Genomic DNA, 226495 nt, shown 5'->3' with positions numbered 1-226495 from the left:
CGCGGCGCCCATCCCGAGATCGCCGTGCCCGAACTTCCCGCGGACGCCGCCCTTTATGCGCGGGCGCTGAACGCGGGCGGCTATTTCGAGGCGGTGGCCTTCTCGGACGACGACCGCAAACGCTCGGGCTTCTACAAGGAGAACGCCAAACGGCTTCAGCTCCAGGGCAGTGCGGGGTCGCTGGACGCCTATCACGCCTCGCTGGAGATGGTGGCCACGTTCCAGCCGTTCGATGCGGTCGGCCGATCGCGCATCTCGCAACTGATCAACAAGTCCAACCAGTTCAACCTGACCACCCGCCGCTATACCGAGGCGCAGGTGGCGGAGGCCGAGGCCGATCCGGCCCGCTTCACCCTTCAGGTGCGGCTGGCCGACGTGTTCGGCGACAACGGCATGATCTCGGTGGTGATCGCGGAGCGCGGCGCCGAGGATTGGGAGATCGACACCTGGCTGATGAGTTGCCGGGTGCTGGGCCGCCGCGTCGATGAGGCCGTGCTGGCCGAGTTGGCGCGGGAAGCGAAGGCGGCGGGGGCGAAGGGCCTCATCGGTCGCTTCATTCCCAGCGAGAAGAACATGATGGTCGCGAAGCACTACGAAAAACTGGGCTTCGAAAAGATCGACGAGACGGACGGGGGTGAGACGGTCTGGCGCCTGACGCTCGCGGACGTGGCCGAGACGGCCCTGCCCATGCAGATCGTGCGCCCAGCCGCCGCGCAGGCCTAGCGGGCGTACGGGGGAGAGAGATGCAGTTCACCTCTGAGGCCTTCCTGGGTTTCGTGCTGATCGCCGCCCTGCTGGCGCAGCCGTTGCGCGGGGCGTGGCGGACCAATTTCCTGATCGTCCTGAACGCCGTTTTCGCGGCCAGCTTCATCGCCTCCCCGCTGGCGGCGGTCCCGCTCATCGCCTTCGTGCTGGCCGGCTATGGCGCGCTGATGCTGGTCGAGCGGCGCAAGGTCGGCCATGCGGTGTCGCTGAGCGTACTGGTGCTGGTGGCGGTCTTCATCTGGCTGAAACGGTATCCGTTCGTCGCCGCCGTGCCGCCCGTGCCGTTCGAATACGCCGTGGTGGGGCTGTCCTACATCCTGTTCCGCCTGCTTCATCTGGTGCTCGAGGTCGGGGACGGGGCGCAGGGGCGACCGTCTTTCCCGCGCTATCTGGCCTATCTGTTCTTCTTCCCGGCCTTCCTGTCCGGACCGATCAATCGCTACGAGAGGTTCGAGCGGGATCTGGACCAGCCTGCGGGCATGGACGCCGACGACGCTTGGCGAACCCTGCGCCGTTTCCTGACCGGATTCGCCAAGGTGGCGGTCGTCGGTGAACTGATCCTGATGGTGCAGGGGATGTTCGCCGGGCGGCTGGATGCGGCGGTGGCGGCGGGCGGCCCATGGGTCATGATCGCCGGCCTCTACGCCTTCGCGGCGGGGCTGTACCTGCTGTTCCTCTACGCGAACTTCTCCGGCTACACCGACATGGCCATCGCGGTCGGTCGGCTGTTCGGGATCGTCCTGCCCGAGAATTTCAACCGCCCCTTCATGGCGACCAATTTCCAGGACTTCTGGTCGCGCTGGCACATCACCCTGTCGGAGTGGTTCCGGGTCTATTTCTTCAACCCGCTGCTGAAGCTGATGATGGGCCGGATCACCTCGGTGAAGGCCATGCCCTATCTTGGCGTGCTGGCCCTGTTCATCACCTTTGTGGTGCTGGGCTTCTGGCACGGATCGTCGTGGGAATACCTGCTGACCGGCGTGCTGCTGGGGACCGGCATCTCGCTGAACAAGCTGTATCAGGTCGAGATGACCCGGCGGCTGGGCAAGAAGCCGTATCAGGCGCTGACGAAGCGCCCCGCCTATCTGTGGGCGTCGCGGGGACTGACCCTGGCCTGGGTGTCGCTCAGCCTGACGCCGTTCTGGATCGCCGTGCCCGGCATCGGCGCCTTGCTGGGCGCGGGCGGAGCGCTGGCCTTCGGACTGACGCTGGTGGTCATGTCGGTCGCCTTCGCCATGCCGATCCTCGTGCTGACCCGGCTGTGGCCGAGGATCGACGGCGTCTGGGCGCGGGCCGGTCGGGCGACCGTGGTGCGCGTGCTGGTGCTGGCGGGATTGATGCTGCTTCTGGTCTTCGCCGTGCCCCTGCTGAACTCCTCCTCCGACTTCGTTTATCAGGCGTTCTGACGTGACCCACTTCTGGAAATGGCTCGTCGTCTCGGTTGTCTGCGCACTCGTCGGATACGGCGCGTTGATCCTTGCGTCAGGGCTCTCCCTGCCGTGGCGCCCCGTTCACTTCGATACGCAGCTGGCGAACACGACCCAGCGGGGCTGGGTAAACGAGGCCCGCTATTTCGTGCTCAACAAGCGCGCGTTCGAGGAACCGGGCGACCGGGTGGTCGTGCTGGGCGCCTCGACCGCGCGCGATCCCTTCCGCCCCGAGCTGATGCAGCCCCGCCTGCCCGGCTGGCAGGTGGCCAATGCGGCCCTGAGCGGCGCCGCCGTCAGCGAGCTCGGCGATGCGGTCGACCTCTACTATCAGGAGCGCCGACCGGGATCGGGCCGGACGGTCTTCGTCTTCGCCCTGACCTATCTTCAGTTCGTGCCGAAAAGCTTCCCGCAGGGCGTCGACAATCCGCTGGCGACGGAAGCGATGCGGGGCGGTCTCTATGCGCGCGAGAACGGCGCATTGCGGACGCACGAGCCGGAAATGGCGGATGAGGTGCTGAACGCGGTGATGCGACCCCAGGCCGTAGCCGCCAGCCTGCCCCGCCGGAGCTTCACCGCCATCTTCGCCAACCCGCGGCTGCCGCTCATCAAGTCCGTGGTCGATCGCTTCCGCGGCGGCGACCCCCTGGCCCGATGGGTCAAACATATCGGCGAGCAGCGCGACCTCGACGCCGTCACCGTGCCGCTCGGCGTTCAGCAGGCCTTGCTGGCCCAGCGTCTGGCCGAGGCGGGCGGCGATCGCACCCTGCCGGCGGACGAGTTCCGCCGGATGGCCGCGCTCATCGCCATGATCCGGGCGCACGGCGATGCGGTGGTGATCGTCGATCTGCCCCTGCCGGGCTGGCACCGCGCCGGGGTGCCGGTGGCGGACGGCTCCTACCAGTCAGGCGTTCAGGCCCTGCTGACGCCGTACGCAGGCGACCCGTCGGTCGATTTCATCTCGCTGCGGGCCTTCGACGCGGACGAGAATTTCTTCGATTCCGGCCACACCGAACCCCGGCTGTGGCCTGTGCTCAGCGCGCGGCTGGCGCAGGATCTGGCGGCGTCGCCGGCCCTGCGATCGACGCGCTGACGACGGGGCCGGCGCGCCCCGCCGGCGCGGAAGCCCGGGCACCGACGAGGCGGGGCTTGGCCAGGAAGAAGGCCACCAGAAGCCAGACGTGCAGCATCAGTCCGTTGGAGAGGCCGATGGGCGTGTTGTTCAGGCTCATCACGATGCCCAGACTGACGAACGGCGCCAGCAGCATGTAGCGCGGATCCACGCCGCCCTTGATCTTGCGGTACACCAGACCGGTCAGATAGCCCCACAGCGCGACGGGGATCAGGCCGATGAACTTCAGGTCGACGTACAGCGAGCCGAAGGCCGAGGGCACGAACCCGTAGACGTTCATCCTCAGCAGGGTCGAGAAGCCGTCCGCGACGAAGGCGCCGTTAAGGCGGCGCATCAGGGCCGAGACCAGATCGACCCCGTAGGTCCCCAGCAGCATGGGACCGTCATAGTCGGTGAAAATCTGGTTCGACATGACGATGCCCTGGATCCAGTACCAGGAGAAGACGAAGACCATGTAGGTGCCTTCGCCGCCCAGCGTGGAATAGAACAGGTTCGCGAAATGGCCGTTGAAGCTGACGCCCCAGTTCAGGCCCACGTCGCCCAGCGCGGCCTCGACGCCGCCGGCGCCCTCGGCGCGCGCGATGAAGACCAGCACGAAATACATCATGGCCCCACAGGCGGCGAGGCCCATGGCCAGCTTCGAGCCCGTTCCAAACCGGAAGACCAGGTTGCGTTTGGGCTGCGTGCGAAGCGTGCTGTAGGTCCCCGGGGCCGCTGCGGGCAGGGACCGGTGGTGAGCGGCGCCGAGACGCCGGCGCCGCTTGCGCTTCGGCATCGGGAAGACCTGCTGGCGCAGGAAATAGGCCAGGACGGCGTAGACGACCGCGAAGAACATCGGACCGCGACCGCCCATCGACAGGGCGGCGAGGATGGACGGCGCCATGCCGAAGACGGCGATCCGCCACAGCTCGGGCCGGCGCTTGAAGCCGATCTCACGCGTCAGATAGATGTAACCGGCCGGGTAGAAGAGGAAGCCGATCTGGAACCAGATCGAACTGTCCGACTGGGCGCCCTGCAGCAGGTCGCTGGCCCGGCCCGAGCGGGCGGCGTAGGAGGCCGCCAGATCGAAGACATTGCTGTCCGAGGTATCGATCAGGAAGGCGCCGACCGCGATCAGGCAGGCGATCATCAGCACCTGGTCCGCGCGGCGGAAGTTGACGACGACGTTGGGCTTCCAGGGACGCTGCTCCATCGGCCGCGAGGCGGCCAGGGAGGCCACGCAGAAGGTCGCCAGGAAGATCGCCGTGATGAGGAAGCCGTAAGGCGTCATCACCCGGGATTCGAGCCGGAACGGCAGAATGAAGAAGATCGCGTAGGCGCTGAGCCACGAGAACAGCATCAGCACGGCGGGATGGAACTTCATGCGTCTGCCTTTTGCCGCGTAGCGATGCGCGCCGTCATCCGATCACGCAGGTGATGACCCGGCGTTCGCCGTGCTCGACCATGCCGCCGCGATGGATTCCCTTGGTGTCGAACAGGACGATGGAGCCCTTGCCCGCCGTGACCTTCCACAGACCCTGACCGATTTCGCGGCCGAGGGGAGAATCGGGCGTCAGGTCGTTGCCGAAGGCGCCCTTCTGGCGAAGCTTTTTCGGCAGGGCGGCGAAACGGGCACGGGCTTCCGGGGTGGTGCCGGCCAGACCGTTCGAGTCATTGGCTTCGCAGATCAGGTCGTCCAGACGACTGATGGTCATCCGGTTCGAGCCGACGACGTAGCTGAACGGACCGGCGCGGTCGTCCACATCGCTCATGTAGAAGATGGCCTTCAGGTCGCCGCCCGAAGCATCGCGGTGGCAGTAGGCCGTCGGCGGAAGGGTGGTCAGTTCCGCGTCCGGGAAGATGTCGCGCCAGAAGGTGTCGGTGACGTCGTTGATCTGCGGATTCACGTCCACCAGGGTGGCGGGGCGACCGAGATAGGCGGAGGCGACATCCAGGACGCCGGCCTCGCGCAGGGTGGTCTCGACGATGTCGTAGAGGTCGCTCTGGGCTTTCCGGCTGGCCTGGCCGCGCGATTCCTCGAACCCGCGCTGACCGTTCGACTTCCCCCGGCGCGCGGCCAGCCGCGCGAACTCGTCCGAAGCGACGGTTTCCAGCGCCTCGAACCGGTCGGTCGGCATGGTCACGACGTGGATGCCGTGGTCGGCCAGACGGCCTGCGCCGCCCTTGGCGGCGGCGCTCTGGCGCCGGGCGCGATCGTCGCCCCGCGCCATGTTGCGCAGGGCCGCGCCGGCGAACTTCAGCCGTCCGCCCAGCGACCTGTCGGTGCGCACGTCGAACGGGATGAACTCGTATTTGATCAGGCGCTTGAACAGCAGCTTGGCCATGCTGACGGCGAAGATGGCGTTGGCTTCCAGCCGGGTCTTCAGCGAGGGGCGGGCGATCAGCTCGCCATAGGCGGCATGGCGCTCATAATCGATCAGGGCCGGGGTCCAGCCGATGGCGGACACGGGTTCGACGCCCGCCCGGGGCTCGACGTCGAGATAGCCTGAAGCGGACATGGGCGGATCCTCAATGCCATTTCGTATCCGCCAAATCACGGCGTCCGAACGGCTCCGATCTGCGGAACGAAATCGATGGTCACCTAGCCAAAGCGGGCCCGGAAGGTCAAGCAATCCGGACCCGGTGACCGCGTGTCAGGTGCGCGAAGCGATGACGATGCAGGAGATGCTGACGTTGTGCTTCTTCGCCCGCTCAAGGGTGTAGCCCGTCACCGGCAGGTAGTGGGCGACCTCGATTTTGAATCCTTGCGCCTCGACGAAGGCGGCGAATTCCTCGGTCGTGCTCCACAGGTAGATGTGGTCCGGCGCCGGGCTGTTGATGGGGGCGTTGATGAAGATGCGGCCGCCGGGCTTCAGCGCCGCCCGCAGGCTCTGCAGGGCCAGGTCGGGGCGCTCGAGATGCTCCAGCACTTCCGAGATCACGGCGCCGTCGAACTCCTCATGGCGGCTGGGCGCCTTGAGCACATCCTGCTCAATGATCGAAATCTCGCGGGTGACGCCCAGATGACCGAGCGCCGCCTTGGTTTCCTGGATGCTGGCCTGGCTGACATCCCACGCCTCGAGGCGGGCGATGTTGGCGCGCTGCGAGGCGAAATACAGGAAGAAGCCGTGGCCGGGGCCGACTTCCAGATAGCTGGAGCCCTCGGGCAGGGACGGCAGGAACTCCTCCCGGAAAGCGTCGAACGCCTTCGCGTGCGGGTCCCAGATGATCTGCGAAATCAGGATGCCGCGGACGTATTTCGACATGTAGTCGATGTCGCTGTAGACCTCGTCATAGGCCTCCTTGAACGTCGACAGGCGATAGCGGCCCTCGCGCTGGAAGAAGATTTCCTCCTCCAGGAAGCGCTCGCACATCCAGCGATAGTCCTCGACGTAGCGCGACAGCTGATCGCCGACATTGGTCAGGGCCAGGGTCGCGAACTCTTCTGTCCGTTGCAGGAAGGCGTCCTCGTCATCGCGGAAACGCTGCTCGCAATAGCGGCGGTGCTCCGGCCAGACGCGCAGCACTTCGACCACGACGGCATGGAGGCTGGGATAGGGTGCGATCTTTTCGAGGATATCTTGCACCTGGGCTCCTGTCGGTACGGCGGGGGAGTTTCGTGATTTCAAATGCCTCTCTTTCGCGTCGAGGCCAAGCCGGAAAGCATCGCGAGCGTTTCAGTTCAGTGGCGAGCCATCATGACTGCCGCCGCCCCGTGGCATCCGGCGCCCGTGCCAGTCCTCGCCCTCGGGGCCCAGCAGGCGCAGTTGCTGGCCCAGCCGACGGCCCAGCTCGGCGGTCGCCGGGTCCGGGTTGGCCGGGTCGAAATCCTTGAACGAGAAGAAGTCGGCGTCGAAGCTGCCTTGCAGCAGGTTGGCGATGATGCGCGCCTGACGGTCGTGCAGGGAGGTCGGCGGCGCGCGTTCGGCCAGGGCTTGCGGCAAGGTCTTCAGGTCTTCGGCGGTGCGGAGCACCACGAAATCGTCCGCGGTGACGTAATAGGCTTCGCCCGTGATCGAGATGTTGCCCAGCAGCCCGGCCTGCAGGCCAAGGGTCCCGGTCGCGGTCACATTGACGCCGCAGCGCGCCAGCAAGGCGTTGCCGCTGACTTCATAGGGAACGATGACCACGTTCGGAAAGGCTTTCAGCCGTTCCAGAAGCTGGGTCTGGCGAAAGCCGAACTGCAGCGGGTGGTCCTTGACGATGATCTGATAGCCGGCGGCGGTCAGGCCGCGCGCGATCTCGACCAGCGCATCCTCGTGCCGGACCAGATCGAGGTCGTCGATCCAGTAGTCGATGGCGGCTTCGGGGAAGAGCTGGAGCCCGTAGAGGACGCGCTTCGCCTTCGGGAAGGCCTCGACCTTGGCTTCCCAGTCAGGCTCGACCATGCCGGTCACGCGCACGTCCGACCATTTCGCCTTGTGGCCGAGCCAGGGCTGGGCGTCGAGATAGTGGGTGTTCAGCCGGTCTCGCCGGGCCCAGGCGTACAGCTGGAAGAAGACGGCGCGCATACGGAAATAGGCCAGCGTCTTCAGGAAGCGCGCGGAGGTGTAGGCCGCCTGTCCCTGCACATAGGCGGGGGTGAACAGCGGGTCGGCGATCTCGCGGATGCGGGCCTCGACCGCCGCCGGGTCCGCTTCGGCCTGGGCCGTGATCAGCCTGCCCCGGTGCATCAGCATGCACATGCCGGGCAGGGCGCTGGCCGTCACTTCGAAATAGGGCAGGCCGCGCTTGCGGGCGAGGCGGGCCAGCACATCCTGATTGTAGTTGTCGATCGGGAAGCTGATCACATAGTCGGGCCGGACGGCGTCCAACTGGGCCGCCATGGCGTCGGCCATGGCCAGCGCCATCGCTGACGCCTTGCGGATCGGCAGCCAGCGCAGCACCCGGCAGCGGGCGATGACGTCCACCACCTCGGCGGCGCCGAGCAGCGACGAGGCGGTGTCGCGCGCGGCGTACCGGCTGCGATAGGCGGCGTAGTAGGCATCGGTGATCGAGGCGTCGCCCTGATCGCGACGGTCGGTCAGCACCGTCACCTTGTCGAAGCCCAGATGGGCGCCGACACAGGTCCACCAGTCGTGGGTTCGATGGATGGCGTAGATCAGGGCGGTGGTCATGGCTGCAGTCTTCGGACGGCCCGGCTGACCAGCACAAGGTAGAGGGCCGAGGTGGCGATGGTGGCGAAAGCGGCGCCATATACCCCGAACCGCCACGTCAGGAACACCAGCAGGACGGCCCCCACCGCAAAGGCTGCGCCTTGCGCGGCGAGGATGTGCCGTTCGTCATGGCGCGCGTTCAGGATCAGGGCGTGGAAGTCCGCCGCCGCCCGCAGGACGAAGCCCAGCAGCAGCAGGGCCATCAGGGCCAGGCTGAGGTGGAACCGCTCCGACCAGACCCCGGCTGTCAGCCGGTCTGCGCCCCAGGCCAGGAGCAGCAGCAGCGGCACGCCGATCAGGGTCTTCAGATATTCGCGCAGCACCCGGGCGCGCAGGTGCGGGACCCCCTGCGTCTTGGCCTCGGCGAAGATGGCCGGGGTGATCCGGTTGAACGAGGCGATGTTGAAGGCCTGGTAAGCGAACGACACCAGCAGGGTGTGTCGGAAATATTGGCCTGTCTGCTCGAAGCTCATCAGGCCGCCGACCGCCAGCCGGTCGAACTGCAGGATCAGGATGGCGATCAGGCCGATCAGGAAATGGGTCAGCGACGCCCTGTGCTGGCCCAGGATATCGACCCCGAAATGGAAGGGCTCGGTCTTCCTGGCCGCCGCGTTCAACCGGGCGAACATCACCGCCAGCCCGAGGGTGCAAAGCACCGCCCCGACCGCCCACAGCTGCATGACGAACAGCAGGTCGAAGCCGTCGCGGGCGAACAGGGCGCGGTACAGCACCACCCCCGCCAGCAGGCTGTTCTTGGCCGCCACCACCACCAGCATGGGATAGTAGCGGTGGTTGATCAGGGCGTACTGATAGGCCTGGTTTGACAGCTGCTCGGCGACCACCACGATCACCGCCAGCAGAAGGATCAGCACGCTCGCGTGGGTCCACAGCAGCACCGCCAGTACGAAGAGCGGGACCATGATCGCCCAGTTGAAGGCGAAGAATTTCAGGGCCTGCACGACATAGCGGTCGAAAACGCCGTGATCCTCGCCGGCCGACCGACGCTGGATGTCGATGTGGCGCTCGAAGTTGAAGGCGAAGGCGAACAGGCCGACCAGGGTCGCGATCAGGCCAAACCGGCCCGCCTGCGCGATCTGCAGGCCGTAGGTGGCGGTCAGGACGAAGGCCGCGCGCGCGCCCACGTCGACCAGCTTCACCCCGACCAGAAACAGGTCGCGCCTGCGCTGGGGGGTCACCAGGCGGTCCAGCCGCCGTCAACGGCCAGCACCTGACCGGTCACATAGGATGACGCCTCGCTGGCGAGGAACAGCAGGGGCGGGCACATCTCCTCGCCTTTCGCCATCCGGCCCATCGGCACCCGGGCGGCGTAGTTGTCTCCGAACACGGAGTTCTGGCCGCTGGAGACGCCGCCGGGAACGAGGCAGTTCACCCGGATGCCCTTGTCGGCCCAGTGGGTCGCAAGCCATCTGGTCAGGCCCACGACGGCGGCTTTCGATGCGGAATAGACCGCCGGCGTATTGATCGGCCCGCCCAGATAGTCCGAACCCTCGTAGATGCGGCTGTCGGGTCCGACGAGGCCGTAGATGGAGGCCGTCTGGATCACCCGCCCGCCGCGACCGGCCTTCAGCATCTCCTTGCCAACAGCCTGGGCCATCAGGAACATGCCGTCGATGTTGACGCTCATCACCTCGCGCCAGACGTCCAGGCTGTAGGTCTCGAACGGTTCGAAGAAGGCGCGCACGTCCGCGGTCTTGGTGGCCGCGTTGTTGACCAGCACGTCGATCCGCCCGAACCGGGCCATCACCGCGTCCACCGCCGCCTGCACCGAGTCCGGATCCGACACGTCACAGCCGAAGCCCGCGCAGGCGCCGCCGATCGCGGCGGCGGCGTCGACGGCGGCCTCCTCGAACAGGTCGACGACGGCCACCTGCGCACCCGCTTCGGCCAGGGCCCGGCAGAAGAGCTGGCCAAGGATCCCCGCCCCGCCGGTGACGAGGGCGACCTGGCCGTCCAGCCGCGTGGACGCGAAGGCGGGAGCGTCGGTCATCAGTTGTGGGTCCGGAACACCGGCTTGATCGCCGGACCGTTCAGCCGCGTCTCGACGCCGGAGTCCAGCGCCTGTCTGTAGACCGCCAGCGCGCCGTCGAAGGCGTCCAGCGTCATCGCCAGTTCGGTCTCGCCATGCGCCTGCGAAATGGCCAGCCAGGGCATCATCACGCCGCGCTTCAGCATCTCCTGCGAGAACAGGGTGCGCATCGGCAGGGACGGCGCGCCCGAGGCGTCGCGGGTCACATAGTTCAGCGCGATCGCCGGGCCTTCCATGAATATATGATCCTGCACGCCGTGACGGCCCGCGACCTCGGCCAGCCCCGCCTTCAGCTTCGCGCCATAGGCCCACAGGTGGCCGGGCACGTCCTCGGCCGCGTTGATCCGGGTCGCCTCGACGAAGGCGCCCAGCGCCGGCATCTCCGCGCCGTGGGTCGAGGACAGCAGGAAGGTGCGCTCCATCCCGGGCTTGTCGATCGAGCCGACCTCCATGAACTCGCGCTTGCCGACCACGGCGGCCAGCGAGAAGCCATTGGCCATCGCCTTGCCGTAGGTGGCCAGATCCGGCTCCACGCCGAAGAAGGCCGAAGCGCCCTTCAGGTGCCAGCGGAAGCCGGTGATCATCTCGTCCAGAATGAACAGCGCGCCGTTGGCGTGGGCCAGCGCCTTGACCTGCTGCAGGAAATTGCCCGTCGTATTGGGGCAGGCGCGGCAGGGCGTCGACGGCCAGTCGGCCTGATTGGGGCAGGCGCCGCACGGCGTGATGTGCGTCGACGGCTCCAGCATCACCGCCGCGATCTGGTCCGGATACTGGTCGAACAGGGCCTTCAGCGAACCGATGTCGTTGTAGTCGAAGACCAGTGTGGTCGCCGCCTGATCCTCAAGCGTGCCGCGCTTGATCGCGGTCACGCCGATGAACCAGTCGTCGAACGAGAAGAAGGGATGCTGGCGCGGCACGCAGACGTAGCGGCGGCCGGTGTAGGACCGGGCGATCTTCACCGCCGCGGTGGTGACGTTGGAGCCGTTCTTGCCGAACTTCACCATCTCCGCGCAGGGGATGAGGTCGCAGATCAGCTCCGCGGCCTCCAGTTCGATCTCGGTGGCGCGGGTCAGGTTCACGCCGTTCTCGATCTGGCGAATCGCCGCGGCGTTCACCCGCTCGTCGGCATAGCCGATGGTCACCGCCCGCAGCGCCATGCCGTAGTCGAGATAGCGGTTGCCGTGGGTGTCCCATACATAGGCGCCCTTGCCCTTGCTCAGCACCGGCGGGGCGATGGAAGGGAACTGGTCGTCGCCGCGCGAATAGGTGTGGGCGCCGCCGGGGATCGCCTTGTGCAGGCGCGCGCGCAGGGCGGCGAAATCGGCTTCGGTATTGCTCTTCGGCTCGGTCGTCATCGAGTTGGGATCCTCAAACCCGCCACAGCGGATAGGGCTTGTCCTGGCGCTTCAAGGTCGCGGTCTTGGGGCCGCCTATGTACAGCGTATGGTCGGGCAGGTCGCGGTCAAGCACCAGCGATTCCGTCGCGATCTGGCAATGATCCCCGATAGTGCAGGCGCCCAGAACGGCGCTGCCCGGCCGCAGGGTCACATGCTGGCCGAAGGTCGGATAGACATCGTTGTTCGACCCCACGCCGCAGCGTTGGTAGGCGACGAAGAAGTCGCTGTAGGTCCCGCGCCCCAGCACCGTCGCCAGCGGGTGAACCAGCAGGAAGACCGACGGCAGCTCGACCTCGTAAAAGGCGTCGACGCCGTGCAGCGACTTGTTCAGCAGGAACAGCTTGGAGCAGGTCGTCGCCGGGCCGCCCTGACGGAACAGTTCATTGCCCAGCAGGTACAGCCACATGGCGTACTGGTCGCCGTGCAGGTGGCTGAACACCGCCGTCTCGCCGTCGAAGAAGTATTTGTTGCCCACGTGGCTGAAGCAGTGCTCCAGCCGGGTCAGGGCGACGGTGACGGCGGACATCAGATCGTCGGCCTCGACGACGTCAGGATCAGGGAACAGGGCGTTCAACTGATTGGCGGCATAGGCGGCCAGGCCGCGCGCATCCAGGCTGGAACGGACCCGCAGGCTCATGCTGTCTTCTCCGATGCGGGCCTCGCGGCGCGGTCGCGCGCCAGTCGCCACAGCCCGACCCAGGGCGTGAACTGCTGCTTTATCCAGGCTTCGGGCAGGCGTTCGCCGACCAGACCGTACTCCAGTTCGCGCTCTCCACGCGGGGCCCAGGTGCCGAACAGGTGGTCCCAGACCGACAGCACGCCGCCATAGTTCTTGTCGAGATGCGGCTCCAGCGAGGAGTGGTGCACTTCATGAAAGGACGGCGAGACAAACACCCGGTCCAGCGGGCCGAAGGACCAGCCGCTGTCGGAATGGATGAGGAGCTGGTGAAACTGCAGTATCCCCGCGATGGCGAGGGGCAGGGTCGCGTCCACCTTCAACATCGCCGCCGGGATCGCCAGCACCGCGAGGGCGAACAGCCTGTCGAAGACGGTCGCGCGATAGGTCGTCAGGACGTTCAGATGGATCTGCGAATGATGCGTCTTGTGGAACTGCCAGACGATCCGGTTCTCGTGCTGCAGCCGGTGCCACCCGTAGACGCACAGGTCGGTGAACAGGAACAGGATCAGCAGCTGCGCCCAGGTCGGCAGGTCTGCCAGAATCCTGATTTCCAGCCACGGCGCCCAGGTCTGCAGCCCGCGCGTCACCAGCAAGGTGACCGGCAGAAGGATGGCGAACTGGACGACATGCAGAAACTCGAGTGCAGCGTAGACCATGTCCACCCGCACGCTCTTGGAGAAATAGCGGTTCGGCAGGTTGCGGCGGCGGATCATGTCGAGGGTCAGGCCGAAGATCACGGCCAGGGCGAACTGGGCGTAAAACCACCCTTCAGCACTGATATTGCGCACGAGGCTGTCGATCACGACCATCGCGCTGCCCGCCGGATCGGCGAGGACATGCGAGGGCCGCAGATCGGTCAGCCCGCTCATTTCGCATCGCCCGCGGGCCGTCGGCCCACCAGCTTCCACAGGCCATGAACTGGCGCGATCTGGCCGTACAGGAACGTCTGGGGAATCTGCTCGTGGTGCAGGCCGTAACTCAGCGGCTTTTCACCGCGTGGTGCGTAGGTGCCGAAGAGGTGATCCCAAATGGCGAAAGCGCCCGCGAAATTGCGGTTTATGTGTTGAGGCGCACGGGAATGATGGGTGCCGTGAAAACTGGGCGAGACGATCACCCAACCCAATGGGCCATAGGTCCAGTTCTGTCCCGAATGCTCCAGACAGGACCGCAGCACCATGAACAGATAGAGCGCCAGAGGGACGGTCGCCGACCCGGTGAGAACGCCCAAGGGAAACAGCATGACCATGTCGAGCAACCGATCCAGCAGCGGGAAGCGAAAGCGCGTGAAGACGTTCAACTCCGTTTGCGAATGATGCACCTTGTGGAACTGCCACAACACCGGCCAGGCGTGCTTCCAGCGGTGTATCCAGTAGTTGATGAAATCGCCGATCACGAGGGTGACGGCCAGTTTGAGCCACAGGGGCGCGTCCGTGATTACGTCCAGCCGCAACCCCGGCAGGCTGTTGGCCATGGCGCCGTTCAGGCCAGCGGCTACCGGAGCGAGGATCAGCAGGGCCTCAAGATGACTCAGCTCCAACGCGGCGTACAAAATGTCGGTCCGGACATTGCGCGAGGTGTAGCGCGCCCAGAGGTTTCGTCGCTGGGCCAGTTCGGCCAAGATCACGGCCAGAAGAGCGATCGCCAGCACGATGTAGAACGGGAGCTCGGCGCCGATATTGCGCAAGGCGGCGTCGACCGCCTTTGTCGCCAGCGCCTGTGCCCCCGTGAGCCCCATCAGGATCGGCTGCCCTTCTGGTTGCGGACGTAGACGCCGTTGGTGGCCAGATAGGTGCGCACCTTGATCGGGCTGTGATCGGTGAAGATGAACATCGACGAGATGGTGATGGCCGAGGCGCCCGCGTCCAGCGCCGATTTGCAGTCGTCCAGACTGCCCGCGCCCGATGAGGCGATCAGGGGGATCGACAGTTTGTTCGACAGGTCCGAGATCAGCTCCAGATCATAGCCGTTCATCATCCCGTCGCGGTCGATGGACGACATCAGGATTTCGCCGGCGTGCAGGTCCTGCATGCGTTGGGCGAACTCGACGGGGTCGTGGCTGGTCTCCGTCGTGCCGCCGCGGCCATAGACCCGCTTCCGGCCGAATTCGTCCGCCTTGTAGTCGATGGAGACCACGATGCACTGGTCGCCGAACCGGCTGGCGGCCTGGGTGATGAAGTCCGGGTTCTCGATGGCGGCGGAGTTGATGCTGACCTTGTCGGCGCCGCTCTTCAGCAGGGCCTCGATCTGTTCGAAAGTGGTCACGCCGCCGCCGACGGTCAGGGGCACGAAGACCTCCTCGGCCACCCGCTCGATGATGTTGCCGGTGACCACCCGGCCCTCATTGGTGGCGTCCACGTCGACGAAGATCAGCTCGTCCACGCCGTAGCTGTCATAGACCTTGGCGGTCGAGACCGGGTTGCCGGCTTCGCGCTGATCGTCGTGGAACCGGCGCATCTTCACCAGCCGCCCGCCGCGGATCAGGAATTTGGGGATGATCCGTTTTTTCAGCATCAGAATTCGTGCGCCAGCCAGTTCTGCAGAAGCTGCAGTCCGTTGTCCTGGCTCTTCTCCGGATGGAACTGGGCCGCGACCAGATTGCCCCGCCGCACCGCCGCGGTGAAGGGGCCGCCGTGGTCGCAGGTCCCGGCCACATCCGACGGATCGGCGCAGACCATGTGGAAGGAGTGGACGAAATAATAGTCGCTCTCGCCTGACGGCAGGCCCTTGAACAGCCATTCGTCCGCGGCGAAGGAGACCGCGTTCCAGCCGACATGCGGCACCTTGGCCGGGCGCTGCACCTCCAGCGGGCGGATCTCGGCGTCCAGCCAGCCGAGGCCGTCATGCTCGCCGTGCTCGAAGCTCTTTCTCGCGAACAGCTGCATGCCCAGGCAGACGCCGAGAACCGGCTTCTTCACCTCCAGCGCCAGCCGGTTCAGCACCGGGCGCAGGGCCTTGGCGTCGATGGCGGCCATGGCGTCGCCGAAGGCGCCGACGCCGGGCAGGACCAGTCGGTCCGCCGCTTCCAGCTCATCGAAGTCGGCGGTCACCACCGCGTCCTCGCCGATGTATTCGAAGGCGTTCATCAGCGAGCGGACGTTGCCCATGCCGTAGTCGATGATGGCGATGGTCATCGGCGCGCGCTCCCTATTCCGTCGTGGTCTTCGTCGGCCCGACCTTGAGCGCGCTCAGGTCGGTGCGGTCCCATTTCTCGAAGTCCGGCATGACGTCGCCGGTCTCCAGGTTCTTGCGGTCGAACTTCCACGGGTGGACCTGATGCGGGGCGAGGATGTCGTAGAACTCGTCCTCGCTGATCTGCAGGTGCTGCAGGAACCAGTCCATCGAGGCCGGGCGCTTGCCGTCGTATTTGGCCTCGATCTCCAGCGCCTCTTCGCGGGTCTTGCGACCGTTGCGGATGTCGATCGACAGCAGGTGGTTGGCCCGACCGTAGCCGCGCTTCACGTATTTCGACCAGTCGCGCATGCCCTGGAAGGTGCACTCGATCTTCTCGTAGTCGTATTCGGGCGGCACGCCCTCGACGGCCTGCCCCTTCCAGTCCAGTTCCTTCTTGATCAGCTCGACGTTGGCCTTGGTGTCCCACTCGATGTAGTTGCCCAGGCAGATCGACTGGACCTTGAGTTTGATCAGGTCCTTGCGCTTCGGATAGTCGAACATCCACAGGTCCCGGCGCTCCACGCGCCCCTGAAGGAATTCGTACATATCGTCCGCCGTGATCCCCTGGTTCATCAGGCGGTTGAAGCGCTTCTCGTCGACCTCCTCCATCTCCTCGAAGGTGTACCAGCTGTGGTACTCGGCCGTGCTCTCGCCCCAGAACAGCAGCGGGACCTCGAAGCGGACGGCCATGTGCATGACGCCGGAATAGATCCCGGTGTGGCAGTGCCAGCAGAAGTCGCCGCGGCGCTTGAAGCTCTCCAGCATCAGTTCGCGCACGACGTGGAAATTGGGCGTGAACTCGATCACGTCGCAGCCCAGCTGCTTGAAGACCGAGGTGTTGTTGTCCTCGACCAGCGGCCGGTAGCCCCAGTGGTTGTAGCGGACCACCAGCGGCTTAAGCTTCAGCACCTTGATGATGTAGTAGAGCTGGAAGACCGAGTCCTTGCCGCCCGAATAGGGGACGATGCAGTCGTACAGGCCCTTGCCCTTGTGGGCGGCCACGATCTCGTCCAGCTGGCGCTGGCGGTCGTCCCAGTCGATCTTGTCCTGCTTGAACTCGACCTGCCGACAGACCGAGCACACGCCCTCGTCATCATAGGTGATGGTGTCGACGGTCTCGGGGGTCAGGCAACGGGTACATTTGCGCATGGTCATTCCGTGCCGGAGGGGGAGGTCCGGCTTTCTTCTTCAAGGATCGTATCAAGGTTCGAGGCGATCGCCTCGATGCAGATGAAGTCCACCAGGTCGTCGACCTCGTGCGCCTTGTGGCGCGCGCTCTCATAGCCGAGCGTCCGGGTGTGACAGAAGCCCCGTTCCCGGCGCAGGGCCTCGACGGTCGAGGCGTAGAGCGTGCCGTCCAGCGAGAACAGGGGCTCGATATCCTGCCGGCGCGGCATCTCACCGAAGGTGGCGGAGGCGTAGGGGGTGATGGCGCCCTGGTCGTCCTTGCGCACGGCGAAGGCGGGATGGGTGGCCTCCAGCTTCGACACGCCGACGATGGCGTCCGCGTCGGCGGCGACCAGTTGTTCCAGCGCCGCGTCCACGTCCGCGCCCTCGGTCAGGGGCGAAGTCGGCTCCAGCAGGACGACGTAGTCGTAGAGGTCCCCGGCCCGGGCCAGCGTGTCCACCGCATGCAGGATGAAGTCGATGGACGGCGCGGTGTCGCCGGCCAGCTCGGCCGGACGCAGGAAGGGAGCGTCGGCGCCGTGCGCGACGGCGATGTCGGCGAAACCCTGATCGTCGGTCGAGATGATGACCCGGTCGACGTGGGCCGAGGCGCGCGCGGCCGCGATCGGCCAGGCCAGCAGGGGCTTGCCCGCCAGCGGCCGGATGTTCTTGCCCGGCAGGCCCTTCGAGCCCGCACGCGCCGGAACGATCGCGAGAACGCGCTTGCCGTCGATCATTTGCCGCCGGTCCCGGCGATGTCCGGCGCCTTCACGAAGGCGGCGCGGGCGCGCTGGACGGATCGATCCACCACCTTGTGGGCGAAGAAGAGGGCCTTGGGATAGTTCAAACCATGAGCCTGCTGGCTGGCGCGGATTTCGTCATTCTGGCGGATGATGCTGGCGGTCGAGCCGCCCGTCGCGCCGCCCGAGCGCATCCGAACCCAGATGCTGGGGATGTAGAGCGACTTCACCCGCGCCACATAGAAGGTGCGCAGCATGAAGTCGTAGTCGGCCGCCAGTCGATAGGCCGTGTCGAAACCGCCGACCTTGTCGTAGACGCTGCGGCGCAGGAACAGGGTCGGATGGGCCGGGATGAAGCCGCGACGCAGGTTCTCGACCGTCGCCGGCCGCGACTTCCAGTGCCGCTCGATCTTCCCCGTATCGACCGGATCGACATAGACCAGATCGCCGTGCACGGCTTCCAGTTCCGGGTCCGCCTCGAACGCCGCCATCACTTCGGCCAGCGCCTCGGGCGTGCAGTAATAATCGTCGGAGTTGATGAACCCGATGACCTCGCCCGTCGCCCGCGACAGCCCCTTGTTATAGGCGTCGTAGATGCCCTTGTCGGGCTCCGAGATCGCCGAGGTGACCCGCTGTCCTTCGCGCGCGACGATCTCCATCGTCTCGTCCTTCGAGCCCCCGTCCACGATCAGGTATTCGAACTCGGTATAGGTCTGGGCGTTCACCGAGCGCAGGGTGTCGGCGATGGTGCGCGCGCTGTTGTAGCTGGCGGTGATCAGGGAAAGCTTGGTCATCACTCTGCTCCGGGCGCCGGCAGCGGCGGCGCCGCGCGGTCCTTGTCCGAAAGGATCACGGTCTCCACACCCAGCAGGGCGGGCAGACGGTCGGCGATCGAGAACGCCTCTTCCGAAGCCTCATCGTACCCGCCGTCGCAGACATACTCAAAGAGGGTGTCTTCCAGCGCGTAAAAGCCGTGGGCGTATTCCGCGTCGATCCGCACCCAGCCGTCGGCGGGGGTCAGGGTCGTGGTCTTCAGGTCGCGCGTCGGATCGTCCATCGACACGACCACGTCGACGATGGCGCCCTCGACCACGCGGATGACCTTGGTCTGGGGCGAGGGGGCCAGTTGAACGTGCAGGCCTCGGAACACGCCCTTCCTCGAGAAGGAGCGTTTCAGCACCATGGCCTCGCTCTCGTACAACACCTCCAGCCAGCCGCGATTGTCCTCGCGACGGCGGGCCGTCTGATCCAGGCGAACGAAGGGATCCAAGGGGCTCAGCTCCAGTCCGCGTTCTTGAGCAGAACCGTCTTGCGGGCCGCCAGCAGGTCGGCCTCCATCATCTCGTCGACCATCTCCTCGAAGGTGATCTCCGGCACCCAGCCCAGCTTGGACTTGGCCTTGGACGGATCGCCCAGCAGGGTCTCGACTTCGGTCGGGCGGAAATAGCGCGGGTCGACGCGGACGATCGTCTGGCCTTCCTTGATGGCCGGGCAGCGGGTCACGGCATGGGCCGGATCAACGGCCTCGACGATGCCGACCTCCTCCACGCCCTTGCCTTCCCAGCGCAGGGTCACGCCGATGCGGGCCGCCGAGACCTCGACGAACTGGCGCACGCTGTATTGTTTGCCGGTGGCGATGACGTAGTCGTCGGGCTCATCCTGCTGCAGCATCATCCACTGCATGCGGACATAGTCCTTGGCGTGGCCCCAGTCGCGCAGGGCGTCCATATTGCCGAGGTAGAGACAGTCGCTCAGGCCTTGGGCGATTTCGCCCAGACCGCGGGTGATCTTGCGGGTGACGAAGGTCTCGCCGCGTCGCTCGCTCTCGTGATTGAACAGGATGCCGTTGCAGGCGAAGATTCCGTAGGCCTCGCGGTAGTTTACGCACATCCAGTAGGCGAACATCTTCGACACCGCATAGGGGCTGCGGGGATAGAAGGGCGTGGTTTCCGACTGGATCGGCTCCTGCACCAGTCCATATAGCTCGGACGTGGACGCCTGATAGAACTTGGTTTTCTTCTCCAGCTTCAGCAGGCGGATCGCCTCCAGCAAACGCAGGGTGCCCAGGGCGTCCACGTCGGCGGTGTATTCCGGGGTCTCGAAACTGACCGCCACATGGCTCTGGGCGCCGAGGTTGTAGATCTCGTCCGGCTGAACCTCCTGGATGATCCGCACCAGGTTGGAGGTGTCCGTCAGGTCGCCGAAATGCATCTGGAAGCGCACATCCGCGTCGTGCAGGTCCTGATAGATGTGGTCGACCCGGTCGGTATTGAACATCGACGACCGGCGTTTGATGCCGTGGACGTCATAGCCCTTCTCGAGCAGCAGCTCCGCCAGATAGGAGCCATCCTGGCCCGTGATGCCGGTAATCAGCGCGGTCTTCTTCGTCATCAGGCCTTCCAGACAGGTATCGACCGGAGGCGCGCGGACGCGAAACGCGTCGCCCGGGCTCCCCCGTGTCGGGCGTTGCGGTCAGGGTAACGCACCGTCTCCGGCGGCGATCCCTCGACCTGCGGCCTGTCCTAGGCGGGATTTGTGACAATGGCCAGCGAAGCCGCAGGCCGGGAATTGCCGGTTTCTGATCAGGCCCCGGCCCGGTTCCGCACCAGATCCTCCACCACCGAAGGATCGGCCAGCGTCGATGTGTCGCCCAGCGCGCCGACCTCGTTCTCGGCGATTTTCCTCAGGATGCGCCGCATGATCTTGCCGGAGCGGGTCTTGGGCAGGCCCGGCGCCCACTGGATCACGTCGGGCGCGGCGATGGGACCGATTTCCTTGCGGACATGGGCGATCAGCGCCCGGCGCAGGTCCTCGTGCGGCTCGACCCCCCGGTTCAGGGTGACGTAGGCGTAGATGCCCTGGCCCTTGATATCGTGCGGGAAGCCGACCACCGCCGCCTCCGCCACGTCGTCATGCAGGACCAGTGCGCTCTCGACCTCGGCGGTGCCCATCCGGTGGCCGGAAACGTTGATCACGTCGTCCACCCGGCCGGTGATCCAGTAGTCGCCGTCGGCGTCGCGACGGCAGCCGTCGCCGGTGAAATACTTGCCCGGATAGCCGCTGAAATAGGTGTCGAAGAAGCGCTGGTGATCGCCCCAGACCGTACGCATCTGGCCCGGCCAGCTGTCGGTGATGACCAGATTGCCCGAGGTCGCGCCCTCCAGCACGGCGCCTTCGGCATCGACCAGTTGCAGTTCGATCCCGGGCAGGGGTTTGGTCGCCGAGCCGGGCTTCAGGTCGGTCGCGCCGGGCAGGGGCGAGACCAGGATCCCGCCGGTTTCGGTCTGCCACCAGGTATCGACGATCGGGCAGCGGCCGTCACCGACGACCTCATGATACCAGCGCCAGGCCTCGGGATTGATCGGCTCGCCGACCGACCCCAGCAGCCGCAGCGAGGAGCGGCTGGTCGCCTTCACCGGGCCGTCGCCCTCGCGCATCAGCGCCCGCAGCGCGGTGGGCGCGGTGTAGAAGATTTCGACCTGGTGCTTGTCCACGACCTGCCAGAAGCGGCTGCTGTCGGGATAGTTGGGCACGCCCTCGAACATCAGGGTCGTCGCGCCATTGGCCAGCGGGCCATAGACGCAATAGCTGTGGCCCGTGACCCAGCCCACGTCCGCCGTGCACCAGAAGACCTCGCCGGGGCGGTAGTCGAACACCAGTTCGTGCGTCCACGCCGCCCAGAACAGATAGCCGCCGGTGGTGTGCAGCACGCCCTTGGGCTTTCCGGTCGAACCCGAGGTGTAGAGGATGAACAGCGGATCCTCGGCGTTCATCGGCTCGCAGGGGCAGTCGTCGGCGACCCTGGTTTTGGCCTCTTCGTAGCGGACGTCGCGGCCGGCCACGATCGGCACGTCCGCGCCGGTGTGGCGAATGACCAGCACCTTGCTGACCTCCACCTTTTGAAGGGCAGCGTCGACATTGGCCTTCAGCGGGATGCGCTTGCCGCCGCGCACGCCCTCGTCGGTGGTGATCACGACCTTGGAGCCGCAATCCTCGATCCGGCCCGCCAGACTGTCGGGCGAGAAGCCGCCGAAGACGACCGAGTGAATGGCCCCGATGCGGGCGCAGGCCAGCATGGCCACGGCGGCGGCGGGAATCATCGGCAGATACAGGGTGACGCGGTCGCCCTTGATGACGCCGATGTCCTTCAGGACATTGGCCATCCGGCAGACCTCGGCGTGCAGTTCACGGTAGGTCAGACGGCCAGACTGCGTCGGCTCGTCGCCCTCCCAAATGATCGCGGTCTCGTCGCCCCGCTCGGCCAGATGCCGGTCCAGGCAGTTCCAGGCGACATTCAGGATGCCGTCGGCGAACCAGCGGATCCGGAAGTCGGCCTTGCTGAACGAGACATCCTTCACCAGCGACGGCGGGTTCATCCAGTCGATGCGCCGGGCCTGTTCCGCCCAGAAGGCGTCTGGCGTCTCGCGGGCGGCGACCCGGGCGGTGTCAAAGCCGTGCGCCGTCATGCGGGCGCGCTGCGCCCATTCGGAGGGGACGGGGTACAGATCAGGGCCTTCGGTCACGGCTATCCTCACTCCATCTTCTGTTCAGGCCACAGGCCCCGTTCCCGGGTCGAGCCGCGAACGGGCCCACCGAACATCAAGCCGCAAGCCCGGTCCATCCCGCACTGACAAAACGGGACACCCCGACCCTCACGAACGTGCGTGAAAGAGCGCTCAGTGCATGCCCGGTAAGGCGATGCCCATGACGGCGAGGAAGGCGTGGCCCATCAGCCAGAGCAGGCCGAGAAAGTTGATCACAAAAACCTGACCGCGCAGGGCCACGTTGTCGCCGGTGCACTGCACGAGGGTGTGGACGATCCGGCCGATCAGGAAGACCCAGGCCGCCGCGATGTCCCAGACCGTCAGGTTCGCTGTCAGCATGAGCAGGAAGGCGGCGATCCAGACGAAGGGCGGGGCTTCGAACTGGTTGGCCAGATTGCGCTGCAGGCGGGCGGACAGGGGCGGATCACCGTCGGCGCGCGCGAAGTCATTCTTCGCCGCCTGCCCGCGTTTCACCACCACGAGACGGGCCACGGTCAGGGCCGCATAGAGGCCCACGACCCAGCCGAAATGCAGGAACAGGGGCAGCAGGAACCCGGCCGTGGACCCGGTCAGGAAGGCCCCGAGATCACTCATGGATGTCCACGTCCTTGCGATCCTTGATCAGCAGGCCGCCGACCACCACCGTCAGCAGGGCCACGGCGATCGGATACCAGAGGCCGTAGTAGATATTGCCCGTGGCGGCGACCATGGCGAAGGCCGTCGTGGGCAGGAAGCCGCCGAACCATCCGTTGCCGTTATGATAGGGCAGGGACATGGAGGTGTAGCGCACCCGCGTAGGGAACATCTCGACCAGCGCCGCCGCGATCGGCCCGTAGACCATGGTCACATAGAAGACGAGCAGGAACAGGATGCCCACCACCAGCGGCTTGTTCACCAGCGCGCTGTCGGCCTTGGCCGGATAGCCGGCGGCGGTCAGGGCGGCGCCCAGACCCTTGTCCCAATCCGCCTTGCCCGAGGGATCGGCCAGGCCCGGCACAACGGCGTCGCCGATGCGCACCTCGGCGACGGTCCCCGCCGGGGCGACGGTGGTCTGATAGGTGACCCCCGCCTTCGCCAGATAGCTCTTGGCCATGTCGCAGGAGCTGTCGAAGACGGTCTTGCCGACGGGATCGAACTGGAAGACGCAGTCGGCCGGGTCGGCGACCACGGTGACCGGCGCGCTTGCCGTCGCCGCCGGCAGTTGCGGATTGGCCGCGCCGGTCAGGGCGTGGAACAGCGGGAAATAGGTCAGGGCCGCCAGCAGGCAGCCGGTCAGGATGATCGGCTTGCGCCCCACCTTGTCCGATAGCCAGCCCCAGAAGACGAAGAAGGGCGTCGCCAGCGCCAGCGAGATCGCGATCAGCACATTGGCCAGCGCCGGTTCGACCTTCAGCGTCTTCTCCAGGAAGAAGAGGGCGTAGAACTGGCCGGTGTACCAGACCACCGCCTGACCGGCGGCGAGGCCGAACAGGGCCAGCAGCACCAGCTTCAGGTTCGGCCATTTGCCGAAACTGTCCTTCAGCGGCGTGGCCGACCCCTTGCCCTCGGCCTTCATCCGCTTGAACGCCGGGCTCTCGGCCAGCTTCAGCCGGATCCACAACGACACGCCCAGCAGCAGGATCGAGACGAGGAAGGGGATGCGCCAGCCCCACTCCTTGAACGCCTCCTCGCCGATCACCGAGCGCACGCCCAGGATGACCAGCAGGCTCAGCATCAGGCCCGCCGTCGCGGTGATCTGGATGAAGCTGGTGTAGAAGCCGCGCTTTCCGGGCGGGGCGTGTTCCGCGACATAGGTGGCCGCGCCGCCGTACTCGCCACCCAGCGCCAGCCCCTGCACCAACCGCATCAGAACCAGAATGACCGGCGCCGCCACCCCGATCATCGCGTAGCTGGGCAGCAGTCCGACCACGAAGGTCGACAGCCCCATCAGCAGCATGGTCACCAGGAAGGTGTTCTTGCGCCCCCACAGGTCGCCCATTCGCCCGAAGACGATCGCTCCGAACGGCCGCACGGCGAACCCGGCGGCGAAGGCCATCAGGGCGAAGATGAAGCCGGTGGTCTCGTTCACGCCGGAGAAGAACTGGGCTGTGATGATCGCCGCCAACGAGCCGTACAGATAGAAGTCGTACCACTCGATCACCGTCCCGACCGACGAGGCCAGGATCACCAGCTTGTCGCTGCGGTCGACGGTGCGCTCTTCGGCGACGGTGTCGGTCATGCGGTCCCTCCCCGGACTCTGTTGGACGGGAGCGTGGACCGGATTTCGGCGTTGCGCTAGCTATCTGACGGCGGCGGCGCCCCGGCCCTCGACCAGACCCTTCACCTCGGCCAGCGAGGTCATCGCATTGTCGCCGGGGGTGGTCATGGCGAGGGCGCCGTGAGCCACGCCGTAATCGACCGCCGCCTGTGCGCCGAGCCCCGACAGGAAGGCGAACGCCAGTCCCGAGACGAAGCCGTCGCCGCCGCCGACACGGTCCAGGACGGCGACCTCCGTCACCGGCTTGGCGTGGCGCTCGCCGTCGATCCACAGCACCCCGCCCCAACGGTTGACCGAGGCCGAGACCGGGTCGCGCAGGGTGGCGGCGAAGACCTGCACATTCGGCAGTTCTGGCGAGAGACGCGTCACCAGCGCGTCGAACGGCCGGCTGTCGGCCGGATCGGTGCGGACGTGCCCTGTCTCGATGCCGAGGCAGGAGGCATAGGCGTACTCATCGCCCACCAGCACATCGACCAGCCCCGCGATCTCGCGGTTCACGCGGCGCGCGGCGTTCGGGTCGGGATGGCTGGACCACAGGCTGGCGCGGTAATTGAGGTCATGGCTAACCACCACGCCGTGTCGTTTCGCGGCGCGGATCGCGGCCAGGGTCGTCTCGGCGGTGGCTTCGGACAGGGCGGCGAAGATGCCGCCGGTGTGCAGCCAGCGCACGCCCTCGGTCCCGAACAGCCGGTCCCAGTCCACCTCGTCCGGCCGGATCTGCGAGGCCGAGGAATTGGCCCGGTCCGAGCAGCCCAGCGCCCCGCGTGGGCCGAAGCCGCGCTCGGTGAAATTCAGGCCAACCCGGGTGTTGCGGCCCACGCCGTCCGCGTCGCGCCACAGGATGTGGGACGTATCCACGCCGCCCTGCAGGATCAGGTCCTCGATCAGGGCCCCTGTCTCGGTGCGGGGCAGGGCGGTGACGACCGAGGTCCGCAGGCCGAAGGTCTTCCTCAGACCGCGCGCCACATTGTACTCGCCGCCGCCCTCCCACACCTGGAACGACCGGGCGGTGCGGATGCGGCCCTCGCCCGGATCGAGGCGCAGCATGACCTCGCCCAGGGCGACGCAGTCCCAACGGCAGTCTTCGGCGGGTTTCAGACCCTTGAGGTCGGTCATCTATTTCAACAGCGAAGGGAGCCACAGCGAAAGCGCCGGCACGAAGGTGACCAGCATCAGCACCGCGGTGCAAGCCAGATAGAAGGGCCAGATCGAGCGCAGGCTGTGCGTCATCGGCACCTTGGCGATGGCGCTGCCGACGAACAGGACGGATCCCACGGGGGGGGTGATCAGGCCGATGCCGCAGTTGAGTAGCAGGATGACGCCGAACTGGACCGGGTCCACGCCATAGGCCTTGGCCACCGGCAGGAAGATCGGGGTGCAGATGATGATCAGCGGCGCCATGTCCATGAAGGTGCCGAGCACCAGCAGGATGATGTTGATCAGCAGCAGGATCAGGATCGGGTTGTCGGTCAGGGTCTGGAGCAGGCCGACCATCATCGAGGGGACCTGCAGATAGGCCATCAGCCATCCGAACGCGCCGGCGCAACCGATGATGAACAGCACTGCGCCCGAGGTTCGGGCCGCGCCCGTGCAGGCGGCCTTGAAGGCCGACCAGGTCATGTGCCGGTAAACGATGCCGGTGATGACGGTGGCGTAGACCACGGCGATCGAGGCGCTCTCCACGGCCGTGAAGATGCCGGCCCGGATGCCGCCGAAGATGAGGCCCACCAGCAGCAGGCCGGGGATGGCGGCGACCAGGCGCGTCAGGACCATGCGGAAGCCGGGGAAGGGCTCGGCCGTGTAACCGCGGCGACGCGCCATCACATAGGAGACGATCATCAGCGAGATCGCCAGCAGGCCCGCCGGCAGGATGCCTGCCGCGAACAGGTCGGAGATCGACACCCCGCCCCCGGCCGAGGCCGAGTAGAGGATCATGTTGTGCGAGGGCGGGACCAGCAGGGCGACCAACGCCGCCGAGATGGTGACGTTGACGGCGTAGTCGCTGTCATAGCCGCGCTTCTGCATCTGCGGGATCATGGTGCCGCCGATGGCCGAGACGTCGGCGATGGCGCTGCCCGAGACGCCGCCGAACAGGGTCGAGCCGACCACCGTCACCTGACCCAAACCGCCGCGGATGTGCCCGACCATCGAACCGGCCAGCGCGATCATGCGGTCGGACAGGCCGCCCTTCATCATCAGTTCGCCGGTGAAGATGAACAGGGGGATGGCCAGCAGGGCCACGGACGTGATGTCCGACCCCATCTGCTGGAACACCACGATCGGCGGCAGGGCCAGGTACAGCACGGTCGCGAGCGTCGCGGCCAGCAGGGAAAAGGCGACCGGCACGCCGATCATCAGCAGGACGGCCAGCAGGCCGAAGAGGACGATATACTCCATGGTTCAGTCCCCGGCCTCGGTGGTTTCGGGCGCGCGATAGTCGCCGGTCAGAAGCCGCTCGATGGAGAACAGCAGGATCAGGGCGCCGCCGACGCAAAGACCGGCGAACTTGAGGCCCGAGGGCAGGGGCGCGCCGGCCATGGTCACCGGCCACTCGTCGATCATCAACGTGCCGCCCAGAATCATCAGGGCGCCGCCCGCCGCCGCCGCGATCAGCCTCGAGATCGACTTCAGGGCCCACTGAGGCCGTGCCGGCAGGGCGTGGAGGAAGGTCTGGAAGGCGAAATGGGTCTCGCGCCGTACCGCGACCGAGGCGCCGAACATGACGGCGAAGCTCATCAGCAGCAGGGCCAGCGGCTCGGTCCAGCCAGGGCTGTCATTCAATACGTAGCGGGCGAAGACCTGCCAGGCCTGGATCAGGGCCATGGCGACCAGCGCCATGCCCGCCAGCCCCATGACGGCGACGGACAGTCCGTCGAGCGCGCGGGTCAAACCGCCTCGGGATTCAGTCATTCGGTCCCCTCCCTGAGCACCGATGGTTTTGCGCGGTCGTTCAGGCGACCGCTGCGATACGTGCGTGGAGCGCGCGCAGGCGCGGCTCGGAAAGATACTTGTCCAGCACAGGCCGGACGGTGGCCGCGAAGGCTGCGCGGTCGACCTGTGCGATCTGTGTGCCAGCGGCCAGAACGGTCGCGCGGGCCTCGGCCTGACGCCTGTCCCACGCGATGCGCATCACCTGGACTGACCGGCGCGCAACGTCGCGAACCAGGTCGCGATCGGCGGGCGTCAACTGTTCAAAGCTGGCTTTCGACATCAGCAGGGCGTCGGGCGAGAACGAGTGCTGGGTGTCGCTCCAGTACCGGGCCACCTCGAACTGGCGGCTGGACTGATAGCTTGGCCAGTTGTTCTCGGCGCCGTCGATGAGATGGGTCTGCAGCGACGAGAAGACGGCCCCGAACGTCAGCGGCGTCGGATTGGCGCCCATCGCCCGGATGGAATCCAGGAAGATGTCCGACTGGGGCGCGCGCATCTTGAGCCCGCGCATCTGGCCCGGCTCGGTCACCGGATGGCGGACGTTGTAGAAGCTGCGCGGCGCGGCGTCGTAATAGGCCAGACCGATCAGGTCGCGGCCCTCGAATACATTCAGAAGCTCGGTGCCGATCTGCCCGTCGACCACCGCGCGGACGTGGGCCTCGTCACGATAGACATAGGGCAGGGCCAGAAGACGGGTCTCGGGGAAGGCGTTGTTCAGGGCGGCCACGGCGACGCGGCAGATGTCGATGGCCTTGAACCGGGTCAGGCCGATCGAGTCGTCCTCGGTGCCCAGCTGTCCGGCGGGAAACTGGCGGATGCCGATGCGACCGTTCGTCAGCCGGCCCAACTCCTCGCCCATCCATTTGACGGCCAGCACCGTCGGATAGTCGGCGGGGTGAACGTCGACAGCGTTCAGCACGGTCTGGCCGCCGGTCGAGCGCGGCGCGCAGGCGGCGAGACCCAGGCCGGAAATCCCGGCGAGGCCCAGAATGCGGCGGGTCAGGCTCATGCGGCGGCTCCACTGGCGGGGATGGCCACGCAGGCGATCCGGCCGTCCGGGCCGAAGTCGGCGACGGCCGATGACCCGGCGAAGATCTGATGCACCCCCGTCGCGGCGCCGGTCGAGATCAACTGCCCGGCCTCAAGGCGACGACCGCGGCGATGCAGGAGGTTCAGCAGGAAGGCCAGCGAGTCGAGCGGGCCGTTCGGGATGGAGGCCGCGCCTCCCGTCCCGACGATCTCGCCGTCGATGGCGGTGGTGCAGGTCAGGCCGGACAGGCGGTTGCGCCAGTCGCTGATCTCCGCGCCCAGGATCAGGCCCGCGTTGTTGCCGAAGTCGGAGGCGGTGACGGCGGGGCCGTGACCATTGATCTCCGCGAACGGACTGCCTGCGATCTCCACGCCGACAAAGACCCGGCCGACCAGATCGGCGGCGGTTTCGGCGGTCCAGCCGTCGCGGTCCACCGCGGTGTCGGCCAGTTCCAGCACATATTCGGCCTCGACGGCGGCGAAGCCGCCCTCGATCACGCCGAAGGAGGTCGGCTGGCCCTCAACGGCCGTCCGGACGGTCTTCGCGAAGATCGGTCCGGCCAGCCGTCCGGCGCCGAAGCGTTCGTCCCAAGGCGCGTTCACCCGTCCTAATTTCCAGCCCGCGATGCGGTCCGGCCAGAGGGCGATGGCCTCGTCCTGAACGGCATAGGCCACGTCCAGCGAATCCGGCTGCACGCCCGGATAGGCCGCGACGGCGGTCGCGGTTCGGCGGGCGTGCGTAAAGGCGCGCGCAATCGGCGAACCGCTTGAATTATCGTGTGCGTGGCTCACGCCGTCTCCCCTTTATGGCGGGACATTGCGCAGGAAGGAAACCGGTGTCAATTTGAATCCGGCGACGCCCTTCCGGCGGCGCTTTCAGCTCAAGACCGCGGTCACAGTCGGTCAGGCTACAGGATGGAAACATGACCTTCGCCCGTCTGGCCGCCCTCGCGGCCGCGCTGTTGCTGCCGATCGCGACCCCTGTCCCGTCGCGGGCCCAGACCCCCGTGGCCGCGGCGGCCGAAGCCGCGCTTCCGGCCTTCCCCGGCGCGCTGGGCTGGGCCGCGCAGACCACCGGCGGGCGTGGCGGACGCATCATTCGCGTGACGACTCTCGACAGCGAGGGGCCCGGCTCCCTGCGGGAAGCCATCGAGGCCGACGGTCCGCGCATCGTGGTGTTCGAGGTCGGCGGCGTCATCGACCTGAACCGCAAGACGCTGAAGATCACCAACCCCTTCATCACCATTGCGGGCCAGACCGCGCCTTCGCCGGGCGTCACCCTGATCCGGGGCGGCATCGACATCGGCGGCCACGATGTGATCGTCCAGCACATCCGCGTCCGTCCCGGCTCGGCCGAACAGGGCTGGATGAGCGGGTGGGACGAGGACAGCATTTCCACCCAGGCGGCCTGGAACGTCATCGTCGATCACTGCAGTCTGGAATGGGGCACGGACGAGAACCTGTCCGCCTCCGGACCCCGCTTCACCGGTTCGACGCCCGAGGAGTGGCGGGCGGGCACCAGCCACAACATCACCTTCTCGAACAATCTGATCGCCGAGAGCCTGGCCTATTCGACCCATGCCAAGGGCGAGCATTCCAAGGGGTCGCTGATCCACGACAACGTCACCGGCCTGCTGATCGTCGGCAATCTGTACGCCCACAATCAGGAGCGGAACCCGCTGTTCAAGGGCGGGGTGCACGGCGTCATCGTCAACAACCTGATCTACAATCCGGGCCCGCGCGCCCTGCACTACAATCTGGCGCCCGAGGAGTGGCTGGATCACCCGTATGAGGTCGGCAAGATGACCGCGATCGGCAACGTCCTGCGCGCCGGTCCGTCGACTCCGACCGACCATCTGGCCTTCCTGATGATCGGCGGGGCGGGCGATCTGGAATACTACGGCCGTGACAACATCGCCGTGGATCAGGTCGGCGAGCCCATCCGCATGTTCGGCCGCTACACCACCGCCCCGGCCCGCATCATTGAGACCCGCCGTCCGCCGGTCTGGTGGGAGGGGCTGACCCCCATGCCCGCCGAACAGGTGCAGGTCTCGGTCCTGTCGCAGGCGGGCACCCGGCCGTGGGATCGCGATATGCGCGACGTGCTTCTGGTCGCCGAAGTGGCCGAGGGACGGGGCGAGATCATCGACCATGAGCGCGAGGTCGGCGGCTATCCGCCCGTGCGCGAGGCGACCCGCAAGCCCTTCAACCCCGACGACTGGGATCTGCGCTTCATGACGCCGCTGCGGGATGACGTGCTGGACCGCCCGGCCTCACGAAACCATACCTGACGCTGACAGGGCGACCGGCTCAGTCTAAGGACGGTGTTCGACCAGAGAGACTCAATCGCGTGAATGATACCCGGCGACCGGGCGGGAAGCCCGCCACCATCAATGACATCGCCCGCCTGGCGGAGGTGTCGAAGAAGACGGTGTCGCGCGTTATCAACAACTCCCCCTTCGTGAAGGAGGAGACGCGCAAACGGGTCGAGGCGGTCATCGCCGAGCATGGCTTCACCCCTGATCCGCAGGCGCGCGGACTGGCCTTCCGGCGGTCCTTCCTGGTCGGGATGATCTACGACAACCCCAGCCCCAACTACGTCGTGAACATGCAGCAGGGCGTGCTGGACGGGGTGCGGGGATCGGGCCTCGAGCTGGTGGTCCACCCCTGCAACCGCGCCTCCGACACCTTCCTCGACGACGTGCGCGGCTTCGTCGTGCGCCAGAAACTGTTCGGCGTGGTCATGCCGCCGTCAGTGTCGGAAGACGACCGGGTGATCGAAATCCTGAAGGAGGTCGACTGCCCCTATGTTCGCATCGCCTCCGTGTCGCTGGACGAGCCGGCCTGTATGGTGGTCACCCATGACCATCGCGGCGCCGCCCAGGCGGCGCGCCACCTGGCCGAACTGGGGCACACCCGGGTTGCCTTCATCTCCGGCCCCGACACCTTCCGTTCCTCGTTCGAGCGGGGCAGGGGGTTCCGCGAAGGGCTGGCCGAGCATGGCCTGACGCTGGACGACGCCTACACGCGCAAGGGCGCCTACACCTTCGAATCCGGGGTCGAAGCGGCCGGGTGCCTGCTGTCGATGGACCAGCCGCCCACCGCCATCTTCGCCGGCAATGACGAAATGGCCATCGGCGTCATGAAGGCCGCCCGCGACAAGGGTCTGGACGTGCCGCGCGACCTGTCGATCGTCGGCTTCGATGACCTGCCGATGGCCTCTCGCGTCTGGCCCAACCTGACCACGGTCCGCCTGCCGATCCGGGACATGGGCCGCATGGCCGCCGAGAAGCTGACCGCCGGCCTGCGCGGTCTGGACCCGGCCACGCTGGTGCAGCCGGTGGTCGATCCGTCGTTGATCGTGCGGGAATCGACGGCGGCGCCGACAGTGTGAGACGGCGCGCGCTCGGCGCTCCGGCCGTCTCGAGCGCGGGCCTTAAACGAGACCCTTGATGTAGGCGCGGATGCCTTCGTCCGTGGCGTTGGCGAAGAAGTAGTCCTGGAAACGCTCGCCGGCGACGGCGGCCTTCAGCAGGTCCTGATCCACATTCTTCAGGACGGTCAGCATGTCGTGGCAGGTGACGGCCTTCAGGTCCTTCAGGATGCCCCGGTTCTTGCGCATGATCTCGGCGCGTTCCTTGGGGTAGCCCAGGCCGCGTTCGCCCTCGAACAGCTTGCGATAGACGTCCTGCAGGTTCAGCTCGGCCGCCCAGCCGAAGCCCTTGGCGTAGGGCATGGCGATCGCATTGCCGTCGTTGATCTGGCCGAACAGGAAGGCGTCGGTGGGATCGATGATCAGACCGCAGAAGACGCCCGGCATGGCGTTGGCGGCCAGCATCGAACCGGTGCCCGTGCCGCAGCCGGTGACGACGAAATCGGCGGCGCCCGAGTTCAGCAGGATGCCGGTCAGCAGACCGTTCATGACGTAGGTCAGCGAGGCCTTATCCTCGGGCGTATACATGCCGTAGTGGAACACTTCATGGCCCAGGGGCTCCGCCACGGCCGTCAGGGCCGTGTGGACGATGTCGCTCTTGGCGGCCTGGCTGTTCTCGATGATCAGGGCGATTTTCATGGCGTTCCTTGGGGTAGGGCAATGGGCGGAGCAGCATTTGGCTCCAGCCTCGCAGCCGTTTGCATCGGGTTATGACACCGGTTACCTATATTGCCAATCCGCACAATCAGGTCGGGAGGGAAAGCATGTCGGCCAGGACGCATCCGTGCGACATCCTCCCTCTGACCGGTGATGTGCTCATCCCTTGCGAGGCCTGCTGACATGAACCCGTTTGACCTTTCCGGCCGCACGGCCCTCGTCACCGGCGCTAATACCGGTCTGGGGCAGGCCATCGCCGTGGGACTGGCGCAGGCGGGGGCGGACATCATCGCCGTGGGCCGCTCGGCCCCGACCGAGACGGCGCAACGGGTGCAGGCCGCGGGCCGCGCGCTGCACGCCATTCCGGCGGACCTGTCCTCCACCGCCCCGATCGCCGATGTGGTCGCGCAAGCCGTGGCGGCCGTCGGCAAGATCGACATTCTGGTCAACAACGCCGGCATCATCCGCCGCAACGACAGCCTCGACTTCACGGAAGAGGACTGGGACGCGGTCATCGACACCAATCTGAAGACGGCCTTCTTCCTCAGCCAGGCCGTGGCGCGGACCTGGGTCGGCGCGAACCGGGGCGGCAAGATCATCAACATCTGCTCGATGCTCAGCTTCCAGGGCGGCATCCGCGTGCCGTCCTACACGGCGTCAAAGAGCGGCCTCGCGGGTCTGACCCGGCTGCTGGCCTGCGAGTGGGCGTCCAAGGGCATCAACGTCAATGGCATCGCCCCGGGCTATTTCGCCACCAACAACACCGAGGCCCTGCGCGCCGACGAGAGCCGCAACCGCGACATCCTTGCGCGCATTCCCGCGGGACGCTGGGGCGATCCGTCGGACCTCGGCGGCGCCGCGGTCTTCCTGGCCTCGGACGCCTCGGCCTATGTCCACGGTACGGTGCTGGCGGTCGATGGCGGCTGGCTGGCGCGCTAGGTCGCCAGTGCGTTCAGCCAGTCTTCCAGATTGGTGAAGCCGTCCCCGTTCCGGTCCGCGCGACCGTCGGCGGGGTCAGCCGGATCCAGCGCGTGCGCGCGTTCCCAGTCATCCGGCATTCCATCTCCATCGCCGTCGGTCCAGGGCCGGCCCGCATCCAGCGCGGGCCAGCCGCCGACCTGGGCCTGGCTGTCGATGATGCGGCCGGAGCGACTGCGGAGGCCTTCAATGATCCGCACATCCACCGCGTCCCGGACCCGGCTTGCCCCGGCGTGGTCAAGCACCGCCGCCGTCGCGGCCTCGGGCGTTTCGGTCGCCGCGTCGGCCCAGTCGGGCCGGGTCGCCAGCCGATAGCCGGGCCGCGCGCTGTCCTTCACCAGCGACCAGGAGTCGGCCGGAACCTGCCCGTCCATGCTGTTGGACTCGAACCATGCCCTCGCCAGCGGGTTCGATTCCTCGAACGCCCATCGTCCGGCGGAGTCAGGCCCGGGGATGTAGGCATTGCCGATGAAGGCATAGGCCGACAGGCTTTCGGTGTCGGCGTTGTATCCCGCATGCGACCCGCCCCAGTCGTAGAAGACGTTGGACCGGAACTCGAAGCGTGGCCCCTCCGGATCGACCGACGGCGGGTTGTAGTTGCCCGGTCTCGGCATCCGCGCCCGGTGTGCGGCCCAAAGATTGTGGTGGAAGGTGAATCGGGCGCCATGCCCGCCCCGCACCAGCGAGCCATAGCCATGGTCGCCCTTGGCATGGCCCGACCGGTTCAGGGATTCGGCGATGACCGACCACTGCACGGTCAGATCGTAGATGCCCCGCTCCGGCGGATCGTAGCGGCTGCCCGCCGACAGGGTCTCATCCACGGACCAGGAGGCCGAGACGTGATCGAGGATGATGCGCCGGCCCCGCTCGACGGTGACGGCATCGGATTCGATCCGACTTTCGTCGCCCAGTCTGGATCGGATGTACCGGACCACGACATCGTCGGCGGCGACCACCAGCGCCTGGTCGCGAAGGGTGATCCCGCCGCCCGGCGCCGTCTGGCCCGCGACGGTGATCTGGCCGCGCCGGATGCGAAGCGGCGTCGCCAGCCGGATCGTGCCGCCGATGTCGAAGACGACCGTGCGCGGTCCATCCGCCTCGACCGCCGCCCGCAGGCTGCCCGGACCGGCATCGTTCAGATTGGTCACGCGTAAGACCGCGCCGCCCCGGCCTCCGGTCGCCAGCCGCCCGGCGCCTTCCGCGCCGGGGAAGGCAAGACGCCCCTCCGGCGGGGTCCGCGCCTGCACCGCCTGTGCCCCGAGAGACACGGCGATGGCCGCTAAGGCGACGCTTGTGACCATCTTGTGTCGAAGGCCGCTTGCGAAAACGTCGATCATCGGGTTAGGCTCGTGATTGCTACCGGTGTCAGAGCGCATTGCGCCTCAATATGACACCGGTGTCAAACGGGACGGCCTACGATGCCGGAACGCAAAAACAGATAGACCGGGGTCACCTCGGCGTCCTGTATGCCCATGGGAGGGAGCATATGTTGCAAGCCATTCAGCCGGGGATGACCCGTGCCCTTCGTCGTCGTCTGTTTGTCGGAGCGTCCGGTCTGGCCGTCGCTCTTTCACTGGGTGTCGGCGCCGCCGCCGCGCAAACCGCACCTCAAGAGGCCACCGAGATTGATGAAGTCGTGGTCACCGGGTTCCGCGCCAGCCTGAACGCGGGACTGGACGCCAAGCGTCGCGAAACCAGCATGGTCGATGTCATCGTTGCCGAGGACATCGCGGACTTTCCGGATCTGAACCTGGCGGAATCCATCCAGCGCGTTCCCGGCGTCGCCATCGACCGGGATGCGGGCGAAGGGCGTTCGATCACCGTGCGCGGCCTGGGCGCCGACTTCACCCGCACCCGGATCAACGGCATGGAGGCGCAGGCCACCGCCGGCGGTACGGATTCGTCGGGCGGCGCCAACCGCGGCCGGGGCTTCGACTTCAACGTCTTCGCGTCAGAGCTCTTCAACTCGATCACTGTGCGCAAGACCGCCGCGGCCGAGACCGAGGAAGGCTCGCTGGGGGCCACTGTGGACCTGCAGGCCTCGCGGCCGTTCGACTACAAGGATGGCTTCAACGCCGCCCTGTCGGCCCAGGCCGGCTACAACGACCTGTCGGAAACCTACAATCCGCGCCTGGCCCTGCTGCTCAGCAACACCTTCGGCGACAACGACCAGTTCGGCGCCCTGATCTCGATCGCCTACAGCGAACGCAGCCTTCTGGAAGAGGGCTTCAGCTCGGTCCGCTGGGCTCCGGCGCTCAGCACCAACAGCTCGGGGGGCTTCTGTTCGCCGGTCGGCGTGACCCCGGTCAATCCGTCAGGCACCGCCAACGGCACCAGCGCCGCCAACTGCGCCACCGGCGTCGTGCGTCCGACCAATACCGCCGCCAACGTCAACGCCTACAACACCGCCAACCAGGCCGGCGTCTTTATTCCGCGCCTGCCGCGCTATGGTCGTCTGACCCACGAGCAGGACCGTCTGGGCGTGACCGGCGCCTTCCAGTGGCGCCCGGCCGAATCCACCCTGCTTTCGCTGGACGTGCTGTACTCGTCGCTCAACGCCACGCGTCAGGAGGACTTCCTGGAGGCGCTGTCGTTCAGCCGTAACGCGGCCGCGGGCGGCCAAACCCAGGTCATCGTCCGCGACGCCGCGGTCGAGAACAACAGCCTTGTCTACGGCGTCTTTGACAACGTCGATGTCCGCTCGGAGAGCCGTTACGACGAGCTGTCCACCGACTTCCTGCAGATCAGCGTGACGGGGGAACACGACTTCACCGATCGCCTGCACGGCCGCTTCTACTACGGCCGCGCGGAGTCGAATTTCGAGAACCCGGTCCAGACCACGGTCACCCTCGATCGCTCGAACATCCAGGGCTATTCGTGGGACTTCCGCGGCAATCCGAATGCGCCGGTGATCAACTACGGCTTCGATGTCGCCAACCCGGCCAACTGGGAATGGCGCCCCTCGACGGCGTCGGTGCCCCGTTCGGAAATCCGCATTCGTCCCAACGGCGTGGACACCCTCTTCGAGTCCTTCCAGAGCGACCTGTCCTATGAAGCCACCGACTGGCTGACCATCAAGGCGGGGCTGAACTGGAAGAAATACACCTCGGACTCGTACGAGTTCCGGCGCGCTGACGAGACCGTGGTGCCCGTGCTGCCGGCCGGTGTCACCGTCGCCGACATCTCCAATGTCCTGACCGGTTTCGGCTCCAACCTGATCCCGAACGGCACGGCGTCCAGCTGGGTTCGTCCGGACCTCGACGCCATTGCGTCGCTGTTCAACATCTATTGCGGCTGCAACACCGGCGTGGCGGGTGGGGACTTCACCCTGACCAGCATCACGAACGGCAATGCGCGCGGGGGCAACCGGTCGATCACCGAGGATGATCTGGCGGTCTATCTGCAGGCCGACTGGGACACCGACCTGTTCGGTCGTCCGTTCCGCGGCAATGTGGGCGTACGCAAGGTCAGCACCACTCTGAACGCCACGGGTTACAGCTCGACCGGCGGGGGGACGCTGGTGACCGGCGAGAACACCTACGACAACACCCTGCCGTCGCTGAACATCAGCTATGAGCCCGTCGACGACCTGATCCTGCGCTTCGGCGCGGCCTCGGTCATGGCGCGTCCGCAGATCGGCAACACCCTGGCCGGGACCAACTATCTGGTGCCGACCACCTCCCTGGCCGCGACGGGCCCCAACTACACGGCCTCGATCGGCAATGTGAAGCTGGAGCCGTTCCAGGCCAAGACCTACGACTTCAGCGTCGAATGGTATTTCGCGCCGGAAAGCCTGCTGTCCTTCTCGTATTTCTACAAGGACATCGACACCTACATCCAGATCGTCCGTCAGGATCTGGCCTATTCGGACCTGACCGCCCTTAACCCCTCGGCGTTCGCGCCGGGCTTCTGCACGGGCACCTGCTCGGCCTCGACCATCTTCCAACTGACCGCCGCGGTGAACACCGAGGGCGGCCCGCTGAAGGGCTTCGAGATCAGCTACCAGCAGCCCTTCACCTTCCTGCCGGGTCCGCTCCAGAACCTTGGCGTGCAGATGAATTACACCCACGTCGAATCCGAGATCGACTACTGCAACAACGCCCTGTGCACGAGCTTCGTGACGCAGGACCTGATCAGCCTGTCGCCGGAATCCTGGAACGCGACCCTCTATTATGAGGACGACCGGTTCTCGGCGCGCGTCTCGGGCGCCTTCCGGGAAGGCTATATCCAGAACGTCCCGGGCCGGAACGGCAACTTTGTCGAAGGCAAGATGGACACGTTCAATCTGGACGCCTCCGCCTCGTACAATCTGACGGACGAACTGGAGCTGACGCTGGAGGCCCTCAACCTGACGGACGAGGAGAACCAGCAGTACGTCGGCGACGGCGCGGACCGCCAGAACACCTCGGTCTACCACCACACCGGCCGCCAGATTTATGTCGGCGCCCGCTATCGCTTCTGATCACTCCTGAACCGAAGCGCACTCAGCCGCCGATCCCTCCCGGGTCGGCGGCTTTTCTTTTCAGGCGAGCAGGTCCGTCAGGTCGGCCCACACGCTCTCGGTCGTCGGGATCCGACCGGCGCCGCGCCCCCGTGCGGTGAAGACCCGTCCGTCGGCGGTCGTGACGCGCAGCGCATTCCACTCATCCGGCAGATCAGCGAACAGGACGTCGCCGTCGACGGCGGTCAAGGCCACCGAGGCGCTGTTCGTCCGCAGGTCCAGTCGCGAAAGCTGGCGGACGCGCCCGGACAGGACAGCCGCGTCGGCGGACAGGGTTTCGCGCGCGACGCGCTCGGGCGACATCCCGCGGCCCAGCGCCTCATGCGCCAGGATGGCCAGCTTGGCCGCGGCGTCGAAGCCCGACAGGTCGGCGCTCGGGTCTTCCTCGGCGAAGCCCGCCTCGCGCGCGGCGATAAGGGCGTCGTCGAAGAGCGCACCCCGGGCGAGCCGATTGAGGATGAAGTTGCAGGTGCCGTTCAGGACCGCCTCGATCCGCACCACCGCCCCATGGGCCCGGGCCCGGCGCACGGTCTCGATCAGGGGCGAGCCGCCGCCGACGCTGGCGGAGTAGAGCAGGCGCGCATCGTGCGCCTCGGCCAGCGCGGTCAGGGCGGCCAGGTCGCTTCCGACCGCCTGTTTGTTGGCGCTGACCACGTCGACGCCGCGCGAAAGGGCGGCGCGGATCAGGGCCAGTCCGGTGGACGCATCGGAGATGGCTTCGACCAGCACGTCCGGCTCGCGCGCCAGCAGGGCGGCGGGGTCGGACAGCAGCAGGCCCTCGGGCACGGCCGGATCACGGGGCTTGGACGGATCGCGCACCAGCACGCCGACCACGGCGAACCGGTCATCCGTCAGCAGCCGGGCCAGGACCCCGCCGCCGACCACGCCGCATCCCGCCAGCGCCACGCGCAGCGGATGCTCGGGCGCCATGCGGGGGTGATGGATCGCGACCTCAGGTCCGGCGACGATGGAGACGGGCGCCTCCAGCAGGGCCTGTCCCGGGTCGGGGCGGGCGGCGGACACCCCGATGGCGTCCAGCGCTCCGGCCAGCCGCGCGACCGCGTCCGAACCGCCCGACGCCACGGCCACGACCCGTCGCCCGCGCCGGATTTCGCGATAGACCGCGCTGGCCGCGTCGGCCACGTCGGCGGCGTCGAGCTGCAGCAGGGCGACGGGCTCATCCGGGGCATGAGGGCTCACATCCGCGCCGGGGACCGGGCGGGGCAGGGGCGACAGGGCGGCGGTCATGTCAGGCGGCCTCGGCTTCCAGCGACGTGGCGGCGACGACGGCGTCGAGCGCGGTCGACAGGTCGGCCAGCAGGTCGTCCGGATGCTCCAGCCCGATGGACAGGCGCAGCAGGCCGTCGGTGATGCCGGCGGTCTCGCGCGCTTCCGGCGTCATGGCCGCGTGGGTCATCAGGGTCGGATGGGCGATCAGGCTTTCGACCCCGCCCAGCGACTCCGCCAGGGTGAAGACCTCCAGCTGATCGACCAGGGTCCGCACCGCATCGATGTCGGCCAGCTCGAAGCTCAGCATGGCGCCGAAGCCCTTCTGCTGGCGGGCGGCGATCTCGTGACCCGGATGGCTCTTCAGGCCCGGATAGTTGACGCGCTTGACCGCCGGATGGGCGTCCAGCCATTCGGCCACACGGCCCGCCGTCGCCTGCTGGCGTTCGATGCGGGCGTAGAGGGTGCGCACGCCGCGCAGGGTCAGATAGGCGTCGAAGGGCGAGCCGGTGACGCCCAGGCAGTTGGCCCACCAGGTCAGCTGTTCCAGATCCGCCTGATCCCGGGCCACCACACAGCCGCCGACCACGTCGGAGTGGCCGTTGATGTATTTCGTGGTCGAGTGGATCACCAGATCGGCGCCCAGTTCGATCGGGTTCTGCAGGGCGGGCGACAGGAAGGTGTTGTCCACCGCCGCCTTGCAACCGACCGCATGGGCGCGGGCGCAGATGTCGGCCACATCGACCACGCGCATCAGCGGGTTCGACGGCGTCTCGATCAGGATCAGCTTGGGGTTCAGGGCGAAGGCGGCGTCCAGCGCCGCGCGGTCGTTCTGGTCGACGAACTGGACGTCGAAATGGTTGCGGCGGGCGCGGGCGCAGAGCAGGCGATGGGTGCCGCCGTACAGGTCATGCGGCGCCAGCAGCAGGTCGCCCGGCTCCAGCGAGAACAGGGCCAGATCGACGGCGGCCATGCCCGTCGCGGTCACCACCGCCCCGACGCCGCCTTCCAGCTTGGCCAAGGTCTCGCCCAAGACGTCGCGGGTCGGATTGCCCGAGCGCGTGTAGTCGTACTTCCGTTTCCCATCGAGGCCGTCGAAGCTGTAGTTCGACGACAGGTACAGCGGCGGCATCACCGCCCCGTGCGCGGGGTCGTTGTTCACGCCGTGCCGGGCGGCGGTGGTACAGGGGTGGGCTTCGCTGGAACAGGTCATGCGGCGATCTCGTCAGGCTGGCGGGCGTAAAAGGGTGTCAGGGCGTCGTGGAGCGTGCGGCCGACGACCTCGCGCTCCTTCAGGAAGGCGTCGTGGCCGAAGATTGAGCCGGCCTCGGTGAACTGGCGCAGGGCGGGCGCGCGGGCGGCCAGATCGCGCAGGTCCTCGATGGGCACCAGCCGGTCACTGGTGAAGCCGAGCAGGGTCAGGGGACAGAGCACCGCCTCTGGCGCGATCGCGTGGCGGTCGAGCGAGTCCGACAGGGTGATCCAGCGGTCGGCGCTGGTGACCTCGGCATAGCCGGCGCCGCGTGCGATCAGATAGTCGCAGACCGGGTAGGGGGCACCCGCCTGATCCGGGGCGGTGGTGGCGAAGCGCCAGTCGAACTCGTCGGCGGTGCGGTAGGTGGTCATGGCCAGTTCGCGGGCCAGGGCGATGCCCTCAGCCTCCCGGCCGCAGTCGCGGGCGAAGGCCAGCACCCGGCGCTGGACGCCGCGCCAGGCGGTGGCCGCCGGATGGGCGCGGTGGGCGGCGGAGAGGACCACCAGTTCGCCGATCCGCTCGGGGAAGGCGCTGGCGAAGGCCAGTCCGATGCAGCCGCCGTAGGAAGCGCCGACAAAGGCGTCGATGCGCGGCTCGTCCAGCGCGTCCAGCAGCACGGCCAGCAGGCGGGCCTGATCCCCGGTGGTGATGGTGACGGCCGGATCGGTCTTGCCCGGCAACAGATCAAGCGCCAGGACGCGGACGCGGTTCAGGTCAACGGGGCCGCCGTGACGGACGGCCCAGGACCACCAGCTGGCGGCGAACCGGCCGCTGGAGATGCCGCCGGCGACGACCACCAACGGACCCGCGTCGGGACCATGGACGCGACCGACGATCCGTTCCGCCGCCAGACGCTCGCCCGACGCCAACCGGAAGCCGGCCGGAATCGCGGCGGCCACATCACGGCCGGGGGCTTCGTCGATGATCCATTCGGTGGTGGACGCCACAGTCCGCTCCGGTCTCGCTCAGCGAAACCGATGGGGCGAACCAACCTCTGCGTAAAAGACCCGTGAAGTCGTCCGGACCCGCAAGGGTCCGCTCGCTTCACTCATCTCTCGCGGCTTCCGAAGACGCCCCGCAGGAGTTGGCACCATCTCCAATGATCGGGTGGATCACTGGAAGGTTGCCCCGGCGTCAAAGGGCCTATCCCTCAGCCGGTCTTGATGAGTGTCCTTACGGTGCCGAACGCAAACAGGCTCGTCAATCCCCCAAAAATGTTGCGACTGCGAATTCTCAAGCTTGGCTTTACAGCGGCATGGTCATGCTTTGAGAGCGGGTATAGCACAAAGAATATTGCGCTTCAGAGAGTCAGGTGCGCTCTTGGCGCAACAAAGTTTCTTGAATCTCCATCCGTCCACTTGCGCATTTCGCAGGTGCGGTAAACAGTTCGCTAATGCGTAACGGCGTCCTTTTGGGGGATTGAGATGACACGACTTCGCGGCTGTTCGGGTTTCGCACTCGGACTTTTGACGACAGTATTCGCAACGGCGGCCAGCGCCGCGCCCGCAGCGGCGCCGGCGCTTCTCGCCCACCAGGTTCCGCTTGAACTGGACGGCGCCGGGACGGCCTGGCTGGCCACCTCGACCGCCCTGGTCCTTCTTATGACCCTTCCGGGGCTGGCGCTCTTCTATGGCGGCATGGTTCGCCGCAAGAACGTCATCGCCACCATCACCCAGTCGGTCGGCGTCTTCGGGGTGGCCACCCTGGTGTGGTTCGTGGCGGGCTATTCGATCGCCTTCGGGTCGGCGGGCGACCTCGCCGGCTATCCGGCTGAAACGGTGAACAGGTTCATCGGCAGCTTTGACGCCATGTTCCTGAACGGCGTGGGCATGGAGACGGCGCACAGCCTGCTTCCGGGCATTCCGGAGTTCCTGTTCCTGTCGTTCCAGATGACCTTCGCGATCATCACGCCGGCGTTGGTCACCGGGGCCTTCGCGGAACGTCTGAAATACACCAGCCTGCTGCTGTTCACGGCGCTCTGGTCGCTGCTGGTCTATGCGCCCATCGCCCACTGGGTCTGGGGTGGCGGCTTCCTCGGCTCGGCCGGGGTGCTGGACTTCGCCGGCGGCGCGGTCGTGCACGTCAACTCGGGCGTGGCCGGTCTGGTCTGCGCAATCTTCCTCGGCGCCCGCAAGGGCTATGGCAAGGAAGCCATCACGGCGCACAATCCGGTGCTGACCATGATCGGCGCCTCGCTGCTGCTGGTCGGCTGGATCGGGTTCAACGCCGGTTCGGCGGGCGGCGCCAACGCCCTGGCGGGCGTGGCCCTGCTCAACACCGTCCTGGCCGCGGCCGCCGCGTCCATCACCTGGAAGATCATCGAGGTGATCGAGAAGAAGAAGGCATCCCTGATCGGCGTGCTGTCCGGCATCGTCGCCGGTCTGGTCGCCATCACGCCGGCCGCCGGCTTCGTGGATCCCAAGGGCGCGGTGATCATCGGCCTGATCGCCGGTCCGGTCTGCTACGCCTCGTCGGTCTGGATCAAGAAGCTGCTCCGCTACGACGACTCGCTGGACGCCTTCGGCATCCACGGCGCGGGCGGTCTGCTGGGCGCCCTGCTGACCGGGGTCTTCGCCTCCACCGCGATCAACAGCCTGGGTGAGGGCGCCAACGTCATGACCCAGCTGATCGGTCTGGGCTGGACCATCGCCTACAGCGCGGTCGGCACCCTGATCATCCTGATCATCTGCAAGTTCACCACCGGCCTGCGCGTCAGCCCGGCGGCGGAAGAAGAAGGGCTGGACACCCACCTCCACGGCGAGGCGCTGGAGTCCGCCTGACCTCCTGTCGGGGCGGGAGCTCTCTCCTCCCGCCCCGGCCCCAGTAAGCGTTCGCGTGCCGACCATCGACAGAACATTGGGGACCACAGATATGAAACTCGCCTCTTACGCCGCGGCTGCCGCCGTCGCCCTGATCGCCGCCGCCTCGGCCTCGGCCGCCAGCGCCCAGGATTTCAGCTTCAACATCGCCGCCACCTCGGACTACGTGTTCCGCGGCCTCAGCCAGACGGACGAGAGCCCCGCGATCCAGGGCGGCGTCGACGTCACCTTCGAGTCCGGCTTCTACGCCGGCGCCTGGGCCTCGAACGTGGACTTCTTCGATGACACCGACGCCGAAGTGGATGTCTACGGCGGCTATCGCACTGAGGCGGCCGGCTTCGCCCTCGACTTCGGCGTCATCGGCTATCTTTACGTCAATGAGCCCTCGGGCGCGGATTACAATTTCGTGGAGTTCAAGGCCGCCGCCTCGCGCGCCTTCGGCCCGGTCACCCTCGGCGCGGCCGTCTATTACACCCCCGACTATTCGGGTGCGATCGACGACGCGACCTATGTGGAAGCCAACGCCGCCTGGGCTTTTGCCGACAAGTTCACGGCCACGGCCGCCGTCGGCAATCAGGACTTCGACGGCCTTGACTACACCACCTGGAACGCGGGCGTGGCCTATGCGCTGACCGACAAGATCAGCCTGGATGGTCGCTATCACGACACCGACGTGGACACCCCGCTGAGCGACGACCGCTTCGTCGCCAGCATCAAATATACCTTCTAGACCGATCCGGGCGCCCTTCCGCCCGGCCATGGCCGGCAAGACCTTGCCTCGTTGTCGGGTTTTGCCGGTCTGCCTTTTCTGGAGAGCAGTCTTTCTGTGCACGGACAGCATAGAAATTGCCTAGCCTGATCAAAGCCCCTACAACTTGTGCACTTGCGAAGAGGGCTTGCCTTGGCGTCCGTGAACCAGACTTTCGTTGTTGTCCCGAGAACGGGCCCGGCCAAGGCGCCGGCCGCCGACCGTGTGCATAATCACGCCGAGATATACGCCGAGTTCGCGCCCGCCGCCGGCAAGACGCAGGCCAGCCGTTGCGCCCAGTGCGGCGTGCCCTTCTGTCAGTCCGGCTGTCCGCTTGAGAACAACATTCCCGACTGGCTGAAGCTGGCCGCCGAGGGGCGCGCCGAGGAGGCGTGGCGTCAGTCCGAGGCCACCTCGACCATGCCCGAAATCTGCGGCCGCATCTGTCCGCAGGACCGCCTGTGCGAGGGCGCCTGCACCCTGGAACAGTCGGGTTGGGAGACGGTCACCATCGGCTCGGTGGAGCGCTGGCTGGGCGACATGGCGTTTGAAAACGGCTGGGTCGATCCAATCCGGCCCCGCGCCGAAAAAGGTCAGTCGGTGGGCATCATCGGTGCGGGTCCGGCGGGCATGGCGGCGGCGGACCGGCTGCGCAGCGCGGGCTATGCGGTCACCGTCTATGATCGGCACGATCGCGCGGGCGGGCTGCTGACCTACGGCATCCCCGGCTTCAAGCTGGAGAAGCACGTCGTCGGCCGTCGCGTGGACCGCCTGATCGACGGCGGGGTCGAGTTCCGGCTGGGCGCCGATGTCGGCGGCGACCTGCCCTTCGCCGAGGTGCGCGCGGCCCACGACGCCGTGCTGGTCGCCACGGGCGTCTATCAGGCGCGCCGCCTGACCGCGCCGGGCTGCGGCTCCGACGGGGTCGTCGCGGCGCTGGACTATCTGATCGCCTCCAACCGCAAGAGCTTCGGCGACGCCGTGCCGGCCTATGATGGGGGTGCGCTGAACGCCGCGGGCAAGCGGGTGGTGGTCATCGGCGGCGGCGACACCGCCATGGATTGCCTGCGCACCGCCATCCGGCAGGGGGCGACCTCGGTCACCTGCCTGTACCGCCGCGACCGCGAGAATATGCCGGGCAGCGCGCGCGAAACCGCCAATGCGGAGGAGGAGGGCGTGGTCTTCGAATGGCTGGCCGCCCCCCGCGCCGTGCTGGGCGGCGCCTCGGGCGTCACCGGCGTGCGCGCGCAGCGGATGGCGCTGGCGGCCCAGTCCGCCGACGGCCGCTGGTCGGTCGAGCCTGTGCCCGGCGGGGAGTTCGACGTCGCCGCCGATCTGGTGATCGAGGCCTTGGGTTTCGAGCCGGAAAACATGCCCGCCCTGTTCCAGGAGCCCGATCTGGCCCTGACCGACTGGCGCACCATCCGCACCGCGGGCCGCACCAAGGCGACGACGCTGGAGGGCGTGTTCGCCGCCGGCGACATCGTGCGCGGGGCCTCGCTGGTGGTCTGGGCCGTCCGCGACGGTCAGGACGCCGCCGCTGAAATCGACAGCTGGCTGATGAGCCGCCGGAGGGCCGCGGCATGACCTTTGATCCTGTTCAATACGAAGCCGACCGGCAGAAGCTGATCGACGCCCACGCCTATGACCCGGCGTCCGAGCGCGACGCCTGCGGCGTCGGTCTGGTCGCGGCCATCGACGGCAAGCCGCGTCGCGAGGTGGTCGATCTGGCGCTGAAGGCCCTGTCGGCCATCTGGCACCGGGGCGCCGTGGACGCCGACGGCAAGTCGGGCGACGGGGCGGGCATCCTGATCGGCCTGCCGCGCGCCTTTTTCGAGGCCCAGGTCCGCGACGCGGGCCACGAGCCTCGCCCGGGTCCCATCGCCGTCGGCATGATCTTCCTGCCGCGCGTCGATCTGGGCGCGCAGGAGCAGGCGCGCACCATCGTCGAGCGAGAGGTCATGGCCGCCGGCTTCTGGCTGTACGGCTGGCGTCAGGTGCCGCACCGCGCCGGGGTCCTGGGCCAGCGCGCCGCCGCCACCCGCCCCGAGATCGAACAGATCATGCTGGCCGCGCCGGACGGGCTGGACGGCGAGGATCTGGAGCGCGCCCTGTATCTGCTGCGCCGCCGGATCGAGGCCCGCGCCACCGCGGCGGGGCTGCAGCATTTCTACATCTGCTCCCTGTCGGCCCGGTCGGTGATCTACAAGGGCATGATGCTGGCCGAGGCGCTGGGCGACTTCTACCCGGACCTGACCGATCCGCGGGTCGAGGCCAATGTCGCCCTGTTTCACCAGCGCTACTCGACCAACACCTTCCCGGAATGGCGGCTGGCCCAGCCGTTCCGGATGCTGGCCCACAACGGCGAGATCAACACCCTGCGCGGCAACGCCAACTGGATGCGCAGCCACGAAATCCGCATGACCGCTGACGCCTTCAAGGGCGATGAGTCGACGGTCAAGCCGGTGATCCAGCCGGGCGGCTCGGACTCCGCCGCGCTGGACAATGTGTTCGAGGTGCTGGTCCGCGCCGGGCGCCCCGCGCCCATGGTCAAGGCCTTGCTGATTCCCGAGGCGCCCATCGAGGGCGTCATTTCAGACGATCACCGCGCGCTGTACGCCTACTGCAATTCCGTGATGGAGCCGTGGGACGGCCCGGCGGCGATCTGCGCCACCGACGGCCGCTGGGTCGTGGCGGGCAAGGACCGCAACGGCCTGCGTCCCCTGCGGGTGGCCGAGACCGTCGATGGCCTGCTGATCTGCGGCTCGGAAGCCGGCATGGCCGGCGTGCCGGACGAGCGGATCGCGCGTCGCCTGCACATCGGCGGCGGCCGTATGATCGCGGTCGATCTGGAAGCCGGTCAGCTGTTCGACGAGACCCAGACCATCGACCGTCTGGCGGCCAAACACCCCTACCGGGAGTGGCTGTCCAACATGGTCGAGCTGGAGCCGCTGGTCGGCCCCGGTGAGGAGCCGCGCAAGCTGGAGGGCGAGGCCCTGACCCGCTTCCAGGCCGCGGTCGGCTGGACCCAGGAAGACATCGAATCCCTGCTCGACCCGATGGCGGGCGACGGCAAGGAGGCGGTCGGCAGCATGGGCGACGACGCCCCGCCCGCGGTCCTGTCCGCACAAACGCGACCCTTCGCCCACTACTTCCGCCAGGCCTTCGCCCAGGTCACCAACCCGCCGATCGACTCCTTGCGGGAAGCCGGGGCCATGAGCCTGCGGACCCGGTTCAAGAACCTCGGCAACATCCTGGCCCAAGACGAGACCCAGACCCAGGTCTTCGTGCTGGACAGCCCGGTCCTGACCACGGGGATGTACGAACGGATGCTGGACGTGGTCGGCGCGGGGTCGACCACGGTCATCGACTGCACCTTCCCCGCGCCCGCCGAGGGCGAACGGCAGGGCGACGCCCTGCGCGCCGCGCTGGATCGCATCCGCGACGAGGCGGTGGCGGCGGCGCGCGGCAATGCGGGCCTGATCGTCCTGACCGATGAACGGGCAGGCGAGGATCGGCCGCTCATTCCGATGATCCTGGCGACGGCGGCGGTGCATGGCCGCCTGATCGACGCGGGCCTGCGCACCTTCTGCTCGCTGGTCGTCCGCTCGGCCGAGGCGATCGACGCCCACGCCTTCGCGGTGCTGGTCGGCTGCGGGGCGACGGCGGTCAACGCCTGGCTGGCCCAGGAGACCTTCCTCGAGCGTCTGGAGAGTGGTCGCTATCCGGGCCTGTCCCTGCGCGACGCCTGTCTGAACCATCGGGCGGCGGTCGAGGCGGGGCTGATGAAGATCCTCGCCAAGAAGGGCATCTCGGTCATCTCGGCCTATCGCGGCGCCTGCGAGTTCGAGGCTCTGGGCCTGTCCCGCGCGCTGGTGGCCGAGTTCTTCCCGGGGATGACCTCGCGCATCTCCGGCGTCGGTCTGGCGGGCATCCAGCAGACCTCGGTGACCAAGGCCGCGCGCGGGTTTTCAACCGAACGGGCCCGCCTGCGCATCGGCGGCGCTCACCGCATCCGCGCCGGTGAGGAGACCCACGCCTGGGACGCGGAGATGATCCACCGTCTGCAGGACGCCACTACGCGCGGCGACTACAAGCGGTTCAAAGCCTACAGCCGCCGGGCGCGTGAGCTGCCCGCTACGGCCTTGCGCGACCTGCTGGACTTCCGCGAGGCCCTGCCGATCCCGGTCGAGGAGGTCGAGAGCGTCAACGAAATCCGCAAGCGCTTCGTCACCCCAGGCATGTCCCTGGGCGCCCTGTCGCCTGAGGCGCACGAGACCCTGAACATCGCCATGAACCGCATCGGCGCGCGCTCTGTCTCGGGCGAGGGCGGCGAGGATCCGGAGCGCTATCACCCGCGTCCGAACGGCGACAATCCGAACTCGGCGGTCAAGCAGATCGCCTCGGGCCGCTTCGGGGTCACCGCCGAATACCTGAACCAGTGCCGCGAGATCGAGATCAAGGTGGCCCAGGGCGCCAAGCCCGGCGAGGGCGGCCAACTGCCCGGCTTCAAGGTGACGGAGTTCATCGCCCGCATGCGGCACTCGACGCCGGGCGTCGGGCTCATATCACCGCCGCCGCACCACGACATCTATTCGATCGAGGATCTGGCCCAGCTCATCTACGATCTGAAGCAGATCAATCCGGTCGCCCGGGTTACGGTCAAGCTGGTGGCCCAGTCCGGCATCGGCGCGGTCGCCGCGGGCGTGGCCAAGGCCAAGGCCGACATCATCCTGGTGGCGGGCCACAACGGCGGCACCGGCGCCTCGGCCATGGGCTCGATCAAGCACGCGGGCATGCCGTGGGAGCTGGGCCTGTCCGAGGCCCATCAGGTGCTGAGCCTCAACGGCCTGCGCGGCCATGTGAAGCTGCGCACCGACGGCGGCATCAAGACCGGGCGCGACGTGGTCGTCGCCGCCATGCTGGGCGCCGAGGAATACGGCATCGGCACCGCGTCCCTGATCGCGGTCGGCTGTCTGATGGTGCGGCAGTGCCATTCCAACACCTGCCCCGTCGGCGTCTGCGTTCAGGACCCACGCCTGCGCGCCATGTTCACCGGCACGGCGGACAAGGTGGTCAACCTGTTCAGCTTCATCGCCGAGGAGACGCGTGAGGTTCTGGCCTCGCTGGGGCTGCGCTCGCTGGACGAGGCGGTGGGTCGTACTGATCTGCTGAAGCAGATTTCGCGCGGCAGCGAGCATCTGGACGATCTCGACCTCAACCCCCTGCTGGTGCGGGTGGGCGAGGGCGATGCGCGTCAGGCGGCGGACGCCCTGCGCAATCCGGTGCCCGACGCGCTGGACGCCCGCATCGTGCTGGACGCCGAGCCCTTCCTCGAGCGCCGCGAGAAGATGCAGCTGACCTATTCGGTGGCCAACACCCAGCGCACCATCGGCACGCGCCTGTCCTCGCACATCGTGCGCAAATACGGCTCGGACCTGCCGGACGGCCACCTGACCCTGAACCTGCGCGGCGCGGCCGGGCAGTCGCTGGCGGCCTGGGGCATGAAGGGCCTGCGCATCATTCTGGACGGCGAGGCCAACGACTATGTCGGCAAGGGCCTGTCGGGCGCCGAGATCATCGTCCGCCCGCCGTCATGGGCGGCGGGCGCGGCGGTCATCGGCAATACCTGTCTGTACGGCGCCACCAGCGGCAAGCTGTTCGCGGCGGGCGCGGCGGGCGAGCGGTTCGCGGTCCGCAACTCGGGCGCCACGGCGGTGGTCGAGGGCGTCGGCGCCCACGGCTGCGAATACATGACCGGCGGCGCCGTCGTCGTGCTGGGCTCGACCGGCTGGAATTTCGGCGCCGGCATGAGCGGCGGCGAGGCCTTCATCCACGACCCCGAAGGCACGGCCTCCGATCGCTTCAACAGCGCCTCGGTGATCGCCGGCGTGGTCATGGGAGAGGCGGGCCAGCGCCTGCACGAACTGGTGACCCGCCACGCCGTGGAGACCGGCTCCCCGCTGGCCCGCCGCCTGCTGGAGACCTGGCCGGTGGCGGTCACTCACTTCCGTCATGTGCTGCCTCGCGAGGAGGCCGCGGCGGCGAAGGCGAAGCGGGCCTAGGGGTCTGTGCCGGAGGGCGGCGACGGGTTAGCCTTTCGGCATGAGCGCCGCCCCCATCCGCATCCAGCTGGTTCAGGCCGGCGACATCATCGACTTCCCCGATGACGACGACGGGGGTCGGTTCACCCGGATCGAATCCAGCCTGATCGCACTCGGGTTGCAGCGGACGCGGACCGTGGAGTCTCCGCTGGAGGCCCTGAGCCTGTTGGGGCGCGGACCGCTGGTTGTGGCCCTCTACTGGGACGGCTTCCTCACCAGCCTTCGGCTCCAGACCGGCGACGCGCCGGACTTCGCCACCTTGTTCGCGCAGATGGCGGGATCGGCGATGTTCAGGGCCGGGACCTGAGGGGGCTGTAGCGGCGCATGAAAAAGGGGAGACTCTCTCAAGTCTCCCCTTTCCCACTTTTCAGTCTTCGAATTCCCGGAATTTTCGTCTTCGAATTCCCCGGCGGTTCAGTCGGCGAATTCTCAGCCCTCGTTGGCCCATCCGCCGGCCAGCGCCTTGAACAGGGCGATCTGGTAGGTGGTGACCAGCGCGCTTGAGGACGCCAGCTGGGCGTCGGCGGCGGCCAGGGTCCGCTCCGAGTCCAGAACCGTCAGGAAGCTGTCGGCGCCGGCGTCGAAGCGCAGGCGTGACAGGCGGGCGGCGTTGGCGGCCTGATCCCGCGCCGACTGCAGGGCCGCGCGGCGGTCCAGCTCATTGGCGTAGTTGGCGAGAGCCGTTTCCGTCTCCTGCAGCGCCACCAGAACCGTCTGGTCGAAGGTGGCCAGCGCCTGGTCCGAACCGGCCGAGGCCTGTTCGATCCGGGCCCGCGCCGCGAACACATTGGGGAAGGACCAGCTGATCAGCGGACCCACCGAGAAGCGGAAATTCTCGCTGTCGCCCAGACCGCTCGCGTCCAGCGCCGTGGCCCCGGCGGAACCGCCGAGGGTGATGCGCGGGAAGAGGTCGGCCGTGGCCACGTTCACCCGCGCCGCCGCGGCGGCCAGGTTGCGTTCCGCCTGACGGATGTCAGGACGACGCGCCAGCAGGGCCGCGCCGTCGCCGACCGGGATCGGCTGGGCCAGTTGCGGCGGGGTGGCGCAGGCGCGCGCCGCCGCGCTGGTCTCGGCCGGGGTGCGGCCGGTCAGGGTGGCGAGACGGAACAGGGCGCCGTCACGCTGGGCCCGCAGCGGCGGCAGGGTCGAACGGGTCGACTCCAGCGCCGAACGGGCGCGCGCCACGTCCAGTCCATTGCCCGAACCGGCGTCGAGCAGACGTTGGGTCAGGCCGACGGTATTGGCCTGCAGCTCGATGGTGCGCTCGGCCACCGCGATCTGGGCGTTGCCCGAGCAGGCGTCGGCATAGGCGCGGGCCGTCTCCGCCGCGACCGTGACCCGGACGATGTCCAGGGCGGCCTCGGCGGCGGCGGCGTCCGCGCGCGCGGCGCGGATGGTCGACTCGACGCGACCGAACAGGTCGATCTCATAGGAGACGTCCAGCCCCGCGTCATAGGTGTCGGACTCCGGCGCCTCCTGACCGGCCGGCAGCGAGCCGGCGGGCAGGGTGGCGGCCGACGGCCGGCCGTTGTTGTAGCTCGCCGAGGCCGTGGTGCCGGGGAGGCGGCCGACGCGCGCCTCGCCCAACGCCGCGCGGACGCGACGCAGGTTGGCGGCGGCGGCCTCGAGCTCGTTGTTGTTGACGAGGGCTTCACCGACCAGGTCATCGAGGACCGGGTCATTGTACAGCCGCCACCAGTCGTCACGAGCCGAAGAGGTCGAGACCGCCGGTGAGGCGGCCCCGATGAAGGCGCCCGACGCTGAGGGGGGAAGGGTAGCGTCAGGCGCCTTCGGCCCGACCGCGCACGACGCCAGCAGGAAGCTGGCCCCGGCGGTTGCGGTCAGGAACCGGAGAGAGGGTTGAAGGGTCATCAGGCGTCTCCCGAGCGGGCCGGAGCGGCGTCCGCGTCGTGCGGCGGCAGGCCGCCGGTGGTGGGGATTTCCCGCGGCTTCTGCGGCGTGCCGGGCAGCTTCGAGGACACCCAGCGCATCACCACATAGAAGACCGGGGTGAAGATCAGACCGAAGAAGGTCACGCCCAGCATGCCGGAGAAGACGGCGGTGCCCAGCGATTGACGCATCTCCGCGCCCGGACCCGTGGCCAGCATCAGCGGCACGACGCCGAAGATGAAGGCGAACGAGGTCATCAGGATCGGGCGCAGACGGGTCTGGGCGGCACGCACGGCGGCATCCCAGCGGTTCAGGCCTTCGTCCTCGGCCTGTTTGGCGAACTCCACGATCAGAATGGCGTTCTTCGCGGCCAGGGCGATCAGCACCACAAGTCCGATCTGGACCAGGATGTTGTTGTCCAGACCCCGCAGGTTGACCCCCAGGATCGCGGCCAGAAGACACATCGGAACGATGAGCACGACCGCCATCGGCAGGGTGAAGGCCTCATACTGTGCGGCCAGCACCAGGAAGACGAACACCACGGCCATCATGAAGATCATGGTCGCGCCGCCCGAGGCCTGCTTCTCCTGGAAGGCCAGACCGGTCCACTCGTACGAGAAGCCTTCCGGCAGGGTGGCTTCGGCCAGTTTCTCCATCTCGGTGATGGCCTGACCGGACGACACGCCCGCCGCCGCCTGACCCTGCAGCTCGGCCGCCGGGAACAGATTGTAGCGGACGATCCGCGCCGGACCGGAGTCCTCGCGCAGGTTGGCCACCGATCCGATCGGCACCATGGCGCCGGTCGCGGAACGGGTCTGCAGGTTGGCGATGTCGGCGATGTCGTCCCGCGACGTCGGCTCCGCCTGCGCCGTCACCCGGAAGGTGCGGCCCAGATAGTTGAAGTCGTTGACGTAGGACGAGCCCAGATAGACGCCCAAGGTGTCGAACACCGCCGAAGGCTGCACGCCCATCATCAGCGCCTTGTCACGATCGACGTCGGCGGCGATGCGGGGCGAGCCCGTGTTGTAGGTCGAGAAGACCTGCTGCACCTGATCCGGAGCCTGTGCGGCCGCGCCCATCATGGCGAAGGTGGAGCCTTCCAGCGCGCGATAGCCTGCGCCCGTCCGGTCCTGAACCATCATCTGGAAGCCGTTGCCGTTGCCCAGACCCTGAACCGCGGGCGGGGCGATGACGAAGATCTGCGCGTCCTCGATGCCCATGGTGGCGCCGGTGATGGCCCCGGCCAGGGCGGCCGCGCTTTGCTCCGCCGACTTGCGTTCCTTGAAGGCGTCCAGACGGATGAAGATGGTCGCCGCATTGGAGCCGAACGAGAAGCTGGTGCCGTCCAGACCGGCGAAGGCGACCATGCCCTCGACGCCCTCGGTCGACTTGATGATCTCCGACGCGCGGGTCATCACGGCCTCGGTCCGCTCCAGCGAGGAGCCCGGCGGCAGTTGCACGACGCCGATCAGGAAGCCCTGATCCTGCTCCGGAATGAAGCCGGACGGGGTGTCCATCAGGCGCCAGCCGGTCAGGCCCAGCAGGGCGACGTAAATGATCAGCACGATGCCGACGGTCCGCACGAGGCGAGCGGTCAGGCGGCCATACTTGTCCGACAGCCAGTCGAAGCCTTCGTTGAACTTCCGCCCGCCGTAGCCGACGTAATAGGAGATGCCGCCCAGCAGACCGGGCTTGCGCCTGTGGTCGTGCTCCTTGTGCGGCTTCAGCAACAGCGCGGCCATGGCCGGCGACAGCGTCAGCGACACCAGCAGCGACGTCACCGACGCCGTGGTGATTACGATGGCGAACTCGCGATAGAAGATGCCCGGAATACCCGGCACGAACATCGTCGGCACGAACACCGAGACCAGCACCAGGCCGATCGAGATCAGCGCGCCCGACACCTCCTCCATGGAACGATAGGCGGCTTCCTTGGGGGTCAGACCCTCGCGGATGTAGCGCTCCACGTTCTCGACCACGACAATGGCGTCATCGACGACGATGCCGACCGCGAGGACGAGGGCGAACAGGCTCAGCGAGTTGATCGAATAGCCCAGCATCAGCTGGACGGCGAAGGTCGCCACCAGCGCCACGGGGATGGCCACGATCGGGATGATCGCCGCCCGCCAGGTCTGCAGGAAGACCAGCACGACCAGCACGACCAGGATGACGGCTTCGAACAGGGTGTGCTGCACGGACTCGACCGAGGCCGCGACGAACTCCGTCGGGTTGTAGGCGATGGAGACGTCCATGCCTTGCGGCAGTTCGGCCTTCACCGCCTCGACTTCCGCCATAACCCGGTCAGCGGTGCCCAGCGCATTGGCGCCCGGTTGCTGAACGATGGCGATGCCGACGCCCTGCTGGCCGTCGAAGAAGCCCTTGATGCCGTAGTCCTGCGCCCCAAGCTGAACCCGGGCGACGTCGCGGATGCGCGTCACGCGGCCTTCGGCGTCGGTCTTGATGACGATGTTGGAGAACTCGTCCGGGCTCGACAGACGGCCCTGCACCTGCACCGGCAGCTGGAAGGCCGCGGCATTGGTGGGGAAGGGAGGCTGGCCGATGGAGCCGGCGGCGGCCTGCACGTTCTGGGCCTGCAGGGCGGCGACGATGTCCGGGCCGGTCAGGCCGCGCGCGGCGGCCTTGGCCGGATCGATCCAGATCCGCATCGAATAGTTGCCGCCACCGAAGATGCTGACGTTCCCCACGCCTTCGATGCGCAGCAGGCGGTCCCGCAGCGTCGAGTTGGCGTAGTTGCCGACGTAGTCGTTATCCAGCGACTTGTCGGGGGACGTCAGCCCCAGGATCATCAGGAAGCCCGACTCCTGCTTGTTCACGGTCACGCCGATCTGGCGCACCTGTGCGGGCAGTTTGGGCTCGGCCAAAGCCACGCGGTTCTGAACCAGAACCTGTGCCGCATCCAGGTCGGTGCCGGGGTTGAAGGTCACGGTGATCGCCACCGTCCCGTCCGATGTGGACGAGGACGACAGGTACAGCATGCCCTCGACGCCGTTGACCTCCTGCTCGATCGGCGCGGAGACGGTCTCCGCCACTGTCTCGGCCGAGGCGCCCGGATAGGCGGTGTTGATGGTGATCGTCGGCGGCGCGATCTCCGGATACTGCGACAGGGGCAGCAGCGGATAGGCGAAGACACCGACGAGGGTGATGAACACCGCGATCACGGCCGCGAAGATCGGCCTGTCGATAAAGAAGCGTGAGATGTTCATTGTCGGATCAGTCGCCCGAGACGCTGGCGGTGAACGTCGCGGTCGAAGCCGGGGCCTGCGTCGTCACAGGCGCGGCGGCCTGTTGGGCGACGGGCTGGATGCGGCCGTTGCGGGCCTGCACCTTGACGCCCGGCTGCTGCACGCGTTGCAGGCCGTTGATGATGACGCGGTCATTGGCTTGCAGGCCTGAGCGGATCACACGCAGACCGTCAACCAGCGGCCCCATCTGGACCGCGCGCGGGGTGACGGAGCCGTCGGCGGCGACGACATAGACGACGCGGCGGGCCTGATCGGTGGCGATGGCGGCGTCAGGCACCAGCATGGCCTGATACGAACCGGCGCCGGCCAGACGGGCCTGGCCGAACATGCCGGGCTTCAGGAAGCCGTCGGCGTTCGGAACGACGGCGCGCAGGCGGATGACGCCCGAGGCCGTGTCGATCGCATTGTCGGTGAAGTCGAGCGTGCCCGAGCGGGAATAGGTGGACTCATCCTGCAGGCGGACCTGGATCGGCGCGGCGCCGTTGCGGGCCTGACGCTGATACTTCAGCAGCACGGCTTCGGAGCCGTCGAAGACGAAATAGACCGGGGCGCTGGACACTACGGTGGTCAGCACGTCGGCCTGCGACGAACCGCCGGCGACCAGGTTGCCCGGATCGACGCGGCGGTCGGACACGCGGCCCGAGATCGGGGCGGTGACGCGGGTGAACTCGAGATCCAGCTGACGGGCGCGGACGGCGGCGTTGGCGGCGGCCACACCGGCCTCGCCCTGCTGCACGGCGCCGCGACGGGTGTCGACCTCGGCCTGCGAGACGGCTTGCGACGCCAGCAGGGTTTCCGAACGTGTCAGTTCCGTGCGGGCGAGGCTCAGCTGAGCCTGCGCCTGCGCCAGCGAGGCGCGGGCCGAGGCGAGCGCCGCCTGGGCCGGACGCGCGTCCAGCGTGAACAGCAGCTGGCCGCGACGGACATAGTCGCCGTCGCGGAAGTGCACGCCCTGAACATAGCCGCCGACGCGCGCACGCACCTCGACGGATTGGGTCGCTTCAAAGCGGCCCGTGAACTCATCCCAGTCCTGCACGGCGCGCACCAGAGGGACCGCGACGGTCACCTGGGGGGCTTGAGGCGCCTGCGCCTCGCTGGGTTGAGAACAGCCATAGAGCGCGGCAGCCATGATGGCCGACGCGGTCACGATCTTCACCGTGCGCATGAACGCAAATCTCCGAATGGGAGCAAATCCCTGTCATAGTCGACCATGGCGTTCGGGGAGGAAGCCGCTAGTCAACGCCCGGTGACTTAATGGTGATGCAGGCTTTCCTTGTCAACGGGTGATGACAAAGCCATATTCCGCCTGTGGTCATTCTGGAGAGCTAACCCGTTGTTTTGTAATGTTGCGCCCCGGCCGAGAAATGCGGAAGCGACTCGCGCCGCGATTCTGACCGCCGCGCAGGAGCGCTTTTCGCGGGAGAGCTACGACGATGTCGGCATGCGCGACATCGCCCGTGACGTCGGTGTCGACGCCGCTCTGGTGTCCCGTTATTTCGGCTCCAAGGAAGACCTGTTCGCCTCGGTTCTCGACAGCTGTTCCAACGGCCACGAGTTGATGGATGGCCCGCGCGCCGAGTTCGGCCGACGCGTCGCTCACGAGGTGATCTTCAAGCCGGCCAAGGAAGGCAAGCTCAAGGGCCTTCTGATCATGTTGCGCTCGGTAGGCTCCACCAAGGCCATGGAGATCGTTCAGCGCACCGGGACCGAGCGCTTCTTCAATCCGCTTGCCGAATGGGTGGGAGGCGAGGACGCCATGTTGCGCGCCCGGCTGGCCGCCGCAACGATCATGGGCATGGCGATCAGCAAGGAAATCACCGGGGGTTTCGGCTTGACCCGCGAAGAGTGCGAGCGGCTGGAAACCCGCATGGCCGCGATCCTGCAGTCCATACTCGACAGCTAGGGCGAGAACGTCCGTCATCATCTATTGCCGAGAGTTGAATTCTATCTACAAGCACTGTCCGCGCGCGCCGCATTCTGGCCTTCGAGAATGCTAGTGGTGTTTTGGTGAGTGAGCTTGAGGGCGGGAGTGGCTGCGATGGTTGAAGATCCGGGAACTTTGCTCGCCGCGGACGAGGGCGCTCCGCCCTTCACCTATTCGTTCGACTTCACCTACGGTCTGGGCCCCTGGACCACCTGGCTGCCGCCGTCGGTCGTGACCGAGCCCGGCGGGGAGATCGAACAGTTCACCCGACTGCAGGCGCCCGGCGCCCTGGACGCCAACCACATCGACGGCGTCGGGGCGATCTGGCTCGTGGCTCACCTGTCCACGCCGACCCTCGGCTCGCCCGGCGCGCTGAACCTGAAGGACGCCGAGTTCCAGATGACCGTGCGGGGCACGGACTTCGAGGCGAACGGCGGCAAGCTGGCGATCTGGATCTGCCGCTATGTGCCCGAGACCGGGCTGATGGAGAATTTCTACGTCGGGCTGCAGGTCACCAACTGGGCCAACACCGGCGGCGACATGGCCGGGCAGGTCACGGATGAATGGACCACGATCACGCTGAAGATCAGCGATGACCCGGCCGACTGGACCTATGCCGGCAACTACCAGACAGCCGAAGGCGACATCGCCGACCGCTATGTGCCGTTCGATCTCCAGCAGACCCTGTCCAACGTCAACGCCACCCTGCATCTGGTCGTGCTGAACCCGGATCCCGACAGCGCGCCCAGCGGCTTTCTGGATTTGTCGAACATCACCATCCGCACCCAGACTCCCGCCATTCCGGCAGGGATCAGTGGCGGCAACCCCGAGATTCACTACGGGCTCGAGGATCAGGTCGCGACCGGCGTGCTGAACGGCGCGGCGGGCGTCAATATGCAGAACGCGACCTTCAGCCTGATCGCGAATTCCGCGGTCAACGGCGTGGCCACGGTCAATCCGGTCACCGGCGCCTTCACCTTCACGCCGCCCGCCGACTGGTACGGCCCGACCGACAGCAACGGTTACGCCACCTTCCGCTATACGGTCAGTGACGGGGTCACGACCTCGGCCCCCATCACGGTCGTGGTCTATGTCGGCGGCATCAACGACGCGCCCCAATTGTCGACCCGTGGCGAGGACGCCCACATCGTCAGCGGGCAGGCCTACAGCTTCACCCTTTTCAAGGGGACCGATATCGACGGGGACCAGCTGGCGTTCAAGCTGGTCGCCAACTCTGTCACCGGCGGAACGCTGGCGCTGGACCCCCGCACCGGCCGCTATGTTTTCACCCCGGCCGAAGGCTTCACGGGGCAGGCGTCGTTCCGCTACGTCGTCTCGGACGGCCACGTCGACAGCGGCGAGAAGACCGTGACCCTGACGGTGCACGGCCCGGGCGATGCGCCCGCGCCCAAAACCTACGACGACGCCGTCGCCTTCCTGATCGCGGGCGATCTGGAGCAGTGGCAGTACTGGGTCGTCCGGTTGGCCGACACCGATCCCAACGCCGCCTATCACTACGCGACCTGGCTGAATGACGGCATCAACGGCATCACCCAGGACTGGGGGCTGGCCCGCCACTATTACGAAATGGCGCTCGGCGCGACGCCGGACGTCAACCTGCGGCTCGCCACGCTGTATGTCGGCGGCATGGGCGGAGATCGCGACTACGTCGCCGCCCGGGCCTTGCTGGAGGCCCTGCCCAACGATTCCGTGGCCGTGTTCCGGCTCGCGATCCTGAACGACCTTGGATACGGCGCGCCCGTCGACAAGGCGCTGGCCGTGCAGGGGTACATGCAGGCCGCCAAGATGGGGAACATGGAGGCCGCCTGGAATCTGGGCCGCCGCTATCTGGCGGGCGAGGGCGTCGCGCCGTCCATGGACGACGCCTATTTCTGGATCGGCGTGGCGGTGAAGGCCGGGGTCGCCCCCAACGCCAACATCCAGCGACTGCTGACCGAGAACATGGCCCTGGCCGCCCAAAGCCTGACCGCCGGACAGATCTCCGCCCTCAACGCCGCCATCGCCGGCTGGACCGTCGGCACGGCCTCGCCGGTCAATGACGCGCCGGTCTTCACCGGCCAGGAAGACGTTCACACCGCGCCCGTCGACGGTGGACAGGTCACCGGTGTTCTTGCCGCGGCCCGCGATGCGGATGGTGATCGCCTGATCTATGTCGTGGTCGACGGATCGGTGCAGAACGGGACGGTCAGCATCGACCCTGCCACGGGCGTCTTCGCCTTCACACCGGCGCCCGGCTACTCCGGCCCGGCCGCCTTCAGCTACGTCGTCAGTGACGGCCAGACGGCGTCGGCGCCGCGCACCGTCACCTTCCCGGTCGAGGCCTCCACCTACGCCGTCGCGGACACGGCCACGACCAACGAGGACGCGGTCCTGACCGTCGCCGCCGCCCAGGGTCTGCTGGCCAACGACAGCGCGGGCGGCGACGCCACCCTGGCCGTCACCGCAATCAATGGCCAGACGGGTTCCGTCGGCGCGCCGGTCGTCGGCGCCTGGGGCGTGCTGGTTGCGCAGGCCGACGGCTCCTACGTCTTCACCCCCTCGGCGGAGGCCCGGACCCTGCTCCAGGGCCAGACGGCGACGGACACCTTCACCTACACCTTCACGGACTCGGATGGCGTCAGCCTGACCACGACCCTGACTATCACCGTCAACGGCCTGTCCGGCACGGTGACGACGGGTTCGGGCGTGCGGCTGGGCACGGCTTTTGGCGACGTGCTGATCGGCAGTTCCGGCTACGACGTGCTGATCGGGCTTGAAGGCGATGACCGCCTGATCGGTGGCCATGGTCTTGCGGACGAACTCTACGGCGGTCTCGGTGACGACACCTATGTGGTCGATACGATCGGCGACACCCTCGTCGAGCTGGCCGGCGAGGGCTTCGATACGGTCGAGACCACCGCGCCGGAATACACTCTGCCGGCCAATATCGAGGCGCTGATCTTCACCGGCGTCGGCGCCTTCATCGGCACCGGCAATGCTTCTGCGAACGTCATCACCGGCGGCGCCGGGGCCGACGTTCTGTTCGGGCTGGATGGCAATGACACGCTGCGTGGCGGTGCGGGCCTGAATACGCTCCACGGCGGTTTGGGCGACGACACCTATGTCATCGAATTCGCCAGTGATGTGATCGTCGAACTGGCGGGCGAAGGGATCGACACCGTCCGGACGACCCTGTCCACCTGGACGCTCGGGACCAATCTCGAGAACCTGACCTACGCCGGAACCGGCGCCTTTACCGGCACGGGCAATGCGGCCGCCAACGTCATCACCGGGGGCGCGGGCGACGACATCCTGATCGGCGGGGCGGGCAACGACACCCTGATCGGCGGCGCCGGCAAGGACACCGCCAGCTACGCCACGGCGACCGGCGCGGTGGACGTGCGGCTGAACGGCGGCGTGACCCGCATAGACGGGCACGGCGGGATCGACACCCTGATCGGGATCGAGAACGTCACCGGCTCGAGCTTCGACGACCTGCTGATCGGCGACAACGGCGCCAATGTCCTGCGCGGCGGTCTGGGCCGTGACACCCTGATCGGGCTGGACGGGGATGACATCCTCGAGGGCGGAGAGGGGCTGGCCAACACCCTGCAGGGTGGACGCGGCGACGACACCTATATCGTCTCGGCCGTCGGCGACTCCATCGTCGAGTTCGCGGGCGAGGGCGTCGACACGGTCCTGACCGGTCTCGGCTCGGTCCGGCTCTCGGCCAATGTCGAGAACCTCACCTACACCGGCTCGGGGACCTTCTTCGGTCAGGGCAACGCCGGTGACAACATCATCCGGGGCGGCCTCGGGCGTGATACCCTGATGGGCCACGACGGCAATGACATCCTGATCGGCGGCGACGGCGTTCCGGACGAGCTTCACGGCGGCGCGGGCGACGACATCTATGTGATCACCGCGGGCGGCGACACCATCGTGGAATCCGTCGGCGGCGGCTTCGACACCGTCCAGACCACCCTGTCGTCCTATACCCTGCGCCTGAACGTCGAGGCCCTGACCTATATCGGCACGGGCAATTTCACCGGCACGGGCACGGTGGAGAACAATGTCATCACCGGCGGCGCCGGCGACGACGTGCTGAAGGGCGGGGGCGGTGACGACATCCTGATCGGCGGCGCAGGCAATGATCTGGCGCTCCTCACCGGCCTGTTCGACCAGTACCTGATCGAGCAGATCGACGGCGGCTGGCGTATTACCGACCGGGTCGCGGGCCGCGACGGCGTGGACCTTCTGTACGGCATTGAAGCCGTGCGGTTCGGCGATGGCCGCGTTCTGTCCGCCACGCCTGTCAGCGCACAGGCGGCGATGGTGACCCCTCTGGACAAGGATATCGGGCCGCAGGTCCTGCCCGCCGGTACAGACTTCGCGGACGCCACGGCGCACTGGATCGGTCAAGGCGGGCGTGGGGCCGTCGCGGTGGATGAGATCGGCCTCACCCATTCGGCCGACGGCTGGACCCTGCTCGGCTAGACGGACGGGCGGGTCAGCCGCGCGGCGTGAATTTCCGGATCACGCCCGAGAAGGTCATCAGGATGCGGTCGCCGACACTGATCTGGCCGCGCACGAAGATCAGGCTCTTGCCCGCCCGCACCACCTCGCCGGTCGCCTCGACCAGTTCGCCCACATAGGCCCCGTCGATGAAGGTCGAATCCAGCGACACCGTCACCCCCGACGCGCCTTCCATCTCCTGATAAGCCGTCTGGAACAGCGAGATGTCGGCGAAAGTCATCAGGCAGCCGCCGTGCATCCGGTGGCCGGCGTTCATATGCTTCTGCTCGGCCCGGAAGGCGCAGCGCATCCGCCCGTCGGGGTCCGGCTTGAAGTAGAACGGTCCCACCACCTGATCGAACGTGCCGTGCAGGTCATAGGTCTGCCAGCCGGTGAACTCGCCCTCGCTGACGGTGATTTTCGCGACCATGGTAATCCGTGCCTTCTTCTCGCTCTCGCAATGCAGCATATAGGCGCGATGAGCGACCCCATCGAAACCGCCATCTTCGAAAAATTGGCGAAGGCCGACCCTAAAAACGTCGGTGGAAAGAGCATTGAACCCTCGGACGTGGCCAAGGAGCTTCAGCCCGAGCAGTGGCAACGCATGCTGCCCAAGGTGAAGGCGACCGCGCTGGGCCTGATGCGTCAGGGCAAGCTGACCATCACCAAGAAGGGCAAGCCCGTCGATCCGAACGCGATGAAGGGCGTCATCCGCCTGCGTCTGCCGACCGAGGCCGAAACCGCCGCCGCCTTGGCCGCGCTTCCGCCCAAGCCTGAAGGCGATGACGACTTCGACTGACCTCGAAGCGGTACTCGCCGACATCCGCGCCTGCTGGGCCTGTCTCGGCCAACTTCCGCATACCCCGCGTCCGGTGGTCCATGTCTTTCCGGAGACGCGGTTGCTGATCTGCGGCCAGGCGCCCGGTCGCCGGGTCCATGAAAGCGGCCTGCCGTTCACCGATCCGTCCGGCGACCGGCTGCGCGACTGGATGGGCGTGGACTACGAGACCTTTTATGCTGACCACCGTCTGGGCGTGGCGGCGCAGGCCTTCTGCTATCCCGGCACAGCGCCGAAAGGCGGCGACTATCCGCCGCCGCGCAGATGCGCGGAGCTGTGGCGGCCGCGCCTGTTGGCCGAACTGCCGCAGGTCGAGCTCACCCTGCTGGTCGGCGGACATGCGCAGGTCTGGGCGCTGGGCGACCGGGCCAGGGCCAATATGACCGAGACGGTGCGGGCCTGGCGCGACTACGCCCCCGACATCCTGCCCCTGCCGCATCCGTCGTGGCGCAATACGGCGTGGCTTCGGAAGAACCCTTGGTTCGAAGCCGAGGTCGTCCCCTATCTGCGCGAGCGGGTTCGGGGCATTCTGTCCTGATGCGCCGTTCCCTCGCTGCCCTGCTGCTGTCGCTCGCCCTGGCCGCCTGCGCCACGCCCGCGGTCCAGCCGGTCCTGACCCCGCCGTCGGGCTTCACCGGTCCGGCGCTGGAGGCGCGCACCCTGCTGATGGACGACGGCGCGCGGCTGCCGCTGGCCCGCTGGGCGCCCCGCAATGAGGAACCGTGGGCCGTCATCATCGCCCTGCACGGCATGAACGACACCCGCGCCTCCTTCCGTCTGGCCGGGCCCTGGTGGGCCGAGCACGGCATCGAGACCTGGGCGATCGACCAGCGCGGCTTCGGCGAGGCGCCCGGGCGGGGCGTCTGGGCCGGAGAAGCGCGCATGACCGAGGATCTGCGCATCGCCGTGGACCTGGCGCGCGCCCGCCATCCCCGTGCGATCATCGCAGTGGCGGGCGAGAGCATGGGCGGGTCCGTCACCGTCGCCGCCTTCGGTTCGGATCGCCCTCCCGCCGCCGACCGGGTCATCCTGCTGGCGCCCGGCGTCTGGGGCTGGACCGCGCAAGGACCGATCAATTCTTCCGCCCTGTGGGTCGCGGCGCGCGCCATGGGCGACCGCGCCGTCGATGCCCCCGAGTGGGCCATTCGCGACCATCCGGCCTCGGACAACAGGATCGAACTCTTCCGGAACGGCCGCGATCCCGGCAGCATCATCTCGACCCGGTTTGACACCCTGTATGGCCTCGTCGATCTGATGGAGAGCGCGTCGCGCCGCCTTGGCGACATCCGCGCCCCGACCCTGCTGCTGTATGGCGGCAACGACAATGTGATCCAGAAGCCGGCCATGCGGCGGGCGCTACAGCGCGCGGGCGAGCACCCCGATTTCCGTACGGCCTACTACCCCGACGGCTGGCACATCCTGAACCGCGACCTGCAGGCGGAGACCATGTACCGCGACGTTGAAGCCTGGCTGCGCGACGGCGCCGCGCCTTTGCCGTCAGGGGCTCAACCGGTGCTGCCGGCGCTGGGGAAGTGATTGGTGGTTAGTGACCAGTGGTTCGATGAGGCGACTTCCGGCGCCCGCGTGGCGATCCCCGCGCTCGGGGTCGGCATCCACTAATCACTAGTCACTGGCCACTTTCAGGCCTGCCGCCCGCCCGCCGCGCTCCGTCCCCGGCTGCCCCAGTCCCATCACGAAACCGCCATGCTTGCGGTGTTACTCCCCGGCGCGTAATCAGCCGCGCAATAAAAATACACGGGAGTAACGCATTATGGGCATGACCCTGTTCGATTCGCCTTCGTTCGCGAACCACGAGGGCGTCCACGCTGTCTTTGATGAAAAGACCGGCCTGCGCGCGATTATCGCTGTTCACTCAACCGCTCGGGGCCCGGCCGTCGGCGGCACCCGAATGTGGGACTACGCCTCCTCGGCGGAAGCCCTGGAGGACGTACTGCGCCTGTCAAAGGGCATGAGCTACAAGAACGCCGTGGCCGATCTGGAAATGGGCGGCGGCAAGTCGGTCATCATCGGCGACAGCAAGACCCGGAAGAGCCCCGAACTGTTCCGCGCCTTCGGCCGCGCGGTCGACACCTTGGGCGGCATCTACTATGCGGCGGAAGACGTCGGCGTGTCGGTCTCTGACATCGCTGAAGCCCGCAAGACCACCGAATATGTGCTCGGCCTGTCGGACGGCCCGGAAGCCTCTGGCGACCCGTCGCCGGTGACCGCCGAAGGCGTCTATCGCTCGACCCTGACCGTCGCCCGTCGCCTGTGGAAGCAGGACGACCTGACCGGCCTGACCATCGCACTGCAGGGCATCGGTCACGTCGGCGGTTATCTGGCGGACAAGCTGCACGCCGCGGGCGCCAAGCTGGTGATGACCGACGTCAACACGGCCCTGCTGGCAGAGGTCGCCTCGCGCACCAATGCCGAGATCGTGGCGCCGGACGCCATCTATGACGTGAAAGCCGACATCTACGCGCCGTGCGCGCTGGGCGCGACGCTGAACCCCCAGACGCTGGACCGCATCACCGCCAAGGCCGTCGTCGGCGCCGCCAACAACCAGCTGGCGACCCCGGAGATTGGCCGCATCCTGTTCGAGCGCGGCGTGCTCTATGCGCCCGACTATGTCGTCAACGGCGGCGGCATCATCAACGTCGCGTCCGAGCTGAACGCCCGCAACACGGGCGGCGCCTATGACCCCGCCTGGGTCGAGGGCAAGCTGTCGCGCCTGATGGAAACGCTCGACGAGGTTCTGGCCCGTTCCGCCTCGGAAGGTCGCCCGACCCACGAGATCGCGGACTCGATCGCCGAAGCCCGCATCAACGCCGCCCGCGCCGAAAAGGCCGAGCAGCGCAAGGCGGCCTGAGCGCTTTCCAGCCATTCCGATCGACGATCCGGCCGCCCCGCGACACGCGGGGCGGCCGGTTTGCGTTTGGGTTTAGCCCCTTCGCTTCAGGACCCGTCAGGCAGCGTTTCGTGCGGATTCGCGCCACAGGCGCATCCGGCCCATCATCCCGGCTTCCACCCGCCTTGATTCGGGCCGACGCCGCATGACGACCGCCAACCGCCCCTCGTTCGACCCCCTGCTGATCGTCATGGCGATCGGCTTCGTGGTGGCCGTAGGCGCGCTGGCCTATCCGGCTTTCCGGGCCGATCCGATGAGTGCGCCCGGGCTGATCCTGATCTTCACGGTCGGGGCCGTCTCCCTGATCGGCCTGTTCATGTACGGGCGCGGAGAGACGCGCAAACCCAGCGGCGATGCGACCGTCGAACTGCTGGACGCCATGGCCGAGCCCGCGGCCCTGGTCTGGTCCACCGGTCAGGTGCTGGCTTTCAACGGCGCCTGGGCCGAGGCCGGAGGGGCGACCGCCGCCCTGCCGCCCGCGCCGTCCGGCGGAAAGTCCGCGTCCGCCCTCTACATGGCTTTCGCCCAGGCCCGCGCCGGACAACAGGGCCGCGCCATCGTCCCCGTCGGTGACCGCGAGCTTGAGGTGCTGATCGGCATGGCGGGGGAGGGGCGCTTCCTGATCCGCGCCGCCCCCGAGGCCGTTCTGCCCGTCTCGGCCCCCGCCACCGACCGGCCCTCCGCCACCCAGAACGGTCCCGGCGGTCGCGCCATGGCCGCCGGCGCCCCGTTCGGCTCGGCCCTGTTGCAGGCCGACGACCTGTTCGCCGGCAAGGTGGAGGAGGCCAACGCCGCCCTCGCCCTGCTGACCGGTCCGGCCTCGGCCCGCGACGCCGCCTTCGGCCATCTGTTCGAACCGTCCGGTGTGATCGAGGCCAAGGCCAAGCTGTCGGGCGGCTCGTCGGGGCCCATCGAACTGGTCGCCCGCGCCCACCCGGACCGGATGCTGCACCTCTATGTCGCGCCCGAGAACGACAAATGCCGGGTCTGGCTGTTCGACGTCTCGTCGCAGAAGTCGATGGAGCTGCAGCTTTCGCAGGCCCAGAAGATGCAGGCCGTGGGTCAGCTGGCGGGCGGCGTGGCCCACGATTTCAACAATCTGCTGACCGCCATCCAGATGCAGTTGTCCGAGCTGCTGGAGCGCCACCCTGTCGGCGATCCGTCCTATGACGGCCTGAACCAGATCCGCCAGACCGCCATCCGCGCCGCCGATCTGGTGCGCAAGCTGCTGGCCTTCTCGCGCAAGTCCACCGTCCGGCGCGAGCGTCTGGATCTCGGCGAACTGGTGGGCGAGTTCGCCGTCCTGCTGCGCCGCCTGCTGCGCGAGGATGTGCGGCTGGAGACGGATTACGGCCGCGACCTGCCGGTGGTCCTGGCCGACAAGAGCCAGCTCGAGACCGCGGTCATGAATCTGGCCGTCAACGCCCGCGACGCGATGCGCGGCGTGGTCGAGGCGGGTGACGCCATCGTCACCATCAAGACCCGTCGCCTGACCCGGGACGAGGCGCGCCAGATGGGCTGGGTCGCCGCCGAGACGGAGGCCGTGGCCCTGATCGAGGTGTCGGACACCGGGACCGGCGTGCCGCCCGAACTGCTGGACAAGATCTTCGAACCCTTCTTCACCACCAAGGCGGTGAACGAGGGCACCGGCATGGGGCTGGCGACCGTCTACGGTATCGTCGAACAGGCCGGCGGCCACATCAACGTCACCAACCTTGAGGGCGCCGGCGCCGCCTTCCGCATCTTCCTGCCCGAAGCCGCCGAGGCCGAACTGGCCGAGACCCCGGTCATCGAAAAGGTCATCAAGGCCCCGCGCGACCTGTCCGGCGCGGGCCGTATCCTGTTCGTCGAGGACGAGGCCGCCGTGCGCGGCATCGCGGCCCGGCTGCTGCGCCAGCGCGGCTATGAGGTGATCGAGGCCGAGGACGGCGAACAGGCGCTGGAGCTGGCCGAGGAATGGGCCGGCCAGATCGACATGATGATCTCGGACGTCATCATGCCGGGCCTCGATGGTCCCTCCCTGCTCAAGAAGGCCCGCCAGTACCTCGGCGACGCGCCTGTCATGTTCATCTCCGGCTATGCCGAAAGCGACTTCTCGGACCTGCTCCAGGACGAGGTCGGCGTCTCCTTCCTGCCCAAGCCGCTGGACATCAAGACCCTGGCCGAACGGGTGAAGCAGGAGCTGCACGCAGGCTGAACGATCGTTCACTTGTCAGACGCCGCCACCCGCGCCACGGTCCGCGCCGGGTTGTTGAGGGTCTCTGTATGAAGTTCGTCGCCGTCAGTCTGGTGGCTCTGTCACTGGCGTTCGCGTCTCCGGTTCTGGCGCAGACCGCCCCGCCGGTCCGCTACGACCTCAGCTTCGACAACGCCGTCCACCACGAAGCGCGGATCACCGCCACCTGGCGCGGTGTGCGGCGCGGCCCCCTTCGGGTTGAGATGTCCCGGTCCTCGCCCGGTCGCTACGCGATCCATGAGTTCGCCAAGAACGTCTATTCGGTCTCGGCCGTCGATGGCGCCGGGCGTCCGCTGACGGTCCAGCGCACCGATCCCTACGGCTGGACCATCGTCGGCCACGACGGGACCGTGGCCGTCACCTATACCCTGTTCGGCGACCGCGCCGACGGCACCTACGCCCAGATCGACGCCGCCCACGCCCATCTGAACATGCCCGCCACCCTGCTGTGGGCGCCCGCCTATCAGGATCGCCCGGTGGAGCTGACCTTCCGGTCTCCGAACCCGGACTGGCGTATCGCGACCCAGCTGGCGCCGACCGCCGACCCGGCCGTCTTCACGGCGCCGAACCTGCAGTACCTGATGGACAGCCCGACCGAGCTCAGCGACCACAGGGTGCGCGAGTGGACGGTCGATGACCACGGCACGCCCCGCACGATCCGCATCGCCCTGCATGACCCGGGTACGGACGCGCACGCCGACATCTTCGCCGAGCGGGCCCGCAAGGTGGTTGATCAGTTGATCGCGGTCTTCGGCGACGTGCCGGACTTCGACTACGGCGCCTACACCTTCCTGGCCGACTACATGCCGCAGAACAGCGGTGACGGCATGGAGCACCGCAACTCCACGGTCATCATCGGCTCCCGCTCGCTGGCCGACGGGAACTACAGCCAGATCGGCACCCTGAGCCACGAGTTCTTCCACGCCTGGAACGTCGAACGCATCCGGCCGAAGGAGATCGAACCGTTCGACTTCACCCGCGCCAACGCCACGCCCTCCCTGTGGTTCGCCGAGGGTTTCACCAACTACTACGGCCCGCTGGCCATCCGTCGCGCGGGCCTGTCGACCGTCGACCGCTTCCTCGCCGAGGCCGGGGGGCAGTTCAACGCTGTGCTCAACAGCCCGGCGCGCGCCTACGGCTCGCCGCAGGAGATGAGCCTGCGCGCGCCCTTCGTGGACGCCGCCACCGCCATTGACCCGACCAACCCCAACACCTTCGTCAGCTACTACACCTGGGGCGCGGCCCTGGCCCTGTCGCTCGATCTGACCCTGCGCGACAAGTTTCCGAACATCACCCTGGACGACTACATGCGCTGGATGTGGCGTCACCACGGGGTGAACGAGGTCGCCTACACGCCGGACGACCTGCGCAAGGGGCTGGCCGCCGTGACCGGCGATCAGACCTTCGCCGACGCCTTCTTCGCCGCCAGCGTCCAGCGCAGTGAACTGCCCGACCTGGCGCCCCTGCTGGCCCGGGCGGGGGTGGTCATGCGCCCCCGTAACGCGACCACCGGCTGGGCCGGCCCGGCGCGGCTGCAGGTCGCCGATACGGTGGTGAAACTGGCCGGGGCGACCGTCCCCAATACGCCGTTGTACGTCGCCGGTCTGGACGGCGGGGACGAGATCGTGGCCCTGGGCAACACCGCCATCGACAGCCAGTCCGACTGGGACAACGCCCTCAAGGCGCTGAAGCCCGGCGATACGGTCGCCATCCGCTTCATCCAGCGCGGCGCCGAGCGCGCGGCGCAGATGACCCTGACCGCCGATCCGAATGTGGAGCTGGTCCGGATCGAGACGATGGGCACTGAGCTGACGCCCGAACAACTGGCCTTCCGCACCGCCTGGTTGGGGGCCGAAACCGTCCAGCCCTGACCGCCACGGAACGCGGCCTTGCCACAGCCGGGCAGGGGGCGTTCAGTGCCGCAGGGTTTGCAATCCATGACCATGGGAGTTCGTCATGCTTGATCGTCGCCGTTTCCTGCTCAGCACCGCCGCCGGGGCCGGTCTGGTCGCCACGGGGGGCGCGGTCTTCGCGCAGGAGGCCGGGCCCGCCGATGCCGCCCTGACGGCGGCGATGGACGCGATCACCCAGGAACAGCTGCTCAGCTCGCCCGAGTTCCTGACCATGGTGGGCATGGACAAGGGACCCGGCGCGGCCATGAAGGCCCGGCTGGACGACCGCTCCATCGCCAAGCTGCGCCAGGACAGGACCAAGCTGGCGGCCTCGGTGGCGGCGGTGAACCGGGTGGATCGCGAAGCGCTGTCGCCCCGCTTCAAGGTCTATCATGACACGGTCCAGTTCTTCGGCGAGACCGCCCTCAAAGGCTACGACTTCCCCTATGGCGGCGGCATGTTCCCGTCGCCCTATACGGTCAGCCAGCTCGGCGGCGCCTATCAGAGTGTCCCGGACTTCCTCGACAGCCAGCACACCATCGACACGGCGGAGGACGCCGAGGCCTATCTGTCGCGCCTGTCCGCCCTGGCGACGGTCTTCGATCAGGAGACCGAGCGGGTCAGGGCCGAGATCGCGGCGGGCGCCGTGCCTCCGGACTTCGTCATTCAGCGCGCCACCGGTCAGATGGGCACGATCCTCGACGCCGACCCGGCGGGCCTGACGCTCGTCACCTCCGTCGCCCGACGCGCGGCCGAGAAGGGGCTGCAGGGCGCCTGGGCCGATCGCGCCCTGGCGATCGTCAATGGCGAGGTCCTGCCGGCCCTGACCCGGCAGCGGGATGCGCTGGCCGCCGGCCTGCCGTCCGCTCCGCACGATGCCGGTTGCTGGCGGCTGCCGGACGGCGACGCCTATTATGACTTCGGCCTGAAATTCTACACGACCTCCGCCCTGAACGGGCAGGAGATCCACGACATGGGTCTCCAGCAGGTGGCCGAGCTGAGCGCCCGCGCCGACGAGCTGCTGAAGGCCCAGGGCCTGACGCAGGGGACGGTGGGCGCGCGCATCGCCTCCATCGGCGCCCTGCCGGGCCAGCTCTATCCCAACACCGACGCGGCCAAGGAACAGCTGCTGGCCGACCTGAACGCCCAGATGGCGACGGTCATGGCGCGGATGCCCGAGTATTTCGGCCGCCTGCCCAACTCCGCCTGCGACATCCGTCGCGTGCCCAAGGAAATCGAGGCCGGGGCCCCGGGCGGCTACTACCAGTCGCCGACGCTGGATGGGTCGCGACCGGGGGCCTATTACATCAACCTGCGCGACACGGCCGAATGGCCGAGGTTCACCCTGCCGACCCTGACCTATCACGAGGCGGTGCCCGGCCATCACTTCCAGATCGCCCTTCAGCAGGAGAAGACCGAGACCCCCCTGCTGCTCAAGGTGCTGGGCTTCTCGGCCTATTCCGAGGGCTGGGGCCTGTACGCCGAGCAGTTGGCCGACGAGATCGGCATGTACGAGAACGACCCTTGGGGCCGCATCGGCTGCATCCAGTCGCTGATGTTCCGCGCCGCGCGGCTGGTTGTGGATTCCGGCCTTCACTACAAGCGCTGGAGCCGTGAACAGGGCATCCGCTACATGGTCGAGACCCTCGGCGACCAGGAAAGCTCGATCACCACCGAGGTGGAGCGCTACGCGGTCTGGCCCGGGCAGGCCTCGAGCTACAAGGTCGGCCACACCACATGGGTGCGGCTGCGCGAGCAGGCGAAGGCCACGCTCGGCGACCGCTTCGACATCAAGGGCTTCCATGACACCGGTCTGGACGCCGGCGGCGTGCCGCTGACGGTCCTCGAACGCGTGATCGGCGACTGGGTTGCCAGCCGTCAGGCCTGATTCCTCAGCTTCCGGCGCGGGCCTCAATCACAGCGGGGTCCGCGTCGGCGACGGACATCAGCCATTCGCGGAAGCGGCGGATCTTCGAGGAGCGGCGACGACCCTCGGACCAGACCAGATAGTAGCCGGTGTTGAACGACACCGTCTGGGGGAAGGGCCGCACCAAGAGGCCCGCCTTGATCTCGCGCGCGAAGAAGATGGGCGAGCCGAGCGCGACCCCCTGACCGCCCAGCGCGGCGGCCACCTCCAGCACCTGATAGTCTGCGGTCAGGCGCGTGGCCGGGCGGCGGCCTTCGCTCAGGCCGGCGGCGGCGAACCATTCAGCCCATTCCTTCTCCATGCCGATGCGCGGCGCCTCCAGCAGGTCGGAAGGGTTTTCAAGCTTCAGCATCTCCGCCATCGCCGGGCTGCACAGGGGCGTGAAGACCGACGGCATGATCTGCTGGCTTTCCAGCCCCGGCCAGTCGCCGTTGCCCGAGCGGATGCCGACGTCGAACCCCTCGCGCGACAGGTCCAGAAGGCCGGGATTGGTGTCCAGCCGCACCGCCAGTCCGGGATTGGCCAGCTGGAAGGTGCCCAGATGCGGGGCCAGCCACTGGCTCGCCAGCGTCGCCAGGGTGGTGATCGACAGGATGTGTTCGTCGGCCTCCGTCAGGTCGCTGATCGCCCTGCGCAGCAGGGTGATGGCCTCGGTCGCGGCGCTGGACAGGCGCTCGCCCGCCTCGGTCGGCTGAACCTCGCGGGGCAGGCGGCGAAACAGGCTCTGGCCCAGCCGGCCCTCCAGCGCCTTGATCTGCCAGCTGACCGCGGCCTGGGTCATGCCCAGCTCCTCGGCGGCGCGGGTGAAACTTTTCAGGCGGGCGGCGGCCTCGAACACGCGGATTGAGGCCAGAGGAATGCCGGACAGGGGGTCGGCCATAAGCGAGCCTTATGATGCGGGAGGCCAATCTGGTTTGTCCGCCGCCCCTGTCAAGCTGAGAGTCAGCCTGTCGCAAACGCCAGCCAGAGGAGATCGCCGTGGAGGAGATGCACCACACGCATAAGGAGTCTGCATGGGGTTGGGCCTCGGCGCTTGAAGACTGGCGTCGCAGCCGCACGCGCCGCCGCCTGCGCGCGCAGGCCCGGCCCGCCGACCGCCGCTGAGGTCAGTCCCGAATCCGGTCGGTCGCGGGCAGACAGTCGCCTGTCGGGCTCAGGACGGGATGACCATTCCCTCTGCCGCGCGCAGGCGGTTGTGGATGTCGGTCGCCGCCACCGCCGCTTCCGCCGTCGCCACCGCGATCTGGTTGAGCCCCCGCACCACGTCTCCGGCGGCATAGAGGCCCGGCACGCTGGTCTGCTGGTGCGGATCGGTGAACAGCCGCCCGTCCTCGCCGATGCGCGCGCCCAGCGAGTCGGCCAGTCCGGCGTTTGGTGCGGTGCCCAGCGCCGAGTAGACGAGATCGAAGCTGCGGAATGTCCCGCCCCAGCTCAGGGCCGTCACCCGGTCGTTCTCCAGGCGAACATCGTCGATCGACCCGCAGACAATCTCGATTCCCAGCCGGGCGAGCTCATCCCGACAGGTCAGGTCCTCGACGGCTCCGATGTGGATCAGCGCCACCCGGTCGGAATAGGTTCGCAGGAAGGCCGCCTCGCGCGCGCCCTTGTCGTCGGTCCCGATCACCGCCACCGCCTTGTCGATGGCCTCATAGCCGTCGCAGATCGGACAGATGCGCACCAGGGCCCGCTCAATCGCCCGCTCCACCCCGGGGAGGTCCGGGTGATGGTCCACTACCCCCGTCGCCAGCAGCACCGCCCGTGCTCGCACCTCCCGCCCGTTCAGCCGCGCCGTGAAGCCGTCGCCGTCGGGCGTCAGGGCCTCGACCCGACCCGCCTCGATCTCCGCGCCGTATTCGGTCGCCTGTTCGGTCATCCGCTTCAGGATGGCGTCGCCGGTGATTCCCTGGGGAAAGCCCGGCATGTTGTGGCTGAGCGGAATCCAGCAGGCCCGCGGCGCGCCGCCATCGGCCACCAGAACGCTCCGCCGGAACCGCGCCAGATAGGTGGCGGCGGTCAGCCCCGCGGGACCGGCCCCGATGATCAGGACGTCAGGATTGTCGGTCACCCCCGGGTCCGCCACAGGGTCGGCCAGACGTCGTCGCTCATGCCCCAGCAATCGCCCATGGAGCGCTCCTCGGACAGGGCGAAACCGTCGCGCGTCCACGTCCAGGTGGTGATCGTCCCGCAGTCTCCCAGACCGCGTCCGCGCGGAAATACGGTCAGGGTCCGGCGCTCGGCGTTGTAGATCGGATTGACCAGCCACTGGTCCTGTCCGCCGATGTCGCCCTCGGTGCGTGGGCTGCGTTCAGGCAGTTGGGCGGCACGGACGCCCGTGCCGTCGGGGCGGGCCAGATAGAGGACGTAGGTCGCGTTATAGGCGCCGCTGCCGCAGGGAACGCCCCACAGAATGGTCGAGGCGTCCAGGCGCGCGGCCAGCACGGCGGCGTTCAGGGTGTCGTTGCCCTCGGCCCGGCAGTTCTTGACCTCGCCCAGCGCTTCCAGGGCGGCCGGGACCTTCAGGCCGCGGGGCTCGTCTTCCAGCGGGTTGGCGGCGCCGTCAAAGCCGGCCTGCGAGACTGCGGGGGCGGGGATGACGCGGGGCAGGGCCGGGGCGACGGGGACGCTGCCAGCCGGGCGGTCGCCGCGACGGATCAGGGCGGTGGTCGTGTCCAGCCGTCCCTGCCGTTCATCGATCCAGAGCAGGGCTGCCGAGATGCCGGACGTGGGCAGGTCCGCCGTCTGGGCCCCGGACGCCAGCGCCAGCGAGCGCGACGCGGGCAGGGCCGCGATGATCTGGCGCACGCGGTCGGCCGCGGCCATTGCGTTGGCTGCGTCGCGCGGACCGGCGCGCAGGGCGTAGTCCCGGCCGTCGACTTTCAGCATCAGGCTTTCCGGCGCCTTGCCCACGTCGCCCAGAGACCAACTCCCGGCGGTCACAGTCGGAACAGCGTCCGGCCCAGCGTCAATGGCGATCCGAATCCAGCCGCTGTCCGACCCACCCCAGGCCATGCAGGCATTGCCGTTGTCGCAGGCCGCGCGCCAGTCGCGGAACTCGCGCATCACAGGTTCAGCCCCCGCCGCCGGAGCGGGGGCGGCCGCGCCGCCGACGGGAACCGGGGCCAGGGCGGTCTTGGCGGTGGTCTTGTCAGCCTCGTCCCGCCCGCAGGCGGTCAGGCTGAGGGCGGCGAGGGCCGTGGCGATCAAGGCTCGCATCGTGTGTTTCCCCTGAAGGTCAGACCTTGCGCAGGCCGGAGGGTTTGTGTGCGGCGCGGGCGCCGGTTTTCGCACTCTCCACGATGTACTCCGGATTGTCCCGGGACGCCGCGACCTTGTGATCCTTGATGTGGGTGGGGCGGGTGACCTTGCGGACCACCTTGCCGGTGCTCTTTCCCTGACTGTGTCGCCACTCGACCGTGTCTCCGGGCTTGAACCTGTCCGTCATTCCGACCCTCCTTCAGCTTTCGCTCATAGTCAGCGAGGACGCGCCGCATCAGTTCCGGGTCAACGAGAACCGGCGCCTCGCAGAAGGTGAGTATCCATTGCTCAAGGAGTCTCTCCACGTCATCGGTCATACGCCCCGTCAGTCTCGTTACGCTATTTACAGCCAGAGCCAACGAGGCGCGCGACAGACCGTTCAGCTTGGCCGTAAGAGACTTTTTCCGGGCAGGGTAAACCTCCATCAGTTATGCGGCGCCGTGACGGGCTTTGCGGCCCGGCGAGAGGGGGCTATACCCCCCGCCAACCCTTCATATTCCCAAGGCAAAGGCAGCACTCATGGCCAAGATCAAGGTCGCCAATCCCATCGTGGACATCGACGGCGACGAGATGACCCGCATCATCTGGCAGTGGATCAAGGACAAGCTGGTCTTCCCGTTCGTCGACGTCGAACTGGACTACTACGACCTGGGAATGGAGCACCGCGATGCCACCGACGACCAGGTGACGATCGACGCCGCCCACGCCATCCAGAAGCATGGCGTCGGCGTGAAGTGCGCCACCATCACGCCGGATGAGGCCCGGGTGAAGGAGTTCGGCCTGAAGAAGATGTGGAAGTCGCCGAACGGCACCATCCGCAACATCCTGGGCGGCGTGGTCTTCCGCGAACCGATCATCTGTCAGAACGTGCCGCGTCTGGTGCCGGGCTGGACCCAACCGATCGTCGTCGGCCGTCACGCCTTCGGCGACCAGTACAAGGCCACCGATTTCCTGATGCCGGGTCCCGGCACCCTGTCGATCAAGTTCGTCGGTGACGACGGCGCGGTGATCGAGCACGAGGTCTATCAGTCGCCGGGCGCCGGCGTCGCCATGGGCATGTACAACCTCGACTCCTCGATCCGTGACTTCGCCCACGCCTCGTTCAGCTACGGCCTGGCCCGCAACTATCCGGTCTATCTGTCGACCAAGAACACGATCCTGAAAGCCTACGACGGCCGCTTCAAGGACATCTTCCAGGAAATCTTCGACGCCGAATACGCCGAGGAATTCAAGGCGCGCGGCCTGACCTATGAGCACCGCCTGATCGACGACATGGTCGCGGCCGCGATCAAGTGGTCGGGCGGCTTCGTTTGGGCGTGCAAGAACTACGACGGCGACGTGCAGTCGGACATCGTCGCCCAGGGCTTCGGCTCGCTGGGTCTGATGACCTCCGTCCTGATGACCCCGGACGGCAAGATCATGGAGACCGAGGCCGCCCACGGCACCGTGACCCGCCACTACCGCCAGCACCAGAAGGGCGAGGCCACCTCGACCAACTCGATCGCCTCGATCTTCGCCTGGACCGCCGGCTTCAAGCACCGCGCCAAGCTGGACGACAACGCCGAACTGGCCCGCTTCGCCGAGACGCTGGAGAAGGTCGTCGTCGACACCGTCGAAGCCGGCTTCATGACCAAGGATCTGGCCCTGCTGGTCGGTGAACAACAGAGCTGGCTGACCACCGAGGGCTTCCTCGACAAGGTCGCCGAGAACCTGACCAAGGAACTGGCGGCTTAAGCAGAGGCGCTTCGTTCGCCGCGCGACGGCTCACTGCCTGAACGCGGACAACTGAACCTGAGGCCCGCCGGATTCGCGTCCGGCGGGCCTTTCGTTTGAGCGAAGTCCGGCTTCGTGCATTGATGACCCGGTTAACGGAGCGCGGGCGTGAAGATCATTGGACGGCTCTTACTGGCGGCGGTGGTCATCGCGGCGATCAGCTTCTTCGCCGCGCCCGGCGTGGCCTTCTTCGCCATCCGCTCGGCGGCGGACGCCAATGATGCGGCCGCCCTGTCGGGCCTGATCGACTATACCGCCGTGCGCCAGTCGCTGCGTCCGCAGTTGGCCGGCAACCCGGCGGCCCGGGCGCCCGCACCGTCGTTCCTGGAGGATCCCATCGGCGCTGTGCGGCGTCAGTTCGAGCAGGCTGCGCCCGCCCTCGGTCCTTCGCCGGACGCCTATCTGTCGCCCGCAGCCGTTGCGGCCCTGACGCGGGGCGAAGGCCGCTTTGCCGCCCAGCGGACCACCCCGGCGCTCGAAGAGCAGCGCCGGGATCTGTTCCCTGAACCGGTCTTCTGGGGCGTCAACCGCGCCCGCATGGCGGTCACGGACGAGGGCGGGTCAAAAACCATCTTCACCTTCGAGCGCAAGGGGCCGTTCGAATGGCGGCTGGTTCATCTCGGCCTGCCCGAGGGCGTCGCGCCGGCGCCGGCTCCGCGGGCGGGCGCTCCGCGGGTGGAGTCTGGCGGCGCAAAGGGCGGCTGACAGCGGTCCCACTGGCGAACCGTCCTCGACTCGGGCAACCGTAGCCATGGGGAGGCGTTACGACGCCAGAGGGAAGATATGACCAAGAGACTGCTGATCGGCGCCGCGCTGGCGGCGGTGGTGCTGTTCGCCGCCGCCTGGGGCCTTGCGCCGATATTTGCCGGACAGGCGCTGATCAAAGCCGCCAAGGCCGGGGATGCCCGCAAACTGGAGCAACTGGTCGACTTCCCGGCCTTGCGCGCCAGTCTGAAGGATGAGCTGAACCACGAACTGGCCCGGCGCATGAGCCGTGATCCCCGCGTGGCCGAGAGCGGTCTGGGCGGCCTCGGCATGATGCTGGCCCCGATGATCCTGTCGGGCGCCATCGACACCGCCGTTACGCCCGAGGTGATCGCCCAGATGGTTACGACCGCGGAGGCGCCGGACCCGACCCGCCGTTCGCCGCCGGAGCCGGGTGACGCCAAGGACGACAAGGACATCCATCAGGCCTGGGGCTACCGCGACCTGAACCACTTCGCCGTGACCCTGACGGACCGGGACCATCCCGACCAGCATCTGGCCCTGATCCTGGAACGCCGCGGCCTGTTCCGTTGGCAACTGGCCGCCGTGGACCTGGGCGCCGAGGCGGAGTGAGCGAGGGGGCTCAGGCCCCCAGCGCGCTCCGGATCGCCGTCAGGCCGTCCTCGGCCTTGCCGCCGTCGGGTGCGCCGCCCTGGGCGAAGTCAGGCTTGCCGCCCGCGCCCTGTCCGCCCATGGCCAGAACCGCCGCGCGGGCCAGATCGGCCGCATTGACCGAGCCGACGATGTCCGAGGTGACGGCGACGGTGACCGCCGCCTTTCCCTCGGTCACGCCGATCAGGGCGACGACGCCCGAGCCGACCTGTTTGCGGAAGTCCTCGGCCACGCCGCGCAGGCCCTTGCCGTCCACACCGTCAAGGACGCGGGCGATCAGCTTGACGCCGTTGATCTCTTCCGGCGCGGTGTTGGCCGAAGCGCCACCGCCGCCCAGCGCCAGTTGCTTCTTCAGCTCGGCGACCTGCTTCTCCAGCGCCTTGACCGAGGTCTGCAGGCCTTCGACGCGACCGGTCACGTCACCGGTCTGGACCTTGAAGTCGCGGGCCAACTTGCGGGCCACCCCGGCCTGACCTTCCAGGTACAGACGGGCGGCCTCGCCGGTCAGGGCCTCGATGCGGCGGACGCCGGCGGCGACGCCGGTTTCCTGCACGATCTTGAACAGGCCGATATCGCCGGTGCGGGCCACGTGGGTGCCGCCGCACAGTTCGACCGAATAGGGGGCGTTGTCGCTGACCAGAGAGCGGCCCAGGGTCAGGACGCGGACTTCCTCGCCGTACTTCTCGCCGAACAGGGCGATGGCGCCGGCCTCGATGGCGGCCTCGGGAGCCATCAGCTTGGTTTCCGCCGGGACGTTCTGGCGGATGACCGCGTTCACCTCGGCCTCGATGGCGGCCAGTTCATCCTCGGTCACCGGGGACGAGTGGCTGAAGTCGAAACGGGCGCGCTCGGAATCGACCAACTGACCCTTCTGGGCCACCGCGGCGCCGAGCACATTCTTCAGCGCCGTGTGCAGAAGGTGGGCGGCCGAGTGGTTGGCGCGCGTGGTGGCGCGCTTGTCGGCGTCGACCAATTGGGCGGCGCGGGCGCCGATCTCCAGCTTGCCGGCCGTGATCTGGGCCGACAGAACGTGCAGGTCGCCCGCGTGCTTCTTGACGTCGAGGACTTCGGCCTCGCCGCCCGGCCATTCGAACCTGCCCTGATCGCCGGCCTGACCGCCGCTCTCGGCGTAGAAGGGGGTGGAATCGAACAGGACCTCGACGATGTCGCCCGCCTCGGCGGAGTCCACCGCGGCGCCGGCCTTCATGATGGCCAGGACTTCGCCCGAGCCGTCGACGGCGTCATAGCCCCCGAAGACGGTCGGCCCGAGGCGGTCGCGCACGGCCAGCCACTCGCCGGCGTTGGCGGTCTGGCCCGAGCCCTTCCAGTGCTCGCGCGAGCGCTGGCGCTGTTCGGCCATGGCTTCCTCGAAGCCGTCGATGTTGACCGAATAGCCGCGGCGGCGCGCCTCGTCCTGCGTCAGGTCCAGCGGGAAGCCGTAGGTGTCGGACAGGGTGAAGGCCGTCTGACCGTCCAGCATGTCGCCCGGGTTGAAACCCTGAACCGCGGTGTCGAACAGGGCCATGCCCTTGGACAGGGTGGTGCGGAAGCGGATTTCCTCCTGCTTCAGCGTGTCCTCGATGAAGGGCTGGGCGCGCTTCAGCTCGGGATAGGCCTCGCCCATCTCGTTGACCAGCGTCGGCACCAGACGGTGCATCAGCGGATCGGCGGCGCCCAGCAGGTGGGCGTGGCGCATGGCGCGACGCATGATGCGGCGCAGGACGTAGCCCCGGCCCTCGTTCGAGGGCGTGACGCCGTCGGCGATCAGGAAGGACGACGAGCGCAGATGGTCGGCGATGACGCGGTGGCTGGAGGCCCGCTCACCCTCGGACTTCGTCGAGGTGGCGTCTTCCGAAGCGGCGATCAGGGTCTGGAACAGGTCGGTGTCGAACACCGAGTTCTTGCCCTGAAGCACGCTGGTCATGCGCTCCAGACCCATGCCGGTGTCGACCGAGGGCTTGGGAAGGCTGCGAACGATCTCGTCGTTCTCCTTCTCGAACTGCATGAAGACGTTGTTCCAGATCTCCACATAGCGGTCGCCGTCCTCGTCCGGCGAACCGGGAGGGCCGCCGGGAACGTGATCGCCGTAGTCCCAGAAGATTTCGGTGCAGGGGCCGCAGGGCCCGCTGTCGCCCATGGCCCAGAAATTGTCGGAGCCGGCGATGCGGATGATCTTGTCGTCGCCAAAGCCGGTGACCTTCTTCCAGATCGCGGCGGCCTCATCGTCGTCGATATAGACGGTGACCAGCAGGCGCTTGGGATCGAGGCCGAAATCCTTGGTGACCAGGTTCCAGGCGCGGTCGATCGCGTGTTCCTTGAAGTAGTCGCCGAACGAGAAATTGCCCAGCATCTCGAAGAAGGTCAGGTGGCGGGCGGTGTAGCCGACGTTATCGAGATCGTTGTGCTTGCCGCCGGCGCGGACGCATTTCTGCGAGCTCGTGGCGCGCGGGTAGGGCGGGGTGGCGGCGCCGGTGAAGTAGTCCTTGAACGGCACCATGCCCGCGTTGACGAACATCAGCGTCGGGTCGTTCTGCGGCACCAGCGGAGCCGAGTGGACCTTCTCGTGGCCGTCGGCCGCGAAGTAGTCGAGGAAGGTCGAGCGGATCTGTTTCAGGCTGGTCATGGGCGGTCGTCAGAACTGCAAAGGAGTGGGAACGGGCGTCATATAGGGCTTTCGGGGCCAGCGCATCAGTCCTTCGCCGTTCCAGGTTGTCAGTGCACCCGGAGCGTGACGCCAATCAAGGGTTGCGAAATTCTCCTTTCGCACGAACTTGTGACTTAAGGTTGCCGAGGTGGTGACGCTTACTACCGGAGCGCCAGTGGGGCGCATTTGGAGGGGTGCCTATGTCGATCAAGATCCTTGCAACCGCCCTGGCCGGTCTGGGCCTGTCGATGTCGCTCGGGGCCGCGGCCCCGGCGCCGATGGCCGCAGCCGCGCAACAGTACTATCCGGGTCCTGGCATCTACTGCTTCGGCTACGACCAGTGCTATCCGATCGCCTACTCCTACGAGGTCTATTCGGACGCCGAACACACCAATCTGATCGGCAGCGGCTATGACTCCTGCGTGGCCTCGGGCTCCCAGATCTATGTCACCTCGCCCTGGTTGCCGGCCGGGTATGAGGTGAAGACGCCGATGTATGTCTGTTCGGGTTTCGGCCCCTATCTGCCGCCGGAATGGTAGACGCGGCCGACTGACGACGGAGGGGGCGGTCCGACGGGCCGCCCTTTCTGCATCGGGCGACAGGTCGGGGGGCGAGAGGGCCTGCGGGCGACCCGAAAAAATGGCCGCCCGACCCGGCGGGGGTCGAGCGGCCGCTCCGTCCGGCTCGGCCCGGCGGGGGTCGGATGGCGGGTCGACGGACCCGGCCGGAGAAGTTCAGTGAGCAAGGCGGAGAGTCCGGGCTCAAAAGCGCGGACTCTCCGGATCTATGGGACCCGGATCAGCCCTCGAGGTCCTGGCCTTCGTCCGGCTCGGGCGTGCCCAGCAGCTCGTCGGCAATCTTGTTGGTCGAGGCGCGGACGGCCTTCTCGATGGAGGCGGCGACGTCCGGGTTGGCCTTCAGGAAGGCCCGCACATTCTCGCGGCCCTGACCGATGCGCTGGCTGTCGTAGGAGAACCAGCTGCCCGACTTCTCGACGATCCCGGCCTTGACGCCCAGGTCGATGATCTCGCCCAGCTTGGAAATGCCCTCGCCGTACATGATGTCGAAGATGACCTCGCGGAACGGCGGGGCGACCTTGTTCTTGACGACCTTCACGCGGGTGGTGTTGCCGACGACTTCGTCGCGGTCCTTGATCGCGCCGGTGCGGCGGATGTCGAGACGGACCGAGGCGTAGAATTTCAGCGCATTGCCGCCGGTCGTGGTTTCCGGAGAGCCGTACATGACCCCGATCTTGTGACGGATCTGGTTGATGAACAGCACGATGCACTGCGACTTGTTGATCGAGGCGGTCAGCTTGCGCAGGGCCTGGGACATCAGGCGGGCCTGAAGGCCGGGCAGGCTGTCGCCCATCTCGCCCTCGATTTCGGCGCGCGGCGTCAGGGCGGCGACGGAGTCGACCACCACGATGTCCACGGCGCCCGAGCGCACCAGGGTGTCGACGATCTCCAGCGCCTGCTCGCCCGTGTCGGGCTGCGACACCAGCAGGTCGTCGAGGTTGACGCCCAGCTTCTGGGCATAGCCCGGATCGAGCGCGTGTTCGGCGTCGACAAAGGCGGCGACGCCGCCGGCCTTCTGGATTTCCGCCACGGTGTGCAGGGCGAGGGTCGTCTTGCCCGAGCTTTCGGGACCAAACACCTCGATCACCCGACCGCGCGGCAGGCCGCCGATGCCGAGCGCCATGTCGAGGCCCAGAGATCCGGTCGAGACGCTGGCGATCTCCGCCACGACGCCGCCCTTGCCGAGCTTCATCACCGAGCCCTTGCCGAAGGCGCGATCGATCTGCGCGATCGCGGCCTCGAGAGCGCGTTGCTTGTCGCCGTCTTCCTTGCCCACCAATTTCAAAGCCGCCTGTGACACTGCCTTCGTCTCCCTTGCCATGATTCCCATCTGGTTTCGGGAGAGACCCGCCACGGACCCGCTCCCTCGTTGTGTGAGGCGGACTATGTGCACGGTTTGTTCCCGTTCACAAGATGTTCTCTTTCTGTCCTCCGGCGGTTCCGGTTTCATACGTCCAGAAATGACGTATCCGTTCACATTCGGCGATCAGGCCGTCCGGGCGGCGACCATGGGCTCGGCGATCCGGGCATAGGCGGACACGCCCGCGCCGAAGACCAGGATGGCGAGCGCGACCATCAGGAGCGGGCGGACGACCGACTGTTCCGGGCTGAGCGGCCGGACGAGCATCAGCCCCAGCAGGCCGAGCAGGGCCAGCGCGCCCGGCAGGTCCATGCCGATGCCGAGGAAGACCGGATGGCTGAGCCCCACCAGCCAGGCGCCGACGATCGCCGCCGTCACCGCGACCGGCGCCAGCGAGGTGGGCTTGAGCAGGGCCGGGTCGAACAGGCCCGCGATCACCGCGGCCAGCGCCGCCAGCAATGCCGGCCACAGGAAGAGGAAGGCGGTCTCGGGCGCGAAGCCCTGCGCTCCGGCCGCGAAAACCAGCACCAGCGCGATCAGCCCGGTCCAGCCGCCCCAGACGGTCTTCGCCGCCAGTTGCGGCGCCAGCGACAGGCCGATGGCGAGGACGCCCGCGCCGAGGATCAACGGGTTGATGCCGCCTTCAAAGAGAACGGTCAGCAGGGTCAGGGCGGCCAAGGCGCCCGCCGTCAACCGCCGGTCGGACCGGGCCCGTCCGCCCAGCACCGCCAGAATCAGGGCCAGCACCGCCAGCGCGATCCCGGCCTCCAGCCAAGGCAGGCGTGCCAGCAGGGTGTAGTAGGCGTCCGCGCTGTCGATCCGGCCGGCCATCGGCCCGCCGAGCGCCCGCACCACATGGGTGACCACCAATCCCGCCGTCAGGAACCAGAGACCGTCCACCATGCCTCGTCCCAGATCGGCGAAGGTCAGGCCGGCGCGACGGCGGGCCAAGGCCGCGGCCCCGCCGAGCAACAGGGCGGCGACGCCCCACAGGACCCAGCCCATCGCGGGCGGATAGCGGACAATGACCTGGCCGAACACGTCGGCGTAGACGGTATTGGTCGTGGCGACGGGCAGGGCGGGGGCGCGCAGCAGGGCGTCGGCGGTCTCCAGCGCCTGTGCGCCGATGTGCTGGACGCTGCCCTGATCCAGCGCGTCGGGAGTCGAGCCGGTGGCGTGATACTGCTCGGGCCGTCCGATGAAGGCGAAATTCACGCCCTGGACGCCGCGCGCCTTGGGAATGGTGAAGTCGGTGCCGTTGGGCATGGTCTCGTAGACGAAGACCGCCAGCGAGTTGGAGGTCACGCCGCCGGTGGCCCGCACCGCCGCCTTGCCGAACAGGGCGATGGTCTGGCTGTTGCCGCGCCCGGTCTCGAACATCATGGCCCGTCCGCCGCCGCCGCGCGCCTCCAGATTGACCACCGCGCCGATGCGGTCACGCAGGGGGTGGCCGCCCCAGAAGACGCGGGCGCCGTCCAGATCCAGTTCCTCGCCATCGGTGAACAGCACCACCAGCGTGCGCTCCGACGCGCCGCGCGCACGAAGCGCCCGCACGGTCTCCAGCACCGCCGCCACGCCCGTGCTGTCATCCGCCGCCCCGGGCGAGTTCGGCGTGGTGTCATAGTGAGCCATCAAAGCCACGGCGGGCAGGGCCGGGTTCGCCCCGGGCAGGACGCCGATCAGATTGGTCGCGCTGAAATTCGCCGCCGCCGGGGCGCCGCCCTCCCGCGTCAGTCGTCGGATCGAGCCGGGGGCCAGGGGGCCGGTCTGGGTCGAGGTCTGCAGGCCCAGCGCCGTCATCCGCTGCAATAGGAAGGTCTGCACCCGCGCATGGTCGGCCGAGCCGATGGGGTGGGGCCGTTGGGCCAACTGGCGCACGTCGGTCATCGCCCGCGCCGTCGAGAAGGCCGTCGCGGGCGCGTCCGCCCCGACCGGGCGCGGCGACTGCAGGGTCAACACTCCCACCGCCAGCGCCACGGCCAGCGATCCGATCAGCCAGAACAGGCGCATGTCGATATTCCCCCGCTGAGACAGGGGGACGCTATGTCATCCCGCGGGATTAGCGAAGAGGGATCAGGCCGCGCGGCGAATGGCGGACGGAGCCTTGACGAACAGGCCCCGGCGGCCGGCCACGGCGCGGAAGGAGACGCTGTCGCCGTCGATGCGTTCATCAGGGCCGAGGAACAGCACGCCGTCATCGACCAGACGGCGCTCCAGATTGTCCAGCACCTGGGTCCGCTTGGCCGGGTCCACGTCGTCCAGCACATTGCGGCAGAAGATGACGTCGAAGCGGGTGTCGTCGGTCGGCGCGTCCAGCAGGTTGGCGCGGGCGAAATGGACGGCGGCGCGCAACTGGGGCTTGGCGATCCACGCCTCGTCCGTCTGTTCGAACCAGCGCAGCATGGTCTCGGCCTTGAGGCCGCGCTGGATCTCGAAGCCGGTGTAGGCGCCGGTGCGGGCTTTCTCCAGCGCGCGCTGCGACAGGTCGGTGCCGACGATCTCGACCGGCGCGCCCGCGTCCAGCGCGGTCATGGCGACCGACAGGGCCTCCTGTCCGGTGGAACAGCCGGCAGACCAGATGCGCACAGGCTGGCCGCCCCGCGCGCGGCTGAGGGCGGGCAGAAGCTCGGCGCCGAGGGTGTCAAAGGTCGGACGGTCGCGGCGGAACCAGGTCTCGGGATTCAGCAGCGCCTCGATGATCGCCCAACCCAGGGTCGCCACCGGCCTGGCCCACAGGGAGCCCAGCATGGCGTCCACGGTGTCGAAGCCCTCGCGCCGCGCGACAGGACCCAGCCGATGCTCCGCCAGCTTCATCCGGTCGCGCGTCAGCCGGAACCCCGCACGTGAGGCCATCAGCGACTGCAGACGATCGAAATCCTCCGGCGACATGGGGTCAGACGGCTCCCACTTCGGCGAATTTCGACGACAGGATCTCGCCGTCGAACGGCTTCATCACATAGTCGTCGGCGCCGGCGGACAGCGCCTCGGCGATGCGATCGGCGCGGGTCTCGATGGTGCAGAACAGCACCTTGGGCTCCAGCCCGCCGGGCAGGGTGCGCAGCCGCCGCAGGAAGGTCAGGCCATCCATCACGGGCATCGACCAGTCCAGCAGGATCACCTCTGGCATCAGGCCGGCGCAGAAGGCCAACGCCTCCGACCCGTCGGCCGCTTCATCGACCTCGAAGCCCAGACCCTCGACGATGCGCCGGGCGACCTTCCGGATGATCCGGCTGTCGTCGACGATCAGACAGGTTCTGGGGGTCAAGGGGTTGTATCCTGAAGGCGAATCCGGGCGCAACGCCCGCGTGTAGCTCTATAACCCCATGATCGCTTCGAGCCGGTTAACGAGTCCTTGGGAAACCGGCTTAAGCGTCAGTTAGGCATGCGGGCGACCAGGGCGACGCGGCCCTCGTCGACCTGAACGTCGAGGGTTCCGCCCGCGTCGTGGACCGTGAGCCACAGCCAGTAGGGCTGGATCCATTGGCCGGGCAGGCCCTCGGTCAGCGGCTGGCCGGCCAGACCGGCGACGGCCTCGCCCTTGAGACGCGCCCGCGCCCCTTCGGCCACGCCCTCCAGCACGACGCCGTCGCTGGCGGCATGGGTGCGGATGGTCGCCGTGCCGCCGGACGGCAGGGCCGCCATGGTCAGATAGGCCAGATTCACCAGCGCCCGCGCCTGCGGCTTGGGATAGGTGCCGTCGGTGACGGCCCAGTTCAGGGTCGCGCGGCCGCCCTCGGTCAGGCCCGACACTAGGGCGCCCAGCTCCTCGGCGGAGAACCGCTCCGCCGAGGTGGCGGCGCCGAAGGCCACCCGCGCGAAGCTGACCAAGGCGATCATCTTCTTCGCGCTGGCCTCGATCAGGCCCATGGCGTCGTCTCGCATATCCTGCGCGGTCGGGTCCTTCAGCAGGTCCAGACCCGAGCTGATGGCGCCGGCCGGGCTGATGAAATCGTGGCACAGCTTGCCCGCGACGAGGGTGGCGAGGGCCTGACCGTCAGGCAGGCCGGACGGTTGGGCGGGGGGCGGCGTGAGGTCGGTCATCGGGTCCGGAGGCTGGCGTACGGCGTATCTCAAGGCTGACCTGATTTGCCGGTTCTTCAAACCGCCCGGATGCTCTATCGGATCGCGGATGAGCAACCGACTGACCGACGACCTCGCCTCCGGAGCGCTGACCGAGGCGCTCGCTGATATCGCCGAGGACGCCGCGCGCGTCATCCTGCCCTATTGGCGTTCGGGCGTCGTGGCCGAGGCCAAGGCCGACGACAGCCCGGTCACGCAGGCCGACCGCGAGGCCGAGGCGCTGATCCTCGAACGCCTCGCCACCCTCTATCCCGACGTCCAGGCCGTGGCCGAGGAGGCGGTGTCCGCCCACGGCATTCCGCAAACGCTTGGCGACTGGTTCTGGCTGATCGACCCGCTGGACGGGACGCGCGGCTTCGTCGAGGGGCGCGAGAGCTATACGGTCAACATCGCCCTGATCCACAACGACGCGCCGGTCGCGGGCGTGGTCACGGCGCCGGCGACGCAGACGACATGGCGCAGCGGCGTGCCGGGGAAGGGCGCGTTCCGCCGCCGGTTTGGCGAAGCCTGGACCGCCATTTCGGTTCGCGAGCGTCCGGCCTCGCCCACGGCCCTGATGAGCCACAGCATGACGGATGACGAGGCGACGCGGCTGGCGTCCCGCCACGGCTGCGTCCAGTGGCAGGGCACGGACTCGTCGCTGAAATTCTGCCTGATCGCCGAGGGGCGCTTTGACGCCTATCCGCGCACCGGCCCGACGTCCGAATGGGACACGGCGGCCGGGCAGGCGGTGCTGGAAGCCGCGGGTGGACGCGTGATGGCCGAAGACGGCGCGCGCCTGCGCTACGGCAAGCCGAACCACGCCAACGGCGGGTTCGTGGCGCTCGGCGGCTAGGCGACGATCAGGGGCGGGTCTTCACGGTTTCCGGCATCGCCACCACAGCGCGGTCATACAGGGCCGTGGCGCCCTGTTCCCGCGCGGTTTCCATCGCTTCGGCCAGGATGAGGCCGACGGACCGCGCCTCCACGCCAGTCAGGCGGGCTCGGGCGAGGAACAGCTGAGCGATGCCGATCTGGTCGGCGGCCCAGTCCAGCGGCTGGGTGCGGCCCGGCTGGGTCAGACGGCGGTGGATGACGGCTTCCAGCCCGTTCAGCGCCTGCACATCGCCCATGGCCTCGGCCAGCACGACCTCGGCGGACAGGCGACGCTCCCGGAGAAGGGCGCCGATCAACAGGCCGGGCTCACGGGTCAGGGCCTCGGCCTGCGCCAGCGTCAACAAGGGCGTGTCGCGGCTTGCGGCGGCGAGCAGGACGGCGGCCCAGTCCAGCGGGCTGTGATCGGGCGTGAACTGTTCGGCGGCGGCCTCGAACAGGGCGCGGCCCTGAGCCAGCGCCGTCTCGTCCTTGGCCAGCGCGGCCAGGGCGGCCAGGCCGGTTCCGGCCAGCGCCAGGGCGCGGGCGCGGGTCAGGGGGCGCTGGTCCGGCGAAGAGGCCTCGACCAGGGCGCGCAGGTCGCGACCGGCCTGATCCAGCAGGCGGGCGTCCCGGCGGATCACTCCGGCTTCCAGCGACATGGCCGCGCGGTCCAGCCGAAGCTCGTCCGCGACGGTCGGGGGCAGGCTGCGGGCGTCGTGCACCGCCGCGTCCAGCAGGGCGCCGGCGTCCAGAAGGGCGTTGGTCTCGCCGCTCAGTCGCGCCTTGCGGGCCGACAGGCGGGCGTGCAGGGCGGCGGCGGCCGAACGGGTGGCGGCGCGTTCGCAGGTCAGAACCTGGACGTCCGACAAGGCGGCGGTCAGGGCCGCCGGACCGCCGAACAGGTCGAACCGCAGCAGATGGATATTGCCCGACTCGATCGCGACGGCGGCGGTCTGGTCCAGGCTGGTGGTGTGGCGGGCGGCGTCCGACGCGGCGGCGGCGGCGCGCTCGAGGCTGATCCGGCTGCCGGTCCGGCGGGCATGCTCGCGCCAAAGGACCGAAGAGCGCATCCAGCCATCGAAGGGGCGGGTGGCCGACACCCGACCGGCGTCTATGCCCTCGCGTCGGGCCTCGGTCTGCACCAGATCGGCGCCGACAAGCTCCAGCCAGCCGAGATCCTCGCTCTCGCGAGCCCTTTCGAACAGCTTCCTCAGATCACGGCCGAACTCGAACATACACGCCTGCTCCGGAACCGTCCCGCTTCGGGACGGACGAATGGTCCCCGGACGGTCTCCAAGCAAACGCAGCGCCGCGCGGGTGGTTCGCGCTTAAAAATCTCAACCCAAGCGGGGCGTCCGGGCGCGGCAGCGTTGCAGGTCGGCGCGGGCCTCGGCGTCGGCGGCGCTCAACTCCCGCACGGCGCGGATGCGGGCGCGGGTCTGTTCGGCTTCCGCAACCGTCGGGTTGCGGCCTGCCGTAGCGGCGGCCTGGGTCGCAGTGAGGGACCAGTAGAGGGCGGCGTCATACAGGGCGCGGCCCTCGCCGCTCTCGCCGCCTTCCAGCTCCGACGCCGCCTGGGTCAGCCCCGCGCAGCGCACCATGCCCTCATAGGGCAGGGGCTGGTCGGACGCGGCCTGCGCGCCCGACAGGGACAGAACGACCGTGGCGGCCAGCAATAGCATTCAGTTCTCCACGGCACGGCCTGCGCGTCTGGAACAACAGAGAACCACGCGGAAGTGACGGAAGGAAGACCGCATCAGGGGCGGCCGGTTGGTCTAGTCGTTGGCCGTCGCCTCTGCGCCGCCCGCCGCCCGGCGGGCGTGGATCGCGTCGATGCGTTCGCGCGCCCAGTCCGCGAAGCCGGAGCCGTGGGGATCGTTGGCGATGGGCAGCAGATAGAACTCCGCCTCCTCGTCATGCCCGGCGGCGATCATCGCCTCCGCCGCCTGAGCGCGCAGGTTCAGGACCTGTGGCGCATGAAGAACGGCCAGACGCAGGGTCTCCAGATCATTCTCGTTCGGATAGTCCGGCGCCACCTGACGGATGCGCGCCAGGTTGGCCAGCACGCGATAGTCAGTGTCGTCCGCTGCGAAGGCGCGTCCGAGAAGCACCTGCGCCTCCCGGAAGCGGGCGATCATCTGGACGTCGTCGGTCGCCTGTTCGGCGGCGTCGATGCGGCGTTCGGCCGACATCAGCAGGGCCTCGACATTGGCGGGCTCGACCGCCAGCACCTGGGTCAGGGCGGTCTCCGCGGCGGCGGGGTCGCCCCAGGTGATCTCGGCCCGCGCCAGGGTGGTCAGGGCCAGCGGATCGCCGGGATGGCGCGCCGCCGCCGCCCGCGCCTGTGTCAGCAGGGCCGGATTGTCGTCGCCGCCCGAGCGCTCCTTGATGTTCAGCCCGATCAGCATCACGTCGTCCGCGCTTGCGGGCAGGGCGGTGACGGTCATCTGCGGGTCGATCGGCGGGATGTTCAGCTCGCTGTAGTGCAGGCCCCGGGTCATGTAGGCGCGCAGGTTCCGCGTCAGCACGTCCGTCGTGGCCCCCATCCGGGCGGTGAAGGCGGTGACCGGGTCGGCGCCCGTCCGCAGGTCCGCCAGATAGCCGTCGAACCTTTGCAGCCGGTCGGGGTCCGCCAGCAGATAGTGGGTCAGCAGCCAGGATTGGGCGTAGAACATCGCGCGCTGCCCCTGCCGGTCCAGCGTCATCGGCGAGGCGGTCAGCAGTTGCTCCAGTGGAAGCCAGCGTTGCTGCTGCAGGTTCTGCAGGCGCCCCGGATTGGGATAGCCGACAGTGGACTTGCCGCGCGCATCGACGGTGGCGGTGGCGAAATACTCGGCATAGCCCTCACGGAACCAGCCCGGATAGCTGCCCGGCCAGGTCTGGGACATGTGGTGGTGGGTGTATTCGTGCAGCAGCAGGTCATCGTCGCGACCACGGACCAGGATGGCGCGGATATCGCTGGGACTGGCGCGATAAAAGCCGTCCACGCCCTCGGGCAGGTCGGGTTGTACGACCCGAAGCTCCCGCCCGTCGCCGACCAGATAGACCGGCAGCTTGCGCAGTCCATCCGCGCTGGCGGGTGTTCTGGTGAAATGACGCAGCAGGGCGTCGAACCTTTCCAGCCGGACGGCATAGTCCCGCAGGTTGCGCTCGGATCCATTGCTGTAGACGACGAAGTGGGCGGTCTCGGCTCGCCGCCAGTCGGCCAGCGCGGCCTGTGGCGCGGACAGGGCCAGAACGACCGCCGCTCCAGCACACCAGGCGCCGCGTTTGATGACGTCGATCATGTCCCACTCCCTCCAGGCAGCCCAGACTACCTGAAGAGGTGGGATGACAACCTGTCAAAAGATGATCAGCCGCGCTCTTTCGTCTTCGTGAACGCCACCTTGGGGAAGCGTTCGCCGACGTAGCCGGTTTCCCAGCTGGACTTGGCCAGGAAGACCGGGTCGCTGTCGATGTCGGTGGCCATCTGGCCGCGGTATTTGCCCATGAAGTCTTCCAGATCGGCCCGGTCGCCGCCAATCCAGCGGGCCTCGGCATAGGGGCTGGGTTCGAAGAGGACTTCCAGTCCGTATTCCTCGCCCAGACGGTCGGCCATGACCTCGAACTGAAGCTGGCCGACAGCGCCGACGATGAAGTCGGACCCGAGCTCGGGACGGAACAGCTGGGTCACGCCTTCCTCGGCCAGACCCTCCAGCGCCTTCTTCAGGTGTTTGGCCTTGAGCGGATCCTTGACGCGGACGCGCTGCAGGATTTCCGGGGCGAAGTTCGGCAGGCCGGCGAAGCGGATCACGCCGCTTTCCGACAGGCTGTCGCCGACGCGCAGGACGCCGTGGTTCGGAATGCCGATCACGTCGCCGGCGAAGGCGTCCTCGGCCAGTTCGCGGTCGGAGGCGAAGAACATGATCGGGGCGTTCACCGACAACTGTTTGCCGGTGTTCTGGACCTTCAGCTTCATGCCGCGCTTGAAGCTGCCCGAGGCCATGCGGAACATGGCGATGCGGTCGCGGTGGTTGGGGTCCATGTTCGCCTGGACCTTGAACACGAAGCCGGTGACCTCGTTGGCGCCGGGCTCGACGGTCAGGTCGACCGGGGCGGGGGCGTTGCGGGTCTCGGGCGGGGCTTCCTTGCGGGCCTTCATGGTCTTGGGCGCGGGGGCCCATTCGCCGATGGCCTTCAGCAGCTCGTCGATGCCGAAATGGCGCAGGGCCGAGCCCCACAGCACGGGCGTCATATGGCCTTCGAGGAAGGACTGCGGGTTGAAGGTCGGATAGCCCGCCTCGACCAGCTCCTGGGCCTCCATCAGCGCTTCGTGTTCGCCGGCCTCGAAATACTGGGCGGCGTCAGCCAGCGGCAGGGCCTCGGGGTGGGGGACGTCTTCCTTCGAGCCGGCGGGCTTGCGGGCGTAGGGCTGGAACATGCCGGTGCCCATCTCGACCATGCCGCGCAGGCGGTTGCCGCTCTCGGCCGGCCACCAGATGGGGGCGGGGTCGAGTTGCAGCCGTGACGCGATCTCGTCCAGCAGGGCCATCGGGTCCTGGGCCTCGCGGTCCAGCTTGTTGATGAAGGTGATGATCGGGATGTCGCGCAGGCGACAGACCTCGAACAGCTTCAGCGTCTGCGGTTCGATGCCCTTGGCGGCGTCCAGCACCATGATGGCGCAGTCGGCGGCGGTCAGGGTGCGATAGGTGTCTTCGGAGAAGTCCTCGTGCCCGGGGGTGTCGAGCAGGTTGAACATCTTGCCGTCGTGCTCGAACGTCATCACCGAGGCCGAGACCGAGATGCCGCGTTCCTTTTCGATCTTCATCCAGTCGGACTGGGTCCGCCGGTTCTCGCCCCGCGCCCGCACGGCGCCGGCCGCCCGGATCGCCCCGCCGGACAGCAGGATGTGCTCCGTCAGCGTCGTTTTACCGGCGTCGGGGTGGGCGATGATCGCGAAGGTGCGGCGGCGCGCCGCCTCTTCGGGGAGAGTGAGCTTTGACATTGGACGCGCGACCTAGCGCGGACCGGGCCGAAAGTCACCCGACGACGGGCTTCCGGCCGATCCGGTCTGTCATCGAAAGTGAATACCCCTTGGCAATGAAGGGATAATGGGATCATTGTTCCGTCAGGCGAGACGTCCGGTCACGCAATCGGGCGCCGCCTTTGGAAACGAAGGAACGGACATGGCCCTGCATCACCCGATCGACGACCGCCCCGCCGCCCGTGAAGACGGCCCCCATCCCGCGATCTGCCTGGCCCTCGGCTTCGCCGTGATCACCCTCGGCGCGATCATTGTCCACGTGGTGTTCAACTCGCTGGTCTGAGGCGTGCCCTAGTCTTCCGCCGAAGCGGGTGCGGCCATCCCGGCCTTCTCGGTCGCCTCCGTCAGGAGGTCGCGCACGGCTGTAAGGTTGTCACCGCCATGCGGATTGTTCGCCAGCGGCTGGAGATAGGCCACCGCTTCCCGATACCGGCCCCTGTGCATCATGACCTGCGCCGTCTGGAACCGCAGGGACGAGATCTGGGGCGCGAGCTGCGCCCCGGTCAGCAGGATTTCGACGTCGTTGTCCGTCGGGTAGTTGCCCGCGCCGCGCCGGCTCCGCGCCAGGGCCAGATAGGTCCGGTAGTCCAGGGCGTCAGCCGCATAGGCCCGACCCAGAGCACGCCGGGCTTCGGCATAGAGGGCCGCGCTGCGATCTGAATCTTCTGTCGCATCGCCCGCGTCCATCAGGGTTATGGCGAAGAAGCGCTGGCCCAGCGGCTCGTCCGGATAGGCCTCGACGACGGGGCGCATGACCCCCACGGCCTCCTCCGGCTGCTTCATGTCCAGATAGGCCTGGGCCAGAACGCGGGCGGCGAAGGGGTCGCCCGGATAGCGCCCGGCGACCCGTTGCGCCTCGGCCAGATTCCCGGCGCGACGCTCTTCCGGCACGTAGCGCGCCAGCCGCAGGTCCAGCCAGACCAGTTCCGCCTCGGCAGGGCTCAGCCGCTCCACCACCACATCGACCGGCGGGAACTCCTGGGCCTGCGACAGGAAGTTGATGCTTCCGTTGAGGTACCGGCGGACGTCGTCCTGAAGCTGCTCCGGGGTGCGGTCGATCGTGCCTTGCAGCGCCTCGACCGGGTCCCGCCCCTCCATCATCACAGCGGAAAGGTACCGACCCAGTTTGGCGCGCCGCTCGGGCGTGCTCATCAGATAGTGGGTCAGGGCCCACGACTGGGCGTAGTAGAAATGCCCCCTCGAGCCGGTGTCGTAGGACCGCGACCGCAGCAGCTGGTCCATCGGCATCCAGGTGTTGGTCCCCATGGTCAGGGAGTTCATGCGGCCGGCGTCGAACAACCCGACGCGCATGCGACCCGGCGACAGGTCCGCGGTGGCGAAGAACTCGGCGAAGCCCTCCACGAACCAGCCCGGATAAGCCCCGGTCATGTTCTGCTGCATGTAGTGGTGGGCGTATTCGTGAAACAGGGTGTTGTCGTTGTCGCTGCCCGTGCCGCCCGTGACGGCGAAGATGCGTTCCTCGCCCGGCGTGTAGAAGCCGCCGACATTGGCCGGGATGTCGGGCCAGATCTTCTGCATATCCGTCCGTCCCTCGGCCAGATAGATCGGCAGGCGGGGGGCGATCAGGCTGGCGTCACGCGGCGGGAACCATGTCCGCAACAGGCGGTCGAAGCGCTCGACCTTCTGCGTGTAGCTGCGCAGGGCGCCTTCGTTGATGTCGCCGTACACGACGAAATGCTCGCTGGTGGCCTTGCGCCATTCGGCGTGCGCCGGGGCAGCGACCATCAGCGTCAGCGCGGCCATCGCCAGCGCGACGGTTCTCAGTACGGTTGTCATCGCAAAACCCCCGGCTCCCCCAGATGAGGCAACTCTAGCGAGGGGAACCGGCGCGATACAAGCGCAGCTTTACGCCGCCAGTCGCATCCAGACCGCCTTGTCGGCGGCGACGGCGTCCAGCTTGCCCCTGGTCGCGCGCAACTGCAGCTGGCGCATGACCGGCTGGGGCAGGGCGCAGAACTGCGGTTCGACCAGATCGGGATGGCAGCCCGCTTGCGGCGCGGCGAACAGGGCGGCGTTCACGTCCGGCGAACGGTCGTGGATCAGCCAGGCCAGACGGCGCGCGCGCTGCGGATCGTTGTGGTGCAGCAACGGGTCCTCGGCGAACAGCTCGCAGCCGAGCTCCAGCACATAGTCCAGATCCAGCGCTTCGAATCGGCGCGCGTCGCCGGCCGTGACCGGGCAGGCCTCGTCCAGATCGAACACGACGTCGTTCAGAAGAAACAGCATCCGGAAACACCCACCATCACGCCGGGCTCAGGCGGCCCGTTGAGATGACCCTAGACGCCCCGGCTTGCGGTTCCGTGTGCGAACGTCGTTAAGGATTTCGCACCGGCGGCGGCGGCGTTAACGGATGGGTTTCCATGTCGCCGCCCGCGCTGCGCAAGGCGGGGCATCAGCCCGGTCGCCAAGCCTCGACCTCGGCGCCGCCAAAGGCAAACCGCTTCACCAACGGATTGAACAGGGTGGTCGGATAGGTCGTCAGCGGCGCGCTGGCTGCCTGCAGTCGTTGGGTCTGGTCGGGCGTCAGAGCAAGCTCCAGCGCAGCGACGTTGTCGGCGATCTGTTCCGGGCGGCTGGCGCCGATCAGGATTGAGGAAACCGACGGGCGACCGGCCAGCCAGGCCAGGGCGACCTGGGCCGGAGAGGCGTTCACCTCCTCCGCGACACGCCTCACGACCTCCAGGGTCTCCCAGTTGCTTTCGGTGAATTTGGAATCTCCGAACGGATTGGCGCCCGACAGTCGGCCCTCGCCCGCGGCTGTAGCGTCGGGCTTGCCGTCCGGCAGGGCGGGGCCGCGCTGTCCCGCGACATTGGCGGGGTCGTCGCGTCGGTATTTGCCGCTCAGGAAGCCGCCGCCCAACGGGCTCCACGGCTGGACACCCATGCCGAATTCGGCCGCCATGGAAACGTGCTCGCCTTCGATGCCGCGCTCCACGAGAGAGTATTCAAACTGCAGGGCGATCGGACCGGGAAGGCCCCGCGCCTGCGCCAGGGTGGCCAGCTTGGCCGCGTACCAGGCGGGCGCGTTGGACAGGCCGTAATAGCGAATTTTGCCGGACCGGATCAGGTTGACCAGAGTCTCCAGCATCTCCTCGACCGGCGTGACCATGTCCCACACATGCACCCAGTAAAGGTCGATGTGGTCTGTTTGCAGACGCTTCAGCGAGCCGTTCACCGCAGCGTTGACGTGCTTCGCGCCGTTGCCGCCCGAGTGCGGATGATCGCCGGTTCCGAAACCGGACTTGGTCGCGATGACAATCCGGTCCCTCAGGCCGCGCTCGGCGACGAAGCGGCCCACAAGGCTTTCGCTTTCGCCGCCCGAGTAGACATCGGCGGTGTCGATGAAATTGCCGCCTGCCCCCACATAGGCGTCGAAAATGGCGCGCGAGCTGTCCGCGTCGGCGCCCCAGCGCTGCGTACCGAATGTCATGGCGCCGAGCGCCATCGGGCTGACCACAAGGCCGGAACGGCCGAGGGTGCGGAAATCGGTGAGGGTCATGGGGCGCTCCGTCGAGGGGTCGGTCTCAACGAAAATGGACAGGGTCAGCCTTGAGCAGTAGTGGCTGTTTATCACCAAGGGTTTTGAGCAAGGCTCATCAATGGACCGCGAGACCTGGAGCGATCTGGCCATCTTCGCCGCCATCGTTGAGGCCGGGAGCTTTACCGCCGCGGGCGTTCGGCTGGGCGTTACGACCTCGGCGCTCAGTCATCGTCTGAGGGCGATGGAGGCCCGCATGGGCGTCCGCCTTCTGAACCGCACCACCCGCAGCGTGGCCCTGACCGAGGCGGGCGAACGGTTGCTGACGAGCCTGCGCCCGGCGATGGCCGAGGTTGAGGCGGCGCTGGTCGCGCTGGATACCGATCGGGCGCGCCCGGCCGGCCGGGTCCGGATCACCGCCCACCGCACCGCGGCCTTCCATCTGGTTCTGCCGCGCTTGTCCGCCTTCACCGAGCGCTTCCCTGAAATCACCGTCGAACTGGTGGTGGATGACGGGCTGGTGGACATCGTGCGCACGGGCTTTGACGCCGGCATCCGACGCTTGCCGTCGCTGGAGCAGGACATGGTCTCGGTCCGGATCGACGATGGGGTCGGCCTGACCATGGCCGCCTCGCCAGAGTATCTGGCGGCCATGGGGCGACCCGAAACGCCCGACGACCTGCGCAGGCACCGCTGCCTGAACTACCGCTTCGCCTCCGCCGGATCGATCTATCGCTGGACCTTCGAGCGCGACGGCCAAACGACGACGATGGACACGCCGGGCGGTTTCATCACCAACGATGTCGACATGCTTTGCGAAGGCGCGCTGGCCGGGTTGGGGATCGCCTGCGTGGTCGACACCCAGGTCGCGCCGCACCTGACGACGGGCCGGCTGGTCAGCGTGCTGGACGACTGGCGGCCCCGGCTGCCCCCGAACTATCTCTACTACGCGGGACGCCGGAACCCGCCTCCGGCGCTCCGGGCGTTTATTGATGCGATGAAGGCGCCATCGCCGGCGGCCGCGCGGCTATCCGTCTGAAGACTCGCCCGCAACCTTCTCGGTGATGAAATGCCGGCCCTGCCGGTCCTCGATCTCGACGATCCAGAGGTCGGGGTCGTAGCGGATCTGGCGTTGCAGGTAATCGTCCAGCTCGCTCTCGAACTCGCTCTCGACCGGCTGCATCCATAGGCGTTCGCCGTCGGGACCCAAGGCTTCGCTATAAAGTCTGGCGCGTCGGTCGGACGTGTTGAACACCTTGACGATCACCGTGCCCGCGCGGGCGTCGCCCTTGCGTGCGACGGTGGCGAAGCCGCCGCCGATCTCGGCGCGGCGGATCAGGGCCGAGACCCAGACATCACTCGATAGAAGCAAATCGCTAACCCTGCTCGGACACCGGACCTGAACGCTCCATGCGTAGGGTGCGGGGCATGACGATACGGCAGAACGCCCTGAAAACCCAATCGCGCAGCCTGGCGGCCCTGCTGGCCGTCGCGACCCTGTTCGCGCCCGGCGCGGCGTTCGCGGGCCCGGCCGACACCTATTATGAGCGCGCCTTCGTCGTCGCCGCCGACGCTCGCTGCGACCTGTTCCAGCCGCACATCGAGCGCGCCCTGACCGCCGCCACGGCGCAGGCGCGCGGCGCGGCGCTGCGTTCGGGCGTGGCCGCCGCCGATCTGACCGACGTCGCCTGGCGCGCCAAAGCCCGCGCCGGCGCCGTGTCGTGTCGGGATCCGCAGCTGGCGGTGGTGAAGGGCCGTGTCGACGGCGCCTTCCAAGGCTGGTCACGCACGCCGCGCATGACCTTCCCCGGCGATCGTCTGGACTGGGTCGCCAACCGCATGGGCTACGACCGCCCGACCTGGCGTCTGCAGCAGGCCTCGGTCGTCGGCGCCTCGCCGGTGACGTTCGGCTACGCCGGGCAGGGCGAGACCGCTCGCCTGACCGCCGTGGTCAGCTGGTACGGCCGTCCGCGTCCGACCTCGGCCCGTCTGGTCTTCCGCGATCCGGAGAAGGCGCCGCGTCCGTGGCTGGCCGGGAACAATCTGATCCCCGCCTCCGCCCAGGCCAGCCTGTGGTCGTCGGGCGTCACCGCCGCCGATCCGACCCTGCTGCCGACGGGCAAGCGCGCGGGCGAGGCCTGGGCCTTCGCCCCCTTCGCCGCCGAGGCGTTGGAGCAACTGGACCCCCGTGAGGCTTTCGCGCTGGAATTCCACTTCCGGGACGGCAGCGTCGCCACCGTGCCGTTCGAGGCGGGCGACTTCGCCGCCGGCCGCGCCTTCATGGCGATGGGCAGCCTCTAGCCCCCGTTCGCCACCGGCATCTGGATGATCTCCGCCCCGCCCTCGGGAGCGGGGGCTCGAGCCACCAGGGCGACGGGCATGCGCACCGTCACCGCCGTGCCTTCGCCCAGCGTGCTCTCGATGCTCATGCGACCACCGTGCAATTCGGTGAAGGCGCGGACCAGCGACAGACCCAGACCCGTGCCCTGACGCCGTTGCTCGGGCGCGCCCGCCTGTTCGAACGGGCGGCCCAGACGCTTGACGTCTTCCGGGGCGATGCCGACGCCGGTGTCGGCGACGACGATCTCCAGATAAGGGCCGACGGCCTCGACGGTGACGGTCACGAACCCGCCGTCGGGCGTGAATTTCACGGCATTGGACAGCAGGTTCAGCGCGATCTGCTTCAGGGCGCGCCGGTCGGCGGAGACGTCGACGGCGTCGGGCGGCAACATGCCTGACAGGGTGACGCCCTTGTCCTCGGCGCTGACGCGGACCAGCGCCATCGCATCCGACACCACTTCGCGCGCGTCGAACTTCTCGACGGACAGGGTGTAGCGCTCCGCCTCGATCTTGGAGACGTCCAGCAGATCGTTGATCAGGTCCAGCAGGTGTCCGCCGGCCTGGTGGATGTTGTCGGCGTACTGGGCGTAGCGATCCGGGATCGGGCCGAACAGGCGCTGGCGCATGATGTCCGAAAAGCCCAGCACGGCGTTCAGCGGCGTGCGCAGTTCGTGGCTCATGTTGGCGAGAAAGCGGGTCTTGCCCTGCTCGCGCGCCTCGGCCTCGTTGCGGGCGACCTCCAGACCCAGTTCGCGCGCATACTGGGCGGTCGCGTCGAAGGCCTGGGCGATCAGACGCGGGCCGGTCGGATCATCGAGACGACGCAGGACCAGTTGCACCCGGCGGTCCAGCGCCAGACGCGGGGCCAGGGTGGCGGCGCCCTCATGACCCGCCAGGGCGCGCGCCATGGCGGCCAGCAGGCGGGGACGGTCGGGGGCATGGATGGCGGCCACCAGTCCTTGCTCGAACAGCGGATCGACGGGAAGGGAGGCGGGCGGCGCCCCGTAAGCGGCGACCACGCGGCCGGAGGGTTCAAGGATCAGGGTCAGGCCCGGCTGGGCCGCCATCAGGGCTTCCACCCGTCGCACCTCGGCCTCGGCCGCGGCCATGCGGTCCTCGCGCTGACGCCATGACAGTCGCACGGCCAGCGCCGCCGCCGCCGCCGTCAGCACCGCTGACAGGGCGGCCAGCGCGGGCAGGTGCGGACCAGGGCCGCCCAGCATCCAGCTGGTCGCCAGCCCGCCTATGGCCGAGACGCCGACGCCCAGAGCGCCAGTCTGGACCAGACGCGGCCCGCCGAGAGCGATGCCGGCCGCCAACGGCAGGAAGACGAACCCGGCCAGCGGGCCCGTCAGACCGCCCGACAGCGCCGCCGTCGTCAGGGCCGCCATGCCCCAGACGCCCAGCAGGATCATCCGGTCGCGCACGGTGTCGTGCTTCAGTAGGTTCAAGCCGATCAGCCCCGGCACGATCATCGCCAGCACGCTGTAGAAAACCGGCCCGTCGACCCCGCCGATCCAGCGGGCGCCGAAGGCCAGCAAGGCGGCGGCCAGGGCCCAGCCCGCGTGCCATGCGGCCAGCGCGGCGCGATCACCGGCTCCGACGCGGGCGGCGCTTTCGATCGGGTCTGTTCCGGGGCTGGCGTTCAAGGGGCGGATAAAAGGGGGAGAAATGGCGACAATACCGGTCAGCAGACTAGCCGCCCGCTTGAGTCGTCCAAAGCCCGCACCCCCCACAGGCGACTGCTTGAAAGGCGCGCGGGACGTTTTCGGGGGATGGTTCGGGCGGTTGTCGTTAACGCGCCATCGGCCTATCTGCCCCCGATGACCATGCCTCCGCCCATTGACGCCGTCCTCGCTGAACTGATCGAGGAGTTCGACCTCCTCGGCGACTGGGAGGGGCGGATCGAATACGTCATCGACCTGGGCAAGGATCTGGAACCCCTGCCGGACGCGGATCGGCTGGAGGCGAACAAGGTGCCGGGGTGCGCCGCGCAGGTCTGGCTGGCGGTCCGCCATGAGGGGGATCGGCTCAGCTTCCTCGCTGACAGCGACAGCGCCATCAGCAAGGGCAATATCGCCCTGCTGCTACGGCTCTATTCCAACCGCACGCCCGCCGAAATTCTCGGCTTCGACGCGCGCGCCGCGCTGGACAGGCTGGGCCTGCCCTCGGCGCTGACACGTCAGCGCGCCAATGGCCTGAACAGCATGGTCGGCCGCATCAGGGACGCGGCCGCCGCGGCTCAGTAGTACTGGCCGCGGATGGTCAGGGCCGGGCGTTCGCCGGCCTGTTCGACGACGCGGGCGTCGAGGCGGCGCTCTTCGGGGTGACGTTCCCGGCGCAGCCACAGGCGGGGCGTCGCCTCCTCCGTCGTCCAGTAGCGGTCGTCGCGGAAGGCGCGGCGACCCAGATCGGCCAGTTCGTTGGCGCTGGCGCGGGTCGAGGACAGGGCGCAGGACAGATAATAGGGCGAGCGCGCGTCGTCCTCGTTGGTCCCTTCCTCGAGCCGAATGCGCCACGAGCCGTCATTCGAGATCAGGTTCACTTCCGACGCATATTCTTCCAGCGGCATGTCGCGCTCCCCATAGGGGCGCCGGAACTTCAGGTCGCGTGCGGCGCGGATGGCCTTCTCAAAGCTCAGCGCGCGGCTGGCGTAGGGCAGACAGATGTCGGCCACGACGCGACCGGTCAGGTTTTCTTCCGCCGTGGCGGGGGCGGCCGGAGCCGAAGCCGCGCCGATGATCAGCCCCATCACGAGGCCGGATGCCACAAATGCTTTCACGCCAGTCCTCGAAGCCGGGCGCCGGGGAACCGGGGCCTGGAAAAAACAAGGACGCGCTCCTCTCGGAGCGCGCCGCGTCGTCACCCTATGACCGTTGTTCAGCGGGCGAAAGTTACGAGACTGTAACATCGTCCTTGTGTCACCCGTCGATCACATCAACCGGTAGTGGCGCGCCAACAGGGTCAGGCCGTGCTTGAGGAGCGTCTTGCCGGTCCGCCGCCGAAGGCCAAGGCCCTGCTCGGCCAACTGCAGCGGTGTGGCGTTCAGGCAGATCGCCTGCACCATCTCTCGCGCGGGACCGCAGGCCGCCAGCGCCCGCTCCACCCGCAAGGCCGCCGCCATCGCCAGGTCGCCCGGTTCGCGGCGCTGTCCACCGCCAGACCCGGTGCGGGGCAGGGCGTCCCAGCGCATCGTCACGTTCTGACCGCGCAACGCCTGCTCGGCGTCCCGCGTCAACTGTTCCGCCCCCGCGATCTCGGCGCGGCTCAACCACGGCTGTCCGTCGGCGTTGGTCCGGCCTGCCAGCCAGGCCACGGGCGAGGTCGCCAGATTGGCCCGACGCTCTACCGCCTCGCCGTTCGCCTTCATCAGGGTGCGCCCGCCATCGATCACGCCGGGGCGACCCGGAGGGGTTGGGGGCGGGAAAGGGGGCGTTCCTGAACGGGCCGCCCAGCCGCCGCGCGGACGGATGCGCAGGCCCGGTTCCACCGTCAGGGCGGAAAAGTCGGCCTCGTCCAGCGTCTGCATGATCCGCGCCCGCCGGTCAGGACCGGCGCGCAGGCCGTACCTCTCTCCCGGCAAGGCCTCCAGCCAGGCCCCCGGCAGGGCCAGCAGCCGTCGCGCCCGCTCCAGTCCGAAGCCGCCGGTCACGACGGCAACTCGCAGCGCGGGGCGTCCAGCAGATCGCGGATTCCGCGTTCCAGCCGGTTCATCAGGTCATCCAGCCAAGGCCGGTCGCGCTCGCCCTCGGCCCAACGACAGGCCTGCGTCGCCGTCGCCCGGTTCATGCCGAAGGCGTGACCGACCCGCTCAATCGGCCAGCCCAGCGCCACATGCGTCAGATACATCGCCAGCCAGCGCGCGCGGCAGGCCTGCCCGCTGCGCCGGGCATGGCCACTGATCTGCTCGACCGGCACCCCGGTGGCGGCGGCCACCATCTGCAGCGCCAACCCCGCCTTCAACCGGTCCCCGCCCGATACGGGGGCGCGATAAAGGTCCTCCATGTCCCATCTCCATCATCACAAAGGCCGGTCTGGACGCCGTCCTGATGTGTAGGACCATATTCCTGTGATGCGTCGAGATTGGACGTACGGGTCGGCGGCTATCGACGGAATGTGAAAAAAGACGGCTCGCTTGACTCGGGACTCTCGACGGCGATTCGCAAATCAGCCTAGATTCGCCGTTAACCAATCGCGTTAACCCTTCTTAAGGTTTTGAGGGGTTAACGTTCGAACAAGGTTACCCGGAAGCGGGATCTAAACTTCTACTGCCAAGCTCTGCCTGGAGGGGCAATAATGCGCGTCCTGCTAATCGAAGATGATCACGCGACCGCGCAGAGCATCGAGCTCATGCTGAAGTCCGAAGGTTTCAACGTCTACACGACGGACCTCGGCGAGGAAGGCATCGATCTCGGCAAGATCTACGACTACGATCTGATCCTGCTCGACCTGAACCTCCCGGACATGAACGGTCTGGAAGTGCTGCGCCAACTGCGCGTCGGCAAGGTCAACACGCCGGTGATGATCCTGTCGGGCACCTCGGAAATCGAGACCAAGGTGAAGACCTTCGGCGGCGGCGCCGACGACTACATGACCAAGCCCTTCCACAAGGACGAACTGATCGCGCGGACCCACGCCGTGGTCCGTCGTTCGAAGGGGCACGCCCAGGCCATCATCCACACCGGCGAGATCGCCGTGAACCTGGACGCCAAGACCGTTGAAGTGAACAGCCACCGCGTTCACCTGACGGGCAAGGAATACCAGATGCTGGAGCTCCTCTCGCTCCGCAAGGGCACGACCCTGACCAAGGAAATGTTCCTGAACCACCTGTACGGCGGCATGGACGAGCCCGAGCTGAAGATCATCGACGTCTTCATCTGCAAGCTGCGCAAGAAGCTGGCCACAGCCGCCGGCGGCAAACACTACATCGAGACCGTCTGGGGCCGCGGCTATGTGCTGCGCGACCCGGCCGAAGGCGTGCAGCCGGCGTCCGCCGCCGCCTGATCTTCAGGGAAGAAACACCAGAAACGACAGACGCCCGCCGGTCCTCCGGCGGGCGTTCTGCTGTCCGGAGGAGCGCGTCCGAAAGACCGCGTTCACCGACCAACTGAACATCGATCACATTTCGGATACAAACCGCCCGGAGCGTTGCAGCCATTGGCTTTGGCGCGCATTCCCGTTCTGCCTCCCCGGCATAGTTGGAAACGCGGTCCCTCACAGGGTCCACCGAAAGTAAAAATATGAGCTCCTCGAAGTCGCTGTTCACCGGCGTGGCTGTCGCCACGCTGGCCTTTGCCGTCGCCGGTCCCTCGGTCGCCGGCTCTTTCTATCTGCAGGAACAGTCGGCCCGCGCCGCCGGCCGCGCCTATTCCGGTGAAACCGCAGATCGCGGCGCCGGTTCGCTGTGGTGGAACCCTGCCGCCATCGCCCGCAGCGGCCGTGAAGTGACCTTCAGCGTCCACGGTCTGGCGATCGACTCCACCATCACCAACACGAACTCCTCCATCGTCTATCCGGGCGGCGCGACGGTTCCGGTGCAAGGGCAGGATCGCAACACCGATCCGATCGAAAGCGGCATCGTGCCGAACTTCGCTGTCGCCATGCCGGTGGGCGACCGCTTCGCCGTCGGCCTCAGCGTTTCGGCCCCCTATAACTTCACCACCAAATACGCGAACAACTCGTTCGCCCGCTATGACGCCCTGACGTCCGAGCTGCGCTCGGCCAACGTCGGCCTGGTCGGCGCCATGCAGGTCACGGATTGGCTGGACGTCGGCGTCGGCTTCGACGCCCAGTATGTGAAGGCCAAGCTGACCTCGGCCCTGCCGAACCTCAGCCCGACGCTTCCGGACGGCACGTCCTCGCTTGAGGGCGACGGCTGGGACTACGGCTGGAACGTCGGCGCCCAGGCGCATTTTGATCGCCTCGACATCGGCCTGAGCTACCGTTCGGAGATCGAGCATGAGCTGGATGGCGACGTGAACATCAGCGGCCTGCTGGGTCCCATCGCGGCCGGCAACGTCTCGACCACGGGCACCGCCAGCTTCAACACCCCCTGGTACGCCTCGGCTTCGGTTCGCTACGCCCTCACGGACAAGCTGACCCTGAACGCCCAGGTCAACCGCATCGGCTGGTCCGAGTTTGACGCCATCCGCGTCGCCTACGGCACGGGCGGCGACGTCATCGTCCAGGACTACAAGGATGTGACCACGGGTTCGGTCGGCTTCGATTATGAGGCCAGCGACCGTCTGACCGTTCGTGGCGGCGTCGGCTACGACCCGACCCCGACGCGTGACACCGAACGCACCGCCCGGATCCCGGACGCCGACCGCTGGCTGGTCTCGGCCGGCGCCTCGGTCAAGGCGACGGACAAGGTCACGGTAGACATGGGCCTGACCTACATCGCCTTCTCGGACAGCGACATCACCAGCGACCGCACCTTCTACGCGGGCACTGCCGCGGCCACGACCTCGCAACTGCGCGGGACGGCTGAAGGCAGCGGCGTCGTCGCCTCGGCGGGCATCCGCTACGCCTTCTAGGCCACAGGCTTGAGGCCAAGAAAAACGGCGGGTCCCTCGCGGGGCCCGCCGTTTCCATGTTCAGGCCTCAGACCTACGCCTTGACGGCGTAGCCCTTGCCGCCGTTCGACGGCTTCCGGCGACGCGGGCGGCGCTTGATCTCGCCATCCGGCTTGGCCGAGGCCGTCGTCGGTGCGCTGGTGTGGCGCGGGTCGTTGTTGGTGGTGCGCGGCCGCTCGCGGGCCATCGGATCGAAGGCGCGTTCCGGGGTCGGACGGGCGTCGCGGCCCGGGCCCGGCTTGCGGACGCGGTGCGGTTGCCCGCCGCCTTCCAGCTTCACGCCGTCACGGCGCGGATTGCGCGGACCGCGTTGCTGCTGGCGATCACCACGGCCGTCATCCGGCATGGTCGCCTTGGACTTCACGCCCGACGCCATGATCGACTGGTCCAGCAGGGCCAGCGACTTGTCGTTGCGGCGGTCGGTCGAAGGGATCTTCTGGCGGGTGACCTTCTCGATGTCCTTCAGCAGCTTCATCTCGTCGCCGGCGACGAAGCTGATGGCCGAGCCGTCCTTGCCCGCGCGGGCCGTACGGCCGATGCGGTGGACATAGGCTTCCGGCACGTGCGGCAGTTCGAAGTTCAGAACGTGCGAGACGCCGTCCACGTCGATGCCGCGGGCGGCGATGTCGGTGGCGACCAGAACGCGCAGCTTGCCGGCCTTGAAGGCGGCCAGCGTCCGCTCACGCTGGGGCTGGGACTTGTTGCCGTGGATGGCGCCGGATTCGACGCCGCCGGCCTCCAGATAGGCCGCGACCTTGTCGGCGCCGTGCTTGGTCTTGGTGAAGACCAGGCAGCGCGTGTACTCGGGATCGGCGAACATCTCGGTCAGCAGGGCGCGCTTGCGGCCCTGTTCGATGTGGATGACCGTCTGGTTGATGCGCTCGACCGTCGTGGCCTGCGGCGTCACCTGGACCTTGACCGGGTCCTTCAGCAGCTCGCCGGCCAGCTTGCCGATCTCCGACGGCATGGTGGCCGAGAAGAACAGGTTCTGACGCTTGGCCGGGATACGGCTGACGATCTGGCGGATTGGCTTGATGAAGCCCAGGTCCAGCATCTGGTCGGCTTCATCGAGGACGAAGATCTCGGTCGCGGACAGATCGAGGTTCTTCTGCTGGATATGGTCCAGCAGACGGCCCGGCGCGGCGACCAGGATGTCGAGGCCCTGGTTCAGCGAGCGTTCCTGCCCGCCGTACTTCACGCCGCCGAAGATCACGGCGACGCGGAAGCCCAGGTGTTTGCCATAGGACTTGAAGCTCTCACCGATCTGGGTGGCGAGTTCGCGTGTCGGCGACAGGACCAGGCAGCGGGTGGTGCGGGGCAGGGGGGCGACGCGGTTGGCGGCCAGGCGATGCAGGATCGGCAGGGCGAAGGCGGCGGTCTTGCCGGTGCCGGTCTGGGCGATGCCCAGCAGGTCCTTGCCGGCCATGACGTCCGGGATGGCCTTTTGCTGGATCGGGGTCGGCGTGGTGTAGCCTTCCGAGGTCAGCGCCTGCAGCAGGGCCGGGTTCAGGCCCATGGATTCAAAGGTATTGTTGCTCACGGAGCGGTTTCTTTCGCATGCGGCGACGCACAGCATGGCTCGATAGCCGTTGGGCTGGCGCCGCCAGTCCCGATGGGGCGCCTTGATGGGGCCTTCGGGGTGGATCGGGCGCCGCCCCGCGTGTCCGGGCAGCGAATGAATCTTGAGGAGCCGGCGGCTGCTACAGTCAGATCTTCGGGAGAAGATCCACACGCGCTGGAGACGCCGGAGATCGCAAATGGTGCGATGCAGCAGGCAAGTGGACGTTTATTGCGGCGAAGTCAAGACGCGCGGTCTAATCCACCTCGATCCGCCCTTTCAGGTCGCACCCAGCAGCCCCACCGCCATGTTGACCGTCAGAGCCACCACCACGGTGTTGAAGACGAAGGCCGTCAGGCTGTGCACGGTCGAGGTCCGGCGCACCCCACGATCGGTGATCTGGACGTCCGCCGTCTGCGAGGCGACGCCGATGATCAGGGAGAAGTGCAGGAAGTCCCAGTAGTCGGGCTCGGGATCGTCGCCGGGAAACAGCAGGCCGCCCCGGTCGCCCTTGTCGCCCGCCGAATAGAAGACATGGGCGTAGTGGAAGGCGAAGATGACGTGGACGAACAGCCACGACAGCGCGACCGTCACCAGCGCCAGCACGGTCGGTCCGCCGCCGCCGGTCGCGGCCTCGCCCACGACCACCACCACACTGCCCACCGCCGCGATCAGGGCCAGCGGCAGGATGGCCGGACCGGCCTCATCCAGCGCGGAAGCCCGCTGCCGGATCGCGTCCGCCGACCGGGTCCGCATCACCTTGATCGCGCTTTCGATCAGGAACAGACCCACGCCGATGTCCCACGCCAGCGCCACCCGCGACGGCCAGCCCCCCGCGACAGGCCAAAGCACGCCGGACGCCGCGATCAGGATCAGCAGGGCGAGGGGCCAGTGGAGACGGAACCAGGTCATGGGCGGAGAGTGCGCGTTGAGGAGAGGAGCGCAAGCATTCCCTTCCCCCCGGTTTGAAGACTGAGTCAGACACGTCCAATCCTGACGCATCGCCCCCCCTATCCTGCTGCCTGCTGCCCACCGCCTACGCCCTACGCCCCGCCGATAGACGGCATAGACGGCATTTCCACCGTCTCCGGCGTCTGATCGCCTTGCGCCAACTGCACTCATTGCACCCGCTTTTTTCGCCGCACGAATTCCTCCCGCACCCGCGAAAGCCCCTCGACTTCCCCTACGTGATCACGGAATGTTACAGCCTCGCTCCCGGAGAACCCCATGTCGATGACGCCGCGCGCAGGCCTGCAGGTCGCACAGGAACTGGCTGATTTCATTGAGGGTGAGGTCCTTCCGGGGATCGGTCTGGAGGCAGATCGCTTCTGGACCGGCGCCGCCGACCTGCTGAATTGGGCGGCGGTCGAAAACCGGGCCCTGCTGGATCGCCGCGACGAACTCCAGCTGAAGATCGACGATTGGCACGCCACGCGCGCCGGGCAACCGCAGGACCCTGGCGAAACCGTCCGCTTCCTGACTGACGTCGGCTATCTGGTTCCGGAGCCCGCGCCGTTCCGGATCGCCACGACGAATGTCGATGCCGAGGTCGCGACCCTGGCCGGCCCGCAACTGGTCGTTCCCGCACTGAACGCCCGCTTCGTGCTCAACGCCGCCAACGCGCGCTGGGGCAGTCTTTACGACGCCCTGTACGGCACGGACGCGCTGGGCGACCTGCCGCCGCCCGGACCCTATGACGCCGCCCGTGGCGCCCGTGTGGTCGCCCGCGCCAAGGCCTTCCTGGACGAGGCCGTGCCTCTCGCGAAGGGCGCGTGGGCCGACCTCGGCGATCCGTCGGGGGGCATCGCCTTGGCGAACCCCGCCCAGTATGCAGGCCAGACCGACAAGGGCCGCCTCTTCCGCCACAACGGCCTGCACATCGAGGTCGTCTTCGACCCCTCGCACCCTATCGCCGCGACCGATCCCTCGGGCATCTCGGACGTGGTGCTGGAAGCCGCCCTGTCGACCATCGTCGATCTGGAGGATTCCATCGCCGCCGTCGACGCCGCCGACAAGGTCGCCGCGTATCGCAACTGGCTGGGCCTGATGAAGGGCGATCTGGTCGAGACCTTCGCCAAGGGCGGCCAGACCCTGACCCGCGCCCTGAACCCGGACCGGGTCGTCACCGCCCCTGACGGCTCGACCCTGACCCTGCCGGGCCGGTCCCTGCTGTTCGTGCGCAACGTCGGCCACCTGATGACCACGCCCGCGATCCGGCTGGAGGACGGGACGGACGCGTTCGAGGGCGTGCTGGACGCGCTGGTCACCTCGGCCATCGGCGCCCACGACCTGAAGGGGCAGGGCGCCTTCCGCAACAGCCGCGAAGGCTCGATCTATATCGTCAAACCCAAGATGCACGGGCCGGACGAGGTCGCCTTCACCAACGCCCTGTTTGATCGGGTTGAGGACATCCTCGGCCTTGAGCGCTGGACCCTGAAGGTCGGCGTCATGGACGAGGAACGCCGGACCTCGGCCAACCTCGCCGCCTGTCTGAAGCAGGTGTCGAACCGTCTGGTCTTCATCAACACCGGCTTCCTCGACCGCACCGGCGACGAGATCCATACCGCCATGCGGGCCGGTCCGGTGGTCCGCAAGGCGGAGATGAAGTCATCCGACTGGATCACCGCCTATGAGGCGCGCAACGTCGCCATCGGCCTGGCGTGCGGTCTGTCGGGCAAGGCCCAGATCGGCAAGGGCATGTGGGCCGCGCCGGATCAGATGCAGGCCATGCTGGAGCAGAAGGCCGCCCATCCGAAGACCGGCGCCAATACCGCCTGGGTGCCGTCGCCGACCGCGGCGACCCTGCACGCGCTGCACTATCACCAGACCGATGTCTTCGCCCTGCGCGCGGAGATCGCCACTCGCCCGACTCCGGGCCTCGAGCCCCTGCTGACCGCGCCGCTGGCCGCCGGTCGCAACTGGTCAGCCGATGACGTCACGCAGGAGCTGGAGAACAACGCCCAGGGTCTGCTGGGCTACGTCGTGCGCTGGATCGATCAGGGTGTCGGCTGTTCCAAGGTGCCGGACATCCATGATGTCGGCCTGATGGAGGATCGCGCCACCCTGCGGATCTCGTCCCAGCATATGGCCAACTGGCTGCTGCACGGCGTCTGCACGGCGGAACAGGTGGACGCCGCCCTGCTGAAGATGGCCGCCCGGGTGGATGCGCAGAACGCCGCTGATCCGCTGTATGAGCCCATGGCCCCAGACCCGGACGCCAGCCTCGCCTTCCAGGCCGCCCGCGCGCTGGTCTTCGAAGGCGTCGACCAGCCCAGCGGCTACACCGAGCCGCTGCTGCACCGGTTCAGGGCGGAGAAGAAGGCCCGCTAGGCAGGAGGAGTCCGGCGGCGGGCAGCTGGGATTGCCCGCCGCTGCCCGATCTCAAAGCCTGCTGCCTGCTACTGCTCGCTCCCCGAGCGCCACAGGTTATCGGTCAGCGGTTCCAGCAGATAGGTCAGGGCCGTGCGTTTGCGCAGCAGGATGACCACCTCGGCCGGGGCGCCGGGGCGCAGGGCCTCGCCGCTGCGGCCCAGCTTGGCCATCTCGGCGGCGGGGACGACGATCTCGGCGCGGTAGTAGGACGCGCCGGTCTCCTTCACCGTGAAGGTGTCGGCCGAGATGCTGGTGACGTTGCCGTGAATGATCGGGATGCTGGCCCCGCGCAGGCCGGGGAATTTCACCTCGGTCTCCAGCCCGATGCGCAGGTTGTCGATGTCGGTCGGCTTCACCTGGATCACGATGACCTGGGACACATCCCCGGGCACGATCTCCATCAGGGTCTGGCCCGCCTGAACGACACCGCCCTGGGTGAAGATGGTCAGGCCGACGACCTGGCCCGAGGCGGGCGCGCGGACTTCGGTGCGGGCGATCTGGGCCCGCAGTTCCCCCATGCGGGGACGCAGTTCGTTCAGCTGGACATCGATCTGGCGCAACTGGTCGGCGACATCCTCGCCCATCTTGGTGTTGACCCCGACCATTTGCAGCCGGGTCTCCCCGACGGCCTCGCGCGACCGCGCGATCTGCGCGCGCAGCGAGCCGAGTTCGCCGTCCAGCTGGGCGGCGGTGCGTTCCAGGGCGCGGACGCGGGTCTGGGGCGCATAGCCCTTCTCGGCCAGGCCGCGCATGCCGATCAGCTCTTCCTGGATCAGCCGCTGTTGCTCCTCGTTGGAGTCGATCTGGCGCTGGTAGCCTTCGATCTGGTCGTTCAACTGCGCGATCCGTTGGCTCAGCACGCCGGTCTCGGTCGATCGGCCGGTGCGGCGGGCGCCGAACTGCAGTTGCTGGATGCGGAGCGATTCCTGCGCGAGCACGGCATCGTCGGCGGGCAGGTTCGCGAATTCGCTCGGCAACGGGATGGCGCGGAGACCGTCGCGCTCGGCCACCAGTCGCGCGCGCTGGGCCAGCAGGGCGAAGACCTGACCGGAGACGCCGCGTTCCGTGGCGCGCAGTTCACCGCTCGACAGGGTCAGCAGGATCTGGCCCTGCCGCACGCTGTCGCCCTCCGACACGTTCAGGGTGCTGACCACGCCGCCTTCGCGGTGCTGGACGGCCTGACGGTTTCCCGACACCGAGATCTGGCCCATCGCCAAGGCGCCGGCGTCCAGCGGCGCCAGGGCGGCCCAGCCGAGGAAGAGGCCGAAGAAGGCGACGATGATCGCGCCGCCGACCATCAGCTCCAGCCGCGGTGTATCCGGCACGATCGCGGGCGGGGGCGGCGGATCCAGCGGGTTGAGGACCGGCGCGGCGGCGGGCTCCGGCGGCGGGGCGGCCGGATTATGGGGCGCGGTGGCGTCAGTCATTGGGTGCGTCGCGGGGAGGGGGCGGGACCGGCGATCCGGGTCTGGCCCTGTTGGCCGGTCGGTTGACCGCTCTGGGCCGGTTGCTGCTGTTGCGGCTGGGGCTGCGACGGACCGGGCTGGGCGGGACCCCGCGGGCCGGTGGCGCGCATCTTCTCGAGCACCTCCTCGCGCGGGCCTTCCAGCTGGACCATGCCGTCGCGCATCATCAGCAGTCGGTCGACGCGGGCCAGCACGCCTGCACGGTGGGCGATGATGACCACGGCGGCTCCGCGGGCGGCGGCGCCCAGGATGGCCTGCATCAGGGCGGCTTCGCCTTCCTGATCGAGGTTGGAGTTGGGCTCGTCCAGCACCAGCAGCACGGGGTCATTGTAGAGCGCCCGGGCCAGTGCGACCCGCTGCGCCTGACCGGCGGACAGGCCCTGTCCGAAGGGGCCGAGGACGGTGTCATAGCCGTTGGGCAGGCGCAGGATTAGTTCATGCGCGCCCGCGGCCATCGCGGCCTTCACCGCGCCCCGGTCAGCGGCGTCCTGATCCACGCCGACGGCGGTGGAGAAGCGCGAGATATTGTCCTTGATCGACCCGGCGAACAGACTGGGGACCTGCGGCAGATAGCCGATCCAGCGGGCCAGCTCATCGCCCTCGCGGGCTTCGTATTCGGCGCCGTCCAGCCGGATGGCCCCGGCCTGGGGCTTCAGCGCTCCGGCGACGACGCGGGCGAGGGTTGTCTTGCCCGAGCCGCTGGCGCCGACGATGCCCAGCGTCTGGCCAGGCTGCAGTGCGAAGGCGACGCCCCGCAGTTGGGGATTTTCGGTCTCGGGGAACTTCACCGATACGCCTTCGACCTGCAGCCGGCCCTTGGGGTTCGGCAGTGCGGTGCGCTCGCGCTCGACCGAGGCGGTGTTGGCGAACAGCTCGGTCAACACCTTCCAGCTTGCGGTCGCCTGCACCAGGCTGGGCCAGACGCCGACCAGCAGCTCGACCGGCGCCACAGCGCGGCTCAGCAGCACGGAGGAGGCGATGATCGAGCCCGGCGAAATCTCGCCCTTCACGGCCAGATAGGCGGCCAGGCCCAGAGCCGCGGACTGCATCACCAGACGCAGGAATTTGATGGCGCCGGAATACCGGCCACCGGCCAGTTGGGCGTCGGCCTGATTGGCGGTGGCCTGACGGCGTTGCTCGACCTGACGGGCGATGGACGACTGGCGCATGCCGAGCGCGCGGACGACCTCGGCCTGCCCGGCGATGCCTTCCTGAGCGGCATAGGCGTGGTTCTGGGACTGGATCGACTTGGCCAGACGCGGACGGGTATCGCGCTCGTTCAGCCAGGCGAGGGTGAACAGGATCAGGCCGCCGACCAGCGTCAGCACGCCGATGGCCGGGTGCAGCAGGAAGCAGCACAGCAGGTAGATCGGCGTCCACGGAGCGTCGAACAGGGCCAGCATGCCCTGACCGCCAATGGCGCCGCGCACATTGTCGAACTCCCGCAGGGCCTGGGTGCTGGGCGCTTTCGCCTGAAGATCCACGACCCGCTGCAGCACCTTGCCCGACAGCAGACGGTCAAGCCGCAGGCCCGCCCGCAGCATCAGCCGACCGCGCAACCAGTCGAGTCCGGCGAGAGACGCCAGAGCGAACACCGCCGCCGCCGTGATGAGCCAAAGCGTCAGGATGCCGCCGGTCGGAACGACGCGGTCGTACACCTGCATCATGTACAGGGTGGGCGTCAGGTAGAGCAGGTTGACGAGCGCGGAGAAGATCGCGGCCCATACGAAATGGCTCTTGCAGGCCTTGAGCGCCTCAGCGAGGGGCTCGGTCCCGGGCTTGCTGGGAAGCAGGTTTTTAAGCACGGGCGGGTCGGATCCTGCGGTTGTCCTGGCTCATTCTAACCCACGGACGGTTCAAGACATAGTGGCGTTTGACGGGGCTCTGCAAAGGCCGGGCCGGGCCGTATCGGCACAGTCGCATTGTGACCCATGTTTAACTTGTCGTTGAGACGACGGGACGACAGGGTGACAGCTTACGCTTGCCGGGGGCCTTCCATGCTGACGATTGAGAACCTGACCCACATCTATGGCAACGGGACCCGCGCACTGGATGGCGTCAGTCTGACGATCCCCAAGGGGATGTTCGGCCTGCTGGGTCCCAACGGCGCGGGCAAGTCGACGCTGATGCGCTCGATCGCAACGCTCCAGACCCCCACGTCAGGCTCCATCCGCTTCGGCGACATCGACGTGGTCGCCGAGCCGGAAAAACTGCGCCGCGTGCTGGGCTATCTGCCCCAGGACTTCGGCGTCTACCCGCGCGTGTCGGCCTACGACATGCTGGACCACATGGCCGTGCTGAAAGGCATCGCCAACGGCAAGGAGCGCAAGGCGACGGTTGAGGCCCTGCTGAACCAGGTCAACCTGTGGCCCGTGCGCGGCAAGGCGCTGGCCGGCTTCTCGGGCGGCATGCGTCAGCGTTTCGGCATCGCCCAGGCCCTGATCGGCAACCCCGAACTGATTATCGTCGATGAGCCCACTGCGGGTCTGGACCCGGAGGAGCGCAACCGCTTCCTCAACCTGCTGTCCGAGGTGGGTGAGAACGTCGTCGTCATCCTGTCGACCCACATCGTGGGTGACGTAACCGACCTGTGTCCCCGCATGGCGGTGCTGGCCGGCGGCAAGATCCAGCTGGAAGGCGTGCCCACCGACCTGCAGCACGCACTGGAAGGCCGCATCTGGAAGCGCACGATCGAGAAGGCGGAACTGGCCGAATTCAAGAAGCGCTACGAGGTTATCTCCACGCGTCTGCTGGCGGGGCGGACGGTGATCCACGTGCTCGCCGACCACCATCCGGGAGATGGCTTCGAGGGTGCGCCCGGTGGATTGGAGGACGTCTATCTGGCGACCGTCGCCCAGTCGCGTCGCGCGGCCTGAGGCGCACGATCATGTTTGGAAAAATCGCCAGCTTCGAGTTCCGCTACCAACTCAGGCAGCCCGCCTTCTGGGTGATCGCCATCGTCTTCGGCCTCCTGGCCTTCGGTGCGGTCGCCAGTGACAATGTCTCGCTGGGATCGGGCGGCAACGTCAATCGCAACGCCCCCTATGCGCTGGCCATCGCCCACATCATCTTCAACGTCTTCTTCATGTTGGCCACCACGGCCATCGTGGCGAACGTCGTAGCGCGCGACACCCAGACGGGCTTCGGCCCCATGATCCAGAGCACCCGGATCACCAAGGGCGCCTATCTGTACGGCCGCTTCTTCGGCGCGTTCGGCGCCGTGGCGCTTTGCTACATGAGCATCGCCATCGGCACCCTCTTCGGCACGATGATGCCGTGGGTGGACGTCGAGACGGTCGGGCCGTTCCGGATCATGGATTACCTCTATGCCTACGGCGTGTTCGGCCTGACCGGGCTTTTCCTGACCTCGGCCCTGTTCTTCACGCTGGCGACCGTCACCCGCTCGATGATGGCGACCTATGTCGGCGTCGTCGCGGTGCTGATCATCTATCTGGCGACCACCGGCGCCCTCGGCCAAAGACCCGAGTTCGAGACTGCTCTCGCCTGGGCCGAGCCGTTCGGAAGCGGCGCCTACGGGCTGGTGACCAAATACTGGACGGCGATCGAGCGGAACACGCTGAACCCGCCGCTGGAAGGCGTGCTGCTGTGGAACCGGGTGATCTGGACCGGCGTCGGGGCCCTGCTGCTGGCCGGCGCCTATCTGCTTTACAGCCCGGCGACCAAGGGCGCCAAGCCGCGCAAGCAGGAGCGTCTGCGGGCGCTGGCCGAGGCTGAAACCCCCGGGTCCGCGCCGCTGGGCGACCTGCCGACGGCGAGCCATGGCTTCGCCAGCGGCTGGGCGCGGCTGGTGTCGCGCACGGTCTTTGAGGTCTCCGCCGTTTTCAAAAGCCCGGCCTATGTCGTCCTGATCCTGCTGGGCTTCGCCTTCGCCATGGCGACCCTGTTCTTCATGGGCGAGATTTACGGCGCGCCGCTCTTGCTGGTGACGCGGGTGGCCATCACGGGGCTGCAGGGCGCCTTCGGCCTGATCTCCATCGTCATCGCCATCTACTATTCCGGCGAACTGGTCTGGCGGGATCGCGACCGCAAATTCCATGAGATCATCGACGCGACCTCGACCCCCGACTGGACCTTCCTGGTTCCCAAGGTGCTGGCGCTGGCGCTGGTCCTGCTGTCCACGGCCTTGATCGGGGTGGTGGCCGGCATCGTGGTGCAGACGATCAAGGGCTACACCGATTTCGAGCTCGGCAAATATCTCGTCTGGTACGTCATCCCGCAGGCCGTCAGCTTCAGCCTGCTGGCCGTGCTGGCGATCTTTGTCCAGGCCTTGTCGCCCAACAAATTCGTCGGCTGGGCCATCATGGTCGTCTACATGATCTCCACGATCGTGCTGTCGAACCTGGGCTTTGATCACGTGCTGTACGCCTACGGTCGCGGCATCAGCGTGCCTTTGTCCGACATGAACGGGCGAGGGGATTTCGCAGGGTTCAACGGCTGGCTTGACGCCTATTGGACCGCCTTCGCCGTCATGCTGGCGGTCATCGCCTACGGCCTCTGGCGGCGGGGGACGGAGACCCGGCTGTGGCCGCGTCTGAAGCGTTTCCCGCGTCGCCTGTTCGGCCCGGCCGGCGTGATCGGCGGTGTCGCCCTGGCGGCCTTCATCGGTCTGGGCGTGTTCATCTACATCAACACCAATGTCTGGAACGAGTACCGCACCCAGAAGCAGATCGAGCGGCTGCAGGCCGACGCCGAGAAGACCCTGCTGCGCTACGAGGAGGTTCCCCAGCCGGTCGTCACCGACGTGCGTCTGGTCATGGACCTGCACCCCCACGCGCCCAGCCTGCGGACCAGCGGCGCCTATCTGCTGGAGAACCGGACCAACGCGCCCCTGCGCGAGGTCCACCTTCGCTGGAACGATACGCTCGACATGGAGCGGCTGGTCGTCCAGGGCGCGACGGTGGCCCGCGACTGGCCCGAGTTCAGCTATCGCATCTACCGCTTCACCACACCCATGCAGCCCGGCGAGCGCCGTGCGATCCGCTTCGAATCCGTGCTCCAGCAGCGGGGTTTCATGAACAGCGGCAACACCACCCGGCTGGTCGACAACGGCACCTTCGTGAACAATTTCGAGTTCGCGCCGATGGTCGGCATGGGCCGCGACGGACTGTTGACCGACCGTAGCAAGCGCCGCAAGCTGGGCCTGCCCGCCGAACTTCGCCCGGCCAAGGTCGAGGAAGAAGGCGCACGGGGCCGCAACTATATCGGCGCCGACTGGGTCACCGCGGACATCACCGTCACGACCGACGCCGACCAGACGGTCGTCGCGCCGGGCGACAAGCGGTCGGACACGGTCGTCAACGGCCGCCGCACCGCGCGCTTCGTCACCGAGTCTCCTGTGCTGAACTTCTTCTCGGTCCAGTCGGCCCGCTATGCGCAAAGCCGCCGGGTGCATAACGGCGTGGAGATGGTCGTCTTCCATGACCCGGCCCACACGCGCAACGTGCCGCGGATGCTGGAGGCCCTGTCCAACTCGCTGGACTACTACCAGGCCAACTTCAGCCCCTATCAGTTCCGGCAGGCCCGGATCGTGGAGTTCCCGGACTACGCGTCCTTCGCCCAGTCCTATCCCAACACCTTCGCCTGGTCCGAAGGCCTAGGGTTCATCGCCGACCTGCATGACCCGACCAAGATCGACTACGTCACCTATGTCGCGGCCCACGAGTTCGCGCACCAATGGTGGGCGCACCAGATCGTCGGCTCCGACCAGCAGGGCATGACCCTTCTGTCCGAAACCCTGGCGCAATACTCGGCGCTGATGGTCATGGAGAAGATGTACGGCAAGGACCAGATCCGCCGCTTCCTCAAGTTTGAGCTGGACCGCTACCTGCGTTCGCGCGGGACGGAACGGCTTGAGGAGCTGCCGTTGTTGCGGGTCGAGAACCAGCAGTACATCCACTACCGCAAGGGTGCGCTGGTCATGTACCTGCTGCGCGACCAGCTGGGCGAGGACACAGTCAACCGGGCCCTGCGCCGGGTGCTGGCGCAGTACGCCTTCAAGGGCGCGCCCTATCCGCGCTCTCTGGACCTGATCGCCGCCCTGCGCGCCGAGGCTCCGGCGGACAAGCAGGCGCTGATCACGGACCTGCTGGAGAAGATCACCCTGTACGACATCAAGACGACCGGGGTGACGGCCACGCGCCGGGCTGACGGTCGCTGGGATGTCGCCGTCACCGTCGATGCCCGCAAGCTGTATGCGGACGGGCAGGGCAAGGAGACGGCCGCGCCGCTGAACGAGTCGATGGATGTCGGCCTGTTCCTGGCCGAGCCGGGCAAGGGCGCCTTCAGCCAGACCGACGTCCTGCTGCTGGAACGCCGCCAGATCCGGACCGGCGTTCAGATCCTGCGCTTCGTCACCGCCCGCAAGCCCCTGTTCGCGGGCGCCGATCCCTACAACAAATGGATCGACCGCAACTCGGACGACAATGTGAAGGCGGTGGGCTGACGGCTCGCCGCCTCCGTCGCCGCTACCGGGTTCCGAACAGCCGGTCGCCGGCGTCGCCGAGGCCCGGGACGATGTAGCCGTGGTCGTTCAGCCGCTCGTCCACGGCGGCGGTCCACACCGGCACGTCCGGGTGGGCGGCGCGCAGGCGGGCCAGGCCTTCGGGGGCGGCGACCAGGCAGACGAAGCTGAGGTTGGAGACCCCGCGCGCCTTCAGGCGATCGATGGCGGCAATCGCCGATCCGGCCGTGGCCAGCATGGGATCGACCACGATGCAGAGCCGGTCGGAGACGTCTTCCGGCGCGCGGAAATAGTATTCGACGGCCTCCAGCGTCTCGGGGTCCCGATACAGGCCGACGTGAGCGACGCGGGCCGAGGGGACGAGGTCCAGCATGCCCTCGACCAGTCCCAGGCCGGCGCGAAGGATGGGCACGAACACCAGCTTCTTGCCCTCGATCTTGCGGCCGGTGGTCGGCCCGACCGGCGTCTCCAGCGGCCAGTCTTCCAGCGGCAGATCGCGGGTGACCTCGTAGCAGAGCAGGGTCGAGATCTCGCGCAGCAGGGTGCGGAACTGGACGGTCGAGGTCTCCTTTGCCCGCATGATCGAGAGCTTGTGGGTGACCAGCGGGTGGTCGACGACGGTGACGCCGTCGGGGGCGGGAGCGGGCATCGGCGGTCCTGTCCTTGACGTGGGCCGGGAACACACACCGCCGACGGCCGGGTGTCCAGTCACTCGTCCGCTGGACGCGCCCGGCCGCGGTGACGATTCGACAGCGACTATGACGGGTTCCGCTTGACCGGAGGCCGGACGGCGCGGCTCATCGGGCCATGACAGGTTCATCAGATCTTTCTGCCGTGGTCATCGGAGCCTCGGGCGGCATCGGCACAGCCCTGGTCGCGGCGCTGGACGCGTCCGGCCGGTATGCGCGGGTGCACGCCTTCACCCGCTCGACCGGCCTCGATCTGGAGGATGAGGCGTCGATCGCGGCGGCGGCCGTCGAGATCGGCGCGGGGCCGCCGCCCGGCCTGGTGCTGGTGGCGACAGGGGTGCTGCATTCCGGGTTTGAGCCGGAACGAAGCTATCGGGCGCTCGACCCCGGCCAGATGGCGCGGGACTATCGCGTCAATACGATCGGACCGGCGCTGATCGCCAAACACCTGCTCCCGTTGCTGCCGCGCGACCGGCGCTCGGTCTTCGCGGCCCTTTCCGCGCGGGTCGGCTCGATTGGCGACAACCGGCTGGGCGGCTGGCACAGTTACCGAGCGTCGAAGGCGGCGTTGAATATGATCCTGCGCAACCTGTCGATCGAACTGGCGCGCACCCATCCGCAGGCGGTGGTGGCGGGGCTGCATCCCGGCACGGTCGACACAGGCCTGAGCGCGCCGTTCCAGCGCGGGGTGAAGCCGGACAAGCTGTTCAGCTCGGCCCGATCTGCGGCCCATCTGCTGGACGTGATCGACGGACTGACCCCGCAGGACAGCGGCGGCGTGTTCGCTTGGGACGGCACGCGCATACCCGAGTGACATAACGGCGAGAGGTCAGGCTTGACTCCCTCATACAGTATGTCGCATACACTGTGCATCACACACTATGTGACGCAACAGGAGGGCGCGGCGTGAGCCTCGATCCCGAACTTTTCGAAAGCATGCGGCTGGAACTGCGGCGCGGGTCGCTGGTGTTGGCCGTATTGGCCTGCCTGCGGACCGAGCAATACGGCTACAGCCTCCGCCAGGCGCTGGCGGCCGACGGGCTGGAGATGGAGGAGTCCACCCTCTACCCGCTGCTGCGCCGACTGGAGAGCCAAGGGCTGCTGCAGAGCGAATGGCGTGAGGAGGAGAAGCGGAAGAAGCGCTTCTACCTGCTGTCGCCCGGCGGCGTGTCGATGCTGGCCGCCCTGACTGATGAGTGGCGGGGCATCAACGCTTCGCTCGACAAGATTCTCTGAAATTCCGGGACCGAGGGAAAGTCTGATGGACCTGATTGATCGCTATCTGAACGCCGTCGCAGCCCAGCTGCCGCAAAGCCAGCGGGCCGACATCATCGCCGAATTGCGCGACATGATCCTGAGCCGCTTCGAGGAGAAGGAGGAGGCGTTGGGCCGTCCCCTGACCGAGGCCGAACAGGAAGACATCCTGCGCGACATCGGCCACCCGCTGGTGGTCGCCGCCCGCTATGGTTCGGGGCCGCAGCATGTGGTCGGCCCCGAGCTGTTCCCCTGGTGGATGTTCGGGGTGAAGGCGGGGCTGATCGTGGTCGTGGCCATCGCCATTCTGGGCGTACTCGTGCGGATCATCGTGGGTGACGTGGACACCGCGCAGGCCATCGGCCAGGCCTTCCGCAGCGTCTTCAACAGCGCCATCACACTGATCGGCTTCGCCACCCTCGCCGCCTTCATCATCGAACGGCAGAAGGAGAAGCCGAGCTTCCTGCGCGAATGGCGGGTCAAGGACCTGGGCCTGTTCGAGTTCGGCGGCGGGTTGAACGCTGAAGCCGTCCAGCGTGGGCTGACGGAGGGCGACTGGGGTCAGAGGACCGGTCGTCGCGGTCGTCGCGGCGCCTCGCCCGTGGGGCGCGCCATCGCCAGCGCGGTCGGCTGGGCCGTGGTCCTGCTGTGGTGGGTCGGCTGGCTGCCGGTGACGCATACGACGCCCGAAACCTTCGGCGCGGTGGTCGGCGGCGTCGACTACGCCACCATGATGGGCGAGATCCACGCGCTGTTGTACTGGCCGGTGATCGCGTTCGGCCTGCTGCGGGTCCTGTTCGACCTGATGCGGGCGGCACGGCCGGACGGGGTGCGCTTCACGGCCTTGGGCGACATTGGCTTCGGCGCCGCCGAGGGTGTGCTGTTCGCCTGGCTGTGGCTCTATTCACCGCTGTCGAAAGTGGTCTTCGTCCCGACCATCGAGGCCTTCGTCGACCGTGTCCGCACCACGGTGGAGAACGGCTGGTGGCCCCTGCCCACCGTGCTGATGCTGTGCGTCGTCTTCGGCTTCCTGCATGCGGTCAGCAAGGTCATCGGCGGGACGATCCGACTGACGACGGGCGTCGACCGCCGCCTGCCGAAAATCGACTGAGCATCGAACCGAAAGTTCGGGCGTTAGGCCCCGGCGGCGATCCGGCCGCCGGGGTTTTTTCGTCGATGGGGCAGGCGTGACTTTGCAGCAGGGGCTGGCCTTCGGGCTGGTGGGATTGACCATCGTCGCCTTCATCTGGGGGCGCTTCCGCTATGACCTGATCGCGCTGGGGGCGCTGGTGCTGGGCCTCGCCATCGGGGTGATCCCGGCCGAGGCGGCCTTCGACGGGTTCCGGAACGACGTCACCGTGATCATCGCCGCGGCCTTGGTGGTCAGCGCGGCCTTCGCGCGCTCCGGCATCGTCGAACTGGCGTTGAAGCGGGTGCTGCCGCTGTTGAAGACCGAGCGCAGCCAGACGCCGGTCCTGACGCTGGCCGTCACCCTGCTGTCGATGGTGACCAAGAATGTGGGGGCGCTGGCCATCATGATGCCGGTGGCGCTGCAGGTCAGCCGCCGGACCGGTTCGTCGCCATCACGCCTGCTGATGCCTATGGCCTTCGGCGCCATGGCGGGGGGGATGGTCACCCTGGTCGGGACGGCGCCCAACATCATCGTGGCCGAGGTGCGCGCCGACCTGCTGGGAGAGCCGTTCGGCATGTACGACTACGCCCCCGTCGGACTGGTGCTGACGGCCCTGGCGCTGGTCTTCCTGGCCTTCGGCTATCGTCTTCTGCCGAAGGACCGCAAGGGCGCGGTCGGTTTGGGCGAGGCGCTGGCGGCGAACGGCTACGCGACCGAGGCGAGGGCGCCCGAGGGCTGGACCCTGCCGGTGCCGACGATCAAGGCCCTGACGGCGCTGGGTGAGGGGGAGGTGCGCATCCTGGCCCTGATCCGGGGCGGAAAGCGGTCCGCCAATCCCCGGGGCAACAGCAGGGTCCAGGCCGGCGACACCCTGCTGATCGAGGGCGGTCCCGCCGCCCTGGAAGCCTTCTTCGCCGCCAGCCGACTGCAGCTGGTCCGGGAGGACCGACCCGTGGCGCTGGAACAGCCCACCGACGAGGTGCAGGTGATCGAGGCCGTGGTCGGACGCAACTCCCCACTGGCGGGGCAGTCGGTTCGGGCTTCGGATCTTTACGGCCAGTACGGCGTCAACCTGATCGGGGTGTCGCGGAGCGGCTATGAGCTGACGCAGAAGCTGCGGTCGGCCAAGCTGCAGGCTGGCGACGTCATCCTGTTGCAGGGCGGGGAGGCAGGCCTGCCGACAGCGCTTCAGGCGCTGGACCTGCTGCCGCTGGCCGAGCGGGAGGTGCGGCTGGGCAGCGTGCGCAAGCGGTTCCTGCCGGCGGTGGTGCTGGCCGTCGCCATGACGCTGGTCGGTTTCGGCATCGTGCCTGTGGCGGTCGCCTTCTTCGGCGCGGCGGTGGTGATCGTGGCGCTGGGCGGACTGAAGATGCGCGAGGCCTATGCCGCGCTGGACGGGCCGCTGCTGATCCTGATCGCCGCCCTGATCCCGGTGTCGGACGCCATCCAGAAAACCGGCGGCGCGGACCTGATCGCAGCGGGAATGAGCGGGCTGTTCACCCACCTGCCCGGGGTGCTGGCGGTGGGCGGGCTGATGCTGGCCTCGATGGCCGTGACGCCCTTCCTGAACAACGCCGCCACGGTGCTGATCGTCGCCCCCATCGGGGCCAGTCTGGCGACCCAATTGGGCTACAATCCCAACGCCTTCCTGATGGCGGTGGCGGTCGGCGCGGCCTGCGATTTCCTGACTCCCATCGGCCACCAGTGCAACACTCTGGTGATGGGGCCGGGCGGGTATCGCTTCGGCGACTATGCGAGACTGGGCGCGCCGCTGAGCCTGCTGGTGCTGCTGGTCGGGCCGCCGCTGATCCTGTTGTTCTGGCCGCTTTGAGCGGAGCGGTCTGAGCGGCGCCTGGAAGGGCCGGAGGCGGAAAGTGATCAGTGGTTGGTGATTAGTGGTTCGATGCCGCAGGCCGGGCGCCCTGAGGCCGGGCGCCCTGAGGCCGGGCGCCTCCGTTTCCGGCCGTCAGCCACTAGTCACTAACCACTAATCACTGGCTGGGCTCACTGCCGACCAGCTGTGTATCGGCCCACGCCCATGTCCGAAAACCGCGAGCGTTCGTCGGCGCTCCGGCCTATCTTCCGCCCATGGAAAACGCCGATGCTCTTGATCAGGAGGCCTGCTATCGCGCCGTGCTGACGCGCGATGGGCGGTTTGACGGGCGGTTCTTCGGCTGTGTGAAGACGACCGGCATCTACTGCCGTCCGGTCTGCCCGGCGCGGACGCCGAAGCGGGAGAATATGATCTTCGTGGTCTCGGCGGCGGCGGCGGAGGAGGCGGGCTTCCGGGCCTGTCTGCGCTGTCGGCCGGAGACAGCGCCGGACATGGGCGCCTGGCGCGGGACCTCGAACACCGTCAGCCGGGCCCTGGCCCTGATCGAGGCGGGCGCGCTGGATGGAGGGGATGTGGATGCGCTGGCCGGGCGGCTGGGCGTAGGCGAGCGGCACCTGCGCCGGCTGTTTCGACAGCATCTTGGCGCGGCGCCGGTCAGTGTGGCGCAGACGCGCCGGGTGCTGCTGGCCAAGGCGCTGATCCACCAGACCGACCTGTCGATGGCGCAGGTGGCGCTGGCCTCGGGCTTCGGCAGCGTGCGGCGGTTCAACGAGACGTTTCAGGCCCTGTACGAGCGGCCGCCGTCAGCCCTGCGGCGGCGCGGCGAGCGGGCGCATGAGGGCGGGGTGGTCCTGAGCCTGCCCTATCGTCCGCCCTATGACTGGGACGCGATGCTGGCGGCACTGATCGCGCGCGGCGACACGGTCGAGGGGCGCAAATGGCGCCGACAACTGGTCCGCGAGATCGACGGCGCGGAGGGCATGGTGTTCGTTGCGCCGGGCGAGGTGGGCCGGGTGTCGGTCTGCGTCGAGACGACGGAGCTGAAGGCCCTGCCGGGGGTGCTGGCGCGCGTGCGGCGGGTGTTCGACCTGTCGGCGGACCCGGAGGCGATCGCGCGGGACCTGTCCGGCGATCCGCTGCTGGCGCCGCTGGTGACGACGCGACCGGGGCTGAGGCTGCCGGGCGACTGGGTCGATAAGGGCGCCGAACCGCCGAACGACCGACTGGATGAGGACCGCCTGACCGCGCGCGCCGAACGCTGGCGACCGTGGCGGGCCTATGGGGCGCTGCACCTTGCCGTGGCCGGGATCGACGCGACTGATGTGAAGGAGAGAGACGATGCCAAAGTCGCCGCCTGAGACCCTGACCCTGGACCGCGTGGCGACACCGGTGGGGGAGGTGCTGCTGATCACGGGGCCGGAGGGCGCCGTCAGGGCGCTGGACTTCGCCGGCTATGAGGACCGGATGCACCGGCTGCTGGCGCGGCACAGCCCGGGCGCGGCGCTGGTCGAGGGACGGTCGCCCGACCCCGTGCGATCGGCGGTACAGGCCTATTTCGGCGGCGATCTGAACGCGTTGGACGGGTTGCAGGTCCAGACCGGCGGGACGGCTTTCCAAAGGTCGGTTTGGGCGGCCTTGCGAGCCATTCCGGCGGGCCAGACCCGAACCTACGGTCAGCTGGCGACGGCGATCGGCGCGCCGAAAGCCATGCGCGCGGCGGGGCTGGCGAATGGTAAGAATCCTGTCGCGCTGATCGTGCCCTGCCACAGGGTGATCGGCGCCAATGGAACCCTGACGGGATATGCCGGGGGGCTGGAGCGCAAACGCTGGTTGTTGGCGCATGAAGGCGTGCCGCCGACCGCTTGACGACTTCGCAAGTCTGCGCGTCACTGCGCGCGGGTTGTGAGGGATTCAGCGATGAAGACAGTGCTTTTCGGGGCCTTGGCCGTGGTGACGGGGCTGGGACTGACGGCGGCGACGCAGGACGATGACTGGGAGTTCCAGCAGGACGCCGCGCGCAACATCACCATCGCCGCGGCGCGCTATGACGCCGGGCAGATCATCGTCGTGCAGTGCCGCGACAACAAGCTGACGGCCGTTCTGGGCGGCCTGCCGCAATCGGCGGATACGCTGCAGGTTCAGGCCAATCGGGCCGACGGGCGCAGCATCATGCAGAGCTGGCGGCCGGCCGGATCCCCGGGCGCCTACAGCTCGGTCGTAGCGGGTCGGGACGTGCGCTTCCTGCGCGGCGGCGGCCTCTACACCCTGCGGACCGCCGAGGGCGAGACGCCGGTGTTCCGCGGATCCTTCGACCTGCCGACGCAATCGGCCAATCTGGATCGCGTTCTGACCGCCTGCGGCTGGGCCACGGAGGATGATCGCGACCTTCTGGCCGAGGCGACCCAGGTCAGCCTGACGCGGCCGGGGGATGATGACGGCCCGCGCCGGCCGCAGGTCCAGATGCGCCGCGGGGCGCCCCGGACGTGGGAGCGGCAGCAGCCTGACGCCGCCGCCTCTCCCCCGCCGCCGCCGCCCCCGGCCGAGAATGGCGTCAGTTGCATCGTCCGCGCCCTGCACCTGCGGGATTGCCGGGCCGATCATCCGACCAGCGCGCAGGTACGGGAGGTGCGCGACTCGATCCGGCGCCTCGAGGGCGAAGAAGTCTACGCCGTCGCCGGCGCTGACGCCGCCGCCAGCGAGGGAAGGCTGGTGCGGCTGTCCGGGGGGCGAGTGACGATCATCGACTACATCTCCACAGTCCCTGCGCGATAGGTTTGACGATGGCCGGGGCTTGTAATCCCCGGCCATCGGCCTAGATTGTTCCTGCTTATGCTGAAAGTGAGCATAAGTCGGCGACCGACCGTCTGGTCAGGCCGCCGTTTTTCGGGTCTCGGATTTGCTCAAATCGAGCATAAGGGTGGATGCGATGGCGGACGGTGTGTTCGGACTGTCGAAAGAACTGGAGCGGGAGACCGCGCCGGTGTGGGAAAAGGTCAAGAACCATGTGACCCCGCTGGAATGGCCTACCCACGCGGCATTGATCAGCGAGATCAATGCGCTGAAGAAGTCGCGTGACGCCGTCATCCTGGCCCACAACTACATGACGCCGGAAATCTTCCACGGGGTCGGCGACTATGTCGGCGACAGCCTGGGGCTGGCCAAGGAAGCCGCTCGGTCGAACGCCAAGGTCATCGTCCAGGCGGGCGTGCACTTCATGGCCGAGACCTCCAAGATCCTGAGCCCGGACAAGACGGTGCTGATCCCCGACCTGAAGGCGGGTTGCTCGCTCGCCGAGGCGATCACGGGGGCGGACGTCCGCCTGATCAAGCAGCGCTATCCGGGTCTGCCGGTGGTCACCTATGTGAACACGACGGCGGACGTGAAGGCCGAGACCGACATCTGCTGCACCAGCGCCAACGCCGTGCAGGTGGTGGAATGGGCGGCGAAGGAGTGGGGCGTCGACCGGGTCATCCTGATCCCCGACGAATTCCTGGCGCGCAACGTGGCGGCCCAGACCGACATCGGCATCATCGCCTGGAAGGGCCGCTGCATCGTGCACGAGCGCTTCACCGCCGCGGACATCGCCGAGATGCGGGAGGCCTATCCCGGCGCGGAGATCCTGGCTCACCCGGAGTGCCCCGAGGAAATCCTGGCCGCGTCCGACTTCGCGGGCTCGACTGCGGCGATGACCGACTACATCACGGCGCGCAAGCCGAAGCAGGTGGTGCTGATCACCGAATGCTCGATGGCGTCCAACATCAAGGGCGATGTGCCCGAGGTGAACTTCATCGGCCCGTGCAACATGTGCCCCTACATGAAGCGGATCACGCTGGAGAACATCCGTGACTGTCTTCGCGACATGAAGTTCGAGGTCACAGTGCCCGAAGAGATGATCGAGAAGGCGGCGCTGGCGGTGCAGCGGATGATTGATTTGCCGCCTCCTGCTGTTCCGGCGCGCTACGACCTCGTAAAGGCCCGGCATCATGTGGATGTGGAGCTGATCTGACGTGGTTCGTGTGTGGCGTGTGCCGTTTGGTTATCTGATCCTGATCTGGCGCGACCGCCAGCGCTGGATCGCCTTCAAAGCGGTGAGCGATCTCCGTCGGGTCTACGAAACCCTGGCGCGCCGGGGCGTGCCCAAGAACCTGCTGCGCGCGGCGCTGGTGCGGGCCGATCCCGCCGGCGCCCGGGCGCACAATCTGGACTGATCCACATGTACTATGTCCCGCCCGTCCGCGCCGTCGCGACCGTTGATCGCAAGACCCTGCGGCTTCTCGCCGTACTGGCCTTGTGGCTGAAGGCGGAAAAGGCCACGTCGCGGGGATGAGTGACACAGACACCCCCCGCCGTCCCGGCCCTTGGGACGCCCGTCCCGATGACGTCGTCGCGTCTCCTGCGCCGCATGAGCCCGAGCGCCCCGCCCCGGCCGTGCGCGGACAAAGCCCGACGTCGGCCCTGATCTCTACCCTCGTTCTGGGCGTGGTGGTCTATCTGCTGACCGGCAGTCTGGTCATGGTCGTCGCCCTGCTGTTCGGCATTCTGGTGCACGAGGCAGGACACGCGCTGGCGATGAACCGGCTCGGCATGGGCCCGGCGCGCATCTATATCCTGCCCATCCTCGGCGCGACCGTGGGCCAGCGTCCGGCCAAGAGCGAGTGGCATGACGTGTTGGTGTCGCTGGCCGGCCCGGCCTTCGGCCTGCTGGCGGCCATCCCCTTCATCGGCCTGTTCTTGTGGACCCGTCAGGCGATCTGGCTGGACGCCACCTTCGTCATCGCCTTCCTGAACCTGGTCAACCTGGCCCCCGCGCCGCCGCTGGATGGCTCGCGCGCGCTGGGGCCTGTGCTGGCGATGATCCACCCGATGGTCGAGCGCGTCGCGATGATTGTTATCGGCGTGCTGGCTGTTTTCTGGGGCGCCTCGAACGGCATGTGGCTGTTCGCCATCTTCCTCGGCATCGCCCTGATCGGGACTTTGAAAAGCGGGCTGTGGCGGCCGAAGGCGCGCAAGCTGACGGGGGGCGAAGCGGCGAGGTCGGTCGGGCTTTATCTGCTGACCGCCGCCGCCTGTATGGCGGTCGGTCTGGCGGCCATCCTGCCCGGCGTCGAGAACATGGCCGAGGGTGTGGCCCATGGCGCCCGCTTCTTCGGGATCGGCTGATGAACCGTATCCGCCACGACGGGCCTCTGGTGATTGGCGGCGGGCTGGCCGGTCTGTCGACCGCGCTGGAGGCCGCGCCGCGCAAGGTGCTGGTGATCACGCCCGCCCCCCTGCTGCAGGCCTGCTCCTCCGCCTGGGCGCAGGGCGGAGTGGCGGCGGCGCTGTCGGCGGAAGACGACCCCGCCCTGCATGCGGCCGATACGGCCGCCGCCGGCGCGGGGCTGGTGGACCCGGAGGTCGCCCGGGCCCTGACCGGGGACGGCAGGGAAACGGTCGAATGGCTGGCCTCGCTGGGCGCGCCCTTTGATCGCGATGCCGACGGCGGCTTCTCCGTCAGCCTGGAGGCGGCTCACTCAAAGGCCCGGGTCGCCCGCGTGGGCGGCGACGGCGCCGGCCGGGCCATCCTGTCGGCCTTGGTCGCCAGTGTTCGGGCGGCGACGCATATCGAGGTATGGGAAAACGGCCGCCTGCGCGCGCTGGTGCAGGACGCAACGGGGCGGGTGCGCGGCGCGGTGATCGAACGTGACGGGCGTCTGACCGAGGTTCTGGCCCCGGCAGTGGTGCTGGCGACAGGCGGGGCGGGCGGGCTGTACGCGCGCACGACCACCCCGGCCGCCCTGCTGGGCGAGGGGATGGCGCTGGCCTGGCTCGCGGGGGCGGACATCCTTGATCCGGAGTTCGTCCAGTTTCACCCCACCGCCATCGACGTGGGGCTGGACCCCATGCCGCTGGCGACCGAGGCGTTGCGGGGCGAGGGCTCGCGCCTCATCGACGCCGAGGGGCGTTTCCTGCTGGGCGATGCGCCCGACGCCGATCTGAAGGCCCGCGACGTCGTCGCCCGCGCTGTGCATCAGGCGCGGTCCGAGGGGCGCGGCGCCTATCTGGATGCCCGCGCGGCGGTGGGGGACAAGTTCCCGCACGAGTTTCCCGCGGTATTCGCCGCCTGTATGCGCGCCGGTCTGGACCCGCGTGAAACCCCGATCCCGGTAGCGCCGGGCGCCCACTACCATATGGGCGGCATCGCCGCCGGACTGGACGGGCGCACCAGCCTGCCGGGCCTGTTCGCTGTGGGAGAGTGTGCGGCGACCGGCGTCCACGGCGCCAATCGTCTGGCCTCCAACTCCCTGCTTGAGGCCGCCGCCTTCGGACGCCGCACAGGCCGCGCCGTCGCCGACGAGACCGGCGGGGAGGGCGAGACGTTGAAGCCGGTGGTCGCCCCCGACCTGACCCCCGAGGCTCTGACGGCGCTGCGCGTGACCATGAGCGACAATGTCGGCGTGGTGCGCGACGCCGAGGGGTTGACTCGCGCGCTGGTGCTGATGGAGCGGCTGGAACAGGTGGCGCGCGGGGCCTTGCCGATTCTGGCCGCCCGCCTGATCGCCGGGGCGGCGCTGGAGCGCCGCGAGAGCCGGGGTGGCCACTATCGGTCCGACTATCCGAACACCAACGCCGGCGCCCGCCACACCCGCCTGCATCGCGATCCCGCCGTCGCCGTCGCCGCTGAGTGATCTGAATGACCCCGACCCTGCCTGACGTTCTGATCGAGCCCATCGTCCGGCTGGCGCTGGCCGAGGATCTGGGGCGGGCGGGAGATGTGACGGCCAGGGCCTGCATCCCCGAAGGGGCGCGGATGCGCGCGGTGTTCGCGGCGCGCAAGCCGGGCGTGCTGGCGGGGATCGACTGTGTTCGATTGGCCGTGCTGGCGATGGACCCGAAGGCGGTGATCGATCTGAAGCTGCGCGACGGGCAAGCCTTCGAGGCGGGCGCCGTCCTGGCCGAGGTCGAGGCCGACGCCCGCGCCTTCCTGTCGGCCGAGCGGACGGCGCTGAACCTGTTGGGGCGGCTGTGCGGCATCGCCACCCTGACCCGGCGCTATGTGGACGCCGTCGCCGGGACGACGGCGCGGGTCGCCGACACCCGCAAGACCACGCCTGGCCTGCGCGCGCTGGAGAAGCATGCGGTGCTGTGCGGCGGCGGCCTGAACCATCGGTTCGGGCTGGATGACGCCATCCTGATCAAGGACAACCACGTCGCCGTCTGTGGTGGCGTCGGCGAGGCCGTGCGCCGGGCGAAGGCGGCGGCGGGCCACCTCATGAAGGTCGAGGTCGAGGTGGACGGGCTGGATCAGCTGGACGAGGCGCTGGCGGAGGGGCCGGATGTCGTCATGCTGGACAACTTCAGCCTGGCGGACCTGCGAGAAGCCGTGACGCGCGTGGCGGGCCGGGTGACCCTGGAGGCGTCCGGCGGAGTCAGTCTGGACACGATCCGTGCGATTGCGGAGACCGGCGTAAACGTGATCTCGGTCGGCGCCCTGACCCATTCGGCGGCGTCGCTGGATATTGGTCTGGACGCGATCTGATCCGTTGGCGAGGCCGCCGTCCCGGAACGACCCGGGCGGCCGATGGTTTTCTTCCCGACACGGAAGGAGACGACCGATGACCGAACGTCCCGGAATCCCCAAAGAGCCGCGCAGCTTTGCGGATCGTGGCGGCCAGTCGGTGGACATGGCCCTGCACGTGGACGGTGGCGACCTGAGCACCGACGTCCTGTCAGCAAAGCGCGGCGACGCCGACGCGAGTCTCAAAGCGAGAGGCCGTTACGGCAGCCTGCGCCAGAACCTGACCACCCACTGGAAGGTTCAGGAGCGTTGAAGCGACGGGGTCAGGCGGCCGGTGCTTCGGCCGCCGACGGCATGATCGGGGTGGCAGGCGTGCTTGCCTGCGCCGGCGTCTGGGCCGGGGCGGCCGGCGCAGCGAGGTAGGGCACCGGGCCGGTTTGCGGCGTGGTGTCCAGATCGGCCTGGATCAGGCGGGGCGCGTGTGCATCGGTGGAGCGCTGGGCGGCGTAGCTGAAGGCTGCGCTGGCGCCGGAACGGCCGCCGAAGCGGTAGAACAGATGGTCGCCGACCTGCGCCACGCGGATCAGGCTGTTCCGCCATTGCGGGGCGACGCCCGTGGTGTGGAAATGGGTGGCGTTGCCAACGTTGCCATAAACGGAGCCGGACAGGGCCGAAGATGCCACCGCGCGGGCCCGGTCCCAGGCGCCGGTGTTGACGCGACCGCGCATGGAGCCGTCACAGGTAAAGCTGAACTGACAGCCGGTTCGACGACCCGCGCCCTGGAAGACGACGCCGCAGACGCTCTTGGGGAAGGCCGGGTGACGCGCGCGGTTCAGAACGACCTGGGCCACGGCGCGCATGCCGTCGCGTCCTTCGCCACGCGCTTCATAATAGACGGCCTGGGTCAGGCAATCGAGATCGCGCGAGGCTTCGAGCGCGCCGCCGAGACGGAAGGGCTGCGCAGCGACGGGGGCCGACAGGTTGACCTGGCGCAGACCGGCGCCAGGCGTGGTCCCACCGCGAAGCTGTTCCAGACGGGCGGTGAGGAGTTCGGCCTGACGGTCACGCTGGGTCGGGCCGGCCACGGTGTAGGGGTCGTGACGGCGCGCGATAGTCAGGGCGCTTTCGTCGAGTCCGCCGGCGGCGGCGGCAAGGGCCTCTTCCGTGAAGCCCGCGGCGGCGGCGCCGTCGAGACGTTGCGCCTGTCCCTGTACAGTCGAAGCCTTGGCTGCCGCGCCGCCCAGATAGGCGCCGCCGACGGCCAGTCCCACAAGTGCGCCGAACATCACCGCTGCTGTCGCGGGCCGGATCTTGGCCACGTGTTCAGCAGGCAGGGTCGCGCGCGTCTGCGAGGGTTTCGACAAAGGCTCAGTCCTGTTCGGCAGGGCGCAGTGCCGCCCTCGGGTAGTCTCGCTGCCGGGCGACGGGGTCGCGGACCGGAGCAACAGTTCCGATGTTCGGCGAACGGCCGGGCTTCGGAGGACGCGCCTTAAGCCAGCCATTTGTGGCGCCAATGTGGTTGATTCGCAAGATTCGTGTGCGCTGCAACATCGCGTGATGCGATCTGTGAAACCGGCAATGGTTCGCGCCGATAAATGAAGACGGACGGGCCAGTTAATGTACGATATACTGTATTGATCATCGCTCGCTCTTCATGGGGGTGTGCGGTGCGGGGATGCGGTAGTCTTTGTGGCGGCGATGGACTGTTCTTTGTAGCGCGCACTGGCCGAATTGCGACTTCCGGTTACTGCGGGGAACCCTTACGGCCACGCTGACGTTTGATTAAGGAACAGGAGAACCATCATGCGCCGTATTTCCACCGCCCTCGTCCTCGCGATCGCCACACTCGGTGCGGCCGCCTGCGGGCACAGCATTGAACAGAAGGCGGCCACCGGCGCCGTCGCCGGAGCCGTCGTGGCCGGCCCTGTGGGCGCTGCGGTGGGTGGCGCGGCCGGCGCTGCTGTCGGTCACGCCCAGCGCCCCAACTGACACACTGAGGGGGTCGCGGGCGCCTGATTGGCCTCGCGACCTTGCTTTTTGACCCCATAAGGGGGTAGCGGACCCGCCCGGGGCTGAGCGCAGCGCTCGCCCCGGCGCAAGCGCATTTGACAATCGATCAAGGATACGACGACTCCACGCATGAGAGATCTGAAACAAACCGGCTTCACCGATCGCCTGACCACCCAGCAAGAGGCCAAGAAGGCCCTGCTTGCGAAGTTCAAGCCCAAGGCCGCCGCCCCCGACCCCGAATTCGAAAAGCTCGCCGCCAAGCGCGCCGCCGAGAAGGAAGCCCTGCGTCAGCAGCACGAGCTGGCCAAGGCCGAGCAGCGTCGCGAGAAAGCCGACAAGGACGCCGCCCGTCTGGCCGCCCAGCAGGCCGCCCAGGACGAGGTGGACGCCGAGAAGCGCGCCGCCCGCAAGGAGCGCAAGGCGCTGACCAAGGAAGAACAGAAGGCTGCGCGCGATGCGCGCTATGCAGCCCGCAAGGCGCGTTCGCGCTGATCGGCTGACGATCTCCCGCGGCGGCCCGAGGCGGCCGCGGGCGTCACTCCGCTCCGGCGGGAACCTGCCCCAGTATTTCCGCCAGTTGCTCGCCTGAGTAGGGCTTTCGCAGGAATGGCCATGGCGCGTCCGACAGGGCGGCGTCCACATCCTCGCCGGCATAGCCCGAGGTCAGGACGATACGCATGTCCGGCCACTCGGTCGCACAGACCCTCGCCAATTCGATTCCGGTCATGCCGCCGGGCATGACGACGTCGCTCAGCATCAGGTCAAACCGCTCGACCCTCAGCATTTCCAGCGCGCGCGGCGCCGTATCGGCGCAAGCCACATCCATGCCCATGGCCGTCAGCAGCTCCAGGGCGATGGCCGCGACCCCGGCGTCATCCTCGACCAGCAGGATGCGACGGGTCGCGACCTGCGGGTAGGGCGAGGGCTCGCGCGACGCGGCTTCGAGCGCATGTAGCCGGTCCAGCGGCGGCAGATACAGGCGGATTTCAGTGCCGCGCCCCAACGTCGAGGCCACCCGAACGCCGCCGCCCGACTGGCGTGCAAAGCCATAGACCTGGCTAAGGCCCAGGCCGGTCCCCTTGCCGATGGCCTTGGTGGTGAAGAAGGGTTCGAACACGCGGGTCAGGACTTCCGGGTCAATACCCGCCCCATTGTCCGCGACGGTGACGCAGACGTAATCGCCTGCGTTCAACTCCGGCACCTCGCCGGCCTGCACCTCGCAGGCCATGGTCTGCACGGAGATCCTGCCGCCTTTCCGATCGCCCAGCGCGTCGCGAGCGTTGACGACGAGGTTCAGCAGGGCGGCCTCGAACTGTGACGGGTCGACGTTCACGCGGGCGCCGCCGCGGCGCAGCCTCAGCTTGAACTCCACCGCCTCGCCGACCGCGCGGCGCAGCAGGGGTTCGCTTTCGCGGATCAGTCCGTTCAGGTCCAGCGCTTCCGGCCTGAGGGCCTGACGGCGGGAGAAGGCCAGCAACTGGTGGGTCAGGCCCTCGCCCCGGCGCGCAGCGGCCAAAGCCGCCTCGCCCAGCTTTTTCTGGCGCGCGGCGTCGGCGGGTGAGCGCAGCATCATGTCCAGCGCGCCGATGACCACGGTCAGCAGGTTGTTGAAGTCATGCGCCACGCCGCCGGTCAGGCGACCGACAGCCTCCATGCGTTGGGCATGCATCAGGTCAGCCTCGGCCTTGGCCTTCTCGGCCATCGCTTCGCTGACCCGCTCCTCCAGCAGTTCGTTGATGCGCTTCAGGTCGTCCTCGGCCTGCCGGGCCTCGGTCACGTCGATGTTGGCGCCGACATACCCCTGGAACCGGCCCGCGCCGTCAAAGCGCGGAATGCCTTCACAGCGCAGCCAGCGACGGCCCATCTGCGGGTGGACGACCTCCATGATGGTCTCGTAGCGATCCCGCTGCTGGAGCGTGGTCAGGAAGCCGGAATAGGCATCCTGCAGTCCGTTCGCCGACATGGTGGCGATCCAGTTGGCCTGCAGGTCCTCTTCGCGATGAACGTTGAAGAAGGTGCGATAGCGCTTGTTGGCGAAAACAATCTCGCCCGCCTCATCGGTCATCCACATCTGGGCCGGGGCGCTGTCGGCGATGGTCCGGAAGCGGGTTTCGGACTCCATGAGCCGGGCCTGCGCCTCGCGGATGTCGGTCACATCGAAGGCCACGCCGACAAAGCCGATGACCTCGCCGTCCGCGTCGAGGCGGGGGCGCGAGAACGACTTCAGCCAGCGATACACGCCGTCGTGGCGCAGATAGCGCGCCTCCATCGAGAACGGCTGGCCGGTGGCCTCGCCGACCAGGGACTCCTCGATAATCCGCTTGTGGTCATCGACATGGATGACCGAGCGCCAGTCGGCCAGCCGGGCATCCTCGTAGCCGCCGCCGTTGTAGGCGACGTAAGCCTGGTTCACGAACTCGCGCACCCGGTCCTTGCCGGTCACCCAGATCAGCACCGGGGCCGTGTCGGCGATGGCGCGGAAGCGCTCCTCGCTCTCGCGCACGGCGCCCTCGGCACGGGCGCGCTCGATCTCACTCCATGTCCGGCCCGCCACGTCCTGCAGCAACTCGGTTTCCGCGTCGGTCCAGTGCCGCACAGTGGCGTTGTGAGCGTACAGAAAAGCCTGAAGGCGCCCTCCGCGGATCACCGGCGCGCGCATCAGGGCGCGGGTTTCCAGCCGTTCAAAGACCTCGCGGGCGTCGCGGGTCCGGCCATCCGTCTGGACGTCGGCGATCTGGATCAGCCGGCCTTCGGCCAGATCCGCGATCAGGTCCGCGCCGAGGTCGCTGAGGCTGAACCGGCCCTGTGCGCTGACCACGCCGGCCGTCCAGTCACGGCTCATGGAGACCAGCCCGAGCGCCTGATCGACCTCGCCGTAGCCGACGCGGTCGGCGCCCAGCTCGGCGCCCAAAGAGCGTTCGACCTCGTCCATGATCTCGTCGGGGGTCGTGAGGTCGCGAAGGCGGTCGGCCAGCCCCAGCAGGAAGGACTGCCGCCGCTCCTGCCTCGCAAGGGCGTCGATGGCGTCGCGTGTCTCGGTGATGTCGAACGCCATGCCGACATAGCCGAGGAAGGCGCCCTCGGCGTTGAAGCGCGGATTGACCGCCACCCGCATCCACCGCCAGGAGCCGTCGAACCGGCTGAAGCGCGCTTCGAAGCCGTACGGACGGTGGTCGGGACGAGCGACCTCCATCACCGCGTTGACGTCAGCCATGTCATCGGGGTGGATGCTCTGACGCCACACCGCGCCCAGAACGCGTTCAGCGGGTCGGCCGTAGAACTCGACCAGCGCCTTGTTCACTAACTCGACCTCGGCGTGGGCATTGGTCATCCACACAGGGGAGGGGGCGGTGTCGGCCATCAGGCGGAAGCGGGTCTCGCTCTCGCGCAGCGCGGCCTCGGCGGCCTTGGCCGCGGTGATGTCGACCACAACGGCGATGTAGCCCAGCACCTCTCCCGACGGATCGTTCAGGACGCGCAGGCTGGTCAGGGCCCAGACAATGGTTCCGTCGGGCCGGACATAACGCTTCTCGACCGTGCCGTCGCCGCCGGCCATCGCGCGGTTCAGCGCTGTCCTGGTGGAGTCCACGTCGTCCGGATGGGTCACGTCCACGGTGGTGATGCCGACCGCCTGTTCCGGCGTCAGACCCAGGATTTCGGCGAAGCGGGCATTGCTGCTGACCACCTGTCCGTTCAGCCCGACACGCGCGATGCCCGCCGACGCCTGTTCGACCATGGCCCGCAACTCCGACATCGTCTCTCCGACCAGACTGTCGGAGGCGCGCAGGCGTTTGTTGGTGTCGTCCAGATTGCGCAGGGTGGAGCGCAGGGAGGCGGCCAGAATTGTGCCGAAGATCGCGACGAAGGCGAAGCTGGTGACGCCGACAGTCAGGTTAACCGGATTGAACTCCAGCAGTCCGCCCATCAGCTGGGTCATGGCCACGGCGCCGATGATACTGATGACGATCGCAGAATAGCCTGCGATCTGCCCGCCCCAGAGAGCGGCGATCAGGACTGCGGGGATCAGGACGGTCAGGCCGCTGGCGCCGCCGAAAATCGGCTGGAGCAGCGCGCGAACCACCAGCCCCAGCATCCCGCACGTCAGGCCGGTCAGTACGGCCTGGCCGGGCCGTCCGGGCTGGGAAAGCGCCAGCTGTCTGAAGAACCTGTCCGCCCCCAAAGCCGCTTCTTTCCCCTGCGCTCATCGACATGGCGCGACTGACTGCAACGCTATGTCGATAAAGGCGTTCCCGAACGCCGCATAGAACCCTTTACAGGGCCAAGCTTCCGCCCGGCGGCCTTGGCTCACGGCCCTGCGGCGCCTAATTACAGCACTGCCCTACGACCTTCTTTCTCAGGACCTCCCCATGACCGTGACCATCGATACCGGCCTCAGCAAGACCGAACGCAACGACGTCGCCGAAGCTCTGACCAAGGTGCTGGCGGACAGCTTCGCCGTTTATCTGAAGACGCACGGCTATCACTGGAATGTCCGTGGGCCGGAATTCTTCAGCTTCCACAATCTGCTGGAGCAGCAATATCGCGACATCTGGACCGCGCTGGACGATATCGCCGAACGCATCCGCGCCTTGGGCGTGCTGGCTCCGCAAAGCTTCTCCGGGTTCGGAAACCTGACCTCGATCAAGGACGGCGACCCGGAGAAGGACGCCATCCCGATGCTGAAGGAGCTTCTGGAAGATCACGACACCCTGATCGCCACCGCCCGCGCGGCGTTCGAGGTGGCTGAATCGGCCGGTGACGAGGCCTCGGCCGACCTGATCACCCAGCGCCTGACCGCGCATGAGAAGTTCGCCTGGATGCTGCGTTCGACCCTCGGCGGTCGTTAAGCTTGACCGAACGGCGCTTTTCGGTCTGAAAAGCGCCGCTCTTGCCGGGCATAACCTTGCTCCGCCCCTCGGGCCGGACGCTTCGGAGACGGACCCTGACCACCACGACCCTGACCTCGGCTATGAAGACCTCGCGCCGGCTGGCCGCCGCCGCGCCTGTCGTGCTGGCCGTGTTCGGTGTCGCCATGGCCGCGTCCTCCACGCCGCGACCCGAGATCGACCGGCGCGTGGACGTGGTGCGGCGGGTGACCGGAGGGGATCTGTCCGACAAGGGCCTGGCCGCCATCGCCGCGCGGATGACGCCGTCGGAACTGGCGCTGGCCCAGCGTTTCGATCCCTCGGTGCGACAGGCGTCCTTTTACGGCCTGACGCCGGGTTGGGAGAATCTGACGCTGACCGGCAAGCCGACGCTGGACTTCGGCGAGACCGGTCTGGACGCCCTGCGCCTCAACGCCTCGACTCCCTCGGTCGCAGGCCAGTTGCGCCCGGCCCGTCCCTTCGCCTTCCGGCCCGCCTCGGCCGAGGACCGTCGCCGGGCCCAGCGCTGTCTGACGCAGGCCATCTATTATGAAGCGGCGCTGGAGCCGACCGAGGGGCAGGAAGCTGTCGCCCAGGTGATCCTGAACCGGGTCCGCGATCCCAACTACGCCAACACGGTCTGCGGTGTCGTCTTCCAGGGTGCGGAGCGGACGACGGGTTGTCAGTTCAGCTTCACCTGCGACGGCGCCCTGTCGCAGCAACCGGTCGCCTGGGCCTGGGATCGGGCGCGCAAGGTGGCCGACCGTGCCCTGGCCGGCTACGTCTCGACCAAGGTCGGCACGGCGACCCACTATCACGCCGACTACGTCCACCCCTGGTGGGCGCCGACGCTGAACAAGCTGACCCAGATCGGGGCGCACATCTTCTATCGCTGGAAAGGCGTTTACGGCGAACCGTCGGCCTTCCGTCAGGCCTATGCCGGACGTGAGCCCCTGATCGACGAGGCGCGATTCTCGCGTCCCCGCATCCGCCTGCCCGATGTGACCACGGCGGCTGACGCCGATGCCGCACTGGCGCTGGCCGCCGCCAACGGTCAGTCCGTGTCGCGCACGGTCGAGATCGACGGCCAGACCCGCGTCGTCGGGGTGACTTCGCTGGGCGGGCGCCGTCAGGCCACGACGCAGGACATCGCCGCGATCAACCAGCGGTTGGCCGCCTTTGAGTCTCCGGCCCCGACGGCGGCCCCGGCCGCCCCGCCGGCGCCCGGCGTCACCCCCATGTCCGTCGAGGAAGTCGGGCGGCCGGGCTCCTGAAAATCGACGTCGCCGGTGTTGCAACGTCCCCTCCGGCTTCGCATTAAAGTCGGACGACTGGCGCGCGGCGCCGCTTGAGGCCACGGCGTGCCAGATATCAGGACCGGAATGACCAGCGCGGCGGATCACGAGCGCATCGCCGCCCTGCGCGCCTACGGCATTCTGCATACGCCCGCGGAGTCCGCTTACGACGAACTGGTCGCGCTCGCGGCCCGCCTCTGCGACACCCCGACCGCCCTGATCAGCCTGGTCGCCGAGGATGAGCAGTGGTTCAAGGCTCGTGTGGGCCTGGACGCTGCCTCGACTCACAGGGACCTGTCCTTCTGCGACCACGCCATGCGCGGCGAGGGCGTTATGGTGGTGCCGGACGCGACGCTGGATCCCCGATTTTCAGACAATGCGCTGGTCACCGGCGCGCCTCACATCCGCTTCTATGCCGGCGCGCCTCTGGTCAGCCCCAGCGGGTACCGGCTGGGCTCCCTGTGTGTGATCGACGGTCGGCCACGGCCTGACGGTCTCTCGGACCTGCAAGCCGATGCCCTGACCGTGTTGGCGCACCAGGTCGTCACCCTCATGGAGCTGGGACGAGCGCGGACCGATCGCCACGAGGTCGATGACCAACTGGCCGAAAGCGAAGCCAAGTTCCGGGCAATCGCGGACTCCATGCCGCAGATGGTCTGGTCCACTCTCCCGGACGGGTTCCACGACTACTATAACGCCCGATGGTACGAGTTCACGGGCGTCCCCGCCGGCTCGACCGACGGCGAGGGATGGAACGACATGTTCCACCCCGACGATCAGGAGCCCGCGCGGCTCCGCTGGATGCAGTCGCTCCAGACCGGGGAGCCTTATGAGATCGAGTATCGCCTGAGGCACCGCTCGGGCGTTTATCGCTGGACGCTGGGCCGGGCCATGCCGATCCGCAACGAGGCGGGTGAAATCACCCGATGGTTCGGCACCTGCACGGACATCGACGACCTCAAGCGAATGGAGCAGTCCAAGGAGCTCCTCAGCCAGGAGCTCAGTCACCGGATCAAGAATATCTTCGCGGTGGTTTCGGCCCTGATCGCCCTGTCGGCGAGGCAGTTCCCGGAAGCCAAGGCCTTCGCGGCCGCGGTCCGCACCCGCATCAACGCGCTGGCGCGCGCGCACGAGTTCGTCCGACCGCATACCGAGACCTCGCGCCCGACCGTGGGCACGATGACGCTGCACGCCTTCCTGTCGGATTTGTTCAAGCCTTACACTGACGAGAAGGGTGGGGCGCGTATCCGCCTCACCGGCGACGACGCCACCTTTGACGATCAGGCCGCGACGTCCGTCGCCCTGCTGTTCCATGAACTGGCCACCAACGCGGCCAAATACGGGGCGCTGTCAGCGGTCGGCGGGCTGGTCGACGTGACCACCGTGAACGACGGCGACCGCTTCGTCCTGACCTGGCAGGAGACGGGCGGGCCCGCAGTCGCCGGGCCCCCGCAGCATAGCGGCTTCGGGTCGTCGCTCGCCACCTTGTCCGTGGAAGGACAGTTGGGCGGTCGGCTGGAACGGAAATGGGACGTCGGCGGTTTGCGCGTGGTCGCAAACCTTCCCGCCACCGCCCTGTCCAGACGCCGGGCGGCATTGGGTGTCTGATTAGCGACATTGGCGTGAAACCTGCATCGCTATCGTGCGTTCCCGTGGCGTGTCTTTCCGAGACACGGAGTTTTGAAAGCGTCGACTGCCCCTCCCATGACTGCCCGAATCCTCATCATTGAAGACGAAGCGCTCGTCGCCATGGAGTTGCGCTTCGTGCTGGAAGATCTTGGACATGAGGTCGTGGGCACGGCGGCGGACGCAAAAACAGCGCGCAATCTGGTGCGCGAGACCGAGGTCGATCTGGCGCTGGTGGACATCCACCTGTCGGACGGTCCCACCGGTATCGAACTCGGCCGCGAACTGGGCCAGCAGATGGGCGTCACCGTCCTCTTCATGACCGCCAACCCGGGCATGGTCCGCAACGGCGTGGCCGGAACAGTCGGCGTCCTGTCCAAGCCCACGGATGAGCGCGCCGTGCAAAAGGCTGTCGACTACGCCCTGCGCCGTCGCGGCGGTGAACCGGTCGATCAGGCGCCGGCTGAACTGCAACTGTTCGCCTGACAAAGGCGTGAGGCGGTGGTTGCGGTCAGGCTGGCCGGCCCCAGACTCAAGGTTCCCCGCCACGGCGTCACCGCCCCGATCGCAAGCGCGACCTCGCTGGAGCAGTTGGCGAACATCCTGAAGGCGGCCGGGTCGAAGCTGTCTGCCGAGGATGTGGCGGAGCTGACGGAGGCCAGCGCGGGGTAGGCCGTCCTTGATGGATCGGGGTCACCAGACCCCGATCTTCTCCGCTTCCTTGTGCGTGATCGGGTGGTTGGCCCTGGCGTGATCTTCCTCGGCGAGAAAGCGCACGGCCTCCAGCGCGGCCATACAGCCCATGCCCGCCGCCGTGACCGCCTGGCGGTAGATGTCGTCGGTCACGTCGCCGGCGGCCCAGACGCCTTCAATGGCGGTCGCCGCCGTGCCGGGCTTCACGACCAGGTAGCCGCCCTGTTTGGTCTCCAACTGACCGGCGAACAGCTCTGACGACGGGGCGTGGCCGATGGCGATGAAGACGCCGTCGGCGGCGATCTCGCGGGTCTCGCCCGTGTTGACGTTCTTCACCCGCGCGCCGGTCACATTGACGCCGCCGAAGCTGTTGGTCTCGCCCAGGATCTCGTCGATGGCGTTGTCCCAGACGACCTCGACCTTGGGGTTCGAGAACAGGCGGTCCTGCAGGATGCGCTCGGCGCGGAACTCATCGCGGCGGTGCACGACCGTGACCTTCGACGCGAAATTGGTGAGGAACAGCGCCTCCTCGACAGCGGTGTTGCCGCCGCCGACCACGATGACGTCCTTGCCGCGATAGAAGAAGCCGTCGCAGGTGGCGCAGGCGGAGACGCCGAAGCCCTGGTATTTCTGCTCGCTCTCCAGACCCAGCCATTTGGCCTGGGCTCCGGTGGAGATGATCACCGTCTCGGCCAGCATCTCGATCCCGCTGTCCAGCGTCAGGCGGAACGGGCGCTGGGACAGGTCGGCCTTGGTGACGATGTCGTGGATGACCTCGGTCCCGACGTGCTCGGCCTGCTTCTGCATCTGCTCCATCAGCCACGGCCCCTGGATCACGTCCGAAAAGCCGGGATAGTTCTCGACGTCGGTGGTGATGGTCAGTTGACCGCCGGGCTGAAGCCCCGCGATCACGACCGGCTGCAGCAGGGCGCGCGCGGCATAGATGGCGGCGGTCCAGCCGGCGGGGCCGGACCCGATAATGGCGACGCGGACGGTACGGAGAGTGCTCATGGCCCCTATTTAGGGGCTGATTCCGGATTTCGGAATGATAGTCTGGCCCGGCAGCGACGGGAGTGGGGGATGAAGAAGACCAACAATGCGGCTTTCCTGCCGATCGGGGTCGCCATGGGGGTGTCCATGGGGGCGGCCATCGGCGTGGCCACCGACAATCTGGCGCTCTGGCTCAGCCTCGGCGTCGCCATTGGCTCGGGCCTCGGCGTGGCCCTGATGGGGGCGTCAAACGCGGCCAACGGCAAGAGCAGGAAAGACGGGTCCGGAGACGGGACGGTCTATCCGGCCGACAGTTCCCGCGAAGGCCATGACGGTGGTTCGGATGGCGGGTCTGATGGCGGCGGCGACGGCGGCGGGGACTAGCGCCTCATACGCTTGAGAATATCCCGCGCCGCCCGTTCCGTCTCGGCCAACGGCTCATAGCTCCAGCTGTCCAGCGTCCCGTCGAATGGCCGCGCCGCGCCCCGATCGCGCAGGTCGGCGTGAAGACGGGCGAACTTGTCGGCCGGCTTGGTCGCGATCATCGGAAGGATGTGCACCGGCTTGCCGGTCGAGGCGGCCTCGGCGGCCATGTTGGCGCTGTCCTCGGTGACCAGGATGTGGTCGGCCAGATGCAGGAAGGCGAAATAGGGGTTCGGCCCCTGGCCGTCCCAGATCAGGCCGGGCAGGTGCGCCAGCCGCGCCGTCATCGCTGTCCGGGCCGCCTCGGGCGTACGCCGGGAGAAGGTCAGCATCAGCGAGCCGCCCGCCGCCGTCACCGCCAGGGCGATCCGGTCGGCCAGATCGGCGGCAGGGGCCTCGGGCAGGTCATGCGCCCGCGACTTTCCCCCGATCAGCACCGCCACACGCGGACGGGGCAAGGGCTCCAGCCGGTCGGCGAAGACCCGGGCGCCTTCGAGCAGTCGTTCAGTGGAAATACGATGGGGCGAGCCGGTGATCGCCAGTACGTTGGGCCCCTCGATCCCGTCATGCCGGGGCGCGACGACGAGATCATAGTCGCCGGTGCGCCAGCGCGGATCCTGGGTCTGGACCACCAAGGTCTTTCCGCCCGAGCGCCGCTTGGCCGTCAGCGACAGCGGCAGGGTGGCGCGGCCCGTGGCGATCCACACATCGGGCCAGGGCTCGCCCGGCGCGGGGAAGGGATCGTCCGACGCCGGGTCGAGCATCCACGGGGCCTTCAGCGCTGACGGGAGCTTGTCGAAGGCCTTGCGCCATGTCACGCGGTGGACCGTGATTTCAGACGGCAAAAGGCGCTGGAGGGCTTCCGCCAACCCCAGCGCCTGATTTTCCATCCCGATCCGCCCGTCGGAAACGACGCGGATCGTCAGCGGCTTCAGCTGTGAGCCTACTTCCACTCGACCTTGAGGATTTCATACGCCTTCACGCCGCCGGGCGTGTTGACCTCGACCACATCACCGACCTCTTTCGAGATCATGGCGCGCGCGATCGGGGAGGCGATGGAGATCTTGCCCTGCTTCACATCGGCTTCGTGTTCGCCGACGATCTGGTAGCGCCCCTCTTCCTCGGTGTCCTCGTCGACCACGGTGACCGTGGCGCCGAACTTCACCTGGGCTCCGGACAGTTTGGAGACGTCGATCACCTGCGCACGGGACAGTTTGTCCTCGATGTCGGCGATCGAGCCTTCGATCCAGCCCTGCCGCTCCTTGGCCGCGTGATACTCGGCGTTTTCGGACAGGTCGCCGTGTTCGCGAGCCTCCGAAATGGCCGCGATGACGCTCGGTCTTTCGACCTGCTTCAATTGCTTCAGCTGATCGTCGAGGACACGGTAGCCCTCGGCCGTCATCGGCACTTTTTCCATATGTCGTGAGTTTTCTTGCTTCGCCCGACTAAAAGACTACTCGGCACAGAGGTCGCTGGGCGCACGCGACCGGCCAAAGAGGGTAGGGCGCCACGCCCAAAGGTTCAAGGGCGCGTCACGCTCGCAGTTTTGCGCGTGTGAATCCGGACCTGCCGGATCAGGCTCCAGGCCAGCCAGGCCACAGCCGCCAGGCCCAATGCCATGAACAGGCCGGACAAGAGCAGAACGCCCGCCGCGATGAAGGCGAGGACGAAGGCGATTGCCGCGGTCAGGGCGGCGACGATCTGGACAGTCTTCAGGCGCATAAAATGTTAACGCCCCCGACCGCTCCGGGTTTCCCCGTTCAGACGGTCCTCGCGCGCCTGTGTCTATCGCGTCACGCGTAGGCGTAGGGTCCGCCGCGCTGAAGGGCCCGCTGATATTCGGGCCGGGCATGGATCCGCTCCAGGAACGCCTTGGTCCTCGGCATCTTCGGCCCGTACGGCGCGCGCGACCCTGCGGCCTCCAGCGGGAAGCTCATCATGATGTCGGCGGCGGTGAAGCGGTCGCCGGCGAACCACTCGCTCCTCGTCAGCTCACCTTCCCAGTAGGCGAGATGGCTGGCGATCTGGGGATCGATCATGGCGGCGCCGACCTTTTTCGAGATGCCGCGGGCGATGGGGCGGATCAGCAGGGGCGAGCGCTGCGGGATGACGCCGAAGATCAGCTTCAGCAGCAGAGGCGTCATCGCCGACCCTTCGGCATAGTGCAGCCAATAGGTATAGCGCCGCGCTTCGGGCGTTCCGGGCGAGGGTTTCAGGCCGGACTCGGGGAAGGTCTCCAGCAGGTATTCAACGATAGCCCCGGTCTCGGCCACGATCACGTCGCCATGCTGGATCACCGGCGACTTGCCCAGCGGGTGAATGGCCCGCAACTCCGGCGGGGCCAGACGCGTCTTCGCGTCCCGCTCGTACCGCTTGACCTCATAGTCGACGCCCAGCTCCTCCAGCAGCCACAGCACGCGCTGCGACCGCGAATCGTTCAGGTGGTGGACGATGATCATGTGCGTGGCTCCCGTCAGCGGACCGCACTAAGCGATGTTGACGTGGCGTCGGTCCAGCGAAATCAGGGCTGGCGGCCGCTCCATCGGGCCCGCGTCGGTTTCGCGGCGCGCGAGGCGGGCTGGGCTGCATTGGCGCGACGGCTCTGCCACAGCTGCAGCGCCAGCGTCGCCAGCGCCAGCTTGCCCGCGTGACGTCCGGCCATCCGGCGTCCGCCCTTGCTGAGCAGAAGACCGCCGAGGGCCGTGGCGATGGGGGGAAGGCGCATGAAAGTTCTCCTTTTCCCTTCAACGCCCGTGCGGCCCGACCGTTCAGCCCTTCAGCGCCATATCCAGATACACGACCGCGGATACCGCTGCCGAGCCGACCAGCCAGCTCATGACCCAGGCCTTCCACGACAGCCGGAGTCGCGCGCCGATCATGACGGTCAGGGCGATCAGTCCGCCGGCGACCAGAACTGGCAGGACGAAGGCGGGCCAGCCGAGGAAGACGCTGACGCGGGCCTCGTCGTTCAGGAGGATCAGGCTCAGGCCCGCCGCCGCCAGCCGCATGAAGGCCGCGGACCACAGCACCGCGAAGGCCGTGAGGCCGGGCCTGCGGCGTGCGATCAGGAAGGCGGCCACGCCTTGGATCACGGTCACGACCGGCCCGGCGATGGAAATCAGGGCGGCGTGCGAGGCCGGTATCGCGCCCCGGGCGCCCGCGCCGTTCAGTCCGTAATAGGCGTCATGACCGAGGGCGACCGCCGCCAGCCAGTGCCCGGCCTCGTGGATGACGAAGGTGGCGACCATGATCGCCGCCAGCATCAGGTAGAAACCCGGCCCGGTTTTCGTCCGCATGAAACTGCTCCCCCAAGGAGCGGCCAAGGTGACGGGCCGGGGCGCCGCCGTCGAGTTAAGGATCGGCAAGCTTCGAAGCCGGGCGGCGGCGTCGATTCCGATGGCGTCCCCCCGCGTCCTTGCCTAGCTTCGCCGCATGGCCATGACCCGTCTCCGTTCCGCCCTGAAATCCCTCAGCCTGTGGGTCATGCTCGCCCTGCTGGCCGGCCTGTTCGCGGGGGCGGCGGCCCAGGCCTGGGGCCTGCCGGGCGGCGAGGGGACGGCCACTCTCATCAGCGCCATCGGAACGCTGTGGCTCAACGCCCTGAAGATGACCATCATCCCGCTGGTGTTCAGCCTGCTGGTGACCGGCATCGCCTCCATCGCCGATGCGGCCTCGACCGGGCGGCTGGCGCTGAAAGCGCTCCTGGTCTTCGGCCTGCTGCTCTTGGGGGCGGTGGTCTATGCCTTCCTCGCGTCGGAGGGCCTGCATATGCTGTGGCCCATCAGCCCCGAGGGCGCGCGCATCCTGCTGTCCAGCGCCCCTGACGCCTCGACCGTCATCAGCAACGCCCATGGCGGCGGCCTGCCCGCCTTCCTGACCAGCCTCGCCCCGCCCAATGCCGTGCGCGCGGCGGCCGAGGACGCCATCCTCGGCATCGTGGTCTTCGCGGTCGCCTTCGGTTTCGCCACCACCCGCCTCAGCGCCCGCCTGCGCGCGCCTTTGGTGACCTTCTTCGAGGCGGTGTCAGAGACGATGATCGTCATCGTCCACTGGGTGCTTCTGGCCGCGCCCGTCGGGGTTTTCGCCCTGTCGATGGGCGTGGGGCTGAACGCCGGCCTCGGCGCACTGGGCGTACTGGGCCACTACGTCGCCCTGGTGGTGCTGGCCCAGGTCGGGCTGATCGTTCTGATCTATGTGGTGGCCGTGCCGTTCGGCCGCATCGGCCTCAGCCGGTTCGCACGCGGCGTGGCCCCGGCCCAGGTGGTCGCCTTCTCGACCCAGTCCTCGCTGGCCAGCCTTCCGGCCATGGTCGAGCAGGCGCGCACCGCCCTGGGCGTCTCCACCGCCACGGCGGGTCTGGTCCTGCCGCTGGCGGTGGCGGTGTTCCGCATCACCAGCCCGGTCGCCAACCTGGCCGTGGTCATCTACGTCGCCCACCTGCACGGCATCACTCTAGGGCCGGCGCTGTGGATCGCGGGCGGGCTGACGGCGCTGGCGGTGTCGGTCGGGACTGTGGGCCTGCCGGGTCAGGTCAGCTTCTTTGTCTCCATCGCCCCCATCTGTCTCGCCATGGGCGTCCCGGTGCAGGTCCTGCCCCTGCTGCTGGCGGTCGAGGTCATCCCGGATATCTTCCGCACCATCGGCAACGTCACCGCCGACCTGGCGGCGGCGCGGATCGTGGAGGGGCGCGACGCCGATCTGGACCCGGAGCCGGGGGCGGGGATCTAGGACGACGAGATGAATACGTTCAGACGAGTCTTCGGCGTCGCCTGCTTCGCCTACGCGGCCCTCGCCTTCCTGTGGCTTTTCAAGCTGGTCAGCCTCGACGCAAACCTGCTTGTCGCGGGCTTTCTGGTGATTACCGTGATCTCGTTCATCGTCGACGCCCTCGTCGCGCGACAGGAAAAGAGAGACGCCGACGGCGACAGCTGACCCCTCATCTCACCGCGGCCCAGACCCCGACGCCGATCGCCAGCAGGTGTGCTGCCACCGTCAGCGTCAGCCACGCCCGGAACGGCTGCTTTCGCGTCTTGTGGCGCAGGATTTCGCACGCCAGCCACGCCCCGAGCCCGCCCCAGAGCGCCGCCCATAACAGGGTGCGTTCGGGGATACGGCGCCCGTGTTCGCGCGCGGCCGCCTTGTCGTGCGCGAACAGGGCGAAGGCGAAGCCCTCCAGCCCGGCCAGCCCGATCAGCAGGGCCCAGATCATCGCCCGATCAGGGCGGCGATCAGGTCCGCCGCCGTCTCGGCGCCGTCCTCGGCACGGGCGGGTCCCGCCAGCGCTTGGGCGCGGGCCACGACGGCGGGATCTTCGAGCAGGGTCCCGAGGCTGCGCGCCACGCGGTCGGCGCGGTAGGCCGTTCGCGCCAGCGTCGCCGCGCAGCCCAGCCGCACGACCCGCGCGGCGTTGTCATACTGGTCGCCCAGATGGGGCACGACCAGCTGGGGCCGGCCGGCGCGCAGGGCCTGATGGGTGGTGCCGACGCCGCCCTGATGCACGATCGCCGCCGCGCGCGGGAACAGCAGGGAAAAGGGGGCGTAGGCGGCGACATGGATGTCGGGATCGCCGGCTCCGACGGACAGATCGCCGTCGGGGCCGACCAGCAGCACGGCCCGGCGGCTCAGGCGACGGGCGGCCTGCAGGCTCTCGACGTAGAAGTCGCCGGGGATGTGCACCGCCGCACTGCCCAGGGTGAAGACCAGCGGCGGCGCGCCTGCGTTCAGGAAGGCCTCCAGTTCGGGCGACAGGACGGGCGGTCCGCCGGTCTCGCTATCCCAGGCAGCGTAGCCGACGACGTGGAAATTCGGGGCGGCGTCCGGCTGGCGCGGGCTCAGCACGTGCGAATACAGGCCCAGGGACAGATCCGCCGACCGGCCCGCGTCGAAGATGATGTTGTCCGTCGTCGGCGGCAGGCCGACCGAGGCGCGGACGGCGTTCATCGGCCCGGTCCAGCGCGCCGTGCTGATGCGGCCCAGCGCGCGGGTCAGGTCGTTGAGCCACAGCTGCGGCCCGCGCGTCGCTGGCTTCAGCCACGGGGCGGCGGGCAGGAGGGGCGGATCGTAGCGGGAGAAGACCATGGTCGGCTGCAGCGACACCGCCACGCCGGGAATGCCGTGGACCTCGGCCGCCATCATCGCCCCGATGGCCAGGGTCGATCCGACCACGGCGGCCGCGCCCTCGCTGACGGAGATCAGCTGGCGCGCCGCGTCCCCGGCGTAGGGCAGCAGGATTTTCCCGAACAGGAAGCGATCAGACCCCGCGATGGCGCCGGTCAGGCCGGCGAGATCCAGCCCGGTGTCGCGCTGGAGCTGTTCGACGCTGGGCCCGACCTCATGGAAGGTCAGGCCTGCGGCCTCGATCTTGTCGCGATAGTCGACCGCGGTGGCGATGCCCGCGTTGAACCCGCGCGCCTGCAGCGCACGCCCAAGGGCGATGGAGGGATGCAGGTCGCCGAGGGAGCCGCCGGTCGCCAGAATGATGCGACCGGCGTCCATGATCAGCCGTAGTCCTGGATCGGGCGCACATCCAGTTCGCCCGCCTTGATCGCCCCGATCGCCTGGGCGGCGGCCAGCGCCCCCGCGGCGGTCGTGTAGTAGGGCATCTTCATCATCAGGGCGGTGCGGCGAAGGCTGAAGCTGTCCTGCAGTGACTGCTTGCCCGAGGTAGTGTTGAACACCAGCTGGACCTCGCCGTTCTTCATCGCGTCGACGATGTGCGGACGGCCTTCCAGCACCTTCTTGACCAGCCCGACCTCAAGGCCTTCGCCGGTCAGATAGGTGTGGGTGCCCTCCGTGGCGATCAGGGTGAAGCCTTCGTCCAGCAGGGTTCGGGCGGCGTCCAGGATGAACGGCTTGTCCTCATCCTTCACCGAGATGAAGGCGCAGCCTTCGGTGGGCAGGACGGTCCCGCCGCCCAGTTGCGACTTGGCGAAGGCGCGGGCGAAAGCGGGGGCCATGTCGGCCTCGCCCTCGCGCTTCCAGTCCAGCCCCATGACCTCGCCGGTCGAACGCATTTCCGGCCCGAGGATGATGTCGACCCCGGCGAAGCGGGCGAACGGGAAGACCGCCTCCTTGACCGCGATGTGGTCGTACGACTTGTCGGCCAGGCCGAAGGACTTCAGCGGCACGCCCGCCATCACCTTGGCGGCGATAGACGCGACGGGTTCGCCGATGGTCTTGGCCACGAAGGGCACGGTGCGGCTGGCGCGGGGGTTCACTTCCAGCACGAAGATACGCGGGTTGTCGCTATGCGGCTCCTCGATGGCGAACTGTACGTTCATCAGGCCGCGCACCTTCAGGGCCCGGGCCATGGCTTCCGTCTGGCGCTTCAGTTCGGCGACAATTTCGGCCGACAAGGAGTAGGGGGGCATCGAACAGGCGCTGTCGCCCGAGTGGACGCCGGCTTCCTCGATATGCTCCAGCACGCCGGCGACGAAGACGGTCTCGTCATCGCACAGGGCGTCCACATCCACCTCGGTGGCGCGGTTCAGATAGTGGTCGATCAGGACGGGGTCGTCGCCCGATACGCGCATGGCTTCGTGGACATAGCGGTCCAACTGCTCGCGGTCGTGAACGATCATCATGCCGCGGCCGCCCAGCACATAGGAGGGACGCAGGACGACGGGGTAGCCGACTTCCTCCGCCTTCTGCGCAGCTTCCTCGGCGCTGCGCGCCAGGCCGTTGGGCGGCTGGCGCAGGCCGATGTCGGTCAGCATGACCTGGAAGCGTTCGCGGTCCTCGGCCAGGTCGATCGAGTCGACCGTGGTGCCCAGGATCGGCACGCCGTCCTCCTGCAGCGCGTGGGCCAGCTTCAGCGGGGTCTGGCCACCGAACTGCACGACCACGCCGATCAGGTCGCCCTTCGACCGCTCGACGTCGATCAGCTCCAGCACGTCCTCGGCCGTCAGCGGCTCGAAATACAGGCGGTCGGAGGTGTCGTAGTCGGTCGACACGGTCTCGGGGTTGCAGTTGACCATGATCGACTCGACGCCGATGTCGGCGAAGGCGAACGCCGCGTGGCAGCAGCAGTAATCGAACTCGATCCCCTGACCGATCCGGTTGGGTCCGCCGCCGAGAATGATGGCCTTCTTCCGGTCCGAGGGCTCGGCCTCGCACTGCGGGGTCTGGCCCAGGGCGCCGGTCTCATAGGTCGAATACATATAGGCGGTGGCGCTGGCGAACTCTGCGGCGCAGGTGTCGATGCGCTTGAAGACGGGGCGGACGTTCAGCGCGCGACGGGCGGCGCGGACGGCCTTCTCGGTCGAGCCGGTCAGCTGGGCGAGACGGGCGTCCGAGAAGCCTTTGGACTTCAGCTTGCGGAAGTCATTGGCGGTCGTCGGCAGCCCCTGCACGATCACGTGGCCCTCGGTGCGGACGATGTCGGCGATCTGGCGCAGGAACCACGGCTCGTACGAACAGGCGGCGTTGACCTCTTCCACGCTCAGGCCGTGGCGGAAGGCCTGGGCGATAACCAGAATGCGGTCCGGCGTCGGCTGGCCCAGGGCGCGGATGACGGCGGCGCGGGCCGAGGCGTCATCCTCGACGTCCGAGACGCCTTCGATCTCGATTTCATTGAAGCCGGTCAGGCCGGTCTCGAGGCCGCGCAGGGCCTTCTGCATCGATTCCTGGAAGGTCCGGCCGATGGCCATAACCTCGCCCACCGACTTCATCGAGGTGCCCAGCAGGGGCTCCGAGCCGGGGTATTTCTCGAAGGCGAAGCGCGGGATCTTGGTCACGACATAGTCGATGCTCGGCTCGAACGAGGCGGGCGTGACCTGGGTGATGTCGTTCTGCAGTTCGTCCAGGGTGTAGCCGACAGCCAGACGGGCGGCGACCTTGGCGATCGGGAAGCCGGTGGCCTTCGACGCCAGGGCGGAGCTGCGCGACACGCGCGGGTTCATCTCGATCACGACCATGCGGCCGTCCGCCGGGTTGATCGCCCACTGGACGTTCGATCCGCCGGTCTCGACCCCGATCTCGCGCAGGACGTTGATCGAGCCGGTCCGCATCCGCTGATATTCCTTGTCGGTCAGCGTCAGGGCGGGGGCGACGGTGATGCTGTCGCCCGTGTGGACGCCCATCGGGTCGATGTTCTCGATCGAGCAGATGATGATGCAGTTGTCCGCCGTGTCGCGGACGACCTCCATCTCGTATTCCTTCCAGCCGAGGACGCTTTCCTCGATCAGGACCTCGGTCGTCGGCGACAGGTCGAGGCCGCGCAGGACGATCTCCTCGAACTCCTCGCGGTTGAAGGCGATGCCGCCGCCGGTGCCGGCCAGGGTGAACGAGGGACGGATGACGGCGGGCAGGCCGACGAACTCCAGCCCCTCCAGCGCCTCCTCCATCGAGTGGGCGGCCTTGGAGCGCGGGCTTTCGAGACCCAGTTTGTCCATGGCGTCGCGGAATTTCTGCCGATCCTCGGCCTTGTCGATGACGTCGGCCTTGGCCCCGATCATCTCAACGCCGTATTTCTTGAGCGCGCCCGAGGCCTCCAGCGCCAGCGCCGTGTTCAGCGCCGTCTGCCCGCCCATGGTCGGCAGCAGCGCGTCCGGCTTCTCCTTGGCGATGATCTTCTCGACGATCTCCGGCGTGATCGGCTCGATATAGGTGGCGTCGGCCACCTCCGGATCGGTCATGATCGTGGCCGGGTTGGAGTTGACCAGGATCACCCTGTAACCCTCGGCCTTCAGCGCCTTGCACGCCTGCACGCCGGAGTAGTCGAACTCGCACGCCTGACCGATGACAATGGGGCCGGCCCCAATGATCAGGATGGACTTGATGTCTGTGCGCTTGGGCATGGCCTGAGGCTCTTCTTCTTGATCGTCAGTTCGTCACGACCGCGCACTCCCAGCCGTCGTAGTCGAGCTGGAAGGCCGCGGCCCAGGATTGCATCATCGAGGAAACGGGCGCGAACGAGGCTTCGTCCACCGGGATCGTCGTTTCCAGAATGGTCATGTCGTCCTGCCCCCGCGTCACGAAGCCGGCGCGCCGCGCCACCTCGTTCAGGTCGTCGTGATCGCCCTCGCCGTAGAAGTAGAACAGGGTGTGGCGGGGCGTGACGCCATTATCGCCCTGGGCCGCCAGGGCCGCGCGCACAGCGGCGTCGCGTTCGTCATGGCTGGCGTCGGAAGCGGACACGGGCGGGGGAGGCTCCTTGCGCGCGAGAACCCGGCGCGGGCGGCTGCCGGCGCGGTTCCGTTCGGGTTGTCGGTTAAGCGGCCCGTCTAAAGATGCGCGTCCCCGGGGACAAGGCGAAAAGCGCGACGGCGAAGCTTTGACCGCCCGTCCGGGGTCAGCGCCGCTCGTCAATCCATGCGGGCAGTTCGCTGATGGTTTCCAGAGCGCCGTAGCGCGCGTGTTCCTCCGGCGCGTCGGCCAACTCGTGGGCCCAGGTGATGGCGTAAGGGATGTGGACGGCGAAGGCGCCGGCCTCCAGCGCGGGCAGGACGTCCGACTTCATGGAGTTGCCGGCCATGACCGCTTCCTCGGCCCCGGTGCCATGGCGGGCGAAGACCCGGTCATAGGTGCCGCGATCCTTCTCGGAGACGATCTCGACCGCCGCAAACAGGTCGCCCAGGCCCGAAGCCGCGACCTTGCGTTCCTGATCCATCAGGTCGCCCTTGGTGATCAGGACCAGTCGGTACTGTTCGGACAGGGCGGCCAGCGCTTCGTCGACGCCGGGCAGGGTCTCGACCGGATGGGCCAGCATCTCTCGGCCCGCCGCCAGAATCTCGCGGACCACGCTGGCCGGGGCCTCGCCGCCGGTCAGTTCCATGGCGGTCTCGATCATCGACAGGGTAAACCCCTTAACCCCGTATCCGTAGAGCCGCAGGTTGCGCTTCTCGGTGTCGGCCAGCCGCGCCTCGATCACGGCCTCGTCGCCGTGCTCGGCGAGGAGTTCGACGAACCGCGCATGGGTCAGCCGGAAGAGGGTCTCGTTGTGCCAGAGGGTGTCGTCGGCATCGAGGCCGATGGTGGTGATGCTCATGCCGCGCTCCCTTACCGGATTTTCCGCGCCCGTCGAGCCGGGGACAGACCATTCATCATCAATGCGATCGTGACCATGTTTGTCAGGGTTATCTTCGTGAACCGGGCGCAGTGTCGAGGCTGACAATTTCGGGGGGCCGCGCACAAGGAAGCCGGCCATGACAGGGAATCCAACGGGGCGAAGTCCGCCTGACGATCAGCCGGAGGCGATCCGGCCACCGCCCGAACGGCGCGCCTATGCGACGCCTTACGAAAGCCTGACCTTCTCCCTGACAACCCGCGCGAAGCGGGAGTTGTCGGTGACGCTGTCCGCGCAGCCGGTGTTCGACCTCGCCCGGTCCGTCCCGGTCAGCCGGCGGATCCGCCGGACCATCCGGCATCAGGGCGGCGAACGCGCCCTGATGGGGCTGGGCCGACGCATGCTGGAGCCGGTCGACCTGCAACGCATCGACCTGCAGACCCTGCACCAGGGGCTGGACATGTTGCGGCTCGGCTCGAACGACAGCGGTGTTCTGCCGGTTTTCTGGCGCACTGTGGCGACGAGCCGTGGCCGGTTCGCCCTGCTGTGCGCCGAGATGCAGCATGACCGCGGCGGCACCTTGCTGGTCGAGGTGATGGGCGGCGTGGAACAGGCGCCGCCGGAGGCCGTGCAATCGGCGATCAGCCATTTCCAGACCGAGACGCAGGGCGCGATCCTGCATGTGTCGCCGGACATCGAGGCCGTGCGGCGGCTGGCCGGCGCGACCGCACGCTGCCTGTCGCTGGATTTCGCGGGCGTCAGTCATGAGAACGCGCGCGACTGGGCGCAGGCAGCGCAGTTGATCGAGCTCAGTCGTCAGGTTTGCGGGCAGGTGATGTTGTTGAACCTGCGTCCCGACCGGGGTCTGGCCGCCCATCATGCCGGCGCCACCCACGCGGTTTTCGCCGACATGGGCGCCGTCATGTTGTGACCGACCGGCCGTTGGGCGGTTGACGGACCGGCCTGTGCGGAGGCACCTGCGGGCATGAGCCACGCCGACCGTCCCATCTCCCTGCCCGAAGACCCGATGTCGGATCGGCAAAAGCTGGGCTGGGGGCTGGCCGCCCTGGTGGTGGCCGGGAACATGATCGGGTCGGGCCTCTACCTGCTTCCGGTCAGTCTGGCTTCGACCGGGAGCTCCAGCCTGATCGGCTGGCTGGTGGCCGCCGTGGGCGCGGTGGTGCTGGCGTTGGTGTTCGGGGCGCTGGGCCGCGTGGCCCCCAAGGCCGACGGCCTGTCCGGCTTCGCGCAGAAGGGGCTCGGGCGGTTCGCGGGCTTTCAGGTCTCGCTGGCGTTCTGGATGGCCTGTCTGGTCGGCAACGTCGCCGTGGCGGTCGCGGCGACCGGCTACCTCGGATTCTTCTGGCCCGCGCTGAAGGATCCGGTCGCGGCGACGCTGTGCAACCTCGGCCTGATCTGGGTGGCGACCGTCGCCTACATCATCGGCGCGCGGACAGCCTCATGGCTCGCGGCGGCGGCGCTGGTCATCGGCCTGATCCCCATCGTGATCGCCGTCGCGGCGGGCGCGACGGCCTTCAGTCCCGCTGTCTTCGCCGCCTCCTGGAGCCCGTCGGGCGAGCCGCTGCTGAAGACCGTCCCCGCTTCGCTGGCCATTATCTTCTGGGCTTATCTGGGTGTGGAAAGCGCCGCGGCGCTCTCGCATCGGGTCCGCCATCCGGCGACGGATGTGCGCCGGGCCTCGGTCGCGGGGGCCTTGCTGGCGACCGTGGTCTATGTCGCGGCGACCGTGGCGGTGTTCGGCGTGATCCCGGTCGCCCAACTGGCCCATTCGACCAGTCCCTATGCCGATCTGGCCGGACGCGTGTTCGGCGGCTCCATCGCCGGGATCGTCGCCGTCTGTGCGATCGTGAAAACGCTGGGCACCATCGGGGGATGGACAATGATGGGTGGTGAGACCGCCCGCGCGGCCGCGCAGCAGGGCTATCTGCCTTCCGGCTTCGGCTCGAGCACGAAGACCCCGATCGTCACGCCCTTGCTGGGCGCGGCCTTCATGAGCGTGATCGCTGTCCTGTCGGGCCAGCCGACGCTGGGCGGTCAGTTCGGCATTCTGGTCGGGGTGACCTCGGTGCTGACGCTGAGCATCTATGCGGTCTGTTCGCTGTCGCTGTTCAGGCTGGCGAAGACGCCGGGCGCGCGGATCGTCGCGGTGCTGGGCCTGCTGTTCGCCATCGCCGCGGTGGCCGCCGCGGCCCCCGGATACATCCTGCCGACAGCAGGCTTTGTTGTCCTGATGACGGTCGCCTGGTTCGTATTCCTGAGAAAGTCGGGATCGCGCGTTGACCCTGAGGGTCAGGGGGCCTAACCACCGCGCCGTTTGTTCGCCGGATTACGGCCTTACGGAGCCCGCCATGACCCAGACCCTTCTTCCCGGAGTCACAGGCGTTCTGGCGCTGGCGGACGGTACGATCTTCCAGGGCGTCGGCTGCGGCGCGACCGGCGCGGCGCTGGGCGAGGTGGTCTTCAACACCGCCATGACCGGCTATCAGGAAATCCTGACCGACCCGTCCTACATGAGCCAGATCCTGGCCTTCACCTTCCCCCACGTCGGCAATGTCGGCGTGAACGTCGAGGACATCGAGCAGATCGGCGGTGGTTCGGACACCTCGGCCAAGGGCGCGATCTTCCGCGACGTCCCGACCGATCCGGCCAACTATCGCGCCGAAAGCGACTTTGATGGCTGGATGAAGCGGCGCGGCGTCGTCGGCCTGGCCGGCATCGACACCCGCGCCCTCACCGCCCGCATCCGCGACACCGGCGCGCCGCATGCGGTCATCGCCCACGATCCGAGCGGCAATTTCGACCTCGACGCCCTCGTGGCTGAAGCCAAGGCCTGGACCGGTCTGGTCGGGCTCGACCTCGCCAGGCCCGCCTCGACCCTGCAGGCGTTCGATTGGGACGAGGGTCTGTGGGAATGGCCGGAAGGCCACCCGCGTGTCGACGCCGCCGACAAGACGGTGGTGGTCATCGACTATGGCGTGAAACGCAACATCCTGCGGGCTCTGGCCTCGACCGGCGCGAAGATCACCGTGGTCCCGGCGACGACGACGGCGGAGGAGGTGCTGGCGCGCAATCCCGACGGCGTCGTGCTGTCGAACGGGCCGGGCGATCCCGCTGCAACGGGCGTCTACGCCGTGCCGGAGATCAGAAAGCTGGTCGAGAGCGGCAAGCCGGTGTTCGGCATCTGCCTGGGTCACCAGATGCTGGCGCTGGCGCTGGGCGCGAAGACCGTGAAGATGGATCAGGGGCACCATGGCGCCAACCATCCGGTGAAGGACCTGACGACCGGCAAGGTCGAGATCGTGTCGATGAACCATGGCTTCACCGTCGATCGCGACAGCCTGCCGGACGCGGTCGAGGAAACCCACGTCAGCCTGTTCGACGGCACCAACTGCGGCATCGCACTGAAGAACAAGCCGGTGTTCAGCGTTCAGCATCACCCCGAAGCCTCGCCCGGGCCGACCGACAGCCTTTATCTCTTCCAGCGCTTCGCAGACTCGATGAAGGGCTGAATTCGCGCATCCTGTCGATCAGCCCACGGGAGGTTTCGGGATGAAGCTGAATTTTCTGACGATCATCGCCGCCGTCGCCGCTGTGTGGGCGGCGCCCGTGGCGGCGCAGGTCGTCCCGGGGCCGACGGGCGTGCCGCGGGAAGGGACGATGCGTCCCGGCGGCGATCGGGACATCACGCGCGAAGCCGCCAACAACCGCGCGCTTGAGGATGATCGGGCGGTGCGTCGGCCCCGTAGTGGTCGCGCGCGACCTGCCGAAGTCCAGCAGGCGGCGCGCGCGGCGATCCAGCAGGCTGGCGTCCAGTGCGATGTGACCGCCGCTTCGAATCCCGGTGAGACGCCGGACGGCCCGGTCTATGAGGTCGCTTGCGCCGATGCGCCAGGCTGGCTGCTGGTCGCCTCGCCGGCCCAGGGCTTTAACTGTCTGGTGCTGGCCGGTGGGACCGACGAGGGCTCCAGCCGCTGCGAGCTGCCCGGCAATTCCGATCCCGTCCCCGCGATGAAGGGCTATGTCCGCGCTCTGGCGCTCGACTGCGCGCAGATCAGTCAGGCGGCCTGGATAGGCCGGATCGGCGCGGACCTGGATCGGTACGAGGTGCGCTGCGCGGCGGGGCAGGGGTACTGGCTTGAGATCGATACGACCGGACACCCGCGTGGCGCCATGACCTGCGCCGAGGTGGCGACGGCGGGCCGCAGGTGTCGCTTCGATCCGGCTGCCTGAGCAAGCTCAGGGCAGGGGCGCGAAGCTGGCTTCTTCCCGCAGGGCGCAGGCCTTGCGCACCGCAACCGGGGCCGCGTGCAGCCAGTAATCGGCGTCTTCCGGCCGGTTATTGCGCCGTCTTTCCAATCCGCGCATCCGCCTGAGCGCGGCGTTCTCGAGCAAACGGGCGTGCAGGGCGCGCGGCGAGACGGACGGAATGGCGGGGGAACCGGGGACGGCGACGGCGTCGGGGCCTACAGGCTCCACCGCCGGGCGGGCGATGGCGATGAACATGGTACGCTTCTCAATCGGGGCGGGCCGCAGCGTCCGCTGCGGAGACGTCTTAACCCGTCCGCTTCCGGGACGGTCGTGGGGTTAACCACAGGGCCTGTGGATAGTTCCCCAAAATTACGCTTTGAATCAGACGCTTAGCGTCGCGGTTTCGCCTTCTTGGTTAATAAAAGGTAAATCGCGGCGTTTGGACGAGTTGCGCGCTATAAGGCAGCTGTGCGCTTCGACGATCGTTTCATTGAGGAACTGAAGGCCCGCCTTCGCCCGTCCGATGTCATCGGACGGTCGGTGAAGCTCAAGCGTCAGGGACGTGAGTTCGTAGGCCTGTCGCCCTTCTCGAAAGAGAAGTCGCCGTCCTTCTTCGTCAACGACGACAAGGGCTTCTTCCACGATTTCAGCTCGGGCAAGCACGGCGACGTCATCAGCTTCCTTCAGGAAACCGAGCGGCTGAGCTTCGTCGAGGCCGTGCAGCGACTGGCCGCCGAAGCCGGAATGCAACTGCCGGCCGAAGACCCGCAGGCGCAGGAGCGCGAGCAGAAGCGTCAGGGCCTGAACGACTGGATGGACCTGGCCCAGAAATGGTTCGCGGCCAACCTGCGGCGTTCGCCGGGCAAGGCGGCGCGCGAATACCTGGAAAAGCGCGGCCTGCCCGAGGACCAGTGGGAGCGTTTCGGTCTCGGCTACGCCCCCAACGATCGGGAGGGCCTGAAGCAGGCGTTGATCCAGCGCGGCGCCAAGCCCGGCGATCTGGTCGAGGCCGGGATGCTGATTGCGCCCGAAAGCGGCGGTCAGCCCTACGACCGTTTCCGCGACCGGCTGATGTTCCCGATCCTCGACGCGCGCGGACGGATCGTCAGCTTCGGCGGCCGGGCCATGAACCCTGACGACCGCGCCAAATATCTGAACGGTCCCGAGAGCCCGCTCTTCCACAAGGGCGCGACCCTGTACGGCCTGCCGGAAGCCCGGCGCATCCTGGGGGCTGAGTCCCGGGGCGAGCAGGGGATCGTCGTGGTCGAGGGCTATATGGATGTGATCGCCTGCCAGCGGGCGGGCATTCCGGCCGTGGCGCCGATGGGCACCGCCCTGACCGAAGAGCAGATGGAGCGGCTGTGGCGCGTGTCGGCCGAGCCTGTCCTGTGCTTCGACGGCGACGCCGCGGGCCGGCGGGCCGCCTATCGCGCCATCGATCGCGCCTTGCCACAGCTCAAGCCGGGCAAGTCGTTCCGTTTTTGCTTGCTGGAGGGCGGGGCCGACCCCGACGACATCCTGCGCGAACGCGGCGCCCCGGCCCTGCGTCAGGCGGTGGCCACGACCAAGCCCTTCGCTGAAGTGCTGTTCCAGAAGGAGGCCGAGGCTGAGCCTCTGGACAGCCCCGAGCGCCGGGCCGGTCTGAAGGGTCGGCTGCGCCAGCAGGCCTCCGCCATTCAGGACAAGGACCTCGCCGAGCAATATCGGCGGGATATGTATGAGCGGTTTGACGCCGCCTTCCCGTCGCGCCGTCCGCCCCAGAACGCCGGACAGGGTTACGGCCAGGGCGGTCAGGGGCGCGGTCGTTTCGGCGGCCCGCCGCCCAAGCTGGGCCAGACCGTCGAAGGCGCGCAGGCCATGCAGTCGTTGAGCCGCGCCATCGAGCCCGTGGCCGCCGCCCTCGCTCACGGCGCCATCGATGACCCCGAGCGGATGGACGATCATCTGGAAGCCATCGCCAGTCACGGCTTCGGAGATCCGTCGCTGAACGGGCTTGCCCAAGAGATGGTCCGTTTACGCTTCTCGGGTCAGGACCTTGACTCTGCCGCCCTCCGTCGCCATCTGGCGCAATCGGGTCATGACGTCTTAATGCGTGAGGTCGAGAAGGCGGCGGCAAAGTCCGGCGCGCCTTTCCTGGCTGCAGACAAGCCCCTCGGCGAGACGAGGATCCGATGGTCGCAGGCGTTCGACGCGTTAACCCGTGTCGCCGCCCTGGAAGACGCTCTGTCTTCGGCGCGTAACGTGCCGGGGCAGGACGAGGCGTTCCGCCGGCTGAAGGCCGAGCGGGATGCGTTGCGTCGCGCGATCAAGACTGGAGAAATTTGGGAAGATAGCACGAGTTCGTAACCAACGACCTCGACACACGTTGTATTTGGCGGCGGGCCTGATCAGCCCTCCACCCGGAGAAGAGACTGTATGAGCGCCCAGACCGAGACGCAGGAAGCCGAAGTTCAGAGCGACGGCCCGCTGCTCGACCTTACCGACGCCGGCGTGAAGAAATTCATCAAGCAGGCCAAGGCCAAGGGCTATGTGACGATGGAGGAGCTGAACAAGGTCCTCCCGTCCGAAGAGGTGACCCCCGACGCGATTGAGGACACGCTGGCGATGCTGTCCGAAATGGGCGTCAACGTCGTCGAGGCCGAGGAAGACGGCGAGCAGAAGGAAGGCGAGGGCGGCGAGGTCGCCGAGCGCGCCGAGACCAATGTCGCCGAGACCCCGGCGAAGGCCGCCTATGACCGCACCGACGACCCGGTGCGCATGTATTTGAGAGAGATGGGGAGCGTTGAGCTTCTCTCTCGCGAGGGCGAGATCGCGATCGCCAAGCGGATCGAGGCCGGTCGCGATGCGATGATCTCGGGCCTGTGCGAGAGCGCCCTGACCTTCGAGGCCATCATGGTCTGGCGCGACGAGCTGGCGAACAACCGCATCCTGCTGCGCGAGGTCATCGACCTGGACGCGACCTACGGCGTGCTGAACCCCTCGTCGCTGCCGCACAACCAGCCTCCGGCCGGCGCCGTCGCCGAGGAGGAAGTCGAGGAAGAGCAGCCGGCGGGCGGCGAGGCCAAGCCGGACTCCGACGACGATGATGACGAGGACTTCGATGATGGCGGCGGGATGTCGATCTCGGCGCTGGAGGCGGAACTGCGGGACGGGGTCATGGAGGTCCTGGACGCCATCGCCGCGGACTTCGGCGGCTTCCGCAAGCTGCAGGACAAGCTGGTCGAGGCGCGGCTGAAGGGCGAGATCCTGACGGCCAAGGACCAGAAGGCCTATGACACCCTGACGGCGACCATCTCGGGCCGCCTGAAGACGATGAAGCTGAACAACAACCGCATCGAGGCGCTGGTTGAGCAGCTGTACGCGATCAACAAGCGGCTGATGGGGCTGGAAGGCCGCCTGCTGCGTCTGGCCGACAGCTACGGCATCTCGCGTCCCGAGTTCCTGAAGGCCTATTTCACCCGCGAGCTGGACCCGAACTGGGCCGAGAACGTCAAGGAAATGGGCGTCCGCTGGACCAAGTTCAGCGACAATGAAGCCACCCAGATCGCCGGCATCCGCGCCGACGTCGCCGCCGTGGCGACCGAGGCCGGCCTGCCGATCGACGACTATCGCCGCATCGTCCAGACGGTTCAGAAGGGCGAGCGCGAAGCCCGTCAGGCCAAGAAGGAAATGGTCGAGGCCAACCTGCGCCTCGTCATCTCCATCGCCAAGAAATACACCAACCGCGGCCTGCAGTTCCTGGACCTGATCCAGGAAGGCAACATCGGGCTGATGAAGGCGGTCGACAAGTTCGAGTACCGCCGCGGCTACAAGTTCTCGACCTACGCCACCTGGTGGATCCGTCAGGCGATCACCCGCTCGATCGCCGACCAGGCGCGGACGATCCGTATCCCGGTGCACATGATCGAGACGATCAACAAGATCGTCCGCACCAGCCGCCAGATGCTGCACGAGATCGGCCGCGAGCCGACCCCGGAAGAGCTGGCCGAAAAGCTGGCCATGCCGCTGGAGAAGGTCCGCAAGGTCCTGAAGATCGCCAAGGAGCCGATCTCGCTCGAAACCCCGATCGGGGACGAGGAAGATTCGCACCTGGGCGACTTCATCGAGGACAAGAACGCCATCCTGCCCATCGACGCGGCCATCCAGTCGAACCTGCGCGAGACCACCACCCGCGTGCTGGCGTCGCTGACGCCGCGCGAGGAGCGGGTCCTGCGGATGCGTTTCGGCATCGGCATGAACACCGACCACACGCTGGAAGAGGTCGGCCAGCAGTTCAGCGTCACGCGCGAACGGATCCGTCAGATCGAGGCCAAGGCGCTTCGCAAGCTGAAGCACCCGTCGCGGTCGCGCAAACTGCGGTCCTTCCTGGACAGCTGAGAATAACGAAGGGGCGGCTCGCAGGGCCGCCCCTTTTTCGTTGAGCCGATGAGCCGAAAACACGTCAATCTGGGCCGCGCCCCCGCCAAGGCCGACCTGCCGACCAAGACCTGCGCCGCCTGCGGCCTGCCGTTTACCTGGCGCAAGAAATGGGCGCGGGACTGGGATCAGGTGAAGTTCTGCTCGGACCGGTGCCGGGAGGCGGCGAAGGCCTGACGGTACGGCGTCACCCCTCCACCCCGCTTCGCGCGGTCCGCCTCCCCACCTTCGGTGGAGAGGTGAGGGCGGTTCACCTCTCCGCGGCGTGGCGAGACGGAGGGGTTTTCCCCAAGCCCGCAAATCACCCTAGCCTGCCGCCCATGCGCTCTCTCCCGTTCGCCCTGACCGCCCTGCTTGTGCTGGCGAGTTGCAGTCCGATGCTGCCCGACAGCCGCGCCCCGATCCGGTCGCCCGCGGCCCCGTCGCGCACCGAGGCGCCGCTGGTGGGCAATCTGGTCGATCAGCCGGTCGGCGGCGGCACCCGGGCGGAGGTGATCCGCGAGAGCGCGGAACTGACGCAGTGCGTGGCGCAGCTGACGGCGGCGAGGGTGAGCTTCCGGCCGACGCCGGACCGGGGCGATCCCCAGGCCTGCGGCGTCACGGCGGGCGGGGTTCTGGGCCCCGACATGGGCACGGTGGCGCGCATGGCGCCCGGGGACGTGGAGATGACCTGCCGCACGGCCCTGGCGCTCAGTGTCTGGCGGCGTCAGTCGCTGGAGCCGGCGGCGCGGGAGCTGCTGGGCTCGGACGTGGTGCAGATCGATCACTTCGGCGCCTATGCCTGCCGCAATATCAACAACGGCGGGGTCAGCACCCGGATCAGCGCCCACGCCCGGGCCTCGGCGGTGGACATCGCGGGGGTGCGGTTGAGGGACGGGCGGCGCATCAATCTGAAGGCCGACTGGTTCGGCGGCGATGCGGCGGAACAGGCCTTCCTGCGCCGCATCCGCGACGACGCCTGCCGCATCTTCGGCACGACCCTGAGCCCCGACTACAATGCGGTCCACGCCGATCACCTGCATCTGGAGGCGACGGAGACGCGGTTCTGTCGCTAGGCGTTCGTATCGTTTTGTCCCCGTCGAAACTGTCCCTGTTGCGGGGACAGGGGCGGGACAGGCGGGGACGCGGGCGGGACAGGGCTGCAACACGTCACACCAACAGGCATGCGTCCGGAAATGACGTATCGGCGTTCCATACTGCCCGGCATGAGCAAGCCGCCCCGCATTCGCCGCTTCCCCGGCGCCCAGGTCTGGGCCCTGGCCCAAGACGCCTATCTGCAGGGCGAGCCCGCCGCCTCCATCGCCGACCGGCTGGACCTGACCGTCAACGGCATCCGCAAGCGCGCCGCCCGCAAGGGCTGGACCCGCACCCAGGCCGAGGCCGCGCGGCAACGAAACGCCCATCCGCATCAGGCGCTGAACACCCTGCTGGACGAGGTCGGCCGCGCCGCCGCCGAGGGGCGGCTGGAGACGGTGCTCAGCCTGTTGACCGGCGCCGAGCGGCTGACGCGGGTCGCCGCCGTCGTGCCGCGCCCGCCGCTGGAGCCCTCGCCCGAGCTTCAGGCCCGCTGACGCGAGGCGGAGACCCGGCGGCTGGAGACGCAGTGGGGCGAGCGCGCGCTTCGCATGGCGCAGGCCCTGTTGAGCGACCGGGGCTACGACCTGGCCGACAACTGGTCGCTGGAGGCCCTGCGCTGGCGCGCCCGCGTGCTGGGCCCCGATCAGGCGCGGCGCGACTTCCTGCGCGGGGTGCGGGGCGGCTGGGCGGGGCGGTACTGGGACGAGGCGGGGGTGTTGCGGCCGCCGGATGAAGGGGAGCAGCCCGAGGCGAGGATGTGGCGGCAGCATCGGGGGTGAGGGGCGTGATCGCCGACGGGGCGCCTATTCGGGGAAGCAGCGGCGGTCGAAGAAGCTGCGGGCGGCCGCCTGAGCGTCCGACGGGTTGTGCCCGCCGTCGAACTCCAGGGCGGTGAACGGGACGTTCGCCGTCCTCAGGGCCTCGACCAGCGGAACATAGTGGTCCGCGAAAGGCGCGGCGGGATCGCGGCGTCCGCCGTCCGATCCGGGCGCGAACCCGTCCCGCTCCAGTGCCACGCCCGACGCGGAACGTGCGCTTAAGCTTGTGTCATGACAGGGATTTCATGAGGGGCAGGCGGGGGGGCTGTTCGAGCCGGATGGCAGGAATGGCAGCCTTGCGGCGGGGGCGGACTTAGGTGTCGCGCCTATAAGCGGACATTGGCGCCACCTCACAGGGCGGCTACACGTCCCGAAACGCACGAAGCACTTGAGTGAAAAGCTGCGCGCCTAACTCTGTGCCGTCCAACGTAGCAGTTACTTCTGCGGCTAGAGTCGCTGGCTCTCGCTCTTGCGCGCTGCAACCTGACAGGCGCCGCTCGGTCGTCAGGCCTTGCGCGGCCGTAGGAGGAACGCGATCCCGATCAGGAAGAGGACGCTGCAGATCCAACTGCCCTCAGGCCCCACATCGCCGCCGGTTAGCCGGTCCGGACCCTGCGGAATCAACCGGACAATCAGGGCGGGCAGATCAATCACAAAACCGGTGACCGGCAGTTCGAACCCGATCGACAGCAGCCAGTTCCAGCCGATGTGCCAGCCCATCACCCCCCAGATGTTTCCCGCCCGGATGGCCCATAGGCAGGCGAAAACCGAGAACAGGGCTGAGCCCAACATGTCCTGCCAGGCCTGTCCGGGGGACCAATGCAGGAAGGTGAAGACCAGGGTCGTGGCTACCACGGCTGCGAGCTGGCCCCACTTGCGGGTTATGACCGACAACAGCCAGCCTCGGAAAATGAACTCCTCGACTCCGGCCTGGATTGCGAAGCACAGCAGCAAGATGGCCATGCTGCCGAGCGCTGTTGGCGAGGATAGAGCCGGCCCGAATTCGCCCACCTGATAGCCGCCAGCGAACCCGATGGAGGCGACGACCGTGGAGATGGTCACCCATCCGATCAAAAGGCCCCGAAACAGGGTCGTCAGGGGCGCCGGGCCGGTCAGGCCGACGGTCGACAGTGGACGCCGCTCGACCAGCCAAACCCAGGCAAGAACCATCAGGCCATTGAGGGCAAACGCGACCACGAGGTAGGCGTACATGCCGTTGAGGCCGATCGGACCACCCTCGGCATCTTCCAGTCCGAGACTTCTCAGCCAGGGCGAGGGTATCAGAACGGAGGCGATGACAAAGGCGATGAACAGAAAGGGTGCGAGGATTCCCCAGGGAAGCCAGCCCTTGTGGGGTTCGGTTGAGAAGATCGTTTTTGAGGTCATGGGCCTGAGTAGGCCAGCCGCTTCAAATGCGGATAGAATGATCGTGCGCGGCCGTGATGGCGTTCAGCCAAGCCATCGGCGCAAGGCCATAAGCTTTCCGGAACTGGCGGCCGAAATGACTCTGGTCGGCGAATCCGCAGGCGGCCGCTACGTCTGCGCCAGGCCGACCCCCCATCAGAAGACCGCGCGCCTTTTCCAGGCGGCGCAGTAGCAGGTAACGATAGGGGCTGGAGCCGAACATGGAGCGAAAGTCTCGCGACAGCTGCCAGCGATCATGGCCGGTCGCCAGCTCAAGCTCCCCCAGGGAAAAGGTTTCGTCCAGGCAGGAGTCTATATACTCCCGAGCCAGGCTCGCGGCTTCCCGGTTGGTGCGCCGGATCAGCTCGACCCCGCCGGAGGCGGCCTCGAGCGCGCCAGCAATCTCGACCAGCGCATCCTGATATTCGAGTTGGGACAACGGGCTGTGATAATCCGCCAACAGATCATTGACGGCGGCCGCGAGCCGCGGATCGGCCGAGAGCCCTTCTTCGATGAACGGCAGCGTCCGGCCGCCCAAGACATCCTGGATATCCCTCGGTCGGATATAGGCCGTCCGATAGCGGAAGGCCCGGCCATCACCGGAACGGCCATCGTGGCGCTCGTCCGGATGAAGCACGACCATCTGTCCCGGCAGCGAGTGACGGGTCTCGCCGCGGTAGTCAAAGCTCTGAACGCCTCCGAGAGTCAGGCCGAGGGCATAGGTGTCGTGGCGGTGCGGTCCGAACGCCACGCCCGTGAAACAGGCCTCGATGCGGTCGACATCCCCGGGCGCCCTGAACAGCCAATTGTCCGAAGCCGCAGCCACATCCGGTTCCTTCCCATCTGTCTGGGGTTTCGGCATCAAAGCACAGCAAAGACGCGGAAGGGCATGAACTCTCCGTCACCCTTCTGACCGCGTAGCCCGAGAAGGGCCGGATCGGCGGGCCGGAGCGTGCAGGGGTCGAAATGGTATGTCACCCAACCCACGGAGCCGCCCTTCGTAGGGTATTGTCAGGCCAAAAGACTTCCGCGCTTCCTTGGGCCTCTACGACTGAGAGGTGGGCATCATGAGGGGCTCTGGGCAAGCAGGGCCCGGAGCGGCAAGTCATGAAGAAGCTCCGGTAAGCCAGCCCATCGGTTTGGGCTGACAACACCGACAACACCAGCACGCCCGATAGCGGACGTTGCCAACCGCCGCTTCGAGTCAGAAGTCGCCGGCGCCACTGCCCCTCACTCCCCCCACACCCTGACCCAGTCCACCTGCATGGCCTGCGGGAAGGCGGTCGCGTCGACGCCCTGCTGACCGCCCCAGTCGCCGCCGACGGCGATGTTGAGGATCAGGTGGAAGGGGGTGGTGAAGGGCCAGTGCGACGGGTCGCCGGAGCCGTCGTTGGGGAAGGTGTAGTAGGGCTGGTCATCGACGGAGAAGACGATGGCGTCGGCGGTCCACAGGGCCTGGTAGGTGTGGAAGGCGGTGCAGGCGTCGGGGAGCTGGACGCTGCCCTGTTTCTCGGTGTGGCGGACGTGGTTGAAGGCGCCGGTGTGGATGGTGCCGAAGACGGTTCCGGCGCGATGGCCGACGTGCTCCAGGATGTCGATCTCGCCGCCCTGGGGCCAGCCGGCGGCGCCGTCGGGCAGCATCCAGAAGGCAGGCCAGGCGCCGCGGGCGCAGGGCAACTTTATCCGGGCCTCGAACAGGCCGCGGGTCCAGCCGCCGGTGTCGGTGCGGCTGAGCAGGCGGGCGGAGGTGTAAGACTGGCCGCCGTGGTCGGGGGTTCCGGCCAGGGTCTCGCGCCGGGCCTCGATGACCAGATTGCCGTTCTCGACGCGGGCGTTCTCGGGGCGGCCGGCGGAATAGTACTGGAGCTCGTTGTTGTACCAGCCGGTGCGGTTGGCGTGGGTGTCGTAGCGCCACTTGGCCGGGTCGGGCAGGCCGGGGGTGTCGAACTCGTCCGACCAGAGCAGGCGGTAGCCGTCGGGGGCGAGGGCGGGGGCGGCGAGGCCCGGGGCGGCGAGGGGCGTGACCTCCGGCGTCTGGGCGAAGGCCGGGGCGGCGGACAGGGCGAGGGCGAGGAGGGCGATGCGCATCCGGCGACGATAGCGAAGGAAGCGTCGCCGTCCGATCACGCTTGGTGACGGTAGCGCTATCGCGCGCTCGGGTCTTAGCGACCGCGTCGCGAGCTTTAGCGCCCCAACCCTGCGCTCAAGCAGCGAGCGACCGCGTCGCGAACGATAGCGCCCCTAAGTATCAGTTTTCCGCCACGACCTCGAAGCCGGCGTAGATCATGCGCTGGCCGTCGAAGGGCGGGGCCATGTCGGCCATGCGGGGGTCCTGCATCAGCTTTTCCCAGCCGGCGTCGCGCGTGGCCTTGTCGGGCCAGGTGATCCAGCCGACGGCGACGGTCTCGCCATCGGCGAGGGCGACGGCGCGCTTGAAGTCGGTGACCTTGCCGTCGGGCACGTCCTCGCCCCAGGTCTCGGTGATCGACAGGGCGCCGTACGCCCGGAACAGGGGCGAGACGGCGGCGGAGTGGGCGAGGTAGGCGTCCTTCTGGTCCGTGACGACGGGAATGACGGTGATGTCGACGAAGGGCATGGGGGGCTCCATTTTTGGGCGCTAACGCTCACGACGCGGTCGCTCGCTGCTTGAGCGCTGGGGTTGGGCGCTAAGGCTCGCGACGCGGTCGGTCGCGGCTTGAGCGCTGAACAGAGCGCGGGCGGGTGGCCGGAGCCTAACGCACAAGGATCGGCTGCGTAACCCGGGTCTTCAGGCGGCGGCCGCCCTTAGGCGATCATGTCGAGCAGGCTGCCGTACATGGCGTCGGCGGTCTTCAGGACGGAGACATTGGCCTTGAGCGCGATTTCGGCCTGCAGCCGCTCGACCGTCTCGCCCGCCAGGTCGGCGAGGGGATCGCGGGCGGTGCGTTCGGCGCTGGCGGCGAAGCGGGCGGTGGCGTCGGCGACACCCGAGGCGGCGATGGCGAAGGCGGACATGGTCGGCTCCCGTGACGCGGCCAGTGTGCACGGCGCAGGCTTACCGGGGCGCTGACAGGCATGGTGAACGCTTGACCGCACGCCGTTCCGGGGGGAACGTCGCGGCATGAGCACCCCGCCCGCGCCCGGCGAACGCTATCAGTCGTTCCGCCAGTTCTATCCGTACTACATCCACGAGCACTCCAACCGGACGTGCCGGCGGATCCACATCGTGGGCTCGGCCCTGGTGATCGCGGTGGCGGTGCTGGCGCTGGTGACGCGCAACGCCTGGTGGCTGCTGGCCCTGCCGGTGATCGGCTACGGCTTCGCCTGGGTGGGGCATTTCTTCTTCGAGAAGAACCGGCCGGCGACGTTCAAATACCCGCTGTGGAGCCTGATGGGCGACTGGCGGATGTTCTTCGAAACGGTCAGCGGCCAACGGAAGTTCTGAAACACAAAACCCCCGGCTCTGGCGAGCCGGGGGTTTTGTTTTGCGGGCGCTATCGCTCGCCGCGCGGCGGCGCGCTGCCTGAGCGGTGAGTGTTAGTTGGAGACGCCGACGGTGCGGGTCGAGGCGGCCATCAGCGGGGCGCGCGGGGCGTCCCACGAGGGCGGGCAGCCGTCGAAGCGGCCGGCGTCGACGATGGTCAGGGTGCGCATGTTCAGGCGCATGGCCTGTTGCATCGAACCGCGGCCGTGGCCGGTGTAGATGTCGATCTTCTGGCCCTTGATCGCGCCGCCGGTGTCGGAGGCGTACCAATAGCCGTCATGGACGGTCCCGTCGGCCAGACGCAGGCCGACCGTCTCGGGAATGAACAGGCGCGAGCGGCGCGGAATATAGCGGGGATCGGTGGCCACGGTGCGCATGGCGACCGGGCGGCAGCCGAGGCTGTCATTGCCCGTCGCCCCGCCACCGCCGGCGTGATAGAGGCGCGCCGAGGCGCTCCAGCGGGCGTCGGCGTCCATCAGGGACTGTTGCTCGTCGGTCAGTTCGACCTCGGCGCCGGCGTTGGAACCTTCAGGCGTCGCGTCGGTTTGATCGGCGCCCCACGACTGCGCCGAAGCAGCTTCGTAGGTGACCGGATCGCCGGCGACATCCGCTTGCGCGGGGAAGGTCATCGCCCAGATGAGGGCGAACGCGGCGGCAGTGCCGAACATGAGCAGACTCGCGGAATCACCGGCCCCTGACGCGTCCGGCGAGGGGCTTGTCGGTCTCAAATGTGGCAAAAACCAGACTTGCGGCTCCGGGTGCGACCCCCTGTCCGGTTCATCCGTGGATAAGTGGACCTTCTGGACGGTTAAGCGGAACCCGGCTTGGCAGTGCCAGACAAGTCTGTAAGCTGTATTCGCAGGTTACAAACTCTTTGCTGGTGGGCGATGCTTACTTTGTATGGTGATATTCGGTCCGGCAACTGTTTGAAGGTCAAGTGGTTGCTCGACTTCATCGGGCGTGATTATCGCTGGGTCGAAACTGATGTCACAACCGGTGTGACCCGATCTCCACAGTTTCTGGCCCTGAACCCCGCCGGGCAGACGCCGACGATTGTATTGGAGGACGGACGGCCGCTGGCGCAGTCGAACGCCATACTTGTCCACATGGGGGAGGGGACGGCCCTGATCCCCGCCGATCCCTACGACCGGGCGAAGATGTTCGAATGGCTGTTCTGGGAGCAGTACAGCCACGAGCCCTGTATCGCCGTGGCGCGGTACCAGCGCGCCATCGCGGGCAGGACGGCGGAGGAGATCGACCCGCGGCTGATGGAGCGCGGCCATGCGGCGCTGGCGCGGATGGAGGCCGGGCTGGAGGCGCGCGACTGGCTGGCCGGGGAGGCGGCGTCGTTGGCCGACCTGGCGCTGGTCGCCTACACGCGCGTGGCGCACGAGGGCGGGTTCGGGATGGAGGCCTACCCGAACGTGCGGGCGTGGGTCAGCCGGGTGGAAGGGGTGTTCGGGATCAGGTGACGCTTGTCATCCCGGACGGCGCGAAGCGTCGATCCGGGACGACGGTCCCCAATCTAATTATTCTCCCGGACAGCCCTTGGGCTGAGCCGGGAGAAGGCGAGCGCCGGCAGGCTGTCGCCCGGATAAGCGCAAGCGCTTTCCGGGCGTGGATATCGAGTGTGTAGGGCGCGTCCCGGATCGCTGCTGCGCAGCGTCCGGGATGACAAGCCGCAAGCAGGTTACTGCCGCGGAACCGGTCGGCCGCCTTCGGCCCATTCCGGTTTGAAGTCGCCGGTGGCCATCCAGCGGATGGGCTCGACCAGGGACTGGATGGCCCGGGTCATGAAGGGGAAGTCCAGGTTTTCGATGGTGTCTTCGGCGGTGTGGTAGTTCGGAATGGTGGCCCAGCCCGAAATGGTGTGGGCGACCACGCCCTGCAGGGCCAGCTGGTAGTTGTCCGAGCGCTCGAAGAAATTCTGGTCCGGATAGATGTCGGGCGCGATCAGGGCGCCCCGGTCCTTCAGCGTCGGGCCGAAATTGGAGCGCTCGAAACCGGTCATCATCATGATGCCCGCCGGCATGTTCGGGTCCTGCTGGCCGATCATCTCGATCTCGAGGTTGGCGACGATGCTGTCGATCGGCACGGGCGGATTGCGCGCGAACCACAGGGAGCCGAGCAGGCCCATCTCCTCGGCGCCATAGCAGACGAACAGGATGGAGCGTTTCGGCTGCTCGCCCGCCGCCAGGGTCCGGGCCAGTTCCAGCACCGCCGCCACGCCCGAGGCGTCGTCATTGGCGCCGTGCATGATGACGCCATCGCGAACGCCGAGGTGGTCGAGGTGGGCCGAGATCATGATGACGCCCGCCTGCGGGTCCGAGCCCTGCAGCCAGCCGATGGCGTTGGTGGTGATCCGCTCGGCGCCTTCCGGGGCGACCACGTCCCAACGCGGGCGGCGGTTCGGCTGGGTGGCCGGACGCTGCACCACGCCGGCGGTCTGGAGATAGCCGGTCATGCCGGGCGCGGGCTTGAGACCGTATTCGGCGAACCGGGCGGCGACATAGGCCGCGGCCACGGCCTCGTCCGGGGTGGCGCTGCCGCGACCGCGCAGGGCGTCGCCGGCCAGGAAGGCTTCATGCGCCTCGACCCGCGCCTGCTCGACCATCAGGTGCTGCGGGGCGGCGACCGACGCCGGGGCCGGCGCGGCCGTCTGGGCGAAGGCGGCGGGACCGAAGGCGACGGGCGCGAGAGCCATCAGGCCGACGGCCAGCATCAGGGAACGCTTGAACACGGGAAACCTCCGAACAGGGACGGTCAGGGTTAGGGGTGCGGCGGCGTGCCGGTCAAGCTGTGACGAAGACTCCGCTGGACCTGACGGCGAGGCGCATTTAACCCCTGAGCCTCCACAGTCCGGACCTGCCTGCCATGAAGCGTTTCGCCCTCGCCGCCGCCGCCGTCTGCGCGCTGGCCGCCGTCGCCGTTCCCGCCGCCGTTCAGGCCTGGGGCAATACCGGACATCGCCTGATCGGCGTCGCCGCCATGCGCGCCCTGCCGGACGACATGCCCGCCTTCCTGCGCTCGCCCGACGCGGTGGCCGACGTCGGCGAGCTGTCGCGCGAGCCGGACCGCTGGAAGGGCGGCGGCCAGCCGCATGACCGTGAGCGGGACACGGCCCACTTCGTCGATCTGGACGACAACGGGTTCGTCTTCAACGCCTCCGGGCCGTCGGTCGACGCCCTGCCGCGCCTGAAGTCGGAGTATGACGCCGCCCTGACCGCCGCCGGTCTGGACGTCGATGACGCGGGCTATCTGCCGTATGCGATCTGGGACGCCTATCAGAACCTGGTGCGGGACTTCGCCTACTGGCGCGTGCTGAACGCCCAGGAAGCGCGTGAGAGCGATCCGGCCAAGCGGGCCTGGTATCGGGTGGACCGGGAGCGCCGCGAGGCCCTGATCCTGCGCGACATGGGCGTGCTGGGCCACTACATCGGCGACGGCTCGCAGCCGCACCACACGACCATCCACTACAATGGCTGGGACCGGAACACGCCCAACCCGGAAGGCTTCACGACCTCGCGCCAGACCCACGGCATGTTCGAGGGCGCCTTTACCGCCCGCGTCGCCCGTCTGGACGCCATCGAGGCCGCCATGGCCGCGCCGAAGCTGGACGGCTTCGACCTGCGCGCCCGGGTGCCGGCCTATCTGCGGACCACGCTGGCCGAGGCGACGCCCTTCTATCGTCTGGAGAAGGCCGGCGGTTTCGCCGAGGGTGACGCACGCGGCGCCCAATTCACCATCGCCCGACTGGCTGCCGGCGCCGCGGAACTGCGGGACTTCTACATCCTGGCGTGGCGCGACTCGGCCGACGACAACATCGGCTGGCCCGCCGTGAAGGTGGCCGAGGTCGAGGCCGGGACGGTCGATCCCTGGGTCGCGATGTACGGCGAGGACTGATCTTCACGGGTGAAGAGTGTTAGTGAGCCGGAGGTGAGCGAGATCGCACCGGTGGCCCGGACCGGGGCCGCCCCCTCGCTCACCCGCACTTTTCACCTCTTCACCTGCGTCGCCCATGTCTGACCTGACCCCTCCCGTCGTCATCCTCGACAAGTCCCAGATGGCCGAGAACATCGGCGCGGTGGCGCGGGTGATGGCCAATTTCGGCCTGTCCGAACTGCGCCTCGTCAGCCCGCGCGACGGCTGGCCGCAGGATCGGGCCTGGGCCACGGCCTCGGGCGCCGACTGGGTGCTGGAGGGCGTGAAGGTGTTCGACAGCGTGGCCGAGGCGGTCGCGGACCTGAACACCGTCTTTTCGACCACCGCCCGCCCGCGCGAGACGCGGATGCCGGTGCGCACGCCGCGCGAGTCGGCCCGCATCCTGTATGACGACACGGCGTCCGGCCTGAAGACGGGCCTGTTGTTCGGGGGCGAACGGGCGGGGCTGGAGACGACCGACATCGCCCTGACCGCCGGGATCGTCACCATTCCGATCGACCCCCGACACCATTCGCTCAACCTCGCGCAGGCGGTGTCGATCAACGCCTATGAGTGGCGCACCCTGATCCTGGACGCTCCGCCGCCGCGCTTCCGGGAGATTGATCCGCCCGCGTCGAACGAACTGCTGATCGGGATGTACGAGCATTTCGAGGCGGAGCTGGAGGCCGGCGGCTTCTTCTTCCCGCCCGAGAAGAAGCGGTCGATGAGCCAGAACCTGCGCGTCATGCTGGGCCGCTCGGCCTTCAGCGAGCAGGAGGTCGCGACCTTCCGCGGCGCCATCCACGCCCTGGCCAAGGGGCGCGGCCGGGTGCTGGCCAAGATGGCGGAAGCGCGGGCGGCGGCGGGGAAGAAAGCCGACGGCGAGTGAAGCTCGTCCTCATCTATCCGCTGGCGGCTCTGGCGGAGATCGCGGGCTGTTTCGCCTTCTGGGCCTGGCTGAAGCTGGACCGGTCGCCGCTGTGGCTGGTTCCGGGCGTGGCCTGTCTGATCGCCTTCGCCTGGTTGCTGACCTTCGTGCCGACCGATGCGGCGGGGCGGGCGTTCGCGGCCTATGGCGGGGTCTATATCTGCGCCTCGCTGGCGTGGATGGCGGTGGTGGAGAAGAGCCCGCCGGACCGCTGGGACCTGATCGGCGGCGCGGTCTGTCTGGCGGGGGCGGGGATCATCCTGTTCGCGCCCCGGGGCTGAGACGCGGTTGATCGGCCGGAACGGTTCCTGTAGGAGCCGCCTCGTTGGGGAGTAGCCGCCGGCGACGTTCAGCCGGGATCGCGTCAACACACTCGCAGACTTCGATCCTGAGGATCGGGGCTCGTGGTGCGATCAGCGGACCGAGCGTCCGCCTGGCGAGACCAGCGTGCCTTGCGATCCCCAACCGGCGGGGACGCGAGCGCGCTGTCTCGTGCGTCCGGCGGATTTCAATTGATGACCCCTCTGTCCATCGCGGTGCTGTCGCTCAGCATGTCGACCGACGCCTTCGCCGCCGCCGTCGGGCGCGGCGCGGCGCATCGTCCCCCTTTCGCCACCGCGGTTCGCAACGGTCTGGTGTTCGGCGTCATCGAGGCGATCACCCCGCTGATCGGCTGGGGGCTGGGCCTGATCGCGGCGGGCTTCGTCGAGCAGGTGGACCACTGGATCGCCTTCGGCCTGCTGGGCGCGGTGGGGGCCAAGATGCTGTGGGAAGCCTTCCAGCCCGTCGAGGACGATGACGGCGCGCGGCTGGCCCGCAACGGGGTGCTGGCCCTGATCGCCACGGCGGTCGGCACCAGCATCGACGCGGCGGCGGTGGGCGTGGGGCTGGCCTTTATCGGCGCCAATATCTGGATCATCGCGGCCTCGATCGGCTTCACGACCTTTGTGGCGACCACCATCGGCATGCTGATCGGAAAGGCCGTGGGCCGTCGCTTCGGCAAGGTCGCCGAGTTCCTGGGCGGGGTGGCGCTGATCCTGATCGGCCTCGGCATCCTGGCCGAGCATATGGGCTGGCTGACCTAGGGGTTCAGCAGGTCGTCCACGAAGGCGGGCACGGTTTCGCTCGCCGGGCCGTAGATCAGTGTGTCGAACCGGCGCGAGCCGTCGGTCGGCTCCAGATTGATCTCCACTGTCCGGGCCCCGGCGCGGCGGGCGTCCCGCACGAAGCCGGCGGCGGGATAAACCGCGCCCGAGGTGCCGATGGAGACGAACAGGTCGGCCGCCTTGATCGCCGCCTCGATCCGCTCCATCCGCAGGGGCGTCTCGCCGAACCAGACGATGTGGGGACGCAGCCAGCCGTCCGGGCTGAAGGGGCTGGCGTGGCGCGGCTCGAGGTCGCCGGGACAGTCGATGACCGCGCCGGTGGCGGTGCAGTGCGCCTTCAGCAGTTCGCCGTGCATGTGGATCAGCTCGAAGCCGGGGGCGGGCGGCTGCAGGGCATGGGCGCGGTCGTGCAGGTCGTCGACGTTCTGGGTGACCAGCAGGAAATCGCCCTCCCACCGCGCGGCCAGTTCGGCCAGCGCATGATGGGCCGGGTTGGGCTGAACCTCGGCCAGCTGTCGACGGCGCTGGTTGTAGAAGTCCTGCACCAGGGCGGGGTCACGGGTGAAGGCCTCCGGCGTGGCGAGATCCTGCACGCGATGGCTCATCCACAGACCGTCCGAGGCGCGGAAGGTCGGCAGGCCGCTCTCGGCCGAGATGCCGGCGCCGGTGAGGATGACGAGGTTTCTGTGACCCATGTGGTTCCATAGCATCGATGGTCTGTCCTAGAAGAGCGGCAACGCACAGGAGCTCCCCGCCATGAAAACCCGCGCCGCCGTCGCCTTCGAGGCCAAACGCCCGCTCGAGATCGTCGAGGTCGATCTGGAGGGGCCGCGCGCCGGGGAGGTGCTGGTCGAGATCAAGGCCACCGGCATCTGCCACACCGACGCCTATACGCTGGACGGGCTGGACTCGGAGGGGATCTTCCCGAGCATTCTGGGCCACGAGGGCGCGGGGGTGGTGGTCGAGGTCGGGCCGGGCGTGACCTCGGTCGCGGTCGGCGATCACGTGATCCCGCTGTACACGCCGGAATGTCGCCAGTGTAAGTCGTGCCTGAGCCGCAAGACCAACCTTTGCACGGCGATCCGGGGCACCCAGGGCCAGGGGCTGATGCCCGACGGCACCAGCCGCTTCAGCTACAAGGGGCAGGCGATCGCCCACTATATGGGCTGCTCGACCTTCTCGAACTACACCGTGCTGCCCGAGATCGCCCTGGCCAAGATCCGCAAGGACGCGCCGTTCGACAAGGCCTGCTACGTCGGCTGCGGCGTGACCACGGGCGTGGGCGCGGTGGTCAACTCGGCCAAGGTCGAGCCGGGCGCCAATGCGGTCGTCTTCGGTCTGGGCGGCATCGGGCTGAACGTCATCCAGGGGCTGAAGATGGTCGGCGCCGACATGATCATCGGCGTGGACCTGAACCCCGACAAGGAAGAGTGGGGCCGCCGCTTCGGCATGACCCATTTCGTCAATCCCAAGGACGTGTCGGACGTGGTCGCCCATCTGGTCGAGCTGACCGGCGGCGGCGCGGACTACACCTTCGACTGCACCGGCAACACCGTGGTCATGCGTCAGGCGCTGGAGGCCTGCCATCGCGGCTGGGGCGAAAGCATCATCATCGGCGTGGCCGAGGCGGGCAAGGAGATCGCGACGCGTCCGTTCCAGCTGGTCACCGGCCGGGTCTGGAAGGGCTCGGCCTTCGGCGGTGCGCGCGGCCGCACCGACACGCCGAAGATCGTCGACTGGTACATGGACGGCAAGATCGAGATCGATCCGATGATCACCCACACCTTCGGTCTGGAAGACATCAACAAGGCCTTCGACCTGATGCATGAGGGCAAGAGCATCCGCTCGGTGGTGGTGTTCTGATCGCATAGGGTTGCTAAAAGCAACGGACTCGTGCGAAGTCGGGCGACCTGAGGGAGGAAGACATGTTCACACACATCACCGTGGGCGCGAACGACATCGAGGCGTCGCGCAAATTCTATGACGCGGCGCTGGGCGCGCTGGGCATCGAGCCCGGCCAGCCGGACGACCGGGGCCGCTACTGGTGGCGGACGCCGCGCGGGGCCTTCGCGATCACCAAACCCCTGGACGGCGATCCCGCCTGCCACGCCAACGGCGGCACCATCGGCTTCGGGGCGCGCGATGAGGAGGCCGTGAAGGCCTTCCACGACGCCGGCGTCGCGGCGGGCGGCACGTCGATCGAGGATCCGCCCGGCGAACGCAAGGGCCCGTTCGGCGCCCTGTATCTGTCCTATCTGCGCGACCCGTCGGGCAACAAGATCTGCGCCCTGCACCGTCCGAAGTGATCCGCTGGCAGGAATGCTAGCGGTGTGCTAGCATTCCTGCATGGCTCAGGTTCTTGTTCGCAATCTGGATGATGCGGTGGTGGCGCGGCTCAAGCGTATCGCCGAGCGCGAGAACATGTCGCTGGAGCAGAAATTCCGCGATATGGCGGCCCGTGAGGTGCATCTGGCTGAAGAGCGGTTCGAGGCCGTGGCGACGCGTGTACGAGAACAACTGCGCGGAGCCACCCTGGACAGCACAGCCCTGATCCGCGAGGACCGGGATCGGTGAGCCGGGTCGTCCTGGACGCCAGCCTGATCATGAAATGGTACCTGCCAGACGATCCCCTGTTTGAGGATGCCCTGGCTGTGCGTGATGGCATCGAGGGGGTTGCGCCCGCCTTCGTGCAGGTCGAGCTGGCGAACACGCTCTGGAAGTATGTGCGCGCCGGATTGCTGGACATCGATAGCGCCTGCGCCGTGGTGTCCAGCGTGGTCGGGCGCCTTGAGCTGGTTGCGGACGAAGACCTGATCGAGGCGGCGCAAAGGCTGAGCGCATCGCTCGATCATGCCGTTTACGACTGCCTCTATATCGCCCTGGCTCGGCGTGACGGGTTGGTTCTGGCGACCGTGGACAAGCGTCTGGCCGCTCGCGCCGCAGATCTCGGCGTCGATGTTCGTTACCTGTCAAAGGCTGTCTGAATGTTCCAAACCACCAAGACCCACACCGTCCACGGCGGCACGCTGCGTTATCTGAAGCATGACAGCGCGACGACGGGCACGCCGATGACCCTGTCGGTCTTCGTCCCGGGCGGGGAGGGGCCGTTCCCGGTGCTGATCTGGCTGTCGGGCCTGACCTGCACCGAGGACAATTTCACCACCAAGGCCGGGGCCTACGCCGCCGCGGCCGAGCACGGGGTGATCATCGTGGCGCCGGACACCTCGCCGCGGGGCGAGGGCGTCGCCGACGATCCGGCCTATGATCTGGGGCAGGGCGCGGGTTTCTATGTCGATGCGACCCAGACGCCGTGGGCCCCGCATTTCCGCATGGAAAGCTATGTCACGGGCGAGCTGATCGACCTGATCGACGCGGAATTCCCGACCACCGGGGCGCGCTCCATCTCGGGCCATTCGATGGGCGGGCACGGGGCGCTGACGCTGGCGCTGCGTCATCCGGAGCTGTTCCAGTCGGTCTCGGCCTTCGCGCCCATCAGTTCGCCGACCCGGTGTGCATGGGGCGAAAAGGCCTTCACCGCCTATCTGGGCGAGGACCGGGCGGAGTGGGCCAAACATGATGCGGCCCTGCTGATCGAGGGCGGCGCCGCGCACGGCGTCTATGACGACATTCTGGTGGATCAGGGCGACGCCGACAGCTTCCTGACGGACCAGTTGAAGCCGGAACTGCTGATCGCGGCGGGCAAGGCGATCGGGCAGAAGGTCACGGTGCGGATGCAGCCGGGCTACGACCATTCCTACTTCTTCATGGCCAGTTTCATCGCCGACCATGTGGCCTTCCACGCGGCGCGGCTGAAGGCGTAAGCTCCGGGCGAACCGGAGTGACGTCGATGACGTGGTGCGTATTCGTCCTGTCCGTCCTGCTGCTGGCCGCGCCCGCGGTGGCGCAGGAGCAGATGGGCGATCCGTCCTTCCGTCCGACCGTGGCGCGGCCCGCCTATGCGGGCGAGGGGCCGCTGATCCAGCTGGATGCGGCCCATGGCAGCGTGCAGACGATCGACGGTCGGTATGCGGGCTTCGCCGCCCTGGCGCGGGCCGACGGCTATCGCGTCCGGGCGGGCGAGCAGGCGCTGGATCAACCCGGCGCGCTGGACGGCGTCGATGTGCTGGTGATCTCCAACGCCGTGCGACCGGCGGACGGCAGCCGCCCGGACGCCTTCACCGCCGCCGAGATCGCTGTGCTGGAGGCCTGGGTGCGCGAGGGCGGCGCCCTGTTGCTGGCCGCCGACCACGCCCCCTATGGCAGCGCCAATGAGACGCTGGGCCGGGCGCTGGGCGTCGAGATGGGCAAGGGATACGCCTTTGTCCCGACGCCCGAGGGGCCGCTGACCAATCTCGACTATCCGGCCCAGGCGTTGGGCGACCACCCCGTCGTGGCCGGTCGCGACGAGAGTGAACGGGTTCGCCGCGTCCGCACCTTCACCGGCCAGTCGCTGCGCGGGCCGGAGGGCGCAACAGTGCTGCTGGCGATGAGCGCTGACGCGCGCGAGGCCCGCGACCTGCCGACCCTGCAGCAGATTGATCGGCGGCTAGAGGCCGGAGAGGCGGCCGAGGCCGTGCTGGCCGAACTGTCGCAGCCGGCCCTTCCGGCGCAGGGACTGGCGTTCGCCCATGGGCGCGGACGGGTCGTGGTTCTGGGCGAGGCCGGGATGCTGACGGCGCAGGTGGTGAAGTTTCCCGCCGAATCCGGGCGCGAGGACGTCGTTTTCGGTCTACAGACCCCCGGCCATGACGATCAGCAGTTCGCGTTGAACCTGCTGCACTGGCTGAGCCGCCTTGAGGGACTGAGATGAGCGACGACCGGTACGATGCGATGTTCGCGGCGCTGTGCAGCGAGGTCGGCTTCTGTCTGCACGAAAAAGGACAGAAGAAGGTGGTCGCGGCCCTGCCCGAGGGTCTGGACGCGGCGACCAAGGTCGCGTTCGCGGCGGCGGGCGTCGACTACATGATGGCGCTGGGCGACCACCGCCGGGCCGTGCGCGACTGCATGAAGGCCAACCTGCCGAAGGACTAACGCTCGTCCTTCGCCTCGGCGGCGGGCGTGGGCGTGGTCACGGTGGTCGTGGTCGTCGAGGTGGTGACGGTGCGCGACGTGGAATAGCTGATGGTGCAGCCCGGCGCGTTGACGAACTGGCCGTCGCGGGTGTGGCAGCTGGAGGCGGCCGTGATCGGTTCACCGGCCGCGCAGCCGGCGAGGCCCAGCAGGACGAGGGCGGTCAGCAGGGCGGGGCGAGGGGCGATCATGCGGCGGCTCCGGCGACAGACCCCACAATCCGATGTTCGCCGGCGCCGCGCAAGGCGTCGATACAAGCTTGACCGCGCGTCGGATGCAGCCTTTGAGGGGCCGCGGGCGTTCAACGCCTGACAAAATCCCGCTGCGGCGCCTTTGGCTGAACGGTCTCGGCGCCTACATGCGGTTCAGATCAACCTGTCGACAGGAGCCCTCCATGGCCTTCACCCTTCCGCCCCTTCCGTACGCCTATGACGCCCTGGAGCCGGCCATCGACAAGGAGACGATGACCTTCCACCACGACAAGCATCACCAGACCTATGTCGACAACCTGAACAAGGCCGTCGACGCCGACGCCTCGCTGCAGGGCAAGTCGCTGGAAGAGCTGTTCGCCAACATCTCCAAGGCCCCCAAGGCCGTCCGCAACAACGGCGGCGGTCACTGGAACCACAGCCTGTTCTGGGAACTGCTGGCCCCGGCCGACAAGGCGGGCGAGCCGTCGGCTGAACTGGCCGCCAAGATCGACGCCGAGCTGGGCGGTCTGGACAAGTTCAAGGCGGACTTCGACGCCGCCGGCGCCGGCCAGTTCGGCTCGGGCTGGGCCTGGCTGATCCTGCAGGACGGCAAGCTGAAGGTCACCTCGACCCCGAACCAGGACAACCCGCTGATGGACGTGGCCGACGAGAAGGGCGCTGTCCTTCTGGCCGCCGACGTGTGGGAGCACGCCTACTACCTGAAGTACCAGAACCGCCGGGTCGACTACCTGAAGGCCTTCTGGTCCGTGGTGAACTGGAACAAGGTCAACGAACTGTACGACGCCGCCAAGTAAGGCCGGCCACAGTCGGGGTTTCGGAAAGGCGCCGCAGCGATGCGGCGCCTTTCTTGTGTTTGTGAATGTTAGCGCTAACATCGTTCCTAACGAACAGATCGCCGGGGAGCGAGACATGAGGGACTGGGCGAAGCACGCGAGGCGTGCGGCGGCGGCGATGGCCGCGTCGGGCGTGTTGCTGACCGGGGCTGCGGCGGTGGCGCAAGAGCCGCGGGTCATCGTGGCGGATGCGACGGCGGACAGCCGACCGCGGGACCGGATGGCCGATTTCTCCGTCGGCGCGGACTATCCCGCGGTGACCGGGCGCGAGGATGCGCTGGCGCAGTTGCAGGTCGCCCGCAAGGAGCTGGGGTTCCGATACATCCGCTTCCACGCCATCTTCCATGACGACATGGGCGTCTATCGCGAGGTCGACGGGCAGCCGGTCTATGACTTCACCAGGATCGACGCCCTGTACGACCGGTTCCTGGCCATGGGGATCAAGCCGTTCGTGGAACTGGGTTTCACCCCGCACGACATGCGGACCTCGGACCTGACGATCTTCTACTGGAAGGGCAACACCTCCCATCCCCAGCCGGACAAGTGGGACGCGCTGGTGGACGCCTTCGTCCGCCACCTGATCGAACGCTATGGCGCTGAGGAGGTGCGGACCTGGTTCTTCGAGGTCTGGAACGAGCCCAATCTGGACGGCTTCTGGGAGCGGGCCGATCAGGCGGCCTATTTCGACCTGTATGTGCGGACGGCGCGGGTCATCAAGGCGATCGACCCGGCCCTGCCGGTGGGCGGGCCCTCGACGGCGGGCGCGGCCTGGGTGCCGGAGCTGCTGGCCTATGCCCGGGCGCATGACGCTCCGGTCGATTTCGTGACCACCCACACCTATGGCGTGGACGGCGGCTTCCTGGATGAGAACGGGGAGGGGGACAACAAGCTGTCGCCCAACCCGGACGCGGTGATCGGCGATGTGCGCCGGGTGCGGGAGCAGATCGAGGCGTCGGCGACGCCGGGCCTGCCGCTGTACTTCACCGAATGGAGCACCAGCTACAATCCGCGTGATCCGGTGCACGACAGTCCCCTGAGCGCCGCCTACATCCTGAGCCGGCTGAAGCCGGTCGAGGGGCTGGTGCAGGGCATGAGCTACTGGACCTATTCGGATCTGTTCGAGGAGCCGGGGCCGCAGACCCGTCCGTTCGACGGCGGTTTCGGCCTGCTGAATCCGCAGGGCATCCGCAAGCCGGCGTGGTTCGCCTACAAATACCTGGCGCGGCTGGGCGATGTGGAGCTGGCCAATGCGGACCCCGAAAGCATCGTGACGCTGGATGGGCGGACGTTGCAGGTGCTGGCCTGGCGGTATCAGGCGCCGGACCAGACGGTCAGCAACCGGCCCTATTTCCGCGCCGTGCAGCCGGCCCCCGAGGCGGCGCCGCTGCGGATCGAGGCCGGGGGGCTGACGCCCGGACGGTATCGCGTGGAGGTTCGCCGCGTGGGCTTCCGCAGCAACGACGCTTACACCGCCTATCTGGAGATGGGCCGGCCCGAGACTCTGACCGCTGCGCAGGTGGAGCAACTTCAGACCCTGACCCGGGACTCGCCCGAGGTTCGGTCGGTGGTCGTGGGCGCGGACGGTCGGGCGCGGCTGGAGCTGCCGATGAAGGTTTATGACGTCGTTCTGGCGGAATTCACGCCGGAAGCGCCCTGACGGGGTGGCGGTTCGGCGCGGACGCCCCAGATCAGGCGTTGCCGTAAGCCATCCCGGAGCCGTCATGACCTTCCACGCCCGCCTCGCCGCCGCCGGCCTGATCCTCGCCGCCCTGGGCGCCTGTTCGCCCGACACCGAGAAGAAGGCGACGGCGCAGGCCCCCGCGCCCGTCCCGGCCGTGGCGACGGAGGCGACGATCCACGCCTTCCGCATCGGTCAGCTGGAGGCGGTGGCGCTGAAGGACGGCAACATCGTCCTGCCCGCGACGGCGAAGGAAAGTCCGTGGGGCAATGCGGCCCAGGTCTCGGCCCTGCTGCGCGCCCAAGGCGTGACCGACGACAGCATTCATCTTTCGATCCAGCCCCTGCTGGTGAAGGACGGCGACCGGATCGTGCTGATCGACACCGGCGCGGGCGGCGGGATGGGGACTGAAGGCCGGCTGCAGACCTCACTGCGCGAGGCGGGCGTGACGCCGGCGCAGGTGACCGACATCCTGATCTCGCACGCGCACGGCGATCACGTCGGCGGACTGGTGGCCAATGGCGCCCTGGTCTTCCCCAATGCGACGATCCGGCTGAGCATCCCGGAATGGACGGCCCTGCAGGCGGACGCCGAGATGGCCGATCTGGTGCGGGTCATCACGCCGAAGGTGCGGGCCTTCGCACCGGGCGCGGAGGTGGCGCCGAACATCACCGCCGTCTCGCTGGACGGGCATACGCCGGGCCATTCGGCCTATGAGATCGCGCAGGGCGGCGGGCGGCTGCTGTACATCGGCGATGCGTTGCACAGTTCGATCCTTTCGGTGCAGCGGCCCGACTGGACGAACGCCTGGGACGGCGACAGCCCGTCGGCGATCGCCACCCGTCAGGGCCTGCTGGAGCGGTCGGCGTCGCAGAACCTGTTGATCTACGCCCCCCACTTCCCCTTCCCCGGCCTGGGCCACATCCAGCGCCAGGATGATGGTTTCGTCTGGACGCCGCAGGCCGCGCCCGCGCCGTAACCTCTTCACGCGGCCGCTCGCATCTGGTCTGTTACCGCTAACAAAAGACGGCGGGGGCGGGCTATGCGGGCGATCATTTCAGGCGTTGTGGCGGCGATTCTGCTGGCCGCCGGGCCGGCGTCGGCCGATGTGCGCGGCAGTCTCCGTCTGGACCAGCCGGGCGCACGGGTGAACCCGGACGTGCACGGCCAGTTCATGGAACAGCTGGGCAGCGGCATCACCGGCGGCATCTGGGTCGGGGAAGACTCCGCCATCCCGAATACGCGCGGCTTCCGCAACGACGTGGTCGGGGCGCTGAAGGCGCTGGAGGTCCCGGTCGTGCGCTGGCCGGGCGGGTGCTACGCCGACACCTATCACTGGCGCGACGGCGTCGGTCCGCGCGCCGACCGCCCCGTGACGCTGAACCGGTGGTGGGGCAACAGCGAGGAAGACAACGCCTTCGGCACCCACGAATTCTTCGACTTCGCCGAACTGATCGGGGCGAAGACCTATCTGAGCATCAATATGGGCTCGGGCACGCCCGCCGAGGCGGCGCAGTGGGTCGAGTACATCACCTCGGACACCCGCTCGACCCTGGCGCAGGAACGGCGCGCCAACGGGCGGGAGCGGCCGTGGAAGATCGACTACCTCGGACTGGGCAACGAGCCGTGGGGTTGCGGCGGGCGGATGCGGGCGAGCTATTACACCGACCTGATGCGCCAGTACGTCGGCTTCGTCATGCCGGAGGGGACCGTGTCCGTCGCCTCCGGGCCGAACGCCGCGGACTATGACTGGACCCGGACGCTGATGCGGGACGGGCGGGACAATTTCGACCAGTTGTCGCTGCACTATTACACCCTGCCGACGGGCGACTGGGCGCGGAAGGGGGCGTCGGTCGGGTTCGACGAGGCGGAGTGGGACGCGACCTTCCGGCAGGCCTACCGCATCGAGGAGATGATCCGGGGCCACGACGCCATCATGGATGAGTATGACCCGGAGGGACGGGTCGGGCTGGCGGTCGATGAATGGGGCGCCTGGTATGATCCGACGCCGGGGACGGTGGCCGGCCACCTTCAGCAGCAGAACTCGCTGCGCGACGCCCTGCTGGCGGCGGTGCATTTCAACATCTTCCACCGGCATGCGGACCGGGTGCGGATGAGCAATGTGGCGCAGATGGTCAATGTGCTGCAGGCGCTGATCCTGACGGACGGGCCGCGCATGACCCTGACCCCGACCTATCACGCCTTCATGCTCTACAAGCCGTTCCGCAACGCCGCGGTCCTGCCGGTGACGCTGGAGGCGGACGGCGCCGACAGGCTCGATGTGACCGCCGCGCGCAGTGACGACGGGCGGGTACATGTGGCGCTGGTCAATCTGGATCCGGCGCAAGCGACCGAGGTCCGCATCCGGCTGGACGGCGCGCATGGGCGGACCGTCGCGGGGCGGGTGCTGACCTCGGACCGGATGGATGCGCACAACACCTTCGAACAGCCGGCGACGATCGTCCCGACGGTCTTCCGGGATGCGCGGATCGAGGACGGGGTGCTGATCGCCCGGCTGCCAGCCAAGGCGCTGGTGGTGCTGGAGCTCCGTTAGGGGCGCGATCCGACCGCCGCAGCGTTGACTCAGGGCCTGTCCATGGGCATAAGCGCCGCCTTCGCGCACCCGACTCCGGTCGGGCGCGGGATTTATGACGGATGATGCGTGGACCGCCGTTGGGATTGTCTCTCCAGTTGGGGAGGGACCGGGCCGCATCGCTACAGAGAGTGACTTCATGTCCAAGCGCCACAGCGCCAAGTACAAACTCGATCGGGTCATGGGTGAAAACCTGTGGGGCCGTTCGAAGTCCCCGGTGAACAAGCGTTCGTACGGCCCCGGCCAGCACGGTCAGCGCCGCAAGTCCAAGGTCTCTGACTTTGGTCTGCAGCTGAAGGCCAAGCAGAAGCTGAAGGGCTACTACGGCAACATCACCGAGAAGCAATTCTCCGCGACCTACACCGAAGCCACGCGCCGCAAGGGCAACAGCTCGGAAAACCTGATCGGTCTGCTGGAATCGCGCCTGGACGCGATCGTCTATCGCGCCAAGTTCGTCCCGACCGTCTGGGCCGCTCGTCAGTTCGTCAGCCACGGCCACGTGACCGTCGACGGCAAGAAGGTCGACATCGGTTCGTACCGCGTGAAGCCGGGTCAGGTCATCGAGGTCAAGGAAAAGAGCCGCGCCATGGCGCTGGTGCTCGAAGCCCAGCAGTCGTCGGAACGCGATGTGCCTGACTACCTCGAGCTCGGTGATCGCGGCTTCTCGGTCCGCTACGTCCGCGTGCCGGAACTGGCCGACGTGCCGTACCCGGTGAAGATGGAGCCGAACCTGGTCGTCGAATACTACTCGTCGTAAGGTCTGGCGCGTCAGCGCAATCAAAGTTGAAGGGCTCCGGAGCAATCCGGGGCCCTTTTGCTTTGGCGGACGGCGGGGGGCGGTTCACTTCCGGGCCGAACAAAGGCACATTGCGCTGGGCCAAGGATTCAGCGGGAGGTCGGAATGAAGTCGTCAGCGCCGTTCGCGGCCTTGCTGCTGGTCTGCGTCGCCCTGTCGGGATGCACGACTGCCGGGCGCTGGCTGTCCGGTGCCGATGATCGCGCGGAGGTCCTGCCGGGCCAGATTGAGCCGATCCACGCCGCGGCGATCGGGCAGGACCAGGCGGTGTTCTGGGTCAGCTCGAACGGCTGCACCCAAAAGGCCGATCTGACCGCCGTCGTGCGGCAGGCCGGCGGCGGCTCGGTCATCACCCTGCGCCGCATCAATGAGGATCGCTGCACCCGATCGCAGCCCCAAGGCGTGGAGATGCGCTGGTCGTTCGAGGAACTGGGGCTGGCGCCGGGGTCCCGCGTTTCCGTCGAGAACCCTTACCAGCTGACGCCCTCGACCTGAGGCCCGGCCTCAGGCGGCCGGGTGGACCCGGTCATAGGCCCGCCAGGTCGTCCGGCCCGCCCGCTCATACTGTTTCGGCAGACCCTCGGGGACGCCCAGGGCGACCGCGGCATGGTGGCCCCAGTGGGGGTCGTCCAGAACGGCGCGGGCGATGCCGACAAAGTCCGCCCTGCCCTCGCTGACAATGGCCTCGGCCTGGGCCGGGTCGTAGATCATGCCCACGGCGATGACGTTGGCCTCGGGCACGGCGGCCTTCACAGCCTCCGCGAAGGGCAGCTGATAGCCCGGTTCGCCGCCCGGGATGCGGGCCTCGGCGACGTTGCCGCCCGAGGAGATGTGCAGATAGTCGTAGCCGATGGCGTGCACGGCCCTGGCGAAGGCCTGAACGTCCTCGAGGCTGACGCCGTCATCGACCCAGTCCGAGCCGTTGAAGCGGACGCCCAGCGCCCTGTCGCGGGGCCAGGCGTCGCGCAGGGCCTGCGCGACCCGTAGGGGGAAGCGCATGCGGTTCTCGTTGGAGCCGCCGTAGTCATCCGTCCGCCTGTTGGAGATGGGGGAGAGGAATTCGCTGAGCAGGTAGCCGTGGGCGGCGTGCAGCTCGACCAGATCGAAACCGGCGCGCAGGGCGCGGCCGGCGGCGGCGACGAAGGCGTCGATAATGCGCTGCATCCCGGCCTCGTCCAGCGCGACCGGCGTATGCCAGTCCGCCTTGAAGGGGATGGCGGAGGGGGCGGAGGTGGTCCAGGCGCCGTCCTCCGGCCTGACAGCCGCGCTGCCGCGCCAGGGCGGGGTCGTGGAGGCCTTGCGGCCGGCGTGACCCAGTTGGATGCCGATGGGGGTGTCGGAATAGCTGCGGATGCCGCTGAGCAGGGCGGCGAAGGCGGTTTCCTGATCGTCGTTCCACAGGCCGGTGTCGGCCGGGGTGATGCGGCCTTCGGGCTCCACGCCCGTCGCCTCGACGATGACCAGGCCGGCGCCCGACAGGGCCAGTCGCCCGAGGTGCTGGGCGTGCCAGGGCTGAGGCACGCCGTCGACCGCCGAGTACTGGCACATCGGCGCGACCACGATGCGATTGCGCAGGGTCAGGGGGCCGACGGCGCGCGAGGTGAACAACTGGCTCATGAAAGGCTCCGGGGAGGATCAGAACGGTAGCTATGCCGGATGCCGATCCAGACAAGGGCCGTCTGTCCGATTGTTCACGTGTCTTTCCGCCCGGCTGACGGCAGATTGGGCTCAAGCTTCACCAGGAAGCGCTCTCATTGTCTGGAAGGGGATTTCCAAATGCGTCGTCTCGCCCTCGTGCTCATTCTCGCCATCGCTGCTCCGTCGCTGGGCGGCTGCATCATCATCGCCACCGACAAGCCGACCACCCGCGTCGTGCACCAGTCGCCGGCGGACGCGGGTCAGTGATCCGCGTACTGATCGCGGCGGCGCTGGTTGCGCCGCTGCTGTCGGGCTGCGTCATCTGGGCCAACGAGTCCGGTGAACGGGACGTCACGGTCAACTGGACCGACCATGCCAAACCGACGCTTGAAGCGGTGCGCTCGGCGCGGATCGTGGACGGCCGACTGATGGCCCGCGTCGACTCCAACGGCTGTACGGATACGACCCATTTCGCGGTCGATCTGACGCCGGCGGATGACGGGGTGACCAACATCGCCCTGCGGCGCACCGCCGAGGACCTGTGCAAGGCGCTGGTTCCCGACGGGGTGGAGGTCAGTTGGTCCCTGAGCGAACTGGGCGTCGAGCCCGGAACACAGACGCGGTTGCTGAACCCGACCCGGCTCTGAACACACGAAAGGGCCGGAGCGCACAGCGTCCCGGCCCTTCTCAATTTCGCGCCAGACTATTGTTTGGCGAAGGCCGGCAGCATGTCCGCGGGGATGCGGTGCGGCCGCATGGTCGTGGAGTCCACCAGCACCCATTCGGTCACGCCCTGGGCGCACAGGCGACCCTCGGCATCCTCGATCCGGACGTAGCGGTTGAAGCGTGGACCCTGGGGGTCGCCGACCCAGGTGCGCGCCTTCACATCGACGGCGTCGGGCATGAGGGGACGGAAATAGTCGATCTCGTGCCGCACCCCGACCCAAGACCATTTCGTGCGGGTCGCCTCATCGAAGCTGGCGTTCCAGTGGGCGGTGCCCGCGTCCTGCAGCCAGCCGACATAGACCACGTTGTTGACGTGGCCGTTCTCGTCGATGTGTTCGGGACGGACCTCCAGCGGGAGGACGAAGATCTCGCGGTCCTCGCGCGGCTCCAGCTGGGGGCGGGCCATCAGTCTTCCTGACCCAGCGGCACGCCCTTGTCGGTCATGAGGGTCTGAAGCTCACCGGCGTTGAACATCTCGCGGATGATGTCCGAGCCGCCCACGAACTCGCCCTTCACGTAGAGCTGCGGGATGGTCGGCCAGTCGGTGAAGGTCTTGATGCCTTCGCGCAGGGCTTCGTCCTGCAGCACGTCGACGCCGACGAACGACGCGCCGACGTGGTCGAGGATCTGGACCGACAGCGAGGAGAAGCCGCAGCGCGGCGCGTCCGGGGTGCCCTTCATGAACAGGACCACGTCGTGTTGGGCGACGGTGTCGGCGATGAAGGCGTGGACGGGGTCTGCGACAGCTTGATCGGTCACGGCAGGGCCTTTCAGTGAAGGCCGTCAGCTAGGGTCGCGCGGGCCGGGGGTCAAGGGCATGCGGCGTCGTGGATGGCCCGAGGGGGGCTGAGCCATACTCCGATTTCGGGTCAGGACGGCCCCATCCGCACGTCGCGCAGAGGTCAGGCGGCCTTGGCGCCGGCGACACGGGCCATCTCGATCTGCGCCGCGAGGCCAGGAGGCAGGTCGCGGTCCGGAACCATGGCGAGGTCGTTCAGCCGCTCGATGGTCGAGGCCTCGATCAGGATGCTGGCGACCGACGGATCGGTCAGGGCGTAGGCCAGACAGATGGCCTCGGCCGACCAGGCATTGGTCTGGTGCAGGAAGGCGAAGGTGCCCGCGCCCGCCAGCGGGTCGTGCTTCGGACGCGCCGCGGCTTTGCCGAAGCCGAAGAAGCCCTTCTTTTCCTCATGGGCCGTCGTCGCCTTTTTCACCGTGTCCAGGGTGTCCGGGAAATAGCCGTAGACGAAGATGGCCATGTCGCGCTCACGGGCGTCGCGCAGGCGCGACCGGATCTGCCAGGGCGAGTTGACGTGAAAGGGCGTGAGCAGCACGTCGAAGGCGCCGGTGGAGACATAGGTGTCCATCACCTCGCCCTCGCCCGAGATGCCCAGCAGGCGAACGCGCTGGGTGGCGCGCAGGGCCTTGAGCGCATTCAGCGACGACTGGGGCAGTTCGTGATCTTCAGGCTGGTCCAGCACGGCCAGGTCGAACCAGCCGAGGCCCGAGGCGTGCAGGGCGCGGTCGATGGCGCTGGTCATGCCCTCGGCGGAGAAGTCGCGATCCGAGCCGCGGCGGCCGTCGCCGGCGCCGAGGGTCAGGGCCACCTGCACCAGCTTGCGATCGACATTGCGCAGGGCCTCGCCCAGCACCTCGGCCAGCACCGGATCGGCGGAGGTCAGGCGGTAGCTGTTGATGCCGGCTTCCAGCGCCGAATAGATCAGCTCGCGTCCGGCTTCGGGGCCGCCCGCGATATCGCGGGGGCCGAGGCTGAGGGTGACGACCGAAACGGCCTGTCCGACATTGCCGAAGGGACGATAGCGCATGGGGTCAGCCCTCCGACGGGACCGAGGTTTCGAGAGCCAGGGCATGCAGCTCGCCGCCCATCTTGCCCTTCAGGGCGGCATAGACGAGCTGGTGCTGCTTCACGCGCGACAAACCTGCGAAGGCCGACGAGACGATCCGCGCGCGATAATGATCGCCGTCCCCGGCCAGATCGTCGATGGCGATCTCGGCATCGGGGAAGGCCTCGGTCAGATGGGCGCGAAGCTCTTCGACGGGCATGGGCATGGACGGACGCACTCCGGAGTTCAGACCGGAGAATGGCGCGTAAACCTTAATGTCAGGCTGACAGCCGCTCCAGCAGGACGACCGGGGCGCCCTTGTAGGTGGTGTGGGCGTACGGGGCGTAGCCGGCTCGCTTCGCGAGAGCATGCGAAGGGGTGTTGTCGGGGGCGATCATGCAGACGGTGCGGGGGGCGTTGAGGGCGTCGTCGGCCCAGGCGAGGGCGGCGGACAGGGCCTCGAACGCCAGACCCCTGCCCTGATGGCGGGGCGCGACGCCCCAGCCCAGCTCGGGCGCGTCGAAGGACGGGTCCATCAGGCGGCGATAGTCGAAGACGCCGACGCTGCCGACATAGTCGCCGGTCGCGGTTTCGCGGATCGACCAGTTGCCGTAGCCCAGCGCCTCCCAGTGACCGATGTCGCGCAGCAGGCGGAACCAGACGTCCTCGCTGGACAGGGCGGTGGGGAAGATGGCGGTGGCGAAGGCCGGATCACCCCAGAGCCGGGCGAGGTCCGGAAAGTCCGAGGCCTGGACCGGGGTGAGGGTCAGGCGATCGGTGGTCAGGGTGGTGGTCACGCGCCGAACAGGGCAGCGGCCCGCTCGATACGGGTCCGGCCCGTGGCGTCGGTGACGGCGTAGGTGAAGCCGGGCTGGAGGGCGAAGGCGCCGGCGCGGCCCTGTTTGTCCAGCGCCAGCAGGGCGACCTGGGACGCGGCGACTTTCGATCCGCGCAGTCTGGCGAGGCGTTCGATCACCAGACGGCAGGCGGCGGTGGGGTCGAGGCCCTGGCGCATGGCCTCGACCACCGAATGGGCGCCGGCGACGCGCACGACATCCTCGCCCACGCCGGTGGCGGTGGCCCCGCCGACCGCGTCATCGACATAGAGGCCCGCGCCGATCAGGGGGCTGTCGCCGACCCGGCCGCGCATCTTGAAAGCCATGCCGGAGGTGGTGCAGGCGCCGGCCATGCGATGGTCGGCCCCGATGGCGATCAGGCCGATGGTGTCATGATTGCCGGGGCCGCCGGGCATGGCGCGCCAGTCGGTGTTCTCGCTGTTGGCGCGCGGGGCGTACTGCGCGGTGACCAGCCATTCGCGCCAGGCGGCCTCCGCGCGGGGCGTCAGCAGGTTCTGCGTGGGGAAGCCCTGATCGACCGCGAAGGCCCGCGCGCCCGCCCCGACCAGCATGGTGTGGGGCGTCTTCTCCATCACCGCGCGGGCGACCGAGACGGCGTGGACGACATCCTCCAGCGCGCAGACGGCGCCGATGTCGCCGGCCCAGGTCATGACGCAGGCGTCGAGGGTGACGTGGCCGTCGCGGTCCGGCAGGCCGCCCAGACCAACCGATGAGTTATTCTCGTCCAGCTCCGCGACCTTGCCGCCCGCCTCGACCATGTCGAGGGCCGAGCCGCCCGCCTGACGCGCGGCCCAGCCGGCGGCGTTGGCGGCGGCGCCGAAATCCCAGGTGGAGATCATCACGGCGGGGGGCGTGGACGCTTGCGCCACGGCGGCGGTCGCGAGGGCCGTCAGGGGCGCGGCGGTCAGGAGGGTGCGGCGTGTGGTGGTCATGGAGCCCTCAAAACCGGCAGCGAGGGTTACATCAACCCCAACTGTTTGAAACTGGCCACGCCGTCCCGCCCGACGACCAGGTGGTCGTGGACCGAGAGGCCTAGCGCGCGGGCAGCTTCCACGACCTGACGCGTCATGTCGATGTCGGCGCGCGAGGGCGTCGGGTCGCCGGAGGGGTGGTTGTGGACGATGATCATCGACTTGGCCGACAGCTCCAGCGCCCGGCGCACGACCTCGCGGGGATAGACCGGCGCGTGGTCGACCGTGCCCCGGTTCTGGATCTCGTCGAGGATCAGCTGGTTGCGGTTGTCGAGGTAGAGGACGCGGAACTGTTCGCGGGGCTCATGCTGGAGCGACAGGCGGACGTAGGCGACCAGGGCGGTCCAGGAGGAGATGACCGTGCGCTTGCCGGCCTCCTCCTTGGCGACGCGCCGGGCGACTTCGTGCAGGGCGGCGAGATCCAGGGCGGTCTCGGCGCCGACGCCCTTCAGCCTGCCTCGGGTGTCCTCGGCCTTGACCGTCATCAGGTCCTCCACCGAGGCGGCGAGGACGGCCGCGAGCGAACCGAAGCGGGCCAGGAGAGCCTTGGCGACCGGTTTGACGTCACCTTGCGGCTGACTACGGAACAGAAAGAGTTCGAGCAGTTCGTAGTCGGGCAGATGATGGATGCCGGCGCCCCGGGCGCGGTCGCGCAGCCGCTCGCGATGACCGGCGTGGTGGGGCGGGCTCAGGGGCGGCTCCGGCGGCATGGCGTCTCCAGCCGCCAGACTGCCTCAAGATGTCCGGGCGCTCAATCTATGGTCGCGTCAGCGACAGGCGTCCGCCATGGCTTCGCGCGTGTTGACCACGCGCTGGTGAAGGCGCTGGCCGCGCGTGCCCGGCGTCAGGCAGAGATAGCGGTTCACCCGGTTCGCCTCGCAATAGGCGTCGCGCTCCGCGACGGCCTGCCGGTACGCATTGGTCGCGCGCTGGCAGGGATCATAGGCCACGGCGGCCGGGGCGGGCATGATGACGGGGGCGGCTGCGATCGCCATTCCAAGCACGAAAATCTTCAACATCGACCTCTCCTGTTGGCCCTCCGAGCCGAAGGAAAAACGGCGATTATTGAAGGTTGTTCCCCCGGGAGCGCTTTTCGCCCGGGTCAGAACTTCGGGCGGAACAGCCCGGCGGGGCTGGCGCTGAACAGTTCGCAACCGTCGTCGGTCACCCCGATGGTGTGCTCGCACTGCGAGGACAGGGACTTGTCGCGGGTGACGGCGGTCCAGCCGTCGGACAGAACCTTCACATGCGGCTTGCCCAGATTGACCATGGGCTCGACCGTGAAGAACATGCCCTTCTTCAGCGTCGCGCCCTCGCCGCGGCGGCCGTAGTGCAGGACGTTGGGGCTGTCGTGGAAGATGCGGCCGATGCCGTGGCCGCAGAAGTCGCGGACGACGGACATACGCTGGGCCTCGACCACCTGCTGGATCGCATAGCCGATGTCGCCGAAGGTGGCGCCCGGCTTGATCATCGCCAGACCGGCCTCGAGGGAGTCGTAGGTGACGTCGATCAGCTTCTTCGCGCGGGCGTTCACATTGCCGACCGCGAACATGCGGCTGGAATCGCCATGCCAGCCGTCGACGATGACGGTGTGGTCGATGTTGACGATATCCCCGTCCTTCAGCGTCTTCTCGCCCGGGATGCCGTGGCAGACGACGTGGTTGATCGAGGTGCAGACCGTCTTCTCGTAGCCCTTGTAGCCGAGGCAGGCGGGCAGGCCGCCGTTGTCGAGGGTGAACTCGCGGATCAGGTCGTCCAGACGGCCCGTGGCGACGCCCGGCACGACGTGCTCGGTGATCATGTCCAGGGCGCGGGCGACCAGATTGCCCGCGGCGCGCATGCCTTCCCAGGCTTCCTCGTCCTGATGGACGCGGATCTCGTGAGTGCGGACGAAGTGGTCGGTGTCCAGTTCAGGGGTCTCGTACATGCGTCGTCTTTCGGCGCGGCCCTTGTTGAAATCAGGGCCGCCAGGGCAAGGCGCGATCCAGCCGGATCGCTTCGGGCGTCAGGTGGCAACTGTAGCACAAAACCTCAACCCCGTGGGAGGCGGCCTCGCGCAGGGCGGGGCCGTAGGCCTTGTCGATGTCGTCGGCGGTGGTGAAGGCGGTGCAGTCCATGCGCTGAAGCACGAACAGCATGACCGCGCGGTCGCCGGCGTCCACGACCCGCTCCAGCGCCTTCAGATGCTTGACGGCCCGCTCGCTGCGGCAGTCCGGAAACTCGGCGAGGCCGGGCGTGCGGCTGAAGTGAACGTTCTTGATCTCGACCCAGGCGGAGGGGCGCGACGGCGCAAGCTCTGCCCACCCGTCGCCGCCCTCTTCATGAGGGGCGGTAGACTCCTGCAGAAGGATGTCGATCCGGCTGTTCCCGTCATAGCGGACCTCGCGCCGCAGGACGGGATAGCCCGCCAATTCGGGGATCAGGCCGTCAGCAATGGCGGCCTCGCCGATGCGGTTGGGGTTCATGGTGTTGACCCCGACCAGTCCGGCGCCGGGCAGGTCGATCATTTCCAGCGTCAGCGGCAGCTTTCGCTTGGGATCCGGCGAACGGGACATCCAGACCGGCAGGCCGGGCTCGGTCAGGCCCAGCATGGCGCCGGGGTTGGGCACGTGGATGGTGGTCTCCGACCCATCCGCCAGCGACACGTCGGCGAGAAACCGCTTGTAGCGACGGATCAGGGTTCCATGTTCGAGACCAGACTTGAAGCGCATGGCGCAGTCTCTAGCTTGCAGGCATGACCGACGCATCCCCCACCGCCGCCGTCCTGATCATCGGCGACGAAGTCCTGTCCGGCCGGACGCAGGATACGAACCTGAACACCATCGCCCGCTTCCTGACGGCGCTGCGGATCGACCTCAGGGAGGCGCGGACGGTCGGGGACCGGACCGAGCAGATCGTCGACAATCTGAACGCCCTGCGGTCGGCGCATGACTATGTCTTCACCACCGGCGGGATCGGGCCGACGCACGACGACATCACCGCCGATGCTGTGGCCCGGGCGTTCGGCGTGGCCCTGCCCGAGCATCCGGACGCGGTGGCGATCCTGGAGAAGCGCTATGGGCCCGGCGAGTTCAACGCGGCGCGACGGCGGATGGCGCGCGTGCCGAAGGGAGGAAGCCTGATCGCCAATCCGGTGACGGACGCGCCGGGTTTCCAGATCGGCAATGTCTTCGTGATGGCGGGCGTGCCGAAGATCATGACGGCGATGCTGGAGGATGTGGCTCCGCGTCTGCGCACCGGGGCGGTGGTGCTGTCGCGCACGGTGCGGGTCAGCGGCGTGGGCGAGGGCGCGATCGCCGACATCCTGACGGCGGCGGCGAAGGCCGAGCGCGAGGTCAGCTTCGGCAGCTATCCGTTCGGCCATGGCTCGGTCGGAGAGATCGGGACCAACCTGGTCGTGCGCGGCCGGGACGCGGCGAAGGTGGAAGCGGCGGTCGAAGGGCTGATGGCCGCGCTGACGGCGGCGGGGATTGTGGCGGCGGAAGTCTAGGCGCCCGCCCGCCCCGTGAACGCGTCGACCACCGCCTGATACGCCGGATTGGCGCGGCCGGCGTTGTCGAGCAGCAGAGGGCTGTCGTCCGGGTTGTTCTTGCCCTCGATGCGGAGCAGCCAGCTGTCGCTGTCGCGCAGGCCCCAGGTGGTGAAGGCGTAACGCTGGCTTTCGGGCAGGGCCATGAAGGCTTCGGCCAGTTCACCGACGCGGGCGACCTGCTGGGCGCGCTTGTCGGCGAGCGAGCGCAGGTCGGGCATATGACCGCCGTCGCGCTTGAGCGAGAAGTCCAGTTCGGAGACGTGGATCGGCAGGCCCAGCGAGGCGGCGTCCCGGAAGAAGTTCGTGATGTTCCCGGCCGGGATTTCGATGTTCAGGTGCGACTGCGTGCCGATGCCGCCGATGGGGGCTCCCAGCTTCAGCAGCGTCTCGACCAGCTTGAGGAAGGTCGTGCCCTTGGCCGGGATGTTCTCGAGATTGTACTCGTTGAGGAAAAGGATCGCGTCGGGATCGGCGGCTTTCGCCTGCTGGAAGGCGCGGACCATATAGCCCTCGACGCCGAGTGCTTCGGACCAGTGGCAGTCGCGCAGGCCGGAGCCGTCCTCGGAGACGGGCTCATTGACCACGTCCCAGCCGACCATCTTTCCGCGATACCGTCCGACGGCGGTGGCGATATAGCGGTCGAACTCGGCCACGAACCGGTCGCGCGGGACCGAGGCGTTGAAGACCTCTCCGCCTTGGGAGTACCAGATCAGGGTGTGGCCGTGGACGCGCAGGCCATTGCCGTGGGCGAAGTCGACGACCCGGTCAGCGGCGCTGAAGTCGTAGGCGAAGTTGGCGCCGAGGGTGCGCTCCATCTTGAGCTCCCATTCGGGCGTCAGCTGGGAGGCGTGGCGCAGGGTCTGTTCGACCCAGAAGGCCTGATCCAGCTGGCCGGTCATGCCGGTCGTGCCGAAGGGGCAGGGCGCGATGGATTTCAGCGGGACCGGCTCCGGGCCGGGCGCGGACTCGGCCGCCGCGAAACGATCGCAGGCGGCGAGCGCCAGACTGGAGCCGAGGAGGGTCCGTCGGCTCAGGCTGGACAGATCAGCCGGCACGCCGACGCAGGCCCATTTCGTCGAAGGCGGCGGTTTCGCGCTTGCCGGCGGCGAGCATGGCGTTGAGGCGGGTGGTCTCGGCCACGTGCTCGAACTTCTTCAGTTCCTCGAAGGCCCCGGTCAGGGCGTCGCGGGCGCCGACTTCCTCGGCGTCGATCTCGACCACGTCGGTCTCCGCGGCGGATTTCCGCAGTTTCCAGCCGTTCAGATAGGCCCGCAGCAGCATGCCGGCCTCGGCGTCCTGACGGGCGCGTTCCTGCTCAACCTCGGCTTCGGCGTCGAGGACGGCCAGGCGCATCTCGGCGGAGGCGCGACGGGCGGTGATCTCGGCGAGGCGCTTCTGAAGGGTCTCGACCTCGTAGTTCGAGATTCGGATCAGCGATTGAGCCCAGGCGGTCATTTGTTCACTCCGGTCACTGGCTGATCATGCCTTGGTTCAGGATTGCCTCGAGGCGGGTAAATGAATCGGAAAGAGACGTGTGATCGTCCTTGTCCTGACCCAGAAACCCTTCGAGGGCGGGATTGAGCGCGATGGCGCGGTCAACGATGGGGTCGGCCCCGGTGCGATAGGCGCCGATCTTGATCAGCTCTTCCATGTTCGCATAGGCCGACAGGCACTGGCGGGCGCGCTTGTTCAGCTCGCGCTCGGGCGGGGTCTGGCAGCCGGGCAGGGTCCGGCTGACGGACTTCAGCACGTCGATAGCCGGGAAGCGGCCGCGCTCGGCGATCTTGCGATCCATGACGATGTGGCCGTCGAGGATACCGCGCACGGCGTCGGCGATGGGCTCGTCATGGTCGCCGCCGTCCACCAGCACCGTAAACAGGGCGGTGATCGGACCGGCCGTGGTGCCGTCGGGACGCACCGGGCCGGGACCGGCCCGCTCCAGAAGTTTGGGCAGTTCGGTGAAGACGGTGGGCGTATAGCCCTTGGTCGTCGGCGGCTCGCCGGCGGCGAGGCCGATCTCGCGCTGGGCCATGGCGAAGCGGGTGACCGAGTCCATCAGGCACAGGACCTCGAGGTCCTGATCCCGGAAATACTCCGAGATCGCCATCGTCATATAGGCGGACTGACGCCGCTTGAGCGCCGGTTCATCCGAGGTGGCGACGACGACGACGGCGCGGCGCAGGCCTTCCTCGCCCAGGGTCTCCTCGACGAACTCGCGGACTTCGCGGCCCCGTTCACCGATCAGACCGACCACGACGACGTCGCAGGTCGCCTGTTTGGCCAGCATGGACAGGAGCACCGACTTGCCGACGCCGGACCCGGCGAAGATGCCCAGACGCTGGCCGCGGCAGGTGGTGGTGAAGACGTCCATCGAGCGGACGCCGAGATCCAGCCGCTCGCCAACGCGACCGCGCGAGTGGGCCGGCGGCGGAGGCGCCCGAAGGGGATAGGCGGCGGGGCCTTGGGGCAGGGGCCCCTTGCCGTCGATGGGCTGGCCGAAGGCGTCGATGATGCGGCCCAGCCAGGCGGTGGTCGGGCGGACGCTGGCGGCCTGATCGATGATGCGGATGTCGGCGCCGGGGGCCACGCCCTCGACCGGGCCGAAGGGCATCAGCAGGGCCTTGGCGTCGCGGAAGCCGACGACCTCGGCCGGCAGGGGCGTCAGGCCACGGCCGCGCGCGATTTCGGCGCGGGCGCCGACGGCGAGACGGCTGAGCCCGCCGCGCGACTCGATCAGCAGGCCGCTGACGCCGGCGACCTTGCCGGTCACGACCAGCGGGTCGATCGCTTCGACGGCGGCGGCGAGATTGCGCAAACAGAGCCCCTGAACAGAGCTCAACGGATGCGGGATCGTGGTTAATCGGAGGTGAAGATCAGGGACGAGCGGCCTCCGCCACCGGTGCATAGTTCTCGAAGGCTTCGGCAGAGCCCGCGTAAAGCGCGATCGCGGCAGCCTTGTCGGCTTCGCCTTCCTCGGTCCGCCCCAGCGCGATGCGGGCCAGGCCGCGTCCGTAGAGCGAGGCGGGCAGGTCCGGGGTCTTGGTCAATGCGGCGTCGTATATTTCGAGCGCCTCGGCCGCTTTGCCCTGTTGCAGGAGCACGCGGGCCTTGCTGTCGAGAATGGCGGACGAGCCGGGCGCGAGCGTCAGGGCGGCGTCGCAGTCCCGCAGGGCCTGGTCCAGCATGATTCCCGCCAGCGCAGCGGTCCAGCACAGGCCGTTCAGCGTGCCGGGGTCGTCCGGAGAGGCGGCGCGAACAAGAGCGAAGTCCGCGATGGCGTCGTCGATGCGGTCAAGCTTGATCGCCGCTTCGGCGCGCTGAATGAGCAGTTCCGGATCGGGTTGCGGCTGCCTGCGGATCAAGCCATCCAGAATATCCCAGGACTCCTGGGCGTTGTCCTGCTGCAGACGGTAGGCGGCGACGGTCCCGACGACACGGGGATCATCGGGATGCTGCTGGAGGATGTCGGTCAAGGCGCTGTTCAGCTCCGGCTCGCGTTCCGCGACCCCTAGAATGGTGAGACGGAGCAGCTTGCTGGCGACGGCGCTGGGCGCGGCGGCGATCAGGGCGTCGATGTCGCGCAGCGCGCGATCATACTGGCCCTGCGCCAGATAGGCGCGGCCGCGCAGGTTGAGGGCGAAGGTATCCGCCGGGACCTGACGCAGGGCGCGCGACATCTCGATGACCACGTCCTGGTAACGACCTTCCGCATTCGCAAGCAGGGCGTTGCCGTTCATGGCAATGCGCTCGGACGGGTCCAGCTCGACGGCCCTGTTCAGATCGACCTCGGCGCCTTCGCGATCTCCGGCCCAGAACTTGTAAACCCCGCGGTTGGCGAAGGCGGCGGCGCTGTCGGGGGCCAGAAGGACGGCCTGTTCGGCGGCGTCGAGCGCGCCCGGGTTGTCGCCCGCGCGGGACAGGGCGTAGGCGCGGTCCAGCCAGCCGCTTTCGGTCGTCGGGATGTCGGCGGAAAGGGCGGCCTGATCTGCGTCGGTCAGGCGGTAGCCGGTGGGCGCGATGATGCGGGGATAGTCGGCGGGCCGGGTGTTCGAGGCCAGACGTCCGGTCTCGGCCTCGGCGGCGGTGATCTCGGGGACCAGACTGCGGACCAGCACCTCAATCGTGGCGGTCTCTCCATCGATCCTCAGGCTGCGGCTCATGTGATAGCCCAGTTCGGTGCGATCGAACTGGCCGCCAGAGACGCGGAAGCCGCGTCCGCCGTCGGGCAGGCGGACGATCACAAGCTGTCGGTTGAAGACCGGATGGACGAGTGCGAACGGGGCGTCGTGGAACGGACCGGCGGTGCGTTCGGTCACAGCGATCGGGGCATAGGTCGCGCCCGGCGGGATGAGGCCCTCGCCGGACCAGTCGAGCGTCGTCGTGCCCCTGGCCGTCAGGGTCAGGACGTTGGCCTCCGCGTCATAGGTCGAGCCGATCTCGTCGGTGGTCGTCAGATCGATTATCCCGGCCCACAGGGCGCGCAGGCCCTGATCGCGCTGGGCCGGGGTGATGAGACCGAGCTGGCCATTCAGGGCGGTGGCGGCCTCGCCGCGCATGACCACCGATCCGGTGACGGCCGCCGGGGCGTGCTGACCTGCGCTGGCGTCGAGGACGAGCAGGGTCTCGGTCTGGGGGGAGCTCAGCGGCGCGACGTCGAGCGGTTCAAGCTCGGCGCCCGTGGCCAGCAGGGGCAGGGCCCAGCGGAACGGCGGGACGGAAATGTCTTCCAGCCCCCGGTCGCCCATGCGGGTGCCGTCCAGCCAGTAGACCTTGCCGCCGACGGAGGCCCGGACGATGACGTGGTCGAAGGCGCCGAGGGTGGGAAGGCGGCTTCCGACCATGTCGCCCTGCATGATGCTGACCGCGGCGGGATCGGCCGAGATGCCCAGCCCGTCCAGCAGGGCGAGCAGCAGGGCGGTCTTGGCCTTGCAGTCGCCGAACCGACGGCGCCAGGTGTCGTCCGCCGTCGCGGGCTTCAGGGCGCCTTCGTCCATCAGCAGCGCAACGTAGCGGATCTGCTCCTGCACCAGACGCAGGGCGGCGGCGGCCTGGACGGCGGGATCGTCGGACAGCGCGCGGATGCGGGCGATCTCGGCCTGGAGCGGCGAGTCCGCTTCCAGCCGACGGGACTGGGCATAGAGGGGCTGCAGGACGGCGGCGACCTCGGCCCAGTCGCGATAGGCGCTGAGGTCGATCAGGTTGATGGATTGCAGGCGTCCCGGCACGTCGTCGGGCACGAGGATGGGCTGGGTGTTGTCGCGGACGATGTCGAAGCTGGTGTAGCCGCCGGACCGCCGGACAGGCACGGACATCCAATTGTTCGCGGCGCGGACGGTGACATTCATGGTGCTGGGCCAGCTGGCGCGGACGCGCTGACGACCGATGCTCAACGGCATGTTCAGATCGACCGACTGGGCCAGTCGCTCGCCCGGAAGGGTGTCGCGCGAGGTGATGGTGTAGGCGATGTCCATTACATCGCCGACGCGCAGTCCCGAGGGCTGGAGCACGGCGGTGAGGCGACCGTCGAGCGTGGCGATGTCCAGGTTTTCCTCGCGGCGCAGGGTCTCGAAGTCTTGCGAGGCCAGCACGTCGATGGTCTGGCCGTCGCGAAGCAGGGTGACGTGGTGGACGACGACGTCCTGACTGCCGGGGCTCCAGGTCAGGGTGATATTGCCAAGGGCGACCAGTCCCTGAGGCGACAGGGCGACGCTGCGGGTGCGGACATAGAAGGCCTGACGGTCGGCCTCGGCGTGGAGCTGGGTGTCCAGCAGCAGCAGGCGCAGACCTTCGCCGGCGGCGGCGGGTGTCGCGGCGGGCTCCTCCGAGGGCAGGACCCAGGCCGCCGCGGGCGCTTTTGTGATCCGGTCGTCGGCCTGCGCGTCGGGGGCGAGGCCGGACAGGCTCAGGACGAGCCCGAGCGCGGTCGCGCAAGCGACTTTGGATATCGAAAACATGAACTTCCCCCGGGCCGAACCCGCGCCGCTGATACAACCCGGATACGAACCGAAAAACCAGTGACGATTACCGCACGTTTCACCGCCGGATCGGCGGTGAGGCCGCAAAGGCTCAGTGGGGTGCGGGCACCGGCGCGTCGGTGGCGCGCGCTACGGTTTCGCGGCCCGTGGTCAGGATGGCGCCGACCGAGGCGATGATGATGCAACCGATGGCCAGCCACTGAAGGCCGCTGAGCTTCTCGTGCAGCAGGATCAGGCCCGCGACGGCGCCGACGGCAGGCTCGCCGGACAGCAGGACGCCGAAGGTGCGTTTGGGGATATGACGCAGGGCGATCATCTCCAGCGAATAGGGCAGGGCGCTGGACGCCAGCGCCACGCAGAGGCCGACGATCAGGACGGACGGCAGCAACAGGCCGGTCCCCGCAGTCACCACGCCGAAAGGCAGGATGACGAGGGCGGCGGTGCTCATGCCCAGCGCGACCGACTGGCCCGCGTGCATGTGCGACAGCCGCTTTCCGAAGACGATGTAGAGGGCCCAGAAGACACCGGCCGCCGCGGCGAAGGCGATGCCGACCGGATCGAGCGCCTGGGCGCCGCCCCGGATCGGCAGCAGCATGCCCAGGCCGACCACGGCGCAGGCGATCCAGACGAAATGGATCAGCCGCCGCGCGTGGATCAGCGCCAGCACCAGCGGGCCCGAGAACTCGATGGCGATGGCCAGGCCCAGGGGAATGGTCCGCAACGACATGTAGAAACTGAGATTCATCAGGCCGAGCACGACGCCGTAAAGCAGCACGCGTCCTGCATCGGCGCGGCTCAGCCGGAACCGCCAGGGCCGCCAGATCGCGACCAGCACCAAGGCGGACAGGCCGACGCGGAGGGCCGACGTGCCCTCGGCGCCCACGATGGGGAACAGCTGTTTGGCGAAGGATGTGCCGACCGCCAGGGACACCATGCCGAGCAGGAGGGCTGCATAGGGCAGGGCTGCCGCCACGGCGGGGGAAGACAGTTGGCGGCGGACCATGGCGATCGACATGGGCCAACCCTAGCGGAAGTCCGGTTGCGCTTCCCGGCGATTTCAGGCTGGTGTTCGGCTGAAATCGTCTTCGAAGGCTGTAAAATGACGGAATTCGTCACTCTGGATGGTTTCGACCATCGCCTTCTGGAGCGGGTTCGCCGAAACAATCTGGAGCCCGCGAGGGTGACGGCGGAGGCGGTGGGCCTGTCTGAATCGGCGGTGCTGCGCCGTCTGCGGCGGCTGCGCGCCGGGGGCGTGATCGTCGCCGATGTCGCCCTGATCGACGTCGGCCGCGTCGAGCCGAGAATCCTCCTGCATGTGATGGTCGAGATGAACCCCCAGGACCGGAAGGTGATGACGGTCTTCCAGAAATCGATGCGGGAGAGCCCCGAGGTTCAGGGGTGCTGGGACGTGACCGGGCCGACCGACTATCTGGTGACCGTCGCGGTGCGGTCGATGGCGGAATATGAAGCGTTCGGCATCCGCGAGATGACGCCGGAGAAGGGCGTTCGCTCCTACCAGAGCATGATCGTCATCCGCGAGGTGGTCGGCTTCGATCCGGCTCGCGCGGCTCTGTCCCGGGGTGGCTGACCAGCCGGGATATTGATCGAAGGTTAACCGGCGGCTACGCGTTTATCCGCGAGATTGGGGCAACGAAACATAAAGTTCCCGCGAGAAACTATGCAGCCATAAGTGGCGTCATCTTAAAGTTCGCCCGGGGGAGGCTACGATGTTTGCTGGTCAGCGTCGTGAGAAGCAGGCGTTACAGGATCAGGTCGAAGCGCTGGAAGGGCGGATGGCCGCAATCGGGCGATCGCAGGCGGTGATCGAGTTCAACCTCGACGGCACCATCATCACCGCCAACGAGAATTTCCTGCTGACGATGGGTTACGCGATCGAGGAGATCCGGGGCGCCCACCACCGCAACTTCATGGAGCCGTCCGTGGCGGCGTCGGCGGAATACAGCGCCTTCTGGCGGGCGCTGAATGAGGGGCAGTTCGCGGCGGGCAAGTTCAGGCGACTGGCCAAGGGCGGCCGCGAGGTCTGGCTGCAGGCGTCCTACAACCCGATCATGGGACCCGATGGGCGGCCGGTGCGGGTGATCAAGCTGGCGGTCGACATCACCCGCGAAGAGCAGGAAAACAGCCGCCGGGAAGCCGCGCGGGTCGAGGCCGAGCAGGCCCAGACGGCCCTGGTCGAAGCGTTGGCGTCCAGCCTGTCACGTCTGTCCGAGGGTGACCTGACCACCCAGGTCGAGGGCGAGATGACCGGGGCGCACCAGCGGATTTGCGAGGACTACAACTCCGCCGTCGGCAGCCTGCGCAGCGCACTGACGCAGGTGCTGGAGGCGGTCGGGGGGCTGCGCGGCGGATCGGATGAGATCTCGACCGCGTCGGATGACCTGTCCCGACGCACGGAGCAGCAGGCGGCCAGCCTGGAAGAGACGGCGGCCGCGCTGGACGAGATCACCGCCACGGTGCGGCGTAGCGCCGACGGCGCGCGCAAGGCGTCGACCGCGGCGGCGGGCGCCCGCTCGGAAGCGGAGCGGTCCGGGGAGGTGGTGCGCAACGCCATCACCGCCATGGACGAAATCCAGAAAAGCTCGGTGCAGATCGGCGAGATCATCGGGGTGATCGACGAGATCGCCTTCCAGACCAATCTGCTGGCGCTGAACGCGGGCGTCGAGGCGGCGAGGGCCGGGGACAGCGGGCGCGGCTTCGCGGTCGTGGCGTCGGAAGTCCGGTCGCTGGCCCAGCGGTCCGCCGAGGCGGCCAAGGAGATCAAGACCCTGATCTCAACCTCCACCAGCCAGGTGGCGGCCGGGGTCAAACTGGTCGGCGAGGCGGGTTCGGCGCTGTCGGCGATCGGCGTGCGGGTGGCGGAGATGGACGCGCTGGTGTCCGAAATCTCGGCCTCGGCCCAAGAGCAGGCGACCGGTCTGCAGCAGGTCAACACCGCTGTGAACCAGATGGATCAGGTCACCCAGCAGAACGCCGCGATGGTCGAGGAGACCACGGCGGCGGCGGCGAACCTGAAGACCGAGGCGGCGCAACTGGCCGCATTGGTCGGGCGGTTCGAGACGGGGGCGACCATGGTCGCCCCGCCGACCGTACACACCTTGAAGCCGCGGCCCGGAGCGCCGGCCCCGCTGATGCGCGAGCGGGCGCGGATCGTGGCCTTCGCAGGCGGCGGTGGCGGCGGCGGGACGCAGAGAGAGGACGGCTGGGAGGAGTTCTGATCCTCCCGCCGCGCCTCAGCTGTCGATCAGTTCGCCGACCTTGTTGATGAGGTCGGTCATCACGAAGGGCTTGGTCAGGACGGCCATGCCCGCATCGAGCAGGCCGTTGCCGACGGCGGCGTTCTCGGCATAGCCGGTGATGAACAGCACCTTGAGGTCGGGGCGCTGGACGCGGGCGGCGTCGGCGACCTGCCGGCCGTTCAGACCGCCGGGCAGGCCCACATCGGTGACCAGCAGGTCGATGCGGGCCCCGCTGTTCAGCACCTGCAGGCCCGAGGGGCCGTCGATGGCCTCGATCACCTTGTAGCCGGCGTCGCCGAGCACCTCGGCGGCCAGCATCCGCACCGTCGGCTCGTCGTCGATCAGCAGCACCGTCTCGCCATGGCCGGAATGACCGGCCAGAACCGGGTCGAGCGGATCGGCGGCATCCAGTTCACCGGTATAGCGCGGCAGGTAGAGGCACATGGTCGTGCCCTTGCCCGCCTCCGAATAGACCCGGACCTGCCCGCCCGACTGGCGCACGAAGCCGTGGATCATGGAGAGGCCCAGACCGGTGCCCTGGCCCATCGGCTTGGTGGTGAAGAAGGGGTCGAAAATCTTGTCGACGATATCGGGGGGAATGCCCGAACCGGTGTCCGTGACGCACAGCGAGACATACTGGCCCGGCGTGAGGTCGCGTTCCCTGGCGCCCCGATCATCCAGCCATTTGTTGGCGGTCTCGATCGTCAGCCGTCCCGGGTTCGGCGCCATGGCGTCCCGGGCGTTGATGCACAGGTTCAACAGGGCGTTCTCAAGCTGTGAGGGATCCACCCGGGTGGTCCACAGACCGGCGGCGCCGACGACTTCCACTTCGATATCCGGCCCGACGGTGCGGCGGATCAGGTCTTCCATGCCGCCGATCAGCCGGTTCACGGCGATCGGCTTGGGGTCCAGCGTCTGGCGGCGGGAGAAGGCCAGCAGTCGCTGGGTCAGGGCCGCGGCGCGCTGGGACGCGCCCTGTGCGGCGTCGATGTAGCGCTCGACGCCTGACAGACGGCCCTCGTGCAGCCGACGCTGAAGCAGTTCGAGACTGCCGGAGATGCCGGCCAGAAGGTTGTTGAAGTCGTGGGCGATGCCGCCCGTCAGTTGGCCGACCGCCTCCATCTTCTGGGACTGGCGCAGGGCGTCCTGGGCTTCCGCGAGCAGAGCTTCGCGCGCCTTGTCCTCGGTCAGGTCACGACCGACGGCGATGAAGTGTACGCCGTCCGGCTCCGGCGCGACGGTCCAGCCGATGGGCGTCCACTTGCCGTCCTTCGAGAGGATGCGATTTTCGAAGCGCGTGGGTTTTCCGCTGTCTGCCATCTCGGCCAGAGCCGTCGTCGTCGGCCCGATGTTCTCCGGGTTGATGATGTCGGCATAGGGATTGGTCAGAAGCTCGGTCTCGGACCAGCCCAGGGTTCGGGTCCAGGCCGGATTCACGGCGACCAGGCCGCCCGCGTAGTCGGCGCGGGCGAGCATGTCCTCGGACAGGGTCCAGAGACGATCCCGCTCCGCCTTGCTGCCCGCCAGGAGGATTTCCAGCTGGCCGTTGACCTCTTCGAGTTCCGCGGCCTGGCGACGGATGTCATCGATGTCGATGTTCGCCCCGACCCAGCCCGTAACCTCACCGTCTGCACCGCGGACAGGCTCGGCGCGAACGACGAACCAGCGCCAGGCCCCGTCGGCGCGCCGGATGCGGAATTCAGTGTGGTAGAGCTCGCCCGTCGCGAGGGCCCCGGCCCAGGCCTGCGCCGCATCGGCCAGATCTTCAGGATGGACGATCGAGGCCCAGCCGTTCGGCCCGTCAAGCTCGCCCTCGGCGAGACCGGTGTAGGCGTAGACCTGACTGTTGAACCAGTAGAGGTCGCCGTTCGGCCGCCCGGCCCAGACGTGGTTGGGTACAGCCTCGGAGAAGGCGCGGAACTGGGCCTCGCTGGTCCGGAGCGCCATCTCGGCCCGGCGTCGCTCGGTCAGATCCTTGAAGAGGACGGCGACCTGTTTGCGGCTGGGCGGTTCGACCCGGAAGGCGGCCAGTTCGAGCCAACGACCCGTTTTCTCCAGTTCCTTCTCGAAGCGGATCGGCCGGCCCGTGCGAAGCACCTCCCCGTAGAGGTCGATCCACTCCTGGGCCTCGGCGCCCACCATCTCGCGGAGCTTTTGCCCGACCACATTGGGGATGCCCGCGTTTTCGGCGTAGGCGGCGTTCGCCTCGACGTGGACGTAGTCGCTGAGCGGGCCGTGCGGCCCGTCGAAGAACTCGATGATGCAGAAGCCTTCGTCCATGGTGTCGAACAGCGTGCGATAGCGGGCCTCGCTGTCGCGCAGTTCGGCTTCGGACCGGATAAGCGCGAGCCGGTTCTCATGCTCCGCCGAGATGTCCTGCACCATCGCGTAGTAGCCGTCGACCTGTCCGTCCGCGTCAAGGCGCGGCACGAATTCGGAGCGGACGTGGCGTTCGCCGACACGGGGATAGACGACGGTCTGTTCGCTGACGAACGACTCGCCGTCCAACGCACGCCGCACGACCGGACCCATGACGCTCCAGGCGGCATCGCCGACCACATCCTGAACCCGCTGGCCCTTGAGGCTGCGAGGATCCACATCGAACCAGTCCGCATAGGCCTTGTTGGCGAAGGCGTAGCGCAGATCGGTGCCGACGAAGCTGACGAGAAGAGGCAGGCTGTCGGCAAGTCTTTGAAGTTCGTCGGCCGTTTCGCTGGACGCCTGCTCGGCCGCGCGACGCGCCATGGCGGCCCGGCTGCGTTCCGCGAAGCTGCGAACGAATGTGATCTCGCCGTCCGTCCACGACCGGGGCTCTGACGCGTGCACAAAAATCTGGCCGACGACCCGGCCGTTTTCGGCGACGGGAACATCGAGAAGGGCGCGGATTCCGTACGCCAGCAGGGCGTCGGGCGCGTCGCGAGTCCGGGGATCGGACTCCACATCGGTGATGACCGCAGGCTCGCCGGCCACAATGTCCGAGACGTAGCTGCCGTAGGTGCGGAAGCTGTGGGCGCCGGCCACGCTGGGCGCCCCATCGCGGGTCCAGTCGCGATCGATGACTATGGTCTCATTGTCCGCATTGATGACGCCGTAACCCGCCCTCGACGCCTTGAGGGTCTCGCCGAGTATGCGTGCGGCGATGAACCCGATTTCGGTCGCGTCAGTGATGGAGGCGATGGCGTCGTCCAGCTCGATCAGCGCCGCCTGACGCGTCTCGAACAGTTTTCGCCCGGTGATGTTGTTAAACAGGATCGCAACGCGGTGAGCGTCGGGATCGCCGATCCGCAGCGCCTCGACATCGTACCATCGACCGAAGATGTCGGCGGGATTCTCGAAGCGGACCGGCTCTCCGGTGAGGGCGACCCGGCCGTAAAGATCGAACCAGTGCTGTTCCAGTCCAGGCGCGATCTCGGACACCCATTTGCCGTTGGCGTCACGCAGGCCGGTCATGTCCTCGAAGGCGGGGTTTCCTTCGACGATCATGTAGTCGACGGGGCGCATGGCCTCGTCGAACTTCATCTGGATGATGCAGAAGCCGGACGTGATGGCTCCGAACAGGGCCTGATAGCGTGTCCCGGTCTCGGCGAGCGCGGCGTCGGTCTCGCGCCGCTCGGTGATGTCGAAGGTGACGCCGGGGAACCGGACGGCCTTGCCAGCGTCATCGGCAATGATGCGGCCCTCCGCCGCGACCCATCGAAGACCGCCATCAGGTTGCACCAGCCTGTATTCCGATCGGAAGGGCTCGTGCGTCTTCAGGGTGCGAGCGACTTCCTCGCCGACGCGTTCGGCGTCGTCGGGATGCATGGCGGCGAAAAACTCCGCGATCGGCGCGCCATCGCGGGCCAAGGCCGGGTCCACGCCATAAATCTCGGCGAACCGGGCATCGGCGACCACACGGTCGGTGGCGACGTCCCAGTCCCAGGTGCCGACCCCGCGTCCAGCAGACAGGGCGATCTCAAGCCGTTCGTTGGTCGCGGCTTGCCGTCTCTCGGCCGCGACCCGCTCGGTGGTCTCCACGACTGTCGCGATCACGCCCGCCGGAGCGCCGTCCTCTCCCGGCACAGGCCAGTAGTCCAGGTTCATCCACACCTGCTCGGGCCGCCCATGCCGATGCAGGGTCAGTTCCTGGTCCTTGTAGGCGAGGGTGCCGCCCGCCAGGCCCACCTTCATGACATTGGCGTTGAAGTCCGCGACTTCGGGCCAGCCTTCCAGAACATTGCAACCCAGCAACTGCGGGTGGCGGCCGCCCGCGAAGATGGAATAGGCGTCGTTATAGATCATGACGCCCTGGGACCCCCAGAGCATGACGATCGGCACCGGGGAGGCGACGACAAGACCGGTCGCGGTCTTCAGGCTTTGCGGCCAGTTTTCGATGGGACCGAGCGGAGTCGAAGACCAGTCATGGGCGCGGATGCGATCCGCCATCTCGCCCTGCGATTTCAGGAATCCGGACGCGCGAACGTCGCCGTTTCCGGCTTCGACAGGGGGAGTGTGCGACGCGCTGTCGACCTGATTTTTCAGTGGCCTCACTCCCCCTCGCCGACCCTTCAGCCAGCGTGCCGCTGTTCAATGCGGAACCGACGCAAAGGCTGCATCCCGCCCTTTCAGTCAAGCTGCCGCATGTCCGCCGTTGCTTCCCGGCCACGCCGTCCCTAGATCGAAAGGGTCCGGCACGTCGGAAATATGCGCGATCCGCACACCGACATCGCCCGTCACCCTGCCCGGAGACCTCCTCATGTCCGACGCCTCGTACGACGCCAGCCGCCACCGCAAGGTCGGCCGCGGCAAGATCTACGACTCCATCATCGACACCATCGGCGATACGCCGCTGGTCGGCCTGCCGCGGCTGTCTGCGGAATATCAGCCGAAGGCGCGGGTTCTGGCCAAGCTTGAGTTCTTCAACCCGATCGCTTCGGTGAAGGATCGGATCGGTGTGGCGATGATCGAGGCGCTGGAGCAGGCGGGCAAGATCGGTCCCGGCAGCGTGCTGATCGAGCCGACCAGCGGCAACACCGGCATCGCCCTGGCCTTCGTGGCGGCCGCCAAAGGCTACAAGCTGATCCTCGTCATGCCGGAGAGCATGTCGATGGAACGCCGCAAGATGTTGGCTTTGCTGGGCGCGGAACTGGTGTTGACCCCCGCCGAGAAGGGGATGAAGGGCGCGATCGCCATGGCGCAGGAGCTGCTGGATCGGACACCCGGCGCGGTTAGCCCGGCCCAGTTCGACAACCCCGCGAACCCGGCCATCCACCGCGAGACGACGGCGGAGGAGATCTGGGCTGACACCGCCGGCGCTGTGGATTTCGTCATCGCAGGCGTGGGGACCGGCGGCACCATCACCGGCGTCGGCCAGGTGCTGAAGGCGCGCAAGCCCTCGGTGCAGATGATCGCGGTCGAGCCGACCGCCTCCCCCGTGCTGTCGGGCGGCGAGCCCGGACCGCACAAGATCCAGGGCATCGGCGCGGGCTTCATTCCGACCATTGTGGACCGTTCGGTTATCGACGGCGTCGAGCAGGTGTCCAACGAGGACGCCTTCGAGATGGCGCGCAAGGCGGCGCGGGTGGAGGGCATTCCGGTGGGCATTTCCTCCGGGGCGGCGCTGATCGCGGCCTTCCGGGTCGCGGCGCGTGAGGAAAATGCGGGCAAGACCGTTGTGGCGATCATCCCCAGCTTTGCCGAGCGCTACCTGTCGACCGCGTTGTTCGAAGGGCTTTGACGACCGTCACAGGCGGTTAACCGCGTCGGTTGTACGGTCGATCCGAGATGTCCGATCCCGCCGCCCTGCCTGAGGAGACCGCGCCCGTCGCCACGCTTCGCGCGCGCCATGCGCTGCTGAAGCGACTGGCGGACGTGGTGTCGCTGCCGGCCAGCCGGATTAACGCCTTCGAACGGGCCGTGACCGGCGATCTGCTGGTCGAGATGCTGAGGCTGGCGTCGCCGGAGGACCGCCGGAGGGTGGCCGCGCGGCTGGCTCCGCTGGCGGAATTGCCGAATGCGCTGGCGCGGCTGCTGCTGCGGGACGAGCCGGAGATCGCCGGCCTGCTGATCGAGCAATGTGCATCGCTGTCGGATGCCGACCTGGTCGCCTGCGCAAGGGACGCGACGGCCGAACACCGCTTCATGATGGCCAATCGTCGCGGCCTTTCGGAGGTGGTGAGCGAGACGCTGCTGAGTTTTGGCGAAAGCCCGGTGATCGAAGCCGTGCTGCGCAACAACACGGCGCGCCTGAGCCAGGTGGCGATGGAAGGCGTGGTCAGTCTGAGCCGGACAGAGCGGCATCTGGTGCAGCATCTGCTGAAGCGGCCGGAGCTGCGGCCGTCCGGGGCCTATGTCATGTTCTGGTGGGCGGGCGCCGACGACCGCCGGACGATCCTGCAGCGGTTCGCCGTGTCGCGCGAAGTCATGCAGGAGGTGTCGGAAGACGTCTTCGCCATGGCCGCTGAAGAGGGCTGGCAGGACCCGGTCTCCCGCAAGGCGCTGCAGTTCATCGAGCGCCGCCAACGCAACCGCGCGGCCATCGCCCGGAGCCCCTACGGCGGGCTGGAAGAGGCGGTGATGGCGGCGGGCCAACTGGGGCTGTCGCGTGAGATCGCGACCGAGATCGCCTATCTGTCGGGCGTGAAGCCGATCACCGGCGCCAAGATACTGGGCGACGCGGGTGGCGAGCCGTTGGCGATCCTGTGCAAGGCCACGGGACTGGGGCGGACGGAGCTTCAGGCGCTGTGGCGCTCGATGCGGCGTCCGGAGACCCTGGCGGACGGATCGCCTGATCCCCTCTGGGAGCGGGTGCAGATCACCTACGAGATGCTGGCGGTGGATCGGGCGCAGACGGTTCTGAGGTACTGGAACTGGTCCCTGTCGTCTGCGCTGACGCCGGCTCTACTGAAAGCGATCCGCGACGGCGAGGAAGAGGCGCTGGATGACTATTCAGCGCCCGAGCGGGCCGCGATGCTGGCGCTGGCGGACAACTTCGGTCGCTGAGCAGTTTCCGGCCGGTTTCGTGGGATTTTCTGTCTCAAGGTTGGGACGGAGCGTCATTGCTTTCAAAATCGAACAACTCTATTCAAACCACCCTATAGGGCTGGTTGTGATCCAGTCGAACTGAGAAACAGTGGCTGGGAACACCATGGAAGAGAACTCGCAAATCCTCGAAATGACCGCCGATATCGTCTCGGCGTACGTTGGCAACAATAACGTGCAGGCGTCGGAAGTCCCCGGCCTGATTTCCAGCATTCACGCGGCGCTGTCGCAGGTTTCGACCGGTGCGGTTGAGCCGGAGCCGGAACCCCGTGAGCCGGCCGTGCCGGTCCGCAAGTCGATCACGCCGGACTACCTGATCTGCCTGGAAGACGGTCGCAAGTTCAAGTCGCTGAAGCGTCACCTGCGCACCAAGTACAACATGAGCCCCGAGGAATACCGCGCCAAGTGGAACCTCCCGAAGGACTATCCCATGGTCGCCCCGAACTACGCCAAGGCGCGTTCGGATCTGGCCAAGCAAATGGGCCTGGGCCAGGGCGGTCGCAAGCCGGCCCGCGTCACCCGCGCCAAGAAGTAAGCGTCCGCGAGGACAGATGAAAACGCCCGCCGGAGTGATCCGGCGGGCGTTTGCGTGTGGGAGGTGGCCAGTGATCAGTGGCCAGTGGCCGGCCGCCAGTCTGCGGCCGCATCCTTTGCGCCGCCCTTCCGCCACCAGAAGGCCTGCGAAACCAGCCACCAGCCACCAGCTATGCGGCCTGTGCCCCGCGGCGCATGCGCCAGAAGCGCAGGGTGCGGAGCGCGGCCTCGCGGCTGAGTTCGGCGTACATGCGGGCGTAGGCATGGGCCTTGGCCATGGCGTCGCCGTCGTCGTTCAGCAGGACCACGGCGTAGGTCAGGAAGAGGGCGCGATCCAGATCAGCGGCCTTGCAGACCACGGCGAGGGCGTCGAGTTCGCGCCGGTCGACGATCTGGCGCGCGGTATGGAAGTCGATGTCCGCCAGTTGCGCCAGAGCGATCAGGAAGGACGTCCGTCCGTCGCCGGACCGCAGGAAGCGGGCCAGCATCTGGGGCGTCAACTGACCGGCGGCCTTCAGTTCCTCGACATAGGCGAGGCATTCCGAATAGTCCGCGGGCAGGGCGCCGTCGTCGGTGGCGATCCGGGCGCGTCCGGCGGCCAGAGCGGCCTCCAGCAGAGCGGGGTCCATGCGGGCGTTCTGTTCGAGGATCTGGTTTCGCAGCCGCGCCTCGACCACGAAATACATGTCGTTCAGCAGATCGGCGGGCAGGGTGGCGCGGGACACCGTGACTTCGTGCAAGGCCGGATTGACCTTGGCGCGCTCGACCGCGGCCTCCGAGGCCTTGCGGGACAGGCGTGCGCCGTCGTTCCGCAGCAGGGTTCCCAACGTCTCGTCATCGCCCCGCTCGACGATCACGTCCGAGATGGCTTCGGAGACGGAGGGGCGAGCCGAGACGGCGCGCAGGTGATCCTGGCCATGGCGACGCACGACGCCGAGCAGATCGGCGTCCGTGAGGACGGGCGAGTGCGTCAGCACCGCGCCGGCGACAGCCGCCTCATCGTTGGCGAGGCGACGGATCAGGGCGTGCGGTGCGTCGGGCGCCGAGGAGAAACGCGCCGACAACTCCGTGCGGACAGCCAGCTCCATATCGTCCGCCAGCTTGGCGAGGACCGCGCCGTAGAGCTTGTCTTCGGTGGCGGTGCGTGCGGGCGAGCCGAAAAAGTGTTCGGTCAGTTCGCGCAGCAGGGCGCGGCGCTTCTCGCTGGAGCCTTCCTCGGCCAGGGCGATCAGATCCGGGAGCCGCGACACGGTGATGGTGTCGCTCATTGGTAGTCGCCTTCCGGAGCGGCGGGCTGGGCGCGGACGCGACCCTGAACGTCGCGGATGAGGGTCGGCGCCTGATCCGGCTGGGCCAGATCCTGGGACGCGATGGTTACGGGCGTGGTGATGGCGAGGGCGTCCACATAGGTCGGAGCGGGGAGGCTGACGGCGTCGGGCGCCCGTCCTGCCTGACGATGGACCGAATAGTAACGGGCGCCTTGTTGGGCGGGGTGATCATCCGGATTGGCGGCGACAATGGCCACAGGGCGCGGCTCGGCCGTTGCTGCGGCAGCGGGGGCGGCCTGCGCCTGATCCTGCGGGGGCGGGGCCTCGGTCGGGGCAGGCGATGAAGGCGGCCGCATGCGGAAGATGAAGGCGTCCCGGCGCGGGGCCATGGGATCGACGGCGGGGTCTACGGCGGCCGAAGCGGGTTGAGGCGTCGCGGTGGCGACTTCCGCCGGGACCGGCTGGCCCCGCCCGCCCTGTTCCGGAAGATAGTCGGGCAGGGGCTGGGTCGGGGCGGGCGCGCGGGAGGGCGGCGGAGCGACCGCCGCAAGGCGGGCTGCGGGAGGTCGCGCCGGCGGCGGCGCCTCGGCGGCAGGCGCGGGCGCGCGGAGCCAGGCGTTGGCCGGGGTCAGGGTGCGGGGGGGCGCGTCCGCCGGGAGGCGCGGCGACGGCGCGGCCTCATAGGCGCCGCCATGGGGGATGACGCTGTTCGGGCGACGGGTGGAGGCCGCCGCGGCGTGGTCCGCGACCGGCGTGGCAGGCATGGCGACATCGCCGCGGCCAGCCCAATTCAGATAGCGAGCGGGGCTGGCAGTCTGGGCCTGGGCCGCGCCTGCGGCCCCGATCGCGGCGAGGGCGACGGTGGCGAGGCAAAGGGGCAGGCGGGGGGCGCGGCGCAAGAGCGGCTCCGGACTCGGAAGTTTGGGAGCTGACGGTATCCGGGTCGGGCTTAATCCGCCGCTAACGCGGGCATCAGGAAAGATGCGTTCTGACGCGGCGTTCCACGAGGCCCACCAGACCGCTGAGCGCCAGTCCCATCACCATCAGACAGACCAGCGCCGCCAGCATGTCGGCGGTGCGGAGCCGGTTGCCGGACTCCAGCAGGCGCCAGGCCAGGCCCTGGGTCGCGCCGGAGCCTGAAACGAACTCGGCCACCACGGCGCCGATCACCGCCAGACCGGAGGCGACGCGCAGGCCCTCCAGCGCGAAGGGCAGGGCCGCGGGAATGCGCAGGCGGGCTAGGCGCTGGAGCCGGGTCGCGCCGTACAGGTCGAACAGACGCTCCAGATCCGGGTCGGCCGACTTCAGTCCGGTCAGGACGCCCGAGAAAATGGGGAAGAAGGCGACGGCGGCGGCGAGGGAGATGACGGCGCGGTCAGCGTGGTCGAGCCCGGCCCAGATGAGCACCAGCGGCGCGATGGCGACGACGGGCGTGACCTGAAGGGCGACGGCCAGAGGGCGGACGGCGTCTTCGGCCCGGCGGCTGATCGAGACGGCGAGCGCCAGACCGCCGCCGAGCAGGGCGGCGACGAGCAGCGCCTCCAGCGCCATGCGGAACGTCTGGAGCGCCGAGCCTGCGAGGATCGGCGCCCGCTCGACGAGAGACAGGGCCACGGCGCTGGAGGGCGGGAGAAAATAGAACGGTACCTGCAGCAAACGGCAGGCCGTCTCCCAGATCAGGAGCAGCAGCACGATCAGCAGAAGGGGGGCGAGGAACCGGCTCATGCGACCCGGTCCGGCATGGCGTGGGCGAGGGCGGCGGCGAGGTTCTCGACCGTCTCGCGATAGTCGGGATCGGCGCGCCAGCCGCTCGGGCGCGGGACGACGCCGGGAGTCGGGCGGGCCATGGCGACCTGACCGCTGACGGCGTCGAGCACGACCGTTCGCCCCGCCAGATAGACCGCCTCCTCGACATCGTGGGTGACGAAAACGATGGCCGGACGCGGCGACCGGCCGGCCCAGAGGTGATGCAGGTCCTCAATCAGGTGGCGGCGGGTGACGCTGTCCAGCGCGGCGAAGGGTTCGTCGAGCAGCAGCAGATCCGGCTGTGTGACCAGGGCGCGGGCCAGTGAAGCGCGCATGGCCATGCCGCCCGACAGCCGGCGCGGACGCGCGGACAGGCGTTCGCCGAGACCGACGGACGCCAGGGCGACGGCGGCGCGGGCGCGCGCTTCCTCCTTCGGGACGCCCGACAGCTCGAGCGGCAGGGCGACATTGGTCTGGGCGTCTGCCCAAGGCAGCAGCGTCGGTGACTGGAAGACGAAGGCGGTGCGGCCCGGGAGCGCGGTCCGGACGACACCTTCTGCCGGGCGCTCGAGGCCGGCGAGCAGGCGCAGAGTGGTGGACTTGCCCGCGCCAGAGGCGCCGACGACGGCGACGATTTCGCCGGGCTGAATAGAGAGGTTGAGGGGGCCGATCGCGGTCCGGTCCGGGTAGCGGACGACGACGCCTTCAAGCGCCGCAGCGACCTCAGCCACGGCCGCGCCCGCGTCCCGGAAGGAACTGGGTGGTGAAGGCCTGCCGCCAGTCGAGGTTCTGAGGATAGACGCCCGCCTGGCTGGTGACGTCGAAGAAGGCCTGCCAACGCTCCTCGGTCATCGTGCCCAGGCCGTAGAGGGCGGCGTCGCCGCCGTCGACGATGCCGTTGGCCTTCAGTCGCTCGCGCGCCTGATCGAGGATGTCCTGCGTCATCTCGGGATTGTCGCGGCGGATCAGGGCGTCGGCGGCCTTGCCGTCGCCCTGGATGTAGTCGCGCCAGCCCTCGGCGGAGGCGGCGATGAAGCTGCGCAGGGCGTCGCCGTTGTCGCGCGCGAAGGCGTTCGGGGCCAGCACCATGGTGGCGTAGGAGGGGTAGCCCTCGTCAGCCAGCAGGAAGACGCGGGGTTCGAATCCGGCTTCCTTCTCGATGGTGTACGGCTCGGACGTCAGATAGCCCTGCTGGACCGCGCGCGGATCGGCGATGAAGGGCGCGGGATTGAAGGTGTATTTGCGGACCTGGGCGTCGGTGAAGCCGTATTTGGCCTTCAGCCAGACCCAGAAGGCGTTGATCGAGGCGTCGGCCAGCAGGAAGGGCCGACCGGCCAGGTCCGCGATGCCCTCCAGCGCCGGGTCCGGGTGGGCGATGAGCACCTGCGGGTCCTTCTGGAAGAAGGCGGCGACCGCCTTCACCGGAGCGCCCTCGGCCACGAGGTTCATCGGGATGAAGCTGTTGGAGCCCATGCCCAGCTCGACAGCGCCGGCGGCCAGCAGTTGGGGCACGTTCACGCCCGGTCCGCCCTGGACGATCTCGACGTTCAGGCCGCGCTTCTCATAGGCTCCCGAGGCGACGGCCTGATAGAAGCCGCCATGTTCGGCCTGGGCGCGCCAGTCGGTCGCGAAGCGCAGGCGGATGCGACCATCGGCGTCGGGCTCGACTTCGGAGCGATTGAAGCAGGACGCCAATGCCGCGCTGGCCGCGACGACGCCCGCCCCGGCGAGCAGGGCGCGGCGGTTCGGCGTCAAACGGCGATTCCCACGCGAGGTCATGGCCTTATGTACGGCCAAGCCGGTGGCGGCGAAAGGGCGGCGATCGTTTAGCGGCGGGGACTGTGTTCGAGCACGAGCTGACCGGCCAGCTCCCTCAGAAAAACGGGCGTTGGGTCATCGAAGACCTGCGCCAGCGCCCCGGTCTGGGTGCGGACCATGTTGGCGGCGATCCCGCTTGCTTCGCCCGAAATGACAAAATCCCCGGTCGTCTGGTCGACCGTGACGCCTTCAAGCCCTTCACCGAAGAAGTCCAGCCCGGCTTCCACCTCGGCCGCGTCCTGACCTTCCGGCGTGACATTCGCCGCTTCCACCTCGCTGTTGGCCTGAGCGGTGACCCGTTTCACGCCGTCCAACATGCCCTTCATGTTGTCCAGCATTGCGGTGTTCCGGCCCCAGGCCGCCGCCGCGCTGACGGGTCTGGCGCAGAGATAGGTGACGAGAAAGTTCGCTGCATCGGCGGCGCCGCTGGAGGCACGCACAGCCTCGGCGACCCTGTCGCGCAGACAGGCTTCGGCGTTGACCAACGCGGGCGCCCGTGGCCCGTCCTGCGCTGGCGTCGCCGCCACGACGATGGCGAACATTGCGCCTGCAAGCATCCGAAAGCCCTCCCCCAAGCCAATGAGGCGAGCGTATCGGAGGCTGATGGATTGTCGAGGGGAAAGCCGGCAGCCGGAATTGAGCGAGGGGACGAAAAGCCTCGGCGAACCGGTGCTCCTCGTCCCCTCGCCAAGTCCGGGTTGGACTTGGCCGTTGAGGTTTCGGACCCTGGCGTCAGCATCAGCGAGGCGAGCCCCGACGATGGTCAGCTGTATCCTTTCGCGCTCCCGGTCTCCGGCGTTCCACGGGTCTGGCCCGCGCCGTCCTTCGATCCTGATCCGGTTCCGTCCGGTTCTGTGTCCGACCGAAGTCTTCAACGTCCCCTTGGGCCTTGATCCTGCCTCCCGCCCGTTATGGTCCGAAGACCACCCGTAGCGTCGGGTCAGAGAGCCGGGCCGGTTCGCCTTGAGCCCCGGGTCTCCCCGGTTTTCCGCGCCGCCGTGTCCCTCGGCCTGATCAAGCTCGCTCCAAATCCGGGATCCGGCAAGCGCCGGGAATGCTCCGCTTGTGGATCAAATCCGGGATAAAACGTGTCCAACCGCTGTAGCTGACCACCAGCTTGAGCAAAATTCTTCGATATGTGAAGATATTGCGACGTTATGCACAGGGTGGCGGCTGCGATCGTTTCCCAAGCTCCGGGGCGCCCATCTGCCCTAGCCCGCGACGACGCGGTCCAGCCAGATGCGGATCTCGGCGAGGCTTCGCGCGGCGATCGGGCCGCCGAAATGCACGAATCCGTGCGGGGCGAGGGGGACTTCCAGCAGTTCGGCCGGCGCCGCTGCGGACCAGGCGTCGGCCATCAGCACGCTGTCATCCCGGAGCGGGTCCAGATCGCCGGCGATGAAAAGGGCGGGCGGCAGGTCGCGCAGGTCGGCGTAGAGGGGCGAAACATCGGGCCTGCGCCGTCCGGCCTCATCGCGGTCCGGCAGCAGGCGGGCGAGGTCCGCCTGCAGCGTCGGTCCATTCAGGATCATGGCTTCCCGCCCTGCGGCGCGGACCGAGGGCGTGCCGTTGAGGTCGTAGACGCCGTAGACGAGGACGCAGCCACGCACGGCGCCGAGGCGCCCTTCGTCCCGCAGGCTCAGGGCGGTCAGGGCGGCCAGGTGGGCGCCGGCGGACTGACCGCAGAGGAAGATGTGGTTCGTGCCGAACCGGACGGCGGCGTTGTCCATCAGCCAGCGGCCGGCGGCGGCGCAGTCGGCGATGGCGTGCTGCAGCAGGACGCCGCGGCTCTCATTGAGCAGGCGATAGTCGACGGAGACGACCGCCAGGCCGGTCTCGGTCACAAGATCGATGTTCAGGTGGTCGTTGAGGCCGGCGCTGCCGACGACCCAGCCGCCGCCATGCATGTCCAGCACCACGCCACGCGCGGGGGTCTTCGGATGCAGGACGCGGATCGGGACGCCGCCGTCGGGGGACGGAATGCGCAGGGTTTCCACGCGAACGCCGCGATGGCGGAGCCAAGCGGCGGTGACGGTCTGGGCCGCGCCGCCGAAGGTCGCATTGGCCCACTGACCGGCCTGCAGCCGCCATCCGTCGACCTTGAGCCGCGGCATGACCGAGAGGGTCGCGTTGATGCGGGCGGCGGCGCGACGTTCGGACGGGGTCAGTTCCAGACGACGAACGACTGCGGACATGGCGAAAGGCTAGACCTGTTCAGTGGCGCTGACGATGCGGCGTCGGGACGCGATCAGGCGTTCAGGGCCGCCTTCTTCTCTTCCAGCTCCAGCCATTCCAGTTCCGCGCTCTCGAGCAGTTCGCGGGCGCGTGCTGCATTGGCGGTGGCGCGGTCGAAGGCCTTGCGGTCGCGGGTGTAGAGCGCGGGGTCCGACAGGGACGCGTCATGGCGGGCGATATCCGCCGGAAGCGAGACCAGCAGGCCTTCCAGCTCCTTGAGCCGGTGGGTGTCCTTGAAGGTGAGTTTGCCGGGCGTCTTCTTCGGCGCGGCGGCCGGCGCGGGGTTGGCCTCGGCGCGCTGGGCGGCGGCCTTGTCCTGCGGTCGCGGATTGGCGCCCGGTTGAAGGAAGCCGGGGTTCTGGCGGATGAAGTCGGTCCAGCCGCCGGGGGTTTCGACGATGTCGCCCCGTCCGTTCAGCGCCAGGGTGGAGGTGGACAGGCGGTCGATGAAGTCGCGATCGTGGCTGACCAGGATCAGGGTGCCGTCATAGCCCTCGAGCAGCTCTTCCAGCTTGTCGAGCGTGTCCATGTCGAGATCGTTGGTCGGCTCGTCGAGGATCAGCAGGTTGGCCGGCTTGGCCAAGGCCCGGGCCAGCAGCAGGCGGTTGCGTTCGCCGCCCGACAGGGTCGAGATCGGCTGGCGCAGCTGGGCCTCGGAGAAAAGGAAGTCCTTGGCGTAGGCGGCCACGTGTTTGGAGACGCCGCGCACCAGGATCGAGTCCCCGCCGCCCGGCGTCAGGGCGTCCCACAGGGTCATGTCCGACTTCAGCCCCTCGCGCGACTGATCCAGATAGACGGCTTCCAGGTTGGAGCCCATGCGGACCGTGCCCTCGTCCGGTGCGAGTTCGCCCAGCAGGGTCTTGACCAGGGTGGTCTTGCCCGCGCCGTTGGGCCCGACGACGCCCAAGCGGTCGCCGCGCATGATGCGGGTGGTGAGGTCCCTGAACAGGGTGCGTCCGGCGAAACCCTTGGATACGCCCTTGATCTCGGCGACCAGCTTGCCCGACGTGACGCCGGAATCGACGCCGAGATAGAGCTCGCGCGGGCTGTCCTTCATCTTCTCGGCGCGTTCGGCGCGCAGGGCGTTCAGCGAGCGGGCGCGGCCCTCGTTGCGGCTGCGGCGAGCGGTGATGGAGCTGTAGAAGGTGGCGGTTTCGCGCTCGATGGTCTTGGTCAGGCGACGCAGGGACTCGGCTTCTTCCTCGGTGACCTTGGTCGCCCATTCGTCGAACTCGACGAAGCCCTTGTTCAGGGTGCGGACGCGACGGTTCTCAAGCCAGTGGACCGTATTGGTGACGCGGTTCAGGAAGGCGCGGTCGTGGCTGACGACCAGCAGGGCGAAGCGGGCCGAGAGCAGTTCGTTCTCGAGCAGTTCGATGGCGAGGATGTCGAGGTGGTTGGTCGGCTCGTCCAGCAGCAGCAGGTCGGGCTCCTCGGCGAAGGCCTTGGCAAGGGCGGCGCGACGGGTCTCGCCCCCGGACAGGCCCTGCGTGGACTTGGCGGGATCCAGGCCAAAGGTCGCCAGCCAGGATTCGGCGGTCCAGCTTTCGGCCTCTCCGGACGTGGCGTAGTCGAGCAGGGTGTCGCCCTTGATGTCCGGCTCCTGCGGGACATAGGCGAACCGGGTGGCGGATTGAACCGAACGATCGCCGCTGTCGGGCTCGATCAGCCCCATGACGACCTTCATCAGGGTGGACTTGCCGGCGCCGTTGCGGCCGACGAGGGCCGCGCGGCTGCGCGGTTCGACGCCGACATCGACTCCGTCGAACAGCGGGCGTTGACCGTCCTGGAGACGGACATCCTTGAGGGCGACGAGGGGGGGACGGGCAGCCATGGCGGGCCATATAGAGGAGGGGGCGGCGCATCGCCACGTGGAACTCAAATTGACTCATACCGTCCAGCCGGTATGTGAGCAGGATGGATACGACCAAACGCCGTCGCGCGCCCGAAACCACCCGCGCTGAAATCATCGACAAGGCGTTGGAGGTTGCCGCCGAGCAGGGCGCGCTGGGCTTTACGATCGATGCGGTTGTCGCGCGGACGAGCGTCAGCAAGGGGGCGGTCCTGCACCACTTCCCGAGCAAGCTGGCCCTTCTGGAAGGGCTTGTGGACCATCTCGGGGCGATGTTCTGCGAGGCGGTGCTGGCCGAGGCCGCGCGCGATCCGCAGCCCTACGGGCGTCATGCCAGGGCCTATCTGCGGGTCACCATCAATGACGCCGTCACCAGCGAAGACGCCAGCATCGGGCGCGCAATTCTCGTCGCCTGCGCGATCGAACCGTCGCTGAGGAGCCGATGGTCGAACGCCATTGAAGTCGTCAAGGCGGAGGATCCCACGGACCCCGTGGGGGCGGATGACGCCCTGTTGTTACGTCTCGTGGCGGACGGTTTGTGGATGTCCGACCTGTTCGCGGTCCACGACGTGTCACCGGCCCAGCGCCAGGCGCTGCTGTCGCTGCTGACGCCCGGTCATGTGCTGATGGAAGCGGCATGAGCCCGCTGACCTGGGCGGCGCTGCTGGGCGCGATCTGTCTGGAGGTCGCAGGAACGACCCTGTTGCAGATGTCGCAACAGTTCACACGCCCTTGGCCCACCATCGGTCTGGCGGTCTGTTACGGGCTGGCCTTCTACCTGCTGTCCATTGCCCTGAAGCAAATCCCGGTCGGGCTGGCCTATGCGATCTGGAGCGGGCTGGGCGTAGTTCTGATCGCGACGATCGGACTGGTGTTTTTCAAGCAGAAGCTGGACCTTCCGGCCATCAGCGGCCTGATGATGATCGTGGCCGGGGTGATGGTCATCAACCTGTTCTCGAAGTCGGTCAGCCACTGACCGGCCTGGTCGTCAGGCCAGGTGCCCGGCGCCTCTGGCCTTCTTGCGGGGCGAGCTGTTCGGCAGCACGCCGGCGAGGCCGGTAAGGAGGCCGCCGATGCAGAGGTAGACGGCCAGCATGGCGGCCATGCCGACGCCAGGGTTTGGCCAGATCGGCAGACCGGTCCCCAGCAACATCGGAAGCGCGCCGAACACCAGCCAGTAGCGCCGGGTGGTCAGGATCGGCTCGAACCGGTCCGTCGCAAGCGCGCGGTCGGCAAAGGCCAACGCACTGACGAGACCGGCGATCAGGAGGATATGGCCGGCCATGGCCGCCGCTACGGCGACGCCCGCAACGGCGAGAGAGGACGCGATGAGCCCGCCCGACACCTTGCGTCGATTGCCTTCGGAAAGGGCCAGCCATTCGTCGGCGATGGCGTGGCCGCCGAAGCGGAAGGTGAAGGCGGCGAACAACACGGTGACGATCATCGCTGTCGATCCGCCGGGCACGACGGCGGCGAAGATGAATGGCGGGATGACGCCGATAAACTCCGCCAGCCGATAGCGCGATGGCGGCAGGCGCGGCGAAATGTGTGAGGTGACCACCTTGGCCCAGCCCGCGATGACCGCCCCGAGGACGGCGACGGGGAGTCCGAGCCAACTTCCCGGCGGAACGAAGGGCGAAGCGGTCAACAGACCAAGACTCGCGGGGACCCAGCCGAAACGGCGCCAGAGGGGCTGGTCCCAGGGATAGCCCGCGCGCCAGCGCATGGCCGGTTCCGAAACGCCCCGTATCCAGGCGGCGCCCAAGCCGGTGAACAGGCCGAGAGTGAGGCCCCAGAGCGCCAGAACGACGCCGGGCCTGATCGGACCAAAGAGGCCTGTGGCGCTTGTCAGGAACGCGACGATCGGGGGGGCGATGAGCAGAAAGATCAGGAAGCCGGGGCGGAAGCGCGGCCGGTCGAGGCGCGCTCGCCATGTGGCCACAGCCTCGGGGTCCAGTTGCGCCTCCAGACCGTACAGGTCCTGATGCATGCGCTGGAGCAGTTCGGAGACCTGCCGGTCCAGGTCCAGATCGAACCGGTCCGCGATCCGGCGGAAGAGGGTCTGTTTGGTGCGGAGGGATCGCCACGCTTCATAGCCGGGCGTCCCGGGGCGAGACAGACGATCAAGCGTGCGGCGGATGTCGCGACGGCGAAGCACGGGCTCGGCATACGACATGTCGATGCCGATCCGCTGGTTTTCCCATCGGAAGAACTGGATGGCGGGCTCGAGAAGCGCGTCGGCGCCCGGGCTGCCCTGGCTGAGCAGGCGCGCCAGCCAGTACTCCGTGTCGGCGTGGGTCTGGAGCGAGTCCATCGCAGGCGAACGGAAGATCTGAAGCAACAGGCTTGTGAGGTCGTCCGCCCCCGCGCCGGGCCGGGATAGCAGGTCGGAGAGCTGACGACGGAGTTGGTCGTGCGCATCCTGTCGTGCGCGCTCCGCTTCCAGCTCCGCCTGAACCTCGGGAGACAGGGCCGGGCGGGGCGAAGGGGCAGGCTGGTCCCACCCGCGTATATCCGGGCTGCCCCATCCCTCAGTATCGGCGTCGGGTGTGGCGTGATCCCAGCGACGATCCTCGCCGTCGTCCCAACCCGCGCCGTCGTCTTGCGCGTCGAACAGAGGCTGGTCCGCCGGAGTTTCGACCGGAGTTTCGGTCTTCCTTCCGGACGTCCTACGTGACGGCGGAACGGCCCATCCGCGCCGGGCAAGGTTCAGGGCGTTGTCATAGGCCTCGCGCAGCGCCTGAAACCCTGCGGCGTCATCCTCGGGATGGACCTCTTTCAGGCGACGCGCATAGGCGCGCCGAATGTCCCGCTCCTCATTGGTCGGGTCGATGCCGAGAGTGGTCCAGATTGACCCGCCTAGAGCCACGTCTGGCCCTCGAAGCGGTCCAGGACTTCGGTCATCTGGGTGATGGCGGCCTGGATTTCGCGTGGGTCCTGGCCCTCGACGACCATCTGGAAGCGGGTGATCTGGTCGCCGAGCATCTGACGGACGTCGCCGAGCGCATCTTCGTAACAGCGGGCGCCACGCGCGAGGATCGTCTTTACCGCATCGGAATCGCGCGGATGCTGCTTGAGCGCGGCGAGGGCGGCCCGGCGCTTTTCAAAGTCGGGGGCGGCGGCGACGTCGTCGTCGAAGATCGTCAACTGGCGGGTCTCGCCGGTCTTGCGGACGGTGACATCGATCTCAAGCAGTCCGTTGATGTCGTAGGTGAAACGAACATCGGTGGCGCCGTCTTCGGCCCGGCCGCCGGACAGCGGAATGCGAACCTCGCCCAGGCGGACGTTATCGATCACGTGGCGGGACTCGCCCTGATAGACGCGCAGAACCAGCTCACGCTGGTTGTCCTGCATCGGCACATAGTCGTTGACCCGGCTGGCGGGGATGACGGTGTTCCGCTCGATGATCGGGGAGAAGATGCCGTCGATGATGCGGTTGCCCGGGCCGCGTTCGGCGACCTCGACGCCAAGGCTGTAGGGGCAGACGTCGGTCATGACGACTTCCTTCAGCGCCACGTCGCGGGACTTGAGCCCGGCCTGGACGGCTGCGCCCATGGCGACGGCTTCATCCGGATTGACGGCGTTTGCGGGGAAGCGGCCGAACATGCGGGTGATCGCCTTGCGCACCACCGGCATGCGCGTCGAGCCGCCGACCAGAATGATCTCGGACAGGTCCTCGGAGCGCAGGCCCGCGTCCCGCAGCGAGCGCAACACGGGATCGCGCAGGCGGTTCAGCAGGCCTGTACACAGGGTTTCGAAATCGTCGGCGGTGATCTGACGCTCGATGGCCTTGTCCTTCCAGACAATGGACATCGTCGTGGAAGGGTTTTCGGTCAGGGCGCGGCGGGCGCGTTCGGCCGCGACGCGGATCCGTTCGCGAAGGGTGGTGTCGGACCGATCCTTTTCGGGGATCTCCTTGCCCGCGGTGCGGCGGAATTCCTCGATCAGGACATCGTTGAAATCCTCTCCGCCGAGGCGGTTGTCGCCGGTCGAGGCGCGGACCTCGATGATGCCTTCGAAAATCTCGAGCACCGAGACGTCGAAGGTGCCGCCGCCGAGGTCGAAGACGAGGAAGCGGCTCTCGTTGCCGAGTTCGTGGATCCCGTAGGCCAGGGCGGCGGCGGTGGGCTCGTTCAGCAGGCGCTCGACCTTGAGGCCCGCCAGCTCGCCGGCGCGGCGGGTGGCCTTGCGCTGCTTGTCGTTGAAATAGGCCGGGACGGTGATGACCGCTTCGGTCACCGGCTCGCCCAGATAAACTTCGGCGTCCGATTTCAGGCGGGCCAGGACGAGGGCGGACAGCTCTTCGGCGCTGAAGTCCTTCTTCCCCAGCCGGGTGTTCCGGTTGGCGCCCATATAGCGTTTGAAGGCGGTGGCGGTGAGGTCCGGATGCGTCGACTGACGCTCGCGGGCGGCGAGGCCGACGAGGACGTCGCCCGTGGTTTCGTCGAGGCTGACGGCGGATGGCGTCAGGACATGGCCGAGGCTGTTCGGAATCAGCTCCGCCTTGCCGTCGCGAAAGACTCCGACCGCGCTATTGGTCGTGCCCAGATCAATGCCGATGATCACGTCTATCCCCCGAACGCCACTCGCATTTTCCTAGCGTGGCCTTGGCTTTCGGGGAAGTGGGTGGGCGACATCGAGGACTGATCGGCGTATGGAGCCGCCGATGACCGCCTTCTGGGAAACCAAGCGCCTTGAGCAGATGACCCGCGAGGAGTGGGAAAGCCTGTGCGACGGCTGTGGCCTGTGCTGCCTTGTCCGGTTCGAGGACGAGGACACGGGCGAGGTGATCCCGACGCGGGTTCACTGCAAGCTGTTCGATCCGGTGCGCTGCACCTGTTCGGACTACGCCAACCGCAAGCAGCACGTGCCGGACTGCATCAAGCTGACGCCCTGGAATATCGAGGCGCTCGAATGGATGCCGAAGTCCTGCGGCTACCGCCGGATTCACGAGGGACGGAACCTGGCGTCTTGGCACCATCTGATCTCCGGCAGCCGGGAGACGGTGCATGAGGCGGGCGTGTCGGTGAAAGGGCAGACCGTCTCCGAACTGGCGTTGAAGGAGGCGGAGGACGCGCTGGACTTCGAGGCGCCGGAGTGGCGCGAGGAACGCGGCGTCTGACGCCTCGCTGAGTTCAGCCGAACTCGTGAACGAATTCCCGGGTCTTTCAGCGGCTTGTAAAAAAGAGTCGGGAATCTTCCAACGGTCGGTCACTGGCGCCGCATACTTTGGGCATGACGGGAAAGACCGGCAGGGCTGACGCGGCCCCGGTCCCGATCCACGGAGATCATCATGCTGAACTGGCGACGGCCCTTCGGGGACCGGCGGCGCGTCTCCGCGCCTGAAACGAAGGACAGCCGGGTCGGCGCGCTGATCGCGATGGGTGCGGGCGGACGGGCGCGGTGGACGCCGCGAGACTACGCCAGCCTGACAGCGTCGGGGTTTACACAGAATCCGGTCGCCTATCGCTGCGTGCGGATGATCGCGGAAGCGGCGGCGGCGACGCCGTTCGCGGTGTTCTCGGACGGCGTGCGCAACGACGATCATCCGC

At 68.0% G+C, this 226495-nt stretch carries 211 protein-coding genes, 1 pseudogene and 1 riboswitch (2 of these 213 cut by a window edge); of the genes and pseudogenes, 99 read left to right on the top strand and 113 right to left on the bottom strand.

The window, feature by feature from the left end; translation table 11 throughout:
* The 3 genes in view from ACW174_RS03125 to ACW174_RS03115 are tightly spaced (at most 20 nt apart) and all read left to right on the top strand, a layout consistent with a single transcriptional unit that may run on beyond the window.
* Positions 1–723, top strand: partial view of an HAD-IIIC family phosphatase gene (locus tag ACW174_RS03125; protein WP_492016241.1) — the final stretch only. It extends 1182 nt beyond the left edge of the window; only the last 723 of its 1905 coding nucleotides appear in the window; its start codon lies off the left edge, out of view; its stop codon occupies positions 721–723.
* 20 nt (positions 724–743) lie between these two features.
* Entirely contained in the window at positions 744–2171 is a 1428-nt protein-coding gene (locus ACW174_RS03120; RefSeq protein ID WP_492016240.1) for an MBOAT family O-acyltransferase, read from the top strand.
* A gap of 1 nt (position 2172) precedes the next feature.
* Positions 2173–3285 carry a hypothetical protein gene (locus ACW174_RS03115; protein WP_492016239.1) on the top strand — a complete coding sequence of 371 codons (1113 nt, stop codon included), beginning with the start codon at positions 2173–2175 and terminating at the stop codon, positions 3283–3285.
* On the opposite strand, the gene ACW174_RS03110 is transcribed toward ACW174_RS03115, so the two are convergent.
* The 25 genes from ACW174_RS03110 to ACW174_RS02990 form a co-directional block, all read right to left on the bottom strand.
* Positions 3227–4687 (bottom strand): oligosaccharide repeat unit polymerase, encoded by a 1461-nt coding sequence (locus ACW174_RS03110; protein ID WP_492016238.1) that lies wholly within the window; start codon positions 4685–4687, stop codon positions 3227–3229. The two genes, ACW174_RS03115 and ACW174_RS03110, sit on opposite strands and share 59 nt — an antisense overlap.
* 34 nt (positions 4688–4721) lie before the next feature.
* The gene (locus ACW174_RS03105; protein ID WP_492016237.1) at positions 4722–5822 is read right to left on the bottom strand and encodes a hypothetical protein; all 1101 of its coding nucleotides are present in this window, start codon (positions 5820–5822) and stop codon (positions 4722–4724) included.
* Between the two features lie 135 nt (positions 5823–5957).
* Positions 5958–6890 (bottom strand): class I SAM-dependent methyltransferase, encoded by a 933-nt coding sequence (locus tag ACW174_RS03100; protein WP_492016236.1) that lies wholly within the window; start codon positions 6888–6890, stop codon positions 5958–5960.
* Positions 6891–6980: 90 nt separating this feature from the next.
* Positions 6981–8420, bottom strand: coding sequence for a capsular polysaccharide export protein, LipB/KpsS family (locus ACW174_RS03095; RefSeq protein WP_492016235.1), 1440 nt, complete (start codon positions 8418–8420; stop codon positions 6981–6983).
* Positions 8417–9655 carry a lipopolysaccharide biosynthesis protein gene (locus tag ACW174_RS03090; RefSeq protein WP_492016234.1) on the bottom strand — a complete coding sequence of 413 codons (1239 nt, stop codon included), beginning with the start codon at positions 9653–9655 and terminating at the stop codon, positions 8417–8419. The genes ACW174_RS03095 and ACW174_RS03090 overlap by 4 nt, the downstream gene beginning before the upstream one ends.
* Positions 9652–10467, bottom strand: coding sequence for an SDR family oxidoreductase (locus ACW174_RS03085; protein ID WP_492016233.1), 816 nt, complete (start codon positions 10465–10467; stop codon positions 9652–9654). Before ACW174_RS03085 ends, ACW174_RS03090 begins: the two co-directional genes overlap by 4 nt.
* Positions 10467–11861 carry a glutamate-1-semialdehyde 2,1-aminomutase gene (locus ACW174_RS03080; RefSeq protein WP_492016232.1) on the bottom strand — a complete coding sequence of 465 codons (1395 nt, stop codon included), beginning with the start codon at positions 11859–11861 and terminating at the stop codon, positions 10467–10469. Before ACW174_RS03080 ends, ACW174_RS03085 begins: the two co-directional genes overlap by 1 nt.
* Before the next feature lie 13 nt (positions 11862–11874).
* Positions 11875–12540, bottom strand: coding sequence for an LbetaH domain-containing protein (locus tag ACW174_RS03075; protein ID WP_492016231.1), 666 nt, complete (start codon positions 12538–12540; stop codon positions 11875–11877).
* The gene (locus ACW174_RS03070) at positions 12537–13451 is read right to left on the bottom strand and encodes a sterol desaturase family protein (protein ID WP_492016230.1); all 915 of its coding nucleotides are present in this window, start codon (positions 13449–13451) and stop codon (positions 12537–12539) included. Before ACW174_RS03070 ends, ACW174_RS03075 begins: the two co-directional genes overlap by 4 nt.
* Positions 13448–14317 (bottom strand): sterol desaturase family protein, encoded by an 870-nt coding sequence (locus ACW174_RS03065; RefSeq protein ID WP_492016229.1) that lies wholly within the window; start codon positions 14315–14317, stop codon positions 13448–13450. The genes ACW174_RS03070 and ACW174_RS03065 overlap by 4 nt, the downstream gene beginning before the upstream one ends.
* A complete protein-coding gene (gene hisF / locus ACW174_RS03060) occupies positions 14317–15093 on the bottom strand; it encodes an imidazole glycerol phosphate synthase subunit HisF (protein ID WP_492016228.1) in 777 nt (258 codons plus the stop codon). The genes ACW174_RS03065 and hisF overlap by 1 nt, the downstream gene beginning before the upstream one ends.
* The gene (hisH, locus tag ACW174_RS03055) at positions 15093–15713 is read right to left on the bottom strand and encodes an imidazole glycerol phosphate synthase subunit HisH (protein ID WP_492016227.1); all 621 of its coding nucleotides are present in this window, start codon (positions 15711–15713) and stop codon (positions 15093–15095) included. Before hisH ends, hisF begins: the two co-directional genes overlap by 1 nt.
* Before the next feature lie 13 nt (positions 15714–15726).
* Positions 15727–16908 (bottom strand): N-acetyl sugar amidotransferase, encoded by a 1182-nt coding sequence (locus tag ACW174_RS03050; RefSeq protein ID WP_492016226.1) that lies wholly within the window; start codon positions 16906–16908, stop codon positions 15727–15729.
* Entirely contained in the window at positions 16905–17657 is a 753-nt protein-coding gene (locus ACW174_RS03045) for an acylneuraminate cytidylyltransferase family protein (protein WP_492016225.1), read from the bottom strand. Before ACW174_RS03045 ends, ACW174_RS03050 begins: the two co-directional genes overlap by 4 nt.
* Entirely contained in the window at positions 17654–18454 is an 801-nt protein-coding gene (locus tag ACW174_RS03040; RefSeq protein ID WP_492016224.1) for a glycosyltransferase family 2 protein, read from the bottom strand. The genes ACW174_RS03045 and ACW174_RS03040 overlap by 4 nt, the downstream gene beginning before the upstream one ends.
* A complete protein-coding gene (locus ACW174_RS03035) occupies positions 18454–18930 on the bottom strand; it encodes a dTDP-4-dehydrorhamnose 3,5-epimerase family protein (RefSeq protein WP_492016223.1) in 477 nt (158 codons plus the stop codon). The genes ACW174_RS03040 and ACW174_RS03035 overlap by 1 nt, the downstream gene beginning before the upstream one ends.
* A gap of 5 nt (positions 18931–18935) precedes the next feature.
* Positions 18936–20051: a GDP-mannose 4,6-dehydratase gene (gene gmd, locus ACW174_RS03030; protein WP_492016222.1), complete on the bottom strand. Its 1116-nt coding sequence runs from the start codon at positions 20049–20051 to the stop codon at positions 18936–18938.
* 191 nt (positions 20052–20242) lie between these two features.
* Positions 20243–22126, bottom strand: coding sequence for an acetate--CoA ligase (acs, locus tag ACW174_RS03025; protein ID WP_492017232.1), 1884 nt, complete (start codon positions 22124–22126; stop codon positions 20243–20245).
* A 210-nt stretch (positions 22127–22336) separates the two neighbouring features.
* The gene (locus tag ACW174_RS03020) at positions 22337–22798 is read right to left on the bottom strand and encodes an MAPEG family protein (protein ID WP_492016221.1); all 462 of its coding nucleotides are present in this window, start codon (positions 22796–22798) and stop codon (positions 22337–22339) included.
* On the bottom strand, positions 22791–24422 hold the full coding sequence (locus ACW174_RS03015) for an MFS transporter (RefSeq protein ID WP_492016220.1): 1632 nt from the start codon (positions 24420–24422) through the stop codon (positions 22791–22793). The genes ACW174_RS03020 and ACW174_RS03015 overlap by 8 nt, the downstream gene beginning before the upstream one ends.
* A gap of 60 nt (positions 24423–24482) precedes the next feature.
* On the bottom strand, positions 24483–25577 hold the full coding sequence (locus tag ACW174_RS03010) for a sugar kinase (protein ID WP_492016219.1): 1095 nt from the start codon (positions 25575–25577) through the stop codon (positions 24483–24485).
* Positions 25578–26858, bottom strand: coding sequence for a TRAP transporter large permease (locus tag ACW174_RS03005; RefSeq protein ID WP_492016218.1), 1281 nt, complete (start codon positions 26856–26858; stop codon positions 25578–25580). It lies immediately after the preceding gene.
* Between the two features lie 3 nt (positions 26859–26861).
* Positions 26862–27371: a TRAP transporter small permease gene (locus ACW174_RS03000; protein ID WP_492016217.1), complete on the bottom strand. Its 510-nt coding sequence runs from the start codon at positions 27369–27371 to the stop codon at positions 26862–26864.
* A 40-nt stretch (positions 27372–27411) separates the two neighbouring features.
* Positions 27412–28401, bottom strand: a complete 990-nt coding sequence (locus tag ACW174_RS02995; RefSeq protein WP_492016216.1) for a TRAP transporter substrate-binding protein — start codon at positions 28399–28401, stop codon at positions 27412–27414.
* Positions 28398–29213, bottom strand: coding sequence for a 2-keto-4-pentenoate hydratase (locus tag ACW174_RS02990; RefSeq protein WP_492016215.1), 816 nt, complete (start codon positions 29211–29213; stop codon positions 28398–28400). Before ACW174_RS02990 ends, ACW174_RS02995 begins: the two co-directional genes overlap by 4 nt.
* A 131-nt stretch (positions 29214–29344) precedes the next feature.
* Here ACW174_RS02990 and ACW174_RS02985 point away from each other — a divergent pair, with 131 nt between their 5' ends.
* Together ACW174_RS02985 and ACW174_RS02980 are read left to right on the top strand one after the other, a co-directional pair.
* Complete coding sequence (locus ACW174_RS02985) at positions 29345–30712, top strand: pectate lyase family protein (protein ID WP_492016214.1); 1368 nt, start codon at positions 29345–29347, stop codon at positions 30710–30712.
* Positions 30713–30771: 59 nt separating this feature from the next.
* On the top strand, positions 30772–31815 hold the full coding sequence (locus ACW174_RS02980) for a LacI family DNA-binding transcriptional regulator (protein WP_492016213.1): 1044 nt from the start codon (positions 30772–30774) through the stop codon (positions 31813–31815).
* 42 nt (positions 31816–31857) lie between these two features.
* Here the strand turns inward: ACW174_RS02980 and ACW174_RS02975 are convergent, their stop codons facing one another.
* Positions 31858–32493, bottom strand: coding sequence for an RpiB/LacA/LacB family sugar-phosphate isomerase (locus tag ACW174_RS02975; protein WP_492016212.1), 636 nt, complete (start codon positions 32491–32493; stop codon positions 31858–31860).
* Between the two features lie 201 nt (positions 32494–32694).
* Between ACW174_RS02975 and kduD the strand changes: the two genes are divergently transcribed.
* Complete coding sequence (kduD, locus tag ACW174_RS02970; protein WP_492016211.1) at positions 32695–33450, top strand: 2-dehydro-3-deoxy-D-gluconate 5-dehydrogenase KduD; 756 nt, start codon at positions 32695–32697, stop codon at positions 33448–33450.
* Here the strand turns inward: kduD and ACW174_RS02965 are convergent.
* The gene (locus ACW174_RS02965; protein WP_492016210.1) at positions 33447–34826 is read right to left on the bottom strand and encodes a pectate lyase family protein; all 1380 of its coding nucleotides are present in this window, start codon (positions 34824–34826) and stop codon (positions 33447–33449) included. The two genes, kduD and ACW174_RS02965, sit on opposite strands and share 4 nt — an antisense overlap.
* Before the next feature lie 173 nt (positions 34827–34999).
* Here ACW174_RS02965 and ACW174_RS02960 point away from each other — a divergent pair, with 173 nt between their 5' ends.
* Entirely contained in the window at positions 35000–37951 is a 2952-nt protein-coding gene (locus tag ACW174_RS02960) for a TonB-dependent receptor (protein ID WP_492016209.1), read from the top strand.
* A 60-nt stretch (positions 37952–38011) separates the two neighbouring features.
* On the opposite strand, the gene ACW174_RS02955 is transcribed toward ACW174_RS02960, so the two are convergent.
* The 3 genes from ACW174_RS02955 to metX are packed head-to-tail and all read right to left on the bottom strand — an operon-like array spanning position 38012 to position 41419.
* Positions 38012–39238, bottom strand: a complete 1227-nt coding sequence (locus tag ACW174_RS02955; protein WP_492016208.1) for a homoserine dehydrogenase — start codon at positions 39236–39238, stop codon at positions 38012–38014.
* Between the two features lies 1 nt (position 39239).
* Positions 39240–40430, bottom strand: a complete 1191-nt coding sequence (metB, locus tag ACW174_RS02950; protein WP_492016207.1) for a cystathionine gamma-synthase — start codon at positions 40428–40430, stop codon at positions 39240–39242.
* The gene (gene metX, locus ACW174_RS02945) at positions 40427–41419 is read right to left on the bottom strand and encodes a homoserine O-succinyltransferase MetX (protein WP_492016206.1); all 993 of its coding nucleotides are present in this window, start codon (positions 41417–41419) and stop codon (positions 40427–40429) included. The genes metB and metX overlap by 4 nt, the downstream gene beginning before the upstream one ends.
* A gap of 98 nt (positions 41420–41517) precedes the next feature.
* Positions 41518–41642, bottom strand: a riboswitch (SAM riboswitch).
* Between the two features lie 254 nt (positions 41643–41896).
* Here metX and ACW174_RS02940 point away from each other — a divergent pair.
* The 5 genes from ACW174_RS02940 (at position 41897) to ACW174_RS02920 (ending at position 50450) form a co-directional block, all read left to right on the top strand.
* A complete protein-coding gene (locus ACW174_RS02940) occupies positions 41897–43252 on the top strand; it encodes an ammonium transporter (protein WP_492016205.1) in 1356 nt (451 codons plus the stop codon).
* 91 nt (positions 43253–43343) lie between these two features.
* Positions 43344–44021 carry a TorF family putative porin gene (locus ACW174_RS02935; RefSeq protein ID WP_492016204.1) on the top strand — a complete coding sequence of 226 codons (678 nt, stop codon included), beginning with the start codon at positions 43344–43346 and terminating at the stop codon, positions 44019–44021.
* Positions 44022–44192: 171 nt separating this feature from the next.
* A complete protein-coding gene (locus ACW174_RS02930) occupies positions 44193–45626 on the top strand; it encodes an NAD(P)-dependent oxidoreductase (protein WP_492016203.1) in 1434 nt (477 codons plus the stop codon).
* Positions 45623–50104 carry a glutamate synthase large subunit gene (gltB, locus tag ACW174_RS02925; RefSeq protein ID WP_492016202.1) on the top strand — a complete coding sequence of 1494 codons (4482 nt, stop codon included), beginning with the start codon at positions 45623–45625 and terminating at the stop codon, positions 50102–50104. Before ACW174_RS02930 ends, gltB begins: the two co-directional genes overlap by 4 nt.
* Positions 50105–50144: 40 nt before the next feature.
* Complete coding sequence (locus ACW174_RS02920; RefSeq protein ID WP_492016201.1) at positions 50145–50450, top strand: hypothetical protein; 306 nt, start codon at positions 50145–50147, stop codon at positions 50448–50450.
* Positions 50451–50572: 122 nt separating this feature from the next.
* Here the strand turns inward: ACW174_RS02920 and ACW174_RS02915 are convergent, their stop codons facing one another.
* The 3 genes from ACW174_RS02915 to ACW174_RS02905 are packed head-to-tail and all read right to left on the bottom strand — an operon-like array spanning position 50573 to position 56461.
* Entirely contained in the window at positions 50573–52015 is a 1443-nt protein-coding gene (locus ACW174_RS02915; RefSeq protein WP_492016200.1) for an efflux transporter outer membrane subunit, read from the bottom strand.
* Positions 52015–55257, bottom strand: a complete 3243-nt coding sequence (locus ACW174_RS02910) for an efflux RND transporter permease subunit (RefSeq protein ID WP_492016199.1) — start codon at positions 55255–55257, stop codon at positions 52015–52017. Before ACW174_RS02910 ends, ACW174_RS02915 begins: the two co-directional genes overlap by 1 nt.
* A gap of 7 nt (positions 55258–55264) precedes the next feature.
* A complete protein-coding gene (locus ACW174_RS02905) occupies positions 55265–56461 on the bottom strand; it encodes an efflux RND transporter periplasmic adaptor subunit (protein WP_492016198.1) in 1197 nt (398 codons plus the stop codon).
* Between the two features lie 276 nt (positions 56462–56737).
* Here ACW174_RS02905 and ACW174_RS02900 point away from each other — a divergent pair, with 276 nt between their 5' ends.
* Both ACW174_RS02900 and ACW174_RS02895 read left to right on the top strand, forming a co-directional pair.
* Positions 56738–57199 (top strand): helix-turn-helix domain-containing protein, encoded by a 462-nt coding sequence (locus ACW174_RS02900; protein ID WP_492016197.1) that lies wholly within the window; start codon positions 56738–56740, stop codon positions 57197–57199.
* A gap of 135 nt (positions 57200–57334) precedes the next feature.
* Positions 57335–61717 (top strand): cadherin-like domain-containing protein, encoded by a 4383-nt coding sequence (locus ACW174_RS02895; protein ID WP_492016196.1) that lies wholly within the window; start codon positions 57335–57337, stop codon positions 61715–61717.
* A gap of 13 nt (positions 61718–61730) precedes the next feature.
* Here the strand turns inward: ACW174_RS02895 and ACW174_RS02890 are convergent, their stop codons facing one another.
* Entirely contained in the window at positions 61731–62165 is a 435-nt protein-coding gene (locus ACW174_RS02890; RefSeq protein ID WP_492016195.1) for a PaaI family thioesterase, read from the bottom strand.
* Positions 62166–62213: 48 nt separating this feature from the next.
* On the opposite strand from ACW174_RS02890, the gene ACW174_RS02885 reads away from it, so the two are divergent.
* From ACW174_RS02885 to ACW174_RS02855, 7 genes are all read left to right on the top strand, one after another.
* Positions 62214–62534 carry a DUF3253 domain-containing protein gene (locus ACW174_RS02885; RefSeq protein ID WP_492016194.1) on the top strand — a complete coding sequence of 107 codons (321 nt, stop codon included), beginning with the start codon at positions 62214–62216 and terminating at the stop codon, positions 62532–62534.
* Positions 62518–63111, top strand: coding sequence for a uracil-DNA glycosylase family protein (locus tag ACW174_RS02880; protein WP_492016193.1), 594 nt, complete (start codon positions 62518–62520; stop codon positions 63109–63111). The genes ACW174_RS02885 and ACW174_RS02880 overlap by 17 nt, the downstream gene beginning before the upstream one ends.
* Positions 63111–64109 (top strand): alpha/beta fold hydrolase, encoded by a 999-nt coding sequence (locus tag ACW174_RS02875; protein ID WP_492016192.1) that lies wholly within the window; start codon positions 63111–63113, stop codon positions 64107–64109. Before ACW174_RS02880 ends, ACW174_RS02875 begins: the two co-directional genes overlap by 1 nt.
* A 241-nt stretch (positions 64110–64350) precedes the next feature.
* A complete protein-coding gene (locus tag ACW174_RS02870) occupies positions 64351–65442 on the top strand; it encodes a Glu/Leu/Phe/Val family dehydrogenase (protein ID WP_492016191.1) in 1092 nt (363 codons plus the stop codon).
* 184 nt (positions 65443–65626) lie between these two features.
* Entirely contained in the window at positions 65627–67678 is a 2052-nt protein-coding gene (gene cckA / locus ACW174_RS02865) for a cell cycle histidine kinase CckA (RefSeq protein WP_492016190.1), read from the top strand.
* Between the two features lie 68 nt (positions 67679–67746).
* Complete coding sequence (locus ACW174_RS02860) at positions 67747–69588, top strand: M61 family metallopeptidase (protein WP_492016189.1); 1842 nt, start codon at positions 67747–67749, stop codon at positions 69586–69588.
* Between the two features lie 85 nt (positions 69589–69673).
* Positions 69674–71497: a DUF885 domain-containing protein gene (locus tag ACW174_RS02855; RefSeq protein ID WP_492016188.1), complete on the top strand. Its 1824-nt coding sequence runs from the start codon at positions 69674–69676 to the stop codon at positions 71495–71497.
* 4 nt (positions 71498–71501) lie between these two features.
* On the opposite strand, the gene ACW174_RS02850 is transcribed toward ACW174_RS02855, so the two are convergent.
* From ACW174_RS02850 to ACW174_RS02835, 4 genes are all read right to left on the bottom strand, one after another.
* Positions 71502–72416 (bottom strand): LysR substrate-binding domain-containing protein, encoded by a 915-nt coding sequence (locus ACW174_RS02850; RefSeq protein ID WP_492016187.1) that lies wholly within the window; start codon positions 72414–72416, stop codon positions 71502–71504.
* Between the two features lie 273 nt (positions 72417–72689).
* Positions 72690–73601: an NAD(P)/FAD-dependent oxidoreductase gene (locus ACW174_RS02845; RefSeq protein ID WP_492016186.1), complete on the bottom strand. Its 912-nt coding sequence runs from the start codon at positions 73599–73601 to the stop codon at positions 72690–72692.
* Positions 73598–74749: a DUF1176 domain-containing protein gene (locus ACW174_RS02840; RefSeq protein ID WP_492016185.1), complete on the bottom strand. Its 1152-nt coding sequence runs from the start codon at positions 74747–74749 to the stop codon at positions 73598–73600. Before ACW174_RS02840 ends, ACW174_RS02845 begins: the two co-directional genes overlap by 4 nt.
* A 19-nt stretch (positions 74750–74768) precedes the next feature.
* Positions 74769–74978: a hypervirulence associated TUDOR domain-containing protein gene (locus tag ACW174_RS02835; protein ID WP_492016184.1), complete on the bottom strand. Its 210-nt coding sequence runs from the start codon at positions 74976–74978 to the stop codon at positions 74769–74771.
* A 332-nt stretch (positions 74979–75310) separates the two neighbouring features.
* Between ACW174_RS02835 and ACW174_RS02830 the strand changes: the two genes are divergently transcribed.
* From ACW174_RS02830 to ACW174_RS02820, 3 genes are all read left to right on the top strand, one after another.
* Positions 75311–76525 (top strand): NADP-dependent isocitrate dehydrogenase, encoded by a 1215-nt coding sequence (locus ACW174_RS02830; protein ID WP_492016183.1) that lies wholly within the window; start codon positions 75311–75313, stop codon positions 76523–76525.
* Between the two features lie 147 nt (positions 76526–76672).
* The gene (locus ACW174_RS02825) at positions 76673–77269 is read left to right on the top strand and encodes a DUF2939 domain-containing protein (RefSeq protein WP_492016182.1); all 597 of its coding nucleotides are present in this window, start codon (positions 76673–76675) and stop codon (positions 77267–77269) included.
* Positions 77270–77347: 78 nt separating this feature from the next.
* On the top strand, positions 77348–77902 hold the full coding sequence (locus ACW174_RS02820) for a DUF2939 domain-containing protein (protein WP_492016181.1): 555 nt from the start codon (positions 77348–77350) through the stop codon (positions 77900–77902).
* A gap of 10 nt (positions 77903–77912) precedes the next feature.
* Here the strand turns inward: ACW174_RS02820 and alaS are convergent, their stop codons facing one another.
* On the bottom strand, positions 77913–80564 hold the full coding sequence (gene alaS / locus ACW174_RS02815; RefSeq protein WP_492016180.1) for an alanine--tRNA ligase: 2652 nt from the start codon (positions 80562–80564) through the stop codon (positions 77913–77915).
* Between the two features lie 221 nt (positions 80565–80785).
* On the opposite strand from alaS, the gene ACW174_RS02810 reads away from it, so the two are divergent.
* Entirely contained in the window at positions 80786–81124 is a 339-nt protein-coding gene (locus tag ACW174_RS02810) for a hypothetical protein (RefSeq protein WP_492016179.1), read from the top strand.
* Positions 81125–81383: 259 nt separating this feature from the next.
* Here ACW174_RS02810 and recA read toward each other — a convergent pair whose 3' ends face one another.
* The 5 genes from recA to chpT form a co-directional block, all read right to left on the bottom strand.
* On the bottom strand, positions 81384–82484 hold the full coding sequence (recA, locus tag ACW174_RS02805; protein ID WP_492016178.1) for a recombinase RecA: 1101 nt from the start codon (positions 82482–82484) through the stop codon (positions 81384–81386).
* 165 nt (positions 82485–82649) lie between these two features.
* Complete coding sequence (locus ACW174_RS02800) at positions 82650–84533, bottom strand: M20/M25/M40 family metallo-hydrolase (protein WP_492016177.1); 1884 nt, start codon at positions 84531–84533, stop codon at positions 82650–82652.
* A 63-nt stretch (positions 84534–84596) separates the two neighbouring features.
* A complete protein-coding gene (locus tag ACW174_RS02795; protein ID WP_492016176.1) occupies positions 84597–85412 on the bottom strand; it encodes a CheR family methyltransferase in 816 nt (271 codons plus the stop codon).
* Between the two features lie 4 nt (positions 85413–85416).
* Positions 85417–85788 (bottom strand): response regulator, encoded by a 372-nt coding sequence (locus ACW174_RS02790; protein ID WP_492016175.1) that lies wholly within the window; start codon positions 85786–85788, stop codon positions 85417–85419.
* 107 nt (positions 85789–85895) lie between these two features.
* The gene (chpT, locus tag ACW174_RS02785; protein WP_492016174.1) at positions 85896–86564 is read right to left on the bottom strand and encodes a histidine phosphotransferase ChpT; all 669 of its coding nucleotides are present in this window, start codon (positions 86562–86564) and stop codon (positions 85896–85898) included.
* Between the two features lie 88 nt (positions 86565–86652).
* Here chpT and cysQ point away from each other — a divergent pair, with 88 nt between their 5' ends.
* On the top strand, positions 86653–87438 hold the full coding sequence (gene cysQ / locus ACW174_RS02780) for a 3'(2'),5'-bisphosphate nucleotidase CysQ (protein ID WP_492016173.1): 786 nt from the start codon (positions 86653–86655) through the stop codon (positions 87436–87438).
* Positions 87439–87445: 7 nt separating this feature from the next.
* On the opposite strand, the gene ACW174_RS02775 is transcribed toward cysQ, so the two are convergent.
* The 4 genes from ACW174_RS02775 to ACW174_RS02760 all read right to left on the bottom strand — a co-directional run bounded on the left by ACW174_RS02775 (position 87446) and on the right by ACW174_RS02760 (position 92442).
* Entirely contained in the window at positions 87446–88693 is a 1248-nt protein-coding gene (locus ACW174_RS02775) for a hypothetical protein (RefSeq protein ID WP_492016172.1), read from the bottom strand.
* Between the two features lie 102 nt (positions 88694–88795).
* A complete protein-coding gene (locus ACW174_RS02770; RefSeq protein WP_492016171.1) occupies positions 88796–89140 on the bottom strand; it encodes a hypothetical protein in 345 nt (114 codons plus the stop codon).
* A gap of 93 nt (positions 89141–89233) precedes the next feature.
* Positions 89234–90745, bottom strand: a complete 1512-nt coding sequence (locus ACW174_RS02765) for a DUF1570 domain-containing protein (RefSeq protein WP_492016170.1) — start codon at positions 90743–90745, stop codon at positions 89234–89236.
* A gap of 65 nt (positions 90746–90810) precedes the next feature.
* Positions 90811–92442, bottom strand: a complete 1632-nt coding sequence (locus tag ACW174_RS02760) for a peptide chain release factor 3 (RefSeq protein ID WP_492016169.1) — start codon at positions 92440–92442, stop codon at positions 90811–90813.
* A 181-nt stretch (positions 92443–92623) separates the two neighbouring features.
* Between ACW174_RS02760 and ACW174_RS02755 the strand changes: the two genes are divergently transcribed.
* Positions 92624–92764 carry a hypothetical protein gene (locus ACW174_RS02755; RefSeq protein ID WP_492016168.1) on the top strand — a complete coding sequence of 47 codons (141 nt, stop codon included), beginning with the start codon at positions 92624–92626 and terminating at the stop codon, positions 92762–92764.
* Between the two features lie 8 nt (positions 92765–92772).
* Here ACW174_RS02755 and ACW174_RS02750 read toward each other — a convergent pair whose 3' ends face one another.
* The 3 genes from ACW174_RS02750 to ACW174_RS02740 all read right to left on the bottom strand — a co-directional run bounded on the left by ACW174_RS02750 (position 92773) and on the right by ACW174_RS02740 (position 96001).
* Positions 92773–94278, bottom strand: a complete 1506-nt coding sequence (locus tag ACW174_RS02750; protein WP_492016167.1) for a DUF1570 domain-containing protein — start codon at positions 94276–94278, stop codon at positions 92773–92775.
* 69 nt (positions 94279–94347) lie between these two features.
* Positions 94348–94728 (bottom strand): hypothetical protein, encoded by a 381-nt coding sequence (locus ACW174_RS02745; protein ID WP_492016166.1) that lies wholly within the window; start codon positions 94726–94728, stop codon positions 94348–94350.
* Positions 94729–94894: 166 nt separating this feature from the next.
* Positions 94895–96001: an aldo/keto reductase gene (locus tag ACW174_RS02740; RefSeq protein WP_492016165.1), complete on the bottom strand. Its 1107-nt coding sequence runs from the start codon at positions 95999–96001 to the stop codon at positions 94895–94897.
* Positions 96002–96101: 100 nt separating this feature from the next.
* On the opposite strand from ACW174_RS02740, the gene ACW174_RS02735 reads away from it, so the two are divergent.
* Positions 96102–97019, top strand: a complete 918-nt coding sequence (locus ACW174_RS02735) for a LysR family transcriptional regulator (RefSeq protein WP_492016164.1) — start codon at positions 96102–96104, stop codon at positions 97017–97019.
* Here the strand turns inward: ACW174_RS02735 and ACW174_RS02730 are convergent.
* On the bottom strand, positions 97008–97352 hold the full coding sequence (locus ACW174_RS02730) for a DUF1491 family protein (RefSeq protein ID WP_492016163.1): 345 nt from the start codon (positions 97350–97352) through the stop codon (positions 97008–97010). The genes ACW174_RS02735 and ACW174_RS02730 overlap by 12 nt on opposite strands.
* 56 nt (positions 97353–97408) lie before the next feature.
* On the opposite strand from ACW174_RS02730, the gene ACW174_RS02725 reads away from it, so the two are divergent.
* Complete coding sequence (locus tag ACW174_RS02725) at positions 97409–98281, top strand: hypothetical protein (RefSeq protein ID WP_492016162.1); 873 nt, start codon at positions 97409–97411, stop codon at positions 98279–98281.
* Here ACW174_RS02725 and ACW174_RS02720 read toward each other — a convergent pair.
* Positions 98278–99969 carry a sensor histidine kinase gene (locus ACW174_RS02720; RefSeq protein ID WP_492016161.1) on the bottom strand — a complete coding sequence of 564 codons (1692 nt, stop codon included), beginning with the start codon at positions 99967–99969 and terminating at the stop codon, positions 98278–98280. The two genes, ACW174_RS02725 and ACW174_RS02720, sit on opposite strands and share 4 nt — an antisense overlap.
* Positions 99970–100149: 180 nt before the next feature.
* Here ACW174_RS02720 and ACW174_RS02715 point away from each other — a divergent pair, with 180 nt between their 5' ends.
* Positions 100150–100569, top strand: a complete 420-nt coding sequence (locus tag ACW174_RS02715; protein WP_492016160.1) for a SufE family protein — start codon at positions 100150–100152, stop codon at positions 100567–100569.
* Here the strand turns inward: ACW174_RS02715 and ACW174_RS02710 are convergent.
* The 3 genes from ACW174_RS02710 to ACW174_RS02700 form a co-directional block, all read right to left on the bottom strand.
* Positions 100563–101102 carry a hypothetical protein gene (locus ACW174_RS02710; protein WP_492016159.1) on the bottom strand — a complete coding sequence of 180 codons (540 nt, stop codon included), beginning with the start codon at positions 101100–101102 and terminating at the stop codon, positions 100563–100565. The genes ACW174_RS02715 and ACW174_RS02710 overlap by 7 nt on opposite strands.
* A 150-nt stretch (positions 101103–101252) precedes the next feature.
* On the bottom strand, positions 101253–101972 hold the full coding sequence (locus tag ACW174_RS02705; RefSeq protein WP_492016158.1) for a DUF6456 domain-containing protein: 720 nt from the start codon (positions 101970–101972) through the stop codon (positions 101253–101255).
* Positions 101969–102325: a helix-turn-helix domain-containing protein gene (locus ACW174_RS02700; protein ID WP_492016157.1), complete on the bottom strand. Its 357-nt coding sequence runs from the start codon at positions 102323–102325 to the stop codon at positions 101969–101971. Before ACW174_RS02700 ends, ACW174_RS02705 begins: the two co-directional genes overlap by 4 nt.
* A 291-nt stretch (positions 102326–102616) precedes the next feature.
* Here ACW174_RS02700 and ctrA point away from each other — a divergent pair, with 291 nt between their 5' ends.
* Together ctrA and ACW174_RS02690 are read left to right on the top strand one after the other, a co-directional pair.
* Complete coding sequence (gene ctrA / locus ACW174_RS02695; protein ID WP_492016156.1) at positions 102617–103324, top strand: response regulator transcription factor CtrA; 708 nt, start codon at positions 102617–102619, stop codon at positions 103322–103324.
* A 236-nt stretch (positions 103325–103560) separates the two neighbouring features.
* The gene (locus ACW174_RS02690) at positions 103561–104856 is read left to right on the top strand and encodes an OmpP1/FadL family transporter (protein WP_492016155.1); all 1296 of its coding nucleotides are present in this window, start codon (positions 103561–103563) and stop codon (positions 104854–104856) included.
* A gap of 73 nt (positions 104857–104929) precedes the next feature.
* On the opposite strand, the gene ACW174_RS02685 is transcribed toward ACW174_RS02690, so the two are convergent.
* Together ACW174_RS02685 and ACW174_RS02680 are read right to left on the bottom strand one after the other, a co-directional pair.
* The gene (locus ACW174_RS02685; protein WP_492017231.1) at positions 104930–106411 is read right to left on the bottom strand and encodes a DEAD/DEAH box helicase; all 1482 of its coding nucleotides are present in this window, start codon (positions 106409–106411) and stop codon (positions 104930–104932) included.
* 321 nt (positions 106412–106732) lie between these two features.
* Entirely contained in the window at positions 106733–107365 is a 633-nt protein-coding gene (locus ACW174_RS02680; protein ID WP_492016154.1) for a DUF1345 domain-containing protein, read from the bottom strand.
* A gap of 315 nt (positions 107366–107680) precedes the next feature.
* On the opposite strand from ACW174_RS02680, the gene ACW174_RS02675 reads away from it, so the two are divergent.
* Positions 107681–109783: a malate synthase G gene (locus tag ACW174_RS02675; RefSeq protein ID WP_492016153.1), complete on the top strand. Its 2103-nt coding sequence runs from the start codon at positions 107681–107683 to the stop codon at positions 109781–109783.
* A gap of 68 nt (positions 109784–109851) precedes the next feature.
* Here ACW174_RS02675 and ACW174_RS02670 read toward each other — a convergent pair whose 3' ends face one another.
* On the bottom strand, positions 109852–111252 hold the full coding sequence (locus ACW174_RS02670; protein ID WP_492016152.1) for an HlyD family type I secretion periplasmic adaptor subunit: 1401 nt from the start codon (positions 111250–111252) through the stop codon (positions 109852–109854).
* A complete protein-coding gene (locus ACW174_RS02665) occupies positions 111249–113096 on the bottom strand; it encodes a type I secretion system permease/ATPase (RefSeq protein WP_492016151.1) in 1848 nt (615 codons plus the stop codon). Before ACW174_RS02665 ends, ACW174_RS02670 begins: the two co-directional genes overlap by 4 nt.
* Positions 113097–113288: 192 nt before the next feature.
* Here ACW174_RS02665 and ACW174_RS02660 point away from each other — a divergent pair, with 192 nt between their 5' ends.
* Both ACW174_RS02660 and ACW174_RS02655 read left to right on the top strand, forming a co-directional pair.
* Positions 113289–114167, top strand: coding sequence for an ABC transporter ATP-binding protein (locus ACW174_RS02660; protein WP_492016150.1), 879 nt, complete (start codon positions 113289–113291; stop codon positions 114165–114167).
* An 11-nt stretch (positions 114168–114178) separates the two neighbouring features.
* Positions 114179–117754 (top strand): ABC transporter permease/M1 family aminopeptidase, encoded by a 3576-nt coding sequence (locus tag ACW174_RS02655; protein WP_492016149.1) that lies wholly within the window; start codon positions 114179–114181, stop codon positions 117752–117754.
* Between the two features lie 22 nt (positions 117755–117776).
* Here the strand turns inward: ACW174_RS02655 and upp are convergent, their stop codons facing one another.
* Positions 117777–118421 (bottom strand): uracil phosphoribosyltransferase, encoded by a 645-nt coding sequence (gene upp / locus ACW174_RS02650; protein WP_492016148.1) that lies wholly within the window; start codon positions 118419–118421, stop codon positions 117777–117779.
* Positions 118422–118606: 185 nt separating this feature from the next.
* On the opposite strand from upp, the gene ACW174_RS02645 reads away from it, so the two are divergent.
* From ACW174_RS02645 to ACW174_RS02585, 13 genes are all read left to right on the top strand, one after another.
* Entirely contained in the window at positions 118607–119275 is a 669-nt protein-coding gene (locus tag ACW174_RS02645) for an SDR family NAD(P)-dependent oxidoreductase (protein ID WP_492016147.1), read from the top strand.
* Between the two features lie 92 nt (positions 119276–119367).
* Positions 119368–119697: a PadR family transcriptional regulator gene (locus ACW174_RS02640; protein WP_492016146.1), complete on the top strand. Its 330-nt coding sequence runs from the start codon at positions 119368–119370 to the stop codon at positions 119695–119697.
* 25 nt (positions 119698–119722) lie between these two features.
* Complete coding sequence (locus ACW174_RS02635) at positions 119723–120826, top strand: HAAS signaling domain-containing protein (RefSeq protein WP_492016145.1); 1104 nt, start codon at positions 119723–119725, stop codon at positions 120824–120826.
* A 76-nt stretch (positions 120827–120902) separates the two neighbouring features.
* A complete protein-coding gene (locus ACW174_RS02630; RefSeq protein ID WP_492016144.1) occupies positions 120903–122678 on the top strand; it encodes an SLC13 family permease in 1776 nt (591 codons plus the stop codon).
* A gap of 257 nt (positions 122679–122935) precedes the next feature.
* Positions 122936–124039 (top strand): bifunctional transcriptional activator/DNA repair enzyme AdaA, encoded by a 1104-nt coding sequence (locus ACW174_RS02625; protein ID WP_492016143.1) that lies wholly within the window; start codon positions 122936–122938, stop codon positions 124037–124039.
* Positions 124020–124547, top strand: coding sequence for a methylated-DNA--[protein]-cysteine S-methyltransferase (locus ACW174_RS02620; protein WP_492016142.1), 528 nt, complete (start codon positions 124020–124022; stop codon positions 124545–124547). The genes ACW174_RS02625 and ACW174_RS02620 overlap by 20 nt, the downstream gene beginning before the upstream one ends.
* Before the next feature lie 51 nt (positions 124548–124598).
* Positions 124599–125453 (top strand): hypothetical protein, encoded by an 855-nt coding sequence (locus ACW174_RS02615; RefSeq protein WP_492016141.1) that lies wholly within the window; start codon positions 124599–124601, stop codon positions 125451–125453.
* A 154-nt stretch (positions 125454–125607) separates the two neighbouring features.
* A complete protein-coding gene (nadA, locus tag ACW174_RS02610) occupies positions 125608–126687 on the top strand; it encodes a quinolinate synthase NadA (protein WP_492016140.1) in 1080 nt (359 codons plus the stop codon).
* A gap of 19 nt (positions 126688–126706) precedes the next feature.
* Positions 126707–126889: a hypothetical protein gene (locus tag ACW174_RS02605; protein WP_492016139.1), complete on the top strand. Its 183-nt coding sequence runs from the start codon at positions 126707–126709 to the stop codon at positions 126887–126889.
* A 115-nt stretch (positions 126890–127004) separates the two neighbouring features.
* On the top strand, positions 127005–127841 hold the full coding sequence (locus tag ACW174_RS02600) for a metalloprotease (RefSeq protein WP_492016138.1): 837 nt from the start codon (positions 127005–127007) through the stop codon (positions 127839–127841).
* Positions 127841–129349 (top strand): L-aspartate oxidase, encoded by a 1509-nt coding sequence (locus ACW174_RS02595; protein WP_492016137.1) that lies wholly within the window; start codon positions 127841–127843, stop codon positions 129347–129349. Before ACW174_RS02600 ends, ACW174_RS02595 begins: the two co-directional genes overlap by 1 nt.
* A 5-nt stretch (positions 129350–129354) precedes the next feature.
* Positions 129355–130200, top strand: coding sequence for a carboxylating nicotinate-nucleotide diphosphorylase (gene nadC / locus ACW174_RS02590; RefSeq protein ID WP_492016136.1), 846 nt, complete (start codon positions 129355–129357; stop codon positions 130198–130200).
* A gap of 76 nt (positions 130201–130276) precedes the next feature.
* Positions 130277–130492, top strand: a complete 216-nt coding sequence (locus ACW174_RS02585; protein ID WP_492016135.1) for a hypothetical protein — start codon at positions 130277–130279, stop codon at positions 130490–130492.
* 10 nt (positions 130493–130502) lie between these two features.
* On the opposite strand, the gene ACW174_RS02580 is transcribed toward ACW174_RS02585, so the two are convergent.
* Positions 130503–131543, bottom strand: a complete 1041-nt coding sequence (locus ACW174_RS02580; protein WP_492016134.1) for a cell wall hydrolase — start codon at positions 131541–131543, stop codon at positions 130503–130505.
* Between the two features lie 439 nt (positions 131544–131982).
* Here ACW174_RS02580 and ACW174_RS02575 point away from each other — a divergent pair, with 439 nt between their 5' ends.
* Both ACW174_RS02575 and ACW174_RS02570 read left to right on the top strand, forming a co-directional pair.
* Positions 131983–132168 (top strand): hypothetical protein, encoded by a 186-nt coding sequence (locus tag ACW174_RS02575; RefSeq protein ID WP_492016133.1) that lies wholly within the window; start codon positions 131983–131985, stop codon positions 132166–132168.
* 150 nt (positions 132169–132318) lie between these two features.
* On the top strand, positions 132319–132681 hold the full coding sequence (locus ACW174_RS02570; RefSeq protein ID WP_492016132.1) for a DUF6481 family protein: 363 nt from the start codon (positions 132319–132321) through the stop codon (positions 132679–132681).
* 43 nt (positions 132682–132724) lie between these two features.
* Here ACW174_RS02570 and ACW174_RS02565 read toward each other — a convergent pair whose 3' ends face one another.
* Positions 132725–136369 (bottom strand): PAS domain S-box protein, encoded by a 3645-nt coding sequence (locus ACW174_RS02565; protein ID WP_492016131.1) that lies wholly within the window; start codon positions 136367–136369, stop codon positions 132725–132727.
* Positions 136370–136556: 187 nt separating this feature from the next.
* On the opposite strand from ACW174_RS02565, the gene ACW174_RS02560 reads away from it, so the two are divergent.
* The 5 genes from ACW174_RS02560 to ACW174_RS02540 all read left to right on the top strand — a co-directional run bounded on the left by ACW174_RS02560 (position 136557) and on the right by ACW174_RS02540 (position 140647).
* Positions 136557–137036 carry a Dps family protein gene (locus tag ACW174_RS02560; RefSeq protein WP_492016130.1) on the top strand — a complete coding sequence of 160 codons (480 nt, stop codon included), beginning with the start codon at positions 136557–136559 and terminating at the stop codon, positions 137034–137036.
* 122 nt (positions 137037–137158) lie between these two features.
* Positions 137159–138328, top strand: a complete 1170-nt coding sequence (locus ACW174_RS02555) for a cell wall hydrolase (protein WP_492016129.1) — start codon at positions 137159–137161, stop codon at positions 138326–138328.
* 108 nt (positions 138329–138436) lie between these two features.
* Positions 138437–139957, top strand: coding sequence for a sensor histidine kinase (locus ACW174_RS02550; protein WP_492016128.1), 1521 nt, complete (start codon positions 138437–138439; stop codon positions 139955–139957).
* Between the two features lie 96 nt (positions 139958–140053).
* Positions 140054–140461: a response regulator gene (locus ACW174_RS02545; protein ID WP_492016127.1), complete on the top strand. Its 408-nt coding sequence runs from the start codon at positions 140054–140056 to the stop codon at positions 140459–140461.
* Positions 140462–140476: 15 nt separating this feature from the next.
* Complete coding sequence (locus ACW174_RS02540; protein ID WP_492016126.1) at positions 140477–140647, top strand: hypothetical protein; 171 nt, start codon at positions 140477–140479, stop codon at positions 140645–140647.
* 21 nt (positions 140648–140668) lie between these two features.
* On the opposite strand, the gene trxB is transcribed toward ACW174_RS02540, so the two are convergent.
* Positions 140669–141679 (bottom strand): thioredoxin-disulfide reductase, encoded by a 1011-nt coding sequence (gene trxB / locus ACW174_RS02535; protein WP_492016125.1) that lies wholly within the window; start codon positions 141677–141679, stop codon positions 140669–140671.
* 69 nt (positions 141680–141748) lie between these two features.
* Between trxB and ACW174_RS02530 the strand changes: the two genes are divergently transcribed.
* On the top strand, positions 141749–142042 hold the full coding sequence (locus tag ACW174_RS02530) for a glycine zipper domain-containing protein (RefSeq protein WP_492016124.1): 294 nt from the start codon (positions 141749–141751) through the stop codon (positions 142040–142042).
* Here ACW174_RS02530 and ACW174_RS02525 read toward each other — a convergent pair.
* The 6 genes from ACW174_RS02525 to ACW174_RS02500 form a co-directional block, all read right to left on the bottom strand.
* Positions 142039–143034: a mitochondrial fission ELM1 family protein gene (locus ACW174_RS02525; protein WP_492016123.1), complete on the bottom strand. Its 996-nt coding sequence runs from the start codon at positions 143032–143034 to the stop codon at positions 142039–142041. The genes ACW174_RS02530 and ACW174_RS02525 overlap by 4 nt on opposite strands.
* Complete coding sequence (gene greA, locus ACW174_RS02520) at positions 143025–143498, bottom strand: transcription elongation factor GreA (RefSeq protein ID WP_492016122.1); 474 nt, start codon at positions 143496–143498, stop codon at positions 143025–143027. Before greA ends, ACW174_RS02525 begins: the two co-directional genes overlap by 10 nt.
* A gap of 104 nt (positions 143499–143602) precedes the next feature.
* Positions 143603–143803 (bottom strand): hypothetical protein, encoded by a 201-nt coding sequence (locus ACW174_RS02515; protein WP_492016121.1) that lies wholly within the window; start codon positions 143801–143803, stop codon positions 143603–143605.
* 71 nt (positions 143804–143874) lie between these two features.
* Positions 143875–144540, bottom strand: coding sequence for a glutathione S-transferase (locus ACW174_RS02510; RefSeq protein WP_492016120.1), 666 nt, complete (start codon positions 144538–144540; stop codon positions 143875–143877).
* A 62-nt stretch (positions 144541–144602) separates the two neighbouring features.
* Positions 144603–144806, bottom strand: coding sequence for a cysteine protease (locus tag ACW174_RS02505; protein ID WP_492016119.1), 204 nt, complete (start codon positions 144804–144806; stop codon positions 144603–144605).
* A gap of 43 nt (positions 144807–144849) precedes the next feature.
* A complete protein-coding gene (locus ACW174_RS02500) occupies positions 144850–145377 on the bottom strand; it encodes a hypothetical protein (protein ID WP_492016118.1) in 528 nt (175 codons plus the stop codon).
* Positions 145378–145519: 142 nt separating this feature from the next.
* On the opposite strand from ACW174_RS02500, the gene ACW174_RS02495 reads away from it, so the two are divergent.
* A complete protein-coding gene (locus ACW174_RS02495) occupies positions 145520–146809 on the top strand; it encodes a dicarboxylate/amino acid:cation symporter (RefSeq protein ID WP_492016117.1) in 1290 nt (429 codons plus the stop codon).
* Between the two features lie 9 nt (positions 146810–146818).
* Positions 146819–147013: a hypothetical protein gene (locus ACW174_RS02490; protein WP_492016116.1), complete on the top strand. Its 195-nt coding sequence runs from the start codon at positions 146819–146821 to the stop codon at positions 147011–147013.
* Between the two features lie 4 nt (positions 147014–147017).
* Here ACW174_RS02490 and ACW174_RS02485 read toward each other — a convergent pair whose 3' ends face one another.
* The 5 genes from ACW174_RS02485 to ACW174_RS02465 form a co-directional block, all read right to left on the bottom strand.
* Complete coding sequence (locus ACW174_RS02485) at positions 147018–147290, bottom strand: DUF1294 domain-containing protein (RefSeq protein ID WP_492016115.1); 273 nt, start codon at positions 147288–147290, stop codon at positions 147018–147020.
* On the bottom strand, positions 147287–148576 hold the full coding sequence (locus ACW174_RS02480) for a glycosyltransferase (RefSeq protein WP_492016114.1): 1290 nt from the start codon (positions 148574–148576) through the stop codon (positions 147287–147289). Before ACW174_RS02480 ends, ACW174_RS02485 begins: the two co-directional genes overlap by 4 nt.
* Positions 148577–148578: 2 nt before the next feature.
* Positions 148579–151878 carry a carbamoyl-phosphate synthase large subunit gene (gene carB, locus ACW174_RS02475; RefSeq protein ID WP_492016113.1) on the bottom strand — a complete coding sequence of 1100 codons (3300 nt, stop codon included), beginning with the start codon at positions 151876–151878 and terminating at the stop codon, positions 148579–148581.
* 25 nt (positions 151879–151903) lie between these two features.
* A complete protein-coding gene (locus ACW174_RS02470) occupies positions 151904–152218 on the bottom strand; it encodes a hypothetical protein (RefSeq protein WP_492016112.1) in 315 nt (104 codons plus the stop codon).
* A gap of 154 nt (positions 152219–152372) precedes the next feature.
* A complete protein-coding gene (locus ACW174_RS02465; protein ID WP_492016111.1) occupies positions 152373–153068 on the bottom strand; it encodes an HAD family hydrolase in 696 nt (231 codons plus the stop codon).
* A gap of 157 nt (positions 153069–153225) precedes the next feature.
* Here ACW174_RS02465 and ACW174_RS02460 point away from each other — a divergent pair, with 157 nt between their 5' ends.
* The 4 genes from ACW174_RS02460 to ACW174_RS02445 are packed head-to-tail and all read left to right on the top strand — an operon-like array spanning position 153226 to position 157337.
* Positions 153226–154017: a hypothetical protein gene (locus tag ACW174_RS02460; protein WP_492016110.1), complete on the top strand. Its 792-nt coding sequence runs from the start codon at positions 153226–153228 to the stop codon at positions 154015–154017.
* Positions 154018–154071: 54 nt separating this feature from the next.
* Positions 154072–155409: an amino acid permease gene (locus ACW174_RS02455; RefSeq protein WP_492016109.1), complete on the top strand. Its 1338-nt coding sequence runs from the start codon at positions 154072–154074 to the stop codon at positions 155407–155409.
* A gap of 46 nt (positions 155410–155455) precedes the next feature.
* Positions 155456–156616, top strand: a complete 1161-nt coding sequence (gene carA / locus ACW174_RS02450) for a glutamine-hydrolyzing carbamoyl-phosphate synthase small subunit (RefSeq protein WP_492016108.1) — start codon at positions 155456–155458, stop codon at positions 156614–156616.
* 40 nt (positions 156617–156656) lie between these two features.
* Entirely contained in the window at positions 156657–157337 is a 681-nt protein-coding gene (locus ACW174_RS02445) for a hypothetical protein (RefSeq protein WP_492016107.1), read from the top strand.
* Between the two features lie 6 nt (positions 157338–157343).
* Here ACW174_RS02445 and ACW174_RS02440 read toward each other — a convergent pair whose 3' ends face one another.
* Positions 157344–157610: a hypothetical protein gene (locus tag ACW174_RS02440; RefSeq protein ID WP_492016106.1), complete on the bottom strand. Its 267-nt coding sequence runs from the start codon at positions 157608–157610 to the stop codon at positions 157344–157346.
* A gap of 213 nt (positions 157611–157823) precedes the next feature.
* Here ACW174_RS02440 and dnaG point away from each other — a divergent pair, with 213 nt between their 5' ends.
* The 6 genes from dnaG to ACW174_RS02410 all read left to right on the top strand — a co-directional run bounded on the left by dnaG (position 157824) and on the right by ACW174_RS02410 (position 163627).
* Positions 157824–159701 carry a DNA primase gene (gene dnaG / locus ACW174_RS02435; protein ID WP_492016105.1) on the top strand — a complete coding sequence of 626 codons (1878 nt, stop codon included), beginning with the start codon at positions 157824–157826 and terminating at the stop codon, positions 159699–159701.
* A 69-nt stretch (positions 159702–159770) separates the two neighbouring features.
* Positions 159771–161732, top strand: a complete 1962-nt coding sequence (gene rpoD / locus ACW174_RS02430) for an RNA polymerase sigma factor RpoD (RefSeq protein ID WP_492016104.1) — start codon at positions 159771–159773, stop codon at positions 161730–161732.
* A gap of 48 nt (positions 161733–161780) precedes the next feature.
* The gene (locus ACW174_RS02425; RefSeq protein ID WP_492016103.1) at positions 161781–161948 is read left to right on the top strand and encodes a DUF2256 domain-containing protein; all 168 of its coding nucleotides are present in this window, start codon (positions 161781–161783) and stop codon (positions 161946–161948) included.
* 143 nt (positions 161949–162091) lie between these two features.
* A complete protein-coding gene (locus ACW174_RS02420; protein ID WP_492016102.1) occupies positions 162092–162826 on the top strand; it encodes an extensin-like domain-containing protein in 735 nt (244 codons plus the stop codon).
* A gap of 150 nt (positions 162827–162976) precedes the next feature.
* Entirely contained in the window at positions 162977–163342 is a 366-nt protein-coding gene (locus ACW174_RS02415; RefSeq protein WP_492016101.1) for a hypothetical protein, read from the top strand.
* Between the two features lie 54 nt (positions 163343–163396).
* A complete protein-coding gene (locus ACW174_RS02410) occupies positions 163397–163627 on the top strand; it encodes a hypothetical protein (protein ID WP_492016100.1) in 231 nt (76 codons plus the stop codon).
* A gap of 24 nt (positions 163628–163651) precedes the next feature.
* Here ACW174_RS02410 and ACW174_RS02405 read toward each other — a convergent pair whose 3' ends face one another.
* From ACW174_RS02405 to ACW174_RS02380, 6 genes are all read right to left on the bottom strand, one after another.
* Positions 163652–163864 carry a hypothetical protein gene (locus tag ACW174_RS02405; RefSeq protein WP_492016099.1) on the bottom strand — a complete coding sequence of 71 codons (213 nt, stop codon included), beginning with the start codon at positions 163862–163864 and terminating at the stop codon, positions 163652–163654.
* Between the two features lie 306 nt (positions 163865–164170).
* A complete protein-coding gene (locus ACW174_RS02400) occupies positions 164171–165052 on the bottom strand; it encodes a CPBP family intramembrane glutamic endopeptidase (RefSeq protein WP_492016098.1) in 882 nt (293 codons plus the stop codon).
* Positions 165053–165074: 22 nt separating this feature from the next.
* Positions 165075–165896, bottom strand: coding sequence for an AraC family transcriptional regulator (locus tag ACW174_RS02395; RefSeq protein WP_492016097.1), 822 nt, complete (start codon positions 165894–165896; stop codon positions 165075–165077).
* 404 nt (positions 165897–166300) lie between these two features.
* Positions 166301–167158 (bottom strand): glycoside hydrolase family 16 protein, encoded by an 858-nt coding sequence (locus tag ACW174_RS02390; protein WP_492016096.1) that lies wholly within the window; start codon positions 167156–167158, stop codon positions 166301–166303.
* 160 nt (positions 167159–167318) lie between these two features.
* Positions 167319–167666: a DUF1428 domain-containing protein gene (locus tag ACW174_RS02385; RefSeq protein WP_492016095.1), complete on the bottom strand. Its 348-nt coding sequence runs from the start codon at positions 167664–167666 to the stop codon at positions 167319–167321.
* Positions 167667–167854: 188 nt separating this feature from the next.
* Entirely contained in the window at positions 167855–168064 is a 210-nt protein-coding gene (locus ACW174_RS02380) for a flagellar hook protein FlgE (protein ID WP_492016094.1), read from the bottom strand.
* A gap of 106 nt (positions 168065–168170) precedes the next feature.
* Here ACW174_RS02380 and ACW174_RS02375 point away from each other — a divergent pair, with 106 nt between their 5' ends.
* Positions 168171–168494 carry an Mpo1-like protein gene (locus tag ACW174_RS02375; RefSeq protein WP_492016093.1) on the top strand — a complete coding sequence of 108 codons (324 nt, stop codon included), beginning with the start codon at positions 168171–168173 and terminating at the stop codon, positions 168492–168494.
* Between the two features lie 92 nt (positions 168495–168586).
* Here ACW174_RS02375 and ACW174_RS02370 read toward each other — a convergent pair whose 3' ends face one another.
* Complete coding sequence (locus ACW174_RS02370; protein ID WP_492016092.1) at positions 168587–169201, bottom strand: 3D domain-containing protein; 615 nt, start codon at positions 169199–169201, stop codon at positions 168587–168589.
* A 219-nt stretch (positions 169202–169420) separates the two neighbouring features.
* Here ACW174_RS02370 and ACW174_RS02365 point away from each other — a divergent pair, with 219 nt between their 5' ends.
* Complete coding sequence (locus ACW174_RS02365; RefSeq protein ID WP_492016091.1) at positions 169421–170005, top strand: glutathione S-transferase family protein; 585 nt, start codon at positions 169421–169423, stop codon at positions 170003–170005.
* Between the two features lie 218 nt (positions 170006–170223).
* Here the strand turns inward: ACW174_RS02365 and ACW174_RS02360 are convergent, their stop codons facing one another.
* Complete coding sequence (locus ACW174_RS02360; protein WP_492016090.1) at positions 170224–171273, bottom strand: M28 family metallopeptidase; 1050 nt, start codon at positions 171271–171273, stop codon at positions 170224–170226.
* Positions 171274–171407: 134 nt separating this feature from the next.
* Here ACW174_RS02360 and ACW174_RS02355 point away from each other — a divergent pair, with 134 nt between their 5' ends.
* The 4 genes from ACW174_RS02355 (at position 171408) to ACW174_RS02340 (ending at position 174467) form a co-directional block, all read left to right on the top strand.
* Complete coding sequence (locus ACW174_RS02355) at positions 171408–172436, top strand: phospholipase C/P1 nuclease family protein (RefSeq protein WP_492016089.1); 1029 nt, start codon at positions 171408–171410, stop codon at positions 172434–172436.
* Between the two features lie 115 nt (positions 172437–172551).
* Positions 172552–173343, top strand: a complete 792-nt coding sequence (locus ACW174_RS02350; protein WP_492016088.1) for an RNA methyltransferase — start codon at positions 172552–172554, stop codon at positions 173341–173343.
* Positions 173340–173663 (top strand): YnfA family protein, encoded by a 324-nt coding sequence (locus ACW174_RS02345; protein WP_492016087.1) that lies wholly within the window; start codon positions 173340–173342, stop codon positions 173661–173663. Before ACW174_RS02350 ends, ACW174_RS02345 begins: the two co-directional genes overlap by 4 nt.
* Positions 173664–173897: 234 nt before the next feature.
* Complete coding sequence (locus ACW174_RS02340; RefSeq protein WP_492016086.1) at positions 173898–174467, top strand: manganese efflux pump MntP; 570 nt, start codon at positions 173898–173900, stop codon at positions 174465–174467.
* Here ACW174_RS02340 and ACW174_RS02335 read toward each other — a convergent pair.
* Positions 174464–175183 carry an NAD-dependent deacylase gene (locus ACW174_RS02335; RefSeq protein ID WP_492016085.1) on the bottom strand — a complete coding sequence of 240 codons (720 nt, stop codon included), beginning with the start codon at positions 175181–175183 and terminating at the stop codon, positions 174464–174466. The genes ACW174_RS02340 and ACW174_RS02335 overlap by 4 nt on opposite strands.
* A 61-nt stretch (positions 175184–175244) precedes the next feature.
* Between ACW174_RS02335 and ACW174_RS02330 the strand changes: the two genes are divergently transcribed.
* The 7 genes from ACW174_RS02330 to ACW174_RS02300 all read left to right on the top strand — a co-directional run bounded on the left by ACW174_RS02330 (position 175245) and on the right by ACW174_RS02300 (position 179519).
* Positions 175245–176351, top strand: a complete 1107-nt coding sequence (locus ACW174_RS02330; RefSeq protein WP_492016084.1) for an S-(hydroxymethyl)glutathione dehydrogenase/class III alcohol dehydrogenase — start codon at positions 175245–175247, stop codon at positions 176349–176351.
* Between the two features lie 62 nt (positions 176352–176413).
* Positions 176414–176794, top strand: a complete 381-nt coding sequence (locus ACW174_RS02325) for a VOC family protein (RefSeq protein ID WP_492016083.1) — start codon at positions 176414–176416, stop codon at positions 176792–176794.
* Positions 176795–176834: 40 nt separating this feature from the next.
* Positions 176835–177062 carry a FitA-like ribbon-helix-helix domain-containing protein gene (locus ACW174_RS02320; protein WP_492016082.1) on the top strand — a complete coding sequence of 76 codons (228 nt, stop codon included), beginning with the start codon at positions 176835–176837 and terminating at the stop codon, positions 177060–177062.
* On the top strand, positions 177059–177472 hold the full coding sequence (locus tag ACW174_RS02315; RefSeq protein ID WP_492016081.1) for a type II toxin-antitoxin system VapC family toxin: 414 nt from the start codon (positions 177059–177061) through the stop codon (positions 177470–177472). The genes ACW174_RS02320 and ACW174_RS02315 overlap by 4 nt, the downstream gene beginning before the upstream one ends.
* Positions 177473–178309 (top strand): S-formylglutathione hydrolase, encoded by an 837-nt coding sequence (fghA, locus tag ACW174_RS02310; protein ID WP_492016080.1) that lies wholly within the window; start codon positions 177473–177475, stop codon positions 178307–178309.
* A gap of 26 nt (positions 178310–178335) precedes the next feature.
* The gene (locus ACW174_RS02305) at positions 178336–179298 is read left to right on the top strand and encodes a DUF4350 domain-containing protein (RefSeq protein ID WP_492016079.1); all 963 of its coding nucleotides are present in this window, start codon (positions 178336–178338) and stop codon (positions 179296–179298) included.
* On the top strand, positions 179295–179519 hold the full coding sequence (locus ACW174_RS02300) for a hypothetical protein (RefSeq protein WP_492016078.1): 225 nt from the start codon (positions 179295–179297) through the stop codon (positions 179517–179519). Before ACW174_RS02305 ends, ACW174_RS02300 begins: the two co-directional genes overlap by 4 nt.
* Here ACW174_RS02300 and ACW174_RS02295 read toward each other — a convergent pair.
* A complete protein-coding gene (locus ACW174_RS02295; RefSeq protein WP_492016077.1) occupies positions 179516–179749 on the bottom strand; it encodes a hypothetical protein in 234 nt (77 codons plus the stop codon). The two genes, ACW174_RS02300 and ACW174_RS02295, sit on opposite strands and share 4 nt — an antisense overlap.
* Before the next feature lie 203 nt (positions 179750–179952).
* On the opposite strand from ACW174_RS02295, the gene ACW174_RS02290 reads away from it, so the two are divergent.
* From ACW174_RS02290 to ACW174_RS02265, 6 genes are all read left to right on the top strand, one after another.
* Positions 179953–180564, top strand: a complete 612-nt coding sequence (locus tag ACW174_RS02290; protein WP_492016076.1) for a superoxide dismutase — start codon at positions 179953–179955, stop codon at positions 180562–180564.
* Between the two features lie 115 nt (positions 180565–180679).
* A complete protein-coding gene (locus tag ACW174_RS02285; protein WP_492016075.1) occupies positions 180680–182260 on the top strand; it encodes a GH39 family glycosyl hydrolase in 1581 nt (526 codons plus the stop codon).
* Positions 182261–182324: 64 nt separating this feature from the next.
* Entirely contained in the window at positions 182325–183260 is a 936-nt protein-coding gene (locus ACW174_RS02280; RefSeq protein WP_492016074.1) for an MBL fold metallo-hydrolase, read from the top strand.
* A gap of 63 nt (positions 183261–183323) precedes the next feature.
* A complete protein-coding gene (locus ACW174_RS02275) occupies positions 183324–184835 on the top strand; it encodes an alpha-N-arabinofuranosidase (protein ID WP_492016073.1) in 1512 nt (503 codons plus the stop codon).
* Positions 184836–185013: 178 nt separating this feature from the next.
* Complete coding sequence (gene rpsD, locus ACW174_RS02270; RefSeq protein WP_492016072.1) at positions 185014–185631, top strand: 30S ribosomal protein S4; 618 nt, start codon at positions 185014–185016, stop codon at positions 185629–185631.
* Between the two features lie 144 nt (positions 185632–185775).
* The gene (locus ACW174_RS02265; RefSeq protein ID WP_492016071.1) at positions 185776–186165 is read left to right on the top strand and encodes a hypothetical protein; all 390 of its coding nucleotides are present in this window, start codon (positions 185776–185778) and stop codon (positions 186163–186165) included.
* A gap of 9 nt (positions 186166–186174) precedes the next feature.
* On the opposite strand, the gene ACW174_RS02260 is transcribed toward ACW174_RS02265, so the two are convergent.
* Positions 186175–187287, bottom strand: a complete 1113-nt coding sequence (locus ACW174_RS02260; protein ID WP_492016070.1) for an NADH:flavin oxidoreductase/NADH oxidase — start codon at positions 187285–187287, stop codon at positions 186175–186177.
* 159 nt (positions 187288–187446) lie between these two features.
* Here ACW174_RS02260 and ACW174_RS02255 point away from each other — a divergent pair, with 159 nt between their 5' ends.
* Together ACW174_RS02255 and ACW174_RS02250 are read left to right on the top strand one after the other, a co-directional pair.
* A complete protein-coding gene (locus ACW174_RS02255) occupies positions 187447–187575 on the top strand; it encodes a hypothetical protein (RefSeq protein WP_492016069.1) in 129 nt (42 codons plus the stop codon).
* Positions 187572–187955, top strand: coding sequence for a hypothetical protein (locus ACW174_RS02250; RefSeq protein WP_492016068.1), 384 nt, complete (start codon positions 187572–187574; stop codon positions 187953–187955). Before ACW174_RS02255 ends, ACW174_RS02250 begins: the two co-directional genes overlap by 4 nt.
* A 56-nt stretch (positions 187956–188011) precedes the next feature.
* Here ACW174_RS02250 and ACW174_RS02245 read toward each other — a convergent pair whose 3' ends face one another.
* The 10 genes from ACW174_RS02245 to ACW174_RS02200 form a co-directional block, all read right to left on the bottom strand.
* Positions 188012–188440 carry an acyl-CoA thioesterase gene (locus tag ACW174_RS02245; RefSeq protein WP_492016067.1) on the bottom strand — a complete coding sequence of 143 codons (429 nt, stop codon included), beginning with the start codon at positions 188438–188440 and terminating at the stop codon, positions 188012–188014.
* A complete protein-coding gene (gene grxD, locus ACW174_RS02240; RefSeq protein ID WP_492016066.1) occupies positions 188440–188793 on the bottom strand; it encodes a Grx4 family monothiol glutaredoxin in 354 nt (117 codons plus the stop codon). The genes ACW174_RS02245 and grxD overlap by 1 nt, the downstream gene beginning before the upstream one ends.
* Positions 188794–188936: 143 nt before the next feature.
* Positions 188937–189860 carry an aldo/keto reductase gene (locus ACW174_RS02235; RefSeq protein WP_492016065.1) on the bottom strand — a complete coding sequence of 308 codons (924 nt, stop codon included), beginning with the start codon at positions 189858–189860 and terminating at the stop codon, positions 188937–188939.
* Positions 189861–189864: 4 nt separating this feature from the next.
* Positions 189865–190104, bottom strand: coding sequence for a BolA family protein (locus tag ACW174_RS02230; protein WP_492016064.1), 240 nt, complete (start codon positions 190102–190104; stop codon positions 189865–189867).
* Between the two features lie 52 nt (positions 190105–190156).
* Complete coding sequence (locus tag ACW174_RS02225; protein WP_492016063.1) at positions 190157–190675, bottom strand: GNAT family N-acetyltransferase; 519 nt, start codon at positions 190673–190675, stop codon at positions 190157–190159.
* The gene (locus tag ACW174_RS02220; RefSeq protein ID WP_492016062.1) at positions 190672–191667 is read right to left on the bottom strand and encodes a glycosylasparaginase; all 996 of its coding nucleotides are present in this window, start codon (positions 191665–191667) and stop codon (positions 190672–190674) included. The genes ACW174_RS02225 and ACW174_RS02220 overlap by 4 nt, the downstream gene beginning before the upstream one ends.
* 26 nt (positions 191668–191693) lie before the next feature.
* On the bottom strand, positions 191694–192416 hold the full coding sequence (gene radC, locus ACW174_RS02215; RefSeq protein ID WP_492016061.1) for a RadC family protein: 723 nt from the start codon (positions 192414–192416) through the stop codon (positions 191694–191696).
* Between the two features lie 57 nt (positions 192417–192473).
* Positions 192474–192725 (bottom strand): hypothetical protein, encoded by a 252-nt coding sequence (locus ACW174_RS02210; RefSeq protein ID WP_492016060.1) that lies wholly within the window; start codon positions 192723–192725, stop codon positions 192474–192476.
* An 83-nt stretch (positions 192726–192808) separates the two neighbouring features.
* Positions 192809–193633, bottom strand: coding sequence for a type I methionyl aminopeptidase (gene map / locus ACW174_RS02205; RefSeq protein ID WP_492016059.1), 825 nt, complete (start codon positions 193631–193633; stop codon positions 192809–192811).
* 31 nt (positions 193634–193664) lie between these two features.
* On the bottom strand, positions 193665–194417 hold the full coding sequence (locus ACW174_RS02200) for a DNA/RNA nuclease SfsA (RefSeq protein WP_492016058.1): 753 nt from the start codon (positions 194415–194417) through the stop codon (positions 193665–193667).
* A 23-nt stretch (positions 194418–194440) separates the two neighbouring features.
* Between ACW174_RS02200 and ACW174_RS02195 the strand changes: the two genes are divergently transcribed.
* The gene (locus ACW174_RS02195; protein WP_492016057.1) at positions 194441–195196 is read left to right on the top strand and encodes a competence/damage-inducible protein A; all 756 of its coding nucleotides are present in this window, start codon (positions 194441–194443) and stop codon (positions 195194–195196) included.
* Here the strand turns inward: ACW174_RS02195 and ACW174_RS02190 are convergent.
* The 5 genes from ACW174_RS02190 to ACW174_RS02170 all read right to left on the bottom strand — a co-directional run bounded on the left by ACW174_RS02190 (position 195193) and on the right by ACW174_RS02170 (position 202228).
* On the bottom strand, positions 195193–196293 hold the full coding sequence (locus ACW174_RS02190; protein ID WP_492016056.1) for an endo-1,4-beta-xylanase: 1101 nt from the start codon (positions 196291–196293) through the stop codon (positions 195193–195195). The two genes, ACW174_RS02195 and ACW174_RS02190, sit on opposite strands and share 4 nt — an antisense overlap.
* Positions 196283–196693: a flagellar export protein FliJ gene (locus ACW174_RS02185; RefSeq protein ID WP_492016055.1), complete on the bottom strand. Its 411-nt coding sequence runs from the start codon at positions 196691–196693 to the stop codon at positions 196283–196285. The genes ACW174_RS02190 and ACW174_RS02185 overlap by 11 nt, the downstream gene beginning before the upstream one ends.
* A 13-nt stretch (positions 196694–196706) precedes the next feature.
* Positions 196707–198053, bottom strand: a complete 1347-nt coding sequence (gene fliI / locus ACW174_RS02180) for a flagellar protein export ATPase FliI (protein WP_492016054.1) — start codon at positions 198051–198053, stop codon at positions 196707–196709.
* 58 nt (positions 198054–198111) lie between these two features.
* Positions 198112–201192 (bottom strand): DUF3857 domain-containing protein, encoded by a 3081-nt coding sequence (locus tag ACW174_RS02175; RefSeq protein ID WP_492016053.1) that lies wholly within the window; start codon positions 201190–201192, stop codon positions 198112–198114.
* Positions 201193–201304: 112 nt separating this feature from the next.
* Entirely contained in the window at positions 201305–202228 is a 924-nt protein-coding gene (locus ACW174_RS02170; protein WP_492016052.1) for an EamA family transporter, read from the bottom strand.
* 84 nt (positions 202229–202312) lie between these two features.
* Here ACW174_RS02170 and ACW174_RS02165 point away from each other — a divergent pair, with 84 nt between their 5' ends.
* Positions 202313–202801 (top strand): Lrp/AsnC family transcriptional regulator, encoded by a 489-nt coding sequence (locus ACW174_RS02165; RefSeq protein WP_492016051.1) that lies wholly within the window; start codon positions 202313–202315, stop codon positions 202799–202801.
* Positions 202802–202940: 139 nt separating this feature from the next.
* A complete protein-coding gene (locus tag ACW174_RS02160; RefSeq protein WP_492016050.1) occupies positions 202941–204449 on the top strand; it encodes a methyl-accepting chemotaxis protein in 1509 nt (502 codons plus the stop codon).
* A 15-nt stretch (positions 204450–204464) separates the two neighbouring features.
* Here ACW174_RS02160 and ACW174_RS02155 read toward each other — a convergent pair whose 3' ends face one another.
* Positions 204465–208895: a PAS domain S-box protein gene (locus ACW174_RS02155; RefSeq protein ID WP_492017230.1), complete on the bottom strand. Its 4431-nt coding sequence runs from the start codon at positions 208893–208895 to the stop codon at positions 204465–204467.
* Between the two features lie 310 nt (positions 208896–209205).
* On the opposite strand from ACW174_RS02155, the gene cysK reads away from it, so the two are divergent.
* The 3 genes from cysK (at position 209206) to ACW174_RS02140 (ending at position 212025) form a co-directional block, all read left to right on the top strand.
* Complete coding sequence (gene cysK, locus ACW174_RS02150) at positions 209206–210186, top strand: cysteine synthase A (RefSeq protein ID WP_492016049.1); 981 nt, start codon at positions 209206–209208, stop codon at positions 210184–210186.
* A gap of 47 nt (positions 210187–210233) precedes the next feature.
* Positions 210234–211451, top strand: a complete 1218-nt coding sequence (locus tag ACW174_RS02145; protein ID WP_492016048.1) for a DUF2336 domain-containing protein — start codon at positions 210234–210236, stop codon at positions 211449–211451.
* Between the two features lie 145 nt (positions 211452–211596).
* Positions 211597–212025: a Ros/MucR family transcriptional regulator gene (locus ACW174_RS02140; RefSeq protein ID WP_492017229.1), complete on the top strand. Its 429-nt coding sequence runs from the start codon at positions 211597–211599 to the stop codon at positions 212023–212025.
* A gap of 169 nt (positions 212026–212194) precedes the next feature.
* Here ACW174_RS02140 and ACW174_RS02135 read toward each other — a convergent pair whose 3' ends face one another.
* The 8 genes from ACW174_RS02135 to ACW174_RS02100 all read right to left on the bottom strand — a co-directional run bounded on the left by ACW174_RS02135 (position 212195) and on the right by ACW174_RS02100 (position 220925).
* Positions 212195–213292: a DUF2336 domain-containing protein gene (locus ACW174_RS02135; protein ID WP_492016047.1), complete on the bottom strand. Its 1098-nt coding sequence runs from the start codon at positions 213290–213292 to the stop codon at positions 212195–212197.
* On the bottom strand, positions 213289–214191 hold the full coding sequence (locus ACW174_RS02130) for a hypothetical protein (protein ID WP_492016046.1): 903 nt from the start codon (positions 214189–214191) through the stop codon (positions 213289–213291). Before ACW174_RS02130 ends, ACW174_RS02135 begins: the two co-directional genes overlap by 4 nt.
* Before the next feature lie 73 nt (positions 214192–214264).
* The gene (locus ACW174_RS02125) at positions 214265–215017 is read right to left on the bottom strand and encodes an ABC transporter permease (RefSeq protein ID WP_492016045.1); all 753 of its coding nucleotides are present in this window, start codon (positions 215015–215017) and stop codon (positions 214265–214267) included.
* The gene (locus tag ACW174_RS02120) at positions 215014–215769 is read right to left on the bottom strand and encodes an ABC transporter ATP-binding protein (RefSeq protein ID WP_492016044.1); all 756 of its coding nucleotides are present in this window, start codon (positions 215767–215769) and stop codon (positions 215014–215016) included. Before ACW174_RS02120 ends, ACW174_RS02125 begins: the two co-directional genes overlap by 4 nt.
* Positions 215762–216817, bottom strand: a complete 1056-nt coding sequence (locus tag ACW174_RS02115; RefSeq protein ID WP_492016043.1) for an ABC transporter substrate-binding protein — start codon at positions 216815–216817, stop codon at positions 215762–215764. Before ACW174_RS02115 ends, ACW174_RS02120 begins: the two co-directional genes overlap by 8 nt.
* A 47-nt stretch (positions 216818–216864) precedes the next feature.
* Entirely contained in the window at positions 216865–217398 is a 534-nt protein-coding gene (locus ACW174_RS02110; protein ID WP_492016042.1) for a hypothetical protein, read from the bottom strand.
* A gap of 669 nt (positions 217399–218067) precedes the next feature.
* Entirely contained in the window at positions 218068–219051 is a 984-nt protein-coding gene (locus tag ACW174_RS02105) for an alpha/beta hydrolase (RefSeq protein WP_492016041.1), read from the bottom strand.
* A gap of 53 nt (positions 219052–219104) precedes the next feature.
* A complete protein-coding gene (locus ACW174_RS02100; protein ID WP_492016040.1) occupies positions 219105–220925 on the bottom strand; it encodes an ABC-F family ATP-binding cassette domain-containing protein in 1821 nt (606 codons plus the stop codon).
* 83 nt (positions 220926–221008) lie between these two features.
* Between ACW174_RS02100 and ACW174_RS02095 the strand changes: the two genes are divergently transcribed.
* On the top strand, positions 221009–221584 hold the full coding sequence (locus ACW174_RS02095) for a TetR/AcrR family transcriptional regulator (RefSeq protein ID WP_492016039.1): 576 nt from the start codon (positions 221009–221011) through the stop codon (positions 221582–221584).
* On the top strand, positions 221581–221919 hold the full coding sequence (locus ACW174_RS02090) for a DMT family transporter (RefSeq protein WP_492016038.1): 339 nt from the start codon (positions 221581–221583) through the stop codon (positions 221917–221919). Before ACW174_RS02095 ends, ACW174_RS02090 begins: the two co-directional genes overlap by 4 nt.
* A 12-nt stretch (positions 221920–221931) precedes the next feature.
* Here ACW174_RS02090 and ACW174_RS02085 read toward each other — a convergent pair whose 3' ends face one another.
* Together ACW174_RS02085 and ACW174_RS02080 are read right to left on the bottom strand one after the other, a co-directional pair.
* Positions 221932–223812 (bottom strand): hypothetical protein, encoded by a 1881-nt coding sequence (locus ACW174_RS02085; protein ID WP_492016037.1) that lies wholly within the window; start codon positions 223810–223812, stop codon positions 221932–221934.
* Positions 223803–225509, bottom strand: a complete 1707-nt coding sequence (locus tag ACW174_RS02080; RefSeq protein ID WP_492016036.1) for an Hsp70 family protein — start codon at positions 225507–225509, stop codon at positions 223803–223805. The genes ACW174_RS02085 and ACW174_RS02080 overlap by 10 nt, the downstream gene beginning before the upstream one ends.
* Positions 225510–225609: 100 nt before the next feature.
* Between ACW174_RS02080 and ACW174_RS02075 the strand changes: the two genes are divergently transcribed.
* Both ACW174_RS02075 and ACW174_RS02070 read left to right on the top strand, forming a co-directional pair.
* Positions 225610–226065, top strand: a complete 456-nt coding sequence (locus tag ACW174_RS02075; protein WP_492016035.1) for a YcgN family cysteine cluster protein — start codon at positions 225610–225612, stop codon at positions 226063–226065.
* A 171-nt stretch (positions 226066–226236) separates the two neighbouring features.
* A pseudogene (locus tag ACW174_RS02070) lies at positions 226237–226495 on the top strand (phage portal protein); it runs 901 nt beyond the window's last position.

It is taken from the genome of Brevundimonas sp. AVps31, assembly GCF_058681355.1.
Note: the sequence above shows the minus strand (reverse complement) of the source record. Positions and strands in the feature narration are given on the sequence as shown.

Bases quoted from the DNA above. Each gene is read 5' to 3' on its own strand.
- ACW174_RS02320 (WP_492016082.1), top strand. From the start codon at position 176,835: ATGGCTCAGGTTCTTGTTCGCAATCTGGATGATGCGGTGGTGGCGCGG.
- ACW174_RS02875 (WP_492016192.1), top strand. From the start codon at position 63,111: ATGCGCCGTTCCCTCGCTGCCCTGCTGCTGTCGCTCGCCCTGGCCGCC.
- ACW174_RS02765 (WP_492016170.1), bottom strand. From the start codon at position 90,745: ATGATCGACGTCATCAAACGCGGCGCCTGGTGTGCTGGAGCGGCGGTC.
- ACW174_RS02285 (WP_492016075.1), top strand. From the start codon at position 180,680: ATGAGGGACTGGGCGAAGCACGCGAGGCGTGCGGCGGCGGCGATGGCC.
- radC (WP_492016061.1), bottom strand. From the start codon at position 192,416: ATGCCGCCGGAGCCGCCCCTGAGCCCGCCCCACCACGCCGGTCATCGC.
- ACW174_RS02835 (WP_492016184.1), bottom strand. From the start codon at position 74,978: ATGACGGACAGGTTCAAGCCCGGAGACACGGTCGAGTGGCGACACAGT.
- map (WP_492016059.1), bottom strand. From the start codon at position 193,633: ATGTACGAGACCCCTGAACTGGACACCGACCACTTCGTCCGCACTCAC.
- kduD (WP_492016211.1), top strand. From the start codon at position 32,695: ATGAACCCGTTTGACCTTTCCGGCCGCACGGCCCTCGTCACCGGCGCT.
- ACW174_RS02245 (WP_492016067.1), bottom strand. From the start codon at position 188,440: ATGGCCCGCCCCCAGCTGGAGCCGCGCGAGGACCGCGAGATCTTCGTC.
- ACW174_RS03010 (WP_492016219.1), bottom strand. From the start codon at position 25,577: ATGACCGACCTCAAGGGTCTGAAACCCGCCGAAGACTGCCGTTGGGAC.
- carB (WP_492016113.1), bottom strand. From the start codon at position 151,878: ATGCCCAAGCGCACAGACATCAAGTCCATCCTGATCATTGGGGCCGGC.
- ACW174_RS02800 (WP_492016177.1), bottom strand. From the start codon at position 84,533: ATGCGCCTGTTCTGGCTGATCGGATCGCTGGCCGTGGCGCTGGCGGTG.
- ACW174_RS02745 (WP_492016166.1), bottom strand. From the start codon at position 94,728: ATGCTGTTTCTTCTGAACGACGTCGTGTTCGATCTGGACGAGGCCTGC.
- ACW174_RS02850 (WP_492016187.1), bottom strand. From the start codon at position 72,416: ATGGCCGACCCCCTGTCCGGCATTCCTCTGGCCTCAATCCGCGTGTTC.
- ACW174_RS02095 (WP_492016039.1), top strand. From the start codon at position 221,009: ATGGATACGACCAAACGCCGTCGCGCGCCCGAAACCACCCGCGCTGAA.
- ACW174_RS02425 (WP_492016103.1), top strand. From the start codon at position 161,781: ATGAGCCGAAAACACGTCAATCTGGGCCGCGCCCCCGCCAAGGCCGAC.
- ACW174_RS02485 (WP_492016115.1), bottom strand. From the start codon at position 147,290: ATGATCTGGGCCCTGCTGATCGGGCTGGCCGGGCTGGAGGGCTTCGCC.
- gltB (WP_492016202.1), top strand. From the start codon at position 45,623: ATGACCTTTGATCCTGTTCAATACGAAGCCGACCGGCAGAAGCTGATC.
- gmd (WP_492016222.1), bottom strand. From the start codon at position 20,051: ATGACGAAGAAGACCGCGCTGATTACCGGCATCACGGGCCAGGATGGC.
- ACW174_RS02145 (WP_492016048.1), top strand. From the start codon at position 210,234: ATGTCCGATCCCGCCGCCCTGCCTGAGGAGACCGCGCCCGTCGCCACG.
- ACW174_RS02305 (WP_492016079.1), top strand. From the start codon at position 178,336: ATGACGTGGTGCGTATTCGTCCTGTCCGTCCTGCTGCTGGCCGCGCCC.
- ACW174_RS02255 (WP_492016069.1), top strand. From the start codon at position 187,447: ATGCGTCGTCTCGCCCTCGTGCTCATTCTCGCCATCGCTGCTCCGTCG.
- ACW174_RS02670 (WP_492016152.1), bottom strand. From the start codon at position 111,252: ATGACTGACGCCACCGCGCCCCATAATCCGGCCGCCCCGCCGCCGGAG.
- ACW174_RS02115 (WP_492016043.1), bottom strand. From the start codon at position 216,817: ATGACCTCGCGTGGGAATCGCCGTTTGACGCCGAACCGCCGCGCCCTG.
- ACW174_RS02820 (WP_492016181.1), top strand. From the start codon at position 77,348: ATGACCAAGAGACTGCTGATCGGCGCCGCGCTGGCGGCGGTGGTGCTG.
- ACW174_RS02880 (WP_492016193.1), top strand. From the start codon at position 62,518: ATGACGACTTCGACTGACCTCGAAGCGGTACTCGCCGACATCCGCGCC.
- nadC (WP_492016136.1), top strand. From the start codon at position 129,355: ATGACCCCGACCCTGCCTGACGTTCTGATCGAGCCCATCGTCCGGCTG.
- ACW174_RS02110 (WP_492016042.1), bottom strand. From the start codon at position 217,398: ATGTTCGCCATCGTCGTGGCGGCGACGCCAGCGCAGGACGGGCCACGG.
- ACW174_RS02740 (WP_492016165.1), bottom strand. From the start codon at position 96,001: ATGACCCTCACCGATTTCCGCACCCTCGGCCGTTCCGGCCTTGTGGTC.
- ACW174_RS03120 (WP_492016240.1), top strand. From the start codon at position 744: ATGCAGTTCACCTCTGAGGCCTTCCTGGGTTTCGTGCTGATCGCCGCC.
- ACW174_RS02975 (WP_492016212.1), bottom strand. From the start codon at position 32,493: ATGAAAATCGCCCTGATCATCGAGAACAGCCAGGCCGCCAAGAGCGAC.
- ACW174_RS02885 (WP_492016194.1), top strand. From the start codon at position 62,214: ATGAGCGACCCCATCGAAACCGCCATCTTCGAAAAATTGGCGAAGGCC.
- ACW174_RS03005 (WP_492016218.1), bottom strand. From the start codon at position 26,858: ATGGAGTATATCGTCCTCTTCGGCCTGCTGGCCGTCCTGCTGATGATC.
- ACW174_RS02075 (WP_492016035.1), top strand. From the start codon at position 225,610: ATGACCGCCTTCTGGGAAACCAAGCGCCTTGAGCAGATGACCCGCGAG.
- ACW174_RS03095 (WP_492016235.1), bottom strand. From the start codon at position 8,420: ATGACCACCGCCCTGATCTACGCCATCCATCGAACCCACGACTGGTGG.
- ACW174_RS02995 (WP_492016216.1), bottom strand. From the start codon at position 28,401: ATGAGCCTGACCCGCCGCATTCTGGGCCTCGCCGGGATTTCCGGCCTG.
- ACW174_RS02280 (WP_492016074.1), top strand. From the start codon at position 182,325: ATGACCTTCCACGCCCGCCTCGCCGCCGCCGGCCTGATCCTCGCCGCC.
- ACW174_RS02985 (WP_492016214.1), top strand. From the start codon at position 29,345: ATGACCTTCGCCCGTCTGGCCGCCCTCGCGGCCGCGCTGTTGCTGCCG.
- ACW174_RS02615 (WP_492016141.1), top strand. From the start codon at position 124,599: ATGAAGACAGTGCTTTTCGGGGCCTTGGCCGTGGTGACGGGGCTGGGA.
- ACW174_RS02715 (WP_492016160.1), top strand. From the start codon at position 100,150: ATGCCTCCGCCCATTGACGCCGTCCTCGCTGAACTGATCGAGGAGTTC.
- ACW174_RS02200 (WP_492016058.1), bottom strand. From the start codon at position 194,417: ATGCGCTTCAAGTCTGGTCTCGAACATGGAACCCTGATCCGTCGCTAC.
- ACW174_RS02415 (WP_492016101.1), top strand. From the start codon at position 162,977: ATGAGCAAGCCGCCCCGCATTCGCCGCTTCCCCGGCGCCCAGGTCTGG.
- ACW174_RS02165 (WP_492016051.1), top strand. From the start codon at position 202,313: ATGACGGAATTCGTCACTCTGGATGGTTTCGACCATCGCCTTCTGGAG.
- ACW174_RS02195 (WP_492016057.1), top strand. From the start codon at position 194,441: ATGACCGACGCATCCCCCACCGCCGCCGTCCTGATCATCGGCGACGAA.
- ACW174_RS02635 (WP_492016145.1), top strand. From the start codon at position 119,723: ATGGACCTGATTGATCGCTATCTGAACGCCGTCGCAGCCCAGCTGCCG.
- ACW174_RS02375 (WP_492016093.1), top strand. From the start codon at position 168,171: ATGAGCACCCCGCCCGCGCCCGGCGAACGCTATCAGTCGTTCCGCCAG.
- ACW174_RS02900 (WP_492016197.1), top strand. From the start codon at position 56,738: ATGCGCGACATCGCCCGTGACGTCGGTGTCGACGCCGCTCTGGTGTCC.
- ACW174_RS03075 (WP_492016231.1), bottom strand. From the start codon at position 12,540: ATGAGCCTGCGGGTCCGTTCCAGCCTGGATGCGCGCGGCCTGGCCGCC.
- ACW174_RS02295 (WP_492016077.1), bottom strand. From the start codon at position 179,749: ATGATCGCCCCTCGCCCCGCCCTGCTGACCGCCCTCGTCCTGCTGGGC.
- ACW174_RS02600 (WP_492016138.1), top strand. From the start codon at position 127,005: ATGAGTGACACAGACACCCCCCGCCGTCCCGGCCCTTGGGACGCCCGT.
- ACW174_RS02940 (WP_492016205.1), top strand. From the start codon at position 41,897: ATGACACGACTTCGCGGCTGTTCGGGTTTCGCACTCGGACTTTTGACG.
- ACW174_RS02410 (WP_492016100.1), top strand. From the start codon at position 163,397: ATGGCGCAGGCCCTGTTGAGCGACCGGGGCTACGACCTGGCCGACAAC.
- ACW174_RS02755 (WP_492016168.1), top strand. From the start codon at position 92,624: ATGGCCCTGCATCACCCGATCGACGACCGCCCCGCCGCCCGTGAAGAC.
- ACW174_RS02090 (WP_492016038.1), top strand. From the start codon at position 221,581: ATGAGCCCGCTGACCTGGGCGGCGCTGCTGGGCGCGATCTGTCTGGAG.
- ACW174_RS02335 (WP_492016085.1), bottom strand. From the start codon at position 175,183: ATGGGTCACAGAAACCTCGTCATCCTCACCGGCGCCGGCATCTCGGCC.
- chpT (WP_492016174.1), bottom strand. From the start codon at position 86,564: ATGACCGACCTCACGCCGCCCCCCGCCCAACCGTCCGGCCTGCCTGAC.
- ACW174_RS02620 (WP_492016142.1), top strand. From the start codon at position 124,020: ATGCCAAAGTCGCCGCCTGAGACCCTGACCCTGGACCGCGTGGCGACA.
- ACW174_RS02500 (WP_492016118.1), bottom strand. From the start codon at position 145,377: ATGCGGACGAAAACCGGGCCGGGTTTCTACCTGATGCTGGCGGCGATC.
- ACW174_RS02380 (WP_492016094.1), bottom strand. From the start codon at position 168,064: ATGTCCGCCTTCGCCATCGCCGCCTCGGGTGTCGCCGACGCCACCGCC.
- ACW174_RS02155 (WP_492017230.1), bottom strand. From the start codon at position 208,895: ATGGCGGATCGCATCCGCGCCCATGACTGGTCTTCGACTCCGCTCGGT.
- ACW174_RS02465 (WP_492016111.1), bottom strand. From the start codon at position 153,068: ATGAGCATCACCACCATCGGCCTCGATGCCGACGACACCCTCTGGCAC.
- ACW174_RS02555 (WP_492016129.1), top strand. From the start codon at position 137,159: ATGAAGACCTCGCGCCGGCTGGCCGCCGCCGCGCCTGTCGTGCTGGCC.
- ACW174_RS02530 (WP_492016124.1), top strand. From the start codon at position 141,749: ATGAAGAAGACCAACAATGCGGCTTTCCTGCCGATCGGGGTCGCCATG.
- alaS (WP_492016180.1), bottom strand. From the start codon at position 80,564: ATGACCAGCCTGAAACAGATCCGCTCGACCTTCCTCGACTACTTCGCG.
- hisF (WP_492016228.1), bottom strand. From the start codon at position 15,093: ATGCTGAAAAAACGGATCATCCCCAAATTCCTGATCCGCGGCGGGCGG.
- acs (WP_492017232.1), bottom strand. From the start codon at position 22,126: ATGACGGCGCACGGCTTTGACACCGCCCGGGTCGCCGCCCGCGAGACG.
- ACW174_RS02365 (WP_492016091.1), top strand. From the start codon at position 169,421: ATGCTTACTTTGTATGGTGATATTCGGTCCGGCAACTGTTTGAAGGTC.
- ACW174_RS03065 (WP_492016229.1), bottom strand. From the start codon at position 14,317: ATGGGGCTCACGGGGGCACAGGCGCTGGCGACAAAGGCGGTCGACGCC.
- ACW174_RS02735 (WP_492016164.1), top strand. From the start codon at position 96,102: ATGGACCGCGAGACCTGGAGCGATCTGGCCATCTTCGCCGCCATCGTT.
- ACW174_RS02480 (WP_492016114.1), bottom strand. From the start codon at position 148,576: ATGGACGCCGGTCGCATCATTCTGGCGACCGGCGGCTCCCTCGGCGAC.
- rpoD (WP_492016104.1), top strand. From the start codon at position 159,771: ATGAGCGCCCAGACCGAGACGCAGGAAGCCGAAGTTCAGAGCGACGGC.
- ACW174_RS02560 (WP_492016130.1), top strand. From the start codon at position 136,557: ATGACCGTGACCATCGATACCGGCCTCAGCAAGACCGAACGCAACGAC.
- ACW174_RS03040 (WP_492016224.1), bottom strand. From the start codon at position 18,454: ATGACCAAGCTTTCCCTGATCACCGCCAGCTACAACAGCGCGCGCACC.
- ACW174_RS03015 (WP_492016220.1), bottom strand. From the start codon at position 24,422: ATGACCGACACCGTCGCCGAAGAGCGCACCGTCGACCGCAGCGACAAG.
- ACW174_RS02230 (WP_492016064.1), bottom strand. From the start codon at position 190,104: ATGCCCATGCCCGTCGAAGAGCTTCGCGCCCATCTGACCGAGGCCTTC.
- ACW174_RS02545 (WP_492016127.1), top strand. From the start codon at position 140,054: ATGACTGCCCGAATCCTCATCATTGAAGACGAAGCGCTCGTCGCCATG.
- ACW174_RS03085 (WP_492016233.1), bottom strand. From the start codon at position 10,467: ATGACCGACGCTCCCGCCTTCGCGTCCACGCGGCTGGACGGCCAGGTC.
- ACW174_RS02140 (WP_492017229.1), top strand. From the start codon at position 211,597: ATGGAAGAGAACTCGCAAATCCTCGAAATGACCGCCGATATCGTCTCG.
- ACW174_RS02105 (WP_492016041.1), bottom strand. From the start codon at position 219,051: ATGTCCGCAGTCGTTCGTCGTCTGGAACTGACCCCGTCCGAACGTCGC.
- ACW174_RS02570 (WP_492016132.1), top strand. From the start codon at position 132,319: ATGAGAGATCTGAAACAAACCGGCTTCACCGATCGCCTGACCACCCAG.
- ACW174_RS02460 (WP_492016110.1), top strand. From the start codon at position 153,226: ATGACAGGGAATCCAACGGGGCGAAGTCCGCCTGACGATCAGCCGGAG.
- ACW174_RS02505 (WP_492016119.1), bottom strand. From the start codon at position 144,806: ATGCGCCTTCCCCCCATCGCCACGGCCCTCGGCGGTCTTCTGCTCAGC.
- ACW174_RS02100 (WP_492016040.1), bottom strand. From the start codon at position 220,925: ATGGCTGCCCGTCCCCCCCTCGTCGCCCTCAAGGATGTCCGTCTCCAG.
- ACW174_RS02160 (WP_492016050.1), top strand. From the start codon at position 202,941: ATGTTTGCTGGTCAGCGTCGTGAGAAGCAGGCGTTACAGGATCAGGTC.
- ACW174_RS02175 (WP_492016053.1), bottom strand. From the start codon at position 201,192: ATGTTTTCGATATCCAAAGTCGCTTGCGCGACCGCGCTCGGGCTCGTC.
- ACW174_RS02235 (WP_492016065.1), bottom strand. From the start codon at position 189,860: ATGCGCTATCGTCCCTTCGGCAATGTCGGACAGGCCGTTTCGGTCGTC.
- ACW174_RS02440 (WP_492016106.1), bottom strand. From the start codon at position 157,610: ATGTTCATCGCCATCGCCCGCCCGGCGGTGGAGCCTGTAGGCCCCGAC.
- ACW174_RS03050 (WP_492016226.1), bottom strand. From the start codon at position 16,908: ATGACCATGCGCAAATGTACCCGTTGCCTGACCCCCGAGACCGTCGAC.
- ACW174_RS02390 (WP_492016096.1), bottom strand. From the start codon at position 167,158: ATGCGCATCGCCCTCCTCGCCCTCGCCCTGTCCGCCGCCCCGGCCTTC.
- ACW174_RS02770 (WP_492016171.1), bottom strand. From the start codon at position 89,140: ATGCTATTGCTGGCCGCCACGGTCGTTCTGTCCCTGTCGGGCGCGCAG.
- ACW174_RS02350 (WP_492016088.1), top strand. From the start codon at position 172,552: ATGTCTGACCTGACCCCTCCCGTCGTCATCCTCGACAAGTCCCAGATG.
- ACW174_RS02330 (WP_492016084.1), top strand. From the start codon at position 175,245: ATGAAAACCCGCGCCGCCGTCGCCTTCGAGGCCAAACGCCCGCTCGAG.
- ACW174_RS02290 (WP_492016076.1), top strand. From the start codon at position 179,953: ATGGCCTTCACCCTTCCGCCCCTTCCGTACGCCTATGACGCCCTGGAG.
- ACW174_RS02595 (WP_492016137.1), top strand. From the start codon at position 127,841: ATGAACCGTATCCGCCACGACGGGCCTCTGGTGATTGGCGGCGGGCTG.
- ACW174_RS02870 (WP_492016191.1), top strand. From the start codon at position 64,351: ATGACCCTGTTCGATTCGCCTTCGTTCGCGAACCACGAGGGCGTCCAC.
- ACW174_RS03045 (WP_492016225.1), bottom strand. From the start codon at position 17,657: ATGATCGACGGCAAGCGCGTTCTCGCGATCGTTCCGGCGCGTGCGGGC.
- ACW174_RS03020 (WP_492016221.1), bottom strand. From the start codon at position 22,798: ATGAGTGATCTCGGGGCCTTCCTGACCGGGTCCACGGCCGGGTTCCTG.
- ACW174_RS02725 (WP_492016162.1), top strand. From the start codon at position 97,409: ATGACGATACGGCAGAACGCCCTGAAAACCCAATCGCGCAGCCTGGCG.
- ACW174_RS02340 (WP_492016086.1), top strand. From the start codon at position 173,898: ATGACCCCTCTGTCCATCGCGGTGCTGTCGCTCAGCATGTCGACCGAC.
- ACW174_RS02965 (WP_492016210.1), bottom strand. From the start codon at position 34,826: ATGATCGACGTTTTCGCAAGCGGCCTTCGACACAAGATGGTCACAAGC.
- upp (WP_492016148.1), bottom strand. From the start codon at position 118,421: ATGCCCGCTCCCGCCCCCGACGGCGTCACCGTCGTCGACCACCCGCTG.
- ACW174_RS02685 (WP_492017231.1), bottom strand. From the start codon at position 106,411: ATGGGCCTGAACCCGGCCCTGCTGCAGGCGCTGACCTCGGAAGGCTAC.
- ACW174_RS02760 (WP_492016169.1), bottom strand. From the start codon at position 92,442: ATGTCAAAGCTCACTCTCCCCGAAGAGGCGGCGCGCCGCCGCACCTTC.
- ACW174_RS02655 (WP_492016149.1), top strand. From the start codon at position 114,179: ATGTTTGGAAAAATCGCCAGCTTCGAGTTCCGCTACCAACTCAGGCAG.
- ACW174_RS02260 (WP_492016070.1), bottom strand. From the start codon at position 187,287: ATGAGCCAGTTGTTCACCTCGCGCGCCGTCGGCCCCCTGACCCTGCGC.
- ACW174_RS02935 (WP_492016204.1), top strand. From the start codon at position 43,344: ATGAAACTCGCCTCTTACGCCGCGGCTGCCGCCGTCGCCCTGATCGCC.
- ACW174_RS02300 (WP_492016078.1), top strand. From the start codon at position 179,295: ATGAGCGACGACCGGTACGATGCGATGTTCGCGGCGCTGTGCAGCGAG.
- ctrA (WP_492016156.1), top strand. From the start codon at position 102,617: ATGCGCGTCCTGCTAATCGAAGATGATCACGCGACCGCGCAGAGCATC.
- ACW174_RS02895 (WP_492016196.1), top strand. From the start codon at position 57,335: ATGGTTGAAGATCCGGGAACTTTGCTCGCCGCGGACGAGGGCGCTCCG.
- cysK (WP_492016049.1), top strand. From the start codon at position 209,206: ATGTCCGACGCCTCGTACGACGCCAGCCGCCACCGCAAGGTCGGCCGC.
- ACW174_RS02135 (WP_492016047.1), bottom strand. From the start codon at position 213,292: ATGAGCGACACCATCACCGTGTCGCGGCTCCCGGATCTGATCGCCCTG.
- ACW174_RS02185 (WP_492016055.1), bottom strand. From the start codon at position 196,693: ATGACCGCCTGGGCTCAATCGCTGATCCGAATCTCGAACTACGAGGTC.
- ACW174_RS02385 (WP_492016095.1), bottom strand. From the start codon at position 167,666: ATGCCCTTCGTCGACATCACCGTCATTCCCGTCGTCACGGACCAGAAG.
- ACW174_RS02750 (WP_492016167.1), bottom strand. From the start codon at position 94,278: ATGACAACCGTACTGAGAACCGTCGCGCTGGCGATGGCCGCGCTGACG.
- recA (WP_492016178.1), bottom strand. From the start codon at position 82,484: ATGGCAAGGGAGACGAAGGCAGTGTCACAGGCGGCTTTGAAATTGGTG.
- nadA (WP_492016140.1), top strand. From the start codon at position 125,608: ATGGCGGACGGTGTGTTCGGACTGTCGAAAGAACTGGAGCGGGAGACC.
- ACW174_RS02275 (WP_492016073.1), top strand. From the start codon at position 183,324: ATGCGGGCGATCATTTCAGGCGTTGTGGCGGCGATTCTGCTGGCCGCC.
- ACW174_RS03000 (WP_492016217.1), bottom strand. From the start codon at position 27,371: ATGACTGAATCCCGAGGCGGTTTGACCCGCGCGCTCGACGGACTGTCC.
- ACW174_RS02420 (WP_492016102.1), top strand. From the start codon at position 162,092: ATGCGCTCTCTCCCGTTCGCCCTGACCGCCCTGCTTGTGCTGGCGAGT.
- ACW174_RS02860 (WP_492016189.1), top strand. From the start codon at position 67,747: ATGAAGTTCGTCGCCGTCAGTCTGGTGGCTCTGTCACTGGCGTTCGCG.
- ACW174_RS03080 (WP_492016232.1), bottom strand. From the start codon at position 11,861: ATGACGACCGAGCCGAAGAGCAATACCGAAGCCGATTTCGCCGCCCTG.
- fghA (WP_492016080.1), top strand. From the start codon at position 177,473: ATGTTCCAAACCACCAAGACCCACACCGTCCACGGCGGCACGCTGCGT.
- ACW174_RS02445 (WP_492016107.1), top strand. From the start codon at position 156,657: ATGAAGCTGAATTTTCTGACGATCATCGCCGCCGTCGCCGCTGTGTGG.
- ACW174_RS02265 (WP_492016071.1), top strand. From the start codon at position 185,776: ATGAAGTCGTCAGCGCCGTTCGCGGCCTTGCTGCTGGTCTGCGTCGCC.
- ACW174_RS02550 (WP_492016128.1), top strand. From the start codon at position 138,437: ATGACCAGCGCGGCGGATCACGAGCGCATCGCCGCCCTGCGCGCCTAC.
- ACW174_RS02515 (WP_492016121.1), bottom strand. From the start codon at position 143,803: ATGCGCCTGAAGACTGTCCAGATCGTCGCCGCCCTGACCGCGGCAATC.
- ACW174_RS02325 (WP_492016083.1), top strand. From the start codon at position 176,414: ATGTTCACACACATCACCGTGGGCGCGAACGACATCGAGGCGTCGCGC.
- ACW174_RS02910 (WP_492016199.1), bottom strand. From the start codon at position 55,257: ATGAACATCTCACGCTTCTTTATCGACAGGCCGATCTTCGCGGCCGTG.
- ACW174_RS02855 (WP_492016188.1), top strand. From the start codon at position 69,674: ATGCTTGATCGTCGCCGTTTCCTGCTCAGCACCGCCGCCGGGGCCGGT.
- trxB (WP_492016125.1), bottom strand. From the start codon at position 141,679: ATGAGCACTCTCCGTACCGTCCGCGTCGCCATTATCGGGTCCGGCCCC.
- ACW174_RS02210 (WP_492016060.1), bottom strand. From the start codon at position 192,725: ATGTTGAAGATTTTCGTGCTTGGAATGGCGATCGCAGCCGCCCCCGTC.
- ACW174_RS02915 (WP_492016200.1), bottom strand. From the start codon at position 52,015: ATGACCCTTCAACCCTCTCTCCGGTTCCTGACCGCAACCGCCGGGGCC.
- ACW174_RS02585 (WP_492016135.1), top strand. From the start codon at position 130,277: ATGACCGAACGTCCCGGAATCCCCAAAGAGCCGCGCAGCTTTGCGGAT.
- ACW174_RS02660 (WP_492016150.1), top strand. From the start codon at position 113,289: ATGCTGACGATTGAGAACCTGACCCACATCTATGGCAACGGGACCCGC.
- ACW174_RS02575 (WP_492016133.1), top strand. From the start codon at position 131,983: ATGCGCCGTATTTCCACCGCCCTCGTCCTCGCGATCGCCACACTCGGT.
- ACW174_RS02455 (WP_492016109.1), top strand. From the start codon at position 154,072: ATGAGCCACGCCGACCGTCCCATCTCCCTGCCCGAAGACCCGATGTCG.
- ACW174_RS02675 (WP_492016153.1), top strand. From the start codon at position 107,681: ATGTCGATGACGCCGCGCGCAGGCCTGCAGGTCGCACAGGAACTGGCT.
- ACW174_RS02840 (WP_492016185.1), bottom strand. From the start codon at position 74,749: ATGCGAGCCTTGATCGCCACGGCCCTCGCCGCCCTCAGCCTGACCGCC.
- hisH (WP_492016227.1), bottom strand. From the start codon at position 15,713: ATGACCATCGCCATCATCGACTACGGCATGGGCAACGTCCGCTCGCTG.
- ACW174_RS02355 (WP_492016089.1), top strand. From the start codon at position 171,408: ATGAAGCGTTTCGCCCTCGCCGCCGCCGCCGTCTGCGCGCTGGCCGCC.
- metB (WP_492016207.1), bottom strand. From the start codon at position 40,430: ATGACCTGTTCCAGCGAAGCCCACCCCTGTACCACCGCCGCCCGGCAC.
- ACW174_RS02955 (WP_492016208.1), bottom strand. From the start codon at position 39,238: ATGACCGCCGCCCTGTCGCCCCTGCCCCGCCCGGTCCCCGGCGCGGAT.
- ACW174_RS03110 (WP_492016238.1), bottom strand. From the start codon at position 4,687: ATGAAGTTCCATCCCGCCGTGCTGATGCTGTTCTCGTGGCTCAGCGCC.
- cysQ (WP_492016173.1), top strand. From the start codon at position 86,653: ATGAGCAACCGACTGACCGACGACCTCGCCTCCGGAGCGCTGACCGAG.
- ACW174_RS02960 (WP_492016209.1), top strand. From the start codon at position 35,000: ATGACCCGTGCCCTTCGTCGTCGTCTGTTTGTCGGAGCGTCCGGTCTG.
- ACW174_RS02830 (WP_492016183.1), top strand. From the start codon at position 75,311: ATGGCCAAGATCAAGGTCGCCAATCCCATCGTGGACATCGACGGCGAC.
- ACW174_RS02810 (WP_492016179.1), top strand. From the start codon at position 80,786: ATGTCGATCAAGATCCTTGCAACCGCCCTGGCCGGTCTGGGCCTGTCG.
- rpsD (WP_492016072.1), top strand. From the start codon at position 185,014: ATGTCCAAGCGCCACAGCGCCAAGTACAAACTCGATCGGGTCATGGGT.
- ACW174_RS02690 (WP_492016155.1), top strand. From the start codon at position 103,561: ATGAGCTCCTCGAAGTCGCTGTTCACCGGCGTGGCTGTCGCCACGCTG.
- ACW174_RS02680 (WP_492016154.1), bottom strand. From the start codon at position 107,365: ATGACCTGGTTCCGTCTCCACTGGCCCCTCGCCCTGCTGATCCTGATC.
- carA (WP_492016108.1), top strand. From the start codon at position 155,456: ATGACCCAGACCCTTCTTCCCGGAGTCACAGGCGTTCTGGCGCTGGCG.
- ACW174_RS02775 (WP_492016172.1), bottom strand. From the start codon at position 88,693: ATGTTCGAGTTCGGCCGTGATCTGAGGAAGCTGTTCGAAAGGGCTCGC.
- ACW174_RS02495 (WP_492016117.1), top strand. From the start codon at position 145,520: ATGACCCGTCTCCGTTCCGCCCTGAAATCCCTCAGCCTGTGGGTCATG.
- ACW174_RS02400 (WP_492016098.1), bottom strand. From the start codon at position 165,052: ATGACCTCAAAAACGATCTTCTCAACCGAACCCCACAAGGGCTGGCTT.
- ACW174_RS02905 (WP_492016198.1), bottom strand. From the start codon at position 56,461: ATGCGCACGGTGAAGATCGTGACCGCGTCGGCCATCATGGCTGCCGCG.
- ACW174_RS02700 (WP_492016157.1), bottom strand. From the start codon at position 102,325: ATGGAGGACCTTTATCGCGCCCCCGTATCGGGCGGGGACCGGTTGAAG.
- ACW174_RS02795 (WP_492016176.1), bottom strand. From the start codon at position 85,412: ATGTCGCCGGAGGATTTCGATCGTCTGCAGTCGCTGATGGCCTCACGT.
- ACW174_RS02625 (WP_492016143.1), top strand. From the start codon at position 122,936: ATGGAAAACGCCGATGCTCTTGATCAGGAGGCCTGCTATCGCGCCGTG.
- cckA (WP_492016190.1), top strand. From the start codon at position 65,627: ATGACGACCGCCAACCGCCCCTCGTTCGACCCCCTGCTGATCGTCATG.
- ACW174_RS02890 (WP_492016195.1), bottom strand. From the start codon at position 62,165: ATGGTCGCGAAAATCACCGTCAGCGAGGGCGAGTTCACCGGCTGGCAG.
- greA (WP_492016122.1), bottom strand. From the start codon at position 143,498: ATGGAAAAAGTGCCGATGACGGCCGAGGGCTACCGTGTCCTCGACGAT.
- ACW174_RS03070 (WP_492016230.1), bottom strand. From the start codon at position 13,451: ATGAGCGGGCTGACCGATCTGCGGCCCTCGCATGTCCTCGCCGATCCG.
- ACW174_RS02125 (WP_492016045.1), bottom strand. From the start codon at position 215,017: ATGAGCCGGTTCCTCGCCCCCCTTCTGCTGATCGTGCTGCTGCTCCTG.
- ACW174_RS02170 (WP_492016052.1), bottom strand. From the start codon at position 202,228: ATGTCGATCGCCATGGTCCGCCGCCAACTGTCTTCCCCCGCCGTGGCG.
- ACW174_RS02370 (WP_492016092.1), bottom strand. From the start codon at position 169,201: ATGTTCGGCACTGCCGCCGCGTTCGCCCTCATCTGGGCGATGACCTTC.
- ACW174_RS02220 (WP_492016062.1), bottom strand. From the start codon at position 191,667: ATGACCACCACACGCCGCACCCTCCTGACCGCCGCGCCCCTGACGGCC.
- ACW174_RS02490 (WP_492016116.1), top strand. From the start codon at position 146,819: ATGAATACGTTCAGACGAGTCTTCGGCGTCGCCTGCTTCGCCTACGCG.
- ACW174_RS02920 (WP_492016201.1), top strand. From the start codon at position 50,145: ATGAGCGCCGCCCCCATCCGCATCCAGCTGGTTCAGGCCGGCGACATC.
- ACW174_RS02510 (WP_492016120.1), bottom strand. From the start codon at position 144,540: ATGATCATCGTCCACCACCTGAACGATTCGCGGTCGCAGCGCGTGCTG.
- ACW174_RS03105 (WP_492016237.1), bottom strand. From the start codon at position 5,822: ATGTCCGCTTCAGGCTATCTCGACGTCGAGCCCCGGGCGGGCGTCGAA.